This is a genomic window from Mycolicibacterium sp. 624 (assembly GCF_040548615.1).
Lineage (GTDB): Bacteria > Actinomycetota > Actinomycetes > Mycobacteriales > Mycobacteriaceae > Mycobacterium.
On record NZ_JBEPRZ010000002.1, the window covers coordinates 741092 to 966260 of the forward strand.

219 protein-coding genes, 1 tRNA gene, 2 pseudogenes and 1 riboswitch (2 of these 223 cut by a window edge) are annotated in these 225169 nt (G+C 66.9%); of the genes and pseudogenes, 112 read left to right on the top strand and 110 right to left on the bottom strand.

The window, feature by feature from the left end:
* Positions 1–1195 carry the 5' portion of a DNA helicase PcrA gene (gene pcrA / locus ABIA65_RS10540; protein ID WP_354523465.1) on the bottom strand. 1127 nt of this gene lie to the left of the window's left edge, so 1195 of the gene's 2322 nt are visible here — the first part of the coding sequence; it begins with the start codon at positions 1193–1195; its stop codon lies beyond the left edge, outside the window.
* Positions 1196–1461: 266 nt separating this feature from the next.
* Between pcrA and ABIA65_RS10545 the strand changes: the two genes are divergently transcribed.
* Positions 1462–1770 (top strand): chorismate mutase, encoded by a 309-nt coding sequence (locus ABIA65_RS10545; protein ID WP_241403369.1) that lies wholly within the window; start codon positions 1462–1464, stop codon positions 1768–1770.
* 13 nt (positions 1771–1783) lie between these two features.
* Here the strand turns inward: ABIA65_RS10545 and modA are convergent, their stop codons facing one another.
* The 3 genes from modA to ABIA65_RS10560 form a co-directional block, all read right to left on the bottom strand.
* Positions 1784–2542 carry a molybdate ABC transporter substrate-binding protein gene (gene modA / locus ABIA65_RS10550; protein WP_241403368.1) on the bottom strand — a complete coding sequence of 253 codons (759 nt, stop codon included), beginning with the start codon at positions 2540–2542 and terminating at the stop codon, positions 1784–1786.
* On the bottom strand, positions 2539–2946 hold the full coding sequence (locus ABIA65_RS10555; RefSeq protein ID WP_241403367.1) for a TOBE domain-containing protein: 408 nt from the start codon (positions 2944–2946) through the stop codon (positions 2539–2541). Before ABIA65_RS10555 ends, modA begins: the two co-directional genes overlap by 4 nt.
* 87 nt (positions 2947–3033) lie before the next feature.
* On the bottom strand, positions 3034–4482 hold the full coding sequence (locus tag ABIA65_RS10560; RefSeq protein ID WP_241403366.1) for an NAD-dependent succinate-semialdehyde dehydrogenase: 1449 nt from the start codon (positions 4480–4482) through the stop codon (positions 3034–3036).
* A gap of 50 nt (positions 4483–4532) precedes the next feature.
* On the opposite strand from ABIA65_RS10560, the gene pgi reads away from it, so the two are divergent.
* Entirely contained in the window at positions 4533–6200 is a 1668-nt protein-coding gene (gene pgi, locus ABIA65_RS10565) for a glucose-6-phosphate isomerase (protein WP_354523466.1), read from the top strand.
* 5 nt (positions 6201–6205) lie between these two features.
* Here the strand turns inward: pgi and ABIA65_RS10570 are convergent, their stop codons facing one another.
* Both ABIA65_RS10570 and ABIA65_RS10575 read right to left on the bottom strand, forming a co-directional pair.
* On the bottom strand, positions 6206–6838 hold the full coding sequence (locus ABIA65_RS10570) for a pyridoxamine 5'-phosphate oxidase family protein (RefSeq protein ID WP_354523467.1): 633 nt from the start codon (positions 6836–6838) through the stop codon (positions 6206–6208).
* A gap of 80 nt (positions 6839–6918) precedes the next feature.
* A complete protein-coding gene (locus ABIA65_RS10575) occupies positions 6919–7668 on the bottom strand; it encodes an SDR family oxidoreductase (protein ID WP_354523468.1) in 750 nt (249 codons plus the stop codon).
* Between the two features lie 37 nt (positions 7669–7705).
* Between ABIA65_RS10575 and ABIA65_RS10580 the strand changes: the two genes are divergently transcribed.
* A complete protein-coding gene (locus ABIA65_RS10580) occupies positions 7706–8263 on the top strand; it encodes a chorismate mutase (protein ID WP_241403362.1) in 558 nt (185 codons plus the stop codon).
* A 69-nt stretch (positions 8264–8332) separates the two neighbouring features.
* On the opposite strand, the gene ABIA65_RS10585 is transcribed toward ABIA65_RS10580, so the two are convergent.
* From ABIA65_RS10585 to cobF, 3 genes are read right to left on the bottom strand one after another with little or no spacing between them, the layout of a single operon-like run.
* Positions 8333–9196, bottom strand: coding sequence for an Fpg/Nei family DNA glycosylase (locus tag ABIA65_RS10585; RefSeq protein ID WP_241403361.1), 864 nt, complete (start codon positions 9194–9196; stop codon positions 8333–8335).
* A 21-nt stretch (positions 9197–9217) separates the two neighbouring features.
* Complete coding sequence (locus tag ABIA65_RS10590; RefSeq protein WP_241403360.1) at positions 9218–9619, bottom strand: phage holin family protein; 402 nt, start codon at positions 9617–9619, stop codon at positions 9218–9220.
* Between the two features lie 41 nt (positions 9620–9660).
* A complete protein-coding gene (gene cobF, locus ABIA65_RS10595) occupies positions 9661–10401 on the bottom strand; it encodes a precorrin-6A synthase (deacetylating) (RefSeq protein ID WP_354523469.1) in 741 nt (246 codons plus the stop codon).
* Between the two features lie 133 nt (positions 10402–10534).
* Here cobF and ABIA65_RS10600 point away from each other — a divergent pair, with 133 nt between their 5' ends.
* A complete protein-coding gene (locus tag ABIA65_RS10600; protein ID WP_241403358.1) occupies positions 10535–11758 on the top strand; it encodes a diiron oxygenase in 1224 nt (407 codons plus the stop codon).
* Here the strand turns inward: ABIA65_RS10600 and ABIA65_RS10605 are convergent.
* Positions 11719–12942, bottom strand: a complete 1224-nt coding sequence (locus tag ABIA65_RS10605; RefSeq protein ID WP_241403357.1) for an MFS transporter — start codon at positions 12940–12942, stop codon at positions 11719–11721. The two genes, ABIA65_RS10600 and ABIA65_RS10605, sit on opposite strands and share 40 nt — an antisense overlap.
* Positions 12943–13004: 62 nt before the next feature.
* Between ABIA65_RS10605 and ABIA65_RS10610 the strand changes: the two genes are divergently transcribed.
* Entirely contained in the window at positions 13005–13880 is an 876-nt protein-coding gene (locus ABIA65_RS10610) for an LLM class flavin-dependent oxidoreductase (protein WP_241403356.1), read from the top strand.
* On the opposite strand, the gene ABIA65_RS10615 is transcribed toward ABIA65_RS10610, so the two are convergent.
* Positions 13864–14799 (bottom strand): SDR family oxidoreductase, encoded by a 936-nt coding sequence (locus ABIA65_RS10615; RefSeq protein ID WP_241403355.1) that lies wholly within the window; start codon positions 14797–14799, stop codon positions 13864–13866. The genes ABIA65_RS10610 and ABIA65_RS10615 overlap by 17 nt on opposite strands.
* A 114-nt stretch (positions 14800–14913) precedes the next feature.
* On the opposite strand from ABIA65_RS10615, the gene ABIA65_RS10620 reads away from it, so the two are divergent.
* On the top strand, positions 14914–15579 hold the full coding sequence (locus ABIA65_RS10620) for a TetR/AcrR family transcriptional regulator (protein ID WP_354523758.1): 666 nt from the start codon (positions 14914–14916) through the stop codon (positions 15577–15579).
* On the opposite strand, the gene ABIA65_RS10625 is transcribed toward ABIA65_RS10620, so the two are convergent.
* Positions 15569–16759, bottom strand: a complete 1191-nt coding sequence (locus ABIA65_RS10625) for an ROK family transcriptional regulator (protein ID WP_354523470.1) — start codon at positions 16757–16759, stop codon at positions 15569–15571. The genes ABIA65_RS10620 and ABIA65_RS10625 overlap by 11 nt on opposite strands.
* Positions 16760–16859: 100 nt before the next feature.
* Here ABIA65_RS10625 and ABIA65_RS10630 point away from each other — a divergent pair, with 100 nt between their 5' ends.
* Positions 16860–18080 (top strand): MFS transporter, encoded by a 1221-nt coding sequence (locus ABIA65_RS10630; protein WP_354523471.1) that lies wholly within the window; start codon positions 16860–16862, stop codon positions 18078–18080.
* 5 nt (positions 18081–18085) lie between these two features.
* Here ABIA65_RS10630 and ABIA65_RS10635 read toward each other — a convergent pair whose 3' ends face one another.
* From ABIA65_RS10635 to ABIA65_RS10645, 3 genes are all read right to left on the bottom strand, one after another.
* A complete protein-coding gene (locus ABIA65_RS10635; protein ID WP_354523472.1) occupies positions 18086–19147 on the bottom strand; it encodes an NAD(P)H-dependent amine dehydrogenase family protein in 1062 nt (353 codons plus the stop codon).
* A gap of 106 nt (positions 19148–19253) precedes the next feature.
* The gene (locus ABIA65_RS10640; protein WP_241403351.1) at positions 19254–19943 is read right to left on the bottom strand and encodes a TetR/AcrR family transcriptional regulator; all 690 of its coding nucleotides are present in this window, start codon (positions 19941–19943) and stop codon (positions 19254–19256) included.
* Positions 19944–20062: 119 nt separating this feature from the next.
* Positions 20063–20827 carry a TMEM165/GDT1 family protein gene (locus tag ABIA65_RS10645; RefSeq protein WP_354523473.1) on the bottom strand — a complete coding sequence of 255 codons (765 nt, stop codon included), beginning with the start codon at positions 20825–20827 and terminating at the stop codon, positions 20063–20065.
* 499 nt (positions 20828–21326) lie between these two features.
* Between ABIA65_RS10645 and ABIA65_RS10650 the strand changes: the two genes are divergently transcribed.
* The gene (locus ABIA65_RS10650; RefSeq protein ID WP_371746965.1) at positions 21327–22202 is read left to right on the top strand and encodes a DUF732 domain-containing protein; all 876 of its coding nucleotides are present in this window, start codon (positions 21327–21329) and stop codon (positions 22200–22202) included.
* A 23-nt stretch (positions 22203–22225) separates the two neighbouring features.
* Here ABIA65_RS10650 and ABIA65_RS10655 read toward each other — a convergent pair whose 3' ends face one another.
* On the bottom strand, positions 22226–23065 hold the full coding sequence (locus ABIA65_RS10655) for a mycofactocin-coupled SDR family oxidoreductase (protein ID WP_241403348.1): 840 nt from the start codon (positions 23063–23065) through the stop codon (positions 22226–22228).
* A 160-nt stretch (positions 23066–23225) separates the two neighbouring features.
* The gene (locus ABIA65_RS10660; protein WP_241403347.1) at positions 23226–23825 is read right to left on the bottom strand and encodes a TetR/AcrR family transcriptional regulator; all 600 of its coding nucleotides are present in this window, start codon (positions 23823–23825) and stop codon (positions 23226–23228) included.
* Between the two features lie 120 nt (positions 23826–23945).
* On the opposite strand from ABIA65_RS10660, the gene ABIA65_RS10665 reads away from it, so the two are divergent.
* Positions 23946–24182 (top strand): ferredoxin, encoded by a 237-nt coding sequence (locus ABIA65_RS10665; protein ID WP_241403346.1) that lies wholly within the window; start codon positions 23946–23948, stop codon positions 24180–24182.
* On the top strand, positions 24179–25459 hold the full coding sequence (locus ABIA65_RS10670; protein ID WP_354523474.1) for a cytochrome P450: 1281 nt from the start codon (positions 24179–24181) through the stop codon (positions 25457–25459). Before ABIA65_RS10665 ends, ABIA65_RS10670 begins: the two co-directional genes overlap by 4 nt.
* A 32-nt stretch (positions 25460–25491) precedes the next feature.
* Here the strand turns inward: ABIA65_RS10670 and ABIA65_RS10675 are convergent, their stop codons facing one another.
* From ABIA65_RS10675 to ABIA65_RS10690, 4 genes are read right to left on the bottom strand one after another with little or no spacing between them, the layout of a single operon-like run.
* Positions 25492–26943, bottom strand: a complete 1452-nt coding sequence (locus tag ABIA65_RS10675; protein WP_354523475.1) for an aldehyde dehydrogenase family protein — start codon at positions 26941–26943, stop codon at positions 25492–25494.
* Positions 26943–27758: a carboxymuconolactone decarboxylase family protein gene (locus ABIA65_RS10680; protein WP_241403343.1), complete on the bottom strand. Its 816-nt coding sequence runs from the start codon at positions 27756–27758 to the stop codon at positions 26943–26945. Before ABIA65_RS10680 ends, ABIA65_RS10675 begins: the two co-directional genes overlap by 1 nt.
* Before the next feature lie 27 nt (positions 27759–27785).
* Positions 27786–28598, bottom strand: coding sequence for a mycofactocin-coupled SDR family oxidoreductase (locus ABIA65_RS10685; RefSeq protein ID WP_305853333.1), 813 nt, complete (start codon positions 28596–28598; stop codon positions 27786–27788).
* Positions 28595–29425: a mycofactocin-coupled SDR family oxidoreductase gene (locus ABIA65_RS10690; RefSeq protein ID WP_354523476.1), complete on the bottom strand. Its 831-nt coding sequence runs from the start codon at positions 29423–29425 to the stop codon at positions 28595–28597. The genes ABIA65_RS10685 and ABIA65_RS10690 overlap by 4 nt, the downstream gene beginning before the upstream one ends.
* 115 nt (positions 29426–29540) lie before the next feature.
* Here ABIA65_RS10690 and ABIA65_RS10695 point away from each other — a divergent pair, with 115 nt between their 5' ends.
* Both ABIA65_RS10695 and ABIA65_RS10700 read left to right on the top strand, forming a co-directional pair.
* Complete coding sequence (locus ABIA65_RS10695; RefSeq protein WP_354523478.1) at positions 29541–30155, top strand: TetR/AcrR family transcriptional regulator; 615 nt, start codon at positions 29541–29543, stop codon at positions 30153–30155.
* Between the two features lie 168 nt (positions 30156–30323).
* Positions 30324–30965, top strand: a complete 642-nt coding sequence (locus tag ABIA65_RS10700) for a hypothetical protein (protein ID WP_354523479.1) — start codon at positions 30324–30326, stop codon at positions 30963–30965.
* A 147-nt stretch (positions 30966–31112) separates the two neighbouring features.
* Here the strand turns inward: ABIA65_RS10700 and ABIA65_RS10705 are convergent, their stop codons facing one another.
* The gene (locus ABIA65_RS10705) at positions 31113–33419 is read right to left on the bottom strand and encodes an ATP-dependent DNA ligase (protein WP_502919543.1); all 2307 of its coding nucleotides are present in this window, start codon (positions 33417–33419) and stop codon (positions 31113–31115) included.
* A gap of 32 nt (positions 33420–33451) precedes the next feature.
* On the opposite strand from ABIA65_RS10705, the gene ABIA65_RS10710 reads away from it, so the two are divergent.
* The gene (locus tag ABIA65_RS10710) at positions 33452–33679 is read left to right on the top strand and encodes a hypothetical protein (protein WP_241403336.1); all 228 of its coding nucleotides are present in this window, start codon (positions 33452–33454) and stop codon (positions 33677–33679) included.
* 3 nt (positions 33680–33682) lie between these two features.
* On the opposite strand, the gene ABIA65_RS10715 is transcribed toward ABIA65_RS10710, so the two are convergent.
* Genes ABIA65_RS10715 through ABIA65_RS10740 form a run of 6 tightly spaced genes read right to left on the bottom strand, consistent with a single transcriptional unit; the run spans position 33683 to position 40235 of the window.
* Entirely contained in the window at positions 33683–34975 is a 1293-nt protein-coding gene (locus tag ABIA65_RS10715; protein ID WP_354523481.1) for a DUF4032 domain-containing protein, read from the bottom strand.
* Positions 34959–36041, bottom strand: a complete 1083-nt coding sequence (locus ABIA65_RS10720; RefSeq protein WP_354523482.1) for an ABC transporter ATP-binding protein — start codon at positions 36039–36041, stop codon at positions 34959–34961. The genes ABIA65_RS10715 and ABIA65_RS10720 overlap by 17 nt, the downstream gene beginning before the upstream one ends.
* A gap of 40 nt (positions 36042–36081) precedes the next feature.
* On the bottom strand, positions 36082–36951 hold the full coding sequence (locus tag ABIA65_RS10725) for a carbohydrate ABC transporter permease (protein WP_241403333.1): 870 nt from the start codon (positions 36949–36951) through the stop codon (positions 36082–36084).
* Positions 36951–37922 (bottom strand): carbohydrate ABC transporter permease, encoded by a 972-nt coding sequence (locus tag ABIA65_RS10730; protein ID WP_241403332.1) that lies wholly within the window; start codon positions 37920–37922, stop codon positions 36951–36953. The genes ABIA65_RS10725 and ABIA65_RS10730 overlap by 1 nt, the downstream gene beginning before the upstream one ends.
* A complete protein-coding gene (locus tag ABIA65_RS10735) occupies positions 37919–39274 on the bottom strand; it encodes an ABC transporter substrate-binding protein (protein WP_241403331.1) in 1356 nt (451 codons plus the stop codon). Before ABIA65_RS10735 ends, ABIA65_RS10730 begins: the two co-directional genes overlap by 4 nt.
* A 13-nt stretch (positions 39275–39287) precedes the next feature.
* A complete protein-coding gene (locus tag ABIA65_RS10740) occupies positions 39288–40235 on the bottom strand; it encodes a sugar-binding transcriptional regulator (protein WP_241403330.1) in 948 nt (315 codons plus the stop codon).
* A 110-nt stretch (positions 40236–40345) separates the two neighbouring features.
* Between ABIA65_RS10740 and ABIA65_RS10745 the strand changes: the two genes are divergently transcribed.
* Genes ABIA65_RS10745 through ABIA65_RS10770 form a run of 6 tightly spaced genes read left to right on the top strand, consistent with a single transcriptional unit; the run spans position 40346 to position 45545 of the window.
* The gene (locus ABIA65_RS10745) at positions 40346–41347 is read left to right on the top strand and encodes an NAD(P)-dependent alcohol dehydrogenase (protein ID WP_241405486.1); all 1002 of its coding nucleotides are present in this window, start codon (positions 40346–40348) and stop codon (positions 41345–41347) included.
* Entirely contained in the window at positions 41344–42762 is a 1419-nt protein-coding gene (locus tag ABIA65_RS10750; RefSeq protein WP_354523483.1) for a mannitol dehydrogenase family protein, read from the top strand. Before ABIA65_RS10745 ends, ABIA65_RS10750 begins: the two co-directional genes overlap by 4 nt.
* Entirely contained in the window at positions 42759–43688 is a 930-nt protein-coding gene (locus ABIA65_RS10755; RefSeq protein WP_354523484.1) for a carbohydrate kinase family protein, read from the top strand. Before ABIA65_RS10750 ends, ABIA65_RS10755 begins: the two co-directional genes overlap by 4 nt.
* Before the next feature lie 9 nt (positions 43689–43697).
* The gene (ku, locus tag ABIA65_RS10760) at positions 43698–44630 is read left to right on the top strand and encodes a non-homologous end joining protein Ku (RefSeq protein ID WP_241403327.1); all 933 of its coding nucleotides are present in this window, start codon (positions 43698–43700) and stop codon (positions 44628–44630) included.
* Complete coding sequence (locus ABIA65_RS10765) at positions 44623–45090, top strand: hypothetical protein (RefSeq protein WP_354523485.1); 468 nt, start codon at positions 44623–44625, stop codon at positions 45088–45090. The genes ku and ABIA65_RS10765 overlap by 8 nt, the downstream gene beginning before the upstream one ends.
* Positions 45087–45545, top strand: coding sequence for an RDD family protein (locus ABIA65_RS10770; protein WP_354523486.1), 459 nt, complete (start codon positions 45087–45089; stop codon positions 45543–45545). The genes ABIA65_RS10765 and ABIA65_RS10770 overlap by 4 nt, the downstream gene beginning before the upstream one ends.
* 52 nt (positions 45546–45597) lie before the next feature.
* On the opposite strand, the pseudogene ABIA65_RS10775 reads toward ABIA65_RS10770, so the two are convergent.
* Positions 45598–46471 (bottom strand): annotated as a pseudogene (locus ABIA65_RS10775) (hypothetical protein).
* Between the two features lie 277 nt (positions 46472–46748).
* Between ABIA65_RS10775 and ABIA65_RS10780 the strand changes: the two are divergent.
* From ABIA65_RS10780 to ABIA65_RS10835, 12 genes are all read left to right on the top strand, one after another.
* A complete protein-coding gene (locus ABIA65_RS10780; RefSeq protein WP_241403323.1) occupies positions 46749–47540 on the top strand; it encodes an SDR family oxidoreductase in 792 nt (263 codons plus the stop codon).
* A gap of 11 nt (positions 47541–47551) precedes the next feature.
* Positions 47552–48628: an NAD(P)H-dependent amine dehydrogenase family protein gene (locus tag ABIA65_RS10785; protein ID WP_354523487.1), complete on the top strand. Its 1077-nt coding sequence runs from the start codon at positions 47552–47554 to the stop codon at positions 48626–48628.
* Positions 48629–48657: 29 nt separating this feature from the next.
* Positions 48658–48909 (top strand): hypothetical protein, encoded by a 252-nt coding sequence (locus ABIA65_RS10790; protein WP_241403321.1) that lies wholly within the window; start codon positions 48658–48660, stop codon positions 48907–48909.
* A gap of 100 nt (positions 48910–49009) precedes the next feature.
* Positions 49010–49243: a hypothetical protein gene (locus ABIA65_RS10795; protein ID WP_241403320.1), complete on the top strand. Its 234-nt coding sequence runs from the start codon at positions 49010–49012 to the stop codon at positions 49241–49243.
* A 96-nt stretch (positions 49244–49339) separates the two neighbouring features.
* Positions 49340–50566, top strand: coding sequence for an Nramp family divalent metal transporter (locus ABIA65_RS10800; RefSeq protein WP_354523488.1), 1227 nt, complete (start codon positions 49340–49342; stop codon positions 50564–50566).
* The gene (locus tag ABIA65_RS10805) at positions 50567–51622 is read left to right on the top strand and encodes a poly-gamma-glutamate hydrolase family protein (RefSeq protein WP_354523489.1); all 1056 of its coding nucleotides are present in this window, start codon (positions 50567–50569) and stop codon (positions 51620–51622) included.
* A gap of 36 nt (positions 51623–51658) precedes the next feature.
* Positions 51659–52963 carry an NAD(P)/FAD-dependent oxidoreductase gene (locus tag ABIA65_RS10810; protein ID WP_354523490.1) on the top strand — a complete coding sequence of 435 codons (1305 nt, stop codon included), beginning with the start codon at positions 51659–51661 and terminating at the stop codon, positions 52961–52963.
* Positions 52957–53706: a DUF1365 domain-containing protein gene (locus ABIA65_RS10815; protein ID WP_354523491.1), complete on the top strand. Its 750-nt coding sequence runs from the start codon at positions 52957–52959 to the stop codon at positions 53704–53706. Before ABIA65_RS10810 ends, ABIA65_RS10815 begins: the two co-directional genes overlap by 7 nt.
* Positions 53703–54986 carry a class I SAM-dependent methyltransferase gene (locus ABIA65_RS10820; protein WP_354523492.1) on the top strand — a complete coding sequence of 428 codons (1284 nt, stop codon included), beginning with the start codon at positions 53703–53705 and terminating at the stop codon, positions 54984–54986. Before ABIA65_RS10815 ends, ABIA65_RS10820 begins: the two co-directional genes overlap by 4 nt.
* Positions 54983–55765: a DUF1295 domain-containing protein gene (locus tag ABIA65_RS10825; RefSeq protein ID WP_354523493.1), complete on the top strand. Its 783-nt coding sequence runs from the start codon at positions 54983–54985 to the stop codon at positions 55763–55765. Before ABIA65_RS10820 ends, ABIA65_RS10825 begins: the two co-directional genes overlap by 4 nt.
* A 2-nt stretch (positions 55766–55767) precedes the next feature.
* On the top strand, positions 55768–56349 hold the full coding sequence (locus ABIA65_RS10830) for a sigma-70 family RNA polymerase sigma factor (RefSeq protein ID WP_241403314.1): 582 nt from the start codon (positions 55768–55770) through the stop codon (positions 56347–56349).
* Entirely contained in the window at positions 56346–57065 is a 720-nt protein-coding gene (locus ABIA65_RS10835) for an anti-sigma factor (RefSeq protein WP_354523494.1), read from the top strand. Before ABIA65_RS10830 ends, ABIA65_RS10835 begins: the two co-directional genes overlap by 4 nt.
* 5 nt (positions 57066–57070) lie before the next feature.
* On the opposite strand, the gene ABIA65_RS10840 is transcribed toward ABIA65_RS10835, so the two are convergent.
* Positions 57071–58171 (bottom strand): glutamate--cysteine ligase, encoded by a 1101-nt coding sequence (locus ABIA65_RS10840; protein ID WP_354523495.1) that lies wholly within the window; start codon positions 58169–58171, stop codon positions 57071–57073.
* A 156-nt stretch (positions 58172–58327) separates the two neighbouring features.
* Here ABIA65_RS10840 and ABIA65_RS10845 point away from each other — a divergent pair, with 156 nt between their 5' ends.
* Both ABIA65_RS10845 and ABIA65_RS10850 read left to right on the top strand, forming a co-directional pair.
* Complete coding sequence (locus ABIA65_RS10845) at positions 58328–59149, top strand: LLM class F420-dependent oxidoreductase (RefSeq protein ID WP_354523496.1); 822 nt, start codon at positions 58328–58330, stop codon at positions 59147–59149.
* A 65-nt stretch (positions 59150–59214) separates the two neighbouring features.
* Positions 59215–59290 (top strand) — tRNA-Arg (locus ABIA65_RS10850).
* 113 nt (positions 59291–59403) lie between these two features.
* Here ABIA65_RS10850 and ABIA65_RS10855 read toward each other — a convergent pair.
* On the bottom strand, positions 59404–60120 hold the full coding sequence (locus ABIA65_RS10855) for an NUDIX hydrolase (RefSeq protein WP_241403310.1): 717 nt from the start codon (positions 60118–60120) through the stop codon (positions 59404–59406).
* Positions 60121–60299: 179 nt separating this feature from the next.
* Between ABIA65_RS10855 and ABIA65_RS10860 the strand changes: the two genes are divergently transcribed.
* Entirely contained in the window at positions 60300–61763 is a 1464-nt protein-coding gene (locus tag ABIA65_RS10860) for a glycoside hydrolase family 183 protein (protein WP_354523497.1), read from the top strand.
* Positions 61764–61779: 16 nt separating this feature from the next.
* Positions 61780–62211, top strand: coding sequence for a hypothetical protein (locus tag ABIA65_RS10865; RefSeq protein WP_354523759.1), 432 nt, complete (start codon positions 61780–61782; stop codon positions 62209–62211).
* A gap of 48 nt (positions 62212–62259) precedes the next feature.
* On the opposite strand, the gene ABIA65_RS10870 is transcribed toward ABIA65_RS10865, so the two are convergent.
* Together ABIA65_RS10870 and ABIA65_RS10875 are read right to left on the bottom strand one after the other, a co-directional pair.
* Positions 62260–64068 carry an LVIVD repeat-containing protein gene (locus tag ABIA65_RS10870; RefSeq protein ID WP_354523499.1) on the bottom strand — a complete coding sequence of 603 codons (1809 nt, stop codon included), beginning with the start codon at positions 64066–64068 and terminating at the stop codon, positions 62260–62262.
* Positions 64065–65516: a multicopper oxidase family protein gene (locus tag ABIA65_RS10875; protein WP_354523760.1), complete on the bottom strand. Its 1452-nt coding sequence runs from the start codon at positions 65514–65516 to the stop codon at positions 64065–64067. Before ABIA65_RS10875 ends, ABIA65_RS10870 begins: the two co-directional genes overlap by 4 nt.
* Positions 65517–65730: 214 nt before the next feature.
* Between ABIA65_RS10875 and ABIA65_RS10880 the strand changes: the two genes are divergently transcribed.
* The 4 genes from ABIA65_RS10880 to ABIA65_RS10895 are packed head-to-tail and all read left to right on the top strand — an operon-like array spanning position 65731 to position 71008.
* Complete coding sequence (locus ABIA65_RS10880) at positions 65731–66879, top strand: sensor histidine kinase (RefSeq protein WP_354523761.1); 1149 nt, start codon at positions 65731–65733, stop codon at positions 66877–66879.
* Positions 66876–67523, top strand: coding sequence for a response regulator transcription factor (locus tag ABIA65_RS10885; protein ID WP_241403307.1), 648 nt, complete (start codon positions 66876–66878; stop codon positions 67521–67523). The genes ABIA65_RS10880 and ABIA65_RS10885 overlap by 4 nt, the downstream gene beginning before the upstream one ends.
* Positions 67524–67576: 53 nt before the next feature.
* Entirely contained in the window at positions 67577–70114 is a 2538-nt protein-coding gene (locus ABIA65_RS10890; protein WP_354523500.1) for a DEAD/DEAH box helicase, read from the top strand.
* A 33-nt stretch (positions 70115–70147) separates the two neighbouring features.
* Complete coding sequence (locus ABIA65_RS10895) at positions 70148–71008, top strand: cyclopropane mycolic acid synthase family methyltransferase (protein ID WP_354523501.1); 861 nt, start codon at positions 70148–70150, stop codon at positions 71006–71008.
* Between the two features lie 5 nt (positions 71009–71013).
* Here ABIA65_RS10895 and ABIA65_RS10900 read toward each other — a convergent pair whose 3' ends face one another.
* A complete protein-coding gene (locus ABIA65_RS10900; RefSeq protein WP_354523502.1) occupies positions 71014–71367 on the bottom strand; it encodes a nuclear transport factor 2 family protein in 354 nt (117 codons plus the stop codon).
* A 334-nt stretch (positions 71368–71701) separates the two neighbouring features.
* Between ABIA65_RS10900 and ABIA65_RS10905 the strand changes: the two genes are divergently transcribed.
* Positions 71702–73264, top strand: coding sequence for a helix-turn-helix domain-containing protein (locus ABIA65_RS10905; protein WP_354523503.1), 1563 nt, complete (start codon positions 71702–71704; stop codon positions 73262–73264).
* Here ABIA65_RS10905 and ABIA65_RS10910 read toward each other — a convergent pair.
* Both ABIA65_RS10910 and ABIA65_RS10915 read right to left on the bottom strand, forming a co-directional pair.
* The gene (locus ABIA65_RS10910; protein WP_354523504.1) at positions 73261–74388 is read right to left on the bottom strand and encodes an oxidoreductase; all 1128 of its coding nucleotides are present in this window, start codon (positions 74386–74388) and stop codon (positions 73261–73263) included. The two genes, ABIA65_RS10905 and ABIA65_RS10910, sit on opposite strands and share 4 nt — an antisense overlap.
* Positions 74389–74392: 4 nt before the next feature.
* On the bottom strand, positions 74393–75034 hold the full coding sequence (locus ABIA65_RS10915; RefSeq protein WP_354523505.1) for a DUF1989 domain-containing protein: 642 nt from the start codon (positions 75032–75034) through the stop codon (positions 74393–74395).
* Positions 75035–75187: 153 nt separating this feature from the next.
* Between ABIA65_RS10915 and ABIA65_RS10920 the strand changes: the two genes are divergently transcribed.
* From ABIA65_RS10920 to ABIA65_RS10935, 4 genes are all read left to right on the top strand, one after another.
* On the top strand, positions 75188–75787 hold the full coding sequence (locus tag ABIA65_RS10920) for a flavin reductase family protein (RefSeq protein WP_241403300.1): 600 nt from the start codon (positions 75188–75190) through the stop codon (positions 75785–75787).
* 24 nt (positions 75788–75811) lie between these two features.
* Positions 75812–77161, top strand: a complete 1350-nt coding sequence (locus tag ABIA65_RS10925) for an MFS transporter (RefSeq protein WP_241403299.1) — start codon at positions 75812–75814, stop codon at positions 77159–77161.
* The gene (locus ABIA65_RS10930) at positions 77158–78252 is read left to right on the top strand and encodes an amidase family protein (RefSeq protein ID WP_354523506.1); all 1095 of its coding nucleotides are present in this window, start codon (positions 77158–77160) and stop codon (positions 78250–78252) included. Before ABIA65_RS10925 ends, ABIA65_RS10930 begins: the two co-directional genes overlap by 4 nt.
* Before the next feature lie 61 nt (positions 78253–78313).
* Positions 78314–78463 (top strand): hypothetical protein, encoded by a 150-nt coding sequence (locus tag ABIA65_RS10935; RefSeq protein ID WP_354523507.1) that lies wholly within the window; start codon positions 78314–78316, stop codon positions 78461–78463.
* A 28-nt stretch (positions 78464–78491) separates the two neighbouring features.
* On the opposite strand, the gene ABIA65_RS10940 is transcribed toward ABIA65_RS10935, so the two are convergent.
* Positions 78492–79874, bottom strand: coding sequence for an MFS transporter (locus tag ABIA65_RS10940; protein ID WP_354523508.1), 1383 nt, complete (start codon positions 79872–79874; stop codon positions 78492–78494).
* Positions 79875–80015: 141 nt separating this feature from the next.
* Between ABIA65_RS10940 and ABIA65_RS10945 the strand changes: the two genes are divergently transcribed.
* From ABIA65_RS10945 to ABIA65_RS10960, 4 genes are all read left to right on the top strand, one after another.
* Complete coding sequence (locus ABIA65_RS10945; protein WP_241403296.1) at positions 80016–81080, top strand: aldo/keto reductase; 1065 nt, start codon at positions 80016–80018, stop codon at positions 81078–81080.
* Positions 81081–81104: 24 nt separating this feature from the next.
* Positions 81105–82307: an NAD(P)/FAD-dependent oxidoreductase gene (locus ABIA65_RS10950; RefSeq protein ID WP_354523509.1), complete on the top strand. Its 1203-nt coding sequence runs from the start codon at positions 81105–81107 to the stop codon at positions 82305–82307.
* A gap of 65 nt (positions 82308–82372) precedes the next feature.
* Entirely contained in the window at positions 82373–83170 is a 798-nt protein-coding gene (locus ABIA65_RS10955; protein WP_371746959.1) for a glycoside hydrolase family 16 protein, read from the top strand.
* A gap of 58 nt (positions 83171–83228) precedes the next feature.
* The gene (locus ABIA65_RS10960; protein ID WP_354523510.1) at positions 83229–84299 is read left to right on the top strand and encodes an aldo/keto reductase; all 1071 of its coding nucleotides are present in this window, start codon (positions 83229–83231) and stop codon (positions 84297–84299) included.
* Positions 84300–84302: 3 nt separating this feature from the next.
* Here the strand turns inward: ABIA65_RS10960 and ABIA65_RS10965 are convergent, their stop codons facing one another.
* On the bottom strand, positions 84303–84518 hold the full coding sequence (locus ABIA65_RS10965; protein ID WP_241403292.1) for a dodecin: 216 nt from the start codon (positions 84516–84518) through the stop codon (positions 84303–84305).
* Between the two features lie 155 nt (positions 84519–84673).
* Here ABIA65_RS10965 and ABIA65_RS10970 point away from each other — a divergent pair, with 155 nt between their 5' ends.
* The 7 genes and pseudogenes from ABIA65_RS10970 to ABIA65_RS11000 all read left to right on the top strand — a co-directional run bounded on the left by ABIA65_RS10970 (position 84674) and on the right by ABIA65_RS11000 (position 91849).
* The gene (locus ABIA65_RS10970) at positions 84674–86125 is read left to right on the top strand and encodes an LLM class flavin-dependent oxidoreductase (RefSeq protein ID WP_354523511.1); all 1452 of its coding nucleotides are present in this window, start codon (positions 84674–84676) and stop codon (positions 86123–86125) included.
* Between the two features lie 10 nt (positions 86126–86135).
* Positions 86136–87323: an LLM class flavin-dependent oxidoreductase gene (locus tag ABIA65_RS10975; protein ID WP_354523512.1), complete on the top strand. Its 1188-nt coding sequence runs from the start codon at positions 86136–86138 to the stop codon at positions 87321–87323.
* Positions 87320–88540 carry an SfnB family sulfur acquisition oxidoreductase gene (locus ABIA65_RS10980; protein WP_354523513.1) on the top strand — a complete coding sequence of 407 codons (1221 nt, stop codon included), beginning with the start codon at positions 87320–87322 and terminating at the stop codon, positions 88538–88540. The genes ABIA65_RS10975 and ABIA65_RS10980 overlap by 4 nt, the downstream gene beginning before the upstream one ends.
* Positions 88541–88646: 106 nt before the next feature.
* On the top strand, positions 88647–89327 hold the full coding sequence (locus ABIA65_RS10985) for an SDR family oxidoreductase (RefSeq protein ID WP_354523514.1): 681 nt from the start codon (positions 88647–88649) through the stop codon (positions 89325–89327).
* A gap of 118 nt (positions 89328–89445) precedes the next feature.
* Positions 89446–89802, top strand: a pseudogene (locus ABIA65_RS10990) (nitroreductase family protein); the annotation flags it as partial.
* A 94-nt stretch (positions 89803–89896) separates the two neighbouring features.
* On the top strand, positions 89897–90715 hold the full coding sequence (locus ABIA65_RS10995; RefSeq protein ID WP_241403287.1) for an MBL fold metallo-hydrolase: 819 nt from the start codon (positions 89897–89899) through the stop codon (positions 90713–90715).
* Between the two features lie 105 nt (positions 90716–90820).
* Positions 90821–91849, top strand: coding sequence for a nitronate monooxygenase (locus ABIA65_RS11000; protein ID WP_241403286.1), 1029 nt, complete (start codon positions 90821–90823; stop codon positions 91847–91849).
* Positions 91850–91884: 35 nt separating this feature from the next.
* On the opposite strand, the gene ABIA65_RS11005 is transcribed toward ABIA65_RS11000, so the two are convergent.
* Entirely contained in the window at positions 91885–92124 is a 240-nt protein-coding gene (locus ABIA65_RS11005; RefSeq protein WP_241403285.1) for a hypothetical protein, read from the bottom strand.
* A gap of 192 nt (positions 92125–92316) precedes the next feature.
* On the opposite strand from ABIA65_RS11005, the gene ABIA65_RS11010 reads away from it, so the two are divergent.
* Entirely contained in the window at positions 92317–92862 is a 546-nt protein-coding gene (locus ABIA65_RS11010) for a TetR/AcrR family transcriptional regulator (protein ID WP_354523515.1), read from the top strand.
* An 18-nt stretch (positions 92863–92880) separates the two neighbouring features.
* Here the strand turns inward: ABIA65_RS11010 and ABIA65_RS11015 are convergent, their stop codons facing one another.
* A complete protein-coding gene (locus ABIA65_RS11015) occupies positions 92881–94428 on the bottom strand; it encodes a cytochrome P450 family protein (protein WP_354523516.1) in 1548 nt (515 codons plus the stop codon).
* Between the two features lie 128 nt (positions 94429–94556).
* Positions 94557–94955, bottom strand: coding sequence for a hypothetical protein (locus ABIA65_RS11020; protein WP_241403282.1), 399 nt, complete (start codon positions 94953–94955; stop codon positions 94557–94559).
* A 134-nt stretch (positions 94956–95089) separates the two neighbouring features.
* Between ABIA65_RS11020 and ABIA65_RS11025 the strand changes: the two genes are divergently transcribed.
* On the top strand, positions 95090–95617 hold the full coding sequence (locus ABIA65_RS11025) for a helix-turn-helix domain-containing protein (protein ID WP_354523517.1): 528 nt from the start codon (positions 95090–95092) through the stop codon (positions 95615–95617).
* Between the two features lie 3 nt (positions 95618–95620).
* Here the strand turns inward: ABIA65_RS11025 and ABIA65_RS11030 are convergent, their stop codons facing one another.
* Positions 95621–96064, bottom strand: a complete 444-nt coding sequence (locus ABIA65_RS11030) for a hypothetical protein (protein WP_241403280.1) — start codon at positions 96062–96064, stop codon at positions 95621–95623.
* Between the two features lie 167 nt (positions 96065–96231).
* Here ABIA65_RS11030 and ABIA65_RS11035 point away from each other — a divergent pair, with 167 nt between their 5' ends.
* Positions 96232–97017, top strand: coding sequence for an aldolase (locus tag ABIA65_RS11035; RefSeq protein WP_241403279.1), 786 nt, complete (start codon positions 96232–96234; stop codon positions 97015–97017).
* A gap of 15 nt (positions 97018–97032) precedes the next feature.
* A complete protein-coding gene (locus ABIA65_RS11040) occupies positions 97033–97914 on the top strand; it encodes a dihydrodipicolinate synthase family protein (protein ID WP_354523518.1) in 882 nt (293 codons plus the stop codon).
* A 9-nt stretch (positions 97915–97923) separates the two neighbouring features.
* Here the strand turns inward: ABIA65_RS11040 and ABIA65_RS11045 are convergent, their stop codons facing one another.
* Positions 97924–98607: a GAF and ANTAR domain-containing protein gene (locus ABIA65_RS11045; RefSeq protein WP_241403277.1), complete on the bottom strand. Its 684-nt coding sequence runs from the start codon at positions 98605–98607 to the stop codon at positions 97924–97926.
* A 75-nt stretch (positions 98608–98682) separates the two neighbouring features.
* Here ABIA65_RS11045 and ABIA65_RS11050 point away from each other — a divergent pair, with 75 nt between their 5' ends.
* The 4 genes from ABIA65_RS11050 (at position 98683) to ABIA65_RS11065 (ending at position 102902) form a co-directional block, all read left to right on the top strand.
* Positions 98683–99903 carry an acetyl-CoA acetyltransferase gene (locus ABIA65_RS11050; RefSeq protein WP_354523519.1) on the top strand — a complete coding sequence of 407 codons (1221 nt, stop codon included), beginning with the start codon at positions 98683–98685 and terminating at the stop codon, positions 99901–99903.
* 28 nt (positions 99904–99931) lie between these two features.
* A complete protein-coding gene (locus ABIA65_RS11055) occupies positions 99932–101410 on the top strand; it encodes a carotenoid oxygenase family protein (protein WP_354523520.1) in 1479 nt (492 codons plus the stop codon).
* A gap of 44 nt (positions 101411–101454) precedes the next feature.
* Positions 101455–102348, top strand: a complete 894-nt coding sequence (locus ABIA65_RS11060; RefSeq protein WP_354523762.1) for a winged helix-turn-helix transcriptional regulator — start codon at positions 101455–101457, stop codon at positions 102346–102348.
* A 95-nt stretch (positions 102349–102443) separates the two neighbouring features.
* Entirely contained in the window at positions 102444–102902 is a 459-nt protein-coding gene (locus ABIA65_RS11065; protein ID WP_241403274.1) for an Hsp20/alpha crystallin family protein, read from the top strand.
* Positions 102903–102969: 67 nt separating this feature from the next.
* Here ABIA65_RS11065 and ABIA65_RS11070 read toward each other — a convergent pair whose 3' ends face one another.
* Both ABIA65_RS11070 and ABIA65_RS11075 read right to left on the bottom strand, forming a co-directional pair.
* The gene (locus tag ABIA65_RS11070; RefSeq protein WP_354523521.1) at positions 102970–103590 is read right to left on the bottom strand and encodes a GNAT family N-acetyltransferase; all 621 of its coding nucleotides are present in this window, start codon (positions 103588–103590) and stop codon (positions 102970–102972) included.
* A complete protein-coding gene (locus ABIA65_RS11075; protein WP_241403272.1) occupies positions 103587–104021 on the bottom strand; it encodes a hypothetical protein in 435 nt (144 codons plus the stop codon). Before ABIA65_RS11075 ends, ABIA65_RS11070 begins: the two co-directional genes overlap by 4 nt.
* Positions 104022–104069: 48 nt before the next feature.
* Between ABIA65_RS11075 and ABIA65_RS11080 the strand changes: the two genes are divergently transcribed.
* Positions 104070–104531 (top strand): cupin domain-containing protein, encoded by a 462-nt coding sequence (locus ABIA65_RS11080; protein WP_241403271.1) that lies wholly within the window; start codon positions 104070–104072, stop codon positions 104529–104531.
* Here the strand turns inward: ABIA65_RS11080 and ABIA65_RS11085 are convergent.
* From ABIA65_RS11085 to ABIA65_RS11125, 9 genes are all read right to left on the bottom strand, one after another.
* Positions 104506–105294, bottom strand: coding sequence for a VOC family protein (locus tag ABIA65_RS11085; protein WP_354523522.1), 789 nt, complete (start codon positions 105292–105294; stop codon positions 104506–104508). The genes ABIA65_RS11080 and ABIA65_RS11085 overlap by 26 nt on opposite strands.
* 78 nt (positions 105295–105372) lie before the next feature.
* Entirely contained in the window at positions 105373–106266 is an 894-nt protein-coding gene (locus tag ABIA65_RS11090) for an amidohydrolase family protein (protein ID WP_305853332.1), read from the bottom strand.
* 15 nt (positions 106267–106281) lie between these two features.
* Positions 106282–107679: an NAD-dependent succinate-semialdehyde dehydrogenase gene (locus ABIA65_RS11095; RefSeq protein WP_241403269.1), complete on the bottom strand. Its 1398-nt coding sequence runs from the start codon at positions 107677–107679 to the stop codon at positions 106282–106284.
* Between the two features lie 55 nt (positions 107680–107734).
* Positions 107735–108163 carry a type II toxin-antitoxin system Rv0910 family toxin gene (locus ABIA65_RS11100; protein ID WP_241403268.1) on the bottom strand — a complete coding sequence of 143 codons (429 nt, stop codon included), beginning with the start codon at positions 108161–108163 and terminating at the stop codon, positions 107735–107737.
* A 4-nt stretch (positions 108164–108167) separates the two neighbouring features.
* Positions 108168–108383 carry an antitoxin gene (locus ABIA65_RS11105; protein ID WP_241403267.1) on the bottom strand — a complete coding sequence of 72 codons (216 nt, stop codon included), beginning with the start codon at positions 108381–108383 and terminating at the stop codon, positions 108168–108170.
* A 36-nt stretch (positions 108384–108419) separates the two neighbouring features.
* A complete protein-coding gene (locus tag ABIA65_RS11110) occupies positions 108420–110810 on the bottom strand; it encodes a cation-translocating P-type ATPase (RefSeq protein ID WP_241403266.1) in 2391 nt (796 codons plus the stop codon).
* Complete coding sequence (locus ABIA65_RS11115; protein WP_354523525.1) at positions 110807–112426, bottom strand: serine hydrolase domain-containing protein; 1620 nt, start codon at positions 112424–112426, stop codon at positions 110807–110809. The genes ABIA65_RS11110 and ABIA65_RS11115 overlap by 4 nt, the downstream gene beginning before the upstream one ends.
* An 18-nt stretch (positions 112427–112444) precedes the next feature.
* Entirely contained in the window at positions 112445–113554 is a 1110-nt protein-coding gene (locus tag ABIA65_RS11120; RefSeq protein ID WP_241403264.1) for an MBL fold metallo-hydrolase, read from the bottom strand.
* Positions 113554–114288, bottom strand: a complete 735-nt coding sequence (locus tag ABIA65_RS11125; RefSeq protein WP_241403263.1) for an enoyl-CoA hydratase — start codon at positions 114286–114288, stop codon at positions 113554–113556. The genes ABIA65_RS11120 and ABIA65_RS11125 overlap by 1 nt, the downstream gene beginning before the upstream one ends.
* Before the next feature lie 38 nt (positions 114289–114326).
* Between ABIA65_RS11125 and ABIA65_RS11130 the strand changes: the two genes are divergently transcribed.
* Entirely contained in the window at positions 114327–115799 is a 1473-nt protein-coding gene (locus ABIA65_RS11130) for a carboxyl transferase domain-containing protein (RefSeq protein ID WP_354523526.1), read from the top strand.
* A gap of 20 nt (positions 115800–115819) precedes the next feature.
* Here ABIA65_RS11130 and ABIA65_RS11135 read toward each other — a convergent pair whose 3' ends face one another.
* Positions 115820–117814, bottom strand: coding sequence for a YhgE/Pip domain-containing protein (locus tag ABIA65_RS11135; RefSeq protein ID WP_241403261.1), 1995 nt, complete (start codon positions 117812–117814; stop codon positions 115820–115822).
* 14 nt (positions 117815–117828) lie between these two features.
* Positions 117829–118482 (bottom strand): P-loop NTPase family protein, encoded by a 654-nt coding sequence (locus ABIA65_RS11140; protein WP_354523763.1) that lies wholly within the window; start codon positions 118480–118482, stop codon positions 117829–117831.
* 195 nt (positions 118483–118677) lie between these two features.
* Here ABIA65_RS11140 and ABIA65_RS11145 point away from each other — a divergent pair, with 195 nt between their 5' ends.
* The 3 genes from ABIA65_RS11145 (at position 118678) to ABIA65_RS11155 (ending at position 122263) form a co-directional block, all read left to right on the top strand.
* Positions 118678–119364, top strand: coding sequence for a hypothetical protein (locus tag ABIA65_RS11145; protein ID WP_241403260.1), 687 nt, complete (start codon positions 118678–118680; stop codon positions 119362–119364).
* A 158-nt stretch (positions 119365–119522) separates the two neighbouring features.
* Positions 119523–121058 carry an HNH endonuclease signature motif containing protein gene (locus ABIA65_RS11150; protein WP_354523527.1) on the top strand — a complete coding sequence of 512 codons (1536 nt, stop codon included), beginning with the start codon at positions 119523–119525 and terminating at the stop codon, positions 121056–121058.
* A 155-nt stretch (positions 121059–121213) separates the two neighbouring features.
* The gene (locus ABIA65_RS11155; RefSeq protein ID WP_354523528.1) at positions 121214–122263 is read left to right on the top strand and encodes an alpha/beta fold hydrolase; all 1050 of its coding nucleotides are present in this window, start codon (positions 121214–121216) and stop codon (positions 122261–122263) included.
* 231 nt (positions 122264–122494) lie between these two features.
* Here ABIA65_RS11155 and ABIA65_RS11160 read toward each other — a convergent pair whose 3' ends face one another.
* Both ABIA65_RS11160 and ABIA65_RS11165 read right to left on the bottom strand, forming a co-directional pair.
* Positions 122495–124372, bottom strand: coding sequence for a fatty acyl-AMP ligase (locus ABIA65_RS11160; RefSeq protein ID WP_354523529.1), 1878 nt, complete (start codon positions 124370–124372; stop codon positions 122495–122497).
* A 199-nt stretch (positions 124373–124571) separates the two neighbouring features.
* Complete coding sequence (locus ABIA65_RS11165) at positions 124572–125111, bottom strand: TetR/AcrR family transcriptional regulator (RefSeq protein WP_354523530.1); 540 nt, start codon at positions 125109–125111, stop codon at positions 124572–124574.
* 127 nt (positions 125112–125238) lie between these two features.
* Here ABIA65_RS11165 and ABIA65_RS11170 point away from each other — a divergent pair, with 127 nt between their 5' ends.
* Positions 125239–126384, top strand: coding sequence for an FAD-dependent oxidoreductase (locus tag ABIA65_RS11170; RefSeq protein WP_354523531.1), 1146 nt, complete (start codon positions 125239–125241; stop codon positions 126382–126384).
* A 39-nt stretch (positions 126385–126423) separates the two neighbouring features.
* On the top strand, positions 126424–127257 hold the full coding sequence (locus ABIA65_RS11175; protein WP_241403254.1) for a VOC family protein: 834 nt from the start codon (positions 126424–126426) through the stop codon (positions 127255–127257).
* 396 nt (positions 127258–127653) lie between these two features.
* On the opposite strand, the gene ABIA65_RS11180 is transcribed toward ABIA65_RS11175, so the two are convergent.
* The 3 genes from ABIA65_RS11180 to ABIA65_RS11190 all read right to left on the bottom strand — a co-directional run bounded on the left by ABIA65_RS11180 (position 127654) and on the right by ABIA65_RS11190 (position 132691).
* Entirely contained in the window at positions 127654–129600 is a 1947-nt protein-coding gene (locus tag ABIA65_RS11180) for a primary-amine oxidase (RefSeq protein ID WP_354523532.1), read from the bottom strand.
* Positions 129597–131078: an APC family permease gene (locus ABIA65_RS11185; protein WP_354523533.1), complete on the bottom strand. Its 1482-nt coding sequence runs from the start codon at positions 131076–131078 to the stop codon at positions 129597–129599. The genes ABIA65_RS11180 and ABIA65_RS11185 overlap by 4 nt, the downstream gene beginning before the upstream one ends.
* Before the next feature lie 113 nt (positions 131079–131191).
* Positions 131192–132691, bottom strand: a complete 1500-nt coding sequence (locus ABIA65_RS11190; protein ID WP_354523534.1) for an aldehyde dehydrogenase family protein — start codon at positions 132689–132691, stop codon at positions 131192–131194.
* Positions 132692–132956: 265 nt separating this feature from the next.
* Between ABIA65_RS11190 and ABIA65_RS11195 the strand changes: the two genes are divergently transcribed.
* From ABIA65_RS11195 to ABIA65_RS11205, 3 genes are read left to right on the top strand one after another with little or no spacing between them, the layout of a single operon-like run.
* Positions 132957–134414 (top strand): APC family permease, encoded by a 1458-nt coding sequence (locus ABIA65_RS11195; protein ID WP_502919544.1) that lies wholly within the window; start codon positions 132957–132959, stop codon positions 134412–134414.
* On the top strand, positions 134411–135163 hold the full coding sequence (locus ABIA65_RS11200) for an IclR family transcriptional regulator (RefSeq protein WP_354523535.1): 753 nt from the start codon (positions 134411–134413) through the stop codon (positions 135161–135163). The genes ABIA65_RS11195 and ABIA65_RS11200 overlap by 4 nt, the downstream gene beginning before the upstream one ends.
* Before the next feature lie 40 nt (positions 135164–135203).
* Positions 135204–136604 carry an NAD(P)-binding protein gene (locus ABIA65_RS11205; protein WP_354523536.1) on the top strand — a complete coding sequence of 467 codons (1401 nt, stop codon included), beginning with the start codon at positions 135204–135206 and terminating at the stop codon, positions 136602–136604.
* Here the strand turns inward: ABIA65_RS11205 and ABIA65_RS11210 are convergent.
* Both ABIA65_RS11210 and ABIA65_RS11215 read right to left on the bottom strand, forming a co-directional pair.
* On the bottom strand, positions 136601–138253 hold the full coding sequence (locus tag ABIA65_RS11210; RefSeq protein WP_354523537.1) for an AMP-binding protein: 1653 nt from the start codon (positions 138251–138253) through the stop codon (positions 136601–136603). The genes ABIA65_RS11205 and ABIA65_RS11210 overlap by 4 nt on opposite strands.
* Positions 138253–139974: an AMP-binding protein gene (locus tag ABIA65_RS11215; protein ID WP_354523538.1), complete on the bottom strand. Its 1722-nt coding sequence runs from the start codon at positions 139972–139974 to the stop codon at positions 138253–138255. Before ABIA65_RS11215 ends, ABIA65_RS11210 begins: the two co-directional genes overlap by 1 nt.
* A 69-nt stretch (positions 139975–140043) precedes the next feature.
* Between ABIA65_RS11215 and ABIA65_RS11220 the strand changes: the two genes are divergently transcribed.
* Positions 140044–140871, top strand: coding sequence for a helix-turn-helix transcriptional regulator (locus tag ABIA65_RS11220; RefSeq protein WP_354523539.1), 828 nt, complete (start codon positions 140044–140046; stop codon positions 140869–140871).
* 8 nt (positions 140872–140879) lie between these two features.
* Here the strand turns inward: ABIA65_RS11220 and ABIA65_RS11225 are convergent, their stop codons facing one another.
* The 6 genes from ABIA65_RS11225 to ABIA65_RS11250 form a co-directional block, all read right to left on the bottom strand.
* Positions 140880–142700, bottom strand: coding sequence for an ABC transporter ATP-binding protein (locus ABIA65_RS11225; RefSeq protein WP_241403245.1), 1821 nt, complete (start codon positions 142698–142700; stop codon positions 140880–140882).
* Positions 142697–144664: an ABC transporter ATP-binding protein gene (locus ABIA65_RS11230; RefSeq protein WP_354523540.1), complete on the bottom strand. Its 1968-nt coding sequence runs from the start codon at positions 144662–144664 to the stop codon at positions 142697–142699. Before ABIA65_RS11230 ends, ABIA65_RS11225 begins: the two co-directional genes overlap by 4 nt.
* Positions 144665–144781: 117 nt before the next feature.
* Positions 144782–146662, bottom strand: a complete 1881-nt coding sequence (locus tag ABIA65_RS11235) for an ABC transporter ATP-binding protein (RefSeq protein ID WP_354523541.1) — start codon at positions 146660–146662, stop codon at positions 144782–144784.
* A gap of 116 nt (positions 146663–146778) precedes the next feature.
* Positions 146779–147324 (bottom strand): chromate transporter, encoded by a 546-nt coding sequence (locus tag ABIA65_RS11240; protein WP_354523542.1) that lies wholly within the window; start codon positions 147322–147324, stop codon positions 146779–146781.
* Entirely contained in the window at positions 147321–147887 is a 567-nt protein-coding gene (locus ABIA65_RS11245) for a chromate transporter (RefSeq protein WP_241403241.1), read from the bottom strand. The genes ABIA65_RS11240 and ABIA65_RS11245 overlap by 4 nt, the downstream gene beginning before the upstream one ends.
* On the bottom strand, positions 147880–148869 hold the full coding sequence (locus ABIA65_RS11250; RefSeq protein ID WP_354523543.1) for a phospholipase D-like domain-containing protein: 990 nt from the start codon (positions 148867–148869) through the stop codon (positions 147880–147882). Before ABIA65_RS11250 ends, ABIA65_RS11245 begins: the two co-directional genes overlap by 8 nt.
* Before the next feature lie 122 nt (positions 148870–148991).
* Between ABIA65_RS11250 and prrA the strand changes: the two genes are divergently transcribed.
* Together prrA and ABIA65_RS11260 are read left to right on the top strand one after the other, a co-directional pair.
* On the top strand, positions 148992–149693 hold the full coding sequence (prrA, locus tag ABIA65_RS11255) for a two-component system response regulator PrrA (protein WP_241403239.1): 702 nt from the start codon (positions 148992–148994) through the stop codon (positions 149691–149693).
* A gap of 6 nt (positions 149694–149699) precedes the next feature.
* On the top strand, positions 149700–151052 hold the full coding sequence (locus ABIA65_RS11260) for a HAMP domain-containing sensor histidine kinase (protein ID WP_241403238.1): 1353 nt from the start codon (positions 149700–149702) through the stop codon (positions 151050–151052).
* A gap of 20 nt (positions 151053–151072) precedes the next feature.
* On the opposite strand, the gene arfC is transcribed toward ABIA65_RS11260, so the two are convergent.
* Genes arfC through ABIA65_RS11280 form a run of 4 tightly spaced genes read right to left on the bottom strand, consistent with a single transcriptional unit; the run spans position 151073 to position 153109 of the window.
* Positions 151073–151504 carry a channel accessory protein ArfC, sunset domain variant gene (arfC, locus tag ABIA65_RS11265; protein WP_354523544.1) on the bottom strand — a complete coding sequence of 144 codons (432 nt, stop codon included), beginning with the start codon at positions 151502–151504 and terminating at the stop codon, positions 151073–151075.
* Positions 151504–151656 carry a channel accessory protein ArfB gene (gene arfB / locus ABIA65_RS11270; protein ID WP_241403236.1) on the bottom strand — a complete coding sequence of 51 codons (153 nt, stop codon included), beginning with the start codon at positions 151654–151656 and terminating at the stop codon, positions 151504–151506. Before arfB ends, arfC begins: the two co-directional genes overlap by 1 nt.
* Before the next feature lie 11 nt (positions 151657–151667).
* Complete coding sequence (gene arfA / locus ABIA65_RS11275) at positions 151668–152711, bottom strand: channel-forming protein ArfA/OmpATb (protein WP_354523545.1); 1044 nt, start codon at positions 152709–152711, stop codon at positions 151668–151670.
* Between the two features lie 35 nt (positions 152712–152746).
* A complete protein-coding gene (locus tag ABIA65_RS11280) occupies positions 152747–153109 on the bottom strand; it encodes an FKBP-type peptidyl-prolyl cis-trans isomerase (RefSeq protein ID WP_305853331.1) in 363 nt (120 codons plus the stop codon).
* 31 nt (positions 153110–153140) lie between these two features.
* On the opposite strand from ABIA65_RS11280, the gene ABIA65_RS11285 reads away from it, so the two are divergent.
* Together ABIA65_RS11285 and ABIA65_RS11290 are read left to right on the top strand one after the other, a co-directional pair.
* Positions 153141–153389 (top strand): DUF2630 family protein, encoded by a 249-nt coding sequence (locus ABIA65_RS11285; RefSeq protein WP_241403233.1) that lies wholly within the window; start codon positions 153141–153143, stop codon positions 153387–153389.
* 5 nt (positions 153390–153394) lie between these two features.
* Complete coding sequence (locus ABIA65_RS11290) at positions 153395–154960, top strand: phytoene desaturase family protein (RefSeq protein WP_354523546.1); 1566 nt, start codon at positions 153395–153397, stop codon at positions 154958–154960.
* On the opposite strand, the gene ABIA65_RS11295 is transcribed toward ABIA65_RS11290, so the two are convergent.
* From ABIA65_RS11295 to pdxH, 7 genes are all read right to left on the bottom strand, one after another.
* Complete coding sequence (locus ABIA65_RS11295; RefSeq protein WP_354523547.1) at positions 154957–155376, bottom strand: MarR family winged helix-turn-helix transcriptional regulator; 420 nt, start codon at positions 155374–155376, stop codon at positions 154957–154959. The genes ABIA65_RS11290 and ABIA65_RS11295 overlap by 4 nt on opposite strands.
* Positions 155366–156802, bottom strand: a complete 1437-nt coding sequence (locus tag ABIA65_RS11300; RefSeq protein ID WP_371747079.1) for an MFS transporter — start codon at positions 156800–156802, stop codon at positions 155366–155368. The genes ABIA65_RS11295 and ABIA65_RS11300 overlap by 11 nt, the downstream gene beginning before the upstream one ends.
* Positions 156803–156924: 122 nt before the next feature.
* The gene (locus ABIA65_RS11305; RefSeq protein ID WP_241403229.1) at positions 156925–158226 is read right to left on the bottom strand and encodes a citrate synthase; all 1302 of its coding nucleotides are present in this window, start codon (positions 158224–158226) and stop codon (positions 156925–156927) included.
* Positions 158227–158288: 62 nt separating this feature from the next.
* Positions 158289–158969 carry a TetR/AcrR family transcriptional regulator gene (locus ABIA65_RS11310; RefSeq protein WP_354523548.1) on the bottom strand — a complete coding sequence of 227 codons (681 nt, stop codon included), beginning with the start codon at positions 158967–158969 and terminating at the stop codon, positions 158289–158291.
* The gene (locus ABIA65_RS11315) at positions 158953–159624 is read right to left on the bottom strand and encodes a TetR/AcrR family transcriptional regulator (RefSeq protein WP_241403227.1); all 672 of its coding nucleotides are present in this window, start codon (positions 159622–159624) and stop codon (positions 158953–158955) included. The genes ABIA65_RS11310 and ABIA65_RS11315 overlap by 17 nt, the downstream gene beginning before the upstream one ends.
* A gap of 34 nt (positions 159625–159658) precedes the next feature.
* Positions 159659–160933, bottom strand: a complete 1275-nt coding sequence (locus ABIA65_RS11320) for an MFS transporter (RefSeq protein ID WP_354523549.1) — start codon at positions 160931–160933, stop codon at positions 159659–159661.
* Positions 160934–160969: 36 nt separating this feature from the next.
* A complete protein-coding gene (gene pdxH, locus ABIA65_RS11325) occupies positions 160970–161632 on the bottom strand; it encodes a pyridoxamine 5'-phosphate oxidase (protein WP_241403225.1) in 663 nt (220 codons plus the stop codon).
* Positions 161633–161726: 94 nt separating this feature from the next.
* Here pdxH and ABIA65_RS11330 point away from each other — a divergent pair, with 94 nt between their 5' ends.
* Together ABIA65_RS11330 and ABIA65_RS11335 are read left to right on the top strand one after the other, a co-directional pair.
* Positions 161727–162845, top strand: a complete 1119-nt coding sequence (locus ABIA65_RS11330; protein WP_241405477.1) for a citrate synthase 2 — start codon at positions 161727–161729, stop codon at positions 162843–162845.
* Complete coding sequence (locus tag ABIA65_RS11335) at positions 162842–163462, top strand: maleylpyruvate isomerase family mycothiol-dependent enzyme (protein WP_354523550.1); 621 nt, start codon at positions 162842–162844, stop codon at positions 163460–163462. The genes ABIA65_RS11330 and ABIA65_RS11335 overlap by 4 nt, the downstream gene beginning before the upstream one ends.
* A gap of 40 nt (positions 163463–163502) precedes the next feature.
* Here ABIA65_RS11335 and ABIA65_RS11340 read toward each other — a convergent pair whose 3' ends face one another.
* The 9 genes from ABIA65_RS11340 to ABIA65_RS11380 are packed head-to-tail and all read right to left on the bottom strand — an operon-like array spanning position 163503 to position 174403.
* The gene (locus tag ABIA65_RS11340; protein ID WP_241403223.1) at positions 163503–164915 is read right to left on the bottom strand and encodes an APC family permease; all 1413 of its coding nucleotides are present in this window, start codon (positions 164913–164915) and stop codon (positions 163503–163505) included.
* A 26-nt stretch (positions 164916–164941) separates the two neighbouring features.
* The gene (locus tag ABIA65_RS11345) at positions 164942–166366 is read right to left on the bottom strand and encodes an amidase (RefSeq protein ID WP_354523551.1); all 1425 of its coding nucleotides are present in this window, start codon (positions 166364–166366) and stop codon (positions 164942–164944) included.
* Positions 166367–166422: 56 nt separating this feature from the next.
* Positions 166423–167424 carry an ornithine cyclodeaminase family protein gene (locus ABIA65_RS11350; RefSeq protein ID WP_354523552.1) on the bottom strand — a complete coding sequence of 334 codons (1002 nt, stop codon included), beginning with the start codon at positions 167422–167424 and terminating at the stop codon, positions 166423–166425.
* On the bottom strand, positions 167421–167900 hold the full coding sequence (locus ABIA65_RS11355) for a thioesterase family protein (RefSeq protein ID WP_354523553.1): 480 nt from the start codon (positions 167898–167900) through the stop codon (positions 167421–167423). The genes ABIA65_RS11350 and ABIA65_RS11355 overlap by 4 nt, the downstream gene beginning before the upstream one ends.
* Positions 167897–168853 (bottom strand): 3-hydroxyacyl-CoA dehydrogenase NAD-binding domain-containing protein, encoded by a 957-nt coding sequence (locus ABIA65_RS11360; protein WP_241403219.1) that lies wholly within the window; start codon positions 168851–168853, stop codon positions 167897–167899. The genes ABIA65_RS11355 and ABIA65_RS11360 overlap by 4 nt, the downstream gene beginning before the upstream one ends.
* Positions 168844–169701 carry a carbon-nitrogen hydrolase family protein gene (locus ABIA65_RS11365; protein WP_354523554.1) on the bottom strand — a complete coding sequence of 286 codons (858 nt, stop codon included), beginning with the start codon at positions 169699–169701 and terminating at the stop codon, positions 168844–168846. The genes ABIA65_RS11360 and ABIA65_RS11365 overlap by 10 nt, the downstream gene beginning before the upstream one ends.
* Entirely contained in the window at positions 169698–170648 is a 951-nt protein-coding gene (locus tag ABIA65_RS11370) for a beta-keto acid cleavage family enzyme (RefSeq protein ID WP_241403217.1), read from the bottom strand. Before ABIA65_RS11370 ends, ABIA65_RS11365 begins: the two co-directional genes overlap by 4 nt.
* Positions 170649–170675: 27 nt before the next feature.
* Positions 170676–173186 carry a CoA transferase gene (locus ABIA65_RS11375; RefSeq protein ID WP_354523555.1) on the bottom strand — a complete coding sequence of 837 codons (2511 nt, stop codon included), beginning with the start codon at positions 173184–173186 and terminating at the stop codon, positions 170676–170678.
* Positions 173183–174403 (bottom strand): NAD(P)/FAD-dependent oxidoreductase, encoded by a 1221-nt coding sequence (locus ABIA65_RS11380; protein ID WP_354523556.1) that lies wholly within the window; start codon positions 174401–174403, stop codon positions 173183–173185. Before ABIA65_RS11380 ends, ABIA65_RS11375 begins: the two co-directional genes overlap by 4 nt.
* Positions 174404–174600: 197 nt before the next feature.
* On the opposite strand from ABIA65_RS11380, the gene ABIA65_RS11385 reads away from it, so the two are divergent.
* The 5 genes from ABIA65_RS11385 to ABIA65_RS11405 all read left to right on the top strand — a co-directional run bounded on the left by ABIA65_RS11385 (position 174601) and on the right by ABIA65_RS11405 (position 178398).
* Positions 174601–175464, top strand: coding sequence for a transporter substrate-binding domain-containing protein (locus ABIA65_RS11385; RefSeq protein ID WP_354523557.1), 864 nt, complete (start codon positions 174601–174603; stop codon positions 175462–175464).
* Between the two features lies 1 nt (position 175465).
* The gene (locus tag ABIA65_RS11390; protein WP_354523558.1) at positions 175466–176377 is read left to right on the top strand and encodes an amino acid ABC transporter permease; all 912 of its coding nucleotides are present in this window, start codon (positions 175466–175468) and stop codon (positions 176375–176377) included.
* Positions 176374–177138 (top strand): amino acid ABC transporter ATP-binding protein, encoded by a 765-nt coding sequence (locus ABIA65_RS11395; RefSeq protein WP_241403212.1) that lies wholly within the window; start codon positions 176374–176376, stop codon positions 177136–177138. Before ABIA65_RS11390 ends, ABIA65_RS11395 begins: the two co-directional genes overlap by 4 nt.
* Positions 177139–177208: 70 nt before the next feature.
* Positions 177209–177880 (top strand): GntR family transcriptional regulator, encoded by a 672-nt coding sequence (locus tag ABIA65_RS11400; RefSeq protein ID WP_241403211.1) that lies wholly within the window; start codon positions 177209–177211, stop codon positions 177878–177880.
* 56 nt (positions 177881–177936) lie between these two features.
* Complete coding sequence (locus tag ABIA65_RS11405; protein WP_241403210.1) at positions 177937–178398, top strand: VOC family protein; 462 nt, start codon at positions 177937–177939, stop codon at positions 178396–178398.
* A 5-nt stretch (positions 178399–178403) separates the two neighbouring features.
* Here the strand turns inward: ABIA65_RS11405 and ABIA65_RS11410 are convergent, their stop codons facing one another.
* Together ABIA65_RS11410 and ABIA65_RS11415 are read right to left on the bottom strand one after the other, a co-directional pair.
* The gene (locus ABIA65_RS11410) at positions 178404–180083 is read right to left on the bottom strand and encodes an FAD-dependent oxidoreductase (protein WP_354523559.1); all 1680 of its coding nucleotides are present in this window, start codon (positions 180081–180083) and stop codon (positions 178404–178406) included.
* Between the two features lie 4 nt (positions 180084–180087).
* Positions 180088–181128 (bottom strand): AurF N-oxygenase family protein, encoded by a 1041-nt coding sequence (locus ABIA65_RS11415; protein ID WP_241403208.1) that lies wholly within the window; start codon positions 181126–181128, stop codon positions 180088–180090.
* A 138-nt stretch (positions 181129–181266) separates the two neighbouring features.
* Here ABIA65_RS11415 and map point away from each other — a divergent pair, with 138 nt between their 5' ends.
* Positions 181267–182031, top strand: a complete 765-nt coding sequence (gene map / locus ABIA65_RS11420) for a type I methionyl aminopeptidase (protein WP_241403207.1) — start codon at positions 181267–181269, stop codon at positions 182029–182031.
* Between the two features lie 27 nt (positions 182032–182058).
* On the opposite strand, the gene ABIA65_RS11425 is transcribed toward map, so the two are convergent.
* Positions 182059–182568, bottom strand: coding sequence for a CAP domain-containing protein (locus ABIA65_RS11425; RefSeq protein WP_354523560.1), 510 nt, complete (start codon positions 182566–182568; stop codon positions 182059–182061).
* 148 nt (positions 182569–182716) lie between these two features.
* On the opposite strand from ABIA65_RS11425, the gene serC reads away from it, so the two are divergent.
* The gene (gene serC / locus ABIA65_RS11430; protein WP_241403205.1) at positions 182717–183823 is read left to right on the top strand and encodes a phosphoserine transaminase; all 1107 of its coding nucleotides are present in this window, start codon (positions 182717–182719) and stop codon (positions 183821–183823) included.
* Between the two features lie 122 nt (positions 183824–183945).
* Positions 183946–184755 (top strand): septation protein SepH, encoded by an 810-nt coding sequence (gene sepH / locus ABIA65_RS11435; RefSeq protein ID WP_241403204.1) that lies wholly within the window; start codon positions 183946–183948, stop codon positions 184753–184755.
* 15 nt (positions 184756–184770) lie between these two features.
* Here the strand turns inward: sepH and ABIA65_RS11440 are convergent, their stop codons facing one another.
* Genes ABIA65_RS11440 through ABIA65_RS11450 form a run of 3 tightly spaced genes read right to left on the bottom strand, consistent with a single transcriptional unit; the run spans position 184771 to position 186334 of the window.
* Positions 184771–185043 (bottom strand): DUF2537 domain-containing protein, encoded by a 273-nt coding sequence (locus tag ABIA65_RS11440; protein ID WP_241403203.1) that lies wholly within the window; start codon positions 185041–185043, stop codon positions 184771–184773.
* The gene (locus tag ABIA65_RS11445) at positions 185040–185906 is read right to left on the bottom strand and encodes a TrmH family RNA methyltransferase (RefSeq protein ID WP_241403202.1); all 867 of its coding nucleotides are present in this window, start codon (positions 185904–185906) and stop codon (positions 185040–185042) included. Before ABIA65_RS11445 ends, ABIA65_RS11440 begins: the two co-directional genes overlap by 4 nt.
* Positions 185903–186334: an Rv0880 family HTH-type transcriptional regulator gene (locus ABIA65_RS11450; protein WP_241403201.1), complete on the bottom strand. Its 432-nt coding sequence runs from the start codon at positions 186332–186334 to the stop codon at positions 185903–185905. The genes ABIA65_RS11445 and ABIA65_RS11450 overlap by 4 nt, the downstream gene beginning before the upstream one ends.
* Before the next feature lie 73 nt (positions 186335–186407).
* Between ABIA65_RS11450 and ABIA65_RS11455 the strand changes: the two genes are divergently transcribed.
* Both ABIA65_RS11455 and ABIA65_RS11460 read left to right on the top strand, forming a co-directional pair.
* Entirely contained in the window at positions 186408–186683 is a 276-nt protein-coding gene (locus ABIA65_RS11455) for a DUF2530 domain-containing protein (protein WP_354523562.1), read from the top strand.
* Positions 186684–186699: 16 nt separating this feature from the next.
* Positions 186700–187152 carry an SRPBCC family protein gene (locus tag ABIA65_RS11460; protein ID WP_354523563.1) on the top strand — a complete coding sequence of 151 codons (453 nt, stop codon included), beginning with the start codon at positions 186700–186702 and terminating at the stop codon, positions 187150–187152.
* Between the two features lies 1 nt (position 187153).
* On the opposite strand, the gene ABIA65_RS11465 is transcribed toward ABIA65_RS11460, so the two are convergent.
* Positions 187154–187939 (bottom strand): DUF3027 domain-containing protein, encoded by a 786-nt coding sequence (locus tag ABIA65_RS11465; protein WP_354523564.1) that lies wholly within the window; start codon positions 187937–187939, stop codon positions 187154–187156.
* A gap of 200 nt (positions 187940–188139) precedes the next feature.
* On the opposite strand from ABIA65_RS11465, the gene ABIA65_RS11470 reads away from it, so the two are divergent.
* Complete coding sequence (locus ABIA65_RS11470) at positions 188140–189750, top strand: MFS transporter (RefSeq protein ID WP_354523765.1); 1611 nt, start codon at positions 188140–188142, stop codon at positions 189748–189750.
* Positions 189747–190235 (top strand): DUF2771 domain-containing protein, encoded by a 489-nt coding sequence (locus tag ABIA65_RS11475; RefSeq protein ID WP_241403198.1) that lies wholly within the window; start codon positions 189747–189749, stop codon positions 190233–190235. Before ABIA65_RS11470 ends, ABIA65_RS11475 begins: the two co-directional genes overlap by 4 nt.
* Here ABIA65_RS11475 and ABIA65_RS11480 read toward each other — a convergent pair.
* Positions 190232–191236: a glutathione S-transferase family protein gene (locus tag ABIA65_RS11480; RefSeq protein WP_241403197.1), complete on the bottom strand. Its 1005-nt coding sequence runs from the start codon at positions 191234–191236 to the stop codon at positions 190232–190234. The two genes, ABIA65_RS11475 and ABIA65_RS11480, sit on opposite strands and share 4 nt — an antisense overlap.
* An 88-nt stretch (positions 191237–191324) precedes the next feature.
* Positions 191325–191741, bottom strand: coding sequence for a cold-shock protein (locus tag ABIA65_RS11485; RefSeq protein ID WP_241403196.1), 417 nt, complete (start codon positions 191739–191741; stop codon positions 191325–191327).
* 158 nt (positions 191742–191899) lie between these two features.
* Between ABIA65_RS11485 and ABIA65_RS11490 the strand changes: the two genes are divergently transcribed.
* The 4 genes from ABIA65_RS11490 to ABIA65_RS11505 all read left to right on the top strand — a co-directional run bounded on the left by ABIA65_RS11490 (position 191900) and on the right by ABIA65_RS11505 (position 195470).
* A complete protein-coding gene (locus ABIA65_RS11490) occupies positions 191900–192304 on the top strand; it encodes a YccF domain-containing protein (RefSeq protein WP_354523565.1) in 405 nt (134 codons plus the stop codon).
* Positions 192301–193362, top strand: a complete 1062-nt coding sequence (gene moaA, locus ABIA65_RS11495) for a GTP 3',8-cyclase MoaA (protein ID WP_241403194.1) — start codon at positions 192301–192303, stop codon at positions 193360–193362. Before ABIA65_RS11490 ends, moaA begins: the two co-directional genes overlap by 4 nt.
* Positions 193363–193364: 2 nt before the next feature.
* Positions 193365–193616, top strand: a complete 252-nt coding sequence (locus tag ABIA65_RS11500; RefSeq protein WP_354523567.1) for a MoaD/ThiS family protein — start codon at positions 193365–193367, stop codon at positions 193614–193616.
* Positions 193617–193859: 243 nt separating this feature from the next.
* Positions 193860–194039, top strand: a riboswitch (cyclic di-AMP (ydaO/yuaA leader).
* Positions 194040–194048: 9 nt separating this feature from the next.
* A complete protein-coding gene (locus tag ABIA65_RS11505; RefSeq protein WP_354523568.1) occupies positions 194049–195470 on the top strand; it encodes a transglycosylase family protein in 1422 nt (473 codons plus the stop codon).
* Between the two features lie 26 nt (positions 195471–195496).
* Here the strand turns inward: ABIA65_RS11505 and ABIA65_RS11510 are convergent, their stop codons facing one another.
* Genes ABIA65_RS11510 through ABIA65_RS11525 form a run of 4 tightly spaced genes read right to left on the bottom strand, consistent with a single transcriptional unit; the run spans position 195497 to position 197121 of the window.
* Complete coding sequence (locus tag ABIA65_RS11510) at positions 195497–195922, bottom strand: molybdenum cofactor biosynthesis protein MoaE (protein WP_241403191.1); 426 nt, start codon at positions 195920–195922, stop codon at positions 195497–195499.
* Positions 195919–196401 (bottom strand): MogA/MoaB family molybdenum cofactor biosynthesis protein, encoded by a 483-nt coding sequence (locus ABIA65_RS11515; RefSeq protein ID WP_241403190.1) that lies wholly within the window; start codon positions 196399–196401, stop codon positions 195919–195921. Before ABIA65_RS11515 ends, ABIA65_RS11510 begins: the two co-directional genes overlap by 4 nt.
* A 25-nt stretch (positions 196402–196426) precedes the next feature.
* Positions 196427–196855, bottom strand: coding sequence for a cyclic pyranopterin monophosphate synthase MoaC (moaC, locus tag ABIA65_RS11520; protein ID WP_241405474.1), 429 nt, complete (start codon positions 196853–196855; stop codon positions 196427–196429).
* 56 nt (positions 196856–196911) lie between these two features.
* Entirely contained in the window at positions 196912–197121 is a 210-nt protein-coding gene (locus ABIA65_RS11525; protein WP_241403189.1) for a hypothetical protein, read from the bottom strand.
* Between the two features lie 57 nt (positions 197122–197178).
* Here ABIA65_RS11525 and ABIA65_RS11530 point away from each other — a divergent pair, with 57 nt between their 5' ends.
* From ABIA65_RS11530 to ABIA65_RS11545, 4 genes are all read left to right on the top strand, one after another.
* Complete coding sequence (locus ABIA65_RS11530; RefSeq protein ID WP_354523569.1) at positions 197179–199437, top strand: helicase-associated domain-containing protein; 2259 nt, start codon at positions 197179–197181, stop codon at positions 199435–199437.
* A gap of 31 nt (positions 199438–199468) precedes the next feature.
* Positions 199469–201118 carry a DNA repair helicase XPB gene (locus ABIA65_RS11535; protein WP_241403187.1) on the top strand — a complete coding sequence of 550 codons (1650 nt, stop codon included), beginning with the start codon at positions 199469–199471 and terminating at the stop codon, positions 201116–201118.
* Positions 201119–201163: 45 nt separating this feature from the next.
* Entirely contained in the window at positions 201164–201808 is a 645-nt protein-coding gene (locus ABIA65_RS11540) for a hypothetical protein (RefSeq protein WP_354523570.1), read from the top strand.
* 85 nt (positions 201809–201893) lie between these two features.
* Positions 201894–203123 carry a YbfB/YjiJ family MFS transporter gene (locus tag ABIA65_RS11545; protein ID WP_354523571.1) on the top strand — a complete coding sequence of 410 codons (1230 nt, stop codon included), beginning with the start codon at positions 201894–201896 and terminating at the stop codon, positions 203121–203123.
* Here ABIA65_RS11545 and ABIA65_RS11550 read toward each other — a convergent pair.
* Positions 203038–203961 (bottom strand): LysR family transcriptional regulator, encoded by a 924-nt coding sequence (locus tag ABIA65_RS11550; RefSeq protein WP_241403184.1) that lies wholly within the window; start codon positions 203959–203961, stop codon positions 203038–203040. The genes ABIA65_RS11545 and ABIA65_RS11550 overlap by 86 nt on opposite strands.
* Positions 203962–204090: 129 nt before the next feature.
* Between ABIA65_RS11550 and ABIA65_RS11555 the strand changes: the two genes are divergently transcribed.
* Entirely contained in the window at positions 204091–204831 is a 741-nt protein-coding gene (locus ABIA65_RS11555; protein ID WP_354523572.1) for an SDR family NAD(P)-dependent oxidoreductase, read from the top strand.
* On the top strand, positions 204831–205205 hold the full coding sequence (locus ABIA65_RS11560; protein ID WP_354523573.1) for a nuclear transport factor 2 family protein: 375 nt from the start codon (positions 204831–204833) through the stop codon (positions 205203–205205). The genes ABIA65_RS11555 and ABIA65_RS11560 overlap by 1 nt, the downstream gene beginning before the upstream one ends.
* Positions 205206–205218: 13 nt before the next feature.
* On the opposite strand, the gene ABIA65_RS11565 is transcribed toward ABIA65_RS11560, so the two are convergent.
* Positions 205219–206208: an LLM class F420-dependent oxidoreductase gene (locus ABIA65_RS11565; RefSeq protein ID WP_241403181.1), complete on the bottom strand. Its 990-nt coding sequence runs from the start codon at positions 206206–206208 to the stop codon at positions 205219–205221.
* A 206-nt stretch (positions 206209–206414) separates the two neighbouring features.
* Between ABIA65_RS11565 and ABIA65_RS11570 the strand changes: the two genes are divergently transcribed.
* The 4 genes from ABIA65_RS11570 (at position 206415) to ABIA65_RS11585 (ending at position 210192) form a co-directional block, all read left to right on the top strand.
* Positions 206415–206966 carry a hypothetical protein gene (locus ABIA65_RS11570; RefSeq protein ID WP_241403180.1) on the top strand — a complete coding sequence of 184 codons (552 nt, stop codon included), beginning with the start codon at positions 206415–206417 and terminating at the stop codon, positions 206964–206966.
* A 568-nt stretch (positions 206967–207534) separates the two neighbouring features.
* Positions 207535–208041 carry a DUF2505 domain-containing protein gene (locus tag ABIA65_RS11575; protein WP_354523574.1) on the top strand — a complete coding sequence of 169 codons (507 nt, stop codon included), beginning with the start codon at positions 207535–207537 and terminating at the stop codon, positions 208039–208041.
* Positions 208042–208080: 39 nt separating this feature from the next.
* Positions 208081–208506, top strand: a complete 426-nt coding sequence (locus tag ABIA65_RS11580; RefSeq protein WP_354523575.1) for a pyridoxamine 5'-phosphate oxidase family protein — start codon at positions 208081–208083, stop codon at positions 208504–208506.
* A gap of 357 nt (positions 208507–208863) precedes the next feature.
* Positions 208864–210192: a hypothetical protein gene (locus ABIA65_RS11585; RefSeq protein WP_354523576.1), complete on the top strand. Its 1329-nt coding sequence runs from the start codon at positions 208864–208866 to the stop codon at positions 210190–210192.
* Positions 210193–210255: 63 nt separating this feature from the next.
* On the opposite strand, the gene ABIA65_RS11590 is transcribed toward ABIA65_RS11585, so the two are convergent.
* From ABIA65_RS11590 to ABIA65_RS11605, 4 genes are all read right to left on the bottom strand, one after another.
* Entirely contained in the window at positions 210256–212403 is a 2148-nt protein-coding gene (locus ABIA65_RS11590) for a 3-hydroxyacyl-CoA dehydrogenase NAD-binding domain-containing protein (RefSeq protein ID WP_354523577.1), read from the bottom strand.
* Between the two features lie 4 nt (positions 212404–212407).
* A complete protein-coding gene (locus tag ABIA65_RS11595) occupies positions 212408–213619 on the bottom strand; it encodes an acetyl-CoA C-acetyltransferase (RefSeq protein ID WP_241403175.1) in 1212 nt (403 codons plus the stop codon).
* 183 nt (positions 213620–213802) lie between these two features.
* On the bottom strand, positions 213803–214909 hold the full coding sequence (locus ABIA65_RS11600; RefSeq protein ID WP_354523578.1) for an alkene reductase: 1107 nt from the start codon (positions 214907–214909) through the stop codon (positions 213803–213805).
* Between the two features lie 43 nt (positions 214910–214952).
* Positions 214953–216410 carry a PucR family transcriptional regulator gene (locus ABIA65_RS11605; RefSeq protein WP_354523579.1) on the bottom strand — a complete coding sequence of 486 codons (1458 nt, stop codon included), beginning with the start codon at positions 216408–216410 and terminating at the stop codon, positions 214953–214955.
* 123 nt (positions 216411–216533) lie between these two features.
* Between ABIA65_RS11605 and ABIA65_RS11610 the strand changes: the two genes are divergently transcribed.
* From ABIA65_RS11610 to ABIA65_RS11620, 3 genes are read left to right on the top strand one after another with little or no spacing between them, the layout of a single operon-like run.
* The gene (locus ABIA65_RS11610) at positions 216534–217631 is read left to right on the top strand and encodes an alcohol dehydrogenase catalytic domain-containing protein (protein WP_241403172.1); all 1098 of its coding nucleotides are present in this window, start codon (positions 216534–216536) and stop codon (positions 217629–217631) included.
* Between the two features lie 43 nt (positions 217632–217674).
* On the top strand, positions 217675–219099 hold the full coding sequence (locus ABIA65_RS11615) for an APC family permease (protein ID WP_241403171.1): 1425 nt from the start codon (positions 217675–217677) through the stop codon (positions 219097–219099).
* Positions 219100–219117: 18 nt separating this feature from the next.
* Positions 219118–220284, top strand: coding sequence for a pyridoxal phosphate-dependent aminotransferase (locus ABIA65_RS11620; RefSeq protein ID WP_354523580.1), 1167 nt, complete (start codon positions 219118–219120; stop codon positions 220282–220284).
* Here the strand turns inward: ABIA65_RS11620 and ABIA65_RS11625 are convergent.
* Together ABIA65_RS11625 and ABIA65_RS11630 are read right to left on the bottom strand one after the other, a co-directional pair.
* A complete protein-coding gene (locus tag ABIA65_RS11625; protein WP_354523581.1) occupies positions 220259–220600 on the bottom strand; it encodes a WhiB family transcriptional regulator in 342 nt (113 codons plus the stop codon). The genes ABIA65_RS11620 and ABIA65_RS11625 overlap by 26 nt on opposite strands.
* 12 nt (positions 220601–220612) lie before the next feature.
* Positions 220613–222037: an NAD(P)/FAD-dependent oxidoreductase gene (locus ABIA65_RS11630; RefSeq protein WP_241403168.1), complete on the bottom strand. Its 1425-nt coding sequence runs from the start codon at positions 222035–222037 to the stop codon at positions 220613–220615.
* A gap of 269 nt (positions 222038–222306) precedes the next feature.
* On the opposite strand from ABIA65_RS11630, the gene ABIA65_RS11635 reads away from it, so the two are divergent.
* The 3 genes from ABIA65_RS11635 to ABIA65_RS11645 form a co-directional block, all read left to right on the top strand.
* Complete coding sequence (locus ABIA65_RS11635) at positions 222307–223704, top strand: APC family permease (protein ID WP_241403167.1); 1398 nt, start codon at positions 222307–222309, stop codon at positions 223702–223704.
* Complete coding sequence (locus ABIA65_RS11640) at positions 223701–225023, top strand: metal-dependent hydrolase family protein (protein ID WP_354523582.1); 1323 nt, start codon at positions 223701–223703, stop codon at positions 225021–225023. Before ABIA65_RS11635 ends, ABIA65_RS11640 begins: the two co-directional genes overlap by 4 nt.
* 65 nt (positions 225024–225088) lie before the next feature.
* Positions 225089–225169: the start of an AraC family transcriptional regulator gene (locus ABIA65_RS11645; protein WP_354523583.1), read on the top strand. Its footprint extends 1284 nt past the window's final position; 81 of the gene's 1365 nt are visible here — the first part of the coding sequence; the start codon lies at positions 225089–225091; its stop codon lies off the right edge, out of view.

Consider the following 225169-nt stretch of genomic DNA (forward strand, 5'->3'; position numbering starts at 1 on the left):
CGACCTTGTAGGGAATGCCTGCGCGGATGAAGACGTCCTCCAGCGCGCGCGAGCTGTTGTTGGTGCGGTAGAACACCGCGACGTCGTTGTAGGTGATCTCGCCGCGGTCGGCGAGCGCGTCGATCTCCTCGGCGACGAACCTGGCCTCGTCGTGCTCGTTGTCGGCGACGTAGCCGACGATGAGTTCGCCCTCACCGGCATCGGTCCACAGCCGCTTCTCACGTCGACCCGCATTGCGCGAGATGACGGAGTTGGCGGCCGACAGGATGTTCTGTGTGGAACGGTAATTCTGTTCCAGCAGAATGGTTGTCGCGTTCGGGTAGTCGCGCTCGAAGTCCTCGATGTTGCGGATGGTGGCGCCGCGGAACGCGTAGATCGACTGGTCGGCGTCACCCACCACGCACAGTTCGCCCGGTGGCACGTCACCGGCCTCGGCCGAGCCGGGGTCGGGGTGGCCGACCAGTTCGCGCACCAGCATGTACTGCGCGTGGTTGGTGTCCTGGTACTCGTCGACCAGGATGTGCCGGAAGCGCCTGCGGTAGTACTGCGCGATCTGCGGGAATGCCTGCAGGACGGCGACGGTCTCCCCGATCAGGTCGTCGAAGTCCAGCGCGTTGGCGGCGCGCAGCCGACGCTGGTACTCGGAGAACACCTCGGCGACGACGCGGGTCAGATCGTCACTGGCCTCGGTGAGCTCGGCGGCCGCGCGGTCGGGGTCGATCAGCTCGTTCTTGAGGTTGGAGATGGAGTTGGACAGCAGCCGCGGCGAGTACCGCTTGGTGTCCAGGCCCATGTCCTTGGCGATCATCATCAGCAGGCGCCGTGAGTCGTCCGCGTCATAGATCGAGAAGTTGGAGTTCAGGCCCGGCAGCAGCGACGCCTGGTTGCGCAGGATTCGCACGCAGGTGGAGTGGAACGTCGACACCCACATGGACCGCGCGCGGGGGCCGATGAGGTCGACGACACGCTCGCGCATCTCGGCGGCGGCCTTGTTGGTGAACGTGATGGCCAGCACCTGCCCGACACCGACGTCGCGCGCCGCGAGTAGGTAGGCGATGCGGCGGGTCAGCACGGCGGTCTTACCCGACCCTGCTCCGGCGACAATGAGCAGCGGTGTTCCCTCGTGGAGCACCGCCTGGCGCTGTTGCGGGTTCAGCCCGTCGAGCAACTGGTCGGTTTCGGTGGCGATCGACATATCCCCTTGAACTTACCGCTGCACAGGGACAGTTTGCGCCGAGCCGTGCCGGTCATCAGGGCGGGCCCCGCGATGTCACCAGGGCGGGCCCTGCGATGTCTTTGCGCCGACGCCGCTGTTGGTGGCACACTCGATCTGTGCTCGATCTGCAGGGACGGTTTTTTTATGGACACCGGCAACCGGTGTCCGTGGTCTAGCTACTTCCCAGAGCCCCGCGGTCCGATTCCGGATCCGGGGCTCGACTCTCTTGTCAGACCCGAAACCGGATGAGACCACAATCCATGCGCGAAGAGAATTCGGAGTCACAAGACATGAGCGTTGAAACTGAGCCCACTCCCGACATCGACGATCTTCGTCGCGAGATCGATCGTCTTGACGCCGAGATCCTGGCTGCTGTCGCCCGTCGCACCGAGGTGTCCAAGCTGATCGGCAAGGCCAGGATGGCCTCCGGCGGCACCCGTCTGGTGCACAGCAGGGAGATGAAGGTCATCGAGCGCTACAGCGAACTCGGCCCGGAGGGCAAGGACCTCGCGATGCTGCTTCTGCGGCTGGGTCGCGGTCGACTCGGCCACTGATCCACTCCCCTGGTCAGGGTTTGCCGAACCCGGCCTCCCCGAGAACCCGCTGCCCGACCTCGCCGGTGACGTAGGAGACGAACTCTCGTGCCAGGTCAGCGTCCTTCGCGCCCTTGAGTGTTGCGATCGGATAGGTGTTGACCGCGTCGACCGCCTCCGGGAAGTTGATCGCGGTGACCTTGCCGTCCGAACCGGCGACGTCGGTGACGTAGACCAGCCCCGCGTCGGCCTGCCCTGACGAGACCTTGTTGAGCACGTCGGTGACCGACGACTCCTCGCTGACCGGGTCGAGGTGCACTCCGGTGGCCTCCTCGACCTTGTTGGTCGCCGTCCCGCAGGGCACCTGCGGAGCGCACACGACGACGTTGAGACCCTCGCGGGTGAGGTCCCGGAAAGATGTCACGTGCTGCGGATTGCCCGGTGCCACCGCGATGGTGAGCGTGTTCGAGGCGAAGCTCACCGGGTCGCCGGCGACCAGGCCCGCCTGGACCGCCTTGTCCATGTTCTTGGTGTCGGCCGACGCGAAGACGTCGGCGCTCGCCCCCTGTGTGAGCTGCGTGACGAGATCCGAGGAGCCCGCGAACGAGAACTCAACGGACGCACCGGGATTGTCGGCCTTGAACTGCTCGCCGATCTCGGTGAACGACTTCTTCAGCGATGCGGCCGCGAAGACCGTCAGCGTTCCGGGTGGCGCCTCGCCGTCCGACCCGCAGCCGCTCACCAGAGCCGCTGCCAGCGTGCACGCCGCGACCAGCCCAACGATCCTTCTCATGACTTCTCTCCCGACGTTTCGACGATGACGGTTGTCGCCTTGACGACGGCGACGGCGACGCTGCCCGGCTCGAGGCCGAGTTCACGCACCGCCTCGGTGCTCATCAGCGATACGACGGTGAACGGCCCACACTGCATCTCCACCTGCGCCATCACCTTGTCGGTGGTGACCTTGGTGACCAGGCCGGCGAAGCGGTTGCGTGCTGAACTGCCGACGCTCAGGGGGTCCTGCGGTGCCGGGCCAGCCCTGCCGCGGATGAACTCCGAGAGCTGCGCGCCGTCGAGCACCTTGCGGCCTGCGTCGTCGTTGGTGACCGTGAGGCCCCCGTCGTCGATCCATCGCCGGACGGTGTCGTCGCTAACGCCCAGCAGGTCGGCGGCCTCGCGGATCCGAATCGTCGGCATCGGCACACCCTATCCGCAAACGCGGGCCAGATGCCCATTCCGTGCCGCAGATGCGGATACTGCCGGTGTTGGCGGTGGCCCCGGGGCCTAGCTCGTCAGCGCGATGTACTTGGTGTCGAGGTACTCCTCAATACCCTCCGAGCCGCCCTCGCGTCCGAAGCCGGACTCCTTGACCCCGCCGAACGGGGCCGCCGGATCGGAGATCACACCACGGTTGACGCCGACCATGCCGGCCTCGATCGCCTCGGCGACGCGCAGCGCACGGTCCAGCGACTGGGTGTAAATGTAGGCGGCGAGCCCGTACTCGGTGTCGTTGGCGGCGGCGATGCCCTCCTCCTCGGTGTCGAAGCCGATGATCGGAGCCACCGGGCCGAACACCTCCTCCTTGAGGATGCGGGAATCCGCCGACAGGTTGGCGAGCACGGTCGCCGGATAGAAGTGGCCAGGCCCGTCCGGCGCGACACCACCGACCGCGACGGTCGCACCGCGCGACACCGCGTCCGACACCAGATCCGCGACGGTCGCGACCTGCTTGGCGTTGATCAGCGGCCCCAGCGTCGACGACTTGTCGAGCCCGTTGCCGAGGGTGAACTCACGCATCCGCTTCACCAGCTTCTCGGTGAACTCCTCGCGGACCGCGTTGGCGACGTGGAACCGGTTCGACGCCGTGCACGCCTCACCGCCGTTGCGCATCTTGGCCAGGACCGCGCCGTCGACCGCGGCGTCGAGGTCGGCGTCGTCGAACACGATGAACGGTGCGTTGCCGCCCAACTCCATCGACAGCCGCAGCAGCTTGTCGCTGCTCTGCTTGGCGAGGGCCTTGCCCACGCCGGTCGAGCCGGTGAACGTCAGCTTGCGCAACCGGCCGTCGTCGATCAGCGCGGTGGTCAGGTCACCCGGCTTGGCCGTCGGCAGGACCGACAGCACGCCCTTGGGCAGGCCCGCCTCGTCCATGAGCTTGGCGAGCAGCAGCATCGTCAACGGAGTTTCCTGCGCGGGTTTGATGATCATCGTGCAACCCGCGGCCATCGCCGGACCGATCTTGCGGGTGCCCATCGCCAGCGGGAAGTTCCACGGCGTGATCGCCAGGCACGGGCCGACGGCCTGCTTGGTCACGATGATGCGTCCCGTGCCCGCGGGGCTGCGGGTGTAGCGACCGTCGATGCGGACGGCCTCCTCGGCGAACCAGCGGAAGAACTCGGCGCCGTACTTCACCTCGCCCATGCTCTCGGCGAGCACCTTGCCCATCTCGAGGGTCATCAGCGTCGCGAACTCCTCGGCGCGCGCGGTGATCGCCTCGAACACCGAACGCAGGATCTCGCCGCGTTCGCGCGGTGGCGTCGCCGCCCACTCCTTCTGCACGCCTGCGGCGGCGTCGAGTGCGGCGATGCCGTCCTCGGGGGTGGCACTGGCGATCGAGATCAGCACCTCGTCGGTGGCGGGGTTCAGCACGTCCAAGGTCGACGACCCGGCGCGTTCCTCACCACCGATCCAGAGCCCGGTGGGGACAGATGACAGGAGCTTGGCGGTGTCCATACGTCAATCATTTACTCCTTCGAAAGGCGCTCCGCACTAGGGTCGGGGGAATGAGCGCCCCTCCTTCTCAAATTCCAGACATCACCACAACTCCCGCCTGGAACGCGTTGGTTCGGCATCACGATCAGATCGGCGCCAAGCACCTGCGGGAGTTCTTCGACGAGGATCCGTCGCGTGGCCGCGACCTCACGCTGTCGGTCGGTGACCTCTACATCGACTACAGCAAGCACCGCGTCACCCGCGAGACGCTGAAGCTGCTCGTGGACCTGGCCAGGGCCGCCGACCTGGAGGGCCGACGCGACGCCATGTTCGCCGGCGAGCACATCAACACCTCCGAGGACCGCGCGGTCCTGCACACCGCGTTACGCCTGCCGCGCGACGCGTCGCTGACGGTGGACGGCCAGGACGTCGTCACCGATGTGCACGATGTGCTCGACGCGATGGGCGACTTCACCGACCGGCTGCGCAGCGGGCAGTGGACCGGTGCCACGGGTGAGCGCATCACCACGGTGGTGAACATCGGCATCGGCGGCTCGGATCTCGGCCCGGTGATGGTCTACGAGGCCCTGCGGCACTACGCCGACGCCGGCATCTCGGCGCGGTTCGTCTCCAACGTCGACCCGGCGGACCTGGTGGCCAAGCTCGACGGGCTCGACCCCGCGTCGACGCTGTTCGTCATCGCCTCGAAGACCTTCTCCACCCTGGAGACGTTGACGAACGCGACGGCCGCGCGCCGCTGGCTCACCGAGACGCTCGGCGACGCGGCGGTGTCCAAGCACTTCGTCGCGGTGTCCACGAACAAGCGCCTGGTCGACGACTTCGGCATCAACACCGACAACATGTTCGGCTTCTGGGACTGGGTTGGCGGCCGCTACTCGGTGGACTCCGCGATCGGGCTGTCGGTGATGGCGGTGATCGGCAAGGAGCGCTTCGCCGAGTTCCTCGCCGGCTTCCACCTTGTCGACGAACACTTCCGGACCACCCCGCTCGAGGCGAATGCGCCTGCCCTGCTTGGTCTAGTCGGCCTCTGGTACAACGAGTTCTTCGACGCCCAGTCCCGCGCGGTGCTGCCCTACTCGAATGACCTGTCGCGGTTCGCGGCCTACCTGCAGCAGCTGACGATGGAATCCAACGGCAAGTCGGTCCGCGCCGACGGTTCACCGGTGACGACCAACACCGGCGAGATCTACTGGGGCGAGCCGGGAACCAACGGCCAGCATGCGTTCTACCAACTGCTGCACCAGGGCACCCGGCTGATTCCCGCCGACTTCATCGGGTTCAGCCAGCCAACCGATGACCTCCCGACCGCCGACGGCACGGGCAGCATGCACGACCTGCTGATGAGCAACTTCTTCGCGCAGACCCAGGTGCTGGCGTTCGGCAAGACCGCCGCCGAGATCGCGGCCGAGGGCACGCCGGCGGACGTCGTCGCGCATAAGGTGATGCCCGGAAACCGGCCAACCACTTCGATTCTCGCGACGAAGCTGACACCGTCGGTGGTGGGCCAGCTGATCGCGCTCTACGAACACCAGGTCTTCACCGAGGGCGTCATCTGGGGAATCGACTCGTTCGACCAGTGGGGCGTCGAGCTGGGCAAGACCCAGGCCAAGGCGCTGCTGCCGGTGATCACCGCCGACGCCGCGCCCGCCGAGCAGTCCGACAGCTCAACCGACGCCCTGGTGCGGCACTACCGCAGCGAGCGCGGCCGGGCCAGCTAGCGGAGTCACCCCGCGGCGCCACGGCGCCGCAGCTCCTCGTTCTCGCGGCGCAGGCTGGCCACCTCGTCACGCAGAGCGGCCAGGCGCGGCTCCAGTTCGACGGCGGAGAATCGCGGGGTGATGTGCTGCTGACAGTTCCAGTCGAATGCTTCGACGCTGACCACGACCGCACGCTCCACGACGGCGTCGTACTCGGGGACAGTCAGCGACTCCACGAGCGCGGCGTCCTCCTCGACGGTGGTGATGCGGGCATGGCCGAAGATCTTCAGCCGGCGCCGATGCGGGTAGTCCATGGCGAACAGGGCGACGCGGTCGTCGGCGGTGACGTTGCCCGTGCTGATGTACTGCAGGTTGCCCTGAAAGTCGGCCCACCCCAGCGTGTGATCGTCTAGGACGCGTATGAAACCGACTGGCCCGCCCCTGAATTGCACGTAGGGCCAGCCGGTTTGGCTCACTGACGCGAGGTAGAAACCGTCGCGTTCGGACAGGAACTCACGTACATCCTCCGTCAGCGGGTCGGGCCCGGCGATGGCGCGGGCGCGCATCGTGCGGCTGGTGTAGAACGCGTCACTGCCGTAGTGCTTCTGCGCCTCGCGCACGGCGTCGGTGAACGCGATGGTCCCGTAGTGCTGGCTCACCGGACGATTGTCGCCCCCTGTCGCGATTTCGGCGCGTTTTGGAGCGGTGAGCGCTCCCTTGCGCGCCGAAATCGCAGGGGTTAGGCGAAGCGCTTGGTGAAGCGGGGTGGCAGCACCTTCAACAACTCCACCAGCGGCCACCAGGGCCAACCCGGCACGACGGCGCGTCCCCGCTCCTTCTCGATGGCGTCGACCATGGCCCTGACGCCGGTCTCGTTGTCGACCATCAGCGCCGTCGAGTTGGCCTTCGCGGTCATCTCGGACTCGATGTAGCCCGGCTCGAGCACCGTGATCTTGATCGGACCGGACGGGTACTCGGCGCGCAGCGATTCGCCGAGCGACGTTACGCCGGCCTTGCTCGCGGCATAGGCGGCCTTCACCCCGGGCACGCCCTTGTTGCCCAGCACCGAGGACACCAGAACCAGGTGCCCGGCGCCGGCCTTCGCGAACATCTCGAGCGCCGTCTCGATCTGCACCAGCGCCGACACCAGGTTGGTCTCGATGGTGGCCTTGTTCGCCCACAGCTTGCCGCCGCCGAGCTTGTAGCCCTTGCCGATTCCCGCATTCACGATGACGCGGTCGAGACCACCGAGTTCCGTTGCGAGCTCGGCGAACACCCTCGGCACCGCCTCGTGGTCGTTGACGTCGAGCGCGGCGACCGCGATCGTGATCTGGGGATGGCTGGCCAGGAGTTCGGCCTTCAACTCCTCGAGGTTCTCGGTGCGACGCGCGCACAGCGCGAGGTCACGGCCCTTGGCAGCGAACTGACGGGCCATCCCGGCGCCCAGGCCGGAGCTGGCACCGGTGATGAGGATCTTCTGACGAGTCACCCGTGGAGGATAACCAAGTAAGCGATGATAGATCCCCGTGAGACTCATCGCACTCCTCGTCGCCGGCGCCACCCTTGGCGCCCTCACGGCCACGCCACCAGCACACGCCGACGCCACCGGCCCCCTGTATCGCCTGGTCGACACCGCGTCACAACGCCTCCTGACCGCCGACCCGGTGGCGGCGGTCAAGTGGGTCGACGGCGGATCCATCGAGGACGCGGCACGCGTCCGGCAGGTGCTCGACAACGTCGCAGCCGACGCGCGCGACCGCGGAGCCGACGAGGCGTTCGTGCGGCGGGCGTTCGAGAATCAAATCCACGCCACCGAGGGCATCCAGTACGTCCGATTCGGGCAGTGGAAGCTCGACCCCGCCACCGCGCCGACGAGCGCACCGGATCTGTCCGAATCACGTTCGGCGATAGATGGTTTCAATCGCACCATGGTCGCGGAGATGACCGATCAGTGGCCCGTTCTCCGCGGCCCCGGCTGCCACGCGGCGCTCGACGACGCCCGGCAGAGCGTCATCGCGGCCCGCGGTCTGGATCCGCTGTACCAGCAGGCGCTGGACTTCGCGACGCACACCTACTGCGGCTGAACGCTCTTCGCGCAAGCGCTCATCGCCGGTTGAATGCTCTTCGCGCAGGCGCTCATCGCCGGCTGAACGCTACTTGAGCAGTTTGGACATCCGGCGATCGGCGAGCACCTTGCCGCCGGTCTGACACGTCGCGCAGTACTGGAAGGACTTGTCGGCGAACGAGACCTCGCGCACCGTGTCACCGCACACCGGGCAGGGCAGGCCGGTGCGAGCGTGCACGCGCATGCCCGAGCGCTTCTCCCCCTTCAGCGTGGCCGCCTGCTGACCGACCGACCGTGAGACCGCATCGCTGAGCACCGAGATCATCGCGTCGTGCAGCGATCCGAGCTGGGCGTCGGTGAGCTTGGCTGCCGTCGCGAACGGCGACAGCTTGGCGACGTGCAGGATCTCGTCGCTGTAGGCGTTGCCGATACCCGCGATGACCTTCTGGTCGGTGATGACGGTCTTGATGCGACCGGTGTTGCCCTTCAGCGCCGCGGCCAGACCCTCGGGATCCAGGCTCAGCGCGTCGGGGCCCAGCGAGGCGATCTGCGGGATCTTCATCGGGTCGTCGACCAGCCACACCGCTAGCCGCTTCTGTGTCCCTGCCTCGGTGAGGTCGAACCCCGGGGCCTCGCCGGGTGTTCCGAGGTGAACGCGCAGGGCGATAGGCCCCTTACCCGGCTTCAGGGGTGCAGCGGCGAGCTTGTCCGACCACCGCAGCCAGCCGGCCCGCGACAGGTGTGTGATGAGGTGCAGATCGCCGACTTGCAGTCCGAGGTACTTGGCCCAGCGGTTGGCGCCGGTCACCTCCTGACCGTGCAGCGCCGTCGTGGGCGGATCGAACGTCTTGAGCACCGACAATGCCGAGACATCGACCCTTCCGACGGTCCGGCCGACCGCATGCCGCCGGAGGTGATCCGCCAGCGCCTCTACCTCGGGTAGTTCAGGCATGCCATCCAGTGTGCCGCACGGTTACACGCCGACGCTGCGTTCTGCGCTCCGGGTGAACAGCGACAGCAGCCAGCTCACGATCGACAGCACGATCGCCGCCCAGATCGCAGTCCACCAGAAGTCGTCGATGGCCAGACCCCAGTGCGTCGTGTTCTCGGTGATCCAGGAGGTGATCCACAGCATCAGAGCGTTGATGACGACGTGAATCAGGCCGAGCGTGAGGATGTAGAGCGGGATCGAGATCAACTGCACGATCGGCTTGATGACGGCGTTGACGAGGCCGAACACCACCGCGACGACGAAGATGATGCCCACCCGCTGCCACGTGCTGTCCCCGCCGACGAAGTAAATCCCGTTGACGACCAGGGTGACGATCCAGAGGGCGAGACCGGTCAACGACGCCCGCAGCAGAAACTGTGCCATGGCGCTGATCTTGCCACTGCCGGCGTCGCTTCGGAGGTCACTCAGGCCGGACGCAGCAGGTAGGTGTCCATAATCCAGCCGTGCCGCTCGCGGGCCTGCGCACGCAGCGCGGCGATGCGTTCGCCGTCGGCGCCCACGGTGCCCGCGACGAGCAGTTCGTTGGGCGTACCGAGGTACGCGCCCCACCAGATCCTGGTGTCCGGCGGGCATGTCAGGAAAGCGCAGTCCCCGTCGAGCATGATCACCGATGCGCCCGACAGCCCCTCGTCGCGGAGCCGGCGGCCCGTCGTGATGAGCACCGGTTCACCAATATCGTTGAGTGGTATGCGATGTCGCGCCGTGAGCGCCTGTATCGCGGTGATCCCGGGGATGACGTCGTAGTCGAGGTCCACGCGCTGCGCGACGAGGTCGAGGATGCGCAGCGTGCTGTCGTACAGCGACGGGTCACCCCACGCGAGGAACGCACCGACACCACCGTCGGGCAACTCCTCCTCCATGGCCCGCGCCCACACGTCGGCGCGGGCGGCGTGCCAGTCGTTGACGGCCTGGCGGTAGTCGCCGGACTTGGCCCGCGACGGATCGGCGAGCTCGACGAAGCGATACCCGGACTTCTCGATGAACCGTTCGCAGACCTCGCGCCGCAGCGCGACCAGGTCGCCTTTCGATTCGCCCTTGTCCATCGCGAAGAACACCGCAGTGTCGTTGAGCGCCGAAATGGCCTGGGCGGTGACGTAGTCCGGGTCACCTGCGCCGATGCCTATGACGTGAATGCGTCTCGTCATGAGACCATCGGTATCCAGTACCCGGGGTATTGACAACTTGGTTCAGGCGTCATTAGGTTTTGGAGCATATCGGGGCACAAGCCAGCGAAGGGACGTCGGCGATGAGCGCTTGCGCGAAGAGCAGAGGGCCACGATGACGCTTTCCTCTGATGCGGTTCGACGCGCCAGTGCGCCCAGCCGCGAGGAGTTCTCCGAACGGCTGCTGCGGGGATCGGTCAAGAAGTACTACGAGCCGATCGTCGACATCGACTGGGACGCGGAGCTGGAGCCCGACAAGTTCTTCCTGCCGCCGAAGGTGGTGTCCCTCTACGGCACGCCGATGTGGGACGCGATGACCCGCGCCGAGCAGATCGAGCTGTCGCGCCAGGAACTCGTCAACACCCTGTCGGCAGGCATCTGGTTCGAGAACATTCTCAACCAGGCGCTGCTGCGCAACCTCATCCACAGGGACCCGACCGCGAGCGCATCGCACTACGCGCTGACCGAGCTGGGCGACGAGACCCGTCACATGGTGATGTTCGGCAAGGCCATCGAGAAGCTCGGAGCCAAGCCCGTCCAGCCCCGGCGCTATCAGCGGATCGCCATCAACATGCTGCCGCTGGCGTTCAAGGGATCGATGCTGTGGGTCGCCGCGCTCGTCGGTGAGGAGATCTTCGACTCGCTGCAGCGCCAAATGATGGACGACCCGCAGCTGCAACCGATGGTGCAGCGGCTCATGCGGATTCACGTCACCGAGGAGTCCCGTCACATCCAGTTCGCCCGCGACGGCGTGCGCAGGCGCGTCCGCGATATGCCCCGGTTGAGCCGGTGGTGGGTGGCCAACATCAACGGTCTCGGCGGCTACTTCTTCCGGTACCTGTTCACCAACCCCGTGCAGTACCGCCGCGTCGGACTGCCGGCCCGCAAGGCGCGACGCATGGCGCGGCGCAGCAGCAACCGTCACGACGTGCAGGTCATGGGGTTCGCGCCACTGGCCGCGTTCCTCACCGAGGTCGGGCTGATGGGTCCGATCGCGCGGCGGATGTGGCGACGTGCGCGCTTCCTGCCGGGCCCGGTGACGCCGGGCACTCCCGAGGCCCTCGGAGTCAAGGGCGGTGAGGTCTACGACGGCGCGGCCACCCTGCGAGTCGCCGGGGAGGACCACGCGGTGCGTGTCCGCCTGACCGGTCACCTCGACCCGATCGATGGCCAGTACCACTGGCGCGGCACCGTTTTCGGAACGCTCCCCGACGATGTCCTCAAGCGGCCCGAGGCGTTGCTGACCGCCAACGGTCGTACGGCGGCATCCCGGCTGACCGAGCGCTCGTCGCAGGGCGGCTACTCCGTGACCGGTATGGGTGCGCCACCCTTCAACTGAGCGCTGCGCACGCCCATTCCGAGCAGCACCACCGCGAACACCGCGCCGACCGCGCCCGAGACGAGCAGCGGCAGCGTGCCGTCGGCGCCCCACGCGAAGCCCGCCCACAATCCGGCGGCCAGGATCGCGAAACCCGTCGCACCCTGGAACACGCCCTGGGCGCTGGACTGCAGATCCGCACCGACAAGCGATGAGATCCACGCCTTGCTAACGCCGTCGGTGCAGCCGGTGAACACGCCGTATGCACCGATCAACAGCCAGGCGATCAGCGGATCGTCGGTGAGACCCAGACCGCCGTACCCGATCGCGAAGAACACCATTCCGATACCCAGCACCACGGGCCGCGGAAAGCGGTCGGCCAGCACCCCGGCCGGATAGCTGACGAGCGCGTACACCGCGTTGTACGTGACGTACGCGAGGATCACCTGGGGTACGGAGAAGCCGATCTCGTTAAGCCTCAGCAGAAGTAGCGCGTCAGGAAAGTTGACGACGCCGAACGCCACCAGCAGTGCCGTCACCCGCCAGTACCCGCCGGGCAGGTCGCGAACCCGGGAGAAGATCCCCACCCGCACAGCCGCGGTCAGGACGCGACGCTTCTCCCGCGTGAGGAAGACCAGCGCAACACTCAGCACGGCTGGGACGACGGCGATCCACAGCAGCGGCGCGATCTGGTGGTCGAGAAGCTCGTAGGCCGCCAGGCCCAGAAGCGGACCGACCACCGCGCCGGCGGTGTCCATCGCGCGGTGGAAGCCGAACACCCGGCCCCGTGCGGACGCGTCGATGTCGACAACCAGCAGCGCATCGCGCGGCGCGCCGCGAACCCCCTTGCCGAGCCGGTCGACGACACGGCCCGCCAGCACTCCGGGCCATGCCGCGAACGCCGCGACCATGACCTTGCCGAGGGCGGCCATGCCGTACCCGGTCGCGATCAGCGGGCGGCGCGCGTAGCGATCCCCCAGCGGGCCGGCTGCGAGTTTCGTCAGCGATGCCGCGCCCTCGGCCGCACCCTCGATGGCGCCGACGACGGCGACGGGCGCGCCCAGCACGGTCGTGAGGTAGATCGGCAGTAGCGGATAGAGCAGTTCACTGGCGGTGTCCTGCAGGAACGACACCGCGGAGAGGACGCGCACGTTCCGGGTAAGCCACGGTCTGCGGCGCGGACCATCCTGCGGGGGTCTGCGCACGCGCATCATCATGCCGCACCATTCGAACCTGCATAATTAGAACGTGTTCTAGTATTGGCCGCATGCGGTTCACCTATGCGGAAGCCATGACCGACCCGAAGTACTACATCCCGTTGGCCAAGGCGGCCGACGAGGCCGGGTATCACGCGATGACCATTGCGGACAGCGTCGCGTATCCCGAAGTGTCCGACTCGAAGTATCCATACACCGAGGACGGCAATCGCGAGTTCCTCGACGGCAAGTCGTTCATCGAGACGTTCGCGCTGATCGGGGCGCTCTCCGCGGTGACGACGAAGCTGCACTTCAACATCTTCGTCCTGAAGCTGCCGATCCGCCCGCCGGCGCTGGTGGCCAAGCAGGCCGGGTCGTTGGCCGCGATGTTCGACAATCGGCTCAACCTGGGTGTCGGCACCAGTCCGTGGCCCGAGGACTACGAGATCATGGGCGTGCCGTTCGCCAGGCGCGGCAAGCGCATGGACGAGTGCATCGACGTCATCCGCGGCCTCACCTCCGGCGAGTACTTCGAGTACCACGGCGAGTTCTACGACTTCCCCACCTTCAAGATGACGCCCGCCCCGACGAAGCCGATTCCGATCCTCATCGGTGGGCACGCCGACGCCGCGCTACGGCGCGCCGCCCGCAACGATGGCTGGATGCACGGCGGCGGCGACCCCGCCGAGCTCGATCCGCTGCTCGCCAAGTTGCAGAAGTATCGGGACGAAGAGGAACGCATCGGACTCGCCGACGAATTCCAGATCCACGTCATCTCCATCGACGGGTTCACCCTCGACGGTGTCAAGCGACTCGAGGACAAGGGTGTCACCGACGTCATCGTCGGCTTCCGGATTCCCTACATCACGGGCCAGGACACTGAGCCGCTCGACGCCAAGATCCGCAACCTGGAGTGGTTCGCGGAGAACGTCATCGCGAAGGCGTGAACTCCCCGGCCGGCAGCCTCGTGCCGGTCAGATTCTCGGCCACCGCCCACAGCGACGCCGCCAGATCGACACCACGCGAACTGCGCGGCAGGTCGAGTGTCTTGGTGGGCCCGACGAGGCCACCCAAGCCGCTGGGGCCGTAGTACGCACCCTGGCGCGCCGACGGGTCGGTCGCCGCGAACAGCAGCGGCTCGGTGCCCGGCACGACGTCCTGCGACGGCAGGATCGGCAGGTCAAACAACGGGTTGAACCGCTTCTTCGCGCGCCCGAGGTTGGGCCCGGTGGCCTGCAGGTTGGTGCGTGTGTACCCCGGATGAGCAATGGTGCTCAACAGGTTCCAGTCGCGCTGCCTGGCCACCCTCGCCAGGTGCAGGCCGAGCAGCAGGTCGGCCAGCTTGGATTGTGCGTATGCCTTGACCGGGCTGTAGGACTGCGCGAACTGCAGGTCGCGGAAGTTGATGCGGCCCATATTGGCGGCCCCGCTGGACATTGTCGTCACACGCGGCGACTCCGATGAGAGCAGAAGCGGCAGAAGCAAATTCGTCAGGGCGAACGGGCCGAGGAAGTTGCTGCCGAACTGCAACTCAAAGCCGTCCACAGTGGTCGTGCGCTGTGGCACCGCCATCACGCCCGCGTTGTTGATCAGCACATCGAGCGGATGGCCGTCGGACAGGATTGTCTCGGCGAACGCGCGCACGCTGGCGAGGTCCGCGAGGTCCACCCGCCGGACCTCGAGCGACGCGGCAGGCACATCGCGGCGGATCTCCTCGGCCGCGGCATGCCCCTTCTCCTCGGTGCGCACCGCCATGACGACATGGCCGCCCGCAGCGGCGATGCGGCGCGCCGCCTCCTTGCCGGTGCCGCTGTTGGACCCGGTGATCACGAACCGTCGACCGGTCTGGTCGGTGACGTCATACATGGGCGTTCCTCTCCCCTCGGGCCGTTTAGCGACCGCTGGTCTCTAGTGCCGCCGACGCTAACAGACCGCCGGTCGCTAGGCAAGAGACCGGTGGTGCCTTAAGCTGGCGGCGTGATGTCCTTCGTCCGTGCGCATAGCCCTGAACAGCGGGAAGTTCGGCGCAACGCGATCCTCGACACCGCACGGGCGATGCTCGAGGAGATGCCGGTGTCCGAGGTGACCCTCAACGGGTTGAGCCGCCGGGCCTGCATGGCGAAGTCCAATGTGCTGCGCTACTTCGAGTCGCGAGAGGCCGTGCTGCTGGAGTTGTCCGCCGAGGCGCTCGGTGAATGGGTGGACGCGCTGGAGGCGGACCTCGCGGTCGGGTTCGACCGGTCAGATCCCGTGTCCTCGCGCGCCGTCCGAGTGGCCACTGTCATCGCGGACTCGTTGGCCGCGAGGCCTGTCCTGTGCGATCTGATGAGCGCACAGGCCTCGGTGCTCGAGCACAACATTTCGACCGATACCGTCCTGACGTACAAGCGCGCCAGCCTCGCCAACATAGAGCGCCTCGCCGGGATGGTGTCGACGCAGCTTCCCGAACTCAGCGGCGACGATGCCCGCAAGTTCACAGCGATGGCCGCGCTGATGGCCACCGCGGCATGGACGCACTGCCACACCGCACCGGCGGTCGTGGCGGCATATGAATGCGACCCCGCTCTGCAGTTCCACAAGCTCGAGTTCGACGCCACACTGCGGGAATCGCTTGAGTTGATCCTGGCGGGACTGCTCAGCCGATGAGTGCGTCGACCGAGCGCGCGCTGAGCACCTCGTCGAGCACCATCGCCGCGGTGCCCACCACCGCCGAGTGTCCGCCGTGCGCGGCAGGGACCACCTCGAGTTCCCGGGTGGCCATGGCGGTGGCGTTGCGGTACAGCGACTCTCGGAATCCCGCGACGAACACCTCGTAGGCGGCCGCCAGGTCACCGGCGATGACGAGGACCGCCGGGTTGAGCAGGTTGACCGCCGCGGCGACGACCTCACCGATGTGCCTGCCGCTGTCGCGGATCATGCGTCGCGCGTCCGGGTCGCCGGCGTGAACGAGTTCGATGACGTCGCGCATGTGCCGCACGGATCGCCCCTGCTGCTGCAGTTGGTGTACCAGCGCCCACCCGCCGGCAATCGCCTCGAGGCAGCCCGTGTCACCGCATCTGCACGGAATACCCTGCGCCGCAGCGATCTTGTTGTGCCCGAACTCCCCCGCGGCCTGTGCCGCGCCGCGCTGCAGCACGCCGCCGGCGATGATGCCCGCACCCAGACCGGTCGACGCCTTGAGCACCAGAAGGTCGTCGAGCCCGGCCAGCTCACCGCCGCGCTCGCCGAGGGCGATCGCGTTCGCGTCGTTGTCGAACAGCACCGGAACGGCGGCGCCAAATCCCGGGTCGCTGCGCTCCTGCCCTCCGGAAAGCGCCTGCAGCTCAGCAAAGTACGGGCGCAGTTCCACACCGTCCCATCCGCGCAGGATCGGCGAGTCGCGACTGCACCCACGTTCCCGATCGACCGGCCCTGGCATGCTGAGCCCCACCCCGTACACGGGAACGTCGCGACGCTCCTGCAGCAGCACGTCGAGGCGCTTGACCACGTCGGGCATCAGGTCGTCGGGCCCGAGCGCAACCTCCTGGTCGATGTCAGAGGTGGCGACGATCTCGCCTGCGAGGTTGCACACCGCCAGGCGTGTGCGGCTGATGCCGACCGCCACACAGAGCACGACCCCCGCGTCGGCGTCGAACGTGAGCATGGCAGCCGGGCGACCTCCGGTCGACGCGGCGGACTCACTCTCTGCGACCAGGCCCAGATCCATCAGGGCGGCCACCCGGACCGCGATCGCGGTGCGCGACAGGCCGGTCAGCTGGCCGAGTTCTGCGCGTGTCGTATCGCGCAGCTCCCTGATGTGGGCGAACACCTCGCCGACGCCGACCATGGGTTCGATTGAAGCACGAAAAACGTAAGGAATGCCACTTTCGCCTCGGGAATACATAAGTCAGTTTGAAGAACGGCATAAGTACCTCTACCGTTGTCACGTGACCCGAGCCCTGAACCGACCGACCCGCCCGCAGTCGGTCGTCGCCCCCGACACCACCGTCCGGTGGCTGGCGGTGTTCGCGCTGGCCGTGGGCGGTTTCGGCATCGGAACCACCGAGTTCGTGGCGATGGGCCTGCTGCCCGATATCGCGGGGAGCCTGGGGATCACCGAACCGACCGCGGGTCACGTCATCTCGGCGTACGCACTCGGCGTCGTTGTCGGAGCGCCGCTTATCGCCGCGCTGACCGCCCGCATGCAGCGCAGGACGCTGCTGCTCGGCCTGATGGTGATGTTCACCCTCGCCAACCTGGCCAGCGTGTTCGCCCCCACCTACGGCTCGCTGATCGCGGCGCGCTTCATCGCCGGGCTGCCGCACGGCGCGTACTTCGGCATCGCCGCGCTGGTGGCCGCGCACCTGATGGGCCCACAGAACCGGGCCAAGGCCGTCTCACATGTGTTGGCCGGCCTTACGGTTGCCACCGTCCTCGGCGTACCCGTGGCGTCGTGGCTCGGCCAGCACTTCGGCTGGCGCAGCGCGTTCGGGCTCGTCGTGGTGATCGGCCTGCTGACCCTGGCCGCGCTCTGGTTCTGGCTGCCGAGCATGCACTCGATGCATGTCACCAGCCCGCTCACCGAACTCAGCGCGCTCAAGCGCCCGCAGGTGTTGCTGGCCCTGTTGGTCGGCATGGTCGGGTTCGGCGGAATGTTCGCGGTGTACACCTACATCGCGACCACGCTGACCGACGTCGCGGGCCTGTCACGCGGCATGATTCCGTTGGCCCTCATGATCTTCGGTGCGGGCATGGTGGTCGGCAACCTGGTCGGCGGCAAGATGGCCGACGTCTCGGTCATCGGCTGGCTCTATGGCGCGATCACCGCCCTTGCCGTGGTGCTGGCGGTCTTCGTCGCCGCCGCCCACAACCCGTGGACCGCGCTGATCGGGTTGTTCTGCATCGGCGCCGTGGGGTCCTCCATCGCACCCGCGCTGCAGACCCGACTGATGGACGTGGCCCACGATGCGCAGTCGCTGGCCGCCGCGCTGATGCACTCGGCGTTCAACTTCGCCAACGCGACAGGTGCGTGGATCGGCGGTGTGGTGATCGCTGCGGGGTACGGCTACACCGCCCCGGCGGCCGCGGGCGCGATACTCGCCGTCGCGGGCCTCGTGGTGCTGACGGTGTCAGTTCTGCTGCAACGCTTCACCGAACGGGCGCGCTGAGTCGCCTAAGCCGGAACAACTCCGCGCGGCAGGATCAGCGGCAGGTCGTTGTAGGTGACGATGCCCGGCGCGGCGGCCACGACGGCGGGGATGGCGTTCAGCGGTGGGGTGGCGGTCATGATGTGACCGAGCACCATGAACTCCTCCAACGTGGTCGCCTCGAAGTCGGGCGGCGGCAGGAACCCGACCTTCATCGTCACGGTCGGACGGCCCGCGATCTCGATGACCCAGCCGTCCTGCTCGATCGGCCAATTCGGCTGGAGCGTCTGACCCTTCTTCCACAGCACGGAGATCTCGACGCGGGTCTCCCCGCCCACGATGCCCTTCCAGGTGGCGTGCACGCCCGCGACACAGCCCGCCGGGATGGTCCACGAGCCCAGGTCGAGATCCTCTGTGGTCTCGGCATACTCGGCGTCGCAGCGCACCTCGTCGAGTTCGATTCCGAGCGCGTCGGCGACCATCCGGACCGCCTCGCCGAACACGCCAGTGCCGTGCGCGGTCATCGCCTGCAGGTCGGGGTGATCGATCGGCTGCCCGAATCCGACCGGCTTCTCGGTCGCCGGTGAGTCGTAGAACGTGGTGTCTGCGGCCTCGTTGACAGTGATCCTGTCGACGCGGTCGCAGATTCCTGCCGCGACGACCGACAGCTGGTTGACGTAGCCGGGGCTGATGCCGGACCCGAACATCGTCGAGCCGCCGCGGGCGCACGCGTCGGCGATCTTGTCGCGGCCGTCGCCCTGGTTGTGTCCGGTGATGAACGACGCCGTCGCCACCACGTTGATGCCCGCCTCCAGGATGCGCACCAGCTCGTCGACGTCGATCCACATCGGGTTGTAGACGACGACGTCGGGCTTGAGCGCCAGCAGCGCATCGATGTCGTTGGTCGCGGTCACGCCGAGCGGCTCGATACCGCACAGTTCGCCGACGTCGGCGCCCGCCTTGTCCGGTGACCACGCGTAGCAGCCGACGAGGTCCAGGGTCGGGTTCTTGGCGATCGCCGCGACCGAACTCTTGCCGACGTTTCCGGTGGTCCATTGGACGACCCGGTAGGGATCCCGCGGTGTCATCTCGCCTCGCTCTCGATGCAGCAGTCAGTCAACAGGTGACTCATGTCTACCGCTGACACCCCGCTCCCGAGGCGCTTTTCGCCATATTTTTCCCGAACAGGGAAAATCAGCTGGTGCGATGCGCGTCCGACGCGATCCGTTCCAGGCCGGCGATGACCAACGCCAGGTTGAACTCAAGCTGTCCCACGTCGGGCGCGGCGTGCGCACGGGCGGCGACGACCTGGCGCAACACCGGAAAGTCGTTGTCGGAGGCCGACTTCAGCGCCGTCTCGACACCCGGGACGTCCGGGTGCACCGGATCGTCGGCCAACCGCAGCGCGTCACGTCCGGCGGCGTAGCCCATATCGGTGAACAACGTCAGCGCGCGCCCTGCCGCGTCGGCGTCCAGCCCGGCGTCGACCAGCGCCTGCAGGACCCGCTCGACGGGGCCGAGGGTGCCCAGGCCCTGCCGCCCGGGTAGGCGGATGGACTCGGCCAGGACACCGACCTTGATGACCGCCTCGCGAAATGCGTACACGTAGGACCGCACCGCCTCGCGCCAGTCGCCGCCAGCGGGAATCTCGATCCTGCGCAGCTCGGCCTCGAAGACGTCCAGGGCCACCAGTTGGCGCAGCCCCTCCCGGTCGCCCACGTGGTAGTTGAGCGCCTTGGGATCCACCCCGAGTGCCTCGGCCACCCTCTGCATCGTCAACGCGTCACGGGGGATGCCGCGGGCGGCGGACAGAATCCGCTCACGACTGATCCGGGCTGGGCGGCCACGTGTACGCGGCCGCTCGAGATCCCCCTCGTTGCTCACGATGCCTGAGCCTAGGCTCTGACAGCGGTCGGGATACGTCCTCTATGGCGATCCCGGCGCGTCATCATTCGTTGACGCGGCCAACCGCGACCACCTGGATGAACAGCGAACGGGCCGTCTCACCCGCCCTTGTGTGCCGTCCGCTCGTCCTCGCCGCCTTGCGACGGCTCAAAGGGCTCATCGGTCTCGTCGGGAGCGGGGCGCTCGGCTCTCAACACGGCCGGACGCAACCGATCCGGCAGCATCCGCAGGGCCGCCGCGAAGGCGAGGACGAGCGCAATCGCACTACCGGCGACGATGACCGCAGATGCCGTCGGGAAGATGTTCTCGAGAAGCATGTAGGCGCCGAAGAGGAGGAACAGCGCGGCCGCGGTGATCTGAATGAGCCGCTCGGGCAGGTGCTTGCCCGCGACCGCACCGACGATGATGGCCAGCCCGTCGGCGACCACCATGCCCAGAGTGGAGCCGATCCAGACCCCCAGCCAGTCGTTGTCCGCGGCAAGGGTGATGGTCGCCAGCATCGTCTTGTCGCCGAGTTCGGCCAGGACGAACGCCGAGGTGACCACGAAGAACGCGGGCGCGGCGGCCCGCTCGGCACGTGAGGCCTCCTCATCGGAGAGCGAGTCGCCCCGCAGGGTCCACAGCCCGAAGAAGATGAACGCCGCACCGGCGATCAGGCCGAGCAGATGCGTCGGCAGTGCGGCACCGAGGTAGTGGCCGATGGCAACCGAGAGGACATGCACTGCGGTGGTGGCGGCGGCGATGGCAGCCAGGACGACCCACCAGCGGTAGCGCAACGCGAACATCATCGCCACCAGCTGGGTCTTGTCGCCCATCTCGGCCACGAAGATGACGGCGAAGCTCAGCAGTAAGGCAGCTAGCACCCTCGACTCCTAGGTCGGTGGCTGCCGTTCCGGGGGTTCAGTAGACGCCTCCGGCCGGCAACCGGAACGGTTGTACGGCCGAAGGTCTCGCCCACCGGCCGCTGGACCGGTCCGGGTAACCGGGCCACGACCGGCTGTTGCCGGTTGGCCAGTATGTCGACTACCCGATTGGGGGCTACTCCCCTTCGCTGACCCGAGCCTACGCAGACACAGCCCACACACGCAACTTGATGTGAGTGAAACCTCGTTGGTTGCAACACTTTTGGAGCACCAAAGATTGTTTTCGGGCACCCTGAAACTATTGGCAGAGTGCCCGGTATCTCGTTGCAGGCTCGCCACCGGTCGCGCGGAATGCTGTCGAATTGCCTCTGCAGACCTGGTCATCGGGCATATAACGGTTACTGATGACGGATGTCGGGGGCATGCGTGCGGACTCGGGGTCGTCGGTGAACCGTTTCGGACCGACGGCACGGGGGTCATTGTTCCGGGATCGACACCGATGACCTGCCCGTATTGCGGTTCCGACGTGGATGCGAGCGGCATATGTGGTCGCTGTGGGCCGGCGCATTCGTCGACCTCCTTGTCGGGGTGGCGCTCGGACCCCACCGGGCGATACGAGGGTCGTTACTTCCTGGCCGACCATCCGACGAACCGTGTGCGCAACGGCAAGGCCGAGTCGAGCGATCCTGTCGGCGGGAAGATGCTGCCGGCCTACCTCGAGGTGCCGAACCCTCGGTCGAGCATTCGCTCGACGTGGTTCGCAACGGGCGTGGCCACTGCGATTCTCGCCGTGGCGGCAGTGGTGACGTGGGTGCTGCTGCTGCCAGACCGTTGGTCACCACCGCCGCCCGAAACCAGGTACCTCGCAGCGCTCAACGATGCCGGGCTGACCAATCAGTTCAACTCCGACGCCAATGCCGTCGCGCATGGGCGGCAGGTGTGTCGCCGGCTCGAAGATGGTGAGGCTCAACAGGGACTACCCGCCGACAAGATCGCCGTCGACGCGTTCTGCCCGCAGTTCACCCACGGTTTTCATGTTCTCGAAACAGCATCAGTCTCAGGCATCTTCATCCTCACGGACAGTGCGGGCTTGAACGGTGTCGCGTCCGACGGAACATCGTGCGAGGGAGCGGACGGATACTCCGACGTCAGCGAGGGCACCGGCGTGACCGTCAAGAACGGCAAGGGCGAGATCCTTGCCACCACATCGCTCGGGCAGGGCAAGGGAACCACCGCCGAATGCACGTTCTCCTTCAGCTTCCCGGTCACCGAAGGCGAGGACCGCTACGTCGTCTCCGTCGGACGGCGAGGCGAGTTCAGCTATACCTTCGAACAGCTTCGAGCCCGCGGCGTTCAAGTACGCCTCGGACACTGACGCCTATCCCGATTCGAATGCGCCTATTTGAGCATGCTTCCGGCGTCCACCGTCATGGTCAGGCCAGTGATGAAGCGCGCCTCGTCGGAGGCGAGGAACAGCACCGCGTTGCTGATATCGACGGGCTCCACCCAGCCGATCGGGAGCACGTGCATGAACTGCGCAGCGACGGCCAGGTCGTCTGGACCCGGGTTCTCGAGGTCCGGCCGGAAAAGCCGCATCGTCCCCTCGTTCATGAACAACGGAGTGTTGACGTTCGTCGGGTGAACCGAGTTGACGCGAATCGAATGCTGTCCGAGTTCGACTGCGAACGTGCGCATCAAGCCGACCACCCCGTGCTTTGCGGCGATGTAGTGACCGGTGTGCGGGTAGGCCTTCAAGCCGCCGACCGAACTCGTGAGGATGATCGAACCGCCCTCACCCTGAGAGATCAGGTGCGGGACAGCCGCTTTCACGGTCTTCCACACACCGGACAGGTTGACGTCGATCATGTCGGTCCAGTCCGCCTCGCTGGTGTGATCCAGCGTCTGCCCGCCGTTGCCGATACCCGCGTTCGCGCAGATGATGTCGAGCCGCCCCAGCTGCTCGACGCCACCGTCGACCGCGGCCTTCACCGCGTCATAGTCGCGCACGTCCACCTCGGCGGTGACGATGCGCCGATTCAACTGCTTGACCAGATCGGCCGTCTCGATGAGGTCCTCGGGGGTCGCCGGTTCGATCTGCGTGTTGTTGCTCACCGGACCGCAGATGTCCACCGCGATGATGTCGGCGCCCTCCTCGGCGAGCCGGACCGCATGGCTGCGACCCTGGCCGCGAGCCGCCCCGGTGATGAACGCAACCTTGCCCTCTAGCCGACCGGACATGTGTCCCTCGCAATCACTCGTTGGAAATTGATCGATCGATCAGGAACATTCGCACGGGCGACGAGGGTTGTCAATGGCCGAATCAGAGCGCGCGCACCAGCCAGGAACCGTGCTCCGATGCCGCCCTCGAAGAGTCCAGGGCGGTGTGAGGCGAACGAATTTAGCCGCGAACCGCCGGGACGGGTTTGGTGAGTAGGTCGATATGGCGCTCGACGAGCGCACGTAACTCGTCATGTCCCGTTGTCACACCGACCGCCATCTCGTTGCCGAGACTGCGGGCCGTCTGCGCGACGAGCATCGCGATGGCGACCGGCGGGTAGGCGTCCAGATCGACACCATTGGCACGCATCACCATGGTGACGGCCGCCGTTTCGATATCGCGAACCCGCTCGGCGTACGCCTTGAGTTCGGCACCGATCACCTTGCGGTGGTTGGCCAGGGCCATGAACTCCGTGTTGAGCACGGTCCCGCGGGCGTCGCTGTTGATATGCCAGAGCGCGCGGATCGGGTCGTCGTCAGTCAACGCCGTGCGCATCTGAGCCAGCGCCACGTCGGCGCCAGCTTTCAGCACCTCGAGGAACAGATCGTCCATGGTCGGGAAGTAGTAGTAGACCAGCGCCTGCTTCACACCGGCCATTGCCGCCACCCTTCGCGACGTCGCGGCGGCATACCCCTCGTCGTGCATGATCTGCGCGGTCGCCTCGATCAGACGCAGTCGCGCTCCGCCGTCATCCGACTTCGCCTTTCGGGATGTCGCCACTCAACGGCCCAGCCGACGTTGGCTTGACCGACTTCCGCGGCCCGTGATAAGCATGCAGCACCTTACCATTTTGGTCGATCGATCAGTTTTTTCGCCACGGCCCCGCGAGAGCGAGGAGAAATGATGCCCGCCGGAAGAAGCGTCCGCGTTGATCCGCGACTCTGTGAAGCGCATGCGCTGTGCATCGACATCGCACCGGAAGTCTTCGAGCTCGGTGATGACATCGCCGTCGGCGACGAGTCCCCGGACGCCGCGCGGCATGACGACGTCGACGCCGCCATCGCCGCCTGCCCCCGCCAAGCCATCAGTTGGGTTGACGCCCCGCTGACCAACAACTTCGGAAGGCCCATCCAATGACTGAACTGGCTGACGTCGACTACTTCAGCAACGCTGAGATCGCGCAGGATCCCTACGCCTACTACGAATACCTGCGCAGCCAAGGTCCGGTGTTTCAGGAGCCACACCACGGCGTCGTCGCGGTAACGGGCTACGCCGAGGTCATGGCGGCCTTCAAGGACGTCGACTCCTTCTCCGCGGTCAACGCGATCGGCGGACCGTTCCCGCCGCTGCCCTTCGAGCCGGAGGGTGACGACATCACAGCCCAAATCGAGGCGCACCGACACGAGTTCCCGATCTTCGAGCACATGGTCGTCATGGATCCGCCGTCCCACGAGAAGGCACGATCGCTGCTAAGCAAGCTCCTGACGCCACGCCGGCTGAAGGAGAACGAGGACTTCATGTGGCGGCTCGTCGACACGCAGCTCGACGAGTTCATCGACAACGGCCATTGCGAGTTCCTCTCCGAGTACGCAAGGCCCTTCGCGACCCTGGCCATCACCGACCTGCTCGGAGTGCCCGAGGAGGACCGGGCCGAGTTCCGCCGCGCCCTCGGCGCGGAGAAGCCGCAGGGCAACCGCGTCGGAGCGCTCGATGGCGAGGCCGTCGGACTCAACCCGCTTGAGTACCTCGACGACAGATTCAGCGGATACATTGCCGACCGGCGTCGGGAACCGCGCGACGACGTGTTGGGCGGCATGGCCGCCGCGACCTATCCCGACGGCTCGACGCCGGAGATTCTGGAGGTGGCCCGGCCGGCCACATTCCTCTTCGCCGCTGGGCAGGAAACCGTCACGAAGCTGCTGAGTGCGGCCGTCCAGACACTGGGTGACCAGCCGGAGCTTCAGGATCAACTGCGCGCGAATCGCGACCTGATTCCAGCCTTCATGGAGGAGGCGCTGCGGTTCCAAAGCCCCACCAAGGTCGACTTCCGGTTGGCCCGTAAGACAACCACTCTCGGCGGAGTGCCCATCAAGGCAGGGACGGTGTTGATGCTGTGCCTAGGGGCGGCCAATCGCGATCCGGTCAAGTTCGACGATCCACACCTCTTCCGTTTGGACCGCAAGAACGTACGGGAGCACATCGCGTTCGGCAGGGGAATCCACACCTGCGCAGGCGCACCGCTGGCACGCGCTGAAGGAGTCGTCACCGTGCACCGCCTGCTGGACCGCCTGCGCGACATCACCATCAGCGAATCCAGGCACGGCGCGCCCGGTCAGCGGCGATACGCCTACGAGCCGACGTTCCTCTTGCGCGGACTCACCGAGCTGCACGTCGAGTTCACCGCGCAACGGTGACACGACCGTTCGCGGCAGAAGCAGTGCCAGCCTCAGCCCATACCGATGCGAATGTTCTTGGTCTGCAGGAACTCGTGTAACCCGTCGAGACCGCCCGTGCGTCCGAATCCGCTCCGCTTGTAGCCGCCATAGGGTCCCTGCGGGGAGATGAGACTCATCTGGTTGACCCACACCGACCCTGACTCCAGTTTGCGCGCGAAGCGGTGGGCGCGGGTGAGGTCGCGGGTCTGCACGAACGCGTTGAGCCCATACGGGGTGTCGTTGGCGATGCGCAGCGCATCGGCTTCGTCGCGAAATCTGATGACCGAGACGACCGGACCGAAGGTCTCGTGTTGGGCGAGCGCGGATGCGTTGTCGACGTTGCCGAACACGGTCGGCTCGATGTAGTAGCCCTCGGCGAGTTCGCCGCCGATCCGGTTACCACCCAGGAGCAGTTCACCTGAGTGTTGCGCGACGGCTTCATCGATGACGCCGAGGATCCGGTGCGCCGACGACTCGGTGATGACCGGCCCGAAGAACACGGTTGGGTCGAGGGGGTCACCCACCTTTGCCGAACCCACCGTGCCGAGGAACTTCTCGAGAAACGCGTCGTACACCGACTCCTGCACCAGCACACGACTCGCGCAGGCGCAGCTCTGGCCGGACTGCATCAGTGGACCCTGATGGGCCGACATCGCCGCCGCCGCATCGAGATCGGCGTCCTCGAAGATGACGTTGGCGGACTTGCCGCCCAGTTCGGCCACCACCGGGGTCAGGTTGGCGGCGGCCGCCACCAGCACACGCCGCGCGGTCACATCACCACCGGTGAAGTGGATCTTGCGGACTCCCGGATGTCGAACGAGAGCCTCACTCCCGTCGGCATCCGCGGGCACGACGTTGACCAGTCCGGGTGGCAGGCCGGCTTCGACGCACAGCTCGCCGAACCGCACCGCGGCCAGGGGTGCCAGTTCCGAGGGCTTCAACACCACCGCGTTTCCCGCCGCCAAGGCGGGCGCCACGCACGATGCCGCCACCGCAAGGGCACCGTTCCACGGAGTGATGACACCGACCACGCCGTACGGTTCGCGCTCGATGAGGTTCACGTCGAACGACCCGTTGACCGGGGAACTCGTGCCGTGCGGTTTGTCGACATAACCGGCGAAGTGACGAAGGAACCACTCGAGCATGTGGGCGGTACCTGCGAAGGCGACCGGGACCGCATAGTCGTGCACGTTGAGCAGCGCCAGCTCGTCAAGATGCTCGTGCACGACGTCGGCGAGGTCGATCAGCATGTCCCGACGACGATCCACCGTCAACGTCATCCACGCCCGCTGCGCGTCCCAGGCCGATGCGACGGCGCGATCGATTTCGGCCGCCCCGGCCAACGGAACCGTGACGTTGGTCCGCCCGGTGGCCGCGTAGATGTGCTCATAGCTGCCGCCGGAGGACTGCTCGATCAGCTCGCCATCGATCAGCAAGCCGACTGTCAATGACGACGCGGGCATCACCGCGGCGCGCTCGCTGCTTCAGTCCGCCATTCCTCGAGAACGCGTTCCTTCTGTCGTTCGACCTCGTCGTTGAGGTGTGATCCCTTCGCCCAGCCGTAGTAGGCCGCGAAATGCAGGGCGAGTTCATCCATTTCGTCGAACGAGATATCGCGACTCTTCAGCGCCGCATACACGTGGCTCAAGATCGGGTATGGCGCATCCTGGAACGCCACGCACGCCACCGTCACGAGCCTTCGTTCCTTCATCCCGAGCCCCGGGCGAAGCCACATCTCGCCGAAGACGAAGTTGAGGATGCCGGCACCGGAGTATGGGTTGTCGCGAGTGGGCACATAGGGCACGCAGTTGACGTCGCGGAATGCCTGCTCCCCGGTGGCCAGCCGCGCCTCCGGATCACTCGGTGTGGTCAGCGGCAGAAGCGCATCGGATGGCGGTACGGGCTGCCCGCGATCGCGGTGGATGCGCTCCCACTGCTCGTCGACCACCATGTTGAATCGGGAGGCCTTCGGCCATCCGCTGTACACGGCGAAATGCAGTACCACTTCCCGGATTTCGGCGATGGTGATGTCACCGCTGTTGAGGGACGCATACACGTGATCGCGCAACGGTCCCTCGGCATCGGCGGCGGCGACGCAGGGTAGCGTCACGAAGCGTCGATTCCGGCGGCTGAGCCCAGGCCGATCCCAGACCTCGGCGAAGACGAAGTCGATCATGTTCGCCGTTGCTGGCGTGGAGGCGGCGGGCGCCGGGAACGTCATTACGTCGGAGAACGCACGCCTGCCCCGCTCGGCCCGGTCGGTGTCAATCGTTGTCATCGTTGGCGCTTTCTCGTGAAATCCAGCTCACCGCAGGGTGACGCCGGCATCGACTTTGAACTCAAGCCCGGTGACGTATCGGGATTCATCGGAGATGAGGAACAACACCGCGTTGCTGATGTCGATGGCCTCGGCCATGACGATCGGCATGGCGTTGAGGAAGATCGGCACCAGGTCCGGCCGCTGTTCGGCGAGCAGGCCATGCAACGAGGCAGGCTGCATCCCGGTCTCGACCCCGGTGGGGTGCACCGTGTTGACCCGGATATTCTGAGCCGCAAGCTCATTGGCAAGAGCCCTGCTCAGTCCAACGACGCCGTGCTTGGACGCCGTGTACGGGGTGTGCAGTGGCGTGCCCTTCAGGCCAGCAGCTGAGCTGATGTTCACCAGGCTGCCGCCGCGCTCCACCAGGTGCGGCAGAGCGGCGGCGCAGGTGTTCCACGTGCCGATCAAGTTCACGTCGACCACGGTCCGCCACTGCTCCGGGGTGGTGGTGTCCCAGGTGCCGACGGTCAGCACGCCGGCATTGGCCACCGACGCATCGAGTCCGCCCAACTCGGCGACACCCTCGTCGACGGCGGAGGCCAAAGCCGCCGCATTGCGCACATCCACGACGTGGACGCTCGCGCGCCTGCCGTGCTTCTCCACGAGGCGTGCTGTCTCATCGAGGTCTTCCCGCGTGGCCAGCGGATACTCGACGTCGGGCAACGACGCACAGATGTCGACGAGGATGAGGTCCGCACCCTCCTGCGCCAACCTCACGGCGTGGCTGCGCCCCATCCCGCGCGCCGCACCGGTGACCAGAACCCGCTTGCCGGCTGCCCGGCCGCTCGCCGCGGTCACAGCTTGTTGCAGAATCCGGCGTCGACCGGAAACGTCACTCCGGTGACGTACTTGGCGGCGTCGGAGACCAGGTAGGCGATCGCCGCGCTGATGTCCTCCGGTTCGAGGAGCCCGACCGGCATGGGGTTCTGCAGGTGCGGCCCGCCGTCGGGATAGTTCTCCAAGAACGACGTCATCGCCGGATTCGTCGCCATCATGGTGTTGACCGCTGTCGGATGCACGGTGTTCACCCGGATGCTCTCGGGGGCAAGCGCATTGGACAGCGTCCGCATGAGTCCGACAATGCCGTGCTTCGATGCGGCGTACGCGAGTCCCCCGCCCTGCAGACCGCCGAAGCCTCGCAGGCCCGCGGTCGAACTGGTGAAGACGATCGATCCCCCGCGCCGGCCGGCGAGCAGGTGGGGAATGGCCGCCTTCGCGGTGTGGAACGCCCCCACCAGGTTGACGTCAAGCACGTCGGTCCACTGCTCGAGTTCTTCCTCGATGGTCAATTCGCGGAACGCCATAGTCGCGATACCCGCATTGGCACACACGATGTCGAGGCGCCCGAAGTGCCCGACGCCTGCGCTGAGCGCGTCGTTCACCGCGGCGAAATCGCGGACGTCGGCCACCGCACCGAGCATCTTGCCGCCCGCTTGCTCGACCATCGCGATCGTCTCGTCGAGTTCGCCGCGGTTGGCCATCGGATAGCCGTTGGACGGGATGTCGGCGCAGATGTCGACACCGATGATGTCGGCGCCTTCCGAGGCCAGGCGAACGGCGTGGCTGCGCCCCTGACCACGCGCCACTCCCGTAATGAAGGCGACCTTGCCGTCTAGTGAACCCATCGATCCTCGCTCCGTTGCAGTCGTCACACCCAAAGGGCGATGTGACCTGAGTAACCGTGTTACACCCCGGTACGGTAACCTTGTTACTCACGATCGGCAAGGGGGTGTCTCGACGATGGTCAGTGCCGAAGCGAGCCGCGCTGACACAGGTGCGCAACGCGACCGGATTCTCGACATCGTCGCGGTACTGCTCGAAACCGAGGGATACGACGCGGTTCAACTCCGCGAGGTCGCGCGCCGCGCCCGGACCTCGCTTGCCACCATCTACAAGCGCTACTCAACCCGCGACGAGCTGATCCTTGCCGCGCTGCACAGCTGGATGGACGAACACCGGTACGCCGGCTTGGTGCACCAATCTCCTCCGCCCGGCGAGTCGGTATACGAGGGGATGATGCGCCTGCTGCGCTCGATCTTCGAACCGTGGGAGGACCATCCGGCGATGCTCACGGCGTTCTTCCGCGCGAGGGCCGCCTCAGGCGGTCAGGAACTCTTCCGTCGGGGCCTCGACATCACCGTTCCATCCTTCATGGGGGTACTCGCCGACGTCGACGAGGAATTCGTTCGCGACCTCGAGGCCATACTGTCCACGGTGATCTACGGCCTCCTGGGCCGATTCTCAGCGGGGGAACTCGACATCGCAGAGATCGTCCCCGTTCTCGACCGCACGGTGTATTGGCTCACGACGGGATATGACGCGTCGCGGGGCGTTCAGGACCGCCTCGGCCACTGACGTCTATTCCCACACAACTGGCGGACGTGCAATATGTGGAGTGTTCGGTATTCGTCGAAGCACACGTGATGTCGGGACTCGCTGTTCCGCCAAGGAAACCGTTTCCGACGTGCTGGACGTTACGGAATTCCTCGACCGGGACTGCGCCGTGGCATCCTGGTAGCCACGATGGGAGCAGAAGCAGACTGGACCATACGTCCCCGCGAGGGGTTGGGCCGGCTCAAATTCGGCATGTCGCCGGCACAGGTGGATTCACTGTCGGCGACGTACGGCACCATCACCGGTCGCGGTGCTGATCGCATCGCCGACGACATGCTGCGCGAGACGCTGGAGATGTTCGGCGACGCGATGAGCGACGACGAGAAACAGGCCCTCATCGCCGAGTACGCGGACACCGGCCCACCCGCAGACAGCGTGACCGAAATCCGCGGTGACCTCGTGTTGAGGTACGAGTCCGACCGCCTCTGCGAAATCATGCCCGCCAGCCCACGACACCCACTGTTCCTCGCCAGCAGGAACGTCTTCGCACTACGCGGTCTCGAACCACTGGAGTTGCTGGAGCGGCTGAACAAAAGCCCCGGGCGCTATGCCGACACCGAAGCGGTGTTCGACAACCTCGCCATCGCGGTGAACGGGTTCAGCGTCAGCAATTCAACTACCGGTGTGCTGACACTGGATGACTCCGACGAGCGTTTCCAGGAACGGACGGCGACCTTGCGGGAAGTTCCCTATCTCCCTGAGCAGGAGATGCACCGCTACGTCCTGCACTCGTTGCGGACAGTCACTGATCGGCCACCCCGGTACAACTGACACGTGCTCCGTCTCCACGCGATCAAAACCGAGTCCGGCCAGTAACCGCGCACTCCACCGAACTCCAGGTGCCGCGGAACCCGCTTCAACGAATCCCGCGCAAGCCTGGAGTGAGAAGCGAACGTTCACAGTGAATTTCACGTCACACTATTCCCACACCACCTCGTCGGGGCTCTTATCCGGTCGCATACCGCGCCAACTGGGCTGCCGCAGCCGCCCATCGGTCGTCCGCTCGCTGTAGCGCACCTCCCCCACCAGTTCTGGCCGCACGAATGTCACGCCCTTGGCATCGGGGCCGGTGAGTCGCTTGGTGAACGGTGACTCGTCGGTGTGCAACGGCGCCAGCGTCTTCTTGAGCTTGGCAAGGTCCTTGTCGGTGAAGCCCGTGCCGACACGTCCCGCGAAGTGCAGCCCGTCGTCCTCGGGAACGCCGATCAGCAGCGCACCGATGCCGCTGGTCCGGCCGCCCTCGCCGGCCCGCCATCCGCCGATCACGACTTCCTGTGTGCGCCAGAGCTTGTCCTTGATCCACGACTGCGAACGTCGGCCCGGCTGATAGGTGGAGTCGCGTTTCTTGGCGATCACGCCCTCCCACCGGTGCTCGCGGGCGTACTCCAGCGCCGCGGCTCCGTCACCGGGCAGCTGCTCGGGGACGATCAGTCCGCCGCCCTGCGCAAGCGTCTCGAGCAGCTTGCGACGGTCGGAGTACTTGGCCCGCAACAACGATCGGCCGTCGAGCTGGAGGATGTCGAAGGCCCAGAACTCGATGTTGCTGTCGGAGCGGCCGCGGTTCTGCATCAAGCCGAAGCTCGGCACCCCCGCCTCATCGAGAGCCACCACCTCACCGTCGAGAATGACGTGATGGTCGGCAAGATCGGCGGCCAATGCCCGCAGCTGCGGATACTCGTGCGTGACGTCTCGGCCGCGTCGCGAGCGCAGCTGTAGCTCACCGTGATTGGCGTCGACCAGCAGCCGGTAACCGTCCCACTTGCCCTCGAATGCCCACACGATCGGCGTCAGCCTCTCCACCGAGCCGTGGGTCGCGAGCATCGGGGCCAGATCCTCCGATGCAGCGGCCGGCTGCTCCTTCATCCGGTGGGCCAGCCAGTTCTTGCCACCCGTCTGGATCAGCGCGTAGCGACCCTCGATCTTCGACCCATGCAGCGTGACGATGACCTCGCCCTTCTTACCGTCCACGCTCTCGCCGTCGACCCCGGGGTCCCGGAACTTCTCGGACTCATACGTCCCGGAGTCCCAGACGATGACCTCACCACCGCCGTACTCCCCCTTGGGAATCGATCCCTCGAAGGTGGCGTACTCCAGCGGGTGGTCCTCGGTGTGCACGGCGAGGTGATTGACCGAGGTGGTCTCGGGCAGATTCTTCGGCACCGCCCATGACACCAGCACGCCGTTGCGCTCCAACCGGAAGTCGTAGTGCAGCCGACGAGCATGGTGTTCCTGGATGACGAACGTGTTGTCATTGCCGGTTACGGGCGATTCGCGCGGCACCGGCTCGGGCGTCTTGCCCGCGTCTCGCATTCCCCGGTAGGTGGTGAGTTTATCTGGTAGCGGCGCACTTTCGTCCAGACCCTCCAGCAGATCGCCGTCACGCTCGACGCGCGCCAGCACCTCCTCGAAGCTCAGGTGCCTCAGGTCGGGGCCCTCGATCTCCTCCCAGGTCCGCGGCGCCGCCACGGTAGGTTGGTCGCGACCGCGCATCGAGTACGGCGCAATGGTGGTCTTGGCGGCACTGTTCTGGCTCCAGTCGAGGAACACCTTGCCGGTGCGCAGGCTCTTGGTCATCGTCGCCGTGACCTGTTTGGGCATCGCCTGCTCGAGCTGCACGGCGATGCGCTTCGCCAGCACCGATGCGCCACGCGAACTCACCGGGTCTGCAAGCGGCACGTAGAGGTGCAGGCCCTTGCTCCCACTGGTCAGCGGGTAGGTGGTCAGACCGATGTCGGTGATGAAACCACGCACCTCGTGAGCGACCTCGCACAGTTGACGGAACGTCACACCCTCCCCGGGGTCCAGATCGAACACGATGCGCGTCGCGTCTCCTGGCGTGGCTTTGTCATCTCCCACCCCGCTTCGCCCGCCCGCGCCGACGAACCGCCACTGCGGCACGTGCACCTCCAGCGCCGCCTGTTGCGCGATCCAGGCCAGCCCCTCCTGGCTGTCGATGATCGGGTAGGTGGTCGTTCCTGACTTGTGCGTGACCGAACCACGGTCCAGCCACTCGGGTGCCGACGAGGCGAGTTGCTTCTCGAAGAAGTCCGGCTGTCCGACACCGTTGGGCCAGCGCTTCCGGGTGACCGGGCGCCCAGCGATATGCGGCAGCATCACCTCGGCGATGGTGACGTAGTACTCGAAGATCTCGGCCTTCGTGGTGCCAGTGGCGGGATACAGCACCTTGTCGGGGTTGGTCAGTTTCACCCGCCCGCAACGCTCCACCCATCCAGTATGTCCGGAGTAGCATTCACCAGGTGGGAAAGCGCGCGTTGGCGGCACTGCTCCTGAGTGGGGTAGCGCTGCTGGCAGCGCCGGTGGCCGGTGCCGATCCGCAAGATCTGGTGCCCTACTGCTCGGGTGATCAGACCCCGATGGACAGCAACTGCCGGACCAGTTCGTCGCAGATCTTCACCAACGCACCGTCCGGCGTCAGTCCCGACCTCCCCTTCGGCCTCAACCCGGCCGAGCAACCCGTCACCTGATCGTCAGTCGCCGTCGTCGTCGTCTTCCGACAGCACCGCGAACGGTTGTGTCGGAATCTCGGCGATCGCCAACTTCGCCGCGGAGTCCACGGGTATGCCGTCGCGTGCCAGCGCGGCAAGCGCTCTGGAGGTGCCGACGTCGTGGCCGGCCCTCTCGCTCAACAGCCAACGCACCTCCAGCAGATCGCAGTAGGCCTGGATCGGTGTACCGGCGCGGCCCAACGCGGCGTGTGCCAACTGCTCGGTCGGGGTCACCACCTCGATGACCCACAGCCGCGCGGCGGTCGACTCGTCGACGTCGTGCCCGGCCTCGAGGCACAGCTGCGCCCGATACGCGTGCAGATCGCCTAGCAGGATGCGGGCCTGCCCCTCCCCCACGTCCAGTCCGGTGAGATCCCGCAGATGCCGCGCGTGGTACCGACGGTCGCCCACGGCGACGTGCACGCGGAGCCGGCTCGGATCGGCGCTGTCGGGTTGCAGCGAGAGTTCATCGACCACGAAGCCGAGGTCGTTGAGCGCCCGGATGGTGCCCTCGACACGATAGCGGTCGGTGAAGTCCAGCACGGGTGCGGCGTGCAGCAGATCCCACAACGTCTCGTATCGGACCTGCACCTGCTCAGCCTCGGCAATCAGCGTGTGGTGCAACGACTCCGGCTGCTCGAGCCGCTCAGCCATGTCGAGCATGCCCATCGCCACGTTCTCCACGAGGATCTCGAGATCGTGCCGACGCTGACCGCGACTCAGGGACGGATGCACCTCGGACGTCTCGGCATCGACGAGCCATGCCTGCAGCAGCTGACCGTCCCGCGAGAACAGCGTGTTCGCCAATGAGCAATCGCCCCAGAACACTCCGTGGCGATGCAGCTCCACCAACAGCCCGGCCATCGCGTCCAGCAGCCGCGCCCTGTGCTTGGGCTGATCAGGAGGCAGCCGCATGAACAGCCGGCGGTACTGCCACGAACCCTCCAGATAGCGAGTCAGCAGGATCGCCGTCTCGAACTCGGGCTGCAGCACCAGACCGGCGGCACGCACGGCCGGCAGCCCCATCTCCTCGAGCCGACGCAGCACGTCGTACTCCTTGACCGCGACCCGCGGCGGCATGTCCTTGACCGCCCAGAGATGACCGTCGGCCTCGACGAACTTCACCAGGTGGCGACTCGGACCCACCGCGATATCGCGCAGCGCGACGTCGGGCACCAGCCACCGTTCCAGCGGACGGTCCCATGGCAGCGCGAGCAGGCCGGGAGTTGGTGCGCGGAGCCGCAACTCAGGTGGCACGTCAGCCGATGCGCTCACCGGTGTCCGGATTGAACATGTGCACGACGCCCTCGGGCTTCTTGCGCAGTTCCACGGTCTCGGCGAGACGGGCCGGCGTGCGGGACAACGATCGCGCCACCAGGTGCACACCGGGGCTGGCGTGGGTGTACAGGTAGGTTTCGCTGCCGAGATCCTCGACGAGGTCGATCACGACGTCGATACCACCGCCGTCGGACACCTCAAGGTGCTCGGGCCGGACGCCGACGGTGACCTCGGACAGGCCGGCGTCCTGCAGAAGCGCCAACTGGTCGCGTTCGAGTTGCAGTGTGGAGTCGTCGCCGATCTTCACGCCGGCGCTGACGATCTGCCCCGTGACCAGGTTCATCGCGGGCGAGCCGATGAAGCCCGCCACGAAGGCGTTGGCGGGCTTGTCGTAAAGGTCTGCGGGCGAGGCGAACTGCTGCAGCTTTCCGTTCTTGAGCACCGCCACCCGGTCGCCCATTGTCATGGCCTCGACCTGGTCGTGGGTGACATAGACGGTGGTGGTGCCCAGCCGGCGCTGCAGGGCGGCGATCTCGGTACGGGTCTGCACTCGCAGCTTGGCGTCGAGGTTGGACAGCGGCTCATCCATGCAGAACACCTGCGGCTCACGCACGATGGCACGTCCCATCGCCACGCGCTGGCGCTGACCACCGGAGAGCTTGGCTGGTTTGCGGTCCAGGAACTCGGTGAGGTCGAGCATCTTGGCGGCCTCCTCGACCTTGCGGCGCCGCTCATCCGAGGAGACGCCCCGAAGCTTGAGCGCGAAGCCCATGTTCTCGGCGACGGTCTTGTTCGGGTACAGCGCGTAGTTCTGGAACACCATCGCGATATCGCGGTCCTTGGACGGCACGCCGGTCATGTCCTTACCGCCGATCTCGATGCTGCCCTCGTCGATGTCCTCGAGGCCGGCCAGCATCCGCAGCGCGGTGCTCTTGCCCGAGCCGGACGGGCCGACCAGGACGACGAACTCACCGTCCTTGATGTCGAGGTTGAGCGAGTCGACGGCGAGCTTGTCCGAACTCTCGTAGATGCACGATGCGTTGCGGTAGGTGATTGCGGCCATTGTGATTACCTTTCAGTACTTTTGGCTCGAAGTGCTCTGGTTACTTGATGGCGCCGAAGGACAGGCCGCGGACCAGCTTGTTCTGCGCTACCCAGCCCGCCAGGATCACCGGCAGAGCGGCCATGGTGGCCGCTGCGCACAACTTGGCCCAGTACAGGCCCTCGCCGGCGATGAAGCCGACCATGAACACGGGCATCGTCTGGGCCTGCACCGCGGTAAGACTGACCGCGAAGAAGAACTCGTTCCAGGCGAATATCACGCAGATCAATGCGGTCGCCGCGATTCCCGGCGACACCAGCGGCAGGATCACCTCACGCACCGCACGCCACAGACTGGCACCGTCCAGGCTGGCGGCCTCGAGCAGTTCACCGGGCACCTCGAGGAAGAACGACCGCATCATCCACACCGCGATGGGCAGGTTCATCGAGGTGTACAGGATGACGAGCGCCCAGATATTGTCCAACAGACCGATATTGGAGACGATCACGTACAGGGGGACGATCGCCGCGACAATCGGCAGCATCTTGGTGCTCATGAAGAAGAACAGCGCATCCTGGGTCTTGCGGACCGGCCGCAGCGACAATGCGAACGCCGCGGGAACACCGAGGAGCAGCACCAGGATGGTCGATGCGGTCGTGGCGAACAACGAGTTCAGCAGGCCGGTGGCGACACCCTGATCGAAAACCGCCCGGAACTGATCCAGGGTGGGTGTGAAGAAGAACTTCGGCGATGGGGTGTAGGCGTCGACCTCCTGCTTGAACGACGTGAGCACCATCCAGAACACCGGGAAGAAGAAGCCCAGGCCGACGATCCAGGCGACCACGCCCCAGGCATCGAACCTGCGGCGCTTGACCTTTCGCTTCGCGACCGGCGCGTCTGCCACGGGCGCAGCTGCTTCAGTAGTAGTCATCAGGCGGCCTCTTCCTTGCCGGTGAATGATTTGAAGATCAACCGAAGCGCGAAGCTGGCGATGATCATGGTGAAGATGACGACGATGACGCCCATGGCCGCGGCCTGGCCGATGTCGAATCCGAGGAACGCACGCTGGTAGATGTAGAACGGCAGGTTGGCACTCGCCGTACCCGGACCGCCCTGCGTCATCATGTAGATCGCGTCGAACGTGTTGACCAGATAGATCGCCCCCAGCACCGTGCCCAGCTCGATGAACCGGCGCAGATGCGGCAACGTCAGCTCCCGGAACAACTGGAAGCCGGTGGCTCCGTCGACCCTGCCCGCCTCCAGCTGGTCACGCGGCATCGAGGTCAGACCGGCCAGAATCAGCAGCATCATGAACGGCGTCCACTGCCAGACCAGGTTGATCATCACCGAGGTCAACGGGAACTGACTCACCCAGTCGATTCCCCCGAGGCCGAACGGTTTGAGCACCCAGTTGACGATGCCGTACACCGGATCGAGCATCGCGGTCTTCCACATCAGCGCTCCCGCAACGGGTGTGATGAGGAACGGCGTGATGAGCAGCGTCCGGACGATGCCGCGGCCGAGGAACGCCCGGTCCAGCAGCAGCGCCAGCAGCAGCCCCAGGATCACCGAGATCAGAACGGTGCCGACGATGAGGATGACCGTGGTGAGGGCGACCTGCCAGAACGTGCTGTCCTGGATGACGTCGAGGTAGTTCTTGAGCCCGACGAATTTACTGCTACCCGGCCGCACCAGGTTCCACGACAGCGTCGAGTAGTACAGCGTGAACAGGAACGGGATCTGGGTGACGACGATCATGAAGATCAGCGCAGGCAGCAGCGGCCCCCGCAGGCGCCACCCCTCCGCCCGGGAAACGCCAGGGTCCTGTTTCTGTTTGATCCGCGCGACGTGTTCGGAGTCCTGTTCGGCGGCGCGCTGCTCCGATGCGTTCAGAGTGGTCATGACTTCTCCTTGTACGTATCGCCGACGACCTGTGCGTACTTCTGCGCCTGAGCCAACGCCTCAGGCACCGTCTTCTGGCCTGCGATGGCAGCGCTGATCTGCTGGCTGACCCTGGTGCCGAGATCCTGGAACTCGGGGATGGCCAGGAACTGAACTCCGGTGTAGGGCACCGGTTGGACGGTCGGCTTGTCCGGGTCGGCCGCCTCGATCGACTCCAGCGTCAGCGGGCCGTATGCGGCGGCGGCCTTCTTGTACTCGGGAATCTCGTAGGTCGAGAGCCGGCTACCCGGGGGCACCCGCTCCCAGCCGAGGGTCTCCCCGACCATCTTCAGGTACTCCTTGCTGGTCATCCAGGAGATGAACTTCCATGCGGCCTCCTGGTTTTCGCTGCTCTTGGGGATGCCCAACGCCCAGCTGTAGAGCCAGCCCGGCTTGGCCTTCTCCACCTTCGGGGCGAAGGCATAGCCGATCTTGCCCACCACGGTGCTGGAATCCGGGTTCTCCAGCACCGACACCGCGGACGTGGCGTCGTACCACATCGCGACCTGGCCCTGCGCGAGCTGCGTCGCGCACTCGTTGAAACCGCTTGTCGCGGGGCCGGGTTCGCCGACCGATCGGACGGTGTCGACGTAGAACTGCACGGCCCGCTCGACCTCCGGGCTGGTGAGCTGTGCGTTCCACTCCTCGTCGAACCAGCGCCCACCGAAGGTGTTGATCACGGTGTCCAGCGGCGCCAGCACCTCGCCCCAGCCGGGCTTACCGCGCAGGCAGATACCGGCCCTTTCGGGGGTGTCGAGCTTCTTCGCGGCGTCGGCGACCTCCTGCCAGGTGGGTTCGCGCGGCATGGTGATGCCTGCTTGCTCCATGAGGTCCTTGCGGTACATCAGGAACGACGACTCGCCGTAGAACGGCACCGCATACATCGAGCCGTCATAGGACAGCGACTGCCGCAGCGACGGAATGAAGTCGTCCTCGTCATAGCCGGGCGTCCTCGCCGCGAACTCGGAGAGGTTGACCAGCCAGCCGTTCTCGGCCCACTGCGGCGTCTCGTAGTTGCTGATCATCACGACGTCGAACTCGCCGCCACCCATGGCGGTGGAGGCGGTGATCTTGGCACGAGCCTGGTTCTCCGACAGCGTCACGAAACGCAGTTTGATATCGGGGTTCTCGGCCTCGAACCTGCTCGAGAGCGCCTGAGCGTCGGTCATCTGAGAGTTGGACACCAATGCGATGGTCACGGTGTTCCCCGAGGAGCCCATGCTGCCGGCGCCAGCACAGCCCGCGGTGAACGTGAGACCGACAGCGGCGACGCACGCCGCGAGTCGATGCAGCACCCTTCGTTTCGCTTTCACTTACTGCCGCCTCTCATTGATCCAATAGCCAACGTGCACAATCGATATCGCAGACGATGAGCTTGGCCAGTCCGCCACGTAGCGCGGCACGCGTCGCCTCGTACTTCGGCGGTCCGCTGCACACCAGGATCGTCTTCTCACATCCGCGGATGTCCTCCAACGGAACGGATACCGCCCGGCTGGCCAGCTCGGTGTCGACCGCGGCACCGTCGGCGTCGAAGAACCGCCCGCCGATCTCTCCGACCGCACCGAGAGCAACGAGCTCGTCGAGCATCCGCACGTCCAGGAAGCTCCCCTCGAACAACGTCGTCGAGGTGGACGCTGATCCCACGCCGAAAAGCATCGTGTCGGCGCGGCGCCCGGTCTCCAACGTGCGCGAGATTCCCGAGTCGCTGTGCAGCGACACCACCGTCGAGGCGTCCGCGTACAGCGGGGCCGGTAGGCGCATGGGACTGGCCCGCAACATGTCTGCGCTACGGCTGATGATGAACTCCATGCCGGTCTGATACTGCGCGGTGGACATGGCGCCGTCGAGCTGCACCACGACACGGCAGCTCGCCACACCAGGGGTCAGCGCGGTGACAGCGGCGACCTGTTCGGGCCCCCAGGTGAAACCGAGCACGTCGTCCTCCGAGAGACGTCGCATCAGAAGCGCCGCCGATGCGCGACCGAGGTGCCCGGACACGACGGCCTCGGTCAGCCCGTAGCGCTCCTCGAGGAGTCGCTCCTCCTCGGCGTGCAGGTCGTCCTTCATCGTCGGTGGGACGACGACCTCGATGCGCACCAGCCCCTTCGCCTTGGCCCGGGCGACCAGTCGCCCGGCCGTCGGTCGCGAGACACCGAGCTTGGCGGCGATCTCGGCCTGGGTCAGACCGTCGAGGTAGTACAACGTCGCGGCGCGCAGGGCCAGGCGCAAATCATCGGGTGTCGATTTGCTCGCCGTTTCGGATGACAGGGCCACTGTGTGCGCTCTACCTTTTCGATAGTGAGCATTTGCTCATGGATGCGTGTAGATGCTCATCACGCTAACATCCTAGTGTGACGTACACAACACCCTCGATTCCTGAACGGATGCGGACCGCCGTGCTGTCCGAACCGGGCCGCATCGAGATGGAGGAACGCCCAGTGCCGGCCCCGGGGCCAGGGGATGTGCTGGTCAAGGTCGCGACAGTGGGAATCTGCGGGTCCGACACCCACTACTTCCGGCACGGCAGGGTCGGCAGCTTCGTCGTCGACGGGCCATTGGTCCTCGGCCACGAGGCGGCCGGCACCATCGTCGCCGTCGGCGAGTCAGTGGATCCGGCGCGCATCGGACAACGCGTGTCCATCGAGCCGCAGCGGCCCGATCCCGATAGCACCGAGACCCGCCGTGGCCACTACAACCTGTGCCCGCACATGCAGTTCTTCGCCACGCCCCCCATCGACGGCGCCTTCTGCGACTACGTCACCATCGGTGCCGGCTTCGCGCATCCCGTACCCGACACCGTCAGCGATGAGGCCGCCGCCCTGTGCGAACCGCTGTCGGTCGGTATCGCCGCGGTGCGCAAGGCCTCGTTCGGCGCCGGCGCGCGGGTACTGATCACCGGTGCCGGCCCGATCGGCATCGTCATCGCACAACTGGCTCGCGCCTACGGTGCGACAGAGATCATCGTGAGCGATCCCGACGCCCCGCGCCGCGAGCGGGCGCTGAGCTTCGGCGCCACCTCGGCGATCGACCCGACCACCCGCGACCTCGGCGACCTCGAGGTGGATGCGTTCATCGACGCATCCGGCGCACCCAGCGCCGTCAACGCGGGAATCCGTGCGGTCCGACCCGCGGGCACCGTCGTCCTGGTCGGGTCGGGCGCCGAGGAGATGATGCTGCCGACTCAGGTGATCCAGAACCGGGAGCTGACGCTGACGGGTGTGTTCCGGTACGCCGACACCTGGCCGACGGCGATCGCGCTGGTCGCGTCCGGACGCGTCGACCTCGACGCGATGGTGACGGCGCGGTTCCCGCTCGAGAACGTCGCCGAGGCCCTCGACACCGATCTCGTGCCGGGTAGCGTGAAGACGGTGGTGAGGGTGTCATGAAGCTCAGCAACGCGACATTGGCCGATATCCCGATCGTCAAGCCGACGTATGACCGAGGTGAAATCAGTGTCGGCATAGCCCATTTCGGGGTGGGTGGCTTTCATCGCGCGCATCAGGCGGTGTACGTCGACCGGTTGCTCCAGCAGGGCAAGGCCAAGGACTGGGGCATCTGCGGCGTCGGCGTAATGCCCGCCGATCGCAGGATGGCCGACGTGATGGCCGCCCAGGACTGCCTGTACACACTGGTCACCGAGAATCCCGACGGCACACGCGACGCACGCGTGATCGGGTCGATCATCGACTACCGATACGCCCCCGACGACCCGGAGTCCGTCATCGAGATGCTGGCCGCACCCGCCACCCGCATCATCTCGCTGACCATCACCGAGGGCGGCTACTCCATCGACTCCGCACCGCCCGACGGCGTGTTCGGACTGGTCACCCGGGCTCTCGCGCGACGGCGGGAGCGCGGTGTGCCCTCACCGACCATCGTGTCGTGCGACAACATCGAGGGTAACGGCGACGTCGCGCGCGAAGCCTTCACCGCATACGCACGGCAGCATCATCCCGGGCTCGCCGAGTGGATGAACGAGCACACCAGATTTCCCAACTCGATGGTCGACCGCATCACTCCCGTCACGTCGCCGGAGGTGATCGACTCCCTCGCAACGGACTTCGGTGTGGAGGATCAGTGGCCGGTCGCCGCGGAGCCGTTCACCGCCTGGGTGCTCGAGGACTCATTCTCAAGCGGGCGGCCGCCGTTGGAGGACGTCGACGTGCTGATCGTCGATGACGTCACACCGTACGAGCTGATGAAGCTGCGCCTGCTCAACGCCAGCCACCAGTGCCTGTGCTACTTCGCCTATCTGGCCGGGTACCGCCTGGTGCACGACGCGGCACGCGACCCGCTGTTCGCCGAGTTCCTGCGCCAGTACATGGATACCGAGGGCACGCCGACCCTGAAACCCGTTCCCGGCGTCGACCTGCCCGAGTACAAGCAGACGTTGATCGAGCGGTTCGCCAACCCGGGCGTGCGCGACACCATCGTCCGGCTGTGCTTCGGCTCGTCGGATCGCATCCCGAAGTGGCTTCTGCCCGTGATCCGGGAGAACCTGCGCAGCGGTGCGCCCATCGCGATGTCGGCGGCGACCGTCGCCAGTTGGGCACGCTACGCCGAGGGCGTCGACGAACAGGGTGAGCCGATCGACGTGCAGGACCAGCTCGCGGAAACACTGGTGCCACTGGCCAAGTCGCAAGTCCAGGAGCCGACGGCGTTCATCTCCGACACCGACGTGTTCGGCGATCTCGCACAGCAGCCACGCTTCGTCGAGGCATACCTGTGGGCGCTGGACTCGCTGCACCGTCACGGCGCCCGCGCGACACTGCAGGCCCTGGTCGGGCAGGTGTCGTCATGACCGAACGCGCTCTGGTCATCGGAGAGGCACTCATCGACATCGTCGAGCACGACGGGCGGGTGATGGGCGAGCACGTCGGAGGCAGCCCGCTCAACGTGGCGGTCGGGCTGGGCAGGCTGGGGCGAGGTGTCGACTTCCTCACTCACATCGCCGACGACGACCGCGGGCACCGCATCGCCGAGTACATCGAATCATCTGGTGTGCAGCTCGTTTCGGGCAGCAGGACGGCAACAAGGACGCCGACCGCGATGGCGCACCTCAATGAGGCGGGCGCGGCCGACTACGAGTTCGATATCGACTGGCGGCTGTCGGGCACCGCAGAGGTCGCGCCACCGCTGGTGGCACACACCGGATCGATAGCCGCGTTCCTCGACCCGGGATGCCTGGCCACCGCCGCCCTGTTGGACGCCTACCGAACCGCGGCGACCATCACGTATGACCCCAACGTGCGGCCCGCGCTCATCACCGAACGCGGGCAGGCGATCGCCAGAATCGACCGGCTGGTCGAGAAGGCCGACGTCGTCAAGGCCAGCGACGAGGATCTGCATTGGATCGACCCGGGCCGCACACCGGAGCAGATCGCGACCGCGTGGCAGGCGCTGGGGCCGTCGATCGTCGCGGTGACGATGGGCGAGCGTGGAGCGTTCGCCGTGAGCGCCGCGGGCGTGGTCCGCGTCGATGCGCGTCCGGTGCAGGTCGTCGACACCGTCGGAGCGGGCGACGCATTCATGACGGGGCTCATCGACGCGCTGTGGTCGCTGGGCCTGCTGGGTGCCGAACGGCGCAGAGCCCTGGCCCGCATCGACCTCGCTGAGTTGGAGTACGTGCTGGGAGAGGCCTCGCTGGCGTCGGCGCTGACCGTGGCGCGCGCCGGGGCCGACTTGCCGGATCGCGCGGCGCTGCAACGCGGCCAGCAAAGTGGGTAATACTGAACTATGCGTTCCATCTGGAAGGGTTCGGTCGCCTTTGGGCTGGTGAACGTCCCGGTCAAGGTCTATAGCGCGACCGAGGACCACGACATCAAGTTCCACCAGGTGCATGAGAAGGACAACGGGCGCATCCGGTACAAGCGCGTGTGCGAGGTCTGCGGCGAGGTCGTGGAGTACCGCGATATCGCGCGGGCCTATGACTCCGACGATGGCCAGACCGTCATCATCACCGATGACGACATCGCGACGCTGCCCGAGGAGCGCAGCCGCGAGATCGAGGTCGTCGAGTTCATTCCCGCCGATCAGCTCGACCCGCTGATGTATGACAAGAGCTATTTCCTGGAACCCGACTCGAAGTCGTCGAAGGCCTACGTGCTGCTGGCCAAGACGCTCGCCGAGACCGACCGGGTGGCGATCGTGCACTTCGCGTTGCGCAACAAGACGCGGCTGGCGGCGTTGCGGGTCAAGGACTTCAGCAAGCGCGACGTCATGGTGATCCACACGCTGCTGTGGCCCGATGAGATCCGCGACCCCGACTTCCCGATCCTCGATCAGAAGGTCGAAGTCAAGCCCTCCGAGTTGAAGATGGCCGGCCAGGTGGTCGAGTCGATGACCGCCGACTTCCACCCCGACCAGTTCCGCGACGACTACCAGGAACAGCTCCACGAACTGGTGCAGGCCAAACTCGAAGGCGGAGAGGCGTTCGCGACCGAGGAGCAGGAGCCCGCCAACCTCGACGAGACCGACGACGTCTCGGACCTGCTCGCCAAGTTGGAGGCCAGCGTCAAGGCTCGCAAGGGTGCATCGAAGTCCGATGGCGATGGCGAGGCCAAGAAGGCACCAGCCAAGAAGGCACCGGCGAAGAAGGCCGCCGCCAAGAAGGCACCCGCGAAGAAGGCCGCTGCCAAGAAGGCACCAGCCAAGCAGTCGCGTGACTGACCTGTCGGGTATTGCCAAGCACCCACTGACGAACGTCGCCGTCGGCACCGCGATAACGGCACTGGGCGTCGCAGCCGAGACCTACCGCGTGTGTGAACGGCTGCCGTTCGTGGGAGCGCGGCTGGCCGACGCTCGCTCTGCTCTGGAGCGGCGAGGCGAGGAAGTCGTGGCGAACGGCTTGGAACCGCTGAAGGCCACCATTGCCGCCGTGGCCGTCGAATTGGTGGAACTCGTGCTCGACGAGCTCGACATCAATGCACTCGTGCGCAAGCGCGTCGATCTCATCGGGTTGGCCGACGAGGTCGTCGCGGGCATCGACCTCCCGGCGATCATCCGGGAGTCCACCAGCACCGTGACCGCGGATGTCATGTCCGACGTGCGCAGCGGGGGCGAGCGGGCCGACGACGCCGTGGCTGGCATTGTCGATCGAATCCTGGGGCGCGACAGGGGTTCCCGTTGACCGAGTTCGCACCCGGGCCCGATGACGAACCGCGCCGGGCAGGCATCGTCAGCCGCGGTGTGGCAGCTGTCGTGGACCTCGCCGTGGTGTTGGCGGTCATCGGCATGCTCTACGTCGGGCTGGTGCTCACGTCGCTAGCGCTGAACCCCTCGGCGTTTCGGTTCCCCGCGGTCGGCGTGCTGTTCTCCAGCACGGTGACATTCGGTGTCGCGGTGCTGTACCTCGCGGGCTGCTGGGCAGTCTCGGGCTGCACCGCAGGGGCGGTGATCATGGGCCTGCGGGTCGTGGGCAGACGCGCCGAACGGATGTCGGTGGTGTCGGCGCTACTGCGAGCCATCGCGTGCGTCGTGCTGCCCATCGGGCTGGCGTGGGTGGCCGTCGACAGCAGACGCCGCTCGATTCAGGACCTGGCCTTCGGCACCCGGGTCGTGTACGTGACCCGCGCCGCCGAGTAGCCGCGTCCTGCGGCCCCGCGACTTCTGCACCAGCGTCGCTCGCGTCGTGAATTTACGACCGCCCTGCAGATCTCGGCGAAGGTGGCGGCGTGAATCCGCGGCGTGCGAACGCCTCACGGACTCGGTGCAGGATGAACTGGCGGCTGTGCTCGGCGACGACCCGGAGGTCAATCCAGCCCTGGCGATCAATGAGTTCGGCGCGCCAGATGTCGTGTACGTACTGGGTCCGCTTGGCGCTGTGGTGTGCGCCCTCGTAGTCCAGGCCCACCATCGGCTCGTCGTATCCCATATCGATGAACGCCTCACGGAAACCGTCGGTGACGCGGATCTGGGTTCGCGGGGCGGGTAGACCCGCATCGATGAGCAGCAGTCGCAACCACGTCTCCTTCGGTGACTGTGCGCCGCCGTCCATCAGCGCCAGTGCCTCTCGCGCACGCCGGACTCCCCTCGCGCCGCGGTACCGCTCAAGTAGGTCGGCCACCTCGATGCCTGACACACCGATCGCGGCAGCCAGTGCGTCGAGGTGAGGCACCGCGATGTCGCGCGGGAGATGTCGGCCGAGGTCGAGCGCCGTCCGCGCGAGCGACGTCACTGGGATCTCGCCGATGCGGACGATCTCATCGGGCGCGATCCGTTCCTCGTGCACGAAGACACCCGGTCGGGGGCGGGTGTGTTCGGCAATCACTTCGATCGGCGTCGCGTCGTCGACCCATCGCGCGCCGTGCAGCGCCGCCGCAGCCCGCCCGGCGATGACGCCTCGGCGCCCGGTCCAGAGCCACGTCGCGAAGGTCCGCGTGAACAGGGTCTGCTCAGCGTTCTTTCGGTACGTAGACCCCTGGATGCAACGCCAGGTGATTCCACCGCAGAGCACCGGGCGTCAGACTGCCTGCGCTGATCGCCTCGCTACCAACGAAAGGTATCCACATGCCCTGAACGCTGGCCGAGGCAGCAGACGAGTCGCGTTCGGAACAGCGATCGGGCGCCGCCTGCCTGTGGATGGAACGACGCCTGTGCAGAAGTCGCGCATTTCACGCCGACTTCTGCACCAGCGTCGCTCGCGTCGCGAATTCACGACGCGTGCGCAGATCTCGGCGATTGGAAGGCAGTCACACTCGCACCCAAACTAGAACGTGTTCCAGAAACCGACCACGCCGGGCCGTAACCCTTGTTACCGTGACGCCCGGCTAGGGAAGTGAGGAACACATGATTCTCGACAGGTTCAAGCTCGACGACCAGGTGGCTGTGGTCACCGGGGCGGGCCGCGGACTCGGTGCCGCGATGGCGCTGGCGTTCGCCGAAGCCGGTGCGGACGTGGTGATCGCGGCGCGCACACAGTCCCAGCTCGACGAGGTGGCTGAGCAGATAAGGGGCGTCGGCCGCAAAGCCCACGTCGTCGTCGCCGACCTCGCCCACCCCGAGGACACCGCCAGGCTCGCGGCCGCGGCAGTCGAGGCGTTCGGCAAACTAGACATCGTCGTCAACAATGTCGGCGGCACGATGCCCAACGCGCTACTGAACACCTCGACGAAGGACCTGCGCGACGCCTTCACCTTCAACGTCGCGACCGCCCATGCGCTGACGACGGCGGCCGTCCCGCTGATGCTCGAGCACTCGGGCGGCGGAAGCATCATCAACATCACCTCGACTATGGGCCGGACCGCCGGTCGCGGATTCGCCGCCTACGGCACCGCCAAGGCCGCACTCGCGCACTACACCCGACTGTCCGCACTGGACCTCGCGCCGCGCATCCGAGTCAACGCCATCGCACCGGGGTCGATCCTGACCTCCGCGCTGGACGTGGTGGCCTCCAACGACAGCCTTCGCGAGCCGATGGAGAAGGCCACCCCGATGCGCCGTCTCGGCGATCCGGTCGATATCGCCGCTGCCGCTGTCTATCTCGCGTCGCCGGCCGGTAGCTACCTGACCGGTAAGACCCTTGAGGTCGACGGCGGCCTCACCTTCCCCAACCTCGACCTTCCCATCCCCGATCTGTGAGGAGCACCGAGTTGCCCATCAAAGTCGCCGCGATCGGCACCGGAAACGTTGGCCAGCACGCGCTGACCCAGCTGATCAACGACCCGCGCTTCGAGCTGACCGCCGTCTGGGTGTCGTCGGACTCCAAGAAGGGCAAGGACGCCGGTGAACTCGCCGGGCTCGACATAGAGACGGGCATCATCGCCACCACCGATCTCGACGACGTGCTCGCCACCGAACCCGACTGCGCGGTGTACACCGCAATGGCGGACAACCGCCTGGTCGAGGCGCTCGAGGACTACCGGCGCATCCTGGCGGCGGGCGTCAACCTCGTCGGCAGCAGCGCGGTTTTCCTGCAGTACCCGTGGCAGACACTGCCCGAGAACATGATTGCCCCGATCGCAGACGCGGCGGCATCCGGCCAGGCCAGTCTGTTCATCGGCGGCATCGATCCGGGCTTCGCCAACGACCTGCTGCCGATGGCGCTCGCCGGAACCTGCCAGAGCATCGAGCAGATCCGGTGCATGGAGATCATCAACTACGACACCTATGACAGCGCCACGGTGATGTTCGACGTGATGGGCTTCGGCAGGCCGCTCGATGAGACCCCGATGCTGCTGCAGCCGGGGGTACTGAGCCTGGCGTGGGGTTCGGTGGTTCGGCAGTTGGCCGCCGGACTGGGCATCGAACTCGACGAGGTCACCGAGACCCACACGCGGACACCGGCACCGGAGGACTTCGACATCGCCTCCGGACACGTCGCGAAGGGCACCGCCGCCGCGCTGCGGTTCGAGGTTCGCGGAATGAAGGACGGCAAGGCGGCAGTCGTTCTCGAACACGTCACCCGCCTCCGCGATGACCTGCATCCGGAGTGGCCGCAACCCGCGCAGGAGGGCGGCTCCTACCGCATCGAGATCACCGGCGAACCGTCTTATGCACTCGACCTGTGTCTCAGTAGTCGCAAAGGCGATCACAACCACGCGGGGCTGGTGGCGACGGCAGCCAGAGTCGTCAACGCCATCCCGGAAGTGGTTGCGGCACCGCCCGGAATCCGCACCACCCTAGACCTTCCACTGGTGACGGGACGAGGGCTGTACGCTCCCAATTGACGCGGTTGCCCGAGACTGAGGAGAGTCAAATGAGTGCACTTCGCTTCGTCGTTCCAATGATTTTCGCCGCCGGTGTCGGCGTCGCTGTCGCGGCCGCCCCCACCGCCGCCGCGGAGCCCCCCAACCCGCTTCTGCCCCAGTGCGAGGTCACCGGCGGGTCATCCGTCGAGGGCGGCCAGACCACCGACTGCGCCAGCCCCGGCAACGTCCAGATCGACGCCACCCCGCCCGAGCCCGGCTACGGCATGTTCCCGTGGGACGACGAGTTCTTCGTTCTATAACGGTCTTCGTTTTTTGACGGTTCTTCGTTTTTTGACGCGGCGCTGACGGTCCTGACCTGCGCTCTGCGGCGTATCATTGCTGCAGCGATCGGAGCAGGTCATGACCATCACGTCTCGCTATTCGGTGCCGCTACTGGCGGCTATCGGTTTGTGCCTCGCGGTCCTGGCAGCGCCAGTGGCCGCGGCCCAGCCCACGTGTGTGAACACCGCCCCAAACACCACGCAGTGCGCCACAAACGGCAGCAACTCGATCACGACATCGCCGCCCGCGATGAACAACGGCCCCTTCTACGGCTGGCCGTACGGCGGCGGCTTCGTCTTCGGCATCTGGTAGCGCCCGGCCCTGAAAACAGGGGCACGATTGCCATGACCTGAGGGTTTCGGCTAACCTAACTTTTCTATTCGCCGTCCCGGATAGAGAGTGAGTTCGTTGGCAATCGAAACCAAGGCACGGGTACGCCCGGGCATGCTGCTGCTCGGCCCGGCATTCGTCGCCGCAATCGCCTACGTCGACCCCGGCAACGTCGCCGCCAACGTCAGTGCAGGCGCCCAGTTCGGGTTCCTCCTGGTGTGGGTGATCCTGGTCGCCAACGTCATGGCCGGCCTGGTGCAGTACCTGTCGGCCAAGCTCGGCCTCGTCACCGGGCGCAGCCTGCCCGAGGCGGTGGCCGACCACTCCCGCACCCGCACCCGTATCGCGTACTGGCTGCAGGCCGAATTCGTCGCGATGGCAACTGATCTCGCCGAGGTCGTCGGTGGTGCGATAGCGCTCTACCTGCTGTTCGACCTGCCGCTACTCATCGGCGGCGTGATCACCGGCGCCGTCTCACTGCTGTTGCTGGCCGTCCAGGACCGCCGCGGCCAGCGGATGTTCGAGCGCGTGATCACCGGGCTGCTGCTCGTCATCGCGATCGGCTTCCTCACCAGCCTGTTCGTCGCGCCGCCGTCACCGGCAGACGTGGCGGGCGGCCTGCTCCCCCGGTTCGACGGCCCGGAGAGCATCCTGCTCGCCACCGCAATGCTCGGGGCGACCGTGATGCCGCACGCCGTCTACCTGCACTCGGGGCTTGCGCGCGACCGGCACGGCCATCCCGAGGCGGGCGCCCCGCGACGCCGCCTGCTGCGGATCACCCGCTACGACGTCGGCCTCGCCATGCTCGTCGCGGGGGCGGTGAACCTCGCGATGCTGCTGGTCGCCGCGACCAACCTGCAGGGCATGGAGAACACCGACTCCATCGAGGGCGCCCACGCCGCGGTGCAGAACACGTTGGGCCACACGGTCGCCCTGTTCTTCGCCATCGGACTGCTCGCCTCAGGTCTCGCCTCGACGTCGGTGGGGGCCTACGCCGGAGCGATGATCATGCAGGGCCTGCTGCGGCGCAGCTACCCGCTGCTGCTGCGGCGGCTGGTGACGCTGATCCCCGCACTCGTGATCCTGGCCATCGGCGTGGACCCCAGCCGGGCGCTGGTGCTCTCACAGGTCGTGCTGTCGTTCGGCATCCCGTTCGCCCTGATCCCGCTGGTACGCCTGACCAGCAATCGCGTGCTGATGGGCGCCGACGTCAACCACCGCGTGACCACCGCGCTCGGATGGTTGGTCGCCGGAGTGATTACGGTGTTGAACGTGGTGTTGATCTACCTGACCGTCACAGGCTGAATGCAGCCGTACTTCGCGTACGGATCGAACCTGAACGTTGCGCAGATGGCGCAGCGCTGCCCCGATGCGCTCAGCCCGCTGCCGGCCACCCTCGCCGACCATGACTGGCTGATCAATGAGCGCGGCGTCGCGACCGTGGAACCCGTCGACGGAGCCGAGGTGCACGGCGTGCTCTGGCAGGTCAGCGACAGCGATCTGGACGTCCTCGACAGCGCCGAGGGTGTGCCCGTCCGGTACCGCCGCGACAAACTCGTCGTGCATACCGAGCACGGCCCGCGCCACGCCTGGGTCTACATCGACCACCGCGTCGAACCCGGCGCCCCCCGGCCCGGATACCTGGAGCGGGTCATCGACGGCGCGCGCCACCACGGGCTGCCGCAGCGTTGGGTGGACTTCCTGCACCGGTGGGATCCGAAGCACTGGCCGCGCGCCCTGGCACCGACTGAAAAGCCTGGGCCGCAATCACTCTCAGAACTGCTGGCCGATCCTCATGTCGAGGAGTCCAGCACGCTGCGGTCGGGATTCGGCTTCCTCGCGATCCACGGCGGCGGCCTGGAGCAGATGACCGACGTCATCGCCGAACGCGCCGCCGAGGCCGCCGGCGCGTCGGTCTACGTCGTGCGCCACCCCGACAACTACCCATACCATCTGTCGTCAGCGTCCTATGCCGCCGCCGAGTCCGACCGTCTCGCGGAGTTCCTCGACCACGTCGCGTTCGCGGTCTCGCTGCACGGCTACGGACGCATCGGCCGCAGCACCCACCTACTCGCCGGTGGCCGCAACCGCGCATTGGCCGCGCACCTCGCCGACACCGTTGCGCTGCCCGGCTATCAGGTGATCACCGACCTGGACTCCATCCCGCGTGAGCTACGCGGAATGCACCCGGCCAACCCCGTGAACAAGCCACGGGGCGGTGGCACCCAACTCGAACTCACCCCCCGAGTGCGCGGCACCAGCCCGCGCAGCGGTCCGGTGGGCGAGGACGGACTGACCCGCGCCACCTCACTGCTGGTCGACGGCCTCGTGACGGCGGCCCGCACCTGGCGCCCCGTCTAGACCCATCCACTCCGCAGCCGGCTCCGAATAGGGAGTGTGGAACGAGAAGACCAGCTAGGACGCTCGATCGCCGTGATCGGGAGCGGAATCGCCGGCCTCACGGCGGCCCATGTGCTCTCGGCGCGCGACCAGGTGACGCTGTACGAGGCCGACACCCGCCTCGGCGGGCACGCGCACACCCATTTCGTCGACGACGGAGACGGCAGGGTCATCGGCATCGACTCGGCGTTCCTGGTGCACAACGACCGCACCTATCCGACACTGTGCCGGCTGTTCGGCGAGCTGGGTATCGCCACCAACGACACCGACATGTCGATGTCGGTGCGTGACGATGTCGCCGGACTGGAGTACGCGGGGGCCCGCGGAATTGGCGGCCTGTTCCCCTCGATCGGGTCGCTGGCGAAGCCCCGCTACCTGCTGATGCTCGCCGAGGTGCGAAGGTTTCACCGCGTCGCGAGCGCACTGCTCGCCGACGAGTCAGCGGGCGACGGCGAGCCTTTGGGTGACTTCGTGCGGCGGCACGGATTCTCCGATTACTTCGTCGAGCACTTCGCGCGGCCGCTGGTCGCCGCCGTCTGGTCCTGCGCGCCCGGTGCGGCGATGCGGTATCCGGCGCGCTACCTCTTCGTCTTCCTCGAACACCACGGCATGCTCTCGGTGTTCGGCTCGCCGACCTGGCGCACCGTGGTCGGCGGATCGGCGACCTACGTCAACGCGATCGCCGAGACGTTGCACGAGGTGTCGATGGGCACGCCGGTGACCGCGGTGCGACGGATACCCGAGGGCGTTCTGGTGAGCGCCGGTGACAGCGCCCCGCGCCGCTTCGACGCCGCAGTGGTGGCCACCCATCCCGAGCAGGCGCTGCACATGCTCGCCGAGCCGACCTGCGCCGAGCGGGCGGTACTGGGCGCGATGCCCTACTCGATCAACCACGCCCAGCTGCACACCGATGCCTCGGTGTTGCCACGCAGGCCGCGTGCCCGCGCATCATGGAACTACCTGGTCGCCCACGACTCCGACACCGTGCTGGTCACCTACGACGTCACGCGCTTGATGCGCCTGGGCGGCGCGACGCGTTACCTCGTCACCCTGGGCGGCGGGCACCGGGTTGACCAGAGCACCGTGATCGCCGAGATGACCTACGCGCATCCGCTCTACACACCCGAATCCGTTGCCGCGCAAGGCCGACTTCCCGAACTCGACGACGATCGGGTGGTGTTCGCCGGGGCATACCACGGCTGGGGCTTCCACGAGGACGGTGCGGCGTCCGGCCTTCGCGCCGCCCAACGACTCGGCGCCGACTGGCGTGCCGCGTCGAAGCACGAGGTGGCCGCGTGCTGACCCCGAGTCTGTACCGCACCCGCATCACGCACCTGCGCCGGGCTCCGGTGCACCACTACTTCGAGCAACGCGGATACAGCTGGCTCGTCGACCTGGACAACCTGCCGCGGCTGCCGCGGGGCCTGCGCCCATTCGCGAAGTTCGAAGCCCGCGACCACTTCTCGACACCACCACCCACGGGTGTCGACGACACACTGCGCAACCGTGTCGACGCGTTCCTCGCCGAACGCGGTATCGACGTGCGCGACGGCACCGTCACCGCGCTGCTGCAGGCACGGGTACTCGGCTACGTGTTCAATCCGATCAGCATCTACTGGTGCCACGACTCCGACGGCGTGCTGCGGCACGTGATCGCCGAGGTGCACAACACATACGGCGGCAGGCACGCATATCTGCTCCCACCAACGGGCGACGCGCCAGCGGCCGTGAAGAAGTCGCTGTACGTCTCACCCTTCAACGAGGTCGACGGGTACTACCTGGTGCGCGCGCCCGAGCCGGACGAGTCCCTCGATGTCGCCATCTCACTTCACCGCGAGCACATCCCGGCGTTCGTCGCCACGCTGCGCGGCACCCGACGCAGGGCGGGCGTCGCGCAGGTACTGCGCATGCAACTGATAGCCCCCGCGGCCCCGCTCATGGGGGCGGTGTGGATTCGGATTCAGGGCATCACATTGTGGGCGCGACGGGTTCCCGTCGTTCCCCGAACATCCGTCGCCGAGAAGGAGAGGGTCAAGCAACTGTGACCACCGACATCACCGGAAGTATCGGTGCCGCTGCGATTTCGGACCGTTGGCCGGCCGTCGCGCGAAGTCCGCGGGGCGTACGCAGCCTTGTGTACGGGCGCATCGCGGATGGGCTGCTGCGACGGGCCGCCGCCCGGCTGGCGCTACGGCTGGAATACCCAGACGGCACGATCGTCGGCGCCGCCGATCCGACCTTGCCGACCATGGTCATCCACGATCCGCAGAGCCTGGCCCGCAGGGTGGGCCGGTTCGGCCTGATCGGGTTCGGTGAGGCCTATATGGCCGGCGAGTGGGACTCCACCGACCTCGCCGAGCTGATGACTGTGTTCGCCAACTCGGTCGCCGACCTGATTCCGCCTGCCCTGCAACGCCTTAGGCCACTAGCTGTGGTTCGCCATCCCCGTTCGATGTACAACAGTCTCAAGCAGGCCCGTAACAACATCTCCGAGCACTACGACCTGTCCAATGACCTGTTCGGGCACTTCCTCGACGAGACCATGACGTACTCAAGCGCCCTGTTCGACACCGGGACGCCCGTCTGGGAGCAACTGCCCGAGGCTCAGCGGCGCAAGATCGACCGCCTGCTCGACGCGGCGTGCGTTGGCACGGGCAGTCGCGTCCTGGAGATCGGCACGGGCTGGGGCGAGCTGTGCATCCGGGCCGCATCTCGCGGTGCCCACGTGCACTCGATAACGCTGTCGGCCGAGCAGCAACGCCTCGCGCGACAGCGCGTCGCCGAAGCCGGCCTGTCCGACCTGGTCACCATCGAACTCCAGGATTACCGCGAGGTCGAGGGCCGGTACGACGCCGTGGTCTCGGTCGAGATGATCGAGGCGGTCGGATACCGGTTCTGGCCGACGTACTTCCAGACTCTAGACCGGCTCGTCGCGCCGGGAGGGCGGGTCGCGGTCCAGGCCATCACGATGCCGCACGACCGAATGTTGGCCTCCCGCAACACCTATACCTGGATCCAGAAGTACATCTTTCCAGGCGGCCTGATCCCGTCCACGGAGGCGATCCTCGGCATCACCGAGCGCCAGACACGTCTGCGGACCGTCGGCATGCGCTCGCTGCGACCCCACTACGCCGAGACGCTGCGGTTGTGGCGCGAACGGTTCGGGGAGCGTCACGAGGCGGTGACCGCGCTGGGCTTCGACGACGTCTTTCAGCGTATGTGGGAGCTGTATCTGGCGTACTCCGAGGCGGGCTTCCGGTCGGGCTACCTCGACGTCTACCAATGGACTTTCGCGCCAACGGGTTCGGGCGGATCAGACCGATGACGAACTTCATTGTCATCAGCGCGGTATCGCTCGCTGTCGTGCTCGTGGCCTACGGGCTCACCTTCCTCATCGGCCGCCGGATCGGGCGCTACAACGTCGTCGACGTGACGTGGGGTGCGAGCTTCGTCGTCGTGGCCGCCGTTGCCGCTTCCATCGGCACAGGTGACCTGATGCGGCGGCTGCTGCTACTCGGCCTCGTCGCGGTGTGGGGCCTGCGCCTGGCGTGGCACATGGTGAGCAAGTCGAGGGGCAAGGGTGAGGACCCCCGCTACGCCGCGCTGCTCAAGGGCGACTTCTCGGCGTCAACCGTGCTGCGCAAGATCTTCCTGATACAGGCGGTCGCGACGTGGTTCGTGTCGCTGCCACTGCAGTTGTCGGCGACGCTTGGTCCCACCCCGCCCGCGCTAGTCCCCGTGCTGATCTGTGGCGTCATCGTGTGGTTGATCGGAGTGCTGTTCGAAGCGGTCGGCGATCACCAGCTCAAGGCATTCAAGGCCGACCCTGCCAACAAGGGCGAGATCATGGACCGCGGCCTGTGGGCGTGGACGCGGCATCCCAACTACTTCGGGGATGCCACGGTGTGGTGGGGGCTCTGGCTGATCAGCATCGCCGGTGCGGTGTCGCTGACGACGGTGCTCTCGCCCGTCGCCATGACCTACTTCCTGGTCTACGCGACAGGAGCCCGCCGCACCGAGAAGTTCATGGCCGATCGACCGGGATTTCGCCAATACCAGTCCCGCACATCGTTTTTCGTACCACGCCCACCTAGATCTCGATAACTGTGACTTTGCTTGGCTTCGCCGCTAGGCTACCGATTGTGACGGCTGACCTCGACGCATTGCTGCGCCGGGTGGCACAACGCGACGTCGAGGCATTCGCCGCCTTCTACGACAACACCCGCGCCCGGGTGTTCGGCCTGGTTACCCGCGTGCTGCGGGACCCCGGCTACAGCGAGGAGACCACCCAGGACGTCTACCTGCAGGTATGGAATAACGCCTCGGGATACGACCCCACCGCCGGCTCGCCGCTCGCGTGGCTGATGACACTCGCCCACCGTCGTGCCGTTGACCGCGTGCGCTCCGAGCAGGCGGCCAGCCAACGTGATTCCCGCTACGGTGCCGCAACCGTGGACGTGCCTGCCGATCAGGTGGCCGAGGCCGTGATCCACCTCGACGAGCGCCGGCAGGTCACCGCGTGCCTGGACTCGCTGACCGATGTGCAGCGGGAGTGCATCCAGCTCGCGTATTACGAGGGCCTGACCTACGTCCAGGTGTCCAACCGCTTGGCGGCAAACCTTGCGACAATCAAGTCACGGATGAGAGATGCGATCCGGGGACTGCGCACTTGTTTGGGGGTGCCGTGACCGAGCCGACACATCAAGACCTCATGACGCGGGCCACCCCCTACGCCCTGCACGCCGTATCAGCCGCCGAGCAGGCCGAGATCGAACAGCTGCTGTCCGATTCGCCGCCACTCATCGCGCGCGCCTTCTCCGAGGAGGTGCGCGCGGTCCGCGAGACGATGGCGGTGGTGTCGGCGGCCACCGCGGTGGAGCCTCCCGGGCATCTGCGCAGCCAGCTGCTCGCGGCGATCGCGAGCACCCCCGCGGTGACACCCGCCACGACCGCACCACCTTCGAGGTGGCGCACCGTCGCGCTCGCCGCGGCAGCAGCCCTTGTCGTCGGCCTTGGCGCGGTCGGTGTGGGCATCGCCCTGCGTCCCGCGCCCACGGTGTCGACGGCCGAGCAGATCTTCGCGGCCCCAGATGTGCGGACCGTGTCGGGTGCCATCCCCACCGGCGGCACGGCGACGGTCGTGTTCTCGCGCGACCGCAATGCCGGCGTGCTGGTGATGAACAATGTCGAACCGCCAGCGACGGGCTCGGTCTATCAGATGTGGCTCGTCGGCGCCGACGGCGCGCGCTCGGCGGGCACCATGGATCAGGCGGCGGTCGCACCGTCGACCACCGCGGTGCTGCCCGATCTCGGCGACTCCACCGCGCTCGCGTTCACGGTCGAACCCGGTACCGGATCAACGCAGCCCACCAGCCCGGTGTTCGCCGAACTGCCGTTGGCCTGAGTGGGTCACACGCCCTCCAGCGTCGCGGCGGCGGCCGCCTCAACGACATCTGCGACGTCCCGATTCCTGCGATACGCCCGACGCTGACGGGAGGCGCCGTTCCCGGTGGCCACGACGCGGGCCACCTCGGCTCGAACGAACTCCAGGTCGCCAACGGTCTGCAGCGCCGGACTCAACCGATCGACGAAAGCGTCGAGCAGTTCCCCCGTGGGCCGCACGGCGTGCGTGTCGGCCAGGTCGACTGAGTCGCCATCGATGCCGTCCCGGGCCGCCTTCCAATACGCGGCGCGCAGAGCGTGTGCGGTCAACGGCGGCGTGGGCTCACCCCGCCGCTCGTCGTCGAGTGCGGTCATCACAGCGGCCCGGACCAGGCTGGCCAGGAGCACCGACTCGGCGACCGTCGCGGGCACGTCGGCAACACGCACCTCGATGGTCGGGAAGTTGGCCGACGGCCGAACGTCCCAATAGACCATGCCGTCATCGAGCATCGCGCCCGCGTCCTGCATCATCTGTACCGTCGCGTCGAAGTCGGTGATCGAGTCGAAGTGCGGCGGGGGCCCGGCACTGGGCCACCGCGCCCACAGCACGCTGCGCCAGCTCGCATACCCGGTGTCGGCGTTGCGGTAGATCGCCGAGTTCGCGGTCAGCGCCAGCAACAGAGGCAGCCAGGGACGCAGCCGGTTACCGACCTGGACCGCCACCTCGCGACTGGGTACGGCGACATGGACATGGCAGCCACAGATCCCCTGCTCATGGGCGATCATGCCGAACTTCTCCCCGATCTCGCGGTAGCGCGGGGTGTCGGTGAGGGGGAAGTCCTGCGGCAGCGTCGGCGGTAACCCCACGGCAAGCATTCGGGCACCTGCGTCCTGTGCCGACTCCGCCGCGATCCGGCGTAACCGGCTCAGCTCCTCACGCAGCTCGGTGCGCGTCGTCGCCACGGACGACGTCGTCTCGACCTGACAGCTGGTCAGCTCGAGTTGCAGCTCGACCCCGCGCGTGGCGGCACGCTCGGCAGTCGCGCGGTTGAGTGCGACAGGGTCGCCCGTGTCGGGTTCGACGAGCAGGAACTCCTCCTCGACGCCGAATGTCGGAATGTCGGTCATGGCCGGAAAATCGATCCGACCCGCCGGGTACTCACAGCGGGTCGGATCATGGTGTTGGCTCCTTGCTGGAGATCAGTGCTCTCAGCTCGGCAGCATTAATGCCCCGGTGTACTCGAGTTCAAACATCCCGGGCGGCCTGGCATCTAGCCTCGTGTGATGGCCAAGGAGTTTCGGTTCGGGTTCGGGTTGCACGCCGCCAGTCGACTGTCCGCGGTTCAGGACTGGGCCAGGCGCGCAGAGGACATGGGATACGACGTTCTGCACGTGCCCGATCATCTCGGCGCCCCTGCACCGTTTCCGACAATGATGGTCGCGGCGGCCGCCACCGAGACGCTGCACGTCGGGACATTCGTGCTCAATGCCGGCTTCTACAAGCCGGCACTGTTGGCCCGTGACGTCACCGCGCTGACCGACCTCAGCGCGGGACGGCTCGAACTCGGGCTGGGCGCCGGATACGTCCGCGAGGAGTTCGAGGCCGCCGAGATCCCGTATCCGACCGCGGGCCAACGCGTCGCCCACCTCGGCCGCATCGTCGACTACCTGGGCCAGCACACTCCCGAGGTGCCGATCCTCATCGCAGGCAATGGCGACAAGCTGCTGACCATCGCCGCCCAGCGCGCACAGATCATCGGGCTGACCGGTGGTGACCCTGCCGGCGATGGCGGCGACCCGCTCGCCGAACGCGTCTCCTTCGTGCGGAACGCGGCCGGTGACCGGTTCGACTCGCTGGAACTGAACATCGCGATCACGGCGATGCCGATCGACGACTCGGGCGTTCCCGACCTGTCCATCACGCGGCGGTTCCTGCCGGAGCTGTCCGACGAGCAGCTGCTGCGCACGCCAGGGGTGCTGTCGGGGTCGGTCAAGGACATCGCCGAAACCATCCGCGGTTACCGGGACACCTACGGCGTCACCTACATCATCGTGCAGCAGCCGCACGCCGAGGCTTTCGCGAAGGTGATCGCCGAGCTGCGCTGAGGTCGGAAACACCAGGCACCGGAAACACGGAGGTGGCCGGACTTCGGTAAGCTGCCATCCGGTCCGCCCCCGTAGCTCAGGGGATAGAGCACGGCTCTCCTAAAGCCGGTGTCGCATGTTCGAATCATGCCGGGGGCACCAAGCTCGAATTCTTGCGTCGGCGTGATGGCTGGCCGCATGCGCACGAGACTGCTGCCAGATCGTGAATGTGGACCGATTGGCGATCTGACTGCAGTCTCGACGGGCGTGGACGCCTACCTCCAGGCGAACACCGGCTGCTCGAGTTCGTCGACCGGATCATGGCGCCCCTCCAGGCACAGCCAGCGCAGTTGCAGCAGCACGGCACCCGTCGGCGCGTGGATGAGGTCGTTTCCCAACGGGATCTGCACGACGGGCCGCGGGCTCTCCGGAATGCTGACGAACCGCGGCGAATCCTCGCGTTGCAGCTGGTGCAGGCCCACCCGGTACGCCGCCACCACCTCGTCGGGTGCCGGGCGGGGATCAAGCCGTCCGCCGCCCCAGATGACCACCGGGGTGATGACATATCCCGACCGCGTCGGGTAGTCGTCGAGCAGGCCGAGCACTTCCGACTCCGGCAACCTGATGCCGAGTTCCTCGTCGAGTTCGCGGAGGCCGGCCTCGATCACGGTCTCGCCCGGGTCCACGCGGCCGCCGGGCAGCGCCCACTGCGCGGCGTGGGATGTCAGGCGGGATGCCCTGCGGCACAGGAAGAAGGCGGCGCCACCCGACACGTCGATCATCCGCCCGTCGAGGCCCGACCCCATCGGACGCCCGTCGATCCAGTCGTCCACCGGCGCCGGGTCCACCCTGTCCTCACCGACCTCGGAGTCGACCAGGACCACCGCGACGGCCGCGTGCCGCTTCGACGGATCGGTCACGGCGCGGCGGTCATGGCCCGCCAGGTGCCCGCGGATCCGTTCGCGCAGCGCATCGTCATAGGTGATCGTCACCGCTCGACCATAGGCACACGCCTGCCCGCGGCTGATCGCCGGTGCGATCTAGCGGTCTCGACACGGTCACGGGTGTGTACCCATCACGCATCACAGGCCACAAAGGCCACATTGATCACTAGCGTCACTTCAGCCTACTGCCGACGTCATCGCCGCGTCCTGTCCCGAAAGGTTGTGACATGTCGTCGCGTCAGCGAATCACCTCGATGTCGATGGCATCGATGTCGATGGCCACCACGCTCGTCACCGGGCTATGCGTAGCGATCGGCATGGCCGCTCCAGCCTCCGCGGAGCCCTGCCAGGGCGCTTCAGCTGCAGCTCAGCCACTTCCCAATCAGGCCGTGCAGATTCCGAGCCCATCCGCGCTCGCCCCCTTCCAGCGCCCTATAGGGCACAAGCCCGTCGGCGCGAACGACGCAGCGCCCACTCCCAAGCTGGGCCAGCTGCCACTGGCCATCCTCAAGGCGCTCATACCGAAGTCCACGCCGGCCACGCAGGCCGAGCAGGTGCAACAGCAGGCGGCCGTCGTCCCAACCAATCCCGGCGGCGCGGCCAACCAACAGGCCCAACCGGCTCCTGCCCCAGTCCAGGCTGAGCCGGCGCCGGCAGCGCAACCGGTACCGTCCGCACCGCCCGGCACGGCGATCGTCGGCTGGGTGACCGGACCTGACAGCCCGAACGAGACCATCAAGCGCTTCGCAGTCACAGGGACCGACCTCGGGATCATGTGGGACAACGGCGATCCCGCCAACCGCCAGGTGCTCATGGCATTCGGCGACACGAACGGCTACTGCAGCATCCCCGGCAAGCAGTGGCGATACAACGCGCTGTTCCGCAGCCAGGACGGCTCACTGTCGAAGACGGTTGCGGTGCCGGATGGCGTTGTGGCCAACAAGTATTCGGGCTCACCGATCTGGCGGCCCGGCATCTCCAAGCAGATCATCAACAGCATCGGGCAGGCGCCGCAGGAGACAGGCATCATCCCGACGGCCGGGATCGCCGTTGGGCGAAACCAGTACCTCAACTTCATGTCGATCAGGAACTGGGATAGTCCGGGCTCCTGGTCGACGAACTTCTCGGCGACCGCGGTATCCCAGGACAACGGCGAGAACTGGGGCGTGTACCCCGGCACCATCCGCCCTCCTTCAGGAGGGAATGAGAACTTCCAGATGAGTGCGTTCCTCAAGCCAGGGCCGGGCGATCCCTATATCTACACGTTCGGCACCCCGAACGGACGCGGCGGTTCGGCGTTCGTGGCGCGAGTTGCTCCCAACGTCATCCCGGACCTCACCAAGTACGAGTACTGGAACGCCGACAACGGAGCCTGGGTCCCGGGTAACCCCGCGGCCGCCACGCCGGTGATCCCGGGCCCCGTTGGCGAGATGTCCGCCCAGTACAACACGTATCTCAAGCAGTACCTGGTGCTGTACTGCAACGGCGCCAGCAATGACGTCGTGATGAGGACGGCGCCGGCTCCGCAGGGCCCCTGGGGTCCCGAACAACGACTGGCCTCATCGGCGGAGATCCCGGGCGGCATCTACGCGCCGCTGCTGCACCCCTGGTCGACCGGCAAGGAGCTGTACTACAACCTGTCACTGTGGTCGGCCTACAACGTCATGCTGATGAAGACCGTGCTCCCATAGGGCATCAGAGGGAAACATCATGACCGACATCGCAATTCGGGCGGCTGCCGCGGCGACCTTTGTATGGCTGGGCATGGTGTTGGCCATCTCCTTCATCGAGGCCCCGCTGAAGTTTCGCGCGGAGGGTCTCGACTTGCGGGTGGGCCTGGCGATCGGACGCATCGTCTTCCGCGCCCTCAACCTCGTCGAGGTCGTGTGGGCGGTGGTCATCGCGATGTGTCTGATCATCGCAAGGCCATCCAACCTCGTTCTTGCCCTCGCGGCGGCAGCAGCCGTGGTGCTCGTGGTCCAGCTCCTGCTGGTGCGGCCCCGGCTCAATGCGCGCTCGACCCGCGTCCTGGCAGGTGAGGACGCACCCCGCTCACGCGCACACCACGCCTACATCGTGTGCGAGGTGCTCAAGGTGGTCACCCTGGCCGCCCTTGGGGGCGTGCTCCTTTCGGGATGAACATCCGACACCGCCGTCGACTGGCTGAGCCCCTCGCTGCTCAGCGGTTCATCGCGCACTGGTGCGGAACGGCTCGGTCGGGGTGCCGAGATTTGGCGTGCCCAGCACGGCATCCGACGACAGCGCATAGATCCCGTCGTTGGTGAACAGCCAGACGATGTTGCGGTCGTATTCGACGTACACACCGTGGGTCGGATTACTGCGCGCCCAATCTGCCGTCTCCGCACCGAATGTCGGCGGGGCGAAGTATCCGGCGATCGTCGGATTCCTCGGATCTGAGACGTCGAAGAACTGCGCTCCCGCGTTGTAGAAGTCATAGATCAAGAGCCCGTCCCTCGGGTCGCCGGGAGATGTGTAGTAACCGCTCCGCTTGGGACCGAAGCTGCCGCCACGCTGGCAGAAGTCGGTCACAGCCACCCCGTCCGGAGGCGTGGGTCGTGGAAGGCGGCCGACGATTCGCGGATGCTCGGGATCTGAGGCATCCACCGCGAAGATGTCCTTGTACGGCTCGTAGCAGTCCTCGGACAGGGGATATCCGCTCAGATAGACCATCCCCGTCTTCTCGAACTGGGAGACGTCGACATTGTCGGCCTCGGTGCCCGCCACCGACATCGGGACATCCAGATGGCTGACTTCACGCAGGTTTGTGGGGTCGGAGATGTCGATGATCGACATGCCGAAGCCTCCCATCGCTGCGAATCCGTACTTGCCGCCCTCTTCGATCGGGGTGGGGATGTACAGCGGGTTGCGTGATCCCATCCACGACGTCCGGTTGCCGCAGCGCGGATTGGACCGGTAGGCGTCCTCCTCACCGCGGACCATGCCCTCGCGATGCCACGTGTCCAGCAGCTTCGGCGCAGCCGGATCCGCCATGTCCCAGACCTGGAACCCATTCGCGTAGAGGTAGGTCGGGTACTCCTGCATTGACCAGTCATCGCTGGGTGCTACTGAGATGAACATGTAACGGCCGCCGTCCCAGTGTGGGACGTCGAGGGATCCCGACCCCTGCTGCGGCGCGCTGAGGTCCGGCTTGAGCGGATCCTTCTGGGTCGCATCGGTACTCACGGTCGCCAGCAGCTCCCAGTCCTTCTTCTGTGGGCCGTTCAGCCTATAGACCTTGAAACCCTTGAGCTGTGTGTCCGCGCGAGCCGCGGCAACGCCCTCGGGCGAGGCGTACTTGCTCTGCTCCGGCGTGTCGCCCATCCAGAAGGGAACCTGACGCCTCATCTCGAAGCTCTGGACCATGATGTAACCGTCGTGCTTCTCGCTCCACTGGATCGTGGAGGCGCCCCAGAAGTCATGGGCGTCCCAATCCTTGCTCTTGACGGCCTCGTTGTTCCCCTCGACCTCCGCCACGTCATCGCGTGTCAGCGACTCGACGACCTTCACGTTCTTGACGTCGGTGATGTCGTAGACGCGGGCTTCGCTGCGGTCGTACTGGAACATGTAGCGCCGACCATCGAAGTCCACGATGTTCTGCCAGGAGTGGAACGGATCCGGGGTGAACTGCTTGCCCGGATAGTGCGCCTCAACGGTCACGTTGTCGCTCTTGTACGAGTTCGGGTCGTAACCGTCGGTTTCGGGGAATAGGTCCTCCCCGCCGCGGGGGAACGGGTGCTGCTCCTCTTCATTGACATAGGTGAGCGACGGATGAAGAAATGACCCGTCGTTCTGCATTCCGTAGCTACCGCCGTCGGCCTTTGATGGGCGCCGGCCTTCGCACACGACTGGGACGTTGGGATCCTCAGACGCGGTGCCGACTCTGTCGCGGTCGGTTGCGACGCGCGTCGCCAGTGCCCCGGCCGTCCCGGATCCGAGGGCTACGACGACGACCACCAGCCCCGTAAGCAGTTTCAATGTCCACCGCCGGAGTGGTTGCCGCCCATCGGCATCGGTGCGGGTTGTTGGCCGGGGGCCAGAACCAGGAACTGGCCCATCATCCCCTGGTCCTCGTGGTGCAGCAGATGGCAGTGATACATGTACGGATTGACCGGATCGGCGTGCCCGGAGAAGCGCATCCCCACGTTGTAGGTGCGCCCGGGTTCGGTGTAGATGGTGTCCTTCCAGCCGGACAGCGCGGGCGGCGGAGTGCGTCCGTCGATGCTGATCACCTGGAATTGCACGTCGTGGACATGAAAGTTGTGCGGCCAGTTGTCTACATTGCGGATCGACCAGACCTCGGTGGTGTCGACCGGAACGACGAGATCGATACGGTTCATGTCCATGCGCTGGCCGTTGATCATGTACCACTGCAGTTCGAAGGACCGATTGGCCGGGGTGGCGGCGTCGACCAGCGGTGTGATGGTGGTGAGGGTTTCGGGTAATCCGGGTGACGCGCTCAGTGTCGATTCAGGGCGCAGGGTGAGGATGTCGAAGGTGTCGTCGAAGCCGAACGTCGCGGGGTCGGACAGGCCCTCGCGCGCTTCGATGGGCAGGGCACGCAGGGTGACAGTCTGCCCGGCGCTCAGCTCGAGGACGATCTCGGCGCGCTCCCCGGGGCTGAGTTGAATCCTCTTCAGCGACAAGGGTTTCTCGAGAAGTCCGCCGTCGGTGGCGATGAGGTCGAACGACGCGTCATCGGAGCGGGCGAGGTTGAACAGCCGACTCGAGGAACCGTTGAGGACACGCAGCCGCACGCGCTCGGTGCTCACAGACAGGTGCGCCCCAGCGATGCCGTTGGTGATGACGGTGTCACCGAGCAGCCCGTATTTACTGTCGTCGGCCTCGTCGAGGCCGCCGCCGGATGCGAATCGGCGATCGGCGATGACGAGCGGAATGTCGTCGACGCCGTAGCGCCGGGGCAGATCGAGACCGTCGGCGATATCGTCGTCGATCAGAAAGAGACCGGAAAGCCCACGGTAGACATGCTTTTCGGTGGATCCGTGCGGGTGGGGGTGATACCAGAGGGTCGCGGCGTGCTGCTCGACGGTCCAGTCCGGTTCCCATGTGGCACCGGGTTCGATGCTCTGATGGGGGCCACCGTCGTACCGTGCCGGTACCCGCATTCCGTGCCAGTGCACGCTGGTGGTCTCGGGCAGGTTGTTGGTGATCGTGAACGCCACCCGTTCGCCCCGGCGTGCCCGTAGCGTCGGCCCCAGGATGGAGCCGTTGTACCCCCAGGTCGCGGTGGATCGCCCGGGCAGCATCTCAGTGACTCCCGGTTGGGCTGCGAGCTCGAACCGGCGCACGCCATCCACGCCGACCCGGCCTGCGGACAACGGCGGGATCGGCAGCGGGCGGGTCGTCACCGGCGTGGAACTGGCCTGGCCGCGCACGCATGCCGCGCCCGATAGCGCCAACGGCATGGCGGCGGCTGCGACGAGCAGTCGTCGTCTCGAGATCACTGGGGCTCCTTGCGATAGGTGGCTCCAGTCTCATCAGTGGCCACACCGGGAAACTCATTCCAGAGGCCGCACCTGCGCGCCCAACCCAGACCCCTAGCGTCTTGTGCGACAACAAGTGGTGTGCTAACCGGAAATGTTCGACCGCTGGGTCTCTACCGTGGGTACGGTGATCGACATGCGCTCGCCGCGTGACCTGTGGAAATTCACGCGGTTCCTGCCCCTGCTGCTGACACCGGCCCTGCTGCTGGCCAGCACCTTTCCGGGCGAGTACAAGGTGCCCGGCACCTACTGGATGCTGGCAATGACGGCCTGCGCACTTTTCGTGGTCGGAGATCGCTGGCCGCTGCCGGTGTCGTTGGCGATCTCCGCGCTGGCCCTACCCATGTTTCTCACCGAAGCGTGGGGCCCCTCGGACCTGGTGCCGTTCCTTGGGGCGATCGCCCTCGTCGAGGTCATCGTGCGCTGCGGTCGGTTGGCGACGGTGGTGGCGACGGGATGCTGGACGATCGCCGTGGTCGCCGGCCACTGGGGTGGACACGCACCGACCTTCTGGCAGCCTGCCGCGCTGGTGGAGGCCAGTGCCTACGTGGGCCTTCCGCTTCTGCTCGGCCTGTTCCTGCGCGGGCAACGCGACCTGACCGCCAGCCTGGCGCTGCGGGCCGAAGAGGCCGAGACCCGGACACGAGCCGATGAGCGGGCCGCCCTGGCACGGGAGCTACACGATCTCGTGGCACACCACATCGCGTCGATAGTGTTGCGGGTCAAGGTCGCCCAGCGCGCGCAGATCAGTGACGACCCCCGCGTGCGCGCGGTGTTCGACGACGTGCACGACACGGCGGCAAGCGCACTGGCCGACATCAGACGACTCCTGTCGGTCCTGCGTGATCCGGACCTCGGTGAGGTCGCGCTGGTCGAGCCGGCTGCGGTGGCCAAGGAGATCCGCGCGGCCGTGGCACGTGTGCGCTCCGCCGGGTTCGAGGTGGAGGACCACGTCGACGACGAGTTCGATGGGCTCGACGCCATCGGCCGGTTGACCCTGCTGCGCCTGGTTCAGGAATCGCTGACCAACGTCATGAAGCACGCCGACCGCGAGCTGCCCGTACGAGTCGCCGTCCAGAAGGCGGATTCGGTTGTGCGACTGCGGATCAGCAGTGGCGGACGGAGTCGGCTCACCGCAGGCGGGCACGGCGTCATCGGGATGCGCGAACGCGCGCAGTTGGCCGGCGGCACTCTCACCGTCGGCGTGGTAGACCTCGGCGCCGGTGGCTGGCAGGTCGACGCCGAACTCCCCGCCGTGGCCACTCTCTCGGCGAGCACCTCGTGACCACTGTTCTGCTGGTCGACGATCAGCGGCTGGTACGTGCCGGCCTGCGGATGCTGCTGGAGTCCACCCCCGACCTGACCGTCGTCGGAGAAGCCGCCGACGGCGTCGAGGCGGTGCGGCTGGCCGCCGAGCACACCCCGGACCTGATCCTCATGGACCTGCGCATGCCCGGTATGGACGGGGCGACGGCCACCGCGCACATCATGGCCAGTCACCCCACCACGAAGGTCCTGGTACTCACCACCTTTGACGACGACGAACACCTCTACCCGGCACTGGCCGCAGGCGCGTCGGGCTACCTCGTCAAGGACACCGACCCCGACGACCTGCTGACCGCCATCCGTCGCACCAACGACGGCGACCTGCTGTTCTCCCCCGCACTGATGCGCCGCCTCGTCGACCGCGCCCTCACCGCCGCTCCCGGACCGGCCGCCACCGCCATGACAACCCCACTCACAGCGCGGGAACGAGACGTCCTGGCGCTCGTCGCCGAGGGCTACGGCAATCAAGAGATCGCCGACCGCCTCCATCTCGGCGTGACCACGGTCAAGAAACACATCGCCAATCTGATGGACAAGACCGGTAGCGACAACCGAGTGCGGTTGGCGATCTATGCCGTTCGCACGCTGCCGCCGCATCAATAACGAGGCTCCCCATTACCGCGGGATGCTGCCCATCAGGCACGCTGGTCCTCAACATGACCCCCCAACCCCTGCTCGACGATCCAGCTGACCTGTCCGCCCTGCGCGCAAAGGCCGCTGATCCCGACGAACTGTTCGCCACCTTCGCCGCATGGGCGGAGGCGAGCGGCACTGTGCTGTACCCGGCGCAGGAGGAGGCGCTGATCGAGCTGGTCAGCGGCAGCAACGTCGTCCTGGCGACACCGACCGGCTCGGGCAAGTCACTGGTGGCCACCGGCGCGCTGTACGCGGCACTGGCCGCAGAACGGCGCAGCTACTACACCGCCCCGATCAAGGCCCTGGTCAGCGAGAAGTTCTTCGCGCTGTGCGACGTGTTCGGCGCAGCGAATGTCGGCATGCTCACCGGCGACGCCTCGGTCAACGCGGCGGCGCCGATCATCGCGTGCACCGCCGAGGTGCTGGCCAACATCGCCCTGCGTGAGGGCGCCGAGGCCGATATCGGCCTCGTTGTCATGGATGAGTTCCACTTCTACGGCGATCCTGACCGCGGCTGGGCCTGGCAGGTGCCGCTGCTGGAACTGCCCAACGCCCAGTTCCTGCTGATGTCGGCGACGCTGGGCGACGTCACCTTCCTGCGCGAGGACCTCACCCGGCGCACCGGCCGGACGACGGCGCTCGTCGCCAACGCGCAGCGCCCGGTTCCGCTGCACCACTACTACGCGACCACGGCGATGCACGAGACGATCGCCGACCTGCTCGAGACGAAGCAGGCACCGATCTACGTCGTGCACTTCACCCAGGCCTCGGCGCTGGAGCGGGCGCAGGCCCTGATGAGCGTCAACGTCAGCACCAAGGACGAGAAGGCCGCGATCGCCGAGCACATCGGCGCCTTCCGCTTCTCCACGGCGTTCGGCTCAACGCTGTCGCGGCTGGTCCGCCACGGCATCGGCGTTCACCACGCCGGCATGCTGCCCAAGTACCGGCGGCTGGTGGAACAACTGGCCCAGGCCGGGCTGCTCAAGGTCATCTGCGGCACCGACACCCTCGGCGTCGGCATCAACGTGCCGATCCGGACCGTCGTGTTCTCGGCGCTGTCGAAGTACGACGGCACCCGCACCCGGCTGCTCAACGCCCGCGAGTTCCACCAGATCGCCGGGCGGGCCGGCCGGGCCGGCTACGACACCGCGGGCACCGTGGTCGTGCAGGCGCCCGACCACGAGGTGGAGAACCTCAAGCAGTTCGCGAAGGTCGCCGATGACCCGAAGAAGCGGCGAAAGCTGGTGCGCCGCAAGGTACCCGAGGGCATGGTGCCGTGGAGCGAGGCGACCATGACCCGCCTTATCGAGGCCTCCCCCGAGCCGCTGACCAGCAACATGCGGGTCAGCACCGCCATGATTCTCGATGTCGTCGACCGCCCCGGCGACCCGTTCATCGCGATGCGCCGTCTCCTCACCGAGAACCACGAACCACGCAAACGTCAGCTGCGCCTGATCCGCGAGGCCGTCGGTATCGCCCGCTCACTACTGCAGGCCGGCGTCCTCGAGCGGCTCGAGGAACCCGACGCCGACGGGAGGCGCTACCGACTGACCATCGATCTGCCACCCGACTTCGCGCTCAACCAGCCACTGTCGACGTTCGCCCTCGCCGCGGTCGACGTGCTGGATGCCACGTCGGAAACCCATGCGCTGGACGTGGTCTCGGTCATCGAGGCGACGCTCGAGGACCCCCGGCAGATCCTGTCCGCGCAGCTGAACAAGGCCAGGGGTGAGGCCGTCGCTCAGATGAAGGCCGAGGGCATCGAGTACGACGAGCGGATCGAACTGCTCGACGACATCACCTACCCCAAGCCGCTCGAGGAGCTGCTGGGCCACACCTTTGAGGTGTACCTGCGCAGCAATCCCTGGGCGGCGGACGCCCGGCTGTCACCGAAGTCCGTCGTGCGCGAGATGTGGGAGCGGGTGTTCACCTTCCGCGAGTACATCAGCACCTACGGGCTGACCCGCTCGGAGGGCGCGGTGCTGCGCTACCTGTCCGACGCCTTCAAGGCGTTGCGGTCGGGTGTGCCCGCCGCGGCGCGCACCGAGGACGTCACCGATATCGTCGAGTGGCTCGGTGAGCTTGTGCGCCAAGTTGACTCAAGCCTGCTCGACGAGTGGGAACAGCTGACCAGCCCCGACCAGCCGCACGACGTACCTGTGGCGGTGCCGGCCCGCCCGCGCCCGCTGACCGGTAACGAGCGAGCGTTCACCGCGATGGTTCGCAATGCGCTGTTCCGTCGGGTCGACCTGTTCGCCCGGCGGCGCTGGTATGACCTCGGCGAACTCGACGCCGCCTCCGGCTGGACGGCCGAGCGCTGGGAGGAGGTCGTGCGCGCGTACTTCGCCGAGCACGACGACGTGGGCACGGGTGCCGACGCCCGGGGGCCCGCGCTGCTGATCATCGACCGCCAGCCCGGCGTGTGGCGCGTCCGCCAGATCCTCGACGATCCGGCAGGCGATCACGACTGGGGCTTCGACGTCGAGGTGGATCTGGAGGCCAGCGACGAGGAGGGCACCGCCGTGATCCGCCTGGTCGACGCCGGCCGCCAGGACTAATGCGACGCCGCAGCGCGGCCTACCATCGGATGGATGGGTGTGCTGCGTCCGCACTACGAGACTCTGCAGTCGATCTATGACATCTCGGACGAGTTCTTCGAGCTGTTCCTGGGCCCCACCATGGCCTACACCTGCGCGTACTTCGAACGCGACGACATGACCCTCGACGAGGCCCAGAACGCGAAGTTCGATCTCGCACTGGGCAAGCTGAACCTCCAGCCGGACATGACGCTGCTGGACGTCGGGTGCGGCTGGGGCGGCGGAATGCAACGCGCGATCGAGACGCACGACATCAACGTGATCGGCCTGACCCTGAGCCGTTCACAGCGCGAATACGCCGCGGCCAAGCTGGCCGAGGTCCCGACGAACCGCACCGTCGAGGTGCGGTTACAGGGGTGGGAGGAGTTCGAGGGTCACGTCGATCGGATCGTCTGCATCGGCGCGCTCGAACACTTCGGCCACGAGCGGTATGACGCGTTCTTCGACATGGCCTACCACGCGTTACCCGCCGACGGATCGATGCTGCTGCACACGATTTGCGGGATAACCCAGGCCGATGCCGCGCGCTTGGGCATACCCATCACGCTCAGGGTGGCCCGGTTCGTCAAGTTCATCCTGACCGAGATCTTTCCCGGCGGGCGGCTGCCCACGGTCACGATGGTCGAGGACCGCGCTAGCCATGCCGGGTTCCGGGTGAGCCGCGTGCAGTCGTTACAACCGCACTACGCGAAGACGCTCGACCACTGGGCGGCCGCGTTGGAGGCGCATCGAGACGCCGCCATCGCGGCCCAGTCCCAGGAGGTCTACGACCGCTACATGAAGTACCTGACAGGCTGCGCGGACCTGTTCCGCGGCGGGTACCTCGATGTCTGTCAGTTCACCCTGGAGAAGTAGGGGCCTTACCCGGGAACGCGGTCGAGAAAGCCGAGGACCCGCTCGAATCGTCCGTCTGCATCGGTGACGACGACGTCGAAACCGATGACAACCGGTTCGACACCGGCCGCGCCGAGACCCCACTGGAAGCGCGCCTGGTTGTGGTGGGCGTCGACGTCGCCGACTGGTGTGAAGACGAAGCCGGGGAACTGCTGGCGGACCGCTCCGATGGTGGCGTTCAGCGCCTCGCGTCCGGTCACCTCGGCCATTGGGTCGACGTAGGTCGCGGTCTCAGTCCAGTGCTGGTCAATCAGGGCGCGGCGCGCGTCGGTGTCGTCCTCATTCCAGCAGGCCAGATAGTTGGTGACCAGGTCGCTCATGATGGAATTCCTCTCGTGCGTTGGCTTTTCAGCTTGACGAGGACGAGTCTGGTCGCAGCGAGGTCACCGTGTCGATTCCCTCAGAGGTAATGCGTCGCTGTTGGTCGGGGGCCGGTCCGGGTCCCGCCCAACGTGACGCCACTGCGAAGAACCGGCGAGCTTCTCGCAGTGACGTCACGTTCGGCGGGGTGGGGCTGGTCGGTGCTTCGACCGGGCCGGTGGACATCGTGGGAGTTCCTCGCTGCAAGGTTCCGCTCAGCCAAACACCGCCAATCCAGGCCAGCGAGTGTATAAACATCCATTAGCAAATGATCTGATTGGACGTAAGCACACGGTGCTGAGCTTGGATGCGCTGCTGCGGGATTCCGCGCTGGAGTTGACGTTGCTCGTTCCCGGTCCCGGCGACGCGGTCCGGCGTGAGGCGTTGTGGTTGCACAACACCGAAATGCCGGATCCCGCGCCGTACATCCGGGCGACCGAACTGGTACTCACCAATGGATTGTGGCGGGACAGCGTCACGGCCGAACAGTTCGTCGCTGCGCTGCAACGCGCGCAAGCCTCGGGTCTGATCTTCGGCCTCACCGAGCAGACCCCCGAGGCACCGGGTGATCTCGTCGAAGCGTGCGCGGCGGCAGCTCTGCCGCTTGCGGCGGTGTCGATCACCGTGCCGTTCACCGCGATCACCGAGGCGGCCGCACGGATTCAGGGAGAGGGGCGACAAGACGCGCTCACCGGCCTGGTCCGCCGCGGAAACGCCTTGGCGATGTCGATCTCTCGGGGCGGCGGTGCCGAGGGGGTACTCGAGGTATTGCGCCGCGACCACGATCTTCCGCTGCTGGTGGTGGACCGCCTAGGGAGACGGCTGGCCGGCACTGCAGGCGACAGCGGCGACGACGGCGTCAATCGTGCCGCGGCCGATGCGCTGGCGCGTAGGCCGCCCCCGCTCGAGGTTGACCTCCCTGGCATTGGCATTGCGTCGCTGTTCCTCATTGAAGGCGCAATGGGTGACGTCGATGCCGGTGTGTTCTGTCTGCGGCCACTGCGCGACCTCCTCACCGAGGAACGTGGCGCCATCGAGCAGGCAGCCAGGTTCCTTAGCCTGGAGGTCACCAAACAGCAAGCCCTGCAAGCGATCGAATCGCGGTTCTCCAGCGAGCTGCTGGAGATGATCCTGTCCGGAGCCAATCGGGCGGCCGAGGTGCCGGAGCGGTTGCGGGCCTTCGGCATTGATCCGACCGCGCAGCTGGCGGTTATCACGCTGGTCGTCGGCGAGTCTCGCATGCGTCCCAACGGCTCGACCGACGAGGTCGAAGGTTTCTTCACCCGGCGGGGTATTCCCGCCGTTGTGGTGGCGGGCAGTCAGGACACCGTGGTCGTGTTTCCGTGGAACAGCACCACCGCCGACCTCGTCGAGATAGCCCATCATCTGATCGACGCGGTGACGAATCGCTTCCCTCACGACCGCGCGGTAGTCGGGATCGGAGGCTTGGCTGCTACCTCGACGGAGCTGCGCGAGCCGCTGATCCGCTCGAGGGAGGTGTGCCAGGTTCTTCGCCGCCGTTCGACCGGCTCCCCCGTCGGTACCTTCGCCGACGTTGGAACGCATCGGATGCTGCTTGGTCTTCACGACCGGGACCTGTTGCGCCGCTTCGCCGATGGCATCCTTGGGCCGCTTCGCGCCCATGACACGCAGAACGGCACCGAACTGGAGCGCACCCTTCGCAGCTTCCTCGGCAACGACGGGCACTGGTCGACAACCGCGGGTGATCTCTTCGTCCACGTCAACACCCTGCGAAACCGCGTTGCACGGATCGGCGAGCTCACCGGTCGCGACGTCACCCGACTGGAGGATCGAGTGGACCTGTTCCTCGCGCTGGAAGCCGACGGAATGAGCTAGCGATACCCAGTAGAGGTGCGCGCGCGCCACGCACGCGCGTTGGAAATCGTCGCCATGGGCGAGAGCATCGCGTGGTCGAATGGGTCCTGTTCACCGCCGACGGCCAGCCGTGACGGCAGGTCGGGATTGGCCAGTGCGCCACGTCCGATCGACAGCAGATCGGCATGGTTCCCGTCGAGAACCGCGGCCGCCTGATTCAGATCGTGCATTCCGCCGTTGGCCATCACGGGTAACCCACTGACCTCGCGTGCCAACGCAGTCACTGTCCGCCCGTCGGAAAGGCGGGCGGTGTCGATGAAATCGCGTCCCTCGCTGGCGATGTGGAGGTAATCCGCGTCTGCCTCAGCCAGCGCGACGAAGATGGTCTCGGCGTCAGCTGCGCCACCCGGCCAGCGGTAGGTGAAGTCGTTAACCTTGGTCTGCGACAGCCGGACGCCGAGCAGAAAGCGGTCCCCAAGTTTCCCGCGGATGGCGGCGATGACACGGCCGGTCAATCGGATTCGGTTGGCGACGCTTCCGCCGAACTCGTCGTCACGGGTGTTGGTGTACACGGTGAGGAACTGGTCGAGCAGGTAGCCGTTCGCGGCATGGACCTCGACCCCGTCGAAACCGGCGGACTGCGCGCGAGCCGCCGCATCGACGAATCCCTGTACGACGGAGTCGATGTCGTCGCCTTGCATCGCCCGCGGGAGCGGCCAGGCGCCCGACCCGCCGTACTCGTCGAGCATCTCTCCGCGCGGTGCGACCGCCGACGGGCCGATCGTCCCCACACCGCGAGAGTTGCCCTGCGAGAGCGCACCGGCATGCATGAGTTGTGCGACGATCGGCACCCCCTCAGCGTGCACACCGTCCGTGACACCCCGCCAGCCCTCGACTTGAGCATCGGTCGCCAACCCGGGTTGGTTGCGGTAGCCCTGACTGTGGGCGGTGTCGGTGTAGGTGCCTTCGGTGATCACGACGCCGAACCCACCGCGCGCGAATTCGCGATAGTAGTCCGCCATTTCAGCTGTCGGCACACCGTCGGGCGTAGCGGACACGCGTGTCATGGGCGCGACGGCTAGCCGGTTCTTCAAATCGACCGCACCGATTCGTATCGACGCCAGCGCGGGATGAGTGGAATACATGGGATCAAACCTCCTCGGGAGAAATCGGGTTCGCCGCGGTGATCGCGATGGCAAGTTCGGTCGGGCGCACGCCGTTGATCGCGTTGAGATCCATGGGGCAGGCCGACACCACTATCGTGCAATCCATCGCCGCCTCGAACGTCACAGCATCCCCCGGCCTACTGACGGAAGCCAACCAGCTGAGATCGCCGGAGGCGTCGACCGGGATGTTCATGAAGACGTTAACCGGCTGGGGAACGATATCTGTGCTAACCCCCATCTGCGCCAACGCGTTCCGCAGATTCTCGGCGCATGAGGCATGCTGCTCGGCGCCCAGTGCGCGGTAACGCGCTGGGTCGCACGCTGCGATCAGCATGTCGTGGACACCCGGCGAGGTGTCGCCGACGAGCGTCAGGATCGGCCGCCGCCGGTTGGTCATGAACTGCTCACCGACCCGCGGGAACAGCCGCCCCGTCGAGGTCCTCGTATGCGAGGCGGACAGGTACTCGCCGGAATCGGCGGCCGAGAAGGCGAACACGTCACCGACCTGCCCGCCTTCGACGTCGATCACCCGCACGTGTGCGCCGCGCCGCACCCGCACGGCTCGCCCCGCGCCTGCGGGTACCGCTAGTCGGGACATTGCGTTTGTCAGCTCCATGACACCCATTCAAATGCCGGACCACCTGCCCTGCCATGGTGGTTGATCCAGTGGATCGACGGATGTGATGGATGTTCATCCATGCCCACAGTGCTGCGCGGCTCCATAGTGTCCGTGGTCACAGTCGCGCGAAGAACGCAGCGGCGCCACCTCAGGAGCACCATGGAAACCTCCGACATGGTCGTCGTCGACAGCAGCGACATCTCGCCCGCGAAGGCCTTCGGCCTGCTCAAGGCGAGTGTGGTGCCGAGGCCCATCGCATGGACATCGACCATCAGCCCGGTGGGCGTGAACAACCTGGCGCCGTTCAGCTTCTTCACCGTGGTTTCCTCCGCACCACCGATGGTGCTGCTGAGCCTGGAGCCTCACGAAGACGGTCGACGGAAAGACACGGCCGAGAATATCGACGCCACAGGTGAATTCGTCGTAAACATTGCCTCTGCGGAGCTGGCCGCCGAAGTGGAGGCGACCAGCACGCCCTTCGCCTCAGAAGTGGATGAGTTCGCCCTTGCCGGGCTGACCCCCGCGCCCTGCCGCCATGTCCGTGCCCCGCGCATTGCCGAGGCATCCATCAGCCTCGAATGCCACTTGCACAGCTCCCTCACACCCGGAAGTGACCAGCTGATCATCGGTGAGGTCGTGGCGTTTCACATCGCCTCAGGAGTCCTGGGCGCCGATGGCCGCATAGATGTCCAGCGGGTCAACCCCCTGGCACGCACCGCCGCGCATTTCGCCCGCATTGTCCCGCTCATCCACCCCTGACCCGACCCCACGATAGGAGTTGTCATGTCCCACCCCTCGTTGATCGATGACGGCCCGTTGACCACCTTCCATAAACGCCTCACCTTTTTCTCGGCCGGCGGTCCGTTCCTGGATGGCTTCGCGCTCACGATCATCGGCATCGCACTGGTGAGCATGAAACCGCAACTAGGACTTGATTCTGTCGACGTCGGGCTGATCGGCGCCGCCGCACTGCTCGGCATCTTCTTCGGCGGCCTCATCTTCGGCTACGTCACGGACCGGGTGGGGCGCAAAGTGATGTATGTCGCGGACCTGACCGTTCTTGTCGTCGTCTCGGTCATCTCCGCCTTCGCCACCGATGTGTGGCAACTCGTCGTCCTGCGTTTCCTGCTCGGAGTGGCGATCGGCGCGGACTACCCAATCGCGAGTTCTCTTCTGGCAGAATTCATCCCGAGCCGTTACCGCGGACGGCTACTGGGCTCTCTCTTCGTGGTGTGGGCCGGTGGCGCCGCCGCGGCCGCCGCTGTCGGCTGGATGCTGTCGTCCACCGGTCCTGATGCGTGGCGGTACATGCTGGCCAGTCCCGCGGTCTTCGGAGTCATCACTTTGCTGTTGCGAGCGGGCACCCCGGAGTCTCCTCGATGGCTGATCAGCAAGGGCCGAACAGCAGAGGCTCAAGAGGTCTGCCGAAAGGTATGGGGACCGGACGCCGACATCTCGCTCATCGAAGACGTGGCCGCGACGACCGAGTTCTCGGCAATCTTCAAGGGCATATACCTGCGGCGGGTGATCTTCGTCGGAGTCTTCTTCACCGCCCATGTCATACCGCTCTTCGCCGTCTATACGTTTGGACCCGACATCATCAGTGAAATCGGCATCGGCGGCCACAACGTATATGTTGTCGAACTGTTGATCAGCGCACTGTTTCTCGTCGGCGGGATACCCGGACTACTCCTGGTCGACAGAATCGGGCGCAAGCCCTTGCTCATCTGGACGTTCGCAGCGATGAGTGCCACGTTCGTCTTGATGGCTGCCAACCCGACCGCTCCCGCGATGCTGTTGTTCGCAGGCCTCGCGGTGTACGCGATCGTTTCCGGCTCGTGCAACTTCATCGAGATCATCTATCCGAACGAACTGTTTCCGACGGCTGTGCGCGCCACCGCGACCGGAACCGTGGTCGCGATCAGCCGTATCGGCTCGGCCATCAGCACGTTTGTCCTCCCGTTAATACTCACCGGTGCCGGGCTCGCCGGGGTGATGTGGCTGCTGGCGGCGGTGAACATCGTGGGACTCATCGTTACGCTGCTGCTCGGTGAGGAAACTCGCGGCCGTGCACTGTCGGAGACCTCCGCGCCGACGCAGGATGCCGCCACATCACAGGCGCTGCGACCATGACGACGGGTCCGTCCGTCTGCCGACTCAGCGCACGAGAACGCTGCGAAGATGCGCTCGCCAGCACGAAGCCGGCGGCCGGCCGGTCGACAATGATCACCGTCACCGAAGAGCGTGCGCGACGGGACGCCGCCGCCAGCGACGAACGCCGTCGCACCGTGGGGTTGCGCAGCCCGCTCGATGGCGTCCCGATCGTGTGGAAGGACCTGTTCGACGTCGAGGGCACCGTCACCACATGCGGGTCGTCGTCCCTGAGCAACCGGCCGCCCGCGGTAACCGACGGCACCCTGGTCCGGCGCGCGCACGAGCTGGGTCTGGTAACTGTCGGCAAAACCAATCTCAGTGAGTTCGCGTTCTCCGGACTCGGGATCAACCAGCATTTCGGCACGCCAGTCAACCCACTGGATCCCGCCCGGGTACCAGGCGGGTCCTCCTCCGGCGCCGCGGTCGCCGTCGCCGTCGGCATAGCGCCAGTGGCCGTTGGGACCGACACCTCGGGTTCGGTGCGGGTTCCGGCAGCGTTCTGCGGATGCGTCGGATTCCGAGCGAGTCATAACCGCTACGGGCGCAACGATTTCCGGGCCCTGTCCCCCACGCTAGACAGCGTGGGAGTGATCGCGCGAACGGTCAAGGACATTCGCGTGTTCGACCGTCTGATGGCGCGCGACGGCGACCCGGCACGGCCCGCAACGGTTCGCGCCGTGGTTCCGGTCGGCGAGTGGGTCGACGACTGCACCCCCGGTGTGCGGACCTCGTTCGCCGCAGCGGTCGAGCGACTGCGGGCCGACGGCGTGCCCATCGAGACAGCTGAGCTGCCGTCACTGGCGCACGCGCAGTCGCTCATCGACACGCATGGCACGATCGTCGGTGCCGATGCCTACGCCGCGTACGGCCACCTCCTGTCTGCACCGGCTGGTATCGAACCCGCCACCCGCCGACGACTCAGCCGCAATGCGGGCAGTCAGGCGGCGGCGGCCTCACTGAGGGCGGCGATGCCCGCACTGCGCCGGCAGTTCTCCGCCGACCTCGCCGGCGCGGTGCTGCTCTGCCCGACGGTCCGCCACGAGCCGCCACGAGCCGCCACGGATCGATGATCTGCTCGCCTCTGACGACCTGTATGACGCGTGGAATGCCAGCACACTGCGAACCACGATGATGCTGAGCTATCTGGGCGCCTGCGGCGTGACCCTGCCGCTGCGTGGCCCCAGCGGGCCCCTGTCTCAAGGACTCTTGGTGTCGGCGCCCGCCGGGTGGGACAGCGCGCTGCTGGCCTGGGCATCACGGTTCACCGAGGCTGTCGGATAGCAGGGTGTGCGGAAGTCGACGGGGCCGGTCATCGAGAAGGAGCAGGCACCGCCCAGGCGCTGCCCTGCTCGCGATCGAGTACTGTCTCCCCCTTGTTCTTCAGACCGAAGATGTAGACCAGCAGGCTCACGCCGATCACCACCGTGACGTAGATGATGAACAGGGTGATGTGGTCGGGCTTCGATGCCTGGTAGAGCATCGGCGCCGTACCCCCGAATACGGAGTTGGCCAGCGCGTAGCCCAATCCCACTCCCAGGGCACGGATTTCGGCCGGGAACAGCTCGGCCTTCACGATCGCGTTGACCGACGTGTAACCCGTGATGATGATGTAGCCGACGATCAGGAGCGCGAACGCCGTGATCGCTGAGGTGGTCTTGGGCAGGAAGGTGAGAAGGAAGTAGGTGTAGAGGACGCCTCCGACGCCGAAGAAGATCAGCAGAGGCTTGCGGCCAACCCGGTCGCTGATCATGCCGCCAACGGGCTGAAGCAGCATCAAGACGATCAGCCCTAGCAGGTTGACCCACGTTGCAGTCATCGCCCGGTCGGATCCGAAGGTGGACTTGACAATTGCGGGCGCATTGACGCTGTAGGTGTAGAACGCAATCGTGCCACCCGCAGTGATGAGGAAGACGAGCAGCAGTGGGCGCCAGTGCACGGTGAACAAAGACTTCAGGGATCCCGCGTCCCGGTCCTTGCCCTCGCGGATCGCCTCCAGGTGCGACTCGCTGAGCGACTCGTCCATCGAGCGGCGAATCCAGAGCACGACAAGGGCGGCGATGCCACCGATGAAGAAGCCGATCCGCCATCCCCAGGCCTTGAGGTCATCAGCATCCAGGAACTGAAGCGCGATGAGGAGGGTGAACTGCGCGAGAACGTGGCCGCCGATGAGGGTGACGTACTGGAAGGACGACAGGAAACCGCGCCGATTCGCGGTGGCCGCTTCCGACATATACGTCGCTGAGGTGCCGTACTCCCCGCCAGTGGCGAATCCCTGCACCAGCCGAGCGATCAGCAATATGACTGCCGCCCACCATCCGATGATCTCGCGGGTGGGCATTACTGCCACGACGAAGGAGCAGGTCGACATGATGGTGATGCTGAGCATCAGGGCGGCCTTGCGGCCGCGCCGGTCGGCGTAGCGGCCGAAGAACCAGGATCCGACCGGTCGCATGAGGAAGGTGACGGCGAAGATCGCCAAGATGTACACCGTTGCGTTCTCGTCGTTCTCATCGAAGAACTGCGCCTCGAAGTAGGAGGCGAACACGGTGTAGACGTAGACGTCGTACCACTCGACGAGGTTTCCCGCGGAGCCCTTGACGGTGTTGAGCACCGCCCGCCGGGTACTCGTCGGAGCGCGAGTCGGACCAGTCTGGGTGGACAGCTTGCTGGATGTCGGCGGACCATCACTCATTCGCCGAACGGTAGCTGATCGACTCCAGTGTTCGAGGCACTTAGAGCGCTTCTGAGTGCCCGAATCGAACGGTCGCAGAGGGCTTTCGGACTCATGATCAGTGATCATGAACCCGCACGACGCAGGCGTACAGTCGCTCCCATGGAGTACCGCAGCCTCGGACGCACCGGAATCCAGGTCAGCCCGCTATGTCTGGGCGCAATGATGTTCGGAGGTTGGGGCGAACCCGATCACGAGATATCGATCGCTACGATCCACGCTGCGCTGGATGCTGGCATCAACTTCATCGACACCGCCGACGTCTACTCGCAGGGCGAGTCGGAGATCATCGTCGGCAAGGCACTCGCCGGCGGCAGGCGTGACGACGTGGTTCTCGCCACGAAGGTCAACATCCAGATGGGTGTTCCCCTCGATGCGCCGGCAGGCACGTTGGGTGACCCGAACAAGCGCGGAAACTCGCGGCGCTGGATCATCCACGAGGTCGAGAACAGCCTGCGTCGGCTGAACACCGACTGGATCGACCTCTACCAGATACATCGCCCTGACCCCGACACCGATATCGAAGAGACGCTGGGGGCGCTCACTGATCTGCAGCGGCAGGGCAAGATCCGCGCCTTCGGCTCGTCGACCTTTCCCGCCCACCAGATGGTCCAGGCGCAATGGGTCAGCGAACGGCGAAACCTCGGCCGGTTCGTCACCGAACAGCCGCCCTACTCGCTGCTGGTACGCGGGATCGAGGCCGACGTCCTGCCGGTGGCGCAGGAGTACGGCATGGGGGTGCTGCCATGGAGTCCGCTGGCCGGCGGGTGGCTGTCCGGGGCTTACCGCAAGGACAAGGAGCTGCCCGAATCACGGCGCCGCAACCGAATTCCTGGCCGCTACGACATGTCCAGCCCCGAGAACCAGCGCAAACTCGACGCGGCCGATTCACTCGGTCAACTAGCGGACGACGCCGGCATCTCGCTGATTCACCTCGCGCTCGCCTTCGTGATGCAGCATCCGGCGGTCACCGCGCCGATTATCGGTCCGCGCACCCTCGACCATCTGAAATCCCAGCTCGGCGCAACCGACGTCACGCTGTCGGTGGACATCCTCGACAGGATCGACGAGATCGTGCCACCGGGTTCAACGATCTCTCGAGCCGATCAGGGCTATCAGGCCCCGTCGTTGACCGATCCGTTCTCGAGGCGCCGCCGGACCGCATAACCCGATGTGGAAGAAGAGGCCTCGGTGAGCGACGTCATCGTCCTGGGCTCCGGCTTCGCCGGCTTGTGGGCCGCCTTGGGTGCGGCCAGGCGAATCGACGAACTCGGCGTCGCGGGCGGCGATGTCACCGTCACGGTCGTCAGTTCAACGCCGTACCACGACATCCGGGTGCGCAACTACGAGGCCGACCTCACCCCGTGCCGAATTCCGTTGCAGGGGTTGCTCGATCCCGTCGGCGTTGGCCACGTCGTCGCTGACGTGACGGCGATAGACCCGGCCAATCGCAGGGTGACCACCACAGTCGACACCCGGTCCTACGACCGCCTTGTGATCGCGCTGGGCAGCCGGGTGGTCAAGCCCGAACTCCCCGGTCTGCTCGAGTTCGGCTTCGACGTCGACACCTACGACGGTGCGGAGAGGCTGCAACGGCACCTGGTGGAACTCGCCCGCGACCCCCGCACATCGGCCGCATCCACCGTGGTGGTGGTGGGTGCCGGGTTGACCGGCATCGAGACCGCCTGCGAACTGCCGGCCCGGCTGGCCGCACTCTTCCCGGAGACGGTCAGCCAGGTGATACTCATCGACCACAACCCGCACGTCGGCTCGGATATGGGCGCATCAGCACGCCCGGTGATCGAGGCGGCGCTGACAGCGAACGGGGTGCAGACCCGGCTGGGGGTCAGTGTGGCCGCGATCGGGGCCGACACGGTGACGTTGTCGACAGGAGAGACGGTGGCGGCGTCGACCGTGGTGTGGTGTGCGGGGATGCGCGCCAGTCCGCTCACCGCCGACCTGGGCGTCGAGCGGGACCGTCTCGGCCGGGTCGCGGTTGACGAGCAGCTGCGCGTGGTCGGCGTGCCGGGCGTGTTCGCCGCCGGGGACGTCGCTGCCGCGTGGATGGACGATCACCACCTCTCGGTGATGTCCTGCCAGCACGGTAGGCCGATGGGCCGCTTCGCCGGGTACAACGTCGTCAGCGATCTGCTCGGTGAGCCGATGCTGACCCTTCGAATTCCCTGGTATGTGACGGTTTTGGACCTCGGGCCAGCGGGAGCGGTCTACACCGAGGGGTGGGATCGGCGAGTGATCGCCAGCGGCGCGGAGGCCAAGGCCACCAAGCGCATAATCAACGGCAGTCGGATCTATCCTCCCCGCACGGGGAACCGCGAGGACCTTCTCGACGCCGCCACACCGATACTGCAGTCACGGCCGGGCCCCGAGCGCTGACTCACACGCTCCGAGCACCCGGTATTCACAGCGGACTTACAGGTTCACCTGGTTGTGTGCCTGACATGAATCGTCGCGACGCGATGTCACTGGCCGGCCTCGCCGCGCTGGCCGCCGCAGTACCCCTCCCGACCGCGGGGGCCGCGCCGCCCAGTGGCACTACCTACCTCTTCCGCGACGAATTCGACGGTAAGGCCGGGTCAGCCCCCGACGCCTCGAAATGGGAGGTGGCGCTGGCCAGAGAGGACATGGAGGACCCGACGTACTGGGAGCTGCCCGGCAATGTCGGGCAGTACCGCGACGATCGGCGAAACGTCTTCCTCGATGGCAACTCCAACCTCGTCTTCCGCGCCGCCAAGGACGGCGACACGTACTACAGCGGCAAACTCTTCGGGCGGTACCGGGGACCCATCGGCACCACCTGGGAGGCCAGAATCAAGCTGAACTGCCTCACTCCCGGCGCCTGGCCCGCCTGGTATCTGGCGAACAACGATCCCGTCAACGGTGGCGAGGTCGACATCATGGAGTGGTACGGCAACGGCAGCTGGGCCCCCGGCACCACCGTCCACGCAAAGTTGAACGGTGGCGAGCACGCGAGCCACACGATCGCGGCTGACAGCGGGTGGCACACGTGGCGTGCCCAGTGGGATACCGCCGGTATCCGCTTCTGGAAGGACTACGTCGACGGCGCACAGCCGTACTTCGACGTGCCGGCGAGCGCCCTGCCGGATTGGCCGTTCAACGCCCCCGGTTACACGCTCTTTCCGATCCTGAATCTCGCGGTGGCCGGTTCCGGTGGTGGTGATCCCAGGGGCGGTACCTATCCCGCGGACATGCTGGTCGACTGGGTTCGAGTCTGGTGAGACACCTTCTCGGACAAGACTTTCGACGCACCGCCTCCGGCTGACTACGATAGCTCGCATGGCCGACGACTTGGCGATCTCCGATGTTCCGTTCACCCACGATCCCTGGGTCGCCGCCCGGGAGCGCTATGCCACCATGCCGTACCGGCGGGTGGGCTCGTCCGGACTTCTCCTGCCAGCCATCTCCCTCGGACTCTGGTACAACTTCGGCGACAACCGGCCCTTCGACGTGCAACGGCAGGTCCTGCGGCACGCCTTCGATCGCGGCATCACCCATTTCGACCTGGCCAACAACTACGGACCGCCATACGGTTCGGCCGAGGAGAACTTCGGCCGGATGCTGCGTCGCGACTTCAAGCCGTATCGCAATGAACTCATCATCTCCAGCAAGGCGGGATGGGACATGTGGCCGGGGCCCTACGGTCAGCTCGGCGGCCGCGCCTATCTGCTCGCCAGCCTCGACGAGTCACTGGAGCGGCTCGGGCTCGACTACGTCGACATCTTTTACTCGCACCGCATCGACCCGACGACCCCGCTCGACGAGACGATCGGGGCGCTGGACACCGCCGTCCGCGCTGGGAAGGCACGCTACGTCGGCATCTCGTCGTACTCGCCCACCAAGACCGCGGAAGCGGCGGCCATCGCCCGGCGACTGCGCACCCCCCTGGTGATTCACCAGCCGTCGTACTCGCTGCTCAACCGGTGGATCGAGGGCGATCTCACCACCGAACTCGCCAAGGCTGGGATGGGGGCGATCGCATTCACCGCGCTTGGCCAAGGCCTGCTGACGGACCGTTACCTGCAGCAGCCCGCGGCCGACGTCGAACGCGCGACGACACGTCCGACCTTCGACGACGACGTGGTGACCGAAGAGGTCCGCGATCGCCTTCGCGGCCTTGCCGCGATTGCCGAGCGTCGTGGTCAGTCGCTCGCACAGCTCGCACTGGCCTGGGTGCTGCGCGATCCCACGGTGGCCTCCACACTCGTCGGCGCGTCCAGCGTCGCTCAGCTCGACGAGAACCTTGGCGCCCTGGCCAACCTCGACTTCACCCCGGATGAACTCCGCGAAATCGACCGATACGCATCGGATTCCGGCATCGATCTGTGGCGCGAGAGCTCCGACGTGTAACCGCTAGGCGGTCTCCTCGAGTCGGAACCCAACCTTGAGCGTCACCTGAAAGTGCCCGACCGAGCCGTTCTCGACGTGCCCACGGGTGGAAACCACCTCGAACCACTCGATACTGCGCAGGGTCTGCGACGCTCGGGAGATCGCGTTGGTGATCGCTGCGTCGACGCCATCTGGTGAGCTGCCGACGATCTCGACCACGCGGTAGATGTGCTCGCTCATGGGGACGCCTCTCTGTCGGGACGGCGGAGATCCGCCGCGATCTCAGCCTCTCACCGGGTGCTCGGCCTCACACCGGATAGCCGCACGAGGTCGCATTGAAATCGTCCGGAATGTAACCCGTGCGCCTGGGCGGGCAAGCCCCGAAGATGTGGCCAGTGAGCCGTACCATCCGCATAAACGCCTTCGATATGAATTGCGTCGCCCACCAGTCCCCTGGCCTGTGGCGACACCCGCAGGATCGGTCCGCTGAGTACAAGGACCTGTCCTACTGGGCCGATCTCGCGAAGCTCCTCGAACGGGGCAGATTCGATGCGCTGTTCATTGCCGACGTGCTGGGCACCTACGACATCTACGGCGCCAGCGACGAGGCCGCCATCCGGCAGGCCGCGCAGATTCCGGTCAACGATCCGCTGCTGCTGGTGTCGGCAATGGCCCTGGTGACCGAGCATCTGGGCTTCGGGATCACCACGGGAACGGGGTTCGAACATCCCTATCCGTTTGCCCGGCGCGTCTCCACGCTCGACCACCTGACGAAGGGGCGCGTCGGCTGGAACGTCGTCACCGGCTACCTGCCCGCCGCCGCGCGCAACATGGGGCAGACCGATCAACCCGCCCACGACGCCCGCTACGATCACGCCGACGAATACCTCGAGGTGCTCTACAAGCTCTGGGAGGGCTCCTGGGAGGACGGCGCGGTGATCCGGGATCGCGAGCGCGGGGTGTTCACAGACCCAGACAAGGTTCACCACATCGGGCACGAGGGAACGCATTTCAGCGTTCCGGGCATCCATCTGTCCGAACCGTCACCCCAGCGCACCCCGGTGATCTTCCAGGCCGGAGCGTCGCCGCGCGGCGTCCGGTTCGCCGCCGAGAACGCCGAGGCCATCTTCACCGCCGCACCGACGAAGGCCATCCTCCGCGAGACCGTGGGCACCATCCGGCGTGAGCTCGAGCTCGCCGGCCGGGATCCCTACGCGGCCAAGATCTTCAACCTGACGACAGTCATCACCGCCGACACCGATGAGGAGGCGCGCGCCAAGCACGCCGAGTACCTGTCATGGGGGGATCCAGAGGGTGCGCTGGTGTTCATGTCAGGTTGGATGGGCGTCGATCTGGAACGCTACGGCCTCGACGAGCCGATCGGCAACGTCGACTCCAACGCCATCCTGTCCGCGGTGAAGGCGTTCCAGTCGGCCGACCCCGACGGCGGTGAATGGGCTGTCAAGGACATCGCCACATGGGGCAAGATCGGCGGGCTCGGACCGCTCATCGTCGGCTCGGGCAATCACGTCGCCGATGCGTTGCAGGAGTGGGTCGAAGAGACCGACGTCGACGGCTTCAACCTGGCCTACGCCGTCACGCCGGGTTCGTTTGCCGACTTCATCGACCATGTCGTACCCGTACTGACGGAGCGAGGCGCATACCAACCGGAGTACACACCAGGCACGCTGCGCAACAAGCTCTTCGGCCGGGGTGACCGACTGCCCGACGAACATCGTGGCGCGGGTTACCGCGTCGGCGGCCCTGCCTCCACGATCATCGAGCGCCCGTCCACCGTTCCCTCCTCCTCGTCGTCGTCGGCCGCCCAGCCGACGAGCGGCCGATAGGGGTTTTGCCATGTCATTGAAGCTGCATTGGTTCCTGCCCACCTACGGCGACAGCCGTCTGATCGTCGGTGGTGGACACGGCACACCCGCGGGGGTCGCGCACAGCGACCGTGACGCCTCGGTCGACTACCTGGCCTCCATCGTGCGGGCGGCGGAGACGTTCGGTTTCACCGGCGCGCTCATCCCGACCGGCGCGTGGTGTGAGGACGCGTTCGTCACCGCCGCCCTGCTTGCGCGCGAGACCCAGTCGCTGGCCTTCCTGGTGGCGTTCCGGCCCGGGCTGGTCAGCCCCACGTTGTCGGCGCAGATGGCGGCCACGTTCGCCCGCCACGCCCCCGGCCGCATCCTGCTCAACGTCGTTGTCGGGGGCGAGGCCCACGAGCAGCGGGCGTTCGGCGATCACCTCGACAAGGACGCACGCTACGAGCGGGCCGACGAGTTTCTCGACGTCGTCCGGCGGCTGTGGGCCGGTGAGACGGTCACGGCGAACGGCAACCACATCCAGGTCGAGGAGGCGTCGCTGGCCACCCCGCCGAACCCCGTGCCGCCGTTGTACTTCGGCGGCAGCTCGGCCGCCGCCGGTCCGGTCGCGGCGCGCCATGCCGACGTCTACCTGACGTGGGGCGAACCACCGGCGGCAGTACGCGAGAAGATCGAGTGGATCCGCAGGGAGGCCGACGCGCAGGGCCGCAGCATCCGCTTCGGCATCCGGCTTCACACCATCTCGCGCGACACCGCGGATGAGGCCTGGGCGCAGGCCGACAAGCTCATCGCAGCACTCGACGAGGAGACCGTCCGCAACGCGCAGGCGGGGCTGAGCCGCAGCCAGTCCGAGGGTCAGCGCCGGATGCTCGCACTGCACGAGGCCAACCGCGCCGACGGCTCGTGGCACGACGCCCGCAGCCTCGAGATCGCGCCCAACCTGTGGTCGGGCGTCGGGCTGGTCCGCGGCGGCGCGGGCACCGCCCTGGTCGGCAGCCACACCGACGTCGCCGACCGGATCGCCGAGTACGCCGAGATCGGGATCGACGAGTTCATCTTCTCGGGCTACCCGCACCTGGAGGAGCTGTTCTGGTTCGGCGAGGGCGTGGTGCCGATTCTGCGTCAGCGCGGTCTCTTCGACGGTGGACGCGTCGACGCGACACCGGCTTCGATCCCGTTCGTCGGTGCAAGCCCGATTGTGAGTGCTGCACGGTGACCACGCACGCCACCGTGGACCGGGTGTCCTCGGCTGGTGACGCCGCTGCCGTCGCCGAGCGCCTGGCGATCGCCTTCGCCGAGCAGGCGTGCGCCCGCGACGCCGCGCGCACACTGCCGCACGATCAGGTGCAGGCGCTGAAGTCCTCTGGGCTGCTGGCACTGTCGGTACCCACCGAACACGGTGGCATCGAGGCACCCGCGACCACGGTGGCCGAGGTGTTTCGTCTGTTGGCCCACGCCGATCCGTCACTCGCTCAGATCCCGCATTCGCACTACACCTTTCTGGAGGCACTGCGACTGCAGGGCACACATGCGCAGCAGGCCCGGTTCTACGGTCTGGTGTGCGACGGGGCGCTTTTCGCCAACGCCCAGACCGAGCGTGGTCCGCACGCCGTCAACGTCGACACCACGACACTCACCGTCGCCGCCGGCGGTGGCTACGCGCTGACCGGCCGCAAGTTCTATTGCACCGGAGCGCTCTTCGCCGACTGGTTGATAGTCCGTGCGTCGTTGGCCGACGGCTCCGAGGATGCACCCACCTCCACCACACCGAAGGCCATCGCCTTCGTTCCCCGCGATGCTCCGGGCCTCGGGATCATCGACGACTGGGACGGGATGGGGCAGCGGACCACCGCCTCGGGCACTGTCGTGCTGGACGACATCTGGGTCCCGGCCGATCATGTCGTGCCGTTCTCCCCCATCTTCGATCAGCCAACCGTGTACGGGGCGCACGCTCAATTACTGCACGCCGCAATCGATGTCGGTATCGCGACGGGCGCTCTGGCCGAGGGTGTTCGGCAGGCCGCCAAGGCCCGGCCCCACTTCGAGGCGCACGTCGACTCCGCGGTCAACGACACGACCTTGATTCAGACCGCGGGGGAACTGACGGTGACCGTACGTGGCGCGCAAGCGCTTCTCGTGCACGCCGCCAGCCAGCTCGACGCTGCGCGGGCGGACCTCACCGACGACTCGGCCGCCGCGACGTCAGTCGCGGTCGCGGTGGCCAAGGTCGCTGCCGCGCGCGCCGCGCTGGACGCCTCGAGCCTGCTGTTCGAGCTCGGCGGCACCCGTAGCGCGACAGCCGGTGACAACCTGTCCCGCTACTGGCGGGACGCACGGACCCACACACTGCACGACGCGACCCGCTGGAAGCTGCAGCACATCGGTCGCCATACGTTGTCCGGTACGCGACCGCCACGCCACGGTCAGGTGTAGCGCGACTACCCGCTAGCTGCAATCACCGACTGCATCGGGACTCAAACGGCAGTCAACTGTGTTCTCATCGGCAGGACTTAACCAGCGCAGTCGAAGGAGCCCCACAATGACCACAGAGAATGTCACCGCCCTGGTAACCGGAGCCAACCGCGGTCTGGGTCGGAAGTTCGCCGCCGACCTGCTCGAGCGCGGCGCCAAGGTGTACGCGGGTGCGCGCCGACCCGAGACGATCGACCTCCCGGGCGTCGTACCCATCCAGCTGGACATCACCGATCCCGAGTCGGTACGCCGCGCCGCCGAACAGGCCAGCGATGTCAACGTCGTGGTGAACAATGCAGGCGTCTCGACACGGGCCACGCTTCTCGACGGACCGCTGGATGACATCCGTCTCGAGATGGAGACCCACTACTTCGGCACGCTCAACGTCATTCGCGCCTTCGCACCGGTCATTGAACGCAACGGTGGTGGCTCACTTCTCAACGTGCTGTCGGTCCTGTCCTGGCTGCACCCGGCTTCCAGCGGCGCCTACTCGGCCGCGAAGGCCGCCGGGTGGGCGCTCACAGATGCGACGCGTGAGGAGTTGGCGCCCAGGGGAATCCACGTCGCCGCGTTGCACGTCGGTTATATGGACACCGATATGGTCAGCTACATTCCGGCGGACCAGAAGGTCGACCCCGCTGTGGTCGCCAAGCAGGCGCTCGACGGAATGTTCGCCGGTCAACCAGAGATCCTCGCTGACGACCTGTCACGAAACGTCAAGGCGCAGTTGTCCGCATCACCGCGGTGATACCTCCGGCATCGGCCCCACAGGCAACCCACAGAGTACGACGAAATAGTTGGCTCCCGGGCTCGGTTGGTGGTTACAGGCCGAGTTGCGGTCTGCCGCGCGCTAAACGGAGGTCGAGATGGAAGCCTGGGATGCCATTCGTTCCCGAAGGAACGTACGAAGTTACCTGCCTAAACCCATTCCGGACGCCGAGCTGGATCGCATAGCCGAGGCAGGATGGCGGGCGCCGTCTGCGTCGAACCGCCAGCACTGGGACTTCGTGATCATCACCGACCGACATCAACTGGAGGAGCTCTCGACGGTGTGGCGGGGTGCAGGTCACATCGCGTCGGCACCGGCGGCCATCGCGTTGGTCGTGCCGACACCCCCCGACGAGCGAACCAAGCTCATTGACCAGTACGACCTTGGCCAGGCGACATTGGCGATGACCATCGCCGCGACCGACCTCGGCATCGGTACCGGCCACTCCTCGGTGCATCGGGGTCGCTGGTGAAGGTCCTCATCGTCCACGCCGACGGTGGGCAACCACCGAACCTGGTGTCCGGCCCCGGAGCACCTGAGGAGCACTGATGGTCACCACTTCCGGCGCGATCAGCGCCACCCGCCACCCCTTCGCCGTCGGCGTCGTCGGGGGCCCCACCGTCGTCATCGATTACGCCGGAAGGCGTTTCGTCACGGACCCGACGTTCGACGACCCGCACGACTACGGCACCATGGCCAAGCTGGCATCTCCGGCCGTGGCCGCCGCGGACCTCGGTGACGTCGATGCCGTCTTGCTCAGCCACGACGACCACAACGACAATCTCGACATCGCCGGCCGCCACTGGGCAACCACCGCGGTTCCCACCATCATCACCGGACCCGGTGCCGCCGAACGCCTCGGTGCGCCCGCAATCGGTCTGCCGACGTGGCACAGCACGGAACTCGCAAGCACCGACGGGGTCATCACGATCACCGCGGTCCCGGCCGTGCACGGCCCCCTGGACGGAACGCGTGACGCGTCGGGACACGTCAACGCCGAGGTCACCGGGTTCATTCTGCAATCCGCGGGCCTTCCCACGGTGTACGTCAGCGGCGATAACGCGTCGATGGTTCCGGTCAGCCAGATCGCCGGCCGATTCCCGGCCATCGATGTCGCGGTGCTGTTCGCCGGAGCGTCGCGGCTGCCCACCAAGAACCAGGGCCGTCCACTGACCCTGACCGGACCGCGGGCGGCCGACGTCACCGCGGTGCTGGGCGTGCCACGAGTCGTGATCGCCCACATCGCGGGCTGGTCGATCTACAGCGAGAGCATCGCCGACGTCCGGACAGCGTTCAACGAGGCCGGTATCGCCGAGCGCCTCGTCTCCGCAGACGCCGGGTCCTGGGCACTGCTCGACGACGCGTGAAAGCCTGCGCCTTCCAGTAGCGAGGAATCCGGTCCTGTCCGGCCGGATGGTCGGCGGCAGAGAATCGTTGCAACTAGGACGAGATCTGCACGGGAGGACGAGGCAATGACATCACCACTGACCAATCTGGGCCTGAGCATCCCGGTGATCGCTGCGCCGATGGCCGGTGGCGCCACCACCCCCGCCATGGTGATCGCCGCCGCCCGCGCCGGTGGCCTGGGATTGCTGGCCGCAGGGTACAAGTCGCCCGAGAGCCTGCAGGTCCAGATCTCGGCCGTCCAGAGCGAGTCAATCCCCTTTGGGGTCAACGTCTTCGCTCCCAATCCGGTCCCTATCACCGTGGCGTCCTACCGCGCCTACGCGGCCGCGGTGCAGCGCGAGGCGGACAGGTTCGAGATCAGCCTGCCGACAGAGCCGATCGACGACGACGACGCGTTCGGCGCCAAGATCGATGTGCTGCTGTCCAACCCGGTGCCCCTCGTGAGCTTCACCTTCGGCATCCCGTCAGGCGATGTCATCCGAGCGCTGCAGAAGACCGGGACGGCAATTGTGCAGACGGTGACCTCGGCGCCGGAGGCCGAATTGGCCGCTGCGGCAGGCGTTGACATGCTCGCAGTGCAGGCCAGCGTTGCCGGTGGCCACTCGGGCACGCTGACTCCCGGCCGTATGCCCGACCCGGTTCGGATCACCGACCTGATCACCCAGGTGACCAGCCGCGTGAGCCTTCCCGTCATCGCCGCCGGCGGGCTGACCACACCCGAGGACGTCGCCGCGGCACTGGGGGCAGGCGCCGACGCCGTGGCGGTGGGCACGGCACTGCTGCGTGCCGACGAGAGTGGCGCCTCGGCCACCCATCGGGCCGCGCTGACCGATCCGGCGCGAACTCAGACCGTCATCACCCGCGCCTTCACCGGCCGCCCCGCACGCGGTCTTCGCAATGCCTTCATCGATGAGTTCGAGGCGTTGGCTCCGCTGGGGTATCCCGCGATTCACCATCTGACGAGCCCGCTGCGCAAGGCCGCGGCCGCTGCGGGTGAGTCCGACCTGGTCCACCTGTGGGCCGGCACCGGTTACCGCCATACCCGCCAGGAGTCGACGGCTGCGATCCTTACTCACCTCGCAGGCGGAGCGTGATCCAGTTCGAGTTCGTCTGCTGCCCGACGAGGAACTTACGCCGACAGACGACCCCGACCGCCGCGGTAGTTCAGGTAGTACCGATCGATAGTGTCCTGCCGAACGGGCTTGCTCGCAGTGCCGGCGGAGACGGCGATGCGGAAGCCCACGGCAGCCGCGATGAGCGAGCCGACCAGAGCGATACCCGCAACAACGGCCCAGGGGCTCTGCATTGCCAGAGCGGCGACGAACAGGCCGAGCGATGCGAAGGCCGACAGCAGGAACAGGTATGCCACGTACGAATGGGATATTCGCCGGAACACCTTCAACAATGTCCTCACCTCATGAGTACTCACGCGGCGACCACCACGGTCACCGCTCCGAGCGGATCGAACGATACGATACGCGTAGCGTAGTTTCGCTACGGTTAGTGTAGCGCTAGAGTCGCCGACGATATTCCTTCAGCGCGTTGATCAGGGGAGACTGGAATGCCAGGACGACGAGGCGTCGACGACGGCATCGCCGAGTCTGCGCTGCGCCTGCTGCGCACACGCGGGCCGCAGTCCGTGACGGTCGAAGCCGTCACGGCCGACTCGGGCATTGCGAAGACGACGATCTATCGGCGCCACCGCGACCGGCGCGACATGTTGTCGGCCGCATTGTCGCGTCTGGTCTCCCCCGAGCCGCTCAGCCCGCAGGCAGACACGGCGGAGCGGTTGCGGTGGCTCATCAAGAACGCGATCGCGGCGATCGATGACGGCATCGGGTTCGGCGGCTTCGCGTCCCTTCTCACCGAGGACGATCCCGAGTTCAGCTCGGTATTCCGACGCATCCTCGTCGATCAGCGGGCCCAGCTGGTGCGCGTGATCGATGAGTGCAGAGCCGACGGCACCATGCGCGCCGACATCGACGCGGAAACCCTCATCGACGCGATCGTGGGTGCCCACATCGCCGAACGCGCGCGCACGGGACGCGTCGAAACCGACTGGGCGGAACGCCTGTTCGCGATGTTCTGGCCCGCCGTGCACGCCTGACGCACGCGACGTCGGAGACTAGGACGGCCGGACGAACCCGATGTCGTCGCTGATCACGGTGCTGGGTCCAACGGGCAGGGTCTCGGGTTCGGCACCAGCGACCTTCACGAACTCGAGCTTGTCCTTCCACACCTTGCTCATCAGGTCCTCGAAGGCCATCAAGGTGAGCTGCTCACCGGGGCAGCGTCGATAACCGAAGCCGAAGGGCGCGAAACCGGCGTAGTCGCAGACGGGCAGCGGGCGATCGTCCACCACCCCGAACACCGTGCCGAACGCGCTGTTGTGCAGCGCCGCCTTGCGCCCGTCCTTGACCTCGAAGCTGGTCGGGTCGAATGGGCAGTTCGCGAGGCCCATCTGTCGGATCTTGGCCTCGTTGACGTCCTGGCTGGTGGGTGCGTGCTCGTAGCGGGCCGGGTCGAAGTCATCCGGGTTGGCCCACTGCACGGGATCATGACTCGTCGAGGTGTGGGGGCTGACGATGTATCCGTGCCGCTGGAACGGCGGCGTCCTGGTCTCCTCGAGGGCCGAGATGCTGCCGCCATTGGGCGAGATGGTGCGGAACAGCTCCATCACGAACCGCTCCAACGGCGGGAACGCCACGCCTGCCGGATTGTCGAAGTCGCCTGCCATCGTCTTGGTGAACCAGTCCTTGGTCTGGCGATCGCCCGTCTCCCGGCCCAGCTTCGCCATGACGTTGTACAGGCTGTTGCCCCACTGGCTGAACGCCACGAAGTTGTGGAAGCACTCGAAGACGACGTCCTTGTGGTTGAAGTACTCGCTGTCCTCACCGTTCTTGAGCCAGTACCAGGCGAAGGTCTTCTCGGGTTCCGGTGTCTTGCCGGAGCTGATGTCGCCGAGCCTGTCGTCGATCCACGACTTGAGGAACGCGAGGTGCTTGCGGACTGTCATGTAGTTGTCGTAGACGATCTGCTGTGTGGGATCGCGGTAGGCCAGGACGGCGTTGAACGCGGCACCGATCTGCCTGACCTGGTCGGGAAGCTGGGCGCCCTTGACCCCCAGGTGCAGATCCCAGTAGAGATCCCAGAACGTGTCCAGATAGCGCCGCATCAACGGTTTTCCGGCGTTTCCGGAGGCCAACAGCTCGTCCCAGAAGCCGACGATCTTGGCCTGGTACATCCCCGCATAGAGGTCGGGCGTGACAGCCGACATGTAGATGCGCTTGCGCCGGTTGTCGGGACCGCGCTTCTCCAGGCCCTGAAGGAACACTGTGACACCGTCCTGCGGCGCCGGCTGCCAACTCTCGCTCAGCAGCCCCCACAGGTCATACGGCAGCGCGTTCTCCTTCGTCAGCGCCACATCGATCATCGGCAGTACCGGGCGCTGGCCGTCGAAGATGCTGTTCAGGAAGAACGGAATGATGGCGTTCTCCACATAGGCGGAGTCGAACTTGTCGGAGAACTTCGCGCGCAGCTTCGCCGCCTCATCCTGCAGCTCCCCCGCCGCCACCGGCTGGTCCTGCTCAGCCGATGGCTCCGCGCAGCCCGTCAGCGCGGTGAGGGCCACCGCGGTACCAGCGCCACCAGCAAGGAATGCACGCCGTCTCATGTGTGTCCCTCTCGCCCAACTCCGTTGTCCGGGTTCAAGATCAACCGGGCTCGCCGCGGACCTTACGGTTCACCAACACGGGCGTCAATAGCCGAGGCTCGAGGGAATCTGGCGCTGCTCAGCGACTCTCAGGGCAGCGGTGGGGCACCCGGCATCAGTCCGTCGCCGGGAAAGGCCGGACCGGGCGGCAGTTTCATCAGTTCATCGAACGCGACGTCACCGCCCTCATCCGGCGACGAGGGCCACGTCGGCATCACGATCGTGGGCCGGTAGTCCTCGGCGGGATTCTCGACGGGCGCGACGCAGCCGATGCCGTAGGTGGTCGGGGTGGGAACCCCGGCGTTCTCCACGCAGCAGGCCGTGGCGATGCTGTCGAGGCTCTGGTCGGGTGCACGAACCGTCGTTGTGGTGCAGGCCGAGTAGGCGGGCTCGTCGAAGACCGCGGATGCGGGTGCGATCCCCGCTTGACCCGCAGCGCAGACGGCCACGAAGGCGGCTGCTGCCAGGGTCTTGCCGGTGAACGTCATGGGTGCCCACCCTAGCCAGCGGGCTGCACCACCGTCCACTGTCGAGACCCGTCGGTCGGCCTGTCATCGATAGGACAACTGGTGTCCTATCGGCGATAGACTGGCTGCCCACCAACGGTGAGGCGGGAAATTCGATGAGTGCACTACTGCGCGCGGTGCGACTGCAGCGCGGGCTGACGCTGGAGGAACTCGCCGATGCGACCGGACTGACCAAAAGCTATCTGTCCAAGATCGAACGCCAGCGCTCCACTCCGTCGATCGCGGTCGCGATGAAGGTGGCGCGCGCGCTCGATGTGGACGTGGCGCAACTGTTCTCCGACGACCCGGCCGACACGACGTTGGCCGTCGACCGCGCCGGTGACCGAACCGCGGAGCGCTATCACCCGGTGGCCGCCGCCATGCTCGGGAAGTCCATGTCACCCTTCATCGTTCGCCCCACTCGCGCGTTCACCGCGCACGCCCACCCGACCCACGCGGGCCAGGAACTCGTCTTCGTCCATGCGGGAACGGTGGAGGTTCGCTACGGCGACGACGTCGTGACCCTGGACACCGGCGACTGCGCGTACTTCGATTCCTCACTGCCCCACCAGATACGACAGGTCGGCAGCTCCCCCAGCGAGGTCGTCGTCGTCACCCACAGCGACTTCGGCCGCGGCCGCTGACCGTCAGCCCACCTGGGCGGCGACGAAACCCGCGAGTAGGACCGCGAACCCACCCATCTCGCCGACGATGAGCGACACCATCGCGACGTGCAACCCGGCGGTGGGGTGCTCGAGTTGATTCGTGGTGTCCCGCCGCGCACCGTGGACGATGTAGCTCGCGATGGCAAAGACGAAGAAGAAGACCACGACCATCGCCGCCGTGAGGTTCAGCCAGTCCGGCCAGGCACTCAACTCGACGAACACCGCGATCAGGAGCGTCGCGAACGAGTAGAGCAGGGCCGCTCGGTGCGCGATGTCGACATACGGATGGGCGAGGTGGTCCGCCGAGGTGGCCATCTGCTGGTACTTCCACACCCCCAACCCGAGGGCAAGCAGGAAGATCAGTCCAGCCGCAAGCAACGTCACGAAGGTGGCAGTTCCCAACGCCTGACCGGTGTCGCCAAACATGCGCTCTCCATTCTCTTCCAGTGCACTTCTCTCTCCCAGTGCACTTTGCCCCGTCAGCAAAGCACCCCGGAAACACATATGCAACGCACTTGACGATAGGACACGAGGTGTCCTATCGTCATCGACATGTCATGCAGATGTCCACGATTCGGAGGGAGTACCCCTAGATGACGAGCACACTTGGTGATTCGAAGCAGAGCCTCATGCAACGCGCACTCGATGGGATGGCCACTCACGTCGAGGATTCGCCGCTGACCGACCGACAGAAACTGGCACTGACCTGCCGGGCCCTGTTCGACGCCGGTCACGACTCCGGGCTGGCCGGCCAGATCACCTCACGCGCCGAGGAGCCCGGGACCTACTACACCCAGCGACTCGGCCTGGGGTTCGACGAGATCACCGACCAGAACCTGCTGCTGGTGGACGAGGATCTCAACGTCCTCGAAGGCCAGGGAATGGCCAACCCCGCCAACCGATTTCACTCCTGGATCTACCGAGCCCGGCCCGACGTGGCCTGCATCGTGCACACCCATCCGTTTCATGTGGCCGCACTGTCGATGCTGGAGGTGCCGTTGGTGGTATCGCAGATGGACATCGCACCGCTGTACGACGACTGCGCCTTCCTTGCCGACTGGCCCGGCGTTCCTGTCGGCAACGAGGAGGGCGAGATCATCAGCGCCGCACTGGGTGACAAGAAGGCCATCCTCCTGGCCCACCACGGCCACGTGGTCGCCGGTGCCAGCATCGAGGAGGCCTGCTCGTTGGCGATGCTGATCGAACGGGGCGCCAAACTCCAGCTCGCCGCGATGTCTGCGGGCACCATCGCCGAGCTACCCGAGCGGCTGGCCCGCGAGGCCCATGACTGGACTCTTCGACCGAAGCGCAGCCAGGCCAACTTCGCCTATTACGCGCGGCGCGCACTTCGCAACCACCCCGACGCCATCACCACCTAGCCCAAAGGAAACGACATGACCAACAAGGACATTCACGGCATTCTCGCCTACCCTGTCACACCCTTCAGCGCGGAGCAGGCCGTCGACACCGATCAGCTCGCCACTCTCGTCGACCGGTTGGTGGTCGGCGGGGCCCACGGGATCGTCCCCCTCGGCAGCACCGGCGAGAGCGCATATCTCACCGAGGACGAGTTCGACGCCGTCGTCGACGTCACGATCAGCGTGGTCAACGGTCGCGTCCCGGTGATCATCGGCGCATCCGACCTCACCACGGCCAACACCGTTCGGCGGGCGCGCTACGCGGAACGGGCCGGAGCCGACGCAGTGATGGTCCTGCCGATCTCCTACTGGAAGCTCTCCGAGCGCGAGATCACCACGCACTACGCGACGATCGGCGCGGCCATCGGCATCCCGATCATGGTCTACAACAATCCCGCTACAAGCGGGATCGACATGAGCCCTGAGCTTCTGGTGCGCATGTTCACCGAGATCGACAACGTCACCATGGTCAAGGAGTCGACCGGAGACCTGTCGCGCATGCTGCGGATCGCCGATCTCAGCGACCGCCAGCTGCCGTTCTACAACGGCAGCAACCCGATGGCACTGGCGGCCTTCAACGCCGGCGCGAAGGGCTGGTGCACGGCGGCGCCGAACCTGCGCCCCCAACCGTGTGTGGATCTCTACGACGCCATTCGTGCCGGTGACCAGGCCCGTGCCGAGACGATCTACGCCGATCTCGCACCGCTCTTGGAGTTCATCGTGGCGGGTGGGCTGCCCACCACCGTCAAGGGCGGCCTCGAGTTATTGGGCCGGGGTGTCGGAGTGCCGCGGCCACCGCTGCTGCCGCTCGACGACGCCGGACGCGACGCGCTTCGCCGCCTACTCGCCACGGGCTAGCCCGGCGGGTCAGCCTCCCCGCGTGTCGATGACCCTCTGTGCGATATCGATCAGCTTGGTGTTGGTGTCCTGGGACAACCGACGCAGCATCGCGAACGCCGCCACGTCGTCGATGCCGTACCGCTCCATGACGATGCCCTTGGCCTGACCGATGCGGTCGCGCGTCGACAGCGCCGACTGCAGCTGATCGCCCTCGCGGCTGGCCATGATGGCGGCCGCGGCGTGCGCGGCGAGAACCATGCCGATGGTCTCCGCCTCGACATCCCACAGCCTCGGCTCGTACGCGAAGAGGTTGAGCGCCCCTGCCGTGCGGTCAGCGGTGTAGAGCTTGAACGACAGACCGCTCAGGACACCCAGTTCGACGACCTTGGGCGAGTAGTTCGGCCATTTCGTCTCCTTACGGAAGTCGTCGGTGCGGACGACGATCTCGGCTAGGGCCGCCCGAACACACGGGCCCTCCAGATAGCGCATCTGTAACTCGTCGAGCTTGAACATCAGGTCCGACGTGGGCGCCAGGGTCTCGAAGCTGCCGTTCTTGCCGACCAGCAGCACACCGGCGATATCGACGCCGTCGATCAACTCCATGGCGGCCGAGGTCACATCCTTGAGCACCTCTTCGACGGTTCTCGGCATCGCAGTAGACCTGGCCAAGTCCGCCATCCGGCGGGCGAGATCGTGGTTCTGTGCCGTCATTCCTCGATCATCCCCTCTCGATCCCAGGGAACAAATTCATCGAGTCACTCTGCTAGTTGTAGTACGGTGCCAGACATGGACACGGGTGTGTGGATCCTCGGCGGCTACCAGAGCGACTTCGCCCGCAATCTGACGCGCGAGGGCGTCGACTTCGCAGGCCTGACGGCCGAGGTGGTGCAGTCCACACTCGCTGCCGCGCAGGTCGATGCGGCCGGTATCGGCGTGGTCCACGTCGGCAATGCCTTCGGGGAGATGTTCGCCGCTCAGGGCCACCTTGGGGCCATGCCGGCCACCGTCGTCGATGGTCTCTGGGGCACCCCCGCATCGCGCCACGAGGCGGCGTGCGCGTCAGGCAGCGTCGCGACCCTCGCCGCAATCTCCGACCTGCGCTCCGGTGCGTACGACACCGCACTGGTCGTCGGCGTCGAGCTGGAGAAGACCGTTCCCGGTGACACCGCCGCACAACACCTGGGCGCGGCCGCGTGGACCGGCCACGAGGGCGCCGAGGCCACGTTCATGTGGCCGTACATGTTCGACCAGGTCACCGCGGAGTACGACCGCCGCTTCGGCATCGACGAGACGCACCTGCGGGCCATTGCGAGCCTGAATCTCGCCAATGCGCGAGCCAACCCCAACGCCCAGACCCGGGACTGGTCGGTGCCCGAACCGATCACTGATGACGACATCGCAAACCCTCCCGTCGAGGGCCGCATCCGCCGGTTCGACTGCAGCCAGATGACCGACGGCGGCGCGGGACTCGCCCTGGTCTCCGACCACTACCTACGCGCCCATCCCGCGGCCCGCCCCATCGGCCGCATCGAGGGCTGGGGACATCGCACCGTCGGCCTCGGGCTGCGGCAGAAGCTCGACCGCTCCGGTGGCGAGCCCTACGTGATGCCGCACGTGCGCCGCGCGGCGCTCGACGCCTTCGACCGGGCCCGGATCACCCTCGACGATCTCGACGGTATCGAGGTGCACGACTGCTTCACCACGAGCGAGTACATGGCGATCGACCACATCGGCCTGACCGGGCCCGGCGAGTCCTGGAAGGCCGTCGAGAACGGCGATATCGAGATCGGCGGGCGCCTGCCCATCAACCCCAGCGGCGGGCTCATCGGCGGCGGTCACCCCGTTGGCGCCACGGGTGTGCGCATGCTCGTCGACGCGGCCCGACAGGTCAGCGGCACCGCGGGTGACTACCAGGTCGACGATGCACGGACGTTCGGCACGCTCAACATCGGGGGCAGTACGGCCACCACTGTCAGCTTCATCGTCGCCGGCGGGCCGGCAAATTGAGCACCGCAGGTGCGCAGGAGGTAGGACTGTGAGTAATCCAGAGATCGTCGCGAAGTTCCTCTCCACGCTGCCAGAGAACGACGACGACCCCTACCGCACCGGGCCGTGGCGCCCGCAGACCACCGAGTGGGACGACGACGACCTGACGGTGGTCGCCGGTGCGATCCCGACCGATCTCGATGGGGTCTACCTGCGCAATACTGAGAACCCGCTACACCCCGCGCTGAAGCACTACCACCCGTTCGACGGTGACGGGATGATGCAGGTCGTCGGCTTCCGGGACGGAAAGGCCTTCTACCGCAACCGTTTCGTCCGTACCGACGGATTCGCCGAAGAACTCGAGGCGGGGGGCCCGCTGTGGCCGGGCATCGCCGAGCCCATCGAGCTGTCCAAGCGGGACTATGGCTGGGGCGCAAGGACATTGATGAAGGACGCGTCCAGCACCGATGTGACGGTGCATCGCGGCATCGCGCTGAGCAGCCACTACCAGTGCGGTGAGCTCTATCAGCTCAATCCACTTACCGGCGACACCATAGGCAAGACGACCTGGGGCGGGGCGTTCCCGACCGACTGGGGCGTGTCGGCACATCCCAAGGTCGACGACGCGACAGGCGAACTGCTGTTCTTCAACTACAGCAAGGACTCGCCATACATGCACTACGGCGTCGTCGACGAGAACGACGCCCTGGTGCACTACGTCGACGTGCCACTGCCCGGACCGCGACTCCCCCACGATATGGCGTTCACGGAGAACTACGCGATTCTGAACGACTTTCCACTGTTCTGGTCGCCGAAAATGCTCAAGCACAACGTGCATCTGCCGCGCTTCCACCGGGACGTACCGTCACGGTTCGCGGTGATCCCCCGCCGCGGACGCACCGAGGACATCATGTGGTTCGAGGCCGACCCGACCTACGTGCTGCACTTCACCAATGCCCACGAGGACGGCGACGAGATCGTGCTCGACGGGTTCTTCCAGGGTCACCCGGTCCCGGCGCTCGCGCTCGACCACATGCAAACCCGGCTGCACCGTTGGCGGTTCAACCTCAAGACCGGTGGTGTCCGCGAGGAACGCCTCACCGACAGCATCACCGAGTTCGGCATGATCAACTCCGGCCACGCGGGACGCGACTACCGCTACGTCTACGCTGCGACCGGTAAGCCCGGCTGGTTCCTGTTCGACGGCCTGGTCAAGCACGACCTCGTCACCGGCGCCGAGGAGCGGTTCGCGTTCTCCGACGGCGTGTACGGCAGCGAGACCGCCATGGCGCCCAGAGTCGGCAGCGCAGCCGAGGACGACGGCTACCTGATTACAATCACCACCGACATGGTTGCCGACGCGTCCTACTGCCTGGTGTTCGACGCCGCGCGGGTGGGCGACGGACCGGTGTGCAAACTCGCTCTGCCGGAACGGGTCTCCAGCGGCACCCACTCGGCCTGGGCGCCGGGTGCGGAGCTGCGCCGCTGGAACCGGACCGACGAGGCCGCGGCAGCCATCGGCCTGTAGTGCCCACCGAACTGCCTGCGGGCGGGGTCAACGCGGTCGGACGCATGCTCGGCGCCCTGGGCGACGAGTGGACTCTGCTACTCGTCCGGCAGGCCGCGCTCGGCGCGACCCGATACGGCGACTTCGCCGCCCGGCTGCCGATATCGCATGCCGTGCTGTCCCGGCGACTCAAGGTAATGACGGCCGACGGCCTGTTGACACAGCGTGCGTACCAGGACAATCCGCCACGGTCGGAGTATCTGTTGACGGCCCGCGGACGCGCACTGTGGCCGATGCTGACCACGATCTGGGAGTGGGAGCGGCACTGGGTGCCCGACCACGCCGAGCGCCTACCCGCGATGCGACACCTCACCTGCGGGGCGCACTTCACACCGCTGATGACGTGCCGAGCCTGCGGAGAGTCGTGCTCCGAGAAGGAGCTTCACGCGATGTGGGGGCCAAGCGGCTCCTGGCCACGCTCCATGCCCGTCGAGTCCACGCGGCGCAGGCCCTCTGGTCTCTCTGCTCCCCACGTCCGCGGGTCCGACGCCAAGGGCGCGGCCGGGCTGTTCCCCGAGACGATGAACATCCTGGGCAACAGGTGGGCGTTCGCACTCCTGGTCGCCGCCTTCGTCGGCACCACGCGCTTCAGCGACTTCCAGAGACAACTCGGCGCCTCACCGGGGTCACTGACCGACCGGCTCCAGATCTTCACCGGCTGCGGGGTGCTGAGCCTCGCGAAGGGGCACTACCGCCTGACCGAGAAGGGGCGGGCGGTGCTGCCGGTGCTCATCACCGCGCTGCAGTGGGCGCAGCGATGGTACGTCTCGCCGGAGGGCCCGGCGGTGACCCTGACGCACACCGGATGCGGGGCGCCGTTCGAAGCCGTGTTGACCTGCGATCAGTGCACCGAAGTGCTGCACGGCTCCGACATTCGCGCCGACCCAAAATTGGACTAGCACTCTCAAGCATCGAGTGCTAATTTTGTCGTTGCACAGTGATTTGGCTGCCCGCCAGGGTGGCGGGCTTTCGAGCGCTGAGGAGGTGAATTGCTGTGCTTCGTTTCGATCCCTTCAGTTCCGTCAATGATGATCTCTCCGCGTTGACCCGGGGTTTGCTGACCAGCCAGGCCGGATCGAGTCGTAGTCCACGGTTCATGCCCATGGACCTGTGCAAGATCGACGACCACTACGTGCTGACAGCGGACCTACCCGGAGTCGATCCCGGATCGGTTGACGTTGACGTCGACAACGGCACATTGACCGTCTCGGCTCACCGCACCGCCCGTTCCGAGGACTCCGTGCAGTGGCTGGCCAACGAGAGGTTCTTCGGCACCTATCGCAGGCAGTTGTCCCTCGGCGAGGGAGTTGATCCGGCGGGAATCGCCGCCTCCTACGAGAACGGCGTCCTGACCGTCACGATCCCCATGGCCGAGAAGGCGAAGGCCCGCAAGGTCGCGATCACCCACGGAGGTGGCCAGAAGTCAATTCCGACAACGACTGTCGACGCATAACCGCGCGCCGGTGCGGGTGACGGCACCGCGTGACGCCGTCACCCGCGCCGGCACACCGGCATCGCACTCACACCCGGCGTAGCGGCCCCGGTCCGCGCGGGCGGTCCAACTGGAACGCCAGGTTGTTGCGCACCGCTGGCCACTCCACGTCGAGGATCGAGTAGACGACGGTGTCGCGTCGTGATCCGTCGGGCAGCAGCTGCTGGCTGCGAAGCACCCCGTCGAGCTTGGCGCCGAGGCGCTCGATGGCCGCGCGGCTTGCCCGGTTCATGAAGTGCGTGCGGAATTCGACTGCCACGCAGTTCAACTCGTCGAAGGCGTGGCCCAACATCAGCAACTTCGCCTCGGTGTTGACCCCGGACCTACGCGCTGAGGCCGCGAACCACGTGTTTCCGATCTCAAGCCGCCGGTTGGGCGGATCGACGTTGAGGTAGCTCGACGACCCGACCACCTCGCCGCCAGGCCTGCGCGCCACGAACGTGAGCCCGGTGTCGGGATGCTGCACCGAAAGCCGCAGCCTGATCCAGTCACCCGCCGTCTGCGGTGACGGTGCGCTGGTGAACCACAGCGATCCCAGGTCACCGTCGGCGCACGCCGTCGCGATCTCCGGTTCGTGGTCGGGGGTCAGCGGTTCGAGTGTCACCCACCGCTGACCGGTCAGCACGACCGGTTCGACGAAGCCCGTCATATCCGCCTACTCGATTCCGACCAGGCCATCACCATCGCCAGCACCGACAGCACCACGGCCGCCACCGTGACCGCCGCGCCCAGGTAGAGGCCGTAGCCCGCGGCCACCGTGGAGGCGACGTAGAGCCGGTAGTAGAACGCCACCATGACGGCGATCAGAACCGAGATCGCCAGCGCCACTGAGGAAGAGAGGCGCGCCGACAGTCCCCGCGCGGCCATCGCCGCGGCCACGATCAACGTCGACGACAGGATCACGATGAGCTGGCCGACACCGAACCCGTCCGGTGGCACCCCGATGCTGCCGTTCCGTCCGCCGATGGCGTTGGCTCGACCACCACCGTCGGCGCCGGTGGTGAGCCATGGCAGCCACGCACTCACCAGCAGCACCGTCGCGCACAGCACGACGAACCATCCCGGACGCAGGCGAGCCATGCGTCGAGAGTATCGGGTCGCGGCCCGTCCCAGACGTAGGCTGCACCCATGACCGAACTCCCCGATTGGGCCATGCGGCTCGACCTGTCCCCGCACCCGGAGGGCGGCTGGTTCCGGGAGACGTGGCGCAGTGAGTTGACCGTCGCGCAGTCCGCGCTCCCGCCCGACTACACCGGGCCGCGCAGCGCGGGTACGGCAATACTGTTCCTACTCATGCCCGGCCAGCAGTCGGCGTGGCACACGGTACGCAGTGCCGAGCTGTGGATGTATCACCGCGGCAGTCCGCTTCTGCTCGAGGTTGGGGCCGAACAGGACGAGGCGGCAACACTTCTTCTCGGCGGCGATGTCATGGCCGGCGAGCAACCCCAGCTGCTCGTCCCTCCGGGGCACTGGCAGCGGGCCCGCCCCAGTGGGGACGAGGCCACGCTGGTGAGCTGTGTCGTGGTGCCCGGCTTCGACTTCGCCGACTTCGCTCTCGCCGCCGTCAGTCCTGCAACGACGCCAGGTTGAACTCCGCGCCGGTCGGGTCGGTGACGGCCGCGAGCCGGCCGTACGGGGTGTCCTCGGCGGCGCGGACCACGGTGCCACCGTTGGCCACGACGACCTCGAGGGTCTTGTCGACGTCCTCGGCGCCCAGGAAAACGGTCCAGGTCGACGGCACACCCTCGGGAAGGAAGCTCTCCCCGTCCATCACACCCAGCAGAGGCTCGCCGCCGAACATCGCGTTGCTGTAGCGGAACTCCGGGATGTCGGACTCGACGTTCATCTCCCAGCCGAACACGGTGCGGTAGAAGTCGATGGCCGTGGTGTAGTCGCGCGTGGCCAGGTGATGCCAGACCGGTGTGCCCGCCGCGCCAACCACCTCGAAGCCGGTGTGCCCACCGGGCTGCCAGAGGCCGAGCATGCCACCCACCTTGTCGGTGACAATCGCCATCCGCCCCTTGGCGGGAACACCCATGGCGCCGCCGCACGACGTGCCGCCCGCGGCGACCACGGCCTCGATGGTGGCGTCGGCGTCCGCTGTGTGCAGGTAGGTGGTCCATCCGTCCGGCATGTTCCACTGCGGGTCGTTGGCCATCAGACCGGCGACGGGCTTGCCGTCGACCAGAGCGGTGACGTAACCGCCGTACTCCTCGCCGGCTTCCTCGAAGGTCCAGCCGAACACGGTGCCGTAGAACTCCCGCGCCCGCGCCAGGTTCGAGGTGCCGAGATCGATCCAGGTGGGTGCGCCCAGCGGGGCTGTGTAGTTTTCCTTGGCGGAGCTGGAGGTCATGTGGGTTCTCCTTGAGAATGGGGGTCGGTCACCAGTACCGACTGCTGTGCCCGACAAAACTCATCGCCCACGCGAAACTCATCGCGAGATGCCGAGAACCCGCAGCGCGTTCTCCTTGTAGATCAGCGGCGCGATCTCGGGGTCGAGATCGAGCGCAGCGAAGTCACTGCTCCAGCGATCCAGCTGGATGTAGGGGTAGTCGGTACCGAACAGCGCCTTGTGGCGTAGCGGCCGGGCGAGGGCACGGACCAGCTGCGGCGGAAAGTACTTGGGCGAGTATCCCGAGAGATCGATGTAGACGTTCGCCTTGTGCGTGGCGATCGCGATCTGCGCATCCACCCACGGCACCGCCGGGTGCGCCATCACCACCGTCAGGTCGGGGAAGTCGGCCGCGACGTCGTCGAGCAGCATGGGGTCGCTGTAGCGAAGCTTGATACCGTGCCCGCCGGGCAGACCCGAGCCCAGGCCCGTCTGTCCGGTGTGAAACAGCGCGGGCAGACCGGCACCGGCGATGGCGTCATAGATCGGGTAGAACCGGCGGTCGTTGGGCTCGAACGCCTGCATGCTCGGATGGAACTTGAAACCCCGCACGCCCATTGCGATCTGCTCGTGCACGAGAGCCACCGCATGGTCGGACGTACGGGGGTCGACGGTCCCGAACGGGATGAGGACGTCGTTGTTGGACGTGGCCCCGGCGATCAGGTCCTCAACGGAGTTGGGCTTATGGCCCATGCCCGTCTCGGCGTCGATGGTGAAGACCACTGCGGCGGTGTTGCGTGCGCGGTAGTGCCTGGCCAGTTCGTCGACCGTGGCCGCGGCGGTGTCGCCCATCTTGAAGTAGGACCGGGTTGCATCGACCAACTCGTCGTCATAGGCGTTGTGCCCGTTGCAGTCGACCTCGATGTGCGTGTGGAAGTCGATGGCCTCGATCGCGTCGAAATCGATTCCGTACTCGTACTTCTCGGTCAACACCGGCCGCAGCCCCAGTTAGTCCGCCACGTAATACAGTCGCTTGTTCACGAACTCGTCCATACCCAGCGGACCGAGTTCGCGGCCGAACCCGCTGCGCTTGACCCCGCCGAACGGCACCTCCTGGCCTTCGTTGGCGGGCGCGTTGACGTTGGACATACCCGACTCGAGACGCTGCGCGATCTTCTCCGCACGCTCCCGGTCGGTGCTGAACACCGCCCCGCCCAGCCCGTAGTCGGAGTCGTTGGCCAAAGTCAGCGCCTCCTCGTCGCTGTCCACGGAGTACACCACCGCGACGGGCCCGAACAGTTCCTCGCGGTAGGCCCGCATCTCCGGGGTGATACCGGTCAGGACCGCGGGCGAGTAGTAGGCGTCAGGACCCTCGCTCAGCACACCGCCCGCGTGCAGCGTCGCACCCTTGGCCACGGCGTCCTGAACCTGCTCGTGCAGGATCTCGGCGGCCTTGCGCGATGACAGCGGCGCGAACGTGCCCTCCGCGGACTGCGCCGGGTCGCCCGGCTTGAGGTCCTTGGCGCGCTCGACCAGACGGCCGACGAAGGCATCGTAGATGTCGTTCGTGACGATCATCCGCTTGTTCGAGTTACAGGCCTGACCGGTGTTCCCAATCCTGGTCTCCCACGCCAGATCAGCCGAGGCCGCCACGTCGTCGGAGTCGAGCACCACGTACGCGTCGGATCCGCCGAGTTCCAGCACGCACTTCTTGAGGTTCTTGCCTGCCAGTGCCGCCACCACCGACCCGGCACGCTCCGATCCGGTCAGCGACACCCCGACGATGCGGCGGTCGGCGATGATCTTCTCGATCTGCCCATAGGACGCGAACAGGTTGACGTAGACACCGTCCGGGACGCCTGCCTCGTCCATGATCTCCTGCACCGCCAGTGCGGACTTCGGCACCGACTCGGCATGCTTGAGGATTATGGTGTTGCCCAGCACCAGGTTTGGCGCCGCGAACCGCGCGATCTGGTAGAAGGGGTAGTTCCAGGGCATGATGCCGAGCAACGGCCCGATCGGCAGCTTCTGAACGTAGGCCCTGCCGTGCGCAAGTGTCCGGATCTCCTGCTCGGACGCAAACCCGGGGCCCTCGGTCGCGAAGTACTCGAAGATGTCGCCACAGAAGTCGGCCTCGCCGACCGCCTCGGGCAGCGGTTTGCCCATCTCCTCGGTGGCGATGGCGCCGAGCCGATCCGCCTGCTCCCTGAACAGGTCGGCCACGCGGCTGACGATCTTCGCCCGCTGCGCGATCGGGACGGCCTGCCAGGACCGGTATGCCTCGGCGGACTTGGCAAGCGTGGCCTCGACCTCCGCGTCGGTGGCGAAGTCGAACTCCTCGCCCACGACACCGGTCGCCGGGTTCACGACCCGGTAGGTGGGTTGAGTGGAAACTCCTGCGGTCATCAAACTGCTCCCTCTGCTTGGTAGGTCAACGCTAGCCGTGCTGTCTCGGCCGCGTTCACGCGAATACGGTCTTGAAGTTCTCCAGAGACTGCTGGATATCACCCTTGAGCGCGCCGGCCACCGCCATCCCGATGGGACCGAACAGTACGCCGCCGAGATGCACGTCGAACCTCACGGTCGACCCGGTTTCCGTCGGGGTGATCTTCGCGATCAGCTTGATCTTGACCCCGCCCTTGCCGTCGCCGTTGAGGGTCATCGACTCGGGTGGCCGGTAGTTGACGATCTTCCAGGTGACGCGGTTCGCCATACCCTTCACCTCGATGATGGACACCAGTTCGGTGCCCTTCCCGATGGTCTCGGGCAGCGCATTGCGCCACACCCGATGAACCGTCAGCCACTCCTTGTATCGCGACAGGTCCGAAGCCGCCTCCCACGCCTGATCCGGCGACATGGGGACGTCGACCGATACGGAAAGCTTCGCCATCCCTCTACGACTGCGGCGGTGCGGGTGGCGAGGCTGGCGGCTGCCCCGGCTGCTGGGTGTTGTCCACGGCCTTCTTCGCGGCCTCCTGCACCTTGTCCACGTGCTGGGTGTACTTACCCTGCGTCTTCTGGTCGACGATGTCGCCGACCTTGTCGATGGCGGAATCAACCTTGTCCGCGTTCTGCGATACCAGGTTCTTCACCTTGTCCAGAAATCCCATGGCTTCACCTTAATCCCGCACCCCCACGCCGCGCCTCTATTGCTCCGGGGCCTTCCACAACCGTCGCTGCTCGCCGAGCAGTCTGCCCTGAACCCACCAGGTCACCTCGATGAGAACCGCACCGACGGCGCCGATGACTAGCGCTGTCGTCGTCACCGCGAGGTTGGATGGATCCAGCATGAACTGTTCGCGGGCCAGCGGGATGGAGAAGATGACGACGTAGGACAGCGCCGCGACCGCGACCAGCGCCACCCGCCACCACTCATAGGGCCGGGCGACCACGGCCAGCACCCAGATGGCGCTGACCAGCAGCGTCATCAGCGCCGCCGTGGAGGCCTGCGTCTGCTCGGTCAGCGTCGCAGCCCGGCCCTGGTAGGCCAGCAGGTAGGAGGCGAACGTCGCGATACCGACCACCAGACCCGACGGCAGCGCTGCCGTCATCACTCGGCGGACGAAACCGGATCGAGCACGTTCACTGTTGGGGGCCAGCGACAGGATGAAAGCCGGGATCCCGATGGTGAACCAGGCCGCGATGGTCACATGAATCGGCTGGAAGGGGAACGGCAGCGGATCGGTGCCGAAGATCTTGGACGCCAACCCGCCCAGACCAACCAGCATGGCCAGTATCACCGAGTAGACCGTCTTGGTCAGGAAGAGATTCGATACCCGCTCGATATTGCCGATCACGCGGCGGCCCTCGCCGACGACGTACGGCAGCGTCGCGAACTTGTTGTCCAGCAACACGATCTGGGCCACCGCACGCGACGCCGAACTACCCGAACCCATCGCGACACCGATATCGGCGTCCTTGAGCGCCAGCACGTCGTTGACGCCGTCGCCCGTCATTGCCACCGTGTGGCCGCGGGACTGCAGCGCGTGCACCATCGACCGCTTCTGATCGGGGCGCACCCGACCGAACGTGGTGTACTCCTCCAACGTGTCGGCGAGTTCGTCAGCCTCGGCGGGCAGCTTGCGCGCGTCGATCGTCTCGCCGTGCAACCCGAGCGTGCCGGCCACCGCACCCACCGAGACGGCGTTGTCGCCGCTGATCACCTTGACCGTGACCTTCTGCGACGCAAAGTAATCCAGCGTGTCACGGGCATCGGGGCGGACCCGCTGCTCGAGCACCACCAACGCGACGGGCGTCACCTCGCCGGGCGCGTCGGACGCGTCAACCGGGCGGTCGCAGGACCCCAGCAGGAGCACTCGCAGGCCCTTGGCGCCGATCTGTTCGGCCTCCTCGGCCTGCGGTGAGGCGGGATCGAGCAGGACGTCGGGGGCACCGATCACCCAGTTGCCGTGCTCGCCGTAGGAGGCGCCACTCCACTTGGTCGCAGACTTGAACGGTGCCGCCGCGGTCTGCACCCAGCCCGGCGGCGTGTCGTACGCCTCGCCGATGGCGGCCATACTGGCGTTCGGCCTGCTGTCGTCGGCGGCCAACTGCGCCAGCACATGTGCGACGTCGCCCGCGGTTTCCAGGGCCACCAGATCACTGACCCGCATACCGTTCTCGGTCAGCGTGCCGGTCTTGTCGGCGCACACCACGTCGACGCGCGCCAGACCCTCGATCGCCGGAAGTTCCTGCACCAGGCACTGCCGTCGGCCGAGCCGCACCACCCCGACCGCGAAGGCGATCGACGTCATCAGCACCAGCCCCTCGGGCACCATCGGCACCAGCGCTCCGACCATGCGCAGCACCGACTCCCGCCATCCCGCGTCGGTGGTGAACAGCTGGGTGTAGATGATCAGCAGGCCGGCCGGGACCAATAGGTAGGTGATGAACTGCAAGATCTTGTTGATGCCGCTACGCAGTTCGGACTTCACCAGGGTGAACTTGCTGGCCTCCTCGGCGAGCTTGGCGGCGTACGCCTCACGCCCGACCTTGGTGGCACGGTAGGCGCCGCCGCCGGCGACCACGAAACTACCCGACATCACCATGTCGCCGGCGTCCTTGGCGATGGGATCGGCCTCGCCAGTGAGCAGGGACTCGTCGACCTCGAGGTTGTTCTCCTCGAGGATCACGCCGTCGACCACGATCTGATCGCCGGGCCCGAGTTCGATGACGTCATCGAGCACCACTTCGCTGGGCATCCGCGGTCCGGTACCGGACTGCCTGCGCACCAGCGGCTTTGCCTGGCCGACGATGGCGAGCTTGTCCAGCGTCTGCTTGGCACGCAACTCCTGAATGATGCCTATCGCGCTATTGGCGATGATCAGCAGACCGAACAGCCCGTTGATCAGCGACCCGGTGGCCAGCACGATGAGGAACAGCACGCCAAGGATCGCGTTGATACGCGTGAACACGTTGGCGCGCACGATCTCCGACACACTGCGCGCCGCACGCGCCGGGACGTCGTTGGACTTGCCCTCAGCCACACGCTGGGCGACCTCGGCATCGGATAGGCCGAGTGCTAGGACGCTGGTCACCGGGCCCCCTTGGTGAAGGTGCCCAGCTTGTCCTCGTCGTAGAACTCCAGGATCAGGCGGTCACCGTCGAAGGTGGCCTTCGAGATGGTCCCGGGTGGTGCGTTCTCGCCGGTGGGGATGAAGGTGAACACGTTTCCGTCCCAATGTGTCAAGTCGAGTTTGTCGCGCGGGCCCAGCGCCACGGTGAGCTTCCCGTTCGCGTCGGCGATGGTGGCCGGACCCCAGTACGAATTGCCGTAGGTGCCCACCAGTGTCGGCGTCGGGGGTGCCGGAGCGGGCTTCTCGGGCCGCGCCTTGCCCGCGAGCACGCCCAACGGGTCCGCCATGTCCTTGAACGCGTTGTTGTACAGCCCGCGCCAATCCTCCCGGACCTCACCGAACTGGACCAGATCGGCGAACTCCGCGGTCAGTGTCTCGGGAATGCCTGCGGGCGTGCCGTTGGTGAGCGCGACGATGGCGACATCCGCCGAGGGCAGGATGAGGAAGTTGGTGCCCGCGCCGAGCTGGAAGGCCCCTGAATGGCTGAGCTGAACCCGGGCGGCGGCCGTGGTGCCGACGTTGAAGCCGTAGCCGTAGAAGCCCGAGCGCGCCGCGGGCTCCGACGCCGGGGCGGACACGATCTGCGGGGTGACGGCTGGTAACAGCGCCTTGGGGTCGACGATCTGCTGACCGTTATAGCCACCGTCGGCCAGCATCATGGTCAGCCACTTGGTCATATCGTTGGCCGAACTGCTGACTCCGCCTGCGGGCGACTCGGCCTGCGCATCGCGGACGAAGAGCGGCTGATAGGAGCCGTCGGTGCGAATGTGGCCGACGGCCTTGTCGGTCCTGGCCTCATACGCGGAGAAGCGCGACGTCGTCGACGTCATGCCCAGCGGTCCGTACAGCACGTCCTGGCTGAGGTCCTCCCACGACTTGCCCGCGGCGACGGCGGCCGCCTCGGCACCCGCGGTCACACCGAAGTTGGTGTAGGCGTACGAGATCCGGAACGGATCCAGCGGAAGCTGGCGCAGATGCTCGAGCACGTACCGACGGTCATAGCCCAGGTCCTCGAGCAGATCGCCCGCGTGATCGGGCAGCCCGGAGCGGTGAGAGTACATATCTCCAATCGTCACCATCTTCGTGACGGCCGGATCGGCCAGCGTGAACCAGGGCAGCTTCTCGGCGATCGGGGTGTCCCAGCTGATCGCGCCGACCCCGACCTGATGCGCGATCACGGTGGCGCCGAGCGGCTTGGACAACGATGCCAGCTGAAACACCGTGTCGGCGTCCACCTTGTTGGCGGGATCGTCACCATTGCGGACATCCTTGACGCCGAAGCCCTTTGCGTACACGGTCTTTCCGCCATGCACCACAGCGACCGACATGCCGGGGATACCCGAACTCTTCATCAGCTCCTCGGCGATGCCGTCGAGCTTGGCCACCGCGTTGTCGACGGCGTTCTCCGGCAGCGGCATCGCGGGCACCAGCGGCGGCGGAACGGCGGACGGCGCCGCGCTCGGCGGCGGCGGTGGGCTCGCCGGCTCGGCGGACTTCTGCGACGGGGTGCAGCCCACCAGCAGGGCCAGCGCAGTGGCTGACGCGATGAGCGGAGGGATCAAGCTCGAAGGACGCACCCCAAGAACGCTAGCCGGTCAGCTGCGCCACCACGGGTCCAACACGACCGCCGCCTCCCGTTCGACACGCTCGCCGGGCCTGGGTATGGCGAGGGCGACACCCTCGTCGGCAGCGGCGGTGAGCAGGCGCTCGACCGGCTCGGACCACGGGTGTGGGGCGAGCCGGAAGGTAGCCCAGTGAATCGGCACAAGCAGGCCGGCGTCGCTGACATCGCGATGCGCGCGGACGGCGCCCTCGGGATCCATGTGGATGTCGAGCCAGCCAGGATGGTAGGCCCCGATGGGCATCAGCGTGACGTCGAACGGGCCGTGGTCGGCGCCGATGTCAGCGAAGCACTTACCGTAGCCGGTGTCCCCGCCGAAGAAGGCCCGGTGCCGCGGTCCGATCACCGCCCACGACGCCCACAGGGTGACGTTGCGGTTCACGAAGCGTCCGGAGAAGTGTCGGGCTGGTGTGCACACCAGCGTCAGCTCGCCGAGCTGAGCGCTCTCATTCCAGTCGAGCTCGACGATGCGGTCATCCGGGATGTGCCAGGCGCGCAGGTGCGCGCCAATACCCAGCGGCACAAAGAACTTCGACCGCTGAGTGCGGGCCAGCACCTTGATGGTGTCGACGTCGAGGTGGTCGTAGTGGTCGTGGCTGATGATCACCGCGTCGATCGCGGGCAGCTGCTCCAGCGGCGCGGGCACCGGGTGCAGGCGCTGCGGTCCGACGACGCGCGACGGTGAGCACCGATCGCTCCACACCGGGTCGGCCAGGACGCGATAACCGTCCACCTCGATGACCGCCGATGAGTGCCCGTACCAGGTGACGGCCAGATCGGCGGCGGGTAGACCCGCTTCGGGCGTGACCAGCGGTACGGGTGAGGGTGGGCGCTGGGCCGCACCATTGCCCATCACCTCGCGGGCGAGCATCCACTGCTCGCGACGCGTGAGGTCGAAGGTGGAGGCGGGTTCGAGGTTGACGAAGACCCCGTCGCGGTAGTTCGGGGAACCCTGGGCCACCGCGCCGATCTCCACCGGCGACGCGCCCAGCGCCGACGGCGCACCCTGCAGCGCGCGCAGCACCCAGCCGCCACCGACGAGCGCGGCCGTGCCGCCGACCAGCCGCACCGCCTCGCGCAGCATTAGGCGCCCTTGAAGTTCGGCGGCCGCTTCTCGATCCGGGCTACCTGCGCCTCGATGATGTCGTGGCTGGTCCAAGCCTTGTCGAAGAGTTCCTGGTGAATGGGGTGCGGATCCTCGTAGGCGCCGTCGTCGTTGAGCACCCGTTTGGCGTGCTGCAGCGCAAGGGGCGCGAAGCCGGCGATCTCAGCGGCCCATGCCTGCGCGTCGGCCAGCGTGCCGATGCGGTTGGCCATCCCGGTCTGCAGGGCGTCGTCGGCGCTGAGGCGCTCGGCGGCCAGCAGCATGCCGCGGGCCCGACCCGCTCCGACGAGCGATGTCAGCCGGCGGATGCTCCAGTTGTCCAGCGCGATGCCGTACTTAGCCACGGGGAACTGGAAGTACGCCTCGGGAGCGACGACGCGCAGATCGCAGATCATCGAGAGGATGACACCGGCGCCGATGGCCGGCCCGTTGACCGCGCCGATGACGGGAACCGGCGCTGCGTCGATCGCGAGGTTCAACGCCTTGGCCTTATCGGGTAGCTCGTCGGCCACGCCCTGTCCGCCCGAGAGGTCCGCACCCGAGCTGAACACGTGGCCCCCGCCGGTGATGACGATCGCCCGAACGTCTTGAGCAGCGGCCTTCTCGATCTCCTCGCGCAATCCGTCGACCAGTTCGCTGTTGAGTGCGTTACGTCGCTCGGGACGCTGCATCTCCAAGGTCAGCACGGCACCGTCGCGGGTCACATCAATCATGGCAATCAGGATATAGAGCCAGCCGATAATCTCTCTGTGTGAGCCGCATCGGAGCCGTCGAATTACGTGATGCCGTCCTCGATGAGGGTTCGTTCCGTAGCTGGGACGCCGCACCCGTGGACGTGCCCGCCAATGACGCGTACCGACGGGAACTCGCCGACGCGTCGGCTGCCACGGGCCTCGATGAGTCCGTCCTGACCGGCGAGGGCACGGTGTTCGGCCGCCGCATCGCCGTCGTGGCCTGCGAGTTCGACTTTCTCGCCGGGTCGATCGGGGTTGCCGCGGCCGAGCGCATCACGGTCGCCGTCGAGCGGGCCACCGCCGAGGGCCTGCCGCTGGTGGCGTCGCCCAGCTCGGGCGGTACCCGCATGCAGGAGGGGACGGTCGCGTTCCTGCAGATGGTCAAGATCGCCGCCGCGGTCGAGCTGCACAAACGGGCTCACCTGCCCTACCTGGTTTATCTGCGCCACCCGACCACCGGCGGCGTGTTCGCATCGTGGGGTTCGCTGGGGCATGTCACCGCCGCGGAACCGGGCGCCCTGATCGGCTTCCTCGGTCCGCGGGTGTACGAGCACCTCTACGGCGAGCCCTTCCCCGCTGGCGTTCAGACCGCCGAGAACCTGCAACGCCACGGCGTTATCGACGGTGTTGTCCCGCTGGATCTGCTGAGGCGGACACTCGACCGCGCGCTGAAGGTAGTCGCCGACGCGCCCGGACCACCGCCTCCCGCACCCGAGGACGAGCCGTTGGCCGACGTTCCCGCCTGGGATTCGGTCGAGGCGTCGCGGCGGCCCGAGCGGCCCGGTGTCGGCTACCTGCTGCAGCACGGAACGACGGAGCGCGTACTCCTGTCGGGTACCGGCGAGCAGGGTGGGGCGGCCACGACGCAACTCGCGCTGGCGAGGTTCGGCGGGCAACCCGCGGTGGTGCTGGGGCAGGAACGTGTCGGCGGGCTCGTCGGCCCGCGGGCGCTGCGCGAGGCGCGACGCGGTATGGCGCTGGCGGCCGGGCTGCGTCTGCCGCTGGTTCTCCTCATCGACACCGCGGGGCCCGCGTTGTCCGCCGACGCCGAGCAGGACGGCCTGGCTGGGGAGATCGCACGCTGCCTTGCCGACCTCGTCACGCTGGACACCCCGACGGTATCGGTGCTGCTGGGCCAGGGCAGCGGCGGTCCCGCACTGGCGATGGTGCCCGCCGACCGGGTGTTGGCCGCCCTGCACGGCTGGCTGGCGCCGCTGCCACCCGAGGGTGCCAGTGCCATCGTCTACCGCGATGTTGACCATGCGCCGGAACTCGCTGCCGCACAGGGCATTCGGTCTGTCGACCTGATGCGCAACGGGATCGTCGACGCCATCGTGCCCGAACACCCCGACGCCGCCGACACGCCGGAGGATTTCACCGCACGCCTGTCGGCGACGATTGCCGGTGAGCTACACCGGCTGCGCTCGGTGCCAGGCGATGAGCGGCTGGCCCGCCGGCTGCGTCGCTACCGGCGGATCGGCCTGCCCTGACGGTTTCGACGGTGTGGCGCTCACACCTCGATGGGCGGGTGTAGTCGCTCCATCGTGTATAGGCGGTTACGTCTGGCGGCCCAGGCGCTGGCCGCCAGCGACGCCGCAAGGACACCGACCAGAACGGTGATCGCGATCCACAGACGCGAGTCGATGCCACCCACCGTCAGTTGGCGTAAACCGTTGACCGCGTATGTCATCGGATCGAACGGGTGGATCACCCTAAACGGTGCGGCGGTGGTCTCCACGGGATAGATTCCGCCCGCCGACACCAGCTGCAGCATGAGAAACGCCAGGGTGAGCACCCGGCCGACCGCGACGCCGAAGACCGCGTTGAACGCCTGGATCAGCGCCAGGAACGCCGCGGCGACCAACACCAGGAAGGCGACGGTGGCCAGCGGGTACTTGGCCTGCAACCCGACACCGAAGTGCACGACGGCATACATCACGACCACCTGGCACAGTGCCAGCACCAAACCGGGCCAATAGGACGCCAACACCACACGCAACGCCCCGAGCCCGTTGACGATGGGACGGGACTGCAACGGCGTCAACAGCATCCAGATGATGAGCGCACCGATGAACAGCGCGAGCGGCAGGAAGAACGGCGCGAAGCCCGTGCCGAACGTCGACGCCGGATTGGTGTTCACCTCGTCCAGCGCGACAGGAGCCGACAGGGTGCGCGCGACGTCAGTGCGCTGCGCGGGCGTCCACGACGGCACCTGGGCAGAACCCTCCCGCAGCTTGGTGGCCAGCTCCTGCGACCCCGCCTGCAACTGCTCGGTGCCTCCTGCGAGTTCTGTTGCGCCCGAGGCCAGCCGGCCGCCACCCGCGGCGAGCTGCACCAGACCGGAGTTCAACTGCTTCGCCCCCGAGTTCAGCTGGTCCACACCGTCGCGGAGCTTGACCACATCCGCGCGCAGACCACCGTTGAGCGCTCTGGTCATGAAGGTGCGCAACGTGCTGTTGGGATCGCCGAGCTCGTTCTCGAGGTGGGTGGCGCTGTCGCGCAGGCGAATCAGGCCGTCATCGGTGGCCGGGTCGATACCCTGGGCTTTCAGCAGCCGTTGCGCACCGGCGAGGACGCCGCCCATATCTCGCACCGCCGGGTCCGGGTTGGACTGCAGGAAACCGACGGTCTGGTCCACGATCGCCGCGGCCTGCGCGTAGTCGATATTCAGCGCTGCGAGGCGATCGGTGGTCGAGCGCACCGCTCCGCTGAGCCGCTGCGCGGCCATGCCGACCTCGTTCGGGTCGAGTTGCAGGTCCCCCACCCGGTCGAGGACGTGAATCAGCGGGTTGATCGCGGTGTTGACGGAGGTGTCCAGCTTCTGTGTGCCCGCCGCGAGTTGGGCGGAGCCGTCCCGCGCCGTCACCAAACCGGCTGCCAGCGTTCGTGATCCGTCGGCGAGCTGTTGAGCCCCGTCGTTGGCGGCGCCCAGTCCGCTCGCGAGTTGTTGTGCGCCGTCGGACGCCTTGACCAGTCCCGCCCCGGCATCGGTCAGGCCGGTCAGCACGGTGCCGACGGTCTGCTCGCCGATCTTGGCGTTGACCTCGTTGAGCACCTCACGCGCCGCGTTCTGGCCGATGATCGACGCCAGATAGTTGTTGGCGTCGTTGAAGGTGAACCGGATCTTCGCCTGCTCGGGATGCGATCCCGACGGCGAGGCTATGTCGGCACTGAACTCCTCCGGCAGCGTTATCGAGAAGTAGTACTTTCCCGATGCCACACCGGCGGCGGCGTCGGCCGCTGACACCTGGTGCAGCTGCAGCTGTCCGGAGTCGATGAGAGCCGATGCCACCTCGTCGCCCGCGTTCGTCTGATGGCCCTGCACTTGCGCCCCACGGTCTTCGTTGACGAGCGCCACCGGGACCTTGCTCACCTCCGCGAACGGATTCCAGAATGCCCAGAGGTACATCGCTCCGTACAGCAGTGGCATGAGAATGATGGTGATCAGGGCGATACGGGGCAGCACGCCTCGGGAGTACCGCTTGACGTCGGTGCCGAGTGACATTCCTGCGAGCATGGCTACCGAGCCCCCTTCTGCTGACCCGCGAGTTCGGCGGGTTCGGTGATTGCGACGGGGATCTGTGTGCACCCGGGCGCCTCGCCCTGGGGGTTGGCCGCGCTGGTGATCACGGTCTGGCTGGCGCCCAGTTCGATCAGGCGGTCCAGCAGCAGCGCGCGGTCACCGTCGACGGCCACCGCGTCGAGGCTGCCGACCACCAGCAGTCGCGGGTCGGTGGTGTTGGCGAGGGCAACGCGGAGCAGGGTCTCGTCGAGTTCGGTGAGCTGGTCGACGAATGCATCCAGATGTGGGAGCGGGAGATCACCGAACACGGGCTCACACACCCGTCTCAGATCGGTGTCATCGGCGCGCCAGATCAGCTTGTACCAGCTGGCATTCCATCGCAGCTTCTCGGTGAGAAGGTCGCGAACGGTCACCGATTCCGGGACGCTGTCGATGTCCTCGATGCCCGCCAGCGCTGACACCGCGAAGGACTCCCGGGCGTTCGTCATCCCGAACACTGTCAAGGAGCCCTCCACGGGACGCATCCGGCTCGCCAGGGTCATCAGCAGCGCGGTACGCGCCGTGCCGGGCGGACAGATCAGCACCGTCACCCCACCCTCGGCGATGTCGAGGTCCACCGGGCCGTACACCGGGCCCCACGGGCCGCGCATCCTGATACCGCGTGCAGACACCGCGGCGGGCGCCTCTGGTATCTCTGGCGACTCTGGTGCTGTGTCGTCGGGGCCATCCTGAGGTTCCACCCGTCAATCTCAGCACAACCGCAGCTCACGGGCGGGCTGTCGGTGAATTGATCACCGTGGCAGAACCTTTGGGATGTACGTCACGGTCATGGCATTCTGGGAGTGATGGAGGCCCTCCTGCACTTCGCCGGTAACTTCTGGTGGCTGATATTCCCGCTGGGCGGGGTGATCGGCGGCGGGGTCAAGGCCGTCGCCGCGGCCAATGAACGACGCGCCGAACGACGGCTGGAGCGGTACCGGATCAAGCAGCAGACCAAGGTGGCCGTCGCCGAGGCGGCTCGGCGGGCCCGCGGTGACGAGGCGGGTGCGCGACGGGAGCTGGGACGGATCGTCGCGCAACACGACGCCACGAACGCGCGGTGGCTGGACTACGAGATGGATGTTGCCAAACTGCTCGACTTCCCGATGATGACCGATATGCGCGAGCCGCTGACCGTGGCGTTTCACAAGGCCCGTAGCCGCGCCGACCTGGTCCGCCCCGTGGACGTCGACAGTGTCGACCGCGATGACGCGCTGGACTACCGCGACGCCGTACTCGAATACGCGGCATCGTTCGACGTGGCCGAGGCCGAGGCCGTCCGCCGTCGGCGTAGCGACTTCTCCGAGGAGGCGCAGGAGCGCCTGCAGCGCGCTCAACGCCTGTTGCGGGTGGCTGAGGACGGTGCCGCCACCCAGCAGGAACGCCAGAACGCCTACGCGCGGGCACGCGTTGAACTCGACGGTCTGATAGTCCTGCCCGCCGTGACACGCCTGGCCATCGAGCGGGGCATTGCGGGCGAGATCGAGGCCTAACCCTCGAGGCGAGTCTAGACCGCGCCCCTACCCCTGGACTCCGACAAATTCGGTGTGCAAATGCCGAGTTATCCACAGTCGCGGATTCATCCACAGATCGCCACAACCAGCGACTTTCCTTCTGCCGCGAGCCCGGCGATCCGGGTAAATTCGCACACATGTTCGATGAATTGGTGACCGAGGCATCCACCGCCCGTGGGGGTGGCGCGGTCGCGGCGTGGGCCCGGGTGGAGGCCGCCGCGTGCGCACGCAGGCTCGCCGCGATGGTCGCGATACTCGACGCGCGCCAGTCCGCCGACGACTCCGCCTCCCGCGAACAGTGGTACCTGGACAACTGGGCAGCCGTCTGCGCCGAGATCGGCGCCGCCCCACAGATCACCCCCGCAGCCGCCTCCAGCCAACTGCTCGTCGCGACCTCACTACGCGACCGGCTACCCAAAGTGGCCGCACTCCTCGCCACGGGCGCGCTGACCTACCAACTGGCCTCGGCCATCGTGTGGCGCACCGCCCTGATCAAGGATGCTGACGCCCTACGCGCCGTCGACACCGAGCTGGCCAACGCGATAGCGGACTGGCCGCCGATGTCCCAGCACAAGACCATCACCACCATCGACACCTTCATCGAGCGCCACGACCCCCACGCCATACGCCGCACCCAGAACAAGGCGCGCGGCCGATCGGTGGACATCTGCCTCGATGACGCCGGCGGCCTCGGATCACTGTGGGCCACCCTATTCGCCCACGACGCCAAGGCCCTCGATCAACGCCTCGATGCGCTAGCGGGCACGGTGTGCACCCAGGACCCCCGCACCCGCGACCAACGCCGCGCCGACGCCCTGGGCGCACTGGCCGCCGGAGCCGACCGGCTGACCTGCCTGTGCGGGCAACCCGACTGCGACACCACAACACCGGTCCCGAGTTCGACTGTGATCTACGTGATCACCCACGACGACACCATCACCGACCACAACGACGCCATCGCACGCCAGGACGCCGCCCTCGACGGCGCACAGCCCCGACTGTTCGACAAGCCGGTGCGCGAACTCACCCTGACCGAAGCCCTGACCGACACCGACCCCGGCGAACCCGCCGCCACCACACCCGGGGTCATGATCGGCGGCCCGGTCCTGGCCGGCCCCATCATCCGCCGCCTCGCCCTGACCGCCGCGATCAAACGCATCATCCACCCCGGCAACAGACCACCCGAACCGCGCCACACCCCCTCGGCGGCACTGGCGAACTTCGTGCGCTGCCGCGACCTGACCTGCCGATTCCCCGGCTGCGATCACCCCGCCGATCGCAGCGACATCGACCACACCATCCCCTATCCGACCGGGCCGACGTGTGCGTCCAACCTCAAGTGCCTGTGCCGAAAACACCACCTGCTCAAAACCTTCTACAACGGCCCCGACGGCTGGCGCGACCGACAACAACCCGACGGCACCATCATCTGGACCGCACCACACGGGCAGACCTACCGCACCCAACCCGGCAGCCACCTGCTGTTCCCATCACTGTGCGAACCCACCGCACCCATCACAGCCACGGATACGCGCACCGCCAACACCGGTCTCACCATGCCCCGCCGCGAGACCACCCGAGCGCAGGACCGCAGACGACGCATCGACGAGGAACGCCGCGAGAACCAGCAGGCGGCACAGCTGGCGATGGCCAACTCGATCCCACCGTTCTAGCTACCGGACTTGTGCGACGGCGGAATGGATATCTACGGCGTCAGCACCCAATCTTCATGCCTGGCAACGTCGAATCGCGGTACTCGGGTTTCATGCCCCAACACCTGACTCTCAAACCGCTCTATCCTGCCAGGGACGTACCGAAAGGACCCATCATGCCTTCGCCCACAAACGCCGAGCACTTCGACCTCGGCGACTTCACACTCCAGAGTGGTTTCACCCTGCGAGACGCGACACTCGCGTACAAGACGTACGGCACGCTCAACGCCGAGAAGACCAATGCCATCGTCTATCCCACCTGGTACTCGGGGTGGCACACGGACAACGAATGGCTGGTCGGCACCGACAAGGCGCTCAACCCCGATGAGTGGTTCATCATCATTCCGAACATGATCGGTAACGGGCTGTCGTCGTCACCGTCGAACACCCCGCCGCCCTATGACCGGGCGCGCTTTCCCGCCGTGACGTTCTACGACCAGGTGGAGGCGCAGCACAAACTGGTCACCGAGAGGTTCGGCATCTCGACCATCGCGCTCGTGACCGGATGGTCGATGGGCGCTGGCCAGACCTATCAGTGGGCCGTGAGTCACCCTGAGATGGTGCAACGCGCCGCACCGTTCTGCGGCTCGAGCAAGACCTCGCCGCACAACAAGGTGTTCCTTGAGTCGTTGATCTACGCGCTCACCGCGGACGCCGTGTGGGCCGACGGTGACTACTCCCTGGATGCACTACCCATCAAGGGATTACGCGCATTTGCCCGAGTGTACTCGGGCTGGGGTTACTCACAGGCGTTCTACTGGGAGGAGGCGTGGCGCGAACTGGGGTTCACCTCTTTCGACGATTTCCTGTATGGGTTCTGGGAGAACTTCTTCCGCGACGGGCGCGATCCCAACAACCTGATCACCATGCTTCACACCTGGCACAGCGGAAATGTCGGCAACACACCGGGATTCGGTGGAGACGTCGAGAAGGCACTTGCCTCAATCCAGTGCCCGCTACTGGCGATGCCGGCAGAGAAGGACCTCTACTTCCCGCCGGAGGACGAGCATTGGGCGTCTCAGTTCATCGCACAGGGTGAAGTGCGAGTCATTCCCGGCATCTGGGGTCATTTCGCCGGAGGTGGGGTGAACGCCGTCGACACAGCATTCATCGACGCCGGCATCCGGGACCTGCTCGCCAAACCGGGTTACTCCCCGCAGAACTGAGCTTCCCGGCAGGACGCGCACGCGCGGTGCGCGTCCCGCCGGATCACCGCCGTCGTTGCGCCACGAGAAGCACCTTCGCCCTGTCACTCAGACGGAACTCGGGTTCCGTCTGAGTCGATGGCCCGCTTCCGGCGGCCGTGAAGTGGTATTCGCGCACCGGGGCCTAGCCGGGGGCCGAGGTTTCCCTTGTCGAGGTTCCCCCAGCGAACCCTTCGACTCCCTGCGCGCGACTCAGCTATCTCGCGAGCTACTCAAGGCCCCTGCGACGTACTGGGCCCGGCAGGCTCGGCGGGCGAGTTTGCCGCTGGTGGTGCGCGGTATCGCACCGGCGGCAACCAGCAGTACGTCGGCCACCGCGATGGCGTGGCGTCTCGCGACGGCCGCCCGGATGGCCTGTGCGACAGGCTCTTGCGGGGCCCGGCCTGCGCCGACCGCACGCTCTGCGATCACGACCAATTTCTCGCCGGTGCTGTCAGCGGTGTGCGCACCTGACAACTCGTTGGCGGGCAGCGAGAAGGCGGCGACGAAACCGGCCCGCACCGCTGCGGAGGCCTCGGAGACGGTGGTCTCGATGTCGTTCGGGTAGTGGTTGCGACCGTCGATGATGACGAGGTCTTTGATCCGGCCGGTGATGTACAACTCTCCATCGAGGTACACACCAAGATCGCCCGTTCGCAACCACACGCCGCCGATATCGGAGCCCTCGGCGTGGCTGTGCTCCTCCAGCCGCGACTGCAGCTTGTTACGGAAGACCACCTCGGTCTCGTGTTCCCGACCCCAGTAGCCGAGGCCGATATTGTCGCCGTGCAACCAGATCTCGCCGATCTCGCCGTCTGGTAGCTCGGCCCCACTCTCGGGGTCGACTATGACACCCCACTGGCTACGTATCACCTGGCCGCATGAGACGTGAGCAACCGCGTTCGGGTCCTCGGGTGCCACCGGTACCGCTCGATTGTGACCGAGGTGCTCGCGGTGGAGGTAGATCTCGCTCGGTTGAGCGTCAGGGGCGATGGTCGCGACCGACAGAGTGGCCTCGGCCATCCCGTAGGACGGCTTGATCGCCGTGGCCGGCAGTCCGTAGCGCGCAAAGGCCATGGTGAAGCTGTCGATGGCCGCCATCGTGACGGGTTCGGATCCGTTGAGCAGACCGGCCACGTTGCGCAGGTCCAGGCTTTCACCGTCGGCCGGGAGGCCCCGCTTGGCGGCGAGTTCGTAGGCGAAGTTCGGCGCCGCCGCGAAGGTCCGGCCGTGGGCGGATTCCTCTGCCAGTTGCTTGATCCAGCGGTGGGGTCGTCGGACGAATGCCAGCGGATCCATCAAGGTGATGTGACCACCGCACAACGCGGGGAACATGATCATCATCAGTCCCATGTCGTGATACAGCGGCAGCCAGCTGATGCTGCGAGTACTCCGATCCAGGCCACCGGCGAGGATCATCTGCAACACGTTGGTGCATACGGCGCGGTGGGTGATCACCACACCGGCGGGCGTGCGGGTCGAACCGGATGTGTACTGCAGATAGGCGATGTCGTCGGAGTCCAGCGCTGTCTGGTTGAACGCCGAGCCCACCGAATCGGGCACCGCATCGACGGCGAGGACGCGCGGACGTCGATGCCGCGGAATTCTCCGGAGGAAGTCCCTGACGGATTCGGCGGCAGCGGTTGTCGTGAGCAGGACAGTGGGATCCGCGTCGGCGATCACTGCGTCGAGTCGCTCTGCATGACCGGGCAACTCCGGCGCGAACAGGGGCACGGCGATGGCGCCGCTGGCGATAGCCGCAAAGAAGCCGACGACATAGTCGATTCCCTGTGGAGCCAGGATCGCCACCCGATCACCGCGTTCGGTGATCTGCTGCAGTCGAGCGCCCACAGCCCGCAGTCTGGTTCCCAGTCGATTCCAGGTCAGTTCGACGGCGCGTCCGTCGCGGTCCGCGGTGCTGAAATTCAGGTATCGGTAGGCCGGCGTGTCTCCCAGCGTCGCGATGTTGCGATCGAGGTATGCCGTCAGAGTGGCCCCGTCGGGCAGCGCGATTCCACCTGCCGCATCGAGATGATCCTCGATCTTGATTTCATAGGCATCGCCGCTGTCGCACAAGGCTTCCCGATCCACACGGGAACTCTACTAGATGTGCTAATAGTCTGGATTCGCAGGTGACGGCTACGCATGGAGTCCGCCACACCCGCCCCTCAGTCAGGGTATGCGGAGGTCACAGACAGCGGTCCAGAGTGATTGTGGTCACAATTTCTGACCGCGGGTGCCCCCACCTCCTCGCCGGACACGAATAATTAACGGACGCGCAAAAAACGAGCTAGCCGAGGGCGTAGCGCTGCAGCGTCGGGCCGAGCCAGTCGATCAGTTCCTCGCGGCTCATCGCGACGACGGGCGGCAGTTTGAGCACGTATCGACTCAGCGCCATGCCGAGCATCTGAGTGGCGATCAGGCCAGTCCTGCGCGGCGCGTCGTCGGGCGCCAGCTTGGCGATCGAGGGCATCAGCTGCGCGGTGAAGATGTCCTTCATGCGTTGCGCCGCTTCGGTGTTGGTGGTGGCAGACCTCAGCAGCACAACGAGGGCATCGTCCTCCTCCCACCGCGTCAGGAAGTGCGACACCATCGCGGCCCCCAACCCGGCACGCGGTACGCCGGACAAATCCGGGAACCGCAGGTCGAACTCGGCTGCGGCGGCGAACAGCTGCTCCTTGTTGCCGAAGTAGCGCATCACCATCGACGGATCGATATGCGCGTCGGCGGCGATGGCTCTGATGGTCGCCGCCTCGTACCCCGATTCGGCGAACCGCTCCCTCGCCGCCGTCAGGATCACGGACTTCGTCTGGTCAGCCTTGGCGCCCATGCCAACAACTGTATGCCAACAACTGTTGACTTTTACCGAGGCCGGGCGCATCCTGAAAAAGTCAACACGCGTTGGCAAAGCGGCGGCAGGCGCCGAGACAGCGGGCGCCGAGACGAAGGAGAGTCCCATGCACGACATCCCGACGCACGATGTCGACGTCCTCATCGTGGGAGCCGGCCCCACCGGCCTGACACTGGCGGCATCCCTGCTGCTCAAGGGCGCGGCCATAGCGCTCGTCGACCGGCAGGCCGAAGGCGCCAACACCTCGCGCGCCGCCGCCGTCAACGCCCGCACCCTGGAGGTGCTCGAGCCTCTCGACGTCAGCCGCCGACTCATCAAGGAGGGCATCGAAGCCGCCCGATTCACCATCCGTGACGGCGCTAAGGTCCTGCTGACGATCGACTTCAGCGGCCTGTCGACCAGGTACCCCTGCACGCTGTTGATCCCTCAGTCCACGACCGAACGCCTGCTGCTCGACCGGGTGCGTGAACTCGGCGGCGACGTGATCCGAGCCAAGGTCCTGACCACGATCGCGCAGGACGCGGACGGCGCCACCGCGACGTTCGCCGACGGTGACACGATCCGCGCCCGCTACGTCGTCGGCGCCGACGGTATGCACAGCACCGTCCGCGAACAGGCAGGCATCGGCTTCTCCGGCGGCTCGTATGAGCACTCGTTCGTCCTCGCCGACGCCCGGCTGACCGGGGACACTCCCACCGACGAGGTGAAACTGTTCTGGGCAGCCGAGGGGCTCACCGTCATCGCTCCCCTGCCCGACGGATCGTTCCGCATCGTGGCCCCCGTCGACGAGGCCCCGGATTCGCCATCGGCGAGATTCGTCCAGGACATCCTCGACGCAAGAGGGCCTGGCGACCTCGCGGTCACCGACGTGGTGTGGGGGTCACGGTTCCGGATCCATCACCGCGTCGCCGACACCTACCGAGCGGGCCGGATCCTGCTCGCAGGCGATGCCGCCCACGTGCACAGCCCGGCCGGCGGTCAGGGCATGAACCTCGGCATCCAGGATGCGATAGCGCTCGCCGAGGCCCTGGGGGCCGCACTCAACGGCGACCAGCACGCGCTCGATGACTACAGCGCCACCCGGCGACCCATCGCCGAGCAGGTCGTCGCATTGACCGACCGCCTCACCAAGCTCGCCACGCTGCCCCGCGCACTTCGCCCGCTGCGCAACGGGCTCCTTGGCGTCGCCGGGCGTATCCCCGCGGCCCGGCGGACGCTGGCCGGCCGACTGTCGGGCCTGGTCTACCGCTGACAGGTTTGGGGTGTCAGACCCATCGGGAACCATGACGCCATGAGCGAACCGAGAACCTACCCACACGGCGTCCCGAGTTGGGTGGACACCGTCGCCCAGGACCTCGACGAGGCCAAACGCTTCTACTCCGGGCTATTCGGCTGGACATTCACCGACGCGATACCCGCCGAGGCGCCGGGCAGCTACCTGATCGCCACCATCGACGGCCAGGATGTCGCCGCGATCGCCTCCCCAGAGGGCGACGAGTCCGCCACATGGCGCACCTACATCGCCGTCGATGACGCCGACACCACGGCCACTGCCGTCGAGAATGCCGGCGGCACCGTCACTCTGGCCCCCGTCGACGCCGGGCCCGGTGGCCGGCTCGCGGTCTGCGTCGACCCACGCGGTGCCGAGTTCCGGCTGTGGCAGGCCCGTCGCCGCCTCGGCGCACAACTCGTCAACGTGCCGGGCACCTGGAATTTCAGCGATCTGCAGACCACCGATCCGCACGCCGCGGCGCAGTTCTACTCCGCGGTGTTCGGCTGGGAGGTCGATGACGTCGGCTTCGGCACGATGGTGCGCAGGCCCGGCTACGGCGCCCACCTCGCTGCCACCGTCTACCCCAACATTCTCGATGTGCAGTCCGAGGCCTCGGCCCCGCCGGGATACGAGGACGCCGTCGCTTGGATGGGCATCATCGGTGAGGGCAGGCAGGAGACGTGGCAGGTGTCGTTCACCGTCGAGGACCGCGACACCTCAGCCGCCACCGCCGAACGCCTCGGCGCCACCGTGGTGCACAGCGAGGACTCCGAGTGGACGAGGGACGCGACAGTTCGCGACCCGCTGGGCGCACAGTTCGTGATGAGCCAGTTGACCCCGCCCAAGGGCTAACCGGGACGCGTGATCACGGGTGCGGTACCACAGCACCACCACGGCAAGCGCGACCTCGATCACCGCGATGGCGGTCGCGACAGTCATCAGCACCGACGGCGGTTCGGCCGCGAACTCTGCCGGTGACTGGGAGTGGTGATGCCCCGGCAGCGACCAGTGCGCCATCACCATGCCGACGTTCATCAGCGCCACCACGCACCACGTCCGCAGCGAGCCATGCGTCCACAGTTCCCACGCGCAGTACAGACACGCGACAGCCATCCCGACGATCAGCACCATCGCCGACGCCCCCGTCGCGTCAATTGCCATGAACCCGTGCAGGACGGCCGAGGACGCCGCCAGCACCGCGCACGTCCGCCGCCCGAGGACGGCCGACGCGGCAGTGAGGGACATCGGTCAGTCCTCGCAGCAGTGGGACGTCGGTCCCGCCGGGACGTTCAACGCCGGATTGCGGTCGAAGAACCCGACGGGCTTGAGCTTGAACCCGGCGTAGTCGACGGGCATCACCGGCCAGTCCTCGGGCCGTGGGAAGTGGGTCAGCCCGAACGTGTGCCACACGACGATGTCCTCACCGTCGATATCGCGATCCTGCGCGACAAACGACGGCAGACCGCCATCACCCGGATGCTGGTTGACGAAGTCACCTGCCGGATAGCGCTCCGCGGGATCGTATTTGGTGACCCACAGGTGCTTGGTGGCGAATGCCGCCCGCTTGGCGATCGAGCTGGACGGGTCGGCGAGCAGCACCGGCTGGCCCTCCGGGTGCAGCGCGTAGCCGACGTTCTGACCCAGCCGGTTCTGTTTGGTCGGGTTGGTGATGTGCCAGACACGTGCCTTGAGGTTGTCGGCGATCCGTTGCGCCTCGGATTCGCGGGTGAGTCGTGTCCGCTCGGGCCGGAAGGCGTTGCCCCACGGGTTCTCCGGGCCGATCGGTACCGCGACCGCGTCGACCTCCTCGACGACGTTGCAGTCACCGTCCACCGACATGTCGAGACGCGCCGAGAACATGTGCTGATGGAACGGGGCACCCAGACCCGGTGCCATCTCCGAGGAGAAGCCGTCGGGTCCCCGGTGCGCCGACGCGAACACGATGCCGGTGGCCTTCGCCTCGAGCTGGATCGTGCCGTCGAGGTACAGGTACCAGTAGAACCCGTAGTCGTAGTTGCCGATCGTTAAGAAGAACGAGATAACGAGTCGTCTCGAGCGCCGGGTCTCGGCCATCCCGTTGAACATATCGGTGTGCTTCCAGAGCACCCCGTAGTCCTCCTCGTGCAGGCAGATCGCGTTCTTCATCACCTTGGGCCGGCCGTCCTCGTCCGCGATCGTGGCGTCGAAGTACTTGATCTCCCCCAGACAGTCGCAGCCGAGTTCCAGCGAGTTGGTGTAGCGACCGAACAGGTACTCACCCTGGTCGAAGTAGTTCTGCCAGTACCGCACCGGGGATGGGTCGGCGTACGGCACCACCATCTCGGCGATCGACGCGCGGTAGACCACCGGGCGTTCCCGGTCACCGTCACGGAGCGTGAGCTGGTGCAGCGTCAGCCCCTCCCGGACGTCGAATCCGAACCGGAACGACCAGTCCGCCCAGGTGATCTGGTTGCCGTTGACGGAGAAGCTCGCTCCTTCGGGCTGGGTGATCTCGATGGGTTTCAGATCGGTCCGCGGCGGGACCGCGTGCGGCTCGGCGTCCCACTCCCCGCGTTCCGTGGGCAGCGGCAGGTGGAGTTCGTCGATCACCTTGACGACCGTGCGCCTGGTGAGGTCGACGTAGGCGACGACGCCGTCGATCGGATGCGCCCACGGAAGGTCGGCCTGGTCGTACTGGTAGAACGCCAGCACGCGCACGATGCGCCTGCCGACCTCATCCTCGTGGCCGAACACGCCCGCCGACAACGGAACCGCGCGCACCTTGGCCGGATCGAGATCCCGCTTGCTCATCGCCGCCATCCACTCCGGGCACGCGAGCAGGAAGGACTCGATGTCCTCAAACTCCTGATCGAGGATGGGCACGTGACCGTCCGCCGAGCCGTCGACCACCGCGTCACTGACGATACGTCGCTCGGTGACCGACACCACTAGGTCACGACCTATCCCGGTGGCCCTGTCCAACAACAGGACTCGCGCGTGTCGGTCGATGCGGTCGCCGGCGCGATAGGCCAGCACCGTGCTCTTGTGCGGTTCGCAGAGCGCGACATAGACGAAGCGGACCTGATCGTCGAGCAGCCCGTTCGCCGCCACGACATCGCGCACCGCGCGGATCTCGTCGGCGCTCAACGGGTTCAGCGGATGATCGGTCGCCGCCGGGGCGGTGTCGGTCACGGTCTCGATGGTCGATGTACTCATCGGGTGTTCTCCTTGTCGATGGTTGGGTTGTCGATGGTTGGGTTGTCGATGGTTGGGTTGTGACGACCGGCGTGTGGGCGCATGGCGGCGACCACTGCACCGCCCGCGAAGGTTCCGGCCAGCAGCACGCCGATGACGGCGGCGGCCGTGGTGGAGCCGCCCACGAGCAGCGGCAGATTGAGCGCGGTCATGAGCAGCAGCACCGCGAGTCCCGCCAGCCCGAGACCGGGTGCGACCAGCGTGTGCCAGGTTCTGGTGTCGACCCTGTGGCGCCGGAAGTACACGACCACCGCAACCGACGTCAGCGTCATCAGTGCGATGATGCCGACCGACGAGATCCCGACGAACCACGCGAAGACCTCGGTGACGGGATCGAGACCGGCGATCGCACACGCCACCACCAGCACCAGCGCCGAAATCGTCTGCGCCGCCGACGCGACGTGCGGCGAGGAGTGCCTGAGGTGACTGCGACCGCACCGCGCGGGCAGCGCTGCGGTGTTGCCGAGCGAGAAGATGTAGCGAGCCAGCACATTGTGGAACGACAGCAGCGCGGCGAAGAGGCTGGTGATGAGGAAGATCTGCACCAGATCGCCCGTCACCGACCCGACGTACCGGGTGGCCGTGTCGGTCAGCATCCCCGCGGGGTTGTCGGTGGCCAGCTGCACGGCCCCCGCGTCACCCCACGCACTGACCATCACCCAGCTCGACACGGCGTAGAAGCCACCAATGAGCAGCAGGGCCAGGTAGGTGGCACGCGGGATGGTGCGGGCCGGGTCGCGCGCCTCATCGCGGAACACTGCTGTCGCCTCGAAGCCGATGTAGCCCGCGAGCGCGAAGATCAGTGCGATCCCCGGCGCGCCGGAGAAGAACTGACCGGGATCGAAGGCGGCGGTGGACATTCCGCCCGCGCCGCCGCGACCCATCACCGCCAGGTTGATCACCACAACGATGCCGACCTCGCATATCAGCAGGACGCCGAGGACCTTGCCGGACAGCTCGATGCGCCGATAGCCAAGCGTGCCGACCACGGCCATCATCACCAGCGCGTACAGATACCACGGCACCTGCGGGCCACCGTGCGATGAGACGAGATCGTTCATCGCCGCACCGATGTAGCCGTACACGCCGCCCTGTACCGCGGTGTAGGACAGCAGGGCCAGGAACGCCGCCCCGAGCCCGGTGTGCCTGCCCAACCCGTGCCCGACGTAGGTGTAGAAGGCGCCCGCTCCCGGTACATGACGTGTCATCGCCGTGAACCCGACGGCGAACAGCAGCAGCACCGCGGTGCACACCACATACGACGCGGGGTAGGCCGCGCCATTACCGGCAGCGATGCCGATGGGGAACGTGCCCGCGACGACCGTCAGCGGCGCGGCCGCGGCGACCACCATGAACACGATGGCGGCTGGGCCGAGCCTGCCTGCGAGCCGATGGCGGTCGGTCTCCGCCGCACTGGGGAGTAACGCGTCAGTTGTCATGGCATCGACTTTCCTCGAGGTTTTCGAATGTCTGATTTCGGTCGGGTAAGCGTTTTAGTGGTTCAAATGAGAATGACTGTCCCGCCGAATTCTCATTTGAACCGGGATCATTTCTAGAGCGCGATATTGACGGACTTCGTCTGGGTGTATTCGGCAATCGCACCCTCGCCGAGTTCACGCCCCCAGCCCGATTGTTTGTAGCCGCCGAACGGCAGCGCGGTGTCGAACGCGTTGTGGCAGTTGACCCACACCGTGCCCGCCTTGATCTGGCTCGCGACGTCGTGGGCCCTCGACACATCGCGGGTCCAGACGCTGGCCGCCAGCCCGTACGGGGTGTCGTTGGCGGCGACGCGGACGCCCTCCTGCCGGGTGAACGGCACCGCGACCGCCACCGGTCCGAAGATCTCCTCGCGGTACACGCTGAAGTCGGGGTCCACGTCGACCAGCAGGGTCGGTTGCACGTAGAACCCGGTGTCGCCATGGCGGCCACCGCCGGCCAGCGCGCGGGCCCCCTGCCCGAGGCCTTCGTCGAGGTAGCCGGTGACCTTGCTCAGTTGCTCCTGCGACACCAGCGGGCCGATGTCATTGGTGGGGTCGAGCCCTGGACCGATCTTGCGGCTGCGCGCGAAGTCGGCGACGCCTTGGGTGAACTCGTCGAATATGGCGTCCTCGACCAGTAGTCGGGTACCCGCGGTGCAGGCCTGGCCGTGGTTGAACAGGAAGCCGCTCGCGACACCGGGGATCGCCGCGTCGAGGTCGGCGTCGGCGAACACCACCTGCGGGCTCTTGCCGCCGAGTTCGAGCGAGACCTTCTTGAGGTTGCCCGAGGCCGCGTTGACGATCTTCTTGCCGACCTCGGTGGACCCCGTGAAGGCAACCTTGTCGACACCGTCGTGGGCCGACAGGGCGGCCCCGACGTCGCCGAAGCCGGTCAGCACGTTGACCACGCCGTCCGGAACGCCCGCCTCCGCGATCACCTCGGCCAGCAGCAGCGCCGTCAGTGGGGTCTGCTCGGCGGGCTTGAGGATGATGGTGTTGCCACAGGCCAGCGCCGGTGCCACCTTGAACGCCGCCATGACCAGCGGAAAGTTCCAGGGGATGATCTGAGCGCAGACCCCGACGGGCTCGCGCAGGGTGAATGCGTGGAACCGCGCGCCCGGCGCCCATGGCACCGACACCGGGATGGTTCTGCCCTCGATCTTGGTGGCCCAGCCGGCGTAGTAGGCGAAGATCTCGGCCGCCCACGTCACGTCGACGGCCTTCGCGACGGCGACCGACTTGCCGTTGTCGATGGTCTCCAACTGCGCGAACTGGTCGGCGCGTGCGGCGATCCCCTCGCCGATGCGCCAGATCATGCGCTGCCGTTCGGCCGGGGTCAGCGCGGGCCACGGCCCGGCCTCGAACGCGCGCCTCGCCGCGTCGACGGCACGATCGACGTCCTCGACGCCGCTGCGCGGAACGGTCGTGATGACCTGCCCGGTGGCCGGGTCGACGGTCTCGAACCGCGAGCCGGACAGCGCGTCGACCCATTGGCCGTCGACGAACATTGGCCGCGGACGCGATACGAAGTCGACCGTTCGCGGGTCCAGATCGGTGCTCAGCAGAGTGGTCATGTGGACCGAAATTACGCCCCGATGTGGCGTGGGTCACCACGAATTTCTAATGGGTATTTCGGTTTTTTGGATTCTCATTTGAAATGGTGTTCCGATTCTCATTTGGCACCCCGGATAACCGCAGTTGACCTCGTCGACATCCACCCGACCCGGACATCTCGGGAAGCCGCGGGCGGACGATTCTCATTTGAGGATCTCGAAGATTTACACGCGAATTCCCGCGACACGGCCGCTGCCCGGTCGGGGATCGACTACCTTCCGACCGGTGGGCGGCAGTCGGACCATGCGCAGCAGCTCGCCCGTGTCGGGTCTGCGACGGGGGCAGCTGTCGTTCGCCCAGGTGCTCGGGCAGTCGGTGTCGGCGGTGGCCCCGTCGGCGGTGATGGTGACGCTGCCCGCGCTGGTCATCCCGGCCGCCGGGCACTGGACGCTGGCCGTCTTCATCTTCACCGCACTGCTGATGGCTGCCGTTGGCTACTGCGTCGGTCAGTTCGCCACCCGCATGGTCGCCGTCAGTGGGCTCTACAGCTACACCGTCAAGGGCCTCGGACCGGTCCCCGGCATCGTCGCGGGCTGGTCGGTGGTCATCGGCTACGCCGCGGCCGCCATGGCCAGCACGCTTGGCGCCGCAAGCTATCTGGCCGCACTGGTCGGCCGACTGGGCGTACCCGACGGACGGCCGACGATCGCCGTGTCGGCGATACTCGTCGGCGCAGGCACCCTGGTACTGATGATCCGCGGCATCCGGTTATCCGCGCGGATCTCGCTGACCATCGAGGTGTTCGCGATCGCCGTGGCAGCGGCGGTGCTCGTGATCGTGTTCACCGGCGCGGTCGGCGACCCTCCGGATGTATCGAGAAGCACTGCGGCGGAACCGCATTCCGCGCTGGGCTTCGCGCTGCTGCTGGCCATCACGTCGTACGTCGGCTTCGAGAGCGCGGGCACCGTGGCCCGCGAGGCGCGCAATCCCTTCGTCACCGTCACCAGGGCTATTCGATGGACACCGCTGGCGCTCGGCGTGCTCTACACCTTCGCCGCAGCGATGCAGATGCGCGGAACCGTTGGAGCGGGAGTCGGTTCCGTGCCGATCGTGCTCACACTGCCCGATTCGGCGGGTGCTGGTTCGACCGCACTGTCGATCGTGATGGAGTTCGGCATCCTCGCGTCATGGGTCGCCTGCGTCATCGGGTCCACGACGGCGCTGTCCCGGACGCTGTTCGCGATGGGCCGCGAAGGGGTGGTCAGCGAACGGGTCGGCCGCGCCCACGCGGTGTATCGGACTCCACACGTGGCGCTGTGCTCGGCTATGCCGTTCATCGTCGGCGTGCCGGTCGGTTATCTGTTCATCGCGGGGTCCAGCCGCGAGGTGCTGATCGGGCTGCTGGCCGTCTCCGCACACGGCTACGTCGGCGCGTATCTGCTGGTGTGCCTGGCCACGCCTGCGTTCCTGCGGCGGATCGGGGAGCTGACGCTCGCGCCGCTGGTCGTGGGGCTGGCCACGGCGACGGTGATGGTGGCGATCATCGGGTGGGCGGCACTCACCGTGGACTCACCCGTCTGGATCGCGACGGCCGTCTACGCCGTCCTGATCGCCATCGGTCTGGCGGTGTACACCCTGCGGGCGCGGGCCGTACCCGAACTGCACGACCGGGTCGGGGTGTTCGACGAGACAGTCGCAGGCGACATCTTCGCCGACTACAACCCGTGGGAGGTCCGGCGATGAGCCCCGCGGACGGATCACTGTCGGGCCGCCAGCCCAAGGCGGTGCAGAGCGCGCTCGCGGTGCTCGAGGAGGTCGCGCGCGCCGGCGTCGGCGTCACCGCGAAGGAGATCGCCGAACACCTCTCGATGCCGTCCGCCACGACGTATCGACTGTTGAACCTGCTCGTCGCCGACGGGTATGTCGTTCGGCTACCCGACCTCTCGGGCTTCTCCCTCGGCCCGCGGATGGGCGTGCTGATCGACGCGGCGGTGGCGCCCATCGTGTGCACCGCGGCCCGCGAGGTGCTCGCCGAACTGCGGTCCTCAGTCCGGTTCGGTGTGCATCTGTTCTACTTCACCAACACCGCGGTGCGGATCGCCGACGCCGACGGTGAGTACCCACCGCCCGCCGACGAATCGGTGCTGAACCGGCACCTTCACGCGTGCGCCGTCGGGAAGTTACTTCTCGCCGAGAAACGCGATGCCGACACCTTGCTCAACACTGCGTTGGCTGCCCTGACCGATTCCACCGTCACGTCCAAAGCGGCACTGGCCGAACAACTCAGCACTGTGCGTGACCGCGGCGTGGCCACCCAGACCGGCGAGCTTCGAGAGGACTCGGCGTGCGTGGCGGTACGCGTGCGGTCCCCCGCCGGTGCACTGGTTGCGGCACTGGCGATGTCCGGCAGGGGCGACCAGGCCGAGCTTCTTGGCCGCCAGGTGAGTGCGCTGCAAGAGGGCGCGGCGCGCTTGAGTCCGCTACTCGCCTGAAGTCGCTCCCAACCCGGTGGCTCGGGGGCAAGCTGTGACGATGCGGACGATCGAGGCCGACTACCTGGTGATCGGTGCGGGCGCGATGGGCATGGCGTTCGCCGACACCCTGATCACCGAGACCGATGCCACCGTGGTCATCGTCGACCGCAACGACGCCCCCGGCGGGCACTGGCTCAGCGCCTACCCATACGTCCGGCTGCACCAGCCCTCGGCGTACTACGGCGTGAACTCGCGCAAACTGGGCCACGACACCATCGACGCCTCCGGCTGGAATGAGGGTTTCTACGAGCTGGCGGGCGGCAGCGAGGTCAGCGCCTACTACGACGCCGTCATGCGCCAGCATCTGCTGCCGTCGGGCCAGGTGTCCTACTTCCCGATGAGCGAGTACCTGGGAAAGATCGACGGCGTCGGCCAGTTCCGCACACTGTCCGGCGAGGACTACCGGGTGCACGTGCGGCGCCGCATTGTCGACGCCGCGTACCTGAGCATCGTCGTCCCCTCGATGCGGCCACCGGCCTACGACGTCGCCGACGGTGTCACCTGCATTCCGCCCAACGGCCTGCCCCGCCAGGGCCTGGCCGACCAGTACGTCATCGTCGGGGCGGGTAAGACCTCGATGGACACCTGCCTGTGGCTGCTGCGCCACGGCATCCCCGCGCAGCGGTTGACGTGGATCAAACCGCGCGACTCCTGGCTGCTCGACCGCTCCGCCGTCCAGCCAGGGAAGTCGTTCGCGCGCCGGGTGCTCGCCGACTTCGCCGCGCAGTGCCGGGCGATCAAGCAGGCGACCTCGATCGACGACCTCTATCTGCGCCTCGAGGCAGCGGGCTGCCTGCTGCGCATCGACGAGACGATCGAGCCCACCATGTACCGCTGCGCCATCGTCAGCCGCGGCGAACTCGACCAGCTGCGGCTGATCCGCAACGTGGTCCGGATGGGTCGCGTCCAGTCGGTGCAGCCGGGCCGTGTGGTCCTCGACGGCGGCACCATCGACACCGACCCGAATGCGCTGTACGTCGACTGCTCCGCCGACGGCATCGGACTGCGCGAGGCCACGCCGGTGTTCTCCCCCGGCGCCATCACACTGCAGTCCGTGCGCACGTGCCAGCCTGCGTTCAGCGCGGCGGTGACCGCCCGCGTCGAGGCCATGGACTTCGGTGGCGGGGACACCGATGACGACACCCGCAACGACTACTGCCGACCGGTACCGCACCCGACCAACCCCGTCGACTGGCTGACGATGTCGCTGGCGTTCAACCACAACCAGCTGCGCTGGTTCGACGACCCCGACCTCACCCACTGGCTCAACCGGGCCCGGCTCAACGCGGTGAGCCACATGCAGTCCGACGACGAGGATGCGCGCGCCGGCGCCGCCGCCGTCATACCCCGGCTACGCGCCGCCAACGACAAACTGGCGCAACTTCTCTCGCAGGGTTAGAGACCGAGCAGCCGGACACTCTCCTCACGCATGTCCACCTTGCGCACCTTGCCGGTGACGGTCATCGGGAACTCGGCGACGACGTGGACGTAGCGCGGAATCTTGTAGTGCGCCAGCTTCCCCGACGCGAACGCACGCACGGCGGCCGCGTCCAGCGGCGCCCGCCCCGGACGCATCCGGATCCACGCGCAGATCTCCTCGCCGTACTTGGCGTCGGGCACCCCGATCACCTGGGCGTCCTCGATATCGGGGTGGGTGTAGAGGAATTCCTCGATCTCGCGGGGATACACGTTCTCCCCGCCGCGGATGACCATGTCCTTGATCCGCCCGACCACATTGCAGTAGCCGTCCTGACCCATCACCGCCAGGTCGCCGGTGTGCATCCAGCCGTCGGAATCGATTGCCTCCCTGTTGTATCTGCTCCTCGCGTCCGCAGAAGTCTTCTCGTCATCGCGCCAGTACCCGAGCATCACCGAGTAACCGCGGGTGCAGAACTCGCCGGGCTCACCGCGCGCCACCACCGCACCGGTGTCCGGGTCGACGATCTTGACCTCCACGTGCGGATGGGCCCTCCCGATCGAGGAGGTGCGCCGTTCCAGGTCGTCGTCGCGGCGCGTCTGACACGACACCGGCGACGTCTCGGTCATGCCATACGCGATCGACACCTCGCTCATGTGCATATCGGCCACGCAGCGCTTCATCACCTCGACCGGGCACACGGCACCCGCCATGATGCCGGTACGCAGCGACGACAGGTCGTACTCGGCGAAGTCGGGATGGCTCTGCATCGCGATGAACATCGTCGGCACGCCGTAGACGCCCGTGCAGCGCTCGGACTGGACAGCCGACAGCGTCAACCCCGGATCGAAGCCGGGTGCCGGAATCACAATCGTCGCACCGTGCGTGGTGCACCCGAGGTTGCCCATCACCATGCCGAAGCAGTGGTAGAACGGCACCGGGATGCACAGCCGGTCGCCGGGCCTCAGATCGATCAGGCCCGTCACGAAGTAGCCGTTGTTGAGAATGTTGCGATGCGACAGCGTCGCACCCTTCGGGAAACCCGTTGTCCCCGAGGTGTACTGGATGTTGATCGGATCGGTGTTGGCCAACCCGGCTATACGTTCGGCCAGCTGCGCCGGCGTCACCTCATCCGCGCGGGCACGCAGCGCCTCCCAGTCAGCGGTGCCGAGGAAGACGACATTGGCCAGCGAGTCGACGCCGGATGCGACCTCGTCGACCATGGCACGGTAGTCGGAGGTCTTGAACTCCCGTGCCGAGATCAGCGTTGACACACCGGACTGGTTGAGCACGTAGGCCAATTCGTGCGTGCGGTAGGCGGGGTTGATGTTGACCAGGATGGCGCCGATCTTGGCCGTCGCGTACTGAACGATGACCCACTCCGCACAGTTGGGCGCCCACATGCCGACGCGGTCGCCCTTCTCGACGCCCAGCCCCATCAAGCCCCGCGCCACGATGTCGATCTCGGCGTCGAGTTCGGCGTAGGTGTAGCGCAGCCCCTGCGCGACGTCGACCAGGGCCTCGACATCGGGATACGTTGCGGCCGTCTGCACGAAGTTGACGCCGATGGTCTCCTCGAGGATCGGGGTGTCAGTGGGTCCTGCGTCGTAAGACAGTGTCGTTGCGGTCATTAGGCTTTCCCGTCGCTTCGCTCGCCCATGGTTCCCACCAGGTCCTCGTATCGGTGCTCGGTGGCGATCGGCGTACCCGATTGGTACGCCTCATCCTCTCGCGTCCGCAGTTCGACGCGGCGAATCTTGCCCGAAATGGTCTTGGGCAGTTCGAAGAACTCGATGCGGCGGACCTTGAGGTAGGGCGCCAGGTGATCTCGGGCGTACTCCATGATCGCCCTGGCGGTTTCGGCGTCAGCAGCCCAACCGTCGGCCAGCGCCACGTACGCCTTGGGCACCGAGAGCCGGGTGTCATCGGGTTGCGGCACGACGGCGGCCTCGACCACCGCAGGGTGCTCGATGAGCACGCTCTCCAACTCGAACGGCGACACCTTGTAATCCGAGCTCTTGAACACGTCGTCGGTGCGACCGATGTAGGTGATGTAGCCGTCCTCGTCGCGGCTGGCGACATCGCCGGTGTGGTAGTAGCCGCCGGCCATCACGGCCTCGTTGCGCTCGGGGTCCCCGAGGTAGCCCGTCATCAGGTTCAGCGGGTCAGCCCGCAGATCCAGGCAGATCTCACCCTCCTCGGCACGCTCGCCGGTGAGCGGGTCGACCAGCACCACCGGCACGCCGGGCATCGGCCGGCCCATTGATCCCGCCTTCACCGGTTGCCCGGGTGTGTTGCCGATCTGCAGCGTCGTCTCCGTCTGCCCGAAACCGTCGCGGATTGTCAGTCCCCAGGCCCGCTCGACGGTCGCGATGACGTCGGGGTTGAGTGGCTCGCCCGCCCCCAGAACCTCGCGCAGCGCTTCGGGCCTGCTACCCAGATCGGACTGGATCAGCATGCGCCACACCGTCGGCGGCGCGCAGAACGTGGCGACGCCGGCCCGTCGAATCTGAGCCAGCAGCGCCGCGGCATCGAATCGGCCGTAGTTGTAGACGAATATCGTCGCCTCGGCGATCCACGGTGCGAAGAAGCAACTCCACGCGTGCTTGGCCCACCCCGGCGAGCTGATCGCCAGATGTACGTCGCCGGGCCGTACGCCGATCCACGCCATCGTCGACATGTGGCCGACGGGGTAGGACACCTGCGAGTGCTCGACCAACTTGGGTCGAGTGGTGGTACCCGAGGTGAAGTAGACCAGCATCGAGTCGTCGACAGTGGTTCTCGACGTGAACCGCCCGGCCGACGCGACGGCATATGCGGCGGCGTAGGAGTGCCAGCCCGGCACCGCTTGGCCGACCACAATCCGCACGTAGTCCCCGGGAACGTCGTCGAACTTCGCGGTGTCGGTGTCGTTGGCGATGACGAACGCGGCACCACCGCGGGCTATCCGATCGGCCAGATCGGCGGGGCCCAGCGCTCCCGTGGTGGGCATGATGACGGCGCCGAGTTTGGCGACCGCGAGCATCGCCTCCCACAGTTCGACCTGATTGCCGAGCATGAGGATGACGCGGTCCCCCTTGCCGACCCCCAGGCTCGCCAACCACGTCGCCACCCGGTCGGAGCTGTCAGCCATCTCGGCGAACGTGACCTTCTGCTCGCTGCCGTCCTCCTCGACGATCCACAGCGCCGTCCGGTGGTTGTCGGTCGCGATGACGTCGAACCAGTCGGTCGCCCAGTTGAAGGCGCCGGTCAGCTGCGGCCAGGCGAATGTGCCAACTGCCTCGTCATAGTCGCTGATCACGGCCACGAGCTGATCGCGTGCAGCGCGATACAAATCGGTGTTGGTGCTCATGACAGATAGGATCTATGTCACAGTCATCCGCCCGCTACCCCCGAAAGAGGGGACGACGTGCCCTTGCCTATGACCACAGCATCACCGCTGCTCCGGCCTCGGGACACCGACGCGCTGCGGGCCGAACTACGCCTCGTGGCCGCCGAAGGCCGGGTGCCGGTGATGTTCGGCGGTGAGGTGCACGGCGACGGGGTACTGCTCAGCGAGTTCGTCGGCACGAGGACCAGCCTGCTGCGCGGCCTGGTGGTTCGGTCAAGGTCCGGGCTGGGCGGGGCGAGCATGGTGACGGGCAGGCCGCTGTCGGTGGCCGATTACGCCAACGCCTCGACCATCACCCACGATTACGACACCCCGGTGCTGTCTGAGGGCATGCGCTCCGTCCTCGCGGTGCCCGTGATCGTCGATGGAGTCCCCCGCGCGATGCTCTACGGCGCCTACCGCTCGAGCGCGCCGGTGGGCGGCCGCACGGCGGACCTCGTCGTCGCGTCGGCCCGCCGCCTCGCCGACGAACTACGCATACGCGACGAGGTGGACCGTCGGCTACGGCTGCGGGAAGCCCAGACGGCGACCGCCGTCATGCCCGAATTGCTTCGGGAGGTGCACGCCGAACTGCGCCGACTGGCCTGCGACGCCGATCCCGAGATGCGCGACGAGTTGCAGAATCTGGCCAACCGCCTGACCGGTGGTGATCCCCAGGACGGCCCGCCGTTGACGTCGCGGGAACTCGACGTTCTTGCGCAAGTCGCCATGGGCTGCACCAATGCCGAGGCAGCGCAACGACTCTCGTTGAAACCCGAGACGGTGAAGAGCTATCTGCGCAGCGCCGCAGTCAAACTCGGCACCCACACCAGACACGAGGCGGTGTCGCGGGCGCGGCGACGCGGCCTCATCCCCTGACCTGTGCGTCAGGCCAGCGAGGCCACCCACGCCTTGTGCAGCGCGGCGTAGCGGCCCTCGCCGAGGACCAGCTCGTCGGGCGGGCCGTCCTCCACAATCCGGCCGTGTTCGAGCACCAGCACCCGATCGGCGATCTGCACTGTGGAAAGCCGATGCGCGATGACCACGGCGGTGCGATCGGCCAGCACTGTTGCCAGCGCCCGCTGCACCAGCCGCTCACTGGGGATGTCGAGCGATGACGTCGCCTCGTCGAGTATGAGCACCGCCGGGTCGGCGAGAAACGCCCGTGCGAAGGCGATCAACTGACGCTGTCCCGCGGACAACCGGCCACCGCGTTTGGCGACGTCGGTGTCGTAGCCGTCGGCGAGCGCGTCGATGAATCTGTCCGCCCCGACTGCCTCGGCCGCCGCGCGCACCTCGGCGTCGGTCGCATCCGGTCGGCCGAACCGGATGTTGTCGGCGACGGTGCCCTCGAACATGAAGTTCTCCTGTGTGACCATCACGACGTGGCGGCGCAGATCTGCCTGCGCCAGGTCGCGAAGGTCGACGCCGTCGAGCGTGACCGCACCCGATGAGGGGTCATAGAACCGGGCGATCAGCTTGGCGATGGTGGTCTTGCCTGCGCCCGTGGTGCCGACCAGCGCGACCGTCTGGCCCGCCGGGATCTGCAGGTCCAGATCGGGCAGCACCGGCCGGTCCGGCACGTAGGAGAAACCGACCTCGCGGAAGGTGATGTCACCCTTGACCGTTGGCAGCTCGACGAGTTGGTCGGGGTCCTTGATACCGGGAGGCTCGGCCAGCACGCCCGCGATCTTCTCCAGCGCCGCGGCGGCGGACTGGAACGTGTTGAAGAACTGCGAGATCTCCTGCATGGGCTCGAAGAAGATCCGCAGGTACAGCAGGAACGCGGTCAGCGTGCCGAGCGTCATCTCCCCGTTGAGCACCCGGTATCCGCCGTAGAGCAGCACCACAGCGGTGGTGACGTTGCCGACCAGGCGAACCCCGGGCATGAACACCGCCAGCAGCTTGAAGGCCCGCTCATTGATGTTCTTGTACTGGTCGGCGACCTCGCTGAAGATCTCCTGATTGCGTGGCTCGCGGCGGTAGGCCTGCACCGCCTTGATGCCCGTCATGGTCTCGACGAACTGCACGATCACCAGGGCCGCGCTCTCGCGGACCTTCAGATACGTCTTCGACGACTGAGTGCGGAACCACCACACCAGCACGACCAGTGCCGGGAAGGCGCACAGACACATCAGACCCAGCTTCACGTCGAGCACGACGAGCAGCACCGAGGTACCCACCAGTGTCAGGACCGCGGTGATGAGACCGTCGAACCCCGTCTGGAGCATGTCCTGGATCGCCTCGACGTCATTCGTCGACCGGGCGACCACCCGCCCGGAGGTGTAGCGATCATGGAAGGCGACATCGAGCCGCTGGAAGTGCCGGAAGATCCTGCGGCGCAACTCCAGTAGCACCTCCTGACCGATCCGCCCGGACCGGCGCAGGAAGAACATCCGGCTGGTGGCCTGAACCAGCACCACACCGCACAGCGACGCGACGATCATCAGCAGCTCGCGCGTCGAGCCGGAGTCGACTATCGGTGGGATGCCGTGGTCGATACCGCGTTGCACCAGCAGCGGCACCGACAACCGCGCGGCGTTCTCGACCACCACCACGATCGCCAACAGCGCCACGACTCCGACGTAGGGCCGCAGCAGCGAGCCGAGCAGCGAGCGTGCCTCACGGCGGCGCGATATCGACTCGTCGATGGGCAGGTCGTCGTCATCGTTGGTGACCGCACGGCCGCGCCAGTCCGTGGTGCTCATCGTCTGTCTCGCTCGGAGGCGACGAAGTCCAGATCGTCGTCGCGATCAATGCGGTCACGATCCTGAAGCTCGCGCTCTTGAAGGATGTGGTCGAGCCGGCTCCGCTCCTCGTCCTGCGCCCAGTCGCAGCTGCGTTCGGCCCCGTCGTCGAGGTCATCGTCGGCGGCCAGCAGGTAGCGGTACTCGGGGGCGTCACGCAGCAGGTCAGCGTGCGTCCCGACCCGCGTGATGGTGCCGTTCTCCAGCAGCGCGACCCGATCGGCGAGCAGTACCGTCGAGGCGCGATTCGCCACGATCAGTCCGGTGACAGTCCGCAGCACCCTGTGCAACGCCTCGGTCACCGCCGCCTCGGTGTGCACGTCGAGCGCGGACAGGGTGTCGTCGAGCACCAGGATGGAGGGGTCCGCCAGCAGCGCACGGGCCAGTGAGAGCCGTTGGCGCTGACCACCGGACAGGCTCATGCCCTGCTCGCCGATCCGGGTGTCGAGCCCGAACGGCAGGTCGTAGACGAAGCCCGCAGCGGCGACGTCGACGGCCTGCGCGAGCTGCTCGTCGCTGGCCTCCGGATTGCCGAGGCGCAAGTTCTCAGCCACCGACATCGAGAACAGCGTCGGGTCCTCGAATGCCGTGGCCACCGCCTGCCGCAGCGCGGGCAGCGACAGCTCGCGGATATCGCGGCCGTCGATGAGGATCGCGCCCTCGGTGACGTCGTACAGCCGCGACAGCAGCGCCACCAGCACCGACTTCCCCGACCCCGTCGACCCGACCAGGGCCAGCGTCTCGCCGGGTTCGATCGTCACGTTGACGTGGCGCAATGCCCAATTGTCGCGCTCGCCGGACGACGCCCGTCCGTCGCCGTCGCTATCCGGGAACCGGAAGCCGACGTCGACGAGTTGCAGCCGGCCACCGCTCGGGGTGTTGTCATCGGGTCCGTCGGTGATGTCGCGCGGCGCGTCGAAGATCTCGGCGACCCGGTTGGCCGCGGTCATCGATTCCTGGGTCATCGACAGCAGAAAGCCCAGCGACGCGATGGGCCAGACCAGCGACAGCATCATCGTGATGAACGCGACCAGCGTTCCCATGGTCACGAGGCCGTTGCCCGCCGCGTAGGCGCCGATGCCGAGCACGATGATGAGCGTGACGTTCGGGATGACCTCGAGCAGCGTCCAGAACTTAGCCGACACCCCGACCTTGCGCACCTCGGTGTCGAACAGGTCGGAGGCGCGCTGATCGAAGCGTTGGTAGGCGTACTCCTCGCGACCGAAGGCCTTGACGACCCGCAGCCCGAGCGCCTGCTCCTCGACGTGGGTCGCGACATTGCCCGACTGGTCCTGCGCAGCGCGGGACAGCGTGGTGAACTGGCGCTCAAAGTGCAGGATTGTGGCGGTGATCGGCGCGATCGACACCACCACAACGACGCCGAGCGGCCAGTACATCGCCAGCAGGATGCCCGTCACGGCGATGATCTGAATGACGTTGAGCAGCAGGAAGAGCAGCCCGAACGACAGGAACTGGCGGATGGTGCTCAGGTCGTTCATCACCCGCGACAGCAACTGCCCGGACTGCCACCTGCCGTGGAAGCCCATCGGCAGAATCTGCAGACGGGCGTAGAGATCCTTGCGGATATCGGCCTCGACGCCCATGGTGGCCCGTGCCACGAGCCAGCGCCGGATGAACCACAGCACCGCCTCTGAGATGAGCAGCGCGGAGGCCGCCGTGCCCAGCACCCACAGCTGCTGCTGATCCTGATTGCGCACCGGCCCGTCGATCACGGCCTTGGTCAGCAGCGGGATGCTCACGGTGGCGCCCAGGCTGAGCAGGGCCGCGGTGAGCATCGCGATCCACCGCACGCGATAGGGCTTCAGATATGGCAGTAGCCGCAGGATGTCCGACGACGACCGAATCCGGCGCGGCGGCGGTGCGATGGCCGGCTCGGAGACAAGCCCGACTCCTCGCGTGCGCATCACATCACCCATCAGTAACTTGTCTATCCCATGCCTATGACATGACGGCCACGAACGCGTCGCGATCAACCCCCTGCTTCAAGGTTCCCACGATGGACAACTGATTAACGCGTCGCATCATGCGGCGTCCAACTCGTCACGGAACTGCGTCTCATACAGCTCGGTGTAGCGCCCGCGGCGCGCCAGCAGCTGTGCGTGGGTACCCCGTTCGACGATGCGGCCGTCCTCGACCACCAGGATGACGTCGGCCGCCCGGATCGTGGACAGCCGGTGCGCGATGACGATGGACGTCCGGCCGTCGAGCGCCTCGGCCAGTGCCTGCTGCACGGCCGCCTCCGACTCCGAGTCCAGCGATGCCGTCGCCTCGTCGAGGATGACGACGCGTGACGTGCCCAGCAGCAGCCGGGCGATCGTCAGCCGTTGACGCTGCCCACCCGAGAGCCGGTACCCGCGCTCACCGACCACGGTGTCCAGTCCGTCGGGCATGTCGGCGACCACATCGTCGAGCCGGGCGCGGCGCAGCGCGGTCCACAGGTCGTCGTCTGTCGCGTCCGGGGCGGCCAGCGTCAGGTTCGACCGGATCGACTCGTGGAACAGGTGACCGTCCTGGGTCACCACGCCGACGGTCTGCTGCAGCGACGGGAACGTCACGTCGCGCACATCGGTACCGGCCAGCCGGACCGCGCCCGACGACACGTCGTAGAGCCTGGCCACCAGGGAGGCGATGGTCGACTTACCCGCGCCCGACGATCCGACCAGGGCCACCATCTGGCCGGGTTGCGCGATGAACGAGATACCGTGCAGCACTTCGTCTCCCCCGCGATCGTCCAGGACGGCGACCTCCTCCAGCGAGGCCAGCGACACCTCGGTCGCCGACGGGTAGCCGAACCGGACATCGTCGAACTCCACGCTCACCGGACCGTCGGGCAGCGGCCTGGCATCGGGCCGTTCGCGGATCAGCGGCACCAGATCGAGAACCTCGAAGACCCGCTCGAAACTGACCAGCGCACTGGCGATCTCGACGCGCGCGTTGGCGAGTGCGGTCAGCGGCGCGTACAGCCGCGTCAGCAGCAGAGCCAGCGAGACGATCGCGCCGGCCTGCAACTGCCCGCCGATCGCCAGCACGCCACCGAGTCCGTACACCAGCGCCAGTGCCAGCGCCGACATCAGCGTCAGCGAGTTCATGAACGTCGCCTGCAGCATGGAAGTCTTGACCCCGATATCGCGGACCCGGCCCGCCCGCACCGCGAACTCGTCGGACTCGCGCGCCGGGCTGCCGAAGAGCTTGACCAGCGTCGCTCCGGGCGCCGAGAACCGTTCGGTCATCTGGGTGTTCATCGTCGCGTTGTGGATGGCACCCTCGCGACTCAAGGACGCCATGCTGCTGCCGATCCGCCGTGCGGGTAGCAGAAACAGCGGCGTAAGAAGCAGCGACAGCAGCGTGATCTGCCATGAGATGCCGAGCATCACGGCCAGTGTCAGCGTCAACGTGACCAGGTTGGACACGACGCCGGACAGGGTGTCGGAGAACGCGCGCTGGGCGCCGATCACATCGTTGCCCAGTCTGCTGACCAAAGCGCCCGTGCGCGTCCTGGTGAAGAAGGCCACCGGCATCCGTTGGACGTGATCGAACACGGCGGTGCGCAGGTCGAGAATCAGACCCTCACCGATCGTCGACGACAGCCACCGGGTGAACATCGCCACGACAGCCTCGGCCACCGCGACGACGGCGATGATCACGGCGATGGCGACCACCGTCGCGGGCGCGCCGCCGTGCACGATCGCATCGACCACTCGCCCGGCCAGCACCGGCGTGGCCACCGCCAACAGAGCTGTCACAACACTGAGCGCGACGAACCCGCCGAGCCGTCGGTGGTGCCGCGCCGCGAACCGCCAGATCCTGCTCAGCAGGGCGCGGTTGGCCAGCGCGTGCAGGTCACCGCCCCGCGCAGTTGTCTGTCGGTACAGCGTCTGCCGTGCGACTGCTTCCAAGCTCATGTGATCACCGTAGAACCTCAACCATAGATGAGGTCAAAGGCTTCCCGGGCCCCGTCACCCTGTGGTTTCGGCGCGGAAAGGAGCGCTGACCGCTCCGAAGCGCGCCGAAATCACGATTAGACGATGCCGAAGTAGCCGATCACTCCTGCCGCGGCCACGACGATCAGCGGGTTGAGGCTGGTGCGCACGAAGATGACGGTGCAGATCGCGGTCAGCAGATAGGCGCGCCAGTCATGGTCGGCGGCGCGGCTCATCACCAGAGACGACGCCAGGATCAGGCCCACCGTCAACGGGGCGAAACCCTTCTCCACGGCGATCCGCCAGCGCGACTCCTCGGCCCTCTGCCAGAACAGCGTGATCGCGTACACCAGCGACGCCGCCGGGATGACCATGGCGGCCGTGGCGATCACCCCGCCGAGGATCGCGCCGGGCACGCCCCCGGCCTGCAGTCCAGCGGCGTAGCCGACCATGCCGACGATCAGGATGCTCGGTCCGGGCGCCGTCTGAGATATCGAGAACAGGTCGGCGAACTGCCCGTTGGTCATCCAGTGGTGCTGATTCACCGACCGCAGATGCATCTCGGGCAGCACGGCATTGCCCCCACCGATCGACATCAGGGACAGCCCGCCGAACAACAGCGCCAACTGCAGGTAAGTGCTCACGCTCTGGCCACGCCTCGGTCTCTGGGCCAGGCCCACACCAGTGCCAGCGGTGCGACGATCGCCAGCACGCCGAGCAGTGGCCACCGCAGCACTCCGTTGAGCACGAACGCGATCGCGAACAGACCCACCGGCACCAGACCGGTCAGGCACTTCTGTCCCGTCTTGATGACCATCGCCACGGTCAGTGCCACGGCCGCGGCCGACGCCCCGTGCAGGACACCCTGGACCGCGGGCACCTCCTTGAACCGGAAGTACAGCCACGACAGGAACAGCACGATCGCCAACGGCACCAGGCACAGGCCGACGACGGCAGCGATCGCGCCGGGCGCAGCGCGCATCTTCGTGCCGACGAACACCGCCATGTTCACCTGGTTCGCGCCAGGCAGGATGCGGCACATCGTCATCGCGGAGAGGAATTCCTCCTCGCCGAGCCAGTGCTTCTCGACGACGAGCACCTCACGCGACCACGCCGACAGGCCACCGCCGAACGAGGCCAGCGCGATGTGGTTGAACGTCCAGGCGATCTCTGTCAACGAGGGTTTCGGTGGTCCCACCTCACTCATGGGCGAGATCGGGATCGTGCGGGAAGTCGTCCTCGTGGTGCGTCGTCGGTTCGAGCGGATCGGGCGGCGCGTAGTGATGCGACAGCGCCCAGTCCTCCTCGAAGACGGACTTCAGCCGCGCGACGACAGCAGGATCGGCGATGGTGATACCGAGTTCGCGACGGAGGTCGAATGCGCTGCGGTCAATGTTCATCGAGCCAACCTGAGCCCGCTCGTCGTCGGCGATCAACAGCTTGGCGTGCACTCGCAGGTTCTTCTGCTTGTGCACCTTGACCCCGAACCGCCGCAGCGTCCGCAGTGATGCGAACGTGTCGAGCACGTCCCAGTCACTGATGCCGTGCCTCCCGCCGCACAACACGTGCACCTTGACGCCACGGCCTGCCGCGGCGGCGATGTGGTCGAGGATCACCGCGTCGACGTACTTGGGGTGTTGCACGTCCAGGCGCGTCGTCGCGGTGTCGATGAACTGGGCCATGTGCAGTCGCGAGTTCGCATTGCTCCACAGCAGCCCATCGCACGCCGACGGCACCCAGTCCGCCTCGTTCCAGTCGGCGTCGAACACCTCGACGATCTGGGCCACGTGCGCCGGGTCATGGGTGATGACGCCGTAATCGCGGGTGCTGGTGAAGTACTTCAGGCACAGGTTGAACGTGGCGACCAACGCGGCCTGTCCGTCGACGACGATCGACTTCTCGTGCGTGACGTAGAACTTCGGGTTCGTCCACTTGACGTCGATGCCCTCGGCGCGGAACTGCTCGAAGGTGTCGTCATTCGCACGGTCCCCGCCGGATCGCTTGGCGTTCAGCATCGCCCGCACGTCGACACCCGCGCGCCTCCTGTCGACAACGGCCGCGATCAACGTCTCGTCGGTGAACGTGAACTGTTTGATGAGCAGCGAGCGCTGCGCTGAGGAGATGAAAAGTCGGACCGGGTCGAGGCCGTCATCTGGCTCGACGATGAGACTGGGGCCGTTCGGCTGCACGACTGACGAAGCTAGCGCGCGCAGCGCATTCCCGCGTGCCAAGCACCGAATTCCCAGCTTCGGTTCATCTCCTGGTCACGCGCCTCCCGCATCCTGCGAACCCCATCGGGCAAGATAGCGGTATGGACACCGGAGGCGCATCCCCGCGAGTGCTGGTGGTCGACGACGACCCCGACGTGCTCGCGTCGCTGGAACGCGGGCTCCGCCTGTCCGGTTTCGAGGTGTTCACCGCGGTCGACGGCGCCGAGGCGCTGCGCAGCGCCACCGAGTCCAGGCCGGACGCCATAGTCCTGGACATCAACATGCCGGTACTCGACGGCGTCAGCGTGGTGACCGCGCTGCGCGCCATGGACAACGACGTACCGGTCTGTGTGCTCTCGGCCCGCAGCTCGGTCGACGACCGGGTGGCCGGCCTGGAGGCCGGCGCCGACGACTACCTGGTGAAGCCCTTCGTGCTGGCCGAACTGGTGGCACGGGTCAAGGCGCTGCTGCGCCGTCGCGGTTCCACCGCGACGTTCTCCTCGGAGACCATCGCCGTGGGCCCACTCGAGGTGGACATCCCGGGTCGACGCGCACGCGTCAACGGCGCCGACGTCGACCTGACCAAGCGGGAGTTCGACCTGCTCGCCGTCCTCGCCGAGCACAAGACCGCGGTGCTGTCGCGCGCGCAGCTCCTGGAACTGGTGTGGGGATATGACTTCGCCGCCGACACCAACGTCGTCGACGTGTTCATCGGCTACCTGCGCCGCAAGCTCGAGGCGGGTGGCGCACCTCGCCTGCTGCACACCGTCCGCGGTGTGGGATTCGTCCTGCGGCAGCAGTAACCGGCGGTGAACGCCTTCGCGCGAGTCTTCAGGCGCACACCGTCACTGCGGACTCGCGTCGCGTTCGCCACAGCCATCGCGGCCGCGATCGTCGTCGGCATCGTCGGAACCATCGTGTGGATCGGCATCACCAACGACCGCAAGGAACGCCTGGACCGCCGCCTCGACGAGGCCGCCGGCTTCGCGATCCCGTTCCTGCCGCGCGGCTTCGACGAGATTCCGCGCTCCCCGAACGACGAGGACGCGATCATCACCGTGCGCCACGACGGTGATGTGACATCCAACTCGAACGTGGTGCTGCCCGATCTGGAACCCGGGTACGCCGACACCTACGTCAATGGCGTGCGCTATCGGGTTCGGACGGTGCAGATCCGCGGACCCGGCCCGGACGCGCCTGCGATGTCGGTCGCTGTCGGAGCCACGTACGACGCGACCATCACCGACACCAACAACCTGCACCGCCGGGTGATCGTGATCTGCTCGTTCGCGATCGGCGCCGCCGCCGTCGCGGGCTGGCTGCTGGCCGCATTCGCGGTGCGGCCGCTCAAGCGGCTTGCCCAGCAGACGCGCGCCATCGACCTGGGCGGTGACGCGCCCGATGTCGAGGTCCGCGGCGCCACGGAGGCCGTCGAGATCGCGGACGCCGTCAACGGGTTGGTGCAGCGCATCTGGGAGGAACAGGACCGCACCAAGGCCGCGCTGACGTCGGCAAGGGACTTCGCCGCGGTGTCATCGCACGAGTTGCGCACCCCGCTGACTGCGATGCGGACAAACCTCGAGGTGCTGGCCACGTTGGACATGCCCGACGAGCAGCGCAAGGAGGTCATCAACGACGTCATCCGCACCCAGTCGCGCATCGAGGCCACGCTGTCGGCGCTCGAACGGCTGGCCCAGGGTGAGCTGTCGACCTTCGACGATCAGGTGCCCGTCGACATCACCGAGCTGCTCGACCGCGCAGCACACGACGCGATGCGGGTGTTCGGTGATCTCGACGTGTCGCTGGTGCCCGCGCCGACCGTCATCATCGTCGGCCTGCCCGCGGGGCTGCGCCTCGCGGTCGACAATGCCATCGCCAACGCGGTGAAACACGGTGGGGCAACACGTGTTCAGCTGTCGGCGGTGAGTTCGCGAGCCGGCGTCGAGATCGCCATCGACGACGACGGATGCGGTGTTCCCGAGGAGGAACGCACGGTGGTGTTCGACCGCTTCAGCAGGGGGTCGACAGCGTCGCACTCCGGCTCGGGACTGGGATTGGCGCTCGTCGCGCAGCAGGCCGATCTGCACGGTGGCACCGCGACGTTGGAGCAGAGCCCGATGGGTGGCGCCCGTCTGCTGCTGCGTCTCCCCGGACCGTCCTAGCTGTCTACCTCTGGACCCGTCTACTTCTTGTCGCGCTGAGACTTGCCGCTGTCCCACCGGTTGAAGCCGGCCGCCTCTGCCGACTCAACGTCGAGGAACCACACCTCGGCGATGGTCTGCCGGTAGCTCGGGCTCTCCGAGGAGTGATAGAGCATCGAGTCCTCGTTGCCCTTGACCGTGTAGCCCGACGGTCCGTCGGCCGACGCCACCGCCAGCCGCACGGATCCGGCGCCATAGGGCTCGGGTTCGGACGCGGGCTGCGTCTCGGTTGCAACGGCGGCGGCTTTGGCGGGCGTTGCAGTGGGCTTGGCAGCGACCGCCGACCCGCCTGCCAACGTGGACTTGGCGGATACGGGCACCTCACGCTTGACCCGGGCCACCATGAACGCCGCCGTGAGCACGAACCCGAGCACCGCGGCCAGCACGATCAACCAGCCGTTCGCCGCGCCCATCAGCGTGCTCCCAGCTCTCGTGAGCCCGGCATGTCGTCGAGTGCCTCCTGCTCACTGGTGCGTTTGATCGTGACCGTCGCCAGCAGCCACGCCAACAGCGACCCGACCAGGAAGGCCAGCAGATACCACAACCACGCAATGACGAAGTCCATGTCGAATCTCCTTAGCTGACTGTGATCTCGACGCGACGGTTCTGCGCGCGGCCCTGCGGCGTGTCATTGCCCGCCACCGGGTTGGCGGCGCCGGCTCCCCGAGACGTGACCCGGTCAGCGGCCACCCCGTCCGAAACAAGGGCATCCGCAACGGATTTGGCGCGGTTACCGCTGAGCGGGACGTTGATGCCGTCGTTGCCCGTGTTGTCGGTGTAGCCCACGACCGCGATCCTGGCGTCGGGGCAGGCCTTGAGCCGGTCCGCCACCTGCGACAGCAGCGACTGAGAGTCGCCAACCAGCGAGGCGCCGTCGGTGGCGAAGGTGATGGGCGTCCGCAGGAGTCCGGTGACGTCGGCCTGCAGCGAGGCGCACGCGCCTGCCGCACCCGGTCCCGGCGCAGCAGGTGGCGCCTGAACAGGTGAGGCCTGGGCAGGTGAAGGCGTCGAGGCGGCCGCTCGCACCGTGATGTTGTTGGCGATCCGCACATCCGGCCACGCCGCCGCAGCCGCGGATTCAACCGCGGCCTTCTCCGACTCGGACGGCGCCGTGCCCGTGAGCGTCAGCGTGCCGCTGTCGACGGCGAGGTTGAAGTCGGGGATGTTCGGCGTCACGCTGAACACCCCGCCCAGTGCGGCGACGTCGGGAAACCTGACCCCGGGTGCGATCTCGAGTTCGTCGACGATGGTGGCACCCGGCATTGCGAGGTCCATGGCCTCCAAGAGAGACGACTTCTGGGTCGCGTCGGGCAGCTGACCACCGAGGGTGAATCCGGTGGGGTTGCGGACGATCGAGAATCGACCGAAGGGCGCCGCCGGCTCGCTCGCGACGGGTGCAGGCGGCGTGGCCGTCAGCGTCGCGGACGGGTTGACGCTTGGCACCGTGAGGATCGGGTCGTCGGCCTGCTGTGTCGCCTTGATGCCGCCCCACCCGATCAGCGCTATCAGCAGCGGGACCGCCAACAGGGCCAGCAACCAGCCGATGCCGGGTGATCGCCGGTAGAACCTCGTCTCGGTTCGCCAGTCAGACACGGTGCGGTCGTCGTCAGAACCCGGCATCGGGCACTCCCCTCATTGACGGTCGGTGCGACCGATCAGCGGACGTCGAGCAGGTCGATGATGAAGATCAGTGTCTTGCCGGACAGCCGGTGCCCCGAGCCGGCCGCTCCGTATGCCTGAGCGGGCGGGATGACGAGCTTGCGCCTGCCGCCGACCCGCATCCCCGGGATGCCGTCCTGCCAGCCCTGAATCAGGCCGCGCAGGGGGAACTCGATGGACTCGCCGCGGTTCCAGGAGCTGTCGAACTCCTCGCCCGTGTCGTACTCGACGCCCAGGTAGTGCACGTTGACATTGCCGCCGGGGACCGCTTCGGCGCCATCGCCAATGGTGATGTCCTCGATGACGAGGTCGGCGGGCGCGGGACCGTCGGGAAATTCGATTTCGGGTTTGGTAGCCACGTTGATCACCGTAGTCGGGCACACTGGATTGGTGGACACAGACCGCGACATTCTCGCCCAGGTAAACGAGCTTGTCGCCGAGGAGAAGGACCTGCGAGCCAAGCTTCAGCGTCGCGATATCGGCGAGTCCGAGGAACAACGCCGCCTGCAGTCGCTCGAGGTCCAACTCGACCAGTGCTGGGACCTGCTGCGCCAGCGGCGCGCGCTGCGCGAAACGGGCCAGAACCCCAACGAGGCAAACCGGCGACCGGGTGACCAGGTCGAAGGCTATCTGAGCTGATCAGCGTGCCGGGACCGGACGACCGCTTCGACGCTGTCGTGGTGGGCGGCGGCCACAACGGCCTGGTCGCGGCCGCCTACCTGGCCCGCGCGGGTCGTCGGGTGCGTCTGCTGGAGCGCCTCGACCATGTCGGCGGCGCGGCCGTGTCGAGCTATGCGTTCGACGGCGTGGACGCCCGCCTGTCGCGCTACTCCTACCTGGTCAGCCTGTTGCCGCGAACCATCATTGACGACCTCGGCGCCCGGATCCGGCTGGGCAGGCGCAGCGTCTCGTCCTACACCCCCAACCCCGCCGACGGCGGCCAGACCGGCCTGCTGGTCGGGGCGGTGAGCAACTTCGACGCGATCGGCGCCGGGCGCGACGCGCAGGGTTTCGCCGAGTTCTATCGCCGGTGCGGGACCGTCACCCGGAGATTGTGGCCGACGCTCACCGAGCCGCTGCGCTCCAGATCGGCGGTCCGCCACCATGTCCTCGACGGCGGCGACCCCGACACCGCCGCGGCATGGGAGGCGATGATCGACCGCCCGATCGGCGCGGCGATCACCAGTGCCGTCGATGACGACCTCATCCGCGGCGTGATGGCGACCGACGCCCTCATCGGCACGTTCGCTCGCACCGACGATCCATCGCTGGTGCAGAACGTGTGCTTCCTCTACCACCTGATCGGCGGCGGAACCGGCGACTGGGACGTGCCGATCGGTGGCATGGGAGCCGTCACACATGCGCTGGCCGCGGCGGCATCGAGCTTCGGCGCCGAGATCGTCACCGGTGCAGAGGTCTTCGCCGTCAATCCCGACGGAGAGGTGCGCTACCGCACCGCCGACGGGGATCAGCGGGTGCACGGCGAGGTGGTGCTGGCCGGCGTCACCCCCACGGTGCTGGCCGGTCTACTCGGCGAGACCGCACCCGTGACGGCACCCGGCGCGCAGGTGAAGGTGAACCTGATGCTGCGGCGTCTCCCCCGCCTACGCGATGACAGTGTCACGCCCGAGCAGGCGTTCGGCGGCACGTTCCACGTCAACGAGACTCTGCGCCAACTGGACTCGTCGTTCGCCACGGCCTCCGCGGGACGGGTGCCCGCACCGTTGCCGTGCGAGATCTACTGCCACTCCCTGACCGATCCCACCATCCTGTCCGATGAGCTGCGGCGTTCCGGCGCTCAGACGCTGACGGTGTTCGGGCTGCACACCCCGCACGCGCTGATCACCGCGGGCGATGGCGACCAGGTGCGGGACGCTCTCACCGACGCCGTGCTGGAATCACTGAACTCCGTGCTGGCCGAACCGATCACCGACGTCGTGATGCGCGACCTGCACGGTAGGCCCTGCATCGAGACCAAGACCACCGCCGACCTGCAGGACGCACTGGGCATGACGGCGGGCAACATCTTCCACGGCGCACTGGCCTGGCCGTTCGCCGAGGACGACGAGCCTATGGACACCGCGGCGCGTCGCTGGGGCGTCGCGACACATCACGATCGAATCATGTTGTGTGGGTCGGGCTCCCGCCGCGGTGGCGCGGTATCGGGCATCGGTGGACACAGCGCGGCGATGGCGGTCCTGGGCCGCTAGTACGCCCGCAGCTTGGCCAGGATGTCACGCAGCGCGTGCAGCTCGTCCTCACTCAGCGCGTCGAACACCGGCGGCGCCGGGTCGTCGATGCTCGTGATGAGGGCCTCGACGTCGCGACCCGCATCGGTGAGCGAGACGAGCTTGGACCGCCGGTTCGTCGGATCGGGTGTGCGGATCACCAGCCCACGGTCCTCGAGGTCGTTGATGGCGACCGTCGTGGCGGGAGCGTCCATGGTCGCGGCCTCGGCGATCTGCTTGGGCGACATTGGCCCTCGCGCAAGGCGGCGAAGCACACGGACACGGCTGAACGGCAGCCCGGAGGCCTCGACCGTCGCCCGCCGCCAGTTGTCGCGGTTGTCGAACACCACGGCGGCAAGGTCTCGCCACACCTCGTCGGCCAACGGGTCACGCGACACGGACGTCATCCTTCCGGTCCGCTTCGCCCGCGATGAGCGGTGCCAGACGCTCAGCCGAGCGCAGCGCCCGCGGCGACGTCGAGAACCATCCCAGCGCGAGGATGACGACGCCGAGCCCGACGCAGACGAACCACAGCGGCCGAACCGCCGACGCGAAGTCCGAGCCGATCTGCGTCAACGCCGAACCCGTCACCGACCCGCACAGCGCGACACCGATGCTCACCCCGACCTGGCGGCTGGTCGACGTGACGGCCGAGGCGGCACCGGCCCGCTCGGTCGGCATGCCGCTGACGGCGGCGTTCGTGATCGGCGCATTGACCATCGAGAAGCCGATGCCGAACACGGTGAACACCACCATCAGCGCCCAGATCGGGGTGGACGCCGTGAGGAACACCAGCATCGCCGAGGCCGCGGTGATGAAAAGCCCGGCGGTCAACAACGACGGCCGCGCACCGTAGCGTCCCACCAGCCGGCCCGATAGCGGTGAGAATGCAAGTGCGCCAATGGCGATCGGCAGATAGATCAGGCCGGTCTGCATCGCCGAGTAGTGACGTTCGGCCTGCAGGTAGATCGACATGATGAACAGGAACGCCCCCCACGCGGCGAAGGCGCTGACCGCCGTCAGCGTCGCCGACGCGAACGGAATGCTGCGGAAGAAACGCAGATCGATGAAGGGATCGTGGCGCCGCGACTCATACCGCAGGAAGGCCACGAACGCCGCAACAGCTGTGATCGCGATGGTCAGCACCCGGGGGTCCGTCCAGCCCATACCGGGGCCTTCGATGAGCGCGAACACCACGCCGAACAGGAAGATCACCGCCAGCAGCTGCCCGACGGGATCGATATTGCGCATGGTCGAGGACTTGGACTCTGGCACGAAGATCGCGGTGAGCGCGATGGCCGCCGCACAGATGGGGAGGTTGATCCAGAAGACGGCCCGCCAGCTCACCAGTTCGATCAGCAGACCACCGACCGTCGGGCCGAGCGCCATCGCGATACCGACCACCGCGCCCCACAACCCAAGCGCCCTCGCCCGCTCAACGCGCCCGGTGAAGATCTGCGAGATGATGGACAGCGCAACGGGATTCATCATCGACCCACCGATCGCCTGGACGAACCGCGCCGCGATCAGCATCTCGATGCTGGGCGCCACACTGCACAACAGGGATCCGAGCGCGAACACCGTCAGACCGATCTGGAACACCCGCCGCCTGCCGAAGCGATCCCCCGTCGCACCCGCGAGCATCAGCAGCGACGCCAACACCAGCGTGTAGACGTCGATGACCCACTGCAGCTGGGTCGGCGAGGCGTGCAGATCGGTGCGGATCGCGGGGATCGCGACGTTCACGATGGTGGCGTCCATCGACACGATGAGCAGGCTCAGGCAGCAGGACATCAGGATGATGGCCTTGCGCCGTGCCGTCATCGACTCGATGTTCATTCGACTATTGTGAAACTACAACCATTACCAATGCAAACTAATGTGGCCGAACAGACACAAAGCCCCTCAATCCGGTGGATTGAAGGGCTTTGCGACTGCTCGCGAGACTAGCGGCCGTCGATACCGGCGTAGTCGCGCTCGGTGTAACCCGTGTAGATCTGGCGCGGACGGCCTATCTTGCCCGGCTCCGAGTGCATCTCCCGCCAGTGCGCGATCCAGCCGGGCAACCGGCCGAGCGCGAACAGCACCGTGAACATGCGGGTCGGGAAGCCCATCGCCCGGTAGATCACGCCGGTGTAGTAATCGACGTTCGGGTAGAGCTTGCGCTCGACGAAGAAGTCGTCGGTGAGCGCGATCTCCTCGAGTTCCTTGGCGATGTCGAGCAGCGGATCCTGGACGCCGATCTTGCCCAGAATCTTGTCGGCCTGCTCCTTGACGATGCGGGCACGCGGGTCGTAGTTCTTGTAGACCCGGTGACCAAAGCCCATGAGCTTGACGCCGTCCTCGCGGTCCTTGACCTTGCGGACGAACTCCTTGACATCACCGTCGGACTGGCGGATCTTCTCCAGCATCTCCAGCACGGCCTGGTTCGCGCCGCCGTGCAGCGGACCCCACAGGGCGTTGATACCGCCGGAGATGGACGTGAACAGGTTGGCCTGCGACGAGCCGACCAGGCGCACCGTCGACGTCGAGCAGTTCTGCTCATGGTCGGCGTGCAGGATCAGCAGCATGTCGAGCGCCCGGACGATCTCGGGATCGACCTCATAGGGCTCGGCCGGGAAACCGAACGTCATCCGCAGGAAGTTCTCGACAAGCGTCAGCGAGTTGTCCGGGTACAGGAACGGCTGACCCTCGGACTTCTTGTAGGCGTAGGCGGCGATGGTGGGCAGCTTGGCCAGCAACCGGATGGTCGACAGCTCCACCTGCTTGTTGTCCAGCGGGTCCAGCGAGTCCTGGTAGTAGGCGCTCAGCGCGTTGACCGCACTCGACAGCACCGGCATCGGGTGCGCGTTGCGCGGGAAACCGTCGAAGAACCGCTTCAGGTCCTCGTGCAGCAGCGTGTGCCGCTGGATCTGGTTGGTGAACGACTCCAACTGGTCGGCAGTCGGCAGCTCACCGTAGATCAGCAGGTAGCTGACCTCGATGAAAGTCGACTTCTCCGCGAGCTGCTCAATCGGGTAACCGCGGTAGCGCAGGATGCCCGCGTCACCGTCGATGTACGTGATCGCGCTCTTCGTAGACGAGGTGTTGACGAAGCCACCGTCGAAGGTGGTGTAACCGGTCTTGGCCAGCAGCGAACCCAGCGCGATGCCGTCCGAACCCTCGGTGGCGGGCACGATGTCCAAGTCGATTTCGCCGCCCGGATAACGGAGCGTGGCGACCTCGTCGGGACTGGCTTTTTCGGGCACTTTAACCCTTTCTGCGATTGTCGACCGGGACTGGGCGGTCCGTCACCAGATGAAGGTAGTCGCTATCCATCGAGCGCGCTTAAGTGGGGGAGCCTGTCGAGGTCCGGTTCACCGAGCGAGGGCTGCCAGGTCCGCCGGAACAGTGCGACGGTCGCCGACAGGCGATCACAGATGACGCGAGATTCGATCGGGTCGTTCCCCGGTTGCCCGAGGCCTGCGAAGGAGTCCGAGAAGAGGATCGCCCACGTGTCGGCGACCAGAGTGACGGCCCGGTCGCCCACCGGAACGCCCATCCGCCGGGCCATGACCCTCATCGTGGCGCCGTTGGAGACGTCGTGCCGCAACGACAGCGCCGAGGCCCGATACGACGTGGAGCCGTTGATGATCCGAATCAGCATTGCCATCTGCCGAAACCCCGGCGTCTCGTAGCCGTCCCTGCCTGTGAAGACCTCGATGGACGCGCCGAGCAATGCCTCGTACTCGGTGATGCCGGCGGGCTGCTTCTCCATTGCCGCGGCCATCAGAGCGTCCAGGTCGTCTGTGATCGCAGCGACCACCGACACCTTGGTCGGGAAGTACCGGCTGAACGTCCGCGGCGACACGTCGGCGGCAGCGGCGATCTGCTCGACCGTGGTCTCGTCGTAGCCATGGCGCAGACACAGATCGGCCGCGGCCTCGATCAGCTGTGCACGCGTCCTGCGTTTCTTGCGCTCGCGCAAGCCGGCATCAATGGCCTGCGCCATGCACCGCCCCATCGCCTGAGAGCAGGTCCGCCGACATCTGGGCCACCTGCGCGAAGGCCTCGTTGATTCGGTCCACCATGACCAGCGGGCCGAGGCGGAAGGTGTCGGTGTCGCTGATTAGGTCGCCGCACGCGGTCACGATCGTCGACGAGAAGACCGCGCCGACCAGCCGGCGGCTCCGATCCTCCACGTTCACGCCCATTCGCTTGGCCAGGACCACCTCGGTCATATCGTGCTTGAACTCGACGGCCGCCTGGCGCAGCGTGTCCGAGGCGTTGATGACGCGCAGCATCAGGATGATGCGCTCGGTCGTCATCCGGCCGACCTGGCGCTTGGCGACGCGGGTGAGCACCGCCACGTGCGCCTGACGCATGGCCTCCAACGGACCGACGTCGGCCTGGACTGTCTCCAGTTCGATGGCGACCTCGTGTGAGTAGTCGTCAATGAGCGTGAGGAATACCGCGTCCTTCGTGGCGAAGTACCGGCTGAACGTGCGGGGGGAGACGTCGGCGGCAGCCGCGATCTGATCGACGGTGGTGTTCTCGTAGCCCTGGCGCAGGCACAACTCCATAGCCGCGTCAATAAGCATCGATCGAGTCCGCTGTTTCTTGCGCTCGCGCAAGCCGGGAGCGGCGCCGTCCGCGAGTTCAGCCACGCGCGGAATGTTAACTCCCGGACATGAGAATTCCTTAAGTTACTTGCCCAATCACGCGATAGTGCACGAACGCGGGCACGGCCAGGCTGGCGATCACCACACCCACCACGACCAGCGCGCCACCACCCGCCGCGGCCACCGTGGTGCCGACCGCGGCGGCCGTGGCGCCGTGGAGCGCATCGGCGACTCGCGGACCACCAGCGACCACCACGGTGAACACCCCCTGCAACCTCCCTCGCAACTCGTCGGAGGCCGCCTGCTGCAGGATCGTCGACCGGAAGGCCGCCGACACCATGTCCGCGGCTCCCCCGATGGCAAGCAACGCCAGGGCGATCCACAGCAGCGTGCCCGCCTGACCGCCCGCCAGCCCGCTGGCCAATCCGAACCCGACCATGGCAACGCCCCACACCACGATCGCGATCACCACCGCGAGGCCCTGGCGCCGGATCCGCGGCAGCCACCCGGAGAAGACGCCGCCCGCCACCGCGCCCACCGACATCGCCGCGGCAAGCAGCGCCATGATGAGACCGCCATCGACCGGTCCGCCGAAGCTCACGTGCGCCATCTCAGGGAACAGTGCCCGCGGCATGCCGAAGATCATCGCGATGAGATCGACGACGAACGACATGAGAACCACGCGGTTACCCGCGAGATACCGAAAGCCGTCCAGCACCGCGCCCAGACCCCACCTGCTCGCACCATCGGCGGCGGGCGAGGCGGGCATCCGGGACAGTCGCACGGTCGCCCATATGGCGGCCGTACACGTCACGGCGTCGATCAGGTACAGCGTCGACAGGTCGACGACGCTCAGCAGCATCCCGGCGAGCAGCGGCCCGAGGATCGCCCCGAACTGCATCACCGTCATGTTCAGCGAGTTGGCGGCGGGTAACTGCTCCCCCGGCAGTATCCGCGGAATGGCGGCCGACCGCGTCGGAGAGTTCACCGCGTAGAACGCCTGCTGCACCGACAGCAGACACAGCACCAACCACACATTGTTCAGCGCCAGCGCTGCCTGTAGCCACAACAGCACCGACGCCAGCGCCAGACCACACGACGAGATGATGAGCAGAAGCCTGCGATCCATTGCGTCGGCCCACGCGCCACCCCAGAGGCCGAACACCACGAGCGGGACCAGCGCGAAGATCCCGGCCAGCCCGACATAGGCCGAGTTCTGCGTGAGCACGTACAGCTGCACGGGCACGGCGAAGATCGTGAGATTCGCCCCGATGACGGTCGGGATGCCGGCCAGCCACAGCCGCCGAAAATCCGGCGTTCGCAGCGGTGTGGTGTCGGCGAAGAGGCTAGCCACCCGGTCTGGTGGTCGCGGGGGGTGCGACGGGGGGTGTCACGGCTGCAGACGCTCGATGTGCTCGCCGGTCACCCGAATCCTGTTGTGCACGCGATCCTCTCGGCCCTGCCAGAATTCGACGACATCGGGGGCGATCAGGTATCCACCCCAGTTCGGCGGCACCGGGATGACATCGAGATTCTCGAACTTGGCGCTGACCTCGGCCAGTCGCCCCAGCAGCGCCTCCCGCGAGCTGATCGGGTGCGACTGATGCGACGCCCACGCCCCCAACTGCGAGCCTCGGGGGCGCTTGGACCAGTAGTCCGCGGTGGCCTCGGCGGACACCTTGGTCACCGTGCCGCGGACGTGGACCTGGCGGCCTATGCCGTACCAGGGGAAGGTCGCCGACGCGTAGGGGTTCGCGGCGAGCTGGCTGCCCTTGTCCGAGTCGTAGTTGGTGAAGAAGCTGATTCCGGTCTCGTCCACGCTCTTGCACAACACACTTCGGGTGACGGGCCTTCCCCGCGAATCGACCGTGCCGACCACCATCGCATTGGGCTCTGGCAGGCCCGCCCGTTCGGCGTCGGATATCCACGTGCGCAACAACGTGATCCACCCGTCGGCGAGCCAGTCGGCGTCCAGATCCGGGCTACCGTCCTTTCCCACCGAGCCGTACTCCGCCCTCATCCGTGCCAAGTGCCCGCCGTCGTCGTGCGCCATACGCGACGACGCTACGCCCGCCTGTTCACCGCCCCTTTACCGACCGCTGGTGACCCCATTCGAGCCAAGTGCAAGAATCCGAACTATGAGTGGCATGCCTGGGGTGCCCGACGACTTCGTCGCCGGCCTGGAAGGCGTCGTAGCCTTCACGACCGAGATCGCAGAACCCGACAAGGACGGCGGCGCGCTGCGCTACCGCGGCGTCGACATCGAGGAGCTGGTCGACCGACACGTCACATTCGGTGACGTGTGGGCGCTGCTGGTCGACGGGGAGTTCGACCGCGGGCTGATGCCCGCCGAGCCGTTCCCACTGCCCATCCACAGCGGCGACGTCCGCGTCGACGTTCAGGCGGGCCTGGCGATGCTGGCCCCGATCTGGGGCTACGCCCCGCTGCTCGACATCGACGATCAGACCGCCCGCGACCAGCTGGCCCGTGCCTCGGTGATGGCGCTGTCCTACGTCGCGCAGTCCGCCCGCGGCATTCATCAACCGGCCGTACCGCAGCGCACCATCGACCAATGCTCCACCGTGACAGAGCGTTTCATGACCCGATGGAAGGGCGACCCCGATCCCCGGCACGTCGAGGCGATCGACGCGTACTGGGTGAGCGCGGCCGAACACGGTATGAACGCGTCGACGTTCACCGCCCGAGTGATCGCCTCCACCGGTGCCGACGTGGCGGCTGCGCTGTCTGGGGCGGTGGGTGCGATGAGTGGTCCGCTGCACGGTGGCGCACCGGCCCGGGTGCTGCCGATGATCGACGAGGTCGAACGCAGCGGTGACGCTCGCGCCGTGGTCAGGGGAATCCTCGACCGCCACGACAAGCTGATGGGCTTCGGACACCGGGTCTACCGGGCCGAGGATCCGCGTGCCCGGGTCTTGCGGGCGACCGCGCAACGGCTCGACGCACCGCGATATGAGGTGGCCGCCGCGCTCGAGCAGGCCGCCCTCGCCGAACTGCGCGAACGGCGCCCGGACCGCGCCATCGAGACCAATGTCGAGTTCTGGGCCGCGGTGATGCTGGACTTCGCCGAGGTACCCACCACGATGATGCCCGCCATGTTCACCTGCGGTCGCACCGCGGGCTGGTGCGCCCACATCTTGGAGCAGAAGCGTCTCGGCAAGCTGGTGCGCCCATCGGCCATCTATGTCGGCCCGCAGCCACGCAGCGTGGAGTCGGTCGCCGGGTGGGACCGCGTCTCGGTCGCGTGAGCGCCTCGACGTCCAAGACCTTCGCCGCCGCCGCCGAGGCGTTCGTCGACCTCGTCGGTGCCATCCCCGCCGATGCGTGGGACGGGCCTGGCCTTGGCGACTGGGATGTGCGCTCGCTCGTCGGTCACACCTCGCGTTCGTTGATCACGGTGAGCACCTACCTGCAGACCCCGGCTGAGCGCGAGGACCTCGCAGGCCCTGTCGAGTACTACACCCGCATTCGCGACGTCGCGGCCACCCTCGGCGCCGCCGAAGTCACCGAGCGGGGCAGGCAGGCGGGCCGAGACCTCGGCGCCGACCCCGCCGTGGCGGTGGCCGATCTGCGCCGCCGCGTGCTGGCCGACCTGGCCGGTGTCGATGACGACCCGTTGATTGCGGTGATCGGCGGGCTCGGCATCCGGCTGAGCGGCTATCTGCCGACGCGCACCTTCGAGATGGCCGTGCACGGTCTCGACATCGCCCGCGCCACCGGAATCGATTTCACGCCACCGACACCAGTTCTCGACGAGGCGACCGCGCTTGCCGCGCGCATCGGTGTCGCCCTGGAGCAAGGCGAGACCGTGCTGCTGTCGCTGACGGGCCGCGCGCCGCTGCCCGCGGGATTTTCCGTCGTATAGGTGACCCCCGGGTGAGAGCGGGTTCGGCGGCATCACACCGCTAGTTGATGCGGTCTTGTACATAGCGGCGGTAGCCGTACATCGTCAAGGCAATGACGAGCACACCGAAACCGATGAGCTCTTCCTTCCAGCCGCCGTACCCGGTGAGCGCGGGATGTGTTGCAGCAACGAGGAAGAACGTCAGATTGGCGAGCGCCAGCAGTGCGGCCACGGCATCCCACCAGCGAGGAAGGCGGAAGGAGCGGTCGGGGGCCACGCCGGAGCGTCTCAGCAGCAGGTATCCGGTGAGTGCGATGATCACGGCGACGAAGTAGCCCAGGTTCGAGGCGAATATCACGCCGAGGAGATTTCCGACGAAGACGATCAGACCGATGTTGAGGACCAGTCCGACGGCCATCGCCCTGGCCGGCATCCGAAAACGGTTGAGCACTCCGAGTTGTCGTATCGTCAATCCGCTTTCGGCCATGCCGAACAGAGCGCGTCCACTGTCGGCGATCGACACCGACATCAGGTTGAGCATGGCCAGGCACAGTACGACGATCGCCAGCGGTCCGGCCGCACCGAACAGAGTCTCGAACAGAGTGATGTTGAAACCGATTGGGCTGGAGGTGATCTCTGGTTCGCCGACGGTGCCGGTGACGACGATGGGCATACAGGCGAACACCACCAGCGACATCAGCCCGGCGGCGGTCAGCGCCTTGGGGACATCAGTGCGTGGATTGCGGTACTCGGGTGTGAAGGTTGCGGCGATCTCAGTGCCGTAGACGGTCCAGCCCATGAGGAAGAGCCACACGCAGGCCACTATCAATGGTGCGGCCCCGTCGACTGACGTCAGCGCCCACGTCAACCGTTCGAGGTGAATCTGCCCCTGCACAATGGACGTCCCGACCACGGCGAGCATGACGATGACCACCAGCGCGTTGACGACGTAGCTGACACGCACCGCCGGTTCGATCCCGAAGACGTTGAGCAGCCAGACCCCGAACAGGGACGCCAGGGCGATCAGGTGCGCCAACCCCAGGTGCACCGGGCCCACCGTCAGCTCGGTGGTGACCTGTGAGAACCATTGGTCGCTAACGAGTTCCCCGATGACCAGTGCGGTGGTGGTCAGCCCGAAGGACCACCCGACCCAGTATCCCGCGGAGGCCAGGGCGCCGAGGGGATGAAACACCTTGTGCCAGGCCTGGTAGGCGTATGTGGCGACTCCGCCAGCCTTGTCGGGGAACATCGCCGCCATCTCGGCGTACGTGAAGTTCTGCAGGATAGCGATGGTCGCCGAGATCGCCAGCAGGGTGGCGGCGGTCCACCCGCCGAGCGCGCCCACCCAGTAGCCGATGACCGACAGCGCCGCTGCGGGCAGCGCCAACGCAAGCGACAGCGCGGCCCGCCACGTCATCGTTCGTGCGAAATGGGTTTCTGAGCCGGTACCCGTCTCGGTAGGCGACGTTGTCATGGATGGTGCCTTTCGTCAGGGGTGCTTCAAACGTCCGAGGATGGTGTGGGCAGGGTCGGCCAGGTGGTCGGGACTGTCGCGGCGCGCTGCAGGTGTAAGGCGATCGCGAACGGGGTGTTGTCGTCGTAGGCCCGGCCAACGATCTGGACGCCCGTCGGGACGTCGTTGTTGGCGAAGCCGGAGCGGATCGTCAGGGCCGGGTGTGCACTGAGAACGTTGAACAGGATCGACGGCAGTGCCTCCATATAGAAGCTCAGTGTGGTGCCGCCAACCTCGAGACCATGCCCCACGTAGTCATCACCGGCTAGGAATCCGCGCGTGGCCACGGCTGGCAGCACGAGCGCATCGAATTGCTGGAACAGCGGCGCGATCTTCGACTGCAGGGCCGCTTCGATGGCGAGACCGTCCAAGAAGCTGCGGGTCCCACGTCGTTGCGCGGCCCAGCGCGCGAATTCTGGGACGTAGGGATTGATCTGGTCGGGGTGCTGATCGGATTCGTGGGTCAGGGCGGCGCCGAAGATGGCGTCGTAGTGGATGGCCGCGGCGTCGATCACGTCGTCGCGTTGCACCGGGAGCGCCATTTCCTCCACCGAGATTCCGGTGGCGGCTAGCGCTTGTCCGAGCGCGCGAGTGTTGTCGGCGATCTCGGGGTCGACGGGCCAGTCCTGGCCGGTGATGACGCCCACTCTCCACTGTGACGGGGCGGCCGACGGTGCTGGCGGCAGCTGGGATGCCAGATCGTCGGGGTGCGGGCCGGCGATTATGCGTTGCAGCGTCAGGCAATCGGCGACGGTGCGGGCCATCGGGCCGCAGTGGCAGTAGCGGTCGAGGTTGAACGGGGCGTCGACGGGGACCCGGCCGTGGGGTGGCTTGTAGCCGACGGTGCCGTTGAACGACGAGGGAGTGCGGATGGATCCGGCGAGGTCGGATCCGGTGGCCAGCAAGGTCATCCCCGTGGCGAGCGCCACGGCTGAACCGCCAGAGGATCCACCGCTGGAGTACCGGGGATTCCATGGGTTGGTTGTCACACCCCAGAGCGATGACTGAGTGAACGCGGCCGAGGAGAATTCCGGGGCCGCCGACCTCCCGTGGATGATGGCGCCGGCATCGAGGATGCGCTGCACGAACGGTGCGGTGTGATCCGCGACGAGACTGCGGTAGATGGTCGATCCCTGTGTCCAGGGATCGTCGCGGATGGCCTCGTCCTCCTTGACCAGTACGGGGATGCCCTCGAGTGGCCGAGCCGCATCGGGGTCGGTGCGGTAAAGGTGTTCTGCGGTATGAGCCTGCTCCATCGCGCGGTCGGCGAACACGTGCGCCACCGCCCGGTAGTGCGGGTTGAGATCGGCGATCCGTTTTAGGGTGGTGGCCATAACCTCCACGGGTGAGAGCGACTGGTTGCGGTAGCCCGCCAGGACGTCGGGAACCGTCCAGGACGTGGGGTCGGACATGATGCCTCGTTCAGGATCGAAGATGACTGTGGGTTGGTGTCGCCTGACTGGACTGGTCACCACTGCACCGTGGTGCCCAGACCCAGTTCCCGAGCACGGCGGTAGATCGACCAGGCGGCGGCTGCGTCCTGGACGCCGAGTCCCACCGAAAGGTAGGTGGTCACGCCGGGTGCCGGCGGGGGTGCCGCGCCGATGATCACGTGCCCCAGTTCGGTGACCGCGGTGTCAATGTTGCGGCGTTGCAGATCCACCAGCGGTCCGCAATGAGCCCGCGCGGTTGGAGCGTGGTCGACGACGACCGTCGTGCTGCGTTGCAGTGTGTCAGCACCGATTTCGCAGCGGTGGGATTCAAAGCTGCCGATGCTTATCACCAGCGCTTCGGGGGCGAGGACCTCGGCGTCGAACAGTGGCTCGACGGCTTGGGTTGCCGTCACCACGATGTCGGCGCCATGCAGGGTGTCGCCGACCGTTGCCGTTGAGGCGATCGTGATGCCCCGTGCCCGAAGTCCTTCCACGGCCTGTCCGACCTGTTCGGTGTCTGGCGACCAGAGCGTGAACGACGCTGACGGGAAGCGACGGTGCAGGCTGTGGACGTGCGCCACGCCTTGTTGTCCAGAGCCCAGCACCGCGATCTGGGCGGCCTGGCCCGCCAGATTGGTGGCGGCCACAGCCGAGGCGGCCGCGGTGCGGCGCGCGGTGATCGCCGTGCCGTCGAGTATGGCCACAGGGATTCCGGTGTCGGGGTGCAGCAACACCACCATCGCGTGAATGCTCGGCAGCCCCTGCTCGGTGTTGCCTGGGTTGACGCTGCCGAATTTCGAGATGGGTCCGGTGTCACGGTTGAGTCGTGCGGCGTAGCAGAACACTGTGCTGTCGTCACCGGCATGGCCGCCACCGATCTTGTCGGGTTGCCAGGCGTTACCGTTGGCCAGCTCGGTGAAGGCCTCGACCTGGCTGGCGTAGGCCATGTCGAGGGTGTAGAGGCTCGTGATGATCTCTGGGCTCAGCAGATGCAGGCCCTCGACGTCCGCGAGTGTGTCGACGCACGTTGCGGTCACTGGGTTGCTCCGACGGTGGCCGAGATCGGTCCCGTGTGCCCGTGCTGTCGATAGCCGGCCAGCTCCGTCTGGACGGCAGCCGGGAACGGCACCACCCTCTCCTGTTCGCGGTTGACGTGAAGTCCGACGACTTCTTCAGTGGCACAGAGCTTTTCACCGACATACATGTCGTGGACGCTGTGCAGGCGTTTGCCGTCGACGGCGGTGATTCGGTTTCGGATCTCGATGGTGCTGTCGGCACGCACCTGATGCAGATAGCGGACGTGGGCTTCGACGGTGAACACTGCGCAGTTGGTGGCCGCGCGGTAGGGCTCGCCGAGACCGACATGGGTGAGCATGTCGTCTATCGCGCGGCTGAACAGCAGCACGTAGTAGCCCTCGGAGAGATGGCCGTTGTAGTCGATCCAGGCATCATCGACAGTTGCCCAGGTGGGCGGCAGCCTTGGGGTCGGGCTGCGCTGGCTGATGTCGGTCATGACGGCTGCTCGGCGCGTCGCAGCGTGCGCAGAATCGCGGCAATGGAGGCGTCGCGTTCACTCGTCAGGTCGGCGACGTCGCGACCATCGGTGGTGGCGATGGCACCGTCGATGAGGTGCTGCTTGAGCGTCTTGGACAACTCCGGGCTGGCCAGCCGCGACCACTGCGAGTACTCGGTCGGATCGAAGTGTTCCAACGCATGTGCAATGCCACCGTGGCCGCCAGCCAGGTGGAACGTGGTGAAGGGGCCGTGGAACGCCCACCGCAACCCGGGACCGTCGGTGACGGCGCGGTCGATCTGCTCGATGGTCGCCTCGCCTGCGGCCACCATGTGCAGCGCTTCACGCCACAGGGCCTCCTGCAGACGGTTCGCGATGAAGCCCGGCACTTCGGAGTCCATGGTGATGACCGATTTGCCCGCAGCGGTGTAGAACGCCGACGCCCACGCGACCGCGGCCGCAGACGTGCTGCGGCCACCGACCACCTCCACCAACGGCAACAGGTAGGGCGGATTGAACGGGTGCCCGACGACGAAACGCTCGGGGCGCGTGGCACCGACCTGCATATCGGTCATGGGGTGACCCGCCGTCGACGATGCCACCACCACGTCGGGGCTGCTAGCCGAGTCGATGTGCGCCAGCAGGTCGATCTTGGTCGGCAGCGCCTCGGGGCCGCTCTCCTGGATGAAGTCGGCGTCCGCAACTGCCGAGTCCAGCGTGCGTGCCGCGACGAGGCGACCCGGATCTGCACCCGGGGCCAGACCCAGCTCGGTGAGGACGGGCCAGACCGCCTCGACACGGTGTCGCACCTTGGCCTCGGCGTCGGGCGCGGGATCCCACATGTGAACGTCGTAGCCGCGGGCCAGGAAGTGCGCCACCCAGCCGCCGCCGATGACACCGGCTCCGATACAGGCGACGGTCTTCACGTCCTCGGGGCTCAGTTTCACGTGCATGGCAATGCCTTTCGGTTCGGTGCGGGCAGTTGGGGTTCGAGGTGCGCGAGCCCGGCATACAGATTCGGCCGGCGTTCGGCGAGGTAACTGAAGTCGTGACGGGCAGCGGCGACCGCGGGGATACAGATATCGGCGGTCAGCAGGGTGGGTGATGTGTCGGCACGCGCGATGAGCTCCCCGCCGGGTCCATGGACGACGGTTCTGCCGACGTAGTGGGTGTTGCGTTCGGTCCCACAGCGATTCACGTACGCGACGTAGGTCTGGTTCTCCCATGCACGGGTCCAGACCAGGTGCTCGTTGATGGCCGCGTAGGGCTCCATGTTCGAGGTGGGTACCGCGATGAGCTGCGCGCCGGACAACGCCGCGAGTCGGGCCGGCTCCGGAAACTCCAGTTCGAAGCAGATGAGCACGCCGATGCGTACCCCGCGGTAGTCCACGATGGTGGCCGGGTGGGCTCCGGGGCGAAACCTGTCCTTGTCGATCGCCCCGTACAGGTGCGACTTGTGGTGCACACCAAGGGTTTGTCCGGTGTCGTCGACGAATACCGCGGCGTTGGAGATACCCCCTTCGGGCAGCGCTATGGGCAGACCGGCCAGGATGGCGATGCGATGTCGGGCCGCGATGGCGGCGACCCGGCCGGCCAGATCGCGGTCGGGCTCCAAAAGCGGCGCTAAATCACCGCAGTCATAGCCGGTCAAGAACATCTCGGGAGTGATCAGCAGGTCTGCGCCGTCGCCGCGGGCTTGCACAGCGGCGCGGTCAACCAGATCGAGGTTGTGTTCCACGTCGCCGGGTCGTCCCTCGGCCTGCATACAGCTGATGCGCAGCACGTCAGTGGCATGGTTCACGACTGTGCCTCCGCAGTCGGCCGAGTGGAGTACCACGGGCCGAGCTGGGCGCGCAGCTGGTCGGGTGTGGTGATGCCGCGTTCCAGTTGTGCGGCGATTCCGACAGCCGCAGCGACCAATTCGGCCGAGTCCTTGGCCTGCTCGCGGCGCCGGATCCGCAGGTTGTCCTCGATACCGACCCGGATGTCGTAACCGCCGGCGGCGGCCACCGCTGCCATCCGCAGCTGTGCGGGGTAGCCGACAGCGGCGACACTGACCGCGGCCAGGTCAGCGCCAAGGATGCGTTGGGCGGCCTGTTCGAGAGCGAACAAGTCGTGCAGGCTGTTCCCCGCCCCGCCGAGCGCGCCGAGAACGAACTGGATGCGCACGGGGCCGTGCAGTGTTCCCTCGTCGAGCAGGAATCGGGCCATGTTCAGATGACCGAGGTCATAGACCTCCAGTTCCGGGCACACCCCGAGATCGCGGAAGGTGGCAGCGAAGTCGCGCATCATGGCCAGCGTGTTGGTGAACACGACGCGACCGGAGTTGGCCAGAACGTCACGCTCCCACTGGTGTTGCACTTCGGGCCAACGTTCCTTGGTGGGGAAGCCCTCAAAGTTCATCGTCCCCAGATTGAGGGTGGCGATATCGGGTCGGGTGGCGATGACGCCCTGCAGCCGGTCCGCGGCAGTCATGTCCACTGAGCCACCGGTGGTGACATTGATGACAACGTCGCACTGGCTGCGGATCTGGTCGACGATCTGGGCGAACATCGACGCCGATCCCGTGGGGCGCCCGTCGATCTCGCGGGCGTGCAGGTGAACGGCGGTGGCGCCGGCGGCGGCTGCGTCGATCGCGGCCTTGGCGATGGCCTCCGGTCCGCACGGGACTGCGGGGCTCTGGCTGGGCAGCACGTCGCCGCCGGTCACGGCTGCGGTGATGGCCACCGGATCGTAGGTCGTTCTCATGGGTTACTCCTCTGTCGTGAAGTGGGATTACAGCGGTAGGTAGGTGGCTTTCGGTGTCCAGCGATCGGTGACGACACCAGCGGTGCTCAGCTCGGCGATCTGGTCGCCGGTGTAGCCAAGCGCTGCCAGCACCTCGTGGGTGTGTTCTCCGAATCGTGGTGCTGGACCGGGCATCTGCAGTCGCATTCGACTGGTTCTGATGGCGTTCGGTGCTGCCATGTCAACCCACCGGCCCAGTGGATGGCGGTCGTGGCGCACGAAGAGCATGGTGGTTGATCCCAGCGGGACTGGTCCGGCCGATTCGGTCACCGTGTTGCGTTGCTTCAGATCGGCGATCGCTTCGACGCGGTGCACACCGAACGGGCTACCGGCCAGCGCGGCACACCAGTACGCGACGTCGCGCCCAAGGAATGTCTGCGCGAGGTAGTCGGCCACCTCGACGTCATCGCCGTCGACGGGAAGCCCGCCGAATGCCTCGAGATCGGCCAGGTCACCGAGATCGCCTGTGCGGCCAGCGAAGAACAGCGGCCCGTCGGCGGCCTGGTAACTGCGGTAGCAGGAGTTCTCGCCGTGGGCCAGGCGTCCATGTGGTTCATCGAAGGGGTCCCGGCCGGGGTGGTCGTACATGAACGGAATCTGGAGGAACTGTCCGGCGGCGGCCAGCGACACGCGAGCGGGCTCGCTGTGCTGGGTGCGGCGCTGTTGCAGCAGTGCTGCCACTGCCGCTGCACTGGCCAGGAAGCCGGCGAGTGCGTCGATGGTGCCGAGGTGGGCGTGTTCCTCCGGTGTTTGGGCTGATCCACCAAAGCGCGTCATGATGCCGGTGCAGGCCTGGACGTTGTCGTCGTAGCCGGGAACCTCGCTGCGCGGGCCGGGCCGCTGACCTCCGTAGGCGTCGATGCGCACCATGGCGATATCGGGGTTGATCGCCTTGAGCCGCTGCGGGGTGAGCCCCAGCGCATTCATTTGGCGGGTCACGCCGTTGAACGTGACCACGTCATGTTCGGCGACGAGCTTGTCCAAGATGGCCTGCCCCGCCGGGGTGGTCAGGTCAACGAGGGCGCTGCGTTTGCCGCGGTTGGCGTGCAGGCCGACGACGATGTTGTGGTAGGGGTCGAAAGTCGGTGTGGGAGGGTCGATCTTGGTGACGGTGGCTCCAAATCGGGCCAACGTGGATCCGATCGTTGGGCCGGCGATGACATTGGTGATGTCGAGGATGCGCACCCCGCTCAGCGGCAGTGCCCCGTCCGGCGCTCCTGCGAGGCCACCGATGGTCGGGGTCTGCTCGCCCAGCAGGGCGAGGATGTCGTAGCGGTCGGTGTCGAGCGCTGGCGCCGACGCGGTGTTGAGCGGGCTGTTCTCTGTCCAGATCACCGGCCCAGGTCGCAGCAGGCGCCCGTACCGGGGGTCGGGGACCTCCACCATGAGTCCGGCGGTGCGGGCATGGTCGCTGTGCATCCACTCCGCGCTGCTGCGATGGGCCGCTCCGGGGATACGGGCAGCGTCGAATCGCGCCTCCCACTCCGTACTCGAGTGCTGAGCGAAGGCAGCCTCGATGGGGCCGGCAAGCTGCCGGGTCCAGTTCTCGGACAGCGGGTATGCCAACAACGTGCAGTCGACACCTGCCGGCCAGTCGGCGTGATCCAGATAGGGATCGACGACTGGGACTGTGGCGGCGAACTGATCCCACAACCCCAGGGTCTTCAACGCGGTGATGGCGTGGGTCCGGTGCGCGGGGCAGCAGTTGTAGAACAGCCGCCCGTCGGCGCATCGGTAACTGCGATAGAACGGGTCAAGCAGTTCCTGCAGTTCGTCATAGGACATGTCCATCGCCTGACCGTCGGCACGGCGACGGTCAATCTCCAGTTCGCGCAATGACAGGTAGCGCGGCGGTAGGTCGTCAACTCGTAACGAGTTGTAGGCCAGTCCCTCGAGCACGGCATCCGCCAGCGGCACCTCGATGTGCTCACCGCAGCCGGAGGACATCCTGTCCAGCAGTGCCACAACCACAGCCAGGGCTCCAAGCGCTGCCGCGTAGGCAGATGCCAGCGGCAGCGGGCTGTAGGACGGGTTGATGCCCATCAGCACCCGGTTGAGGCCCATGTCGGTGTATCCGCCGGTGGCTGACAGGACGATGCCCTCCCACCCCGGCAGCTGGGCGCGGGTGGGGTCGGTGGCCGAGAAGCCCGGTAGTGACAGGTAGATCAGTCGCGGTTGCGCGCGTCGCAACTCCGTGGCGTCCAGGCCGAGGCGGGACATGACACCGGGACGGAAGTTCTCCACGACCACATCGGCGGTCCTGATCAAGTCCTGCGCGGTGGCGCGGTCAACGCTCGACTTGAGGTCCAAGGCGATGGAGCGCTTGCCGCGATTCAGCGCCGCGGTGGCGGGGCTGTCCCAGGCCGGACCCGTGGGCGGGTCGATGCGGATGACCTCAGCGCCCAGATCACCGAGGATCATGGCGACGGCCGGCCCGGCCACATACTGGCCGAAGTCGACAACCCGGATACCCGACAAGGGTGCCGCGAGGGATGTCATCGTGTGCTCCTTGTCAAGGTCTGCTGAAGCAGCCGTGCGGCCAGCTCAGCGGTGGCCGGTGCCAGCGTCATGCCCAGGGGACCATGCCCTGCGGCAACCACCATGTTGCCGAGAAGACGCCGCGTGACCGGTAGGCCGGACGCAGTCATGGGTCTTGCGCCCCAGAACTTTTGGCCATCGTCGGTGATCGCAGACAACGACGGCACTAGCCGGTTCGCGGTTGCCCGCAGACGATCGAACACCTCCTGCGGCGGCGCCTCATCGGGATCGCCGCCGAATCGCATGCCGCCGGTCAGACGCACCATGCCAGCCGTCGCGTTGATAACCACATGGTCGTCCACCGACATCAGCGCCACATCGGGTGCCTGGCCGCTGTCAGCCGGCAGGGTGAGGCTCCAGCCCTGAGCGGGCGCGATCCCGGGAACCCCGAGTCCAAGCCGCCGGGCTAGCACCGTGGTGCGGTGACCGGCCGCAAGCACGACCGCATGCGCGGGAATGTCGCCACCATCGGTGCGAACCGCAGTGACCCGATCACCGTCGCGAATCAGCCCGGTGGCCAACGCACGCACTGTGCGCGCACCGTGCTTCGCGGCGGCGCTGAGCACCGCCCGGCATGCCGACGTCGGATCCACCGCCGCGTCGTCGGGGAAGTGGACAGCGCCGACCACGGTTTCACTCAGGTGCTGAACCCGCTCGCGGGCGGCTTCACCGGATAGCGTCTCCATGCGAACACCGAGCCGCCGCAACGCATTCGCAGCCTTGGTGTGCGCGCGCAGCGCCGCCGGTGTCTCCGCCGCGTGCAGCCAGCCGCATCGCCGCACCTCCAAGGGGATGCCCTCGCGCGCGGCGAGCCGTTCGTAGGCGTCAATGCTGCGCGCGCCCATACTCACCAACTCAGGAGCCACACGTACCGCGCGGCCGGGCCTCGACGCGACGACGAACCGCGCCAACCAGGACAGCGTGTCAGCCGTTATCGGCCGTGCGAACGACACTGCGCTATCGGCGCTGAACAGTGAGGCCAACCCTGCGCTCAGCGTCGCTGGATTGGCCATCGGGAGGCAGTAGCTCGGCACCAGCATTCCGGCGTTGCCGGTCGACGCTCCCGATGCGGGTGCGGGGTCCACGATGACTACCGATTCGCCGGCGCGGGCGAGTTCGTAGGCGCAGTACGCACCGATGATGCCGCCGCCGATCACGACAGTGCCACTGTGATCCATCACACTTCCTTTCAGTGAGGTATTACACCTTACATACGGGATTGCGGTTTGACCAGACCGTCCGCCCCGGCGACGTGAAACACGAAAAGCCCAGGTCGTGTCAACATCGCTGTGATTGACACCACTCCATACGATACCTAAGGTGTAAAACCTTACTTGTTCGAGCGGTGAATCAGACCACGAAAGAGGGACGGCGGATGAGCATTGGCGGACTGAGGAGACGGGGCGCAACAGCGTGTACCGGTGTCGCCGCGGCGTTGTTGATCGCGGGATGCTCGGGGGGCGGTGAACGAGTCGACAGCGTGCCCGGCGAGCAGCGAACCGCTCGCATGGCGACGTCCGTTGGACTCGCGCCCTACGAGGTGCTCGGCGCCGACGGCAAGACCGTCGAGGGTTTCGAACCCGATTACGTCAACGAGATGGCGCGCCGTGCAGGTGTCCAGCTGGAGTGGATTCCGACGAATTATGAGTCGCTGATGCCGGGCGTCTCCGCCGGCCGATACGACATCGCAGGCAACGGGATGTTCAACACGCAGGCACGTTCCGAGCAGTTCGACATGCTCAACTACTTCGCCGACTCGTCCGTACTCCTGGTTACCCGAGGAAATCCTCTTGGCATCAAGGATTTTGACGACGTGTGCGGTCGCACCGTGGCCGTTCAAGCGGGCTCGAAGTATCCGGACACCGTCGCGCGCCTGTCCCGGGAACACTGTGAGAGCTCGGGCCGCCCGGCGATCATGACCATCTCCTACGGCGATCCCGCGGGCCACGTGCTGCTGATGCAACAAGGTCGCGCTGATGCCACCGCGACCGCGCGTCTGGTCGCCGATTACGCCAGTCACGTCGGCGGTAGCGACCTCGAATCGGTGGACACCACAACGTTCGACGAAACCACGTATGCGCTGATCTTCCCCAAGGGCAGCCCCCTGGTTGAACCGTTCCGCCACGCGCTGCAGACGATGATCGACGACGGCACTTACGCGACCATCTCCGACCGGTGGGGCCTGCAGGGCGGCAGGATCGCCATGGCAACCATTGGGATGCCCCCGGAGGGGAAGTGACGTGGTCCCTCCGACTCAGACAGACACAGGCGCCCCGCAGACCGCACGCTCCGTCGTCGAGCGCACCGTCGGGCGACCGCACTACGGCCGATGGGCTTCCGCGGTTGCCCTCGTGGCAGGCGCGGCGCTCGTCATCCGACAGTTCGCGTACGCCGACATCGACTGGGCGATCATTCCGGGCTACCTCACCTCACCAGTGATCCTGGAAGGTCTGCGCGGCACGATGCTGCTCACCGCACTGGCCATGCTGCTGGGCATCGTTGTGGGCGTCGCGATCGCGATCATGGATCTGTCAGCCAACCCCGTCGCCGTCGCAGCGGCCAAGTTCTACCTGTGGTTCTTCCGCGGCGTTCCCGTTCTGGTGCAACTGCTGCTGTGGTTCAACATCGGCCTGGTCGTCGACTACGTGAACCTGGGCCCCATCTACCAAGGGCCGGCGAACGCCCTCATCACTCCCCTGCTCGCCGCCCTACTTGGCCTAGGCCTGGCCGAGGGCGCCAGCATGGGCGAGATCGTCCGCAGCGGCATCCTCGCCGTCGACCCGGGCCAACTACAGGCAGCCCGAGCCCTGGGGTTCACCAAAGCGCGTGCGATGCGCCGCATCGTGCTCCCCCAGGCCATGCGCGTCATCGTGCCCCCGACCGGCAACGAGGCCATCAACATGACCAAGTACACCTCGCTGGCCTTCGCGGTGTCCTATGCCGAGTTGCTCAGCAGCGCCGGCAAGATCTACGCAAGCAACTTCAAGATCGTCGAACTGCTGCTGACGATCACCATCTGGTATCTCGCACTGACCACCGTCCTGATGGCCGTGCAGCGTCTCATCGAATCGAGATTCTCCCGCGGTTACGGGTCGCAGCGGACGCCCAAGCCCGCGCGATTCACGGTGCGCAAGATCGGTGTGACGGCATGACTCCGCTTATCAACGCAGAGGCCGTGGTCAAACGGTTCAACGGCCTCACGGTGCTCAACGAAGTCGACCTACAGGTCACCAGAGGTGAGACGGTGTGCATCATCGGCCCATCCGGATCGGGCAAGTCGACACTCCTGCGTTGCCTCAACCACCTCGAACCCATCGACGCTGGTCGGATAGAGATCAACGGCGAGACCATCGGCTACGAGCGCCACCGAGGGCGTCTGCGCGAACTGACCGACCGCGATATCGCCAGGCAGCGTCAACACGTCGGGATGGTGTTCCAATCGTTCAACCTCTTCGCCCACCGCACGGTGCTGCAGAACATCATCGAGGCCCCCACCCAGATCAAGGGCGAACCACGTAACGACGCCGTGGCGCACGCTCACGACCTTCTGCAGAAGGTCGGCCTAGCCGATCGAGCCGGCGCCTACCCGCGCGAGTTGTCGGGCGGCCAACAACAGCGAGTCGCCATCGCGCGGGCACTGGCCATGCGCCCCGCCGTCATGCTGTTCGACGAACCCACCTCGGCTCTCGACCCCGAACTCGTCGGGGAGGTGCTCACCGTCATGAAGGGCCTCGCTGCATCCGGAATGACCATGATCGTCGTGACGCACGAACTCGGATTTGCCCGCGACGTCGCCGACCGTCTGATCTTCATGGACAACGGCACCGTCATCGAGGAAGGACCGCCCACCGAACTCCTGACCAACCCCCGCGAGCAACGCACGAAGACCTTCCTTCGCACTGTGTTGCCCTAGCCGCGTCGTAATGTATGACACCCTGGGTGTGACACCTTAATGGCGTGCGAGGGATTTGAAGGGAACGGGTGTGTCGATAACCGAAAGCGCCGGGTTGACCCGCCATAGCCTGCGTGACGACGCCGTACGTGTTCTGCGGGCGCGCATCAACTCCGGCGCATTCGTCCCCGACACCATCTACGCCGTCGGGCAGGTCGCAGAGGAACTCAAGGTCTCGATCACCCCGATCCGGGAAGCGCTGCTCACGCTCGCTCAAGACGGACTCATTGAAATGCTGCGCAACAAGGGTTTCAAGGTTCGAGTGCTCTCCGAGCGGGAGCTGGACAACATCATCGACCTACGGCTGATGATCGAACCGGTCGCCATGCGCGAAGTCGCCCAACGCCGACTCGTCACCGACCTACAACCTTTACGCGCACTGGCTGCGCGTGCCGATCAAGCGGCAGAAGCGGGAAACTGGACCGAATTCCTCGACTGCGACCGTCAAATGCACCTGCAACTACTGGAATCGCTCAACAATCCGTACCTCGTTGACGCCGTCAGCAGACTGCGCGATCAAAGCCGCCTGTACGGGCTGAACAAGGTCGCAGGCACCGAAGCGTTCCGCGTCTCGACCCATGAGCACAGCACCATCCTCGACGCCGTCGAACGCGGCGACGGCCCCGCCGCCGAACGGCTGACAGCCCATCACATCACGCATACCCGCGGCGTGTGGGCGGGGAAGTCTGAGCCCTTGCGATGAGTTTCCCCCGAGCGGATGGTCGGTAGTGGTGAACATCCCCTTCGAGAGGAGCCCTCATGACCGAGCCGACACGTCCCACCGCCCCCTTCCTCGTCCCACACCTGGTCGTCGACGACGCCGCCGCAGCCATTGACTTCTACGTCAAGGCATTCGGGGCCACCGAGTGGATCCGTATGCCCGGACCCGACGGCAAGTTGATCCACGCCGCGCTGGACATCAACGGGACGATGGTCATGCTGAATGACGACTTCCCCGAGATGAGCGGGGGAAAGTCGATGACGCCGACCGCCCTTGGTGGCAGCCCAGTCACCATCCACCTGCAGTTCGCCGACGACGTCGATGCCAGATTCCAAAGGGCACTCGATGCCGGCGCCACCGTCATCGCCCCACTGGAGGACCAGTTCTGGGGCGACCGCTACGGCGCCGTCCGTGATCCGTTCGGGCATCACTGGTCGTTGGCGCAGACCGTTCGTGAGGTGGACATGAACGAGGTCGCCAAGTCGATGGGTCAGGGCTGAAACCGCTAGCGGCGCAATCCCGCGAGCAGTCGCCGGCCCAGTGACGGGGTCGGTGCGCTCGCCGCTGCATCGAGCATCTCGGGAATCGTGGTGAACTTGTCGCGGGGCCGCGAATCGCCGCCGCGGGCGATCTCCGCAGTATCGATGGCCTTCCATCCGGCACCGTCGACGACGTCGGGTTGACGGCCACGCACCAACCGGTCCAGTGCGGCCGACCCACTCGACGGATCGGCGAGCCGACCCGCGTTGTAGTCGGCCACCAACTCAGCGACGGTCTGTGCCGCACACGACTTGTTGGTGCCGATGAATCCGGTGGGCCCGCGTTTGATCCAGCCGGCGACATACGTGCCGGGCACCGCGGTCTCACTGCCTGGATCGAGGACCCGCCCGGCGTCGTTGGGCACCACGCCGGCGTCGTCGTCGAACGGCAGGTCGCGAATTGGCTTGCCGCGGTAGCCGATCGACGTCAGGATCAACCCGGCCTCCAGCGACCGAAGCTCGTCGGTGCCGGTGACCGCGAAGGCCATACCCTCCACACGTGACTCGCCGAGCACGCGCTGCGGGGTGAGGCGGTAGGCCAGCCTGATGCGGGGTCCGGCGCTGGGAGCCGAGGCGTCCGGCAGCTTTGACAGGATCTCAAGTTTGTTGCGGGTCAACGGATCGGTTTCACAGGCGAGATCGCGCAGCACCAGGTCGTGATCCGCGGTGTCGAGCACCACCTCGTGGGTGGCGGTCAACCCGATCAACTCGGGCAGCGTGAAGGCGGACTGCGCGGGCCCGCGCCGGGCCGCGATAACGACCTCCTGGACGCGCGAGTCGCGCAGCGCCGCCAACCCCTGATCGGATATGTCGGTGCGGGCCAAGACATCCGGGTCGCTCGTCAGAATCCGGGCGACGTCAAGTGCGACGTTGCCGTTGCCGACGATCACCACCCGCTCGTGGCTCAGATCCACCGGAAGCGTGGTGCAGTCGGGATGCCCGTTGATCCACGCCACCAGTTCGGTGGCGGTTCCGCAGCCCGGCAGACCCATGCCCTCGACATCGAGCCGACGGTCGTTGGGCGCTCCCACGGCGTAGAGCACGGCATGGTGATGTGCCATCAACTCGGCGTGGCTGACATGGGCTCCGACCTCGACGTTGAGGTAGAAGGTGAATCCCGACGTGCGCGCCGTCCGGTCGAACAGCCAGGTGACACGCTTGGTGGTCTGGTGATCGGGGGCGACGCCGGCCCGGACCAACCCGTACGGCGTCGGCAGCTTCTCGAAGACGTTGACGCGCACACCCTTCTGCGTCAGCAGCTCGTCGGCGGCATACATGGCTGCCGGCCCGGACCCGACGATCGCCACGGTCAACGGGCCGCTCGGACGCGGGTGAATCATCGGCGCCTCGAGCACCGGCGCCAGCTTCGACGTCGGCGGCAGCTTGCCCTCGCGCTTCGGGTAGAAGGACGCGTTGAGTTCGATGAACGGCAGCTGCTGCGGCTCGAGCTTGCTGTCGGGCGCGATGGCGCCGACGGGACAGGCCGAGACGCAGGCTCCACAGTCGACGCAGGCCACTGGGTCGATGTAGAGCATCTCTGCTGTCGCGAAGCCGGGCTCATCCGGTGACGGATGGATGCAGTTCACCGGACACGCGTAGACACAGGACCCGTCGCTGCAACACGACTGGGTGATGACGTGCGGCATGCGCCTACGCGACCGGGACCAGGTGCTGGCGCGCGGGCTCGCTGCGGTAGCGGCTCGGCGCGCCGTTGATCCGGCAGATCCGCCACATGATCTTGGCGAGCGGGTTCATCAGGCCGGTGTCGTGGGCCAGCATCCGCACGTCGCCGAACATGTCGCGCAGCATCTGCCGAGACTCGGGCGAGCGGAAGAAGATCTCCTTGCGCACCGAGCGCGGGATGTCGAATTCCTTCCAGAACGCCCGCGGCGGCACGATGATGGCCGAGCACAGGATCCGCATCGTCAGCGGGACGTAGAGCGACAACCAGAACCGCTTCCGTCGCGGCAGATGGGGAACGCGCTTGCGCAGGTACTCGTGGGCGAATGAGATGTGCCGCGCCTCCTCCGCCACGTGAATGGCCATGACGCGCTCCATGATCGGATGCAGGGTCTTGCCCTCGCGCAGGACGTTCTTCTGTGTGTGGTCGATCGGCTCCTCGCCGGCGAGGATGCCGAACCAGAACGGAATCGGCAGCGGTCCGGCGACCAGCGGGATGGTCGGCTGAATCCACTTGAGCAGCCGCGGCATGCCGGGCACATCGGCGCCGATGCGGTTCACCATCTCCTGGAACATCAGGGTGTGGTTGCACTCCTCGACCGCCTCGTGCAGGCAGTACCGGTACTCGGGTGAGCCGTTGGGTGTCCAGAACGCGTACTCCATCAGGCCGCGGATCAGGATCGACTCGAAGTGCAGGCCGACCTTGGCGACGTTGGCCTGGCGCCACATGCCGATCTCGATCTGGCGTTCCCTGGACTGCGCCTGGTACCAGGGGTGCTTGCCGAAGGGGTCCGTCCCGGGCAGGATCCAGCGGTCGTCATCCGGGATCACCGCGAACTCGGGCGAGTCCCAGTCGATGTCGGTGTAGGGATTGAAGTTGCGTCGCACCGACCCCTCGGACAGTGTGGTGAGCATGTCCACGTATGCGGTGTCGTCGAGGACGTCCATGTTCTTGCGCCAGCGCCGGATGATGCGCGTCCGACCCGGTGTGGGTGCTGTCTTGACGGCCATTCGAAGCCTCCCGTGAGGTTTACATTTGTCGGCTTGCTGTCTAAATACAGTACCCGTGGTCCCAGGTTTTGAACATGACTTGCGCGATATGTGCGCCAGCCCGGCAATCCCCATCACATGTGAGGCAGGTCACACTCAATGGTCGAGCTGAAGAGCGCTGCCCAGATCGAGTCGATGGCCGCGGCGGGCGCCGTCGTCGCTGAGGCGCTGCGCGCAGTCGTCGCGCACGCCGCCCCGGGCTGCTCCACCAAGGACCTCGACGCCGTGGCCGCCGACGTGCTGGCCAAGCACGGGGCCACATCGCCGTTCCTGAATTACCACCCGCGGTGGGCACCCTCACCGTTTCCCGCGGTCCTGTGCACCAGCGTCAACGACGCCGTCGTGCACGGCATCCCCACGACAGCGGTGCTGGCCGAGGGCGACCTGGTCTCGGTGGACTTCGGTGCAGTCCTTGGCGGCTGGTGTGGTGACGCCGCACGCAGCTTCGTCATCGGCGCGGCAGATCCCCGCGACACCGCGCTCATCGAGGCGACCGACGCCGCCCTGGCCGCGGGTATCGCCGCGGTCCGACCGGGAAACACCCTCGGCGACATCGGCCACGCGATCGCCACGTCCGCCCGGCGGGCCGGGTACGGCATGCTCGCCGACCACGGCGGTCACGGCATCGGCCGCACCATGCACGAGGATCCCCACGTACCCAACGAGGGCCGTCGCGGCAAGGGCATGAAGCTGCGGCCCGGGCTTGTCATCGCGATCGAACCCATGCTGATCGCCGACGGCTCCGACGACTACACGCACGACTCGGACGGCTGGACGCTGCGCACCGCCAGCGGGGCGCGCGCCGCCCACAGCGAGCACACCGTCGCCGTCACCGCCGACGGAGCCCGAATCCTGACCAACTGACGACGACCGGGAAGTATTTCGGCGGCGCTACCTGGTCCCGAAATCCCCGGTCGCGGTCATCTTGTTGCCGTCGCTGACCGCCGAGAACCCCGCCTCGGTCAAACCACAGTCGGTGATGATCGCGCGGTGCCCCGGGCTGTTCATCCACGAGGTGACCGCGGTCGCGGGGTTGCCTGCCGAGCCGGTGCCCCAGAAGACGACCTCGCCGACTTCGGCGTACTGCGTGTAGCCGGCATCCGTGACGCGCTGGACCAGGGAGGAGCCGTCCGAACCGGTGTGCTCCGCCACTCCGCTCACGAGCATGTCCCTGGCGTGCCGCTCCGCGGATGCGGTCAGAGCCGGATTGGCCGCGACGGGGCCGCAGCCGTTCGCCGCCCGCGTCGCGTTGATCTCGCTCAGTACCACGCCGCCCTGATCACCACCCACGGGTCCATCCGGGCCATCAGCCTGGGCCGGCACCACGGCGAGCGTCGTTCCGAACACCACCATGGCCGCCACACATACCGAGTAAAGCGTCGACGTTCCTACGCGACTCATCACATGCCCTCCAAGAGGTCAATCCCCGACCCCTTCCCCGGGTGGACACCACGGGGTTCAATGCCAGGAGGGGGTACCCACATTTCTGGGTTTTCCGCACGCCCTCCCCGCCAGAAAGTGCACGAGTCCGGTCACTACCCTTATCGGCATGGCCGAACTCGTGATCCCCGCCGACCTCAAGCCCGCCGACGGACGCTTCGGATGCGGGCCGTCCAAGGTCCGTCCCGAACAGCTGCAGGCGCTCGCCGCCGCGGGCCACCTGTTCGGCACGTCGCATCGGCAGGCTCCGGTGAAGAACCTGGTCGGCCAGGTCCGCGACGGCATCCGGTCTCTCTTCGCGCTGCCCGACGGCTACGAGGTCATCCTCGGCAACGGCGGCTCCACGGCGTTCTGGGACGCCGCCGCGTTCGGCCTCGTCGACAAGCGCTCACTGCACCTGACCTACGGCGAGTTCAGCGCGAAGTTCGCCTCGGCCGTCGCGGCCAATCCCTTCGTCGGCGAGCCCATCGTCATCAAGGCCGACGCAGGCAGTGCGTCCCAGCCGCAGTCGGATCCGTCGGTGGACGTCATCGCGTGGGCCCACAATGAGACCTCGACGGGCGTCGCACTGCCGGTGCAGCGGCCCGCCGGCGACGCCCTGGTCGTCATCGATGCGACATCAGCGGCCGGCGGCCTGCCCGTCGACATCACCGATACCGACGCCTACTACTTCGCGCCGCAGAAGAACTTCGCCTCCGATGGCGGCCTATGGCTCGCCGTCATGAGCCCCGCCGCCCTGGCCCGCGTCGAGTCGATCGCCGCGTCGGGCCGGTGGGTGCCCGACTTCCTGTCGCTGCCGATCGCGATCGACAACAGCCTCAAGAACCAGACGTACAACACACCGGCCATCGGCACGCTGGTGATGATGGCCGAGCAGCTCGACTGGCTCAACGGCAACGGCGGCCTGGACTGGGCCGTCAAGCGCACAGCCGACTCGTCGTCGCGGCTGTACTCGTGGGCCGAGGCGTCGAGCTACGCCACACCGTTCGTTGCCGACCCCGCCCTGCGCTCGCAGGTCGTCGGCACCATCGACTTCAGCGATTCGGTCGATGCCGCCGCGGTCGCCAAGGTGCTCCGCGCCAACGGCATCGTCGACACCGAGCCCTACCGCAAGCTCGGCCGCAACCAGCTCCGGATCGCGATGTTCCCCGCCGTCGAACCCGACGACATCAGTGCGCTCACCGCGTGCGTCGACTGGGTCGTTGAGCGGTTGTAGGCAAGTACGCATTTAGCCAGCACCTGCAGTCAACCCCCGCGTGTCAACGCGGTCACGAGTCGGTAACGCAGTAGGGTCATCGGTTAAGCCGCGCTAGGTCCGGCGGCCAGAGGAGGTCTGGAATGCGGGAACTCAAGGTTGTTGGACTCGACGTCGACGCCGATCGCATCATCTGCGAAAGCACGGACTCCCCAGAGAAGTTCATCCTGAATGTCGATGACCGCCTGCGCGCCGCAGTGCGCGGGGAGCGCGTCATATCGCGTCAACCCGAAGTCGAGGTCGAGATTCCGAACACGTTGCGCCCCCGAGATATCCAAGCCAAGATCCGCGCGGGCGCATCCGTCGAACAGGTCGCCTCGGCGGCCGGTGTCGACATCGCACGCGTCGAGAGATTCGCCCACCCGGTACTGCTGGAGCGCTCCCGCGCGGCCGAACTCGCGACCGCCGCACACCCGGTGCTCGCCGACGGCCCGTCGGTGCTGACACTGCTCGAGACGGTGACGACGTCACTCGTGGGACGCGGCCTCGACCCGGAGTCGACGAATTGGGACGCCTGGCGCAATGAGGACGGCCGCTGGACGGTACAGCTGGCGTGGAAGGCCGGCAGGTCGGACAACGTCGCGCACTTCCGGTTCACACCCGGCGCACACGGCGGCACGGCCACCGCGTTCGACGATGCCGCCGCCGAACTCGTCGATCCCGACTTCGACCGGCGTCCGCTGCGGGCCGTGGCACCCGTGCCGCAGCTGGACTTCTCGGTGCCCGCACCGGTGGCCCCGCCGGCACCTGCTCCTGCGCCCGAACCGGTCGCCGCACCCGAACCGCCAGCCGCCCCGCCCGCAGCCAAGCCGGCACGCGCGCGTCGGCGCAAGCCTGAGGTGCCTGCCTGGGAGGACGTCCTGCTGGGCGTCCGCTCCGGCACCCAGCCGTGAGCTGATGCTGGCGGTCTAGCCGCCGAGCACGATCGCCAGCATCGCCAGCCAACCGATCGCGACGCCGACGGCACTGCCCAGGACGAACCACCGCCACACCGGGCGGGTGCGCCAGCCCCACACCGTCGGCGCGAGACCACCCACCGCGACGATGTTGAGACCCACCGCCAGTAGCGGATGCACACGGGTAAGACCGAGACTCAGCACGATGATCGCCGCAGCCGTGAGCGCCGCGACGAACGCGGCCACCGTCAGCCCGGTCCCCCAGGGCGTGGCTTCGTCGGTCACTGGTGGCCCTCCCCGGTCGCTTCGCTCCTGCCCGTCGCCACCCTAGCCCGCTCGTAGAACGCCAGCGCGGCAGCAGTCGCGACGTTGAGCGAGTCGGTGCCACGCGACATCGGGATCCGCACGCGCACATCGCTCGCACGCATCGCCCGCTCACTCAGGCCGGGCCCCTCGGCGCCGACGAGCATCGCGACCCGATCATCGGCCAGCCCCGCCATCGCCTCCGCCAGCGATGGCGCGGCAGGAGCGGGCGTCATGGCCAGCAACCGGAACCCCTTGTCTCGCAGCGTATCCAGATCAGCCGGCCAGTCCGGCGCCCAGGCGTAGGGCACCAGCAGCGCATGCCCCATGGAGACCCGGACCGCCCGCCGGTAGAGCGGATCGGCGCAGCCGGTGCCGAACACCACCGCGTCAACGTCCAGGCCCGCCGCGTTGCGGAAGATCGAGCCCAGATTCTCGTGGTCGTTGACACCCTCGAGCACCGCCACGGTGCGGGCGCCGTCCAGCACCGCCTCCAGCGTCAACTCCGCGGGCCGGGCAGCCGCCGCGAGAACCCCGCGATTGAGGTGGAAGCCGACCACCTCGGCCATCACCTCAGCGCTGGCGCGGTAGTACGGGGCGTCGGTGCGCGCGAGGTCATCGGTCAGCTCGCGCAGCCGCCGGTCGGTGCCGAGGAACGCGCGCGGGGTGAACCGCGACACCAGCATGCGTTGCACCACCAGCACACCCTCGGCGATCACCAAACCCTTGCCGCTCGGCAGATCCGGCCTGCGGTCAATGCTGTTGAGGTCTCGAAAGTCATCGAGTCGGGGGTCGGCCGGATCGTCAACGTCAATGACGTTGGCCGCGCGGGCGGGCCCGCTCACGTGCCTTCGTCGACGATCGCCGACATGAGATCGGCGGCCTGGAGCAGTGTCTCGCGCTGGTCGGCCGTCAGTTCGGCCAGCCGCTGCTGCAGCCATTCGCGGCTGGCGCGGCGCTCCGCCTCGATCAGCTCGAGACCCGCCTGCGACGCCGACACCAGCACCTGGCGGCCGTCGTCGGGATGAGCGGCCCGGTTCACGAAGCCCAGGTCGGCCAGCGAGGCGATAACCCGCGTCATCGACGGCGGACGCACGCGTTCACGCACGGCCAGCGCACCGGGGGTCATCGGTCCCTCCTTGGCCAGCGAGGCCAGCGCCGACAACTGCGACAGCGACACCGGTGAATCCGGCCTGCGGAAGCGCAACTGCCTGGCCAGCCGCACCACCGCCAACGACAGGTCGCTGGCCAGGCGGGCGTTGGCGTCGCTCACGAGGCATCAGACTACCGACCGGCCACCTCGATCGGTCGCAGGGACGCAGCCGCACATCGACTAGGTTGACTTTGTGGCCGGATCCGACCCCGGCGCCCCCGCCCAGCGGGAGGCGCCCGAACCACCCGCGCTGCCTGCCGCCCTACTGCAGCCGTGGCCGGTCATCGTGGTTATCGCCGCGGGGTGGTGCGTCGCGGCGATCCTGGCCTTCACGCTGCCCGCCCTGCACGAGTGTCGCCCCGTCACCATCGCGGGCCTCGGCGTCGGAGTCCTTGGCACAGCGATCTTTCTGTGGCAACGTCGCGCCGTACGCCGCGGCTCCCGTGGAGCCCAAAGCGGCCTGACCTGAAAGCGTTGGAGGGGTAATGGCGGAACCGTTGTTGCAAGCCGAGATCGACATCACCGCACCGCCCGCCAAGGTGTGGGCATTGGTGTCGGACCTCTCTCAGATGCCTCGCTGGAGCCCGCAGTGCCGGATGATGCGCGCGTTCGGTCCGCTTCGCCCGGGCACCCGGACGGTCAACCTGAACCGGCGCGGCTTCATGTTCTGGCCGACCACCAGCCGGATCACCGAGTTCGACCCGGAGCGCAAGCTGGCGTTCCGGGTCAACGAGAACAACACCGTCTGGTCCTACGAACTGGAACCCACCGCCGCCGGCACTCGCCTCATCGAGAGCCGCCACGCCGAGAACGGCGTCAAGGCCGTGTCGAACGCTCTGGTGAACTCCCTGATGGGCGGTGTGCCCAGCTTCGAACAGGAGCTGCTCGCGGGGATGAACGATTCGTTATCTCGTATCAAGGCCGCCGCGGAGGCCTAGCCTACGGGTCGGTGAGCTCGATCACGCCGTCGTCGAACGGCTCGAACAGCGGCGAGCCGATCTGCGCGGCAGGCGGTGTGTCCGAGTGCGCACCACAGCCGTACTCGTCGGCCACCACGTGTCCGTCGGCCGACATGTCGTTGGCACACACACCGAACATCCTGCCCAGTGATCCGGCCAGCGGGAGATAGAAACCGCAGTCGCGGCACACCTTGCGGGTGGACTTGGCCATCGCCGATCCCGGCCCGTAGTCGCCCTCGTACCAACGCTGCGCCGACTCGACGCGGCCCAGATCGCTGAGCACCTGCTTGCGGCCAAGGCCGATCTCGCCAGCGAGTTCGTCGAGTTCCTCGTCACCCGAGGACAGGAACCCCGGCACCAGACGGGGATCGTTGGGCGGCGGTGCCAGCAGATCACCGGGGCCCAGGTCGCCCGGCTGCACGCGGTCGTGCCACGGGACCCACTTCGGCGCCAACAGCGCCGTCGGCCCTGGAACCAGCACGACCTCGCTGACCGTCGCGTGGTCGGCGCCCGGATACGCGGCCACCACCACGGCCCACTGCCAGCCCTGATAACCCGGCATGTTCGCGAGGAAGCGGTGCGTGGCGGCGGTCGGATCGTCGAAGCTCGCGCCGAGGTATTCGCCGACCTGACCCTCGGCTGCCTCCCCCGAGGCGTCGACGATCGCGGAACGCGCCAAGTCCACGGCGCCCATCAGCACCGCGGTGAGATCCACCGAGTTGATCGGCGAAGCGGCTGCGGAGTCGAGCTCGGCGGGTTCGGTCATGCTGTCCATCACAGTCGATTCTGCCTGACGCAGGGCGAGCAAAGCCACACCGGCTGCCCTGCGGGCGGCTGTCTGGTGCATGGGGAACAATCGAGAGTGTGAACGGACCGCGTCATGACCCCGCCGATCAGGGGGACCCGCGGCATCACCAGTACCACCCGCCCCGGCCGCCCACCGACCGTGGCACCGAACACCCGGGGATGGCCAACTACCCCAGCGGCGACGCCGAGTACCGACGTCGGACCCGTCGAAATCCATCGTCGGAGAGCGCGAATCGCTGGCTGCCACCGCTCGACGAACCCCAGAGCCAGCAGAGCTACGAGCGCTACTCCGACTCGCCGCGCGCCGGCGTGGGCCAGAGCGCCGGTCAGCGCGTCACCGTCACCCGGGCGGCCGCACAGCGCAGCCGCGAGATCGGATCCAAGGCGTACGGCCTATTCCATCGTGCGGCGACCGCCGACGGCGCTGACAAGTCCGGGCTGACCGCACTGACATATCCCGTGATGGCCAACTTCGCGGCCGACTCCGCGATGGCTGTCGCGCTGGCCAACACCCTGTTCTTCGCCGCCGCCTCCGGGGAGAGCAAGGGCAAGGTCGCGCTCTACCTACTGATCACCATCGCCCCGTTCGCCATCATCGCCCCACTGATCGGTCCCGCGCTGGACCGACTTCAGCACGGCCGTCGCGTCGCGCTGGCGTTGTCATTCGGATTGCGCACCGTGCTGGCCGTTGTGCTCATCGCCAACTACGACGGCGCCAACGGCAGTTTCCCGTCCTGGGTGCTCTACCCCTGTGCTCTCGGGGCCATGGTGTCGTCGAAGTCGTTCAGCGTGCTGCGCAGCGCGATGACGCCTCGCGTGCTGCCACCGAGCATCGACCTGGTTCGAGTGAACTCGCGGCTGACCGTGTTCGGGCTGCTGGGCGGCACCATCGTGGGCGGGGCCATCGCCGCGGGCGTGGAGTATCTGTTCAACATGTTCGGACTGCCCGGCGCCCTCTACGTCATGGTCGCGGTGACGGTGGCCGGCGCGGTGCTTTCGATGCGGATACCGAAGTGGGTGGAGGTCACCGAGGGTGAGGTGCCCACCACCTTCAGCTATCACGGCCCCACCGAGAAGCTCGGCCGGACCGTCGACGGCCACCCCGTCAAGCCCGGCAAGCCCGCCCGACAACCCATGGGCCGCAACATCATCACCTCGTTGTGGGGCAACGTCACCATCAAGGTCATGGTCGGGTTCCTATTTCTCTATCCGGCCTTCGTCGCCAAGTCCCACGACGCCAGCGGGTGGGAGCAGCTGCGCATCCTGGGGCTGATCGGCGCGGCCGCGGCCATCGGAAACTTCGCGGGCAACTTCGCCAGCGCGCGCCTGCGGCTCGGCCATCCCGCGAAGCTGGTGGTGCGTGCGGTGACCGCGGTGACCGCCGTGGCGCTGTTGACCGCGGTCACCGGCAACCTGTACGTCGCCGCGTTCGCCACGCTGGTCACGTCGGGAGCGAGCGCGGTGGCCAAGGCCTCGCTGGACGCCTCGCTGCAGGACGACCTGCCCGAGGAGTCCCGTGCCTCGGCATTCGGCCGCTCGGAGTCCCTGCTGCAGTTGGGCTGGGTGTCCGGCGGCGCGATGGGCGTGCTGATCTACACCGACCTGTGGGTAGGGTTCACCGCGATAACCGCCGTGCTCATCCTCGGCCTGGCCCAGACGTTGGTGAGCTACAACGGCGACTCGCTAATCCCAGGCTTCGGCGGTAACCGCCCAGTACTGGCCAACCAGGAGGGCGGACGGATGAACTCGGCGCCGGTGTCCCGAAAGTGAAGAAGGTCATCGCGGTCCTGGGCGTAGTGGCGGTGCTGGCCACGGCGGCCACGGCGGTGTTGATCTGGCAGCTCAGCCGCGGTCACCACGCCGGGCATCCCGAGATCAGCGCGTACACGCACGGCCAGTTGGCGCGCGTCGGGCCGTACCGCTACTGCGACGTCTACGACCTCAACCGCTGCGATATCCCCGAGACCGTCGGCGAGCTCAACGTCTCGTCGGGTGATCCCGTGCAACTCTCGGTGCCCCCGGCCATCGCGCGTGCCCCGTGGGTGCTGCTGCGGTCCTACGAGGACGGGAAGTCCGAGGACACCCAGGAGTTCCGGCCGGACAGCAAGATCGCGGTGACCATCCCGACCGTCGACCCGCACCGCGGCAGGCTCACCGGCATCGCGGTGATGCTGCCCACCCTGGTGCGCGACGAGCAGGACAACCAGTTCCCGTGGCCGCACGCCGAGTGGTCCGTCCGGACCGTCTGGTCCTAGCCGGCCCCGTGCCCCTCGGGCACGCGCTCACCCTCGCGCGTCGGCCCAGGTGGGGTGCCGTCACCGAACGGCCTGCCGCCCAACGCCTCTCGGCCGTGCGGGTCGAGCCAGTCGGCCAGCTCGGGCCCCTTGGGCACGATGCGGGTCGGGTTGATGTCGGCGTGCACGATGTAGTAGTGCGCCTTGATCTGCACGAAGTCCACCGTGTCGCCGAACCCGGGCGTCTGGAACAGATCTCGCGCGTACGCCCACAACACCGGCATCTCGGCGAGCTTGGCCCGATTGCACTTGAAGTGGCCGTGATAGACGGGATCGAAGCGCGCCAGCGTGGTGAACAGCCGCACGTCGGCCTCGGTGATGGTGTCCCCCACCAGATATCGCTGATCACTCAGCCGCTCGGTGAGCCAGTCCAGAGCGGTGAACAGTCGGTCGTAGGCGGCGTCGTACGCCTCCTGTGAACCGGCGAAGCCACACCGATAGACACCGTTGTTGACCTCGGTGTAGACGCGCTTGGCGACCTCATCGATCTCGGCGCGCAGCGGTTCGGGGTAGAGCTTCGGCGCACCGTCGCGGTGATACGCCGTCCACTCCGTCGACAGGTCAAGCGTCATCTGGGCGAAGTCGTTGGTGACGACCGCTCCGGTGGGCACGTCGACGATCGCCGGCACCGTGATGCCCTTCGGGTACTGCGGATCACGCTTGAAGTAGGCGTCCTGCAGTCGCGGAATCCGCAGCACCGGGTCCACACCGCCGGGGTCCAGGTCGAATGTCCAGGACCGCTGGTCATGCGTCGGCCCGCAGAACCCAATGGACAGCACGTCTTCCAGCCCCAGCAGGCGCCGGACGATGATCGCGCGGTTCGCCCACGGGCAGGCCCTGGCGACCACCAGGCGGTATCTGCCCGGCTCTACGGGATAGCCGTCGCTGCCGTCGGCGGTGATGCGGGTGGAGATGTAGTTGGTGTCTCGGGAGAACTCGCCCTTGGGGTTCACGTAGCTCACCCGCCCAGTCTTGCGCGCCGAACGTGAACTCGTGTGTGAGAAATCAGCGCGAGTTCGCACATTTCTTCACGTTCGGCGGACAACAGACCTAGGCGTCGAGTTCCTGCGCGACGGCCTTGACCACCTCGGACACCCGGCGCGCGATCTTGCGGTCGGGGTAACGCCCCTTGCGCAGCTCGGGCTGCACCGCTCCCTCGAGCAGCGTGATCATGTCCTCGACCATTCCGTGCAGCTCATCGGGGGTGTGCTTGCGCTCGACGGCCGATGAGGCGGCCTCACGGCGCGTGCGGGTCAGGCTCGGTGGCGGATCGAGCACCTTGACGCTCAGCGCCTGGGGCCCGCGTCGTCCCGCGGCGATGCCGAACTCGACCTTTTGGCCGGGCTTGAGTTCCTCGACACCCGACGGCAGGGCCGACGAACCGACATAGACGTCCTCGCCCTCTTCTTGGGAAAGGAAGCCGTAACCCTTGTCGGCGTTGTACCACTTAACCTTGCCGGTCGGCACTGGAGTTCACCCGCTCGTCATCTCGCTGGACATCATCAATAACATCATTAACGCGTCCCGCCTAGGCAGGACGCGAATGCCGACGATCCTACTCGGACGCCGCCACGGCCAGCGACCCCTTTGGTCGGTAGCCTGAGAACCACCGCTGGAGGAAGACAATGCGCCTGATACTGAACGTCATCTGGTTGATCTTCGGCGGCCTGTGGCTAGCGCTGGGTTACTTCCTCGCGGGGATCATCTGCTTCATCCTCATCGTCACCATCCCCTTCGGCTTCGCCGCGTTCCGCATCGGCGTCTACGCGCTGTGGCCGTTCGGCTACACCGTGGTCGACAAGCCCGGCCCCCGTCCCGGTGCGCTGATAGGCAACGTCATCTGGGTCATCGTGGCGGGTATCTGGCTGGCCATCGGCCACGTCCTGACCGCCATTGCAATGGCGATCACCATCATCGGAATCCCGCTGGCACTGGCGAATCTGAAACTGATCCCGGTCTCGCTGTTCCCGCTCGGCAAGGAGATCGTCCCCGCCGACGTCGCGTCGGGCCGCCTAGGAGCGTCAGCATGACTCCGACCAATCTCGGGCTGCCAACGGTGCAGCGCCCCCGCGGACCGGCGTCCGAGGCGCCGGCCGACGGCCCCCTGCTCGACACCTTTGGGCGCGCGGCCAAAGACCTGCGCGTCAGCCTCACCGACCGCTGCAACCTGCGCTGCACCTACTGCATGCCCGCCGAGGGGCTCGACTGGCTTCCCGGGGAGCAGCTGCTGACCGCGGCCGAACTGGCCAGGCTGCTGGGCATCGCCGTCACACGCCTCGGCATCACCAACGTGCGGTTCACCGGCGGTGAGCCCCTGGTGTCGAACCACCTGGAGGAAGTGATCGCCGCGGCGGCAGCACTGCAGCCCCGGCCCCAGATCGCGTTGACCACCAACGGCGTCGCGCTGGCCCGTCGGGCGGCGAGGCTCAAGGCGGCAGGCCTGGACCGGGTGAACGTCTCGCTGGACACCGTGGACGCCGCGCGGTTCACCCACATCACCCGGCGTGACCGGCTCACCGACGTCCTCGAGGGGCTCGCCGCCGCAGCGGCCGCGGGCCTCGCACCGGTGAAGGTCAACGCAGTGCTGGATCCCGTGACGGGACTCGATGACGCGGTGCAACTGCTGAGGTTCTGCCTGCTGCACGGCTATCAGTTGCGCATCATCGAGCAGATGCCGCTGGACGCCGAGCACCTGTGGCGCCGCGACGAGAACATCACCGGCGCCGACATCCTCGGCGCGCTGCGCCGCCACTTCGATCTGCAGCCCGACAGCGAGCCCCGAGGATCCGCCCCCGCGCAGCTGTGGCGGGTCGACGGTGGGCCAGCCACGGTCGGCGTCATCGCGTCGGTGTCGGAGTCCTTCTGTTCGGCATGCGACCGCACCCGCCTCACCGCCGACGGTCAGATCCGAAGCTGCCTGTTCTCCACCGAGGAGACCGATCTCAAGCGGCTACTGCGCTCCGGCGGATCAGACGATGCGATCGAGAGCGCCTGGCGGGCCGCGATGTGGGCCAAGCCCGCGGGGCACGGCATCAACGAGCCCGGCTTCGTCCAGCCGGATCGGCCCATGAGCGCGATCGGAGGCTGACGGTGCTTGAGGTGACCATTCGATACTTCGCCGCCGCACGCGCCGCTGCCGGCACGGAGTCGGAAACGCTCGGCCTGGCCCCCGGCACCACCATTGACGGCCTCGTGGGCGCGCTGCGGGGCCGGAGCACCGACCTGGCCAGCGTGCTCGACCGATGCTCGTTCCTCTGCGACGGCGTCGCCGTGCGGGATCGCACCGCGCGGCTCGTAACAAATCAGACGGTCGATGTCTTGCCACCGTTCGCCGGTGGATAATCGTGATTTGCGTCACATAACGAATTGGTCACGAACTGGCCACCACCAGTAGTTATGCGTCTGAACTCCAGGGGAAACGTCCGAGCGGCCTGCGCCTTTAAAGTCCTCATAATATTTGCCAGAACCGGAAACGCCGTGGGCGGCAAAAGGTGACGGGACTGGGCCCACCCGTTAGCGTCAGGCCCCAAGCCACTTGACCCCCATTGGGTGGCCCGCTGTGCCCGATTACGCCGAACTTCCATCCGTTGGGCACGGCTGACAACAACTTCGTGGATGGAGGCGGGGGACCCAACCGGTCCACCGAGCAATAAGGACCAGGGATCGCATGCGATCCCTTGGGGTGAAGCCGACACTCGTGCCGGCCGGGCAACCTCTTGAGCCCGAACCCGACAGCTGACCTCGTAGGCGTGGACGAGAGGACTTCTTGTACCTATGAGTGCACGGCACCGTAAGCCAACTGCATCCCCCACTGCGAAAAGCGTCGCCAAGATCGCCTTCACTGGCGCGGTGATCGGCGGCGGCAGCCTTGCCCTCGCCGGACAGGCAGGCGCTGCGACCGACGGAGAATGGGACACCGTCGCAAGTTGTGAATCCGGTGGCAACTGGGCCATCAACACCGGCAACGGCTACCAGGGTGGGCTGCAGTTCTCGCCCAGCACCTGGTCAGGCCACGGCGGTGGCGAGTACGCCCCGGCCGCGCACCTTGCCAGCAAGGACCAACAGATCGCCGTCGCTGAGCGCGTGCTGGCCTCGCAGGGCCGCGGCGCATGGCCCACCTGCGGCCGCGGACTCTCCGCATCGACACCGCGCAATGTCCTCGCCGATGCCCCGCAGCCTCTCGACAACCCCCAGATCAACGGCGAACTGCCGCCCCCGCCGGCTCCCGAGCTGTGGGCAGCACCCGTCCCCGCTGCCCCGCCGGCTCCCGAGCTGCCGCCGCCGCCGCCGGCTCCCGAGGGCTTCGTGCCGCTGGACGCCCCGCTGCCGGAGGCTCCGCCACCACCGCCGCCGGCACCCGACCTCCCCCCGCCGCCCCCCGAGGGCGCCGTGCCGCTGGACGCCCCGCTGCCCGTCGATCCGGCCCTCGCACCGCCGCCGGCACCCGACCTCCCGCCGCCGCCCCCCGAGGGCGCCGTGCCGCTGGACGCCCCGCTGCCCGTCGATCCGGCGGTCATGCCGCTCGACGCACCGATCGATCCCGCGCTGACCGTCGGCGCCCCCGCACCTGTCGACCCGATGCTTCCCCCGCCACCGGCACCGCCGGTGATCGAGGCAGCCAACTGGGACGTCGCACCGGAGGCACCGGCCCCCGTCGAGCAGCCTGAGGTCTGGGCACTGCACGCGGGTGACCTCGCACTCGACCCCGTGCTGCCCGCGCCGCCACTGCCTCCCGTCCCGCCGGCACCTGACGCAGCGCCGGCAGCCGCGGCCGATCCGCTCGCGCCGCTGAACGCCGTGGACAGCCCGGCACCTGCCGCCGAGGCGGCCAACCAGGCGGTGCCCGGGACCCTTCCCGCGCCGCCGGAGGGCACCCCGCACATCCCCAGCCCGGATGCGCTTCCCCCCGGGTCGACGATGGACCCCAGCGCCCAGGGCAACGAGCGCCCCAATGTCAGCTACCTCAAGGATCTGTGGCAGGCCGTGCAGAGCCAGGAGATCAGCGGCAAGGAAGCCCTGATCATGGGTATCGCTCAGCGGGGCATGAACACGCCGTACCCCGAGCAGGCCCCGGGCCCGAACGTTCCACTCGGCCCCATTGATCCGGCTGCCGGACCGCCGCCGCCTCCCGGGGCTCCCGTGCCGGCGCCTGCGCCCGCACCGGTTCTTCCCGAAGCACCGCTGCCCCCGGCGTAGTCACGCAGGGGTGGGTCGGCGCGCGGTTAGGCCGAGCCGACCCACTCCTCGGTGCCGTCGGAGAAGTACTGGTGCTTCCACACCGGTAGCCGCTCCTTGACGGTGTCGACGAGCAGCGCGCACGTCTCGAATGCGGCCTTCCGATGATCGGCGGACACAGCGGCGACCAACGCCGCATCACCGATGTGCAGGGTGCCGATGCGGTGGCTCACTGCGATCGCACGGACGCCCTGGCAGCCGCTGGCGATCTCCTGGGCCACCTCGGTCAGAGTCTGCAGCGCGGTCGGGTGTGCCGAGTACTCCAACCGGACGACGCTGCGTCCTCCATCGTGATCGCGCACCACACCGGAGAATCCGACCACGGCCCCTGCGGCCTCGTGGGAGACCAGTGCCTCGTACTCGGCAAGGTCGATCGTCTCCTCGGTGAGCGCGACGCGCAGCACTTCGGTCATCGTGGGTGGTCCCCTCCAGAGAGTTGGTCGAGGGCGTGCTCGAGCACATCGGCGAGGACGCCGAGCCCGTCCTTCACGCCGCCGGGAGAGCCCGGCAGGTTCACAATGAGCGTCCCGTCCCGCACTCCGCACACGCCGCGTGACAGCACGGAGGTGGGCACATGCGGCAGTCCGGAGCGCCGAATGGCATCGGCTAGCCCGGGAATCTCGTAGTCGACGATCACCGCGGTCGCATCGGCGGTCCCGTCGGTGGGCGAGATACCCGTGCCACCAGAGGTCAGGATCAGGTTGACCCGCTCGCTGACAGCACCGATCAGCGCCCGGCTGACCGCGACACCGTCGGACACCACGGTCGGGGGCGCCACATCGAAACCACGCTGGGTGAGCCAGTCGACGATGACGGGACCGGTGCGGTCCTCGTAGACGCCGGCAGCGGCGCGGGTCGAGGCGATGATGACCCGGGCGGTGCGAGGTGTCATCGACGGCTCTGCGCGCGAGCGGCCGTCACTGCCGCTCCCAGGCCCCGGTCTTGCCGCCGTCTTTGCGCACCACGGCTATGCCATCGATGATGGCGGCCGGGTCGACGGCCTTGAGCATGTCGTAGAGCGTCAGCGCGGCCACGCTCACCGCGGTGAGTGCCTCCATCTCGACGCCCGTGCGGTCGGTGGTGCGCACCGTCGCGGTGATGTCGACATCGGTTGTGCCGATGGAGAACTCGACGTCGACGCCGGTGAGTGCGAGCTGGTGGCACAGCGGGATGAGGTCGCTTGTTCGCTTGGCCGCGAGAATGCCCGCGATGCGCGCGGTTGCCAGCGCGTCACCCTTGGGCAGTCCGCCCGATGCGATGAGTTCGACGACGTCGGCGCGGGTGCGCAGCGTTCCCGTCGCGACGGCGGTGCGTCGGGTCGCGTCCTTGCCTGTGACGTCGACCATGTGCGCCGCACCCGATTCGTCCAGGTGCGAAAGCCGATGCGGTTGGGCGGCCACGGCTATCTGTTGACGACGGTGACCGGGTGCATATACGGCAGCTGCTCAGCGGGCAGCGGGAACGTCACCTCGCCGAAGGGCGACAGAGCGCCGGTGCGGTCGGTCGCGAGTTCGCTGACGGCGTGATCGCCGTCCTCGACGGCCGGCCAGCCGTTGTCGACGTAGTGCTTCTGGGCCTTGTCATTAGCCTTCTTGTCAGCCACGCCCCACATTGTGACAGGCGCATCGATGACGGGCGAGACCGGTCGGCTGGCTTAGGCTGGTGGTCAATGACCGAACCCAACTCCGCGATACCGTTGGGCGCCTGGTTGGCCGACCTGTCCGACGAACAGCTGATCCGACTGCTGGAGTTGCGACCCGACCTCACACAGCCGCCGCCCGGCTCGATCGCGGCCCTGGCCGCCAGGGCGCAGTCCCGACAGTCGGTGAAGGCCGCCACCGACGACCTCGACTTTCTGCACCTGGCCGTCTTGGACGCGCTATTGCTGCTGCAAGCCGACGCCGCGGCGGTGCCCGTGGCCAAGTTGCTCGCGACGTTCGGCGGGGGCAAACACACCGCCGCGCAGATCACGGCGGCCATCGATGGTCTGCGAAGCCGTGCCCTCGTGTGGGGCGATCCCGCCATCCGCGTCACGGCCGAGGCCACGTCGGGTCTGCCGTGGTACCCGGGCCAGGTCACCCTGGAGTCCGCCGACACTGACGCCGCCACCATCGCTGACCGCCTCTCGGGCCTGGGCGCCGCGGAACGCGATCTGCTGGAGCGCCTGGTCGACGGGTCCCCCGTCGGACGAACCAAGGACGCCGCACCCGGCACACCTCCCGAACGCCCCGTGCAGCGGCTGCTGGCGGCGGGCCTGCTGCGACAGGTCGACGACGACACCGTGATCCTGCCGCGCCTGGTCGGCCAGGTGATGCGTGGCCAGCAGATCGGTCCGAGCGGAATCGATCCGCCCGACCCCGTCGTGACCACGATGAAGCCCGCCGACGCCGACGCGACCGCCGCGGGTGCGGCCATCGACATGCTGCGCGAGGTCGAGGTGGTGCTGGAGGCGATGTCGGACGCACCGGTGCCCGAACTGCGCAACGGCGGTCTCGGGGTGCGCGAGGCCAAGCGACTCACCAAGGCGACCGGCATCGACGAGCAACGCCTCGGGCTGATCCTCGAGGTCACCGCCGCGGCAGGCCTGATCGCGGTGGGCCTGCCCGACCCCGAACCGGCCGACGGGGCGGGCAGCTTCTGGGCTCCCACGGTGGCGGCCGACCGGTTCATCGAGTCCTCGACGGCCACCCGCTGGTACCTGCTGGCCTCGACGTGGCTGGACCTGGCTGCGCGCCCCAGCCTCATCGGTGAGCGCGGACCCGACGGCAAGCCGTATGTCGCGTTGTCCGACTCGCTGTACTCGACCGCCGCACCGCTGGATCGCCGCTTGTTCCTGGAGGTTCTCGCGGACCTGGCGCCCGGTGCAGGCGTCGACGCCGCCAGTGCCGCCGCGGCGCTGGCGTGGCGACGGCCGCGGTGGTCGGCACGACTTCAGCTCGCACCCGTCGCGGCGCTGCTCACCGAGGCGCATGCCATGGGCGTCGTCGGCCGCGGCGCGATCGCCACGCCGATCCGACTACTGCTCACCGACGCGTCCGAGGACGAGGTCACGGCGGCGATGACCAAAGTGCTGCCCAAGCCCATCGACCACTTCCTCCTCCAGGCCGACCTGACCGTCGTCGTGCCCGGCCCGCTGGAACGCGATCTGGCCGAGAAACTCTCAACGGTCGCCACCGTCGAGTCTGCGGGCGCGGCGATGGTGTACCGGATCAGCGAGACGACGATCCGGCGGGCACTCGACGGCGGGTCCACGGCGGCCGAATTGCACGCGTTGTTCGAGCGCCATTCCAAGACACCCGTGCCGCAGGGCCTGACCTACCTCATCGACGACGTCGCGCGACGCCACGGCCAGCTGCGGGTCGGAATGGCGTCGTCATTCGTCCGGTGCGAGGACCCCACCCTGTTGGCCCAGGCGGTCGCCGCGCCCGCGATGGCGGCCGTGGAGATGCGGACGCTGGCTCCCACCGTGGCGGTATCGGCGGCCCCGATCGCCGACGTGCTCGCCGGCCTGCGCGCGGCAGGCTTCGCGCCCGCCGCCGAGGACTGGTCGGGAACGATCGTCGATATCCGGGCCCGAGGCGCTCGGGTGGCGGCCCCGAGCCGCAGGCGCGGCTACCGGCCGCTGTCGACGCCGAACGCACAGACCCTCGGTGCCATCGTCGCGGTGCTGCGCAAGATGGCGTCCGCGCCGGTCGGTGGGTCACGGCTGGACCCCGCGGAGGCGATGGCCCAGCTGCAGTCGGCCGCGCACCGGCAGGCGTCGGTGGTCATCGGTTACGTCGACGCGGCCGGTGTCGCGACGCAACGGGTGGTGGCCCCCGTCAACGTCCGGGGCGGCCAACTGACCGCGTATGACCCGGCGGCGGGCCGGGTGCGCGAGTTCGCGATTCACCGCGTGACGTCGGTGGTGTCGGCCGAGTCGGGATAATGGGTGAGATGACCGACCAGCGAGATCGCGCATGACCGACGGACCCCTGATCGTGCAGTCCGATAAGACGGTGCTGCTCGAAGTCGAGCACGAGCTGGCGGGTGACGCGCGGGCGGCCATCGCGCCGTTCGCCGAGTTGGAGCGCGCACCCGAGCACATCCACACCTACCGCATCACTCCCCTGGCGCTGTGGAACGCGCGCGCCGCCGGCCACGACGCCGAGCAGGTCGTCGACGCCCTCGTGTCGTTCTCGCGGTACGCCGTGCCCCAACCCCTACTGGTCGACATCGTCGACACCATGGCCCGTTACGGCCGCCTGCAGCTGGTGAAGAGCCCCGTGCACGGCCTGATGCTGGTCAGCCTGGACCGCGCCGTGCTCGAGGAGGTCCTCCGCCACAAGAAGATCGCCCCGATGCTCGGCGCCCGCATCGACGACGACACGGTGCTCGTCCATCCCAGCGAGCGCGGGCGCGTCAAGCAGATGCTGCTGAAGATCGGCTGGCCCGCCGAGGACCTAGCCGGATACGTCAACGGTGAGGCGCATCCGATAACCCTCGACCAGGACGGCTGGGATCTGCGCGACTACCAGCAGATGGCCACCGACTCGTTCTGGGCGGGCGGGTCCGGGGTGGTTGTGCTGCCGTGTGGCGCTGGCAAGACGATCGTCGGCGCCGCGGCGATGGCCAAGGCCGGGGCGACGACGTTGATCCTCGTGACCAACACGGTGGCCGGGCGCCAGTGGAAGCGCGAGCTGATCGCCCGCACCTCGCTCACCGAGGAGGAGATCGGCGAGTACTCCGGTGAACGCAAGGAGGTGCGGCCGGTGACCATCGCCACCTACCAGGTGATCACGCGCCGTACGAAGGGTGAGTACCGCCACCTGGAACTCTTCGACAGCCGCGACTGGGGCTTGATCATCTACGACGAGGTGCACCTGCTGCCCGCGCCGGTGTTCCGCATGACCGCCGACCTGCAGTCCCGGCGTCGGCTGGGCCTGACCGCGACGCTGATCCGGGAGGACGGCCGCGAGGGCGATGTCTTCAGCCTGATCGGGCCGAAGCGGTACGACGCCCCGTGGAAGGACATCGAGGCCCAGGGCTGGATCGCTCCCGCGGAGTGCATCGAGGTGCGGGTGACGATGACCGATAACGAGCGCATGCTCTACGCCGTCTCCGAGCCCGAGGAACGCTACAAGTTGTGCTCGACGGCGCACTCCAAGATCGCGGTGGTGAAGTCGATCCTGGCCCGCCACCCCGACGAGCCGACGCTGGTGATCGGCGCCTACCTCGACCAACTGGACGAGCTGGGCACCGAGCTGAATGCGCCCGTGATCCAGGGTTCCACCAAGAACGCGGAGCGCGAACTGCTGTTCGACCAGTTCCGCCGCGGTGAGATTCAGACCCTGGTCGTGTCCAAGGTGGCCAACTTCTCCATCGACCTCCCGGAGGCGTCCGTGGCGGTTCAGGTTTCGGGCACCTTCGGATCGCGGCAGGAGGAGGCGCAGCGGTTGGGCCGGTTGCTGCGGCCCAAGGCAGACGGCGGCGGAGCAATCTTCTACTCGGTGGTCTCGCGGGACAGCCTGGACGCCGAGTACGCCGCGCACCGACAGCGCTTCCTGGCCGAGCAGGGTTACGGCTACATCATCAAGGATGCCGACGACCTGCTCGGACCGGCGATCTGACCACGACATCACACAGACCCGCGTGAGGCGCTAACCTCGACACTCATGACTGGACGACAGCGCACCCGCGCCTCCTCGACCACGAACGCCGCCAGGATGACGCTGGCAGGCGTGGCCGTCAGCCTGGGCGCGCTGGTTCTGGCGGGGCCCGCCGCCGCAGAACCCGTGGACCCGGCGGTGCCGGTCCCGGTGCCGATGACGCCGGGGGCACCTCCCCCCGCACCCGGACAGCCCGTCATCGTGGCTGCCGACGACCCCGCGCCTCCGCCCGCGCCACCGCCGGTCGGTGAGCCGATGGTACCGGAGGTTGCGAACCAGGTCTACGGGTCCGGCAAGTCGTCCGGCCCGCTGGGCTTCCTCAGGGATGCCTGGCATCAGGCTCAGGACCCCTACGGATTCCAGGGCATGGCTCCCGGTGAGATGCCCGCCGCCACTCCACCACCGCCCGGTGCCGGCGCGGCACCGCCGCTGCCACCCGGATACCAGTCGCTGACCGACCCGGCGTCCAACGGTCCTGCGCCGACGGCCTCATACGAGGGCGGGCCGCCCCTGCCAGAGGGGTACTACTCGCTGAACGGGCCACCGCCGCCCGGATACTTCGATGGGCCTCCGCCCGCGCCGGCTCCCGTGCCGGGCGGGTACCAGCCGGTGGTGTCTCCCCCACCGCCGCCACTGCTGCCAACGCCGTAGCTCGAACCCCGCTGTGAGGTAACGCCTTCCAGCTGCAAGCAAACATGTCGTGGCGACGCCGCGGCACAGTGCCGACGATGGCAGGATGTCCCGCCAGCACGCGCACGCACACATCGCCCGAGGAGCGGCCGGCCTGGCTGCAGCCATGGGCATCGGACGATTCGTCTACACACCAATCCTGCCGCTGATGACCGAACAAGCCGGTCTTAGCCCGGGGTCGGCGGGCGGCCTCGCCACGGCAAACTACGTCGGCTACCTGGCGGGCGCCCTGGCAGGCGTGGCCGCTCCTCGACTGGTCCGCACGACGGCCACCTGGCGAATGGCCCTGGCGGCAATCGTCGCCAGCCTCGCCGCCATGCCGTTGACGCACAACGTGATCGCCTGGCTGGCCATCCGAGTGGTCGCCGGATTCGCCAGCGCCGTCCTCTTCGTCATCGCCGTGGACTGGATGCTCGACCATGCCCGTGGACGGTCTGCGCAGCTGCCCGGGTGGGGCTTCGGTGGCGTCGGCGTCGGCATTGCCCTGTCCGGCGCACTGGTGCTGCTGCTGCCAGCCGCGGGCTGGCGCGCCGCGTGGTGGACATCGGCGGGTCTTGCTGCGCTCGTCGCAGCGGTGGCATGGCACATGCGGGGCGCGCCGGATGCACAGCCCGAGGAAGCGACTTCGCCGACGCGGCAGCCTGATTCACGTCGCTGGTTCGTCGCATTGTTCGCCTGTTACACACTCGAGGGCATCGGCTACATCATCGCGGGCACGTTCCTGGTCGCGGCCATCGGACAGAACTCAGCGGGATGGTTGGGCAATGGCGCCTGGATCGTCGTCGGCGTGGCCGCCGCACCGTCCGCGGCGCTGTGGGCCTGGGCGAGCACACGGTGGGCGCACCCGACGCTGCTCACAGCGGCCCTCGTCCTTCAGGGTGTCGGAATAGCGTTGCCCGCCTTGGCCGGTGGAGTGGCGGCCGCCCTGATCGGGGCCGTACTGTTCGGCGGCACCTTCATCGGCGTGAGCACCATCGCGTTGGCTGCGGGGCGGCTGCTCGCGTTTCCCCGGGCCGTTGCCGTGCTCACGAGCGGATACTCGGTCGGCCAGATCCTGGGCCCGCTGGTGGTGACTCCCCTTCTGCACCAAGGGGCTCGGGATGGCTTCCGGTACGCACTCGTCACCTCGGCCGTCGTGGTGTCGATGGCGGCGCTCGCCGCGATGTGGCTACGCGTGCGCTGTCCCGACCTCAGCTCGCGGCCGGCCGATGCGGGTCGAGCGCCGGGAGCCACACTCCTGGGCCGTCCAGCATCGATCGGTCCAAGTCGGCCGTGAACGCCTCGATGACGGCGCGCACCGCACCACTGTCCTCACCGCGTCGCCACACCAGTGACCACGTCCACATCGGCGTCGGGCCTACCACCGGCCGCCGTGTGAGATCACCCGGCGTTACATCGTTCTGCCCCTTGGGATTGTTCAGCACCGGTCGCCGCAGGCGCCGGACGTGGTCGAAGAATGTCGAACCGGTGACCCCGCCGTCCTCCACACGGACCACGTGCGCGCCCGTCTCGCGCGCGAACTGCTCGGCGTACCGATTCCACGACGACCAGCTGGCCTCGTCCGCATCCAGCAACACCGCCACATCACCGGCCTGCACCTGCGACGTGTCCGCTCCGGTACTGAGCGCATAGAGCCGATCGGCCCCGACCAGCCGCGCGTCGAGGGACAGCGCATCGAGATCGGAGCACTCCACCCAGCAGATCGCCAGATCCAGGCTTCCATCGGCGACCCGCGCGGCCTGCGCGTGCGATGGCATCACCCAGGTGTCGACCCGCACCTGCGCAACACCCGCGGCTCGCTCCGCCCAGTCCGTCGGACACCACTGCACACAACCGATCCTGACCGGCTCCGACGAGGACAGGCCCAACGCCTGTCGCCGGAGGTCGTCGGCCTGGTCGATCAGGGCACGCGCTTGCGGTAGCAGTGTGGAGCCGGCAGCGGTGAGAGCGACCGATCGACGGTCACGGTCGAACAGTTGCACCTTGAGATCGCGCTCGAGCGCCTTGATCTGCTGCGACAGCGACGGACCCGCGATACGCAGCCGCTGCGCGGCCCGCCCGAAGTTCAGCTCCTCGGCGACCGTGACGAAGTAGCGCAGCTGTCGCAGCTCCATCCGGCTCAGCGTAGTGGGCTGTGGAAGGTGATACCTACCAGCAGCGAGCTAACCGGTCATGGCGGCGGGGAGTGCACCTACCCGATGCTGCGTTGCGATGAGCAAGACCCACGAGAAGGGACCACCACCATGACTTCCACGACCACGACCTCCACCACGACCTCCACTCCCCGCGTCGCGATCATCACCGGCGCATCCCAGGGCATCGGCGCGGCCCTGGTGTCCGGCTACCGCAAGCTCGGCTACGCTGTCGCCGCCAACTCCCGGACCATCGGTGATGGCGATGACCCCATGGTGCTGGCGGTACCGGGCGACATCGCCCAACCCGGTGTCGGGCAACGGATCGTTGACGCGGCGCTCGAACAATTCGGGCGCGTCGACACCGTGGTCAACAACGCGGGGATCTTCATCCCCAAGGCGTTCGTCGACTACACCGACGACGAGTTCGACGCCATCACAGGCGTGAATCTTCGTGGCTTCTTCGAGGTTTCGCGAGCGGCGGTCGGGGCGATGTTGTCCCACGGCGAGGGCGGGCATCTGGTGACCATCTCGACGACGCTGGTGGAGCACGCCAACTCCGCGGTGCCTTCAGCACTGGCGTCGCTGACAAAGGGCGGCCTGAACGCTGCCACCCGCGCTCTGGCCATCGAATACGCCGGACGCGGTATCCGCTCCAATGCGGTGTCTCTCGGCGTGATCAGGACACCCATGCACGAGCCCTCGGCATATGACGCACTCGCCAAACTGCATCCGGTTGGCCGGGTCGGCGAGGTCTCCGACGTCGTCGACGCCGTCCTGTACCTGGAGAACGCCTCCTTCGTCACCGGCGAGATCCTGCACCTCGACGGCGGCCAGAGTGCAGGCCACTGATGTCACCCACGCAGAAGACCACCGACGAGATCGTTTCCAGTGTCATGGACGAGTGGACGGCCGGGATCGACGCACACGATCCCGCCCGCGTGGCGGCGGTGTTCGCCGAGGACGCGGTGTTCCAGGGGTTGCGGCCATATGGGGTGGGCCGCGGCGCCGTCACCGACTACTACGACTCCCAGCCCCGTGGCATGGCGGTGGCGTACCGGACCCTCGAAAGCCGCAAGCCGGCAGACGATGTGGTGCTCGGCTACCTGTCCGCGACGTTCTCCTTCGCCGACAGCTCGGCACTCGAGTTGAACGTCGGCGTGACGCTGGTCCGAACCGTCGACCGGTGGGAGGTTGTCCAGTACCAGGCGTCGCGGGCGGACTAGGACGCAAGAGGACTCAGCGCAGGGCTGGAATCACTTCGCGCTCAAAGAGTTCGATGCCGGAGCGGTCGTACGCCGCCTCGGGGAAGTACAGAATTGCGTACTCGCACCCGAGGTCGCGCATCCGGGTCAGCCGCTCGATGATCTGCTCCGGCGTACCGCTGGCCGAGTCGGGTGAGGCGACGGTCGACAGCATGCCCTCGACGGCATCCGGATTGGCCTTGGCGCTCTGCCGCGCGCGGATCCGCCCGATGCGGTCCTTGAGGTCGGCCTCGGATGTGGCGACCACGGCATTGAAGTTGGCCGAGCGAACGATGGCGTCGTAGTTCGTCCCAACGTCGCGGCAGTGGCCCTGGAGGATCTCCGACTTGTGCCTGAACCCGTCGGGCTCGGATGTGAAGTTGGTGTACTGCGCGTACTTGGCGGCGATCCTCAACGTCACCTTCTCGCCGCCGCCGGCGATCCAGAGGGGGATGCCGTCGGCCTGCAGCGGCTGCGGCGCGACGATGGCCCCGTCCACCTGGTAGTGCTTGCCGTCGAAACTGACCTTCCCGTCCCGCCAGGCGTCGCGCATGATCTGCACGCCCTCATCCAGGCGCCCCAACCGCACACCCGCTGACGGGAAGCCGTAACCGTAGGCACGCCACTCGTGTTCGTACCACCCGCCGCCGATGCCCATCTGGACACGACCACCCGAGATGATGTCGGCCGTTGCAGCGACCTTCGCCAGATACACGGGGTTCCGGTAGCTCATGGCCGTACACATCTGCCCGAGCTTGATCCTCTTTGTCGTCGCCGCGTAGGCCGACATGAGTGACCACGCCTCGTGCGTGGCCTCCTCCGTCGGCACCGGCACGGTGTGGAAGTGGTCGTAGACCCAGAGCGAGTCCCACGGGCCGCCGTCGACGTACTGGGCGAGGTCACGCATCACCTCCCACTGATCTGCGGGGGGAATGTCAACGAGGTCGAGCCGCCAACCCTGAGGGATGAAGAGTCCGAAGCGCACGAGAGCCCACTCTAGGCCGCGGGGATCGGGTGAGTCGATGGCAAAGCCACGGTCAACCCAGGTGAGAAGCGTCATCCTGGCGCGGCTGGCAGTCCGCCGAGCAAATCATTCCTTATGACCGTTTTTTGGCTGGGCGGCCTACATGCCCGAGAATTGTCTACACTCGAACCCATTCACTCGTTGAGCACCGATTTCAAGGGATTCTCATGACCGCACGCGTAAAGCAGATGCTGCTGACGCTCGTTTCCGGGTCAGCGCTGGCCATCGCACCAATGGCATTCGCGACGGTGGTCACCCCGGCTGCCAGCAACGCGGACCAGTGCACCGAGGCGGGCGCGGCCGAAGGCGCCGAGTGTGGCCAACAAGACCGCGGGATCACCTGCCCCGACGGCACGGTCGTCGATGAAGAGAACGGCAAGTGCGTCGACCTGATGGCGGGCATCAGCAAGCAGCTGCAGGCCCTGCCGGCACCCCCCTCGCTCTCCGGCTTCGGCGGGGGCGGCGGCGGCGGCATCCCGGGGGTGGGAGGCTTCCCGTCACTGGGGACCATTAACGCGCCCGACCTGGTGCTGCCCAGCCTCGGCATCGGCCTCGTCCCCGATTTCCCGATCAACATTGGCGGACTCGGGGGCTCCGGCGGCCTGGGGAACCTTCCCACGCCGCAGATTGGCGCGCCGAAGCTTCCCTCGATCAACCCGCTGAATCCCCTTGGGCTTCCTCCGCCACCCGACTTGACGCCCGGCATTCCCTTCATCTGATCGGCGAGGGCCAACCAGCGTCCAAGGAGTCAGCCCGCTCAGCGCACCAATGGCGCGGCGGGGTGGCACCGCGAAGTCACGGCGTGCATATGGGCATCGTGGACGGCGACCGCTATGAGCAGACGCGGTTTGCCCTCCCAGCCGCAGCTGCATGACCCGTGCGATCGAATCCGACCCTTGCGGACGACCGTCGAACCGGCGCCGCTGGTGACGTCGGCTTGAAGACGACGCAGGTCAGCTGCCCCCTTCAACATGTTCGCCAAGCTAGCAGGACTGCCCCAACTCAGGCAGACCCTTCTCACATTCGCCCGGCCAAACCGGGCAGTGATCTTGGTCCTGGCAAATCGCCTATAAGTTGCTGAATTCACCGTTGAAGAGACTTTTACTTGCCTTTTGGTGATCGTCAGACTTGCCATTAGCTGATGCAGTTAGCCGTCGAGATAATCCACGCGGGCGCCAATTAGTGCACATCGCAACTTCCGCACCGCCCATCGGTAGGAATTTGCCGATAGCCGCCACCGCGTGCAGTTGTCGCGACGGACACGCGTCATCGGTAGCGTGCCCTGCTGTGCCACGCTCATTGAGTCTGACCGCGGAGTCGCCGAACAGCCTCGAACGAATTCGGTCGGCCTTCGACGACGAGCGGTACTGGCGGGCCAGACTGGCCAACTTCGAGGCGGCGGCGCCCACCCTGGACGACCTCACGACAGACGCGGCAGGCACGACGTCGGTCACCATGACCATGCGGTTCGGCGGTGACCAGCTGCCCGGGCCACTTCAACGGTTGCGGCTGGGGTCACTTCAGGTCGTTCAACGCGAACGCTGGAATGCCCTCACGAACGGAACCGTCCGCGGCGAGATCACCATCGATGCACCACGGACTCCGATCTCTGGAGACGGCGCAGTGCACCTGTCCCCATCCTGCCGCGGGACGCAGCTGTCGGGCACCGCGAAGGTAAGGGTCGGCGTTCCGGTCATCGGCGGGTCCATCGCAGGCTTCATCGCAGGCCAACTCGCCAACGGAATAGTCGACATCGTCCGGATCACCGATTCGTGGCTGGCCCAGAACCCCTGACCGGGGGCGTTGTCACTGCTCGTCATTACCCTCGACGTCATGGCCCTCTCCAAAGAAGATCGCGAAGAATTTCTTGCCGAGCCGCATATCGGCGCGCTGTCCGTGTCCGCCGGAGTCGACCGCGGCCCGTTGACGGTGCCCATCTGGTACCAGTACTCCCCCGGCGGAGATCTCTGGGTGCTGACGGGGACGGCCTCCCGCAAGCATCGGCTGATCGAAGCCGCCGGCTTCTTCTCCCTGATGGTCGAGCGGACCGAGCCGACGACCCGATACGTCTCCGTCGACGGTGCCGTAAGCCACATCGAGACCGCCACGGACGCCCAGCTGGAGGAGGTCACCCGGCGCTACCTCGAGGGCGAGTCTGCCGACCGCTATCTGGAATTCGCCCGCGAGAACCTTGGCGAGAACGTGGCCATCTACATGAAGCCCCAGCACTGGCTGTCAGCGGACTTGGGCTCCTTCTAACGCCACGGAACCGCGTCGCATCTCACGATGTGGACGCGCGGAAATCTACGTTCACGTACGGGTTTTGAGCGCGCAGCAATCCCTGGATGACCGCGTTTTTGCCCGAATGCCAGCAGTTGGCGCGCCGCCACGCCGGTAACTCACAAGGCAGATGTATCAGCCATGTGACAAGTCGCCGATCGCGATGTGTTCCCCTGGCAATGCAATGAATTCGTTGTCTGTCAGGTTCTGAAAAGTGGCAGGGGCCACCACTTTCGAGATTTGCTGGCGGGCCCAACTTACTGGTGGGTAGGTTTCCGCCTGCCCGGGGGAATCCGGTGAACGAACACAGAGAACGGACATCAATCAGCTATGTCAATGCAGTTGGCTCTCAGGCCGTACGTCACGGCTGAAATCGCGCTCGTCGGTGCCAGCGTCATTGCGGTGACACCCGTCGCCCCGCCCTCCACCGTGCACATGCCTGCGGTGAATCTCACCGCGTCGATCGACAACCCCATCCAGGTGTTCGCGCCGGTGGTCGACGCCGCGGGTAGCTGGATCACCAGGACGATCCAGAGCGAGATCGCCAACCCATTCCCCATCCTGCAGCAGATCGCCACGAACCAGATCACCACGGCGGCAGGGGTTCTCCAGGCCGTGCAGGCTGGAGCCAAGGGCGTGGGCGAGCTGGCGGCCGGCCTACCGGCGGCACTGCAGGCCGCCGGCGCGAAGCTCGCGGTCGGTGACGTCAACGGCGCGATCGACGCCATCATCTCGAGCGGCCTCAACCCGATCCTCGGCATGATCACCGGCGTCTGGACACCGATGCAGGCTGTGTTGCAGCGCCCGTTCCAGGTCGGCACCGCATTGGTGCCCGCCCTGTTCGATGCGGCGCTGAGCCTCACCCTGGCCGCGATGCTCTCGACGGTCGGCATCGGGTTCGACACGGGAACCACACCGTTCATTCAGCAGATCGTGAAGAGCACCCAGTCCGTGCTGACCGCGGTGACGACGCTCAATCCCATCAACGTCCTGAACGCCATCCAGCACGGCTTCGCGGATGTGACACTCAACCTGATCACGCAGCTGGACGCCTTCACGACCGGCACCATCCCCTTCATCCGCGACACGATCGTCAGGGCTCTGCAGGCGCCCAACCCCGTGACCGCCCTCAGCGTTGCGGTCGCCGCGGCGCCGGAGACAGCTGCGGCGGAGCTGACGGCACCGGCCACCGGCACCGAGTCACCGACGGTATCGACCGACGGCACGGCGGGCACGGTGACCGAGGTCGCGACTGAGACCGAGCCCACGCAGACGTCGGTGCCCGGCACTGCCGCCGAGGAGAGCACAGCCGTCGACACACTCCCCGTGGCAGACACCATCGTCACCGCACCGGAAACCGAAACCGTCACCGCCGCAGTGACAACCACGGAGGCGCCGGCCAAGGAGACGGCGGCTTCGGAGACCGACACCACCGTCACGAAGGGTTCCACCACCGTGACGCGCGACAGCCTGAAGGCCGAACCCGGCAAGAGCGGCCTCACGTCAGGCACTGATAGCGGGTCCGCGACGAAGACCGAGACGACGGACACGAAGCCCGCCTCCGAGACGAAGGACACCGCAAGCGCAACGACCGGCGGCGCGAGCACGTCGGCGAGTTCGGACTCGGGCAGCGGCTCCGACTCGGGCAGCAGCGACAGCGCCTGACAGATAGCACGCGAAAAGCCCCGAAACACTTGGTGTTTCGGGGCTTTTCCCGTTCGGTTAGAGCTAGCTGGTCAGCGAGGCGGGCGGGTTGAAGCGCTCACCGTACTTGGCGGCCAGTTCCTTGGCACGAGCCACGAAGGCCTCCTTGCCAACGCCTGCCGGCCCCTCGTAGCCGACGATGTACTGCGCCGAGCCACCGGTGTAGGGCGGGTAGCCGATGCCCATGATCGAGCCGATGTTGGCGTCGGCGGTCGAGGTGAGCACACCCTCGTCGAGGCACTTCTGCGTCTCGATCGCCTCGGCGAACAGCATGCGATCGATCATGTCCTGCAACGGAATATCGATCGAACTCGAGCTGAAGGCCTCCTTGAGTCCTGGCCACAGACCGACGCGCTTACCGTCGGCGTACTCGTAGAAGCCGGCACCGGCCAACCGCGACGGACGACCCAGTTCGATCATCTTCTCGACGACGGCCTCGGCCGGGTGCGGAATATGGACTCGTCCCGCATCTTCTTCACCCAAACGCGTAGCAACGGCGATCTTGTGCATGAGCTCGAGGTTGAGCTCGTCGGACAGCTGCAGCGGCGGCGCGGGGTAACCGGCCTGACTGCCGGCCTGCTCGATGCTGGCCGGTGCCACACCCTCGCCGAGCATCGCCAGCGCCTCGTTGACGAAGGTGCCGATGACGCGGCTGGTGAAGAACCCACGGCTGTCGTTGACGACGATCGGGGTCTTGCCGATGGCCAGGGTGTAGTCGAACACGCGGGCCAGCGCCTCGTCAGAGGTCTTCTCGCCCTTGATGATCTCCACCAGCGGCATCTTGTCGACCGGGGAGAAGAAGTGGATGCCGATGAAGTCCTCCTGGCGCTTCACACCGGCCGCCAGACCTGTGATCGGTAGCGTGGAGGTGTTCGAGCCCAGCACTGCGTTGGGGTCCACGATGTCCTCGATCTCGCCGAACACCTTGTGCTTGAGTTCCTGGCTCTCGAAGACGGCCTCGATGACGAAATCGACACCGGCGAAGTCGGCCGCGTCGGCGGTGGGGGTGATCCTCGCCAGCAGTGCGTCAGACTTCTCCTGCGTGGTGCGGCCACGCTCGAGGGCCTTGGCCTCGATCTTCTCCGAGTAGGCCTTGCCCTTCTGCGCCGCCTCGATGGAGACGTCCTTGAGCACGACGTCGAAGCCGGCCTTAGCCGACACGTAGGCGATACCTGCGCCCATCATGCCCGCGCCCAGCACGCCGATCTTGGTGATCGGTGTCTTGCCGATGGCCTCAGGCCGGGAGCCGCCGGAGTTGATGTACTGCAGATCCAGGAAGAACGCCTGGATCATGTTCTTGGCGACCTGGCCGGTCACCAGCGACGTGAAGTACCGGCTCTCGATGCGGCTGGCGGTGTCGAAGTCGACCTGCGCGCCCTCAACTGCGGCGTCCAGAATGGCGCGCGGAGCGGGCATCGGGGCACCCTTGAGCTGCTTGCGCAGAAGCGCCGGGAACGACGGCAGGATCGCGGCGAGGCCGGGGCTGGACGGGGTGCCGCCGGGCATCTTGTAGCCCTTGACGTCCCACGGCTGGGTGTGGCTGTCGGGATTGGCCTTGATCCACGCCTTGGCGGCGGGAACCAGTTCCTCGACCGAGCCGACGAGCTCGTCGACCAAGCCGATCTCCTTGGCCTTGGCCGGCTTGAACCGAGTGCCCTGGCTCAGGATCTCCATGAACGCCTTCTGGATGCCGAACATCCGCACGGTGCGGGCCACGCCGCCGCCACCGGGCAGCAGACCGAGGGTGACCTCGGGCAGCCCGATCACCGAACCCTTGACGTCCGCGGCGATGCGGTGATGGGTGGCGAGTGCGATCTCGAGCCCACCGCCGAGGGCAGCGCCGTTGATGGCGGCCACCACCGGCTTGCCGAGCGTCTCGAGCGTGCGAAGGTCAGCCTTGATGTGCTCAACCTCGGCGAAGGCGCCCGCGGCGTCGTCGGGGCCGACGTTCATCATGCCCTTGAGGTCGCCGCCCGCGAAGAACGTCTTCTTCGCGCTGGTGATCACCACACCGGTGATGGACTCCTGCTCGGCGTAGAGACGCTCGACGGCAGTGTGCATCGACTCCTTGTAGTGCTCGTTCATCACGTTGGCCGAACCAGTTGGATCGTCCAGCGTCAGGGTGACGATGCCGTCGGCATCCTTGTCCCAAGCAATTGTGTTCTCGGCCATGTGCTTAAACCCTCTCGATGATGGTGGCCACGCCCATGCCGCCGCCCACACAGAGCGTGATCAGGGCACGACGAGCGCCGCGGCGCTCGAGTTCGTCGACCATGGTTCCGGTGATCATTGCGCCGGTGGCACCCAGCGGGTGCCCCATCGCGATCGCGCCACCGTTGACGTTGAGCTTCTCGTCGGGGATGTTCAGATCCTTCTGGAACTTGAGCACCACCGAGGCGAACGCCTCGTTCAGCTCGAACAGGTCGATATCGTCGACCGTCAAGCCCGCGCGGTCGAGCACCTTGCGCGTGGCCGGGGTCGGACCGGTCAGCATGATGACGGGATCCGCACCGCTGGTGGCGGTGGCCACGATCCGGGCCCGCGGGGTCAGTCCCTGAGACTTGCCTGCGGCCTCGGAGCCGATCAGCACCAGCGCCGCGCCGTCGACGATGCCCGAGCTGTTGCCACCGGTGTGGACGTGGTTGATCCGCTCGACGAAGTGGTACTTCTGCAGCGCCACGTCATCGAAACCGCCCATCGCGCCGATACCGTCGAACGCGGTCTTGAGCTTGCCGAGGCTCTCCACGGTGGAACCGGGCCGCATGTGCTCGTCGTGGTCGAGAACGATCAGGCCGTTCTGGTCACGAACCGGCACCACGGACTTGGCGAAGTAGCCACCCGACCATGCGTCGGCGGCCCGCTGCTGCGAACGCGCGGCGTAGGCGTCGACGTCCTCACGCGAGAAGCCCTCGATGGTGGCGATGAGGTCGGCGCCGATGCCCTGGGGCACGAAACCGATCCGGTAGTTGGTCTCGGGGTCAGAGGCCCAGGCGCCGCCGTCGGAACCCATGGGCACGCGGCTCATCGACTCGACACCGCCGGCCAGCACCAGGTCGTCCCACCCGGAGCGCACCTTCTGCGCGGCGGTGTTGACGGCCTCGAGGCCCGACGCGCAGAACCGGTTGAGCTGGAAGCCACCGGTGGTCTCGGGGAGCTTGGCCACGAGCGCGGCGGTACGGGCGATGTCTCCGCCCTGGTCACCCACCGGCGAGACGACGCCGAGGATGACGTCGCTGATCAGGTTCTCGTCCAGATCGGGGTGGCGGTGGCGGATCTCATCGATCAGACCGACGACGAGGTTGACCGGCTTGATCTCGTTGAGCGCGCCGCCGCGCTGCTTACCACGCGGCGTGCGGATCGCCTCGTAGATGAAGGCTTCTTCAGACATGTTCTGACTCTCCAGGCCTATGTATGGTTCGGTGCAATTGGGTAGAGCAGGCGCGTGCCCACGTAGGAGGCTAGTCCTCGCTTTGCCCAGCCTATCAGCCCCGCCCAACCCGTTGGTTGGGCAGCGTCCGAGCCTTCTGGAGCCTCCCCTGCGACGTCGTCTCGCGGGAGGGGTGGAGATGCGTCAGGCGGACTCGGGTTGCCGGAGATCGGCCAGCGTCGGGTAGTCGGTGTAGCCGACGGGACCGGGCGCGTAGAACGTGGCGACGTCCGGCTCGTTGAGTTCCGCGCCGACGCGGAGTCGATCGATGAGATCCGGATTGGCGAGGAATCCTCGGCCGACGGCCGCGGCGCCGATCACGCCCCACTCGGCGAGTTCCTCGAGCTGGCAGAACTTCGTGTCCACATTTCGGCCGGTGTTCAGCACCAGGGTCCCCGACCACAGTGCGCGAATCGTGCCGAACTCGGGTGCCGAGGGGTCGATCAGGACATGAAGATAGGCCATGTCGAGTGCGGAGATCCGATTCAGCAGCGCCTCGTACACGCCGACGGTGTCCACCTCAGCCATACCGCCCGCGGTGTTGCCCGGCGAGATGCGCAGCCCAACGCGGCCCGCGCCGATCTCCGCGGCGACGGCCTCGACGACCTCGGCTGCCAGGCGGGCCCGGTTCTCCGGCGAACCGCCGTAGGCGTCGGTGCGCCGATTGGTGACATCGGAGGCGAACTGGTGCAGCAGGTAGCCGTTCGCGGCGTGGATCTCGACGCCGTCCATGCCCGCGTCGACCGCACGGCGCGCCGCAGCCCTGAACTGCTCGACGATCGGTGCGAGTTCGGTGGTGCCCAGCGCACGGGGCACGGGCAGCGGCTTCTTGCCGGTCGGTGTGTGCGCCGACATGTCGGCCGCGACCGCCGAGGGTGCCACCGATTCGACGCCGCTGATCTCCGGGTGTGCCATCCGCCCGACGTGCCACAGCTGCATGAACATCCGGCCACCCGCGTCATGCACCGCGTCGGCGACCTCAGCCCACTTCTCCTGATGACGGTCGGTGTAATTGCCGGGGGTGTTGACGTACGCGCCATTGCCACCTTGGGACACCGCCGTGGCCTCGCTGATGATGATGCCCGCGGATGCGCGCTGCGCGTAGTACTGCGCCGCGAGTTCAGACGGGGTGCCGTCGGACTGCGCACGCGATCGCGTCAACGGCGCCATGAAAATTCGGTTCTCGGCGGTGGTGGCGCCGACCTGGATGGGCTTCAGCAGTGCGGCGTCGCCGTCGAGTTTGAAAGTCACGCAGCAATGAAGCGCGTCGACGGCACCATTCATTCCCTGGGCGTCAACCGACTCGAGGCCGCACCGGGCTCTTCAGGGCACGAATTGCCAGCCACGCCGCAGCCCGGTCGTCCGGACTGGACATCGACAGCCCGGTGAGTTCCTCGATGCGCTGTATCCGGGCCGCCAGGGTCTGACGATGGATCTGCAGCCGGCTGGCCGAGGATCCCCACGCGCCGTGTTCGGCCAGGTAGACCTCGAGCGTCCGCACCAGCTCGCCGTGACGACCGCCGTCGTCCCGCAGCGGGTCCAGCACCGCGGCGATGCGCGTCGTTGCGCTGTCGTCGAGATGATCCAGGACATAGGAGACCGTGGCCAACGTGCGGTACCAGACCACCGGGCGTGAGTCGACGACTGCGATCTCCAGCGCCTGCCGTGCCTCGGCGGCAGATCGGGCCAGCGCCTCGGGTTTCGCCGACGAACCCAGTCCCATCCGCAGTGGCATACCGGCGTCGGCACTCAGTCGTTCCACCATCGTGGCGAGTTCGGTCGCGCGATCGTCACCGATGAAACCGAGCACCCTCCCGCGCTCGGCCGACACGACGTGGACGGCGCCCAGCTCGTCGAGCCAGCGGATGGTCTGGCGTTCGGGGTCGATGGCACGCGACTGAGATGAGACCGCGAAGGCCGTCAGCGATGGGTCGTGAACTCCCCAGCGGCGCAACAGGGTTGCCGCCTCGGCGCCGCCACGCAGCAGAGTCGACAGCATCACCTCACGCCCCAGGCGTTCGGTGGCGGGGTGATTCGGGGTGTGCAACAGGAGGTCGAGCAGGGCGGCGACCTGAGAGGCAAGGTCACGGCTGCGGCTCGTGGACCCGCGCGCACCTATGACGAGATACGCGCTGACATCCTCGCCCTGTCCCACTGGATGCACCTGCAGTCCCGGATGGCGGATGCGCACTCGCCGGCCGAACGCGACCGATCCCGCGTCCCGCACATGCAGACTGCCCGCGCCCGCCGTGGTGATCACCTCACCGTGCGCATCGAGGAGAACGGCCCACCCGTCGATTCGGTGCGCGAGTTCGGCGACGACGGCCACCACACCGCCGCGACGGGCCACCTGTGTGAGCACCTTGGTTCCCGTGGTGACCCGCCGGTCCTCGGCAGCGTGGTCAGCCGCGATCAGCGCGATCAGTTTCGGATGCACGACGTCGGCGGCCAGCTCAGCCACGACGACGGCGGTGAGGTCGCGGCCGCTCAGCGCAGCCCTGATGTCAGGATCGGCCGGCCCGCCGGCAATGACCGCCACACATCCGGTCAACCGGGGTTGCCGATCGTCTGTGTCCAGTGCCTGTGCCCACTCCTTCGCTGTGGCGATGGCGAGGGTGGCGTACCCCGGTGTACTCGCGACCACCAGGTCGGCAAGGGGGATCGCGCCCTCCACCGGCGTCGCCCCGTCCACCGCGCCGACGACGAGCTCGGCATCGAGGTACTCCGCGATCGACCGCACGTCGTAGGCCATGCAGCGAGTGTACGAAATGATGATTGCTGGCGGTCGAACCACACTTTTTGCGGCTGACAACTTGGTCGCCGACTTCTTACGATTCGTGGGATTCACGCCCCGCCAGGAGCCATAAGGAGCCCCGTGAAAGCCATCGTCTTCCGAGAACCCGCTCTGCCCATCGAGTACACCGATGTTGACCTCGCAGGCCCGAAGGCCGGTGAGGTGCGGGTGAAGATCGCCGCGGCCGGCGTGTGCCACTCCGATCTGCACGTCAAGCGTGGCGAGTGGGACGCGCCCGCACCGCTGGTCATGGGCCACGAGGGTTCGGGTGTGGTCACTGAGCTGGGTGAGGGCGTCACCACGCTCGCCGTCGGCGATCACGTGGTGCTGTCGTGGGTGCCGCCCTGCGGCGAGTGCCGCTACTGCCGCTCCGGTCACGAGGCGCGCTGCCAGAAGGTCGCCACCGTGGTCGCGCCCCTGGGGACGCTGTTCGACGGCACCTCGCGCCTGTCGTCGAACGGCGAGTCGATACATCACTATCTGGGCGTCTCGTCGTTCGCCGAAGAGGTCATCGTGCCCGCCTCGGGCGCGGTGAAGGTGCGAGAGGACGCCCCCTTGGACGTCATCGCGGTGGTTGGTTGTGCTGTGGCGACCGGTGTCGGCGCGGTCCTCAACACCGCCGCCGTCGAGCCCGGGGCGACGGTGGCCGTCATCGGCTGCGGCGGTGTCGGGCTCAACGTCATCCAGGGTGCGAAGCTCGCAGGTGCGGCACGCATCATCGCGATCGATGTTCGTGATGACAAGACGCAGATGGCCATCCAGTTCGGTGCCACCGATCGGATCAATGCCGCCCAGGGCGACGCCGAGGAACAGCTCCGCGCCCTGATCCCCGACGGCGTTGACTACGCGTTCGACGCCTTCGGGCACACCAGCACCACCGAACAGGCGATCCGGATGCTGGGCCTGGGTGGCGCGGCCGTGGTGGTCGGACTCCCCCCGACGGGAGCCAAGGCATCGTTCGAACCGCTGGTGCTCGCCGAGGCCGATCAGCGCATCCTCGGCTCGAACTACGGATCCGTTCGGCCGTCGATCGACATCCCCGCGCTCGTCGACCGCTACATGGACGGTCAGCTCAAGCTCGACGCACTGATCTGGGCGCGCAGGCCTCTCGGTGAGGCCGCCGCAGCCTTCGCCGATCTCGAGTCCGGCGAGGCCCTGCGCACCCTCCTGGTGCCCTGAGAAACGTTGCCCACGAATGACTCCCAATCCCCGAGGACCACACATGACCGTGCCTACCAAAACCTCTGAGGACGCCGGGCTTCGGCACGGCGTGATGTCAGGACCTGAACTGGCTGCGCAGGCCATCGCGAACATCGCCCCGAGCGCTGTCATCGCGTTCACCGCGGCGGCCATCTACCTCACCGCGGGCAAGGGGACGATCATCTCGTTCGCCCTCGCGACGGTGGTGATTCTGTCCGTCGGTTACTGCGTCGTGGTGTTCGCACGACGTCACGCATCGGCGGGCTCCCTGTACACCTATGTGTCCAAGGGGCTTGGACCGTTCGGCGCCTACCTCGCGGGTGTCGCGCTCCTGATCGGGTGCTGGGGGATCACCGCTGGCTCCCTCGGCGGCGCCGTCTCGTACATGAACGATTTCCTGTTGGACCTCGGAGTTCCCGCCAACGGTGTGGGATGGCAGATCGCGCTCACGATTGTGCTCGGCGGCCTGGCGACGCTGTTCACCATTCGCGGTATCCGGCTCTCGGCGCGAGTGTCGTTGACCTTGGAGCTGATATCGGTCTCCATCATCATCGTCCTGCTCGTGCTCGCGCTGGTGTGGGCGGGACCGGCTGCCTGGGACCCGTCGCAGTTCTCGCTGAAAGACGTTCCGATGCAGGGTGTCGCGACGGGCATGGTGCTCGGCATTCTCGGCTTCGTCGGATTCTCCTCAGCCGACGCACTGGGCCGCGAAGCGCGCAATCCCTACACCGCGATACCCCGCGCGATCATGTGGAGTGCCCTGGTGGTCGGAGTTCTGTACGTGTTCGCTGCGTACACCCAGATCGCCGTGCTGAAGGACGGTCTGGCCGAGAGCGCGAATCCGTTGCAGGACATCTCCGTCATGATCGGCATGCCGTCGTGGTTCACTCCGATCCTGCTGTTCGGAGTCGGTGCGTCGTTCTTCGCCGTGGTGGTCGCCCCACTCAACGTGGTGGGACGCATCGTCTACGTGATGGGCAAGGAGGGTGTCGTGGCTGACCGGTTCGGTCGCACCCATGACAGCCATCTGACCCCGCACCGGGTACTGCTCATCGCGGGGCCCGCAGCCATCGTCCTGGACATCCTGTTGCTTGCAGCCAACGTGCACCCCATGGACATCGTGGTGTGGGTGGACACCTATGGCACCTACGGCTACATGGTCGCCTACTCGCTGGTCGCCGTCGCCTGCGTGATCTACACCCGGCGCACGGGCCAGCCGAACCGGCTTGTCTGGGCCGCAGCCGTCGTCGCGGTGCTCGCCATGGCGTACACGTTCTTCGCGAATGTCTATCCGGTCCCGGCATTCCCGCTCAACGTGATTCCGTACCTGTTCCTGGCAACCATCGCCGTCGCGCTGGCGTGGTACTTCCGGCTGGCACGTCAACGCCCGGATGTCATCGCCAGGATCGGTCAGACCGAGACCGATGCCCTCGAGGGAGTCGGCTAGCACCTAGGCTCGGCGACCATGACGGTCGAACGGCTCAGGCCCTACGCGGTGACGATCTTCGCGGAGACATCCGCATTGGCCGCGCGACTGGGCGCGGTCAACCTGGGCCAGGGCTTCCCCGATGAGGACGGGCCCGCGGCGATGCTCAAGACGGCGCAGGACGCCATCGCCGATGGCGTCAACCAGTACCCGCCCGGGCTCGGCATCGCATCGCTGCGGGAGGCCATCTCCGCACAGCGCAGGCGGCACTACGGCATCGACTACGACCCCGACACCGACGTGCTCGTCACGGTCGGCGCAACCGAGGCCATCGCCGCCGCGGTCATCGGCCTGGTGGAGCCGGGCTCCGAGGTGCTGCTGATCGAACCGTTCTATGACTCCTACTCCCCCGTCATCGCGATGGCCGGCTGTCATCGGGTCAGCGTCCCGCTGACATCCGACGCAGGCGGTTTCGCGATCGACATCGACCGGTTGCGGCGTGCCGTCACGCCTCGGACGCGGGCGCTGATCCTGAACTCACCGCACAATCCGACGGGCATGGTGGCCTCAGACGCGGAGTTGGCAGCCATCGCCGCCATCGCCGTGGAGCACGACCTGGTGGTCATCACCGACGAGGTCTACGAGCAACTGGTGTTCGACGGGCACAGCCACCTGCCCCTGGCCGGCTACCCCGGCATGGCTGAGCGCACCGTCACCATCTCAAGTGCGGGAAAGATGTTCAACGCCACCGGGTGGAAGATCGGATGGGCATGCGGGCCAAGGGACCTCATTGCCGGCCTGCGAGCGGCCAAGCAGTACATGTCCTACGTCGGCGGTGCCCCGTTCCAACCCGCCGTCGCCCTCGCCCTTGACACCGAGGACGCGTGGGTCGCCGAACTGCGGGCGTCCTTCCAGAACAGGCGCGATCGGCTGGCCACCGCGCTCACCGACATCGGCTTCAACGTGCACCCCAGTTTCGGCACCTACTTCCTGTGCGCCGACCCGCGCCCACTCGGCTACACCGACAGCACCTCGTTCTGCGCGCAGCTACCCGAACGCGCGGGGGTCGCCGCCATCCCCATGTCGGCGTTCTGCGATCCCGAGGCCGAGCACGTCGGCGACTGGAATCACTTGGTGCGCTTCGCCTTCTGCAAGCGCGACGAGACGATGGACGAGGCGATCAGACGTCTGCAGGTGCTGGGGTAGCGGTCCTGGACAGCACAGCGGCGCGTTCTCGCGCAGTCATCGCACCCCAGATGCCGTAGGGCTCGGGAGCGGTCATCGCGTGCTGCCGACACCGGTCGAGGACGGGACACTCGCGACAGATCCCCTTGGCCGTCTCCTCACGCCGCACCAGACGTCGACCCCGGATCTCATCCGGGAAGAAGACCTCCGCCGGATGGTCGCGGCAGCTGCCGTGCAGCTGCCAGCTCCACTGATCGAGCGCTGGTGGCGGCAGGTTGCGCGGGCACCGACTCACTGGGATGGCCGGGCGCGCGGCGGCAATGACATCGTTGCACATCTGGTGCCTCCCTTAGGAATCGAATCCGAGTCCGGCAGCGTCCAAGGCCCGCAGCAGCACGTTGCGCTTGCCCTCGCGATGGTCGGCCCGGTCCAGCGACCACGTTGTCGCCGAGATCCCCAGCCAGGCCAACGGTTCCGGCGGAAAGGGCAGCGGCTTCGACGACACCATGGACAGCTCGGTGCGCTCGGTGCGCTGGGAGTTGATCTTGTCGAGCATGACGTTGGCGGCAAACCGCGTCGCCGCAACGCCGAGTCCGGTGAACCCGGCCGCATAGGCGATGCGCCCCTTGTTGGCGGCGCCGAAGAACGCGCAGAACCGGGTGGACGTATCGATGACGCCGGCCCAGCGGTGGGTGAACTTGATGCCTTCGAGCTGGGGAAACGTGGTGAAGAAGTGGCGTGCCAGCGTGGCGTAGGAGCTGGGCCGGTCCTCCAGGCTCGGGTCGATCCGTCGACCGTAGTGATACACCGCGTCGTATCCGCCCCACAGAATGCGGTTGTCGGCGGACAACCGGTAGTAGTGGAACTTGTTGGACATATCAGCGATGCCCTGCCGCCGCCACCACCCGATCGACTCGAGCTGTTCACCGGTGAGCGGCTCGGTCATCAGGACGTAGTCGTACACCGGCACGGTGTGATAGCGGTAGCGCTTGAGTAGCGACGGGAAGGCGTTGGTAGCCAGAATGACTCGGTCGGCCAGCAACGTCGTGGCGTCGGTGGCGATCTGAATCGGCGACAGCCCGCGCGCACCGGTCAGTCCCGTGACGGCGGTGTTCTCGTGGATCTTGACACCGTTTCGCTGGCACATCCGGGCGAGTTCTGAGGCCAGCTTCGCCGGCTGGACCGTCGCGGCGTCGCGGGTCGACCACGCGCCCGCCAGATAGGTCGGGGAGTTGACCTGCTCACGCACCTGGCGCTGGTCCAGCAGCGTCACATCCGGGCCGTGGGAGGACTGCCGCAACTCCTCAACCTGGTAGTCCTCGACCGCGACGTTGATCACGCCGTTGCGTTCGAAGTCGCAGTCCAGACCCAGCTCAACCACCGACTTCTCGATGTCGTCGAGGTTCTCGTAGCCAAGCCGCTGCAGCGTGTCGAACTCTGCGGGCCAGCGACTGCGGCCGTTGGCCTCACCGTGGGTGAGGCTGGCCTCGACGAACCCGCCGTTACGCCCCGAGGCGGCGTTCCCGATCGTCCCCGCCTCCAGCAGCGCCACCCGGATACCGGGATCCCGCTGTGTCGCGAGCAGCGCGCTCCACAATCCGGTGTAGCCACCACCAACGATGACCAAGTCGTAGTGGGCGGTTGCGGTCGCGCGCGGATACCGCGGTACCGCGCCGAGGTCTGCAGCCCAGAAACACCCCAGCTCGGTGTCGCGCAGCGCTTGGCGCACAACGTGTTCCGATGGTGGTTGGCGTTCGAAGATGGTGTCGGGCACGACTATCGACCTCAAGCAGGAGTTGTATGTGACACGTCACACTGCCAGGTACGGCAGCGGCCACCGCTTGCCACTGTGTAATGGATCGACTGAAGCTGTTGACACTGTGTAGGACCGTTCCGGCACGGAATCTGGTTTGGCGACATTTTCGGGCTCCACCGCTCAGCAGAGCGTGATCGTCATGTCCACCGAGCGCATTTGGCATGTTCGGGCCCACCGAGGCTGGCCTACATTTGCCCCCGACCATGCACGCCTACCGGGAGGTCCAGATGACAGACGACAGCCAGCCGGCATCGGGTGTCTCGCTCAAACGCGTCCTCACCCTGCGGTATCTGATCGTCTTCGGCCTGGCGTACCTCGCACCCACCGTGGTCTTCAACTACTACGGCATCATCACCAACCTCACCAGCGGCATGATGGCGCTGGCCTACGTGATCACCACGGTCGTCATGTGCTTCACCGCGTACAGCTACGCCGCGATGGTGAAGGCGTATCCGGTGGCGGGCTCGGCGTACACCTACGTCCGCAAAGCCGTCAATCCCTGGCTCGGGTTCCTCACCGGCTGGGTGATGCTGGTCGACTATCTGCTGTTGCCGATGATCTGCTACCTACTGGTCGGCATCTACATGAACGAGTTCGTGCCAGCGGTGCCGACGTGGTTGTGGGTGGTGGCGGCCGCCGTCATCGGCGCGTGGACCAATATCGTCGGCGTCAAGGCCACCGGTCGTATCAACACCGTCATCATCGCCGCGCAGATCCTGTTCTCCGTCGTGCTCATCGGGCTGATCGCCGGATATGTGGTGCGCGGCAACGGCAGCGGATCGTTGTTCGTCCCGTCCGCACTGCTCAACCCGGGCAACTTCGACTCGGGCAACGTTCTGCTGGCCGCCTCGATCCTGGCCGTCTCATTCCTGGGCTTCGACGCGGTGTCCACCATGGCCGAGGAGACCATCGACCCCGCCAAGACGGTCCCGCGAGCCATCATGATCGTGCCGATCGCCGCGGGGCTGGGCTTCGCGTTGATCTCGTACTTCACCCAGATCGCGTGGCCGCAGGGTTACACCGAGATCGCCGACCCCGATGCCGGCATCTTCGAACTGCTCGAACGCATCGGTGGCACCGCGCTGTCCACGACATTCCTGATCACCGACAATCTGGCCAGCCTGATCTGCGCGATGGCGGGACTCGCCGCCGCCTCCCGAATCCTCTACGGGATGGGCCGCGACGGGGCGCTGCCGCGGCGCTTCTTCGGCACCCTGAACCGCAGATTCCGCACACCGGTCAACAACATCGTGCTGACCTCGTTGATCGCACTCAGCGCGATCTTCTACGCCGACAACCTCTCCGGCGCAGCCTCGTTGATGAGTTTCGGCGCGCTCACCGGTTTCGTGTTGGTCAACTACTCGGTGATCAACCACTACTACATCCGCGGCAACCGACGTCACGGCTGGGACCTGGTTCGGTTCCTGATCGTCCCCGGTGTCGGCGTGCTGGTGAGCCTGGTGCTGTGGTTCAACGTCGACACCTCCGCCAAGGTGCTCGGCCTGATCTGGCTCGTGCTCGGCATCGGCTACCTGGCGTTCAGCACCAAGGGTTTCCGCGAGAAGCCGGTCGAACTGCGACTGGAAGAAGACGACCTACAGGAACAGGAGTCCAATCCCCGATGAAGGTGGCAGACAACTTCGCCCTCACCTCGGTCAGCGTCGTGGACGGCTACGGCGGACCGCCCGTCGACGGTCAGGCCGTCATCGTCCGGCGGGGACGCATCGATGCCGTGCTGCCGATGTCGCAGTATCGGCGCACCGGTGATGTACAGGAACTCGACCTGGACGGCCACTACGTCATGCCGGGCCTGATCGACGCGCACGTCCACCTGTCGGGTGGGCGGGCGCAGATCGACGACCAGGAGATCGGCGTTATCGCCGAGCCCAAGCTGATGCGGGCGGTGCGCTCGGTCTACGAGGCGCAGCAGCTGCTCAAACGCGGTGTCACCACCGCCCGCGATGTGTCCTGGAACGGCCTCTACCTCAAGCGGCTCTTCTTCGAGCAGCAGATACCCGGCCCGAAGGTCATTGCGTGCGGTCCGGGGCTGACCCGCACCGGTGGGCATGCCGATCTGCATCAGTTCACGCACGACTACGTCCAGGAGAACGGCGTCTGGGGCATCATGGCCGACGGCTGCGACGAGATCGTCAAGTCGGTGCGCCTGCTGTTGCGGGAGGGCGCCGACGCGATCAAGGTCTTCGCCAGCGGCGGCGACAACTGGCCGCACGACCGCAATGCCGACGTGCACTACTCGTTCGAGGAACTGCGGGCCTGCGTCGAGGAGGCGCACCGGCAGAAGGGCACGATCGTGATGTGCCACGCCGAGAACCGCGAAGCCATCAACATGGCGGTCGATGCCGGGTGCGACACCATCGAGCACGGTGAGGACATCGACGAGGAGTTGGCGGCCAAGATGGCGCGCAACGGCACGATCCTGGTGCCGACCCTCCAGCTCATCGTCAACTGGTATCGCGACTTCGTTCCGGTCGGCGATGCCGCGCAACCCAAACCGCGCCCGGACGCGTTCCTCTACCGCGACCTGTACGACACCCACGACGAGGCGTTCGGCCACCAGTACAGCAGCCAGGCCGTGCAGAGCTTCCAGACCGCCAAGGCGATGGGCGTGAAGATCGCACTCGGCTCCGACACCGTGTACGAGCCGCTCACCAAGTACGGCGAGTACAGCGCACTGGAGTTCCGCGCACTGGTCGAGTACGGCATGACAACCAGCGAGGCGATCACCGCCGCGACACAGGTGGGATCGCAGGCCGTCGGCATGTCGCACCTGATCGGCACCGTCGAGCCGGGCAAGCTCGCCGACCTGTTGGTGCTGCGCCAGGACCCGACGCAGGATCCGATGGTCATCTACGACGTCAACAACATCTACCTCACGTTCTGCGATGGCAAGCTCACGGTTAAGGACGGTCTGTTCGCTTGGTAGCCCACCAACCGGCCCACTAGGCTGGGCGCCGCAGGCCGGGAGGCCTCCACACGGGCGGCGGGGTGATGTTTCAAGCGGCGGTCGAGTTCGAACCGGGATCCCCGATGCACGCCGACATGCTGGCGATCCGCGCCACGAACATGCAC

What these genes read in the sequence shown, in the direction of transcription:
- ABIA65_RS10545 (WP_241403369.1), top strand. Translation starts at nt 1,462, where the DNA reads ATGAGACCACAATCCATGCGCGAAGAGAATTCGGAGTCACAAGACATG.
- modA (WP_241403368.1), bottom strand. Translation starts at nt 2,542, where the DNA reads ATGAGAAGGATCGTTGGGCTGGTCGCGGCGTGCACGCTGGCAGCGGCT.
- ABIA65_RS10555 (WP_241403367.1), bottom strand. Translation starts at nt 2,946, where the DNA reads ATGCCGACGATTCGGATCCGCGAGGCCGCCGACCTGCTGGGCGTTAGC.
- ABIA65_RS10560 (WP_241403366.1), bottom strand. Translation starts at nt 4,482, where the DNA reads ATGGACACCGCCAAGCTCCTGTCATCTGTCCCCACCGGGCTCTGGATC.
- pgi (WP_354523466.1), top strand. Translation starts at nt 4,533, where the DNA reads ATGAGCGCCCCTCCTTCTCAAATTCCAGACATCACCACAACTCCCGCC.
- ABIA65_RS10585 (WP_241403361.1), bottom strand. Translation starts at nt 9,196, where the DNA reads ATGCCTGAACTACCCGAGGTAGAGGCGCTGGCGGATCACCTCCGGCGG.
- ABIA65_RS10590 (WP_241403360.1), bottom strand. Translation starts at nt 9,619, where the DNA reads ATGGCACAGTTTCTGCTGCGGGCGTCGTTGACCGGTCTCGCCCTCTGG.
- cobF (WP_354523469.1), bottom strand. Translation starts at nt 10,401, where the DNA reads ATGACGAGACGCATTCACGTCATAGGCATCGGCGCAGGTGACCCGGAC.
- ABIA65_RS10600 (WP_241403358.1), top strand. Translation starts at nt 10,535, where the DNA reads ATGACGCTTTCCTCTGATGCGGTTCGACGCGCCAGTGCGCCCAGCCGC.
- ABIA65_RS10610 (WP_241403356.1), top strand. Translation starts at nt 13,005, where the DNA reads ATGCGGTTCACCTATGCGGAAGCCATGACCGACCCGAAGTACTACATC.
- ABIA65_RS10615 (WP_241403355.1), bottom strand. Translation starts at nt 14,799, where the DNA reads ATGTATGACGTCACCGACCAGACCGGTCGACGGTTCGTGATCACCGGG.
- ABIA65_RS10620 (WP_354523758.1), top strand. Translation starts at nt 14,914, where the DNA reads ATGTCCTTCGTCCGTGCGCATAGCCCTGAACAGCGGGAAGTTCGGCGC.
- ABIA65_RS10625 (WP_354523470.1), bottom strand. Translation starts at nt 16,759, where the DNA reads ATGGTCGGCGTCGGCGAGGTGTTCGCCCACATCAGGGAGCTGCGCGAT.
- ABIA65_RS10635 (WP_354523472.1), bottom strand. Translation starts at nt 19,147, where the DNA reads ATGACACCGCGGGATCCCTACCGGGTCGTCCAATGGACCACCGGAAAC.
- ABIA65_RS10650 (WP_371746965.1), top strand. Translation starts at nt 21,327, where the DNA reads ATGACCTGCCCGTATTGCGGTTCCGACGTGGATGCGAGCGGCATATGT.
- ABIA65_RS10655 (WP_241403348.1), bottom strand. Translation starts at nt 23,065, where the DNA reads ATGTCCGGTCGGCTAGAGGGCAAGGTTGCGTTCATCACCGGGGCGGCT.
- ABIA65_RS10665 (WP_241403346.1), top strand. Translation starts at nt 23,946, where the DNA reads ATGATGCCCGCCGGAAGAAGCGTCCGCGTTGATCCGCGACTCTGTGAA.
- ABIA65_RS10670 (WP_354523474.1), top strand. Translation starts at nt 24,179, where the DNA reads ATGACTGAACTGGCTGACGTCGACTACTTCAGCAACGCTGAGATCGCG.
- ABIA65_RS10675 (WP_354523475.1), bottom strand. Translation starts at nt 26,943, where the DNA reads ATGCCCGCGTCGTCATTGACAGTCGGCTTGCTGATCGATGGCGAGCTG.
- ABIA65_RS10680 (WP_241403343.1), bottom strand. Translation starts at nt 27,758, where the DNA reads ATGACAACGATTGACACCGACCGGGCCGAGCGGGGCAGGCGTGCGTTC.
- ABIA65_RS10690 (WP_354523476.1), bottom strand. Translation starts at nt 29,425, where the DNA reads ATGGGTTCACTAGACGGCAAGGTCGCCTTCATTACGGGAGTGGCGCGT.
- ABIA65_RS10695 (WP_354523478.1), top strand. Translation starts at nt 29,541, where the DNA reads ATGGTCAGTGCCGAAGCGAGCCGCGCTGACACAGGTGCGCAACGCGAC.
- ABIA65_RS10700 (WP_354523479.1), top strand. Translation starts at nt 30,324, where the DNA reads ATGGGAGCAGAAGCAGACTGGACCATACGTCCCCGCGAGGGGTTGGGC.
- ABIA65_RS10720 (WP_354523482.1), bottom strand. Translation starts at nt 36,041, where the DNA reads ATGGCCGCAATCACCTACCGCAACGCATCGTGCATCTACGAGAGTTCG.
- ABIA65_RS10725 (WP_241403333.1), bottom strand. Translation starts at nt 36,951, where the DNA reads ATGACTACTACTGAAGCAGCTGCGCCCGTGGCAGACGCGCCGGTCGCG.
- ABIA65_RS10730 (WP_241403332.1), bottom strand. Translation starts at nt 37,922, where the DNA reads ATGACCACTCTGAACGCATCGGAGCAGCGCGCCGCCGAACAGGACTCC.
- ABIA65_RS10745 (WP_241405486.1), top strand. Translation starts at nt 40,346, where the DNA reads ATGCGGACCGCCGTGCTGTCCGAACCGGGCCGCATCGAGATGGAGGAA.
- ABIA65_RS10750 (WP_354523483.1), top strand. Translation starts at nt 41,344, where the DNA reads ATGAAGCTCAGCAACGCGACATTGGCCGATATCCCGATCGTCAAGCCG.
- ABIA65_RS10755 (WP_354523484.1), top strand. Translation starts at nt 42,759, where the DNA reads ATGACCGAACGCGCTCTGGTCATCGGAGAGGCACTCATCGACATCGTC.
- ku (WP_241403327.1), top strand. Translation starts at nt 43,698, where the DNA reads ATGCGTTCCATCTGGAAGGGTTCGGTCGCCTTTGGGCTGGTGAACGTC.
- ABIA65_RS10780 (WP_241403323.1), top strand. Translation starts at nt 46,749, where the DNA reads ATGATTCTCGACAGGTTCAAGCTCGACGACCAGGTGGCTGTGGTCACC.
- ABIA65_RS10790 (WP_241403321.1), top strand. Translation starts at nt 48,658, where the DNA reads ATGAGTGCACTTCGCTTCGTCGTTCCAATGATTTTCGCCGCCGGTGTC.
- ABIA65_RS10795 (WP_241403320.1), top strand. Translation starts at nt 49,010, where the DNA reads ATGACCATCACGTCTCGCTATTCGGTGCCGCTACTGGCGGCTATCGGT.
- ABIA65_RS10805 (WP_354523489.1), top strand. Translation starts at nt 50,567, where the DNA reads ATGCAGCCGTACTTCGCGTACGGATCGAACCTGAACGTTGCGCAGATG.
- ABIA65_RS10825 (WP_354523493.1), top strand. Translation starts at nt 54,983, where the DNA reads ATGACGAACTTCATTGTCATCAGCGCGGTATCGCTCGCTGTCGTGCTC.
- ABIA65_RS10840 (WP_354523495.1), bottom strand. Translation starts at nt 58,171, where the DNA reads ATGACCGACATTCCGACATTCGGCGTCGAGGAGGAGTTCCTGCTCGTC.
- ABIA65_RS10845 (WP_354523496.1), top strand. Translation starts at nt 58,328, where the DNA reads ATGGCCAAGGAGTTTCGGTTCGGGTTCGGGTTGCACGCCGCCAGTCGA.
- ABIA65_RS10860 (WP_354523497.1), top strand. Translation starts at nt 60,300, where the DNA reads ATGTCGTCGCGTCAGCGAATCACCTCGATGTCGATGGCATCGATGTCG.
- ABIA65_RS10875 (WP_354523760.1), bottom strand. Translation starts at nt 65,516, where the DNA reads ATGCCGTTGGCGCTATCGGGCGCGGCATGCGTGCGCGGCCAGGCCAGT.
- ABIA65_RS10880 (WP_354523761.1), top strand. Translation starts at nt 65,731, where the DNA reads ATGCGCTCGCCGCGTGACCTGTGGAAATTCACGCGGTTCCTGCCCCTG.
- ABIA65_RS10890 (WP_354523500.1), top strand. Translation starts at nt 67,577, where the DNA reads ATGACCCCCCAACCCCTGCTCGACGATCCAGCTGACCTGTCCGCCCTG.
- ABIA65_RS10895 (WP_354523501.1), top strand. Translation starts at nt 70,148, where the DNA reads ATGGGTGTGCTGCGTCCGCACTACGAGACTCTGCAGTCGATCTATGAC.
- ABIA65_RS10900 (WP_354523502.1), bottom strand. Translation starts at nt 71,367, where the DNA reads ATGAGCGACCTGGTCACCAACTATCTGGCCTGCTGGAATGAGGACGAC.
- ABIA65_RS10910 (WP_354523504.1), bottom strand. Translation starts at nt 74,388, where the DNA reads ATGTATTCCACTCATCCCGCGCTGGCGTCGATACGAATCGGTGCGGTC.
- ABIA65_RS10915 (WP_354523505.1), bottom strand. Translation starts at nt 75,034, where the DNA reads ATGGGTGTCATGGAGCTGACAAACGCAATGTCCCGACTAGCGGTACCC.
- ABIA65_RS10920 (WP_241403300.1), top strand. Translation starts at nt 75,188, where the DNA reads ATGGAAACCTCCGACATGGTCGTCGTCGACAGCAGCGACATCTCGCCC.
- ABIA65_RS10925 (WP_241403299.1), top strand. Translation starts at nt 75,812, where the DNA reads ATGTCCCACCCCTCGTTGATCGATGACGGCCCGTTGACCACCTTCCAT.
- ABIA65_RS10930 (WP_354523506.1), top strand. Translation starts at nt 77,158, where the DNA reads ATGACGACGGGTCCGTCCGTCTGCCGACTCAGCGCACGAGAACGCTGC.
- ABIA65_RS10935 (WP_354523507.1), top strand. Translation starts at nt 78,314, where the DNA reads ATGCTGAGCTATCTGGGCGCCTGCGGCGTGACCCTGCCGCTGCGTGGC.
- ABIA65_RS10940 (WP_354523508.1), bottom strand. Translation starts at nt 79,874, where the DNA reads ATGAGTGATGGTCCGCCGACATCCAGCAAGCTGTCCACCCAGACTGGT.
- ABIA65_RS10945 (WP_241403296.1), top strand. Translation starts at nt 80,016, where the DNA reads ATGGAGTACCGCAGCCTCGGACGCACCGGAATCCAGGTCAGCCCGCTA.
- ABIA65_RS10955 (WP_371746959.1), top strand. Translation starts at nt 82,373, where the DNA reads ATGAATCGTCGCGACGCGATGTCACTGGCCGGCCTCGCCGCGCTGGCC.
- ABIA65_RS10960 (WP_354523510.1), top strand. Translation starts at nt 83,229, where the DNA reads ATGGCCGACGACTTGGCGATCTCCGATGTTCCGTTCACCCACGATCCC.
- ABIA65_RS10965 (WP_241403292.1), bottom strand. Translation starts at nt 84,518, where the DNA reads ATGAGCGAGCACATCTACCGCGTGGTCGAGATCGTCGGCAGCTCACCA.
- ABIA65_RS10975 (WP_354523512.1), top strand. Translation starts at nt 86,136, where the DNA reads ATGTCATTGAAGCTGCATTGGTTCCTGCCCACCTACGGCGACAGCCGT.
- ABIA65_RS10985 (WP_354523514.1), top strand. Translation starts at nt 88,647, where the DNA reads ATGACCACAGAGAATGTCACCGCCCTGGTAACCGGAGCCAACCGCGGT.
- ABIA65_RS10995 (WP_241403287.1), top strand. Translation starts at nt 89,897, where the DNA reads ATGGTCACCACTTCCGGCGCGATCAGCGCCACCCGCCACCCCTTCGCC.
- ABIA65_RS11000 (WP_241403286.1), top strand. Translation starts at nt 90,821, where the DNA reads ATGACATCACCACTGACCAATCTGGGCCTGAGCATCCCGGTGATCGCT.
- ABIA65_RS11010 (WP_354523515.1), top strand. Translation starts at nt 92,317, where the DNA reads ATGCCAGGACGACGAGGCGTCGACGACGGCATCGCCGAGTCTGCGCTG.
- ABIA65_RS11015 (WP_354523516.1), bottom strand. Translation starts at nt 94,428, where the DNA reads ATGAGACGGCGTGCATTCCTTGCTGGTGGCGCTGGTACCGCGGTGGCC.
- ABIA65_RS11020 (WP_241403282.1), bottom strand. Translation starts at nt 94,955, where the DNA reads ATGACGTTCACCGGCAAGACCCTGGCAGCAGCCGCCTTCGTGGCCGTC.
- ABIA65_RS11025 (WP_354523517.1), top strand. Translation starts at nt 95,090, where the DNA reads ATGAGTGCACTACTGCGCGCGGTGCGACTGCAGCGCGGGCTGACGCTG.
- ABIA65_RS11030 (WP_241403280.1), bottom strand. Translation starts at nt 96,064, where the DNA reads ATGTTTGGCGACACCGGTCAGGCGTTGGGAACTGCCACCTTCGTGACG.
- ABIA65_RS11035 (WP_241403279.1), top strand. Translation starts at nt 96,232, where the DNA reads ATGACGAGCACACTTGGTGATTCGAAGCAGAGCCTCATGCAACGCGCA.
- ABIA65_RS11040 (WP_354523518.1), top strand. Translation starts at nt 97,033, where the DNA reads ATGACCAACAAGGACATTCACGGCATTCTCGCCTACCCTGTCACACCC.
- ABIA65_RS11045 (WP_241403277.1), bottom strand. Translation starts at nt 98,607, where the DNA reads ATGACGGCACAGAACCACGATCTCGCCCGCCGGATGGCGGACTTGGCC.
- ABIA65_RS11050 (WP_354523519.1), top strand. Translation starts at nt 98,683, where the DNA reads ATGGACACGGGTGTGTGGATCCTCGGCGGCTACCAGAGCGACTTCGCC.
- ABIA65_RS11060 (WP_354523762.1), top strand. Translation starts at nt 101,455, where the DNA reads ATGCTCGGCGCCCTGGGCGACGAGTGGACTCTGCTACTCGTCCGGCAG.
- ABIA65_RS11070 (WP_354523521.1), bottom strand. Translation starts at nt 103,590, where the DNA reads ATGACGGGCTTCGTCGAACCGGTCGTGCTGACCGGTCAGCGGTGGGTG.
- ABIA65_RS11075 (WP_241403272.1), bottom strand. Translation starts at nt 104,021, where the DNA reads ATGGCTCGCCTGCGTCCGGGATGGTTCGTCGTGCTGTGCGCGACGGTG.
- ABIA65_RS11080 (WP_241403271.1), top strand. Translation starts at nt 104,070, where the DNA reads ATGACCGAACTCCCCGATTGGGCCATGCGGCTCGACCTGTCCCCGCAC.
- ABIA65_RS11085 (WP_354523522.1), bottom strand. Translation starts at nt 105,294, where the DNA reads ATGACCTCCAGCTCCGCCAAGGAAAACTACACAGCCCCGCTGGGCGCA.
- ABIA65_RS11095 (WP_241403269.1), bottom strand. Translation starts at nt 107,679, where the DNA reads ATGACCGCAGGAGTTTCCACTCAACCCACCTACCGGGTCGTGAACCCG.
- ABIA65_RS11100 (WP_241403268.1), bottom strand. Translation starts at nt 108,163, where the DNA reads ATGGCGAAGCTTTCCGTATCGGTCGACGTCCCCATGTCGCCGGATCAG.
- ABIA65_RS11105 (WP_241403267.1), bottom strand. Translation starts at nt 108,383, where the DNA reads ATGGGATTTCTGGACAAGGTGAAGAACCTGGTATCGCAGAACGCGGAC.
- ABIA65_RS11120 (WP_241403264.1), bottom strand. Translation starts at nt 113,554, where the DNA reads ATGCTGCGCGAGGCGGTGCGGCTGGTCGGCGGCACGGCCGCGCTCGTC.
- ABIA65_RS11125 (WP_241403263.1), bottom strand. Translation starts at nt 114,288, where the DNA reads ATGATTGATGTGACCCGCGACGGTGCCGTGCTGACCTTGGAGATGCAG.
- ABIA65_RS11135 (WP_241403261.1), bottom strand. Translation starts at nt 117,814, where the DNA reads ATGTCACTCGGCACCGACGTCAAGCGGTACTCCCGAGGCGTGCTGCCC.
- ABIA65_RS11140 (WP_354523763.1), bottom strand. Translation starts at nt 118,482, where the DNA reads ATGCGCGGCCCGTGGGGCCCGGTGTACGGCCCGGTGGACCTCGACATC.
- ABIA65_RS11145 (WP_241403260.1), top strand. Translation starts at nt 118,678, where the DNA reads ATGGAGGCCCTCCTGCACTTCGCCGGTAACTTCTGGTGGCTGATATTC.
- ABIA65_RS11150 (WP_354523527.1), top strand. Translation starts at nt 119,523, where the DNA reads ATGTTCGATGAATTGGTGACCGAGGCATCCACCGCCCGTGGGGGTGGC.
- ABIA65_RS11155 (WP_354523528.1), top strand. Translation starts at nt 121,214, where the DNA reads ATGCCTTCGCCCACAAACGCCGAGCACTTCGACCTCGGCGACTTCACA.
- ABIA65_RS11165 (WP_354523530.1), bottom strand. Translation starts at nt 125,111, where the DNA reads ATGGGCGCCAAGGCTGACCAGACGAAGTCCGTGATCCTGACGGCGGCG.
- ABIA65_RS11170 (WP_354523531.1), top strand. Translation starts at nt 125,239, where the DNA reads ATGCACGACATCCCGACGCACGATGTCGACGTCCTCATCGTGGGAGCC.
- ABIA65_RS11175 (WP_241403254.1), top strand. Translation starts at nt 126,424, where the DNA reads ATGAGCGAACCGAGAACCTACCCACACGGCGTCCCGAGTTGGGTGGAC.
- ABIA65_RS11180 (WP_354523532.1), bottom strand. Translation starts at nt 129,600, where the DNA reads ATGAGTACATCGACCATCGAGACCGTGACCGACACCGCCCCGGCGGCG.
- ABIA65_RS11185 (WP_354523533.1), bottom strand. Translation starts at nt 131,078, where the DNA reads ATGACAACTGACGCGTTACTCCCCAGTGCGGCGGAGACCGACCGCCAT.
- ABIA65_RS11190 (WP_354523534.1), bottom strand. Translation starts at nt 132,691, where the DNA reads ATGACCACTCTGCTGAGCACCGATCTGGACCCGCGAACGGTCGACTTC.
- ABIA65_RS11200 (WP_354523535.1), top strand. Translation starts at nt 134,411, where the DNA reads ATGAGCCCCGCGGACGGATCACTGTCGGGCCGCCAGCCCAAGGCGGTG.
- ABIA65_RS11205 (WP_354523536.1), top strand. Translation starts at nt 135,204, where the DNA reads ATGCGGACGATCGAGGCCGACTACCTGGTGATCGGTGCGGGCGCGATG.
- ABIA65_RS11210 (WP_354523537.1), bottom strand. Translation starts at nt 138,253, where the DNA reads ATGACCGCAACGACACTGTCTTACGACGCAGGACCCACTGACACCCCG.
- ABIA65_RS11215 (WP_354523538.1), bottom strand. Translation starts at nt 139,974, where the DNA reads ATGAGCACCAACACCGATTTGTATCGCGCTGCACGCGATCAGCTCGTG.
- ABIA65_RS11220 (WP_354523539.1), top strand. Translation starts at nt 140,044, where the DNA reads ATGACCACAGCATCACCGCTGCTCCGGCCTCGGGACACCGACGCGCTG.
- ABIA65_RS11225 (WP_241403245.1), bottom strand. Translation starts at nt 142,700, where the DNA reads ATGAGCACCACGGACTGGCGCGGCCGTGCGGTCACCAACGATGACGAC.
- ABIA65_RS11230 (WP_354523540.1), bottom strand. Translation starts at nt 144,664, where the DNA reads ATGCGCACGCGAGGAGTCGGGCTTGTCTCCGAGCCGGCCATCGCACCG.
- ABIA65_RS11235 (WP_354523541.1), bottom strand. Translation starts at nt 146,662, where the DNA reads ATGAGCTTGGAAGCAGTCGCACGGCAGACGCTGTACCGACAGACAACT.
- ABIA65_RS11245 (WP_241403241.1), bottom strand. Translation starts at nt 147,887, where the DNA reads ATGAGTGAGGTGGGACCACCGAAACCCTCGTTGACAGAGATCGCCTGG.
- prrA (WP_241403239.1), top strand. Translation starts at nt 148,992, where the DNA reads ATGGACACCGGAGGCGCATCCCCGCGAGTGCTGGTGGTCGACGACGAC.
- arfC (WP_354523544.1), bottom strand. Translation starts at nt 151,504, where the DNA reads ATGGGCGCGGCGAACGGCTGGTTGATCGTGCTGGCCGCGGTGCTCGGG.
- arfB (WP_241403236.1), bottom strand. Translation starts at nt 151,656, where the DNA reads ATGGACTTCGTCATTGCGTGGTTGTGGTATCTGCTGGCCTTCCTGGTC.
- arfA (WP_354523545.1), bottom strand. Translation starts at nt 152,711, where the DNA reads ATGCCGGGTTCTGACGACGACCGCACCGTGTCTGACTGGCGAACCGAG.
- ABIA65_RS11300 (WP_371747079.1), bottom strand. Translation starts at nt 156,802, where the DNA reads ATGACGGCACGGCGCAAGGCCATCATCCTGATGTCCTGCTGCCTGAGC.
- ABIA65_RS11310 (WP_354523548.1), bottom strand. Translation starts at nt 158,969, where the DNA reads ATGGCGCAGGCCATTGATGCCGGCTTGCGCGAGCGCAAGAAACGCAGG.
- pdxH (WP_241403225.1), bottom strand. Translation starts at nt 161,632, where the DNA reads ATGGCGCACGACGACGGCGGGCACTTGGCACGGATGAGGGCGGAGTAC.
- ABIA65_RS11330 (WP_241405477.1), top strand. Translation starts at nt 161,727, where the DNA reads ATGCCTGGGGTGCCCGACGACTTCGTCGCCGGCCTGGAAGGCGTCGTA.
- ABIA65_RS11340 (WP_241403223.1), bottom strand. Translation starts at nt 164,915, where the DNA reads ATGACAACGTCGCCTACCGAGACGGGTACCGGCTCAGAAACCCATTTC.
- ABIA65_RS11345 (WP_354523551.1), bottom strand. Translation starts at nt 166,366, where the DNA reads ATGTCCGACCCCACGTCCTGGACGGTTCCCGACGTCCTGGCGGGCTAC.
- ABIA65_RS11355 (WP_354523553.1), bottom strand. Translation starts at nt 167,900, where the DNA reads ATGACCGACATCAGCCAGCGCAGCCCGACCCCAAGGCTGCCGCCCACC.
- ABIA65_RS11360 (WP_241403219.1), bottom strand. Translation starts at nt 168,853, where the DNA reads ATGCACGTGAAACTGAGCCCCGAGGACGTGAAGACCGTCGCCTGTATC.
- ABIA65_RS11370 (WP_241403217.1), bottom strand. Translation starts at nt 170,648, where the DNA reads ATGAGAACGACCTACGATCCGGTGGCCATCACCGCAGCCGTGACCGGC.
- ABIA65_RS11375 (WP_354523555.1), bottom strand. Translation starts at nt 173,186, where the DNA reads ATGACATCCCTCGCGGCACCCTTGTCGGGTATCCGGGTTGTCGACTTC.
- ABIA65_RS11380 (WP_354523556.1), bottom strand. Translation starts at nt 174,403, where the DNA reads ATGGATCACAGTGGCACTGTCGTGATCGGCGGCGGCATCATCGGTGCG.
- ABIA65_RS11385 (WP_354523557.1), top strand. Translation starts at nt 174,601, where the DNA reads ATGAGCATTGGCGGACTGAGGAGACGGGGCGCAACAGCGTGTACCGGT.
- ABIA65_RS11395 (WP_241403212.1), top strand. Translation starts at nt 176,374, where the DNA reads ATGACTCCGCTTATCAACGCAGAGGCCGTGGTCAAACGGTTCAACGGC.
- ABIA65_RS11405 (WP_241403210.1), top strand. Translation starts at nt 177,937, where the DNA reads ATGACCGAGCCGACACGTCCCACCGCCCCCTTCCTCGTCCCACACCTG.
- ABIA65_RS11410 (WP_354523559.1), bottom strand. Translation starts at nt 180,083, where the DNA reads ATGCCGCACGTCATCACCCAGTCGTGTTGCAGCGACGGGTCCTGTGTC.
- ABIA65_RS11415 (WP_241403208.1), bottom strand. Translation starts at nt 181,128, where the DNA reads ATGGCCGTCAAGACAGCACCCACACCGGGTCGGACGCGCATCATCCGG.
- map (WP_241403207.1), top strand. Translation starts at nt 181,267, where the DNA reads ATGGTCGAGCTGAAGAGCGCTGCCCAGATCGAGTCGATGGCCGCGGCG.
- ABIA65_RS11425 (WP_354523560.1), bottom strand. Translation starts at nt 182,568, where the DNA reads ATGAGTCGCGTAGGAACGTCGACGCTTTACTCGGTATGTGTGGCGGCC.
- serC (WP_241403205.1), top strand. Translation starts at nt 182,717, where the DNA reads ATGGCCGAACTCGTGATCCCCGCCGACCTCAAGCCCGCCGACGGACGC.
- sepH (WP_241403204.1), top strand. Translation starts at nt 183,946, where the DNA reads ATGCGGGAACTCAAGGTTGTTGGACTCGACGTCGACGCCGATCGCATC.
- ABIA65_RS11460 (WP_354523563.1), top strand. Translation starts at nt 186,700, where the DNA reads ATGGCGGAACCGTTGTTGCAAGCCGAGATCGACATCACCGCACCGCCC.
- ABIA65_RS11465 (WP_354523564.1), bottom strand. Translation starts at nt 187,939, where the DNA reads ATGACCGAACCCGCCGAGCTCGACTCCGCAGCCGCTTCGCCGATCAAC.
- ABIA65_RS11470 (WP_354523765.1), top strand. Translation starts at nt 188,140, where the DNA reads ATGGCCAACTACCCCAGCGGCGACGCCGAGTACCGACGTCGGACCCGT.
- ABIA65_RS11490 (WP_354523565.1), top strand. Translation starts at nt 191,900, where the DNA reads ATGCGCCTGATACTGAACGTCATCTGGTTGATCTTCGGCGGCCTGTGG.
- moaA (WP_241403194.1), top strand. Translation starts at nt 192,301, where the DNA reads ATGACTCCGACCAATCTCGGGCTGCCAACGGTGCAGCGCCCCCGCGGA.
- ABIA65_RS11505 (WP_354523568.1), top strand. Translation starts at nt 194,049, where the DNA reads ATGAGTGCACGGCACCGTAAGCCAACTGCATCCCCCACTGCGAAAAGC.
- ABIA65_RS11510 (WP_241403191.1), bottom strand. Translation starts at nt 195,922, where the DNA reads ATGACCGAAGTGCTGCGCGTCGCGCTCACCGAGGAGACGATCGACCTT.
- ABIA65_RS11515 (WP_241403190.1), bottom strand. Translation starts at nt 196,401, where the DNA reads ATGACACCTCGCACCGCCCGGGTCATCATCGCCTCGACCCGCGCCGCT.
- moaC (WP_241405474.1), bottom strand. Translation starts at nt 196,855, where the DNA reads ATGGTCGACGTCACAGGCAAGGACGCGACCCGACGCACCGCCGTCGCG.
- ABIA65_RS11525 (WP_241403189.1), bottom strand. Translation starts at nt 197,121, where the DNA reads ATGTGGGGCGTGGCTGACAAGAAGGCTAATGACAAGGCCCAGAAGCAC.
- ABIA65_RS11530 (WP_354523569.1), top strand. Translation starts at nt 197,179, where the DNA reads ATGACCGAACCCAACTCCGCGATACCGTTGGGCGCCTGGTTGGCCGAC.
- ABIA65_RS11535 (WP_241403187.1), top strand. Translation starts at nt 199,469, where the DNA reads ATGACCGACGGACCCCTGATCGTGCAGTCCGATAAGACGGTGCTGCTC.
- ABIA65_RS11540 (WP_354523570.1), top strand. Translation starts at nt 201,164, where the DNA reads ATGACTGGACGACAGCGCACCCGCGCCTCCTCGACCACGAACGCCGCC.
- ABIA65_RS11545 (WP_354523571.1), top strand. Translation starts at nt 201,894, where the DNA reads ATGTCCCGCCAGCACGCGCACGCACACATCGCCCGAGGAGCGGCCGGC.
- ABIA65_RS11550 (WP_241403184.1), bottom strand. Translation starts at nt 203,961, where the DNA reads ATGGAGCTGCGACAGCTGCGCTACTTCGTCACGGTCGCCGAGGAGCTG.
- ABIA65_RS11555 (WP_354523572.1), top strand. Translation starts at nt 204,091, where the DNA reads ATGACTTCCACGACCACGACCTCCACCACGACCTCCACTCCCCGCGTC.
- ABIA65_RS11560 (WP_354523573.1), top strand. Translation starts at nt 204,831, where the DNA reads ATGTCACCCACGCAGAAGACCACCGACGAGATCGTTTCCAGTGTCATG.
- ABIA65_RS11570 (WP_241403180.1), top strand. Translation starts at nt 206,415, where the DNA reads ATGACCGCACGCGTAAAGCAGATGCTGCTGACGCTCGTTTCCGGGTCA.
- ABIA65_RS11580 (WP_354523575.1), top strand. Translation starts at nt 208,081, where the DNA reads ATGGCCCTCTCCAAAGAAGATCGCGAAGAATTTCTTGCCGAGCCGCAT.
- ABIA65_RS11585 (WP_354523576.1), top strand. Translation starts at nt 208,864, where the DNA reads ATGCAGTTGGCTCTCAGGCCGTACGTCACGGCTGAAATCGCGCTCGTC.
- ABIA65_RS11590 (WP_354523577.1), bottom strand. Translation starts at nt 212,403, where the DNA reads ATGGCCGAGAACACAATTGCTTGGGACAAGGATGCCGACGGCATCGTC.
- ABIA65_RS11595 (WP_241403175.1), bottom strand. Translation starts at nt 213,619, where the DNA reads ATGTCTGAAGAAGCCTTCATCTACGAGGCGATCCGCACGCCGCGTGGT.
- ABIA65_RS11605 (WP_354523579.1), bottom strand. Translation starts at nt 216,410, where the DNA reads ATGGCCTACGACGTGCGGTCGATCGCGGAGTACCTCGATGCCGAGCTC.
- ABIA65_RS11615 (WP_241403171.1), top strand. Translation starts at nt 217,675, where the DNA reads ATGACCGTGCCTACCAAAACCTCTGAGGACGCCGGGCTTCGGCACGGC.
- ABIA65_RS11620 (WP_354523580.1), top strand. Translation starts at nt 219,118, where the DNA reads ATGACGGTCGAACGGCTCAGGCCCTACGCGGTGACGATCTTCGCGGAG.
- ABIA65_RS11625 (WP_354523581.1), bottom strand. Translation starts at nt 220,600, where the DNA reads ATGTGCAACGATGTCATTGCCGCCGCGCGCCCGGCCATCCCAGTGAGT.
- ABIA65_RS11635 (WP_241403167.1), top strand. Translation starts at nt 222,307, where the DNA reads ATGACAGACGACAGCCAGCCGGCATCGGGTGTCTCGCTCAAACGCGTC.
- ABIA65_RS11640 (WP_354523582.1), top strand. Translation starts at nt 223,701, where the DNA reads ATGAAGGTGGCAGACAACTTCGCCCTCACCTCGGTCAGCGTCGTGGAC.